191 protein-coding genes, 39 pseudogenes and 1 riboswitch (2 of these 231 only partly in view) are annotated in these 229497 nt (G+C 69.4%); of the genes and pseudogenes, 117 read left to right on the top strand and 113 right to left on the bottom strand.

The features are described from left to right. Positions 1-1523: the 3' portion of a helix-turn-helix domain-containing protein gene (locus STRVI_RS30265; RefSeq protein WP_014059396.1), read on the top strand. Its footprint begins 955 nt before the window's first position; the window shows 1523 of its 2478 coding nt (coding positions 956-2478); the start codon falls outside the window, past its left edge; the stop codon is at positions 1521-1523. A 170-nt stretch (positions 1524-1693) separates the two neighbouring features. Here STRVI_RS30265 and STRVI_RS48955 read toward each other — a convergent pair. Next, a pseudogene (locus tag STRVI_RS48955) lies at positions 1694-2473 on the bottom strand (integrase core domain-containing protein); the annotation flags it as partial. Between the two features lie 70 nt (positions 2474-2543). Here STRVI_RS48955 and STRVI_RS30250 point away from each other — a divergent pair. After that, positions 2544-3656 carry an integrase core domain-containing protein gene (locus STRVI_RS30250; protein ID WP_014059395.1) on the top strand — a complete coding sequence of 371 codons (1113 nt, stop codon included), beginning with the start codon at positions 2544-2546 and terminating at the stop codon, positions 3654-3656. Between the two features lie 22 nt (positions 3657-3678). Here STRVI_RS30250 and STRVI_RS48950 read toward each other — a convergent pair. From STRVI_RS48950 to STRVI_RS30210, 8 genes and pseudogenes are all read right to left on the bottom strand, one after another. Then, positions 3679-4031: pseudogene (locus STRVI_RS48950) on the bottom strand (integrase); the annotation flags it as partial. 78 nt (positions 4032-4109) lie between these two features. Further along, on the bottom strand, positions 4110-5315 hold the full coding sequence (locus STRVI_RS30240) for a PstS family phosphate ABC transporter substrate-binding protein (RefSeq protein WP_208949186.1): 1206 nt from the start codon (positions 5313-5315) through the stop codon (positions 4110-4112). A gap of 425 nt (positions 5316-5740) precedes the next feature. Then, on the bottom strand, positions 5741-6586 hold the full coding sequence (locus STRVI_RS30235; RefSeq protein ID WP_014059392.1) for an IS5 family transposase: 846 nt from the start codon (positions 6584-6586) through the stop codon (positions 5741-5743). Positions 6587-6878: 292 nt separating this feature from the next. Beyond that, on the bottom strand, positions 6879-7793 hold the full coding sequence (locus tag STRVI_RS30230) for an ornithine cyclodeaminase family protein (protein WP_014059391.1): 915 nt from the start codon (positions 7791-7793) through the stop codon (positions 6879-6881). A 10-nt stretch (positions 7794-7803) separates the two neighbouring features. Then, complete coding sequence (locus tag STRVI_RS30225) at positions 7804-8844, bottom strand: dipeptidase (RefSeq protein ID WP_014059390.1); 1041 nt, start codon at positions 8842-8844, stop codon at positions 7804-7806. Beyond that, positions 8841-10052, bottom strand: a complete 1212-nt coding sequence (locus STRVI_RS30220; protein WP_078505458.1) for an NAD(P)/FAD-dependent oxidoreductase — start codon at positions 10050-10052, stop codon at positions 8841-8843. Before STRVI_RS30220 ends, STRVI_RS30225 begins: the two co-directional genes overlap by 4 nt. Further along, positions 10042-11325: a serine hydrolase gene (locus STRVI_RS30215; RefSeq protein WP_014059388.1), complete on the bottom strand. Its 1284-nt coding sequence runs from the start codon at positions 11323-11325 to the stop codon at positions 10042-10044. The genes STRVI_RS30220 and STRVI_RS30215 overlap by 11 nt, the downstream gene beginning before the upstream one ends. Beyond that, positions 11322-12755, bottom strand: a complete 1434-nt coding sequence (locus STRVI_RS30210; RefSeq protein WP_014059387.1) for an MFS transporter — start codon at positions 12753-12755, stop codon at positions 11322-11324. Before STRVI_RS30210 ends, STRVI_RS30215 begins: the two co-directional genes overlap by 4 nt. A 94-nt stretch (positions 12756-12849) precedes the next feature. Between STRVI_RS30210 and STRVI_RS46625 the strand changes: the two genes are divergently transcribed. Both STRVI_RS46625 and STRVI_RS30200 read left to right on the top strand, forming a co-directional pair. Next, entirely contained in the window at positions 12850-13467 is a 618-nt protein-coding gene (locus STRVI_RS46625) for a TetR/AcrR family transcriptional regulator (protein ID WP_014059386.1), read from the top strand. Positions 13468-13669: 202 nt separating this feature from the next. Continuing rightward, positions 13670-14125: pseudogene (locus tag STRVI_RS30200) on the top strand (transposase); the annotation flags it as partial. Between the two features lie 29 nt (positions 14126-14154). Here the strand turns inward: STRVI_RS30200 and STRVI_RS48945 are convergent. Beyond that, positions 14155-14355 (bottom strand): annotated as a pseudogene (locus STRVI_RS48945) (transposase); the annotation flags it as partial. Between STRVI_RS48945 and STRVI_RS30195 the strand changes: the two are divergent. Further along, complete coding sequence (locus STRVI_RS30195) at positions 14355-14648, top strand: integrase core domain-containing protein (protein WP_353477086.1); 294 nt, start codon at positions 14355-14357, stop codon at positions 14646-14648. The pseudogene STRVI_RS48945 and the gene STRVI_RS30195 overlap by 1 nt on opposite strands. A gap of 38 nt (positions 14649-14686) precedes the next feature. Continuing rightward, positions 14687-14887: a transposase gene (locus STRVI_RS48940; protein ID WP_251982769.1), complete on the top strand. Its 201-nt coding sequence runs from the start codon at positions 14687-14689 to the stop codon at positions 14885-14887. A gap of 35 nt (positions 14888-14922) precedes the next feature. Here STRVI_RS48940 and STRVI_RS30190 read toward each other — a convergent pair whose 3' ends face one another. After that, the gene (locus STRVI_RS30190; protein WP_014059384.1) at positions 14923-15504 is read right to left on the bottom strand and encodes a TetR/AcrR family transcriptional regulator; all 582 of its coding nucleotides are present in this window, start codon (positions 15502-15504) and stop codon (positions 14923-14925) included. A gap of 49 nt (positions 15505-15553) precedes the next feature. On the opposite strand from STRVI_RS30190, the gene STRVI_RS30185 reads away from it, so the two are divergent. The 6 genes and pseudogenes from STRVI_RS30185 to STRVI_RS30165 all read left to right on the top strand — a co-directional run. Beyond that, positions 15554-16558, top strand: coding sequence for a quinone oxidoreductase family protein (locus tag STRVI_RS30185; RefSeq protein WP_014059383.1), 1005 nt, complete (start codon positions 15554-15556; stop codon positions 16556-16558). Positions 16559-16659: 101 nt separating this feature from the next. Next, entirely contained in the window at positions 16660-17355 is a 696-nt protein-coding gene (locus tag STRVI_RS30180; RefSeq protein ID WP_014059382.1) for an SDR family NAD(P)-dependent oxidoreductase, read from the top strand. A gap of 345 nt (positions 17356-17700) precedes the next feature. After that, positions 17701-18087 carry a transposase gene (locus tag STRVI_RS48935; protein WP_123060295.1) on the top strand — a complete coding sequence of 129 codons (387 nt, stop codon included), beginning with the start codon at positions 17701-17703 and terminating at the stop codon, positions 18085-18087. A 140-nt stretch (positions 18088-18227) separates the two neighbouring features. After that, positions 18228-18866 carry an ABC transporter permease gene (locus STRVI_RS30175; RefSeq protein ID WP_167543238.1) on the top strand — a complete coding sequence of 213 codons (639 nt, stop codon included), beginning with the start codon at positions 18228-18230 and terminating at the stop codon, positions 18864-18866. A 32-nt stretch (positions 18867-18898) separates the two neighbouring features. Beyond that, positions 18899-19891 carry a hypothetical protein gene (locus STRVI_RS30170; RefSeq protein ID WP_150112931.1) on the top strand — a complete coding sequence of 331 codons (993 nt, stop codon included), beginning with the start codon at positions 18899-18901 and terminating at the stop codon, positions 19889-19891. 104 nt (positions 19892-19995) lie between these two features. Beyond that, a pseudogene (locus STRVI_RS30165) lies at positions 19996-20646 on the top strand (integrase core domain-containing protein); the annotation flags it as partial. A gap of 83 nt (positions 20647-20729) precedes the next feature. Here the strand turns inward: STRVI_RS30165 and STRVI_RS30160 are convergent. Beyond that, on the bottom strand, positions 20730-22001 hold the full coding sequence (locus STRVI_RS30160; RefSeq protein WP_014054022.1) for an IS256 family transposase: 1272 nt from the start codon (positions 21999-22001) through the stop codon (positions 20730-20732). Positions 22002-22058: 57 nt separating this feature from the next. Beyond that, complete coding sequence (locus STRVI_RS30155) at positions 22059-22748, bottom strand: recombinase family protein (protein ID WP_014059377.1); 690 nt, start codon at positions 22746-22748, stop codon at positions 22059-22061. A 208-nt stretch (positions 22749-22956) separates the two neighbouring features. Between STRVI_RS30155 and STRVI_RS30150 the strand changes: the two are divergent. Further along, positions 22957-24122, top strand: a pseudogene (locus tag STRVI_RS30150) (IS30 family transposase). Between the two features lie 42 nt (positions 24123-24164). Here the strand turns inward: STRVI_RS30150 and STRVI_RS30145 are convergent. After that, on the bottom strand, positions 24165-24587 hold the full coding sequence (locus tag STRVI_RS30145) for a MerR family transcriptional regulator (protein ID WP_014059375.1): 423 nt from the start codon (positions 24585-24587) through the stop codon (positions 24165-24167). Positions 24588-24648: 61 nt separating this feature from the next. Here STRVI_RS30145 and STRVI_RS30140 point away from each other — a divergent pair, with 61 nt between their 5' ends. Continuing rightward, positions 24649-25356 (top strand): SDR family oxidoreductase, encoded by a 708-nt coding sequence (locus tag STRVI_RS30140; protein ID WP_014059374.1) that lies wholly within the window; start codon positions 24649-24651, stop codon positions 25354-25356. Positions 25357-25518: 162 nt separating this feature from the next. Here STRVI_RS30140 and STRVI_RS30135 read toward each other — a convergent pair. Continuing rightward, positions 25519-28646 (bottom strand): annotated as a pseudogene (locus tag STRVI_RS30135) (Tn3 family transposase). Between the two features lie 265 nt (positions 28647-28911). Between STRVI_RS30135 and STRVI_RS55675 the strand changes: the two are divergent. Continuing rightward, positions 28912-29460, top strand: a complete 549-nt coding sequence (locus tag STRVI_RS55675; RefSeq protein WP_014059373.1) for a helix-turn-helix domain-containing protein — start codon at positions 28912-28914, stop codon at positions 29458-29460. Between the two features lie 70 nt (positions 29461-29530). Here STRVI_RS55675 and STRVI_RS30125 read toward each other — a convergent pair whose 3' ends face one another. Then, complete coding sequence (locus STRVI_RS30125) at positions 29531-30256, bottom strand: uridine kinase (RefSeq protein WP_043236764.1); 726 nt, start codon at positions 30254-30256, stop codon at positions 29531-29533. Positions 30257-30560: 304 nt separating this feature from the next. After that, the gene (locus STRVI_RS30120; protein WP_014059371.1) at positions 30561-31193 is read right to left on the bottom strand and encodes a TetR/AcrR family transcriptional regulator; all 633 of its coding nucleotides are present in this window, start codon (positions 31191-31193) and stop codon (positions 30561-30563) included. Between the two features lie 143 nt (positions 31194-31336). Here STRVI_RS30120 and STRVI_RS30115 point away from each other — a divergent pair, with 143 nt between their 5' ends. From STRVI_RS30115 to STRVI_RS30100, 3 genes and pseudogenes are all read left to right on the top strand, one after another. Next, on the top strand, positions 31337-32071 hold the full coding sequence (locus STRVI_RS30115; RefSeq protein WP_014059370.1) for an SDR family NAD(P)-dependent oxidoreductase: 735 nt from the start codon (positions 31337-31339) through the stop codon (positions 32069-32071). Between the two features lie 578 nt (positions 32072-32649). Beyond that, entirely contained in the window at positions 32650-32958 is a 309-nt protein-coding gene (locus tag STRVI_RS30105; RefSeq protein WP_014043695.1) for a transposase, read from the top strand. A gap of 116 nt (positions 32959-33074) precedes the next feature. Continuing rightward, positions 33075-33878, top strand: a pseudogene (locus tag STRVI_RS30100) (IS3 family transposase); the annotation flags it as partial. A 28-nt stretch (positions 33879-33906) separates the two neighbouring features. On the opposite strand, the pseudogene STRVI_RS30095 reads toward STRVI_RS30100, so the two are convergent. The 4 genes and pseudogenes from STRVI_RS30095 to STRVI_RS30085 form a co-directional block, all read right to left on the bottom strand. Then, positions 33907-34809 (bottom strand): annotated as a pseudogene (locus STRVI_RS30095) (transposase); the annotation flags it as partial. Between the two features lie 416 nt (positions 34810-35225). After that, positions 35226-35654 (bottom strand): annotated as a pseudogene (locus tag STRVI_RS56140) (transposase); the annotation flags it as partial. 46 nt (positions 35655-35700) lie between these two features. Further along, a pseudogene (locus tag STRVI_RS48925) lies at positions 35701-36270 on the bottom strand (transposase family protein); the annotation flags it as partial. Between the two features lie 315 nt (positions 36271-36585). Beyond that, positions 36586-36921, bottom strand: a complete 336-nt coding sequence (locus tag STRVI_RS30085; RefSeq protein WP_014059368.1) for an ArsR/SmtB family transcription factor — start codon at positions 36919-36921, stop codon at positions 36586-36588. A 170-nt stretch (positions 36922-37091) separates the two neighbouring features. Between STRVI_RS30085 and STRVI_RS30080 the strand changes: the two genes are divergently transcribed. The 3 genes from STRVI_RS30080 (at position 37092) to STRVI_RS56135 (ending at position 38814) form a co-directional block, all read left to right on the top strand. Next, positions 37092-38234 (top strand): FAD-dependent monooxygenase, encoded by a 1143-nt coding sequence (locus STRVI_RS30080; protein WP_014059367.1) that lies wholly within the window; start codon positions 37092-37094, stop codon positions 38232-38234. 72 nt (positions 38235-38306) lie between these two features. Continuing rightward, a complete protein-coding gene (locus STRVI_RS53005) occupies positions 38307-38444 on the top strand; it encodes a hypothetical protein (RefSeq protein WP_167543237.1) in 138 nt (45 codons plus the stop codon). 244 nt (positions 38445-38688) lie between these two features. Next, positions 38689-38814 carry an IS3 family transposase gene (locus tag STRVI_RS56135; RefSeq protein ID WP_353477053.1) on the top strand — a complete coding sequence of 42 codons (126 nt, stop codon included), beginning with the start codon at positions 38689-38691 and terminating at the stop codon, positions 38812-38814. Positions 38815-39107: 293 nt separating this feature from the next. Here STRVI_RS56135 and STRVI_RS30075 read toward each other — a convergent pair whose 3' ends face one another. After that, on the bottom strand, positions 39108-40037 hold the full coding sequence (locus STRVI_RS30075) for a helix-turn-helix transcriptional regulator (RefSeq protein WP_014059366.1): 930 nt from the start codon (positions 40035-40037) through the stop codon (positions 39108-39110). Between the two features lie 174 nt (positions 40038-40211). Between STRVI_RS30075 and STRVI_RS30070 the strand changes: the two genes are divergently transcribed. The 4 genes and pseudogenes from STRVI_RS30070 (at position 40212) to STRVI_RS30055 (ending at position 43083) form a co-directional block, all read left to right on the top strand. Further along, the gene (locus STRVI_RS30070) at positions 40212-40904 is read left to right on the top strand and encodes an SDR family oxidoreductase (protein WP_014059365.1); all 693 of its coding nucleotides are present in this window, start codon (positions 40212-40214) and stop codon (positions 40902-40904) included. Positions 40905-40951: 47 nt separating this feature from the next. Next, positions 40952-41272: a recombinase family protein gene (locus STRVI_RS30065; protein ID WP_050993789.1), complete on the top strand. Its 321-nt coding sequence runs from the start codon at positions 40952-40954 to the stop codon at positions 41270-41272. A gap of 248 nt (positions 41273-41520) precedes the next feature. Then, a pseudogene (locus STRVI_RS30060) lies at positions 41521-41751 on the top strand (dienelactone hydrolase family protein); the annotation flags it as partial. 465 nt (positions 41752-42216) lie between these two features. Then, positions 42217-43083 (top strand): SDR family oxidoreductase, encoded by an 867-nt coding sequence (locus STRVI_RS30055; protein ID WP_014059363.1) that lies wholly within the window; start codon positions 42217-42219, stop codon positions 43081-43083. Positions 43084-43234: 151 nt separating this feature from the next. Here STRVI_RS30055 and STRVI_RS30050 read toward each other — a convergent pair whose 3' ends face one another. Further along, the gene (locus STRVI_RS30050; RefSeq protein WP_014059361.1) at positions 43235-44230 is read right to left on the bottom strand and encodes an SMP-30/gluconolactonase/LRE family protein; all 996 of its coding nucleotides are present in this window, start codon (positions 44228-44230) and stop codon (positions 43235-43237) included. A 95-nt stretch (positions 44231-44325) separates the two neighbouring features. On the opposite strand from STRVI_RS30050, the gene STRVI_RS30045 reads away from it, so the two are divergent. Next, the gene (locus STRVI_RS30045) at positions 44326-44751 is read left to right on the top strand and encodes a winged helix-turn-helix transcriptional regulator (protein WP_014059360.1); all 426 of its coding nucleotides are present in this window, start codon (positions 44326-44328) and stop codon (positions 44749-44751) included. Between the two features lie 240 nt (positions 44752-44991). Next, positions 44992-46007, top strand: a pseudogene (locus STRVI_RS30035) (IS3 family transposase); the annotation flags it as partial. Here the strand turns inward: STRVI_RS30035 and STRVI_RS30030 are convergent. Continuing rightward, positions 45999-47414: an IS701 family transposase gene (locus STRVI_RS30030; RefSeq protein ID WP_014059358.1), complete on the bottom strand. Its 1416-nt coding sequence runs from the start codon at positions 47412-47414 to the stop codon at positions 45999-46001. The pseudogene STRVI_RS30035 and the gene STRVI_RS30030 overlap by 9 nt on opposite strands. 57 nt (positions 47415-47471) lie before the next feature. Here STRVI_RS30030 and STRVI_RS48920 point away from each other — a divergent pair. The 3 genes and pseudogenes from STRVI_RS48920 to STRVI_RS48910 form a co-directional block, all read left to right on the top strand. Continuing rightward, positions 47472-47720 (top strand): annotated as a pseudogene (locus STRVI_RS48920) (integrase core domain-containing protein); the annotation flags it as partial. Beyond that, positions 47659-48048 carry a zinc-binding dehydrogenase gene (locus STRVI_RS48915; protein ID WP_106685749.1) on the top strand — a complete coding sequence of 130 codons (390 nt, stop codon included), beginning with the start codon at positions 47659-47661 and terminating at the stop codon, positions 48046-48048. The pseudogene STRVI_RS48920 and the gene STRVI_RS48915, both read left to right, overlap by 62 nt. 103 nt (positions 48049-48151) lie before the next feature. Then, a pseudogene (locus STRVI_RS48910) lies at positions 48152-49240 on the top strand (integrase core domain-containing protein). Positions 49241-49391: 151 nt separating this feature from the next. Here the strand turns inward: STRVI_RS48910 and STRVI_RS52190 are convergent. The 4 genes and pseudogenes from STRVI_RS52190 to STRVI_RS48905 form a co-directional block, all read right to left on the bottom strand. Next, a complete protein-coding gene (locus STRVI_RS52190) occupies positions 49392-49796 on the bottom strand; it encodes a hypothetical protein (RefSeq protein ID WP_014059357.1) in 405 nt (134 codons plus the stop codon). 512 nt (positions 49797-50308) lie between these two features. Beyond that, entirely contained in the window at positions 50309-50569 is a 261-nt protein-coding gene (locus STRVI_RS30020; RefSeq protein WP_014059356.1) for a hypothetical protein, read from the bottom strand. Then, a complete protein-coding gene (locus STRVI_RS30015) occupies positions 50566-50913 on the bottom strand; it encodes a hypothetical protein (protein WP_014059355.1) in 348 nt (115 codons plus the stop codon). The genes STRVI_RS30020 and STRVI_RS30015 overlap by 4 nt, the downstream gene beginning before the upstream one ends. An 840-nt stretch (positions 50914-51753) precedes the next feature. Continuing rightward, positions 51754-52080: pseudogene (locus STRVI_RS48905) on the bottom strand (transposase); the annotation flags it as partial. Positions 52081-52310: 230 nt separating this feature from the next. Between STRVI_RS48905 and STRVI_RS30010 the strand changes: the two are divergent. Then, complete coding sequence (locus STRVI_RS30010) at positions 52311-53186, top strand: cyclase family protein (protein WP_014059354.1); 876 nt, start codon at positions 52311-52313, stop codon at positions 53184-53186. A gap of 463 nt (positions 53187-53649) precedes the next feature. Here the strand turns inward: STRVI_RS30010 and STRVI_RS30005 are convergent, their stop codons facing one another. Further along, entirely contained in the window at positions 53650-54792 is a 1143-nt protein-coding gene (locus STRVI_RS30005) for an aminotransferase class I/II-fold pyridoxal phosphate-dependent enzyme (RefSeq protein ID WP_014059353.1), read from the bottom strand. A gap of 93 nt (positions 54793-54885) precedes the next feature. On the opposite strand from STRVI_RS30005, the gene STRVI_RS30000 reads away from it, so the two are divergent. Next, a complete protein-coding gene (locus tag STRVI_RS30000; RefSeq protein ID WP_014059352.1) occupies positions 54886-56286 on the top strand; it encodes a PLP-dependent aminotransferase family protein in 1401 nt (466 codons plus the stop codon). 353 nt (positions 56287-56639) lie between these two features. On the opposite strand, the gene STRVI_RS53000 is transcribed toward STRVI_RS30000, so the two are convergent. Then, positions 56640-56837: a hypothetical protein gene (locus STRVI_RS53000; RefSeq protein WP_167543236.1), complete on the bottom strand. Its 198-nt coding sequence runs from the start codon at positions 56835-56837 to the stop codon at positions 56640-56642. A gap of 143 nt (positions 56838-56980) precedes the next feature. Here STRVI_RS53000 and STRVI_RS29995 point away from each other — a divergent pair, with 143 nt between their 5' ends. Both STRVI_RS29995 and STRVI_RS54975 read left to right on the top strand, forming a co-directional pair. Beyond that, the gene (locus tag STRVI_RS29995) at positions 56981-57907 is read left to right on the top strand and encodes an alpha/beta hydrolase (RefSeq protein WP_014059351.1); all 927 of its coding nucleotides are present in this window, start codon (positions 56981-56983) and stop codon (positions 57905-57907) included. Positions 57908-58393: 486 nt separating this feature from the next. Next, on the top strand, positions 58394-58621 hold the full coding sequence (locus STRVI_RS54975; RefSeq protein WP_251983020.1) for a hypothetical protein: 228 nt from the start codon (positions 58394-58396) through the stop codon (positions 58619-58621). Between the two features lie 166 nt (positions 58622-58787). On the opposite strand, the pseudogene STRVI_RS54970 reads toward STRVI_RS54975, so the two are convergent. Beyond that, positions 58788-59675 (bottom strand): annotated as a pseudogene (locus STRVI_RS54970) (GlxA family transcriptional regulator); the annotation flags it as partial. Positions 59676-59930: 255 nt separating this feature from the next. Between STRVI_RS54970 and STRVI_RS29985 the strand changes: the two are divergent. After that, positions 59931-61184 carry an MFS transporter gene (locus STRVI_RS29985; RefSeq protein WP_014059350.1) on the top strand — a complete coding sequence of 418 codons (1254 nt, stop codon included), beginning with the start codon at positions 59931-59933 and terminating at the stop codon, positions 61182-61184. Between the two features lie 180 nt (positions 61185-61364). Here STRVI_RS29985 and STRVI_RS29980 read toward each other — a convergent pair whose 3' ends face one another. The 5 genes from STRVI_RS29980 to STRVI_RS54965 form a co-directional block, all read right to left on the bottom strand. Continuing rightward, positions 61365-62636: an IS256 family transposase gene (locus tag STRVI_RS29980; RefSeq protein ID WP_014059348.1), complete on the bottom strand. Its 1272-nt coding sequence runs from the start codon at positions 62634-62636 to the stop codon at positions 61365-61367. Between the two features lie 19 nt (positions 62637-62655). Then, on the bottom strand, positions 62656-62967 hold the full coding sequence (locus STRVI_RS29975; protein ID WP_150112930.1) for a hypothetical protein: 312 nt from the start codon (positions 62965-62967) through the stop codon (positions 62656-62658). A gap of 4 nt (positions 62968-62971) precedes the next feature. Then, positions 62972-63247 carry a hypothetical protein gene (locus STRVI_RS51105; RefSeq protein ID WP_043236757.1) on the bottom strand — a complete coding sequence of 92 codons (276 nt, stop codon included), beginning with the start codon at positions 63245-63247 and terminating at the stop codon, positions 62972-62974. A 625-nt stretch (positions 63248-63872) separates the two neighbouring features. Further along, positions 63873-64280 carry a hypothetical protein gene (locus STRVI_RS29960; RefSeq protein ID WP_014059347.1) on the bottom strand — a complete coding sequence of 136 codons (408 nt, stop codon included), beginning with the start codon at positions 64278-64280 and terminating at the stop codon, positions 63873-63875. 389 nt (positions 64281-64669) lie between these two features. Then, complete coding sequence (locus STRVI_RS54965) at positions 64670-64936, bottom strand: hypothetical protein (RefSeq protein WP_251982768.1); 267 nt, start codon at positions 64934-64936, stop codon at positions 64670-64672. 295 nt (positions 64937-65231) lie between these two features. On the opposite strand from STRVI_RS54965, the gene STRVI_RS52185 reads away from it, so the two are divergent. Further along, complete coding sequence (locus STRVI_RS52185; RefSeq protein WP_150112929.1) at positions 65232-65924, top strand: hypothetical protein; 693 nt, start codon at positions 65232-65234, stop codon at positions 65922-65924. A 94-nt stretch (positions 65925-66018) separates the two neighbouring features. Here STRVI_RS52185 and STRVI_RS29945 read toward each other — a convergent pair whose 3' ends face one another. The 4 genes and pseudogenes from STRVI_RS29945 to STRVI_RS29930 all read right to left on the bottom strand — a co-directional run. Continuing rightward, complete coding sequence (locus tag STRVI_RS29945; RefSeq protein ID WP_014059344.1) at positions 66019-66786, bottom strand: hypothetical protein; 768 nt, start codon at positions 66784-66786, stop codon at positions 66019-66021. Positions 66787-66817: 31 nt separating this feature from the next. Continuing rightward, a complete protein-coding gene (locus STRVI_RS51095; protein ID WP_014059343.1) occupies positions 66818-67504 on the bottom strand; it encodes a hypothetical protein in 687 nt (228 codons plus the stop codon). A gap of 13 nt (positions 67505-67517) precedes the next feature. Further along, complete coding sequence (locus STRVI_RS29935) at positions 67518-67787, bottom strand: hypothetical protein (protein ID WP_435532594.1); 270 nt, start codon at positions 67785-67787, stop codon at positions 67518-67520. A gap of 273 nt (positions 67788-68060) precedes the next feature. Then, a pseudogene (locus tag STRVI_RS29930) lies at positions 68061-69011 on the bottom strand (IS701 family transposase); the annotation flags it as partial. Between the two features lie 56 nt (positions 69012-69067). Between STRVI_RS29930 and STRVI_RS48890 the strand changes: the two are divergent. Further along, positions 69068-70867 (top strand): ISAzo13-like element ISStvi1 family transposase, encoded by a 1800-nt coding sequence (locus STRVI_RS48890; RefSeq protein WP_014059341.1) that lies wholly within the window; start codon positions 69068-69070, stop codon positions 70865-70867. Here the strand turns inward: STRVI_RS48890 and STRVI_RS29920 are convergent. Together STRVI_RS29920 and STRVI_RS29915 are read right to left on the bottom strand one after the other, a co-directional pair. After that, positions 70750-71070, bottom strand: a pseudogene (locus STRVI_RS29920) (transposase); the annotation flags it as partial. The gene STRVI_RS48890 and the pseudogene STRVI_RS29920 sit on opposite strands and share 118 nt — an antisense overlap. A 158-nt stretch (positions 71071-71228) precedes the next feature. After that, entirely contained in the window at positions 71229-71525 is a 297-nt protein-coding gene (locus STRVI_RS29915; protein WP_043240255.1) for a DUF1330 domain-containing protein, read from the bottom strand. A 262-nt stretch (positions 71526-71787) separates the two neighbouring features. Between STRVI_RS29915 and STRVI_RS56500 the strand changes: the two are divergent. After that, a pseudogene (locus STRVI_RS56500) lies at positions 71788-72057 on the top strand (transposase); the annotation flags it as partial. Positions 72058-72356: 299 nt separating this feature from the next. On the opposite strand, the gene STRVI_RS52990 reads toward STRVI_RS56500, so the two are convergent. Beyond that, positions 72357-72692, bottom strand: coding sequence for a hypothetical protein (locus STRVI_RS52990; RefSeq protein WP_043236745.1), 336 nt, complete (start codon positions 72690-72692; stop codon positions 72357-72359). Between the two features lie 668 nt (positions 72693-73360). Beyond that, positions 73361-74338: an Lrp/AsnC family transcriptional regulator gene (locus STRVI_RS29900; RefSeq protein WP_014059339.1), complete on the bottom strand. Its 978-nt coding sequence runs from the start codon at positions 74336-74338 to the stop codon at positions 73361-73363. Between the two features lie 98 nt (positions 74339-74436). Between STRVI_RS29900 and STRVI_RS29895 the strand changes: the two genes are divergently transcribed. Both STRVI_RS29895 and STRVI_RS29890 read left to right on the top strand, forming a co-directional pair. Beyond that, positions 74437-74889, top strand: coding sequence for a VOC family protein (locus tag STRVI_RS29895; protein WP_014059338.1), 453 nt, complete (start codon positions 74437-74439; stop codon positions 74887-74889). Between the two features lie 114 nt (positions 74890-75003). Then, positions 75004-75420 carry a nuclear transport factor 2 family protein gene (locus STRVI_RS29890; protein ID WP_014059337.1) on the top strand — a complete coding sequence of 139 codons (417 nt, stop codon included), beginning with the start codon at positions 75004-75006 and terminating at the stop codon, positions 75418-75420. A 222-nt stretch (positions 75421-75642) separates the two neighbouring features. Here the strand turns inward: STRVI_RS29890 and STRVI_RS56495 are convergent, their stop codons facing one another. The 4 genes from STRVI_RS56495 to STRVI_RS29870 form a co-directional block, all read right to left on the bottom strand. Next, a complete protein-coding gene (locus STRVI_RS56495; RefSeq protein ID WP_043236743.1) occupies positions 75643-75879 on the bottom strand; it encodes a hypothetical protein in 237 nt (78 codons plus the stop codon). Positions 75880-75904: 25 nt separating this feature from the next. Next, entirely contained in the window at positions 75905-76648 is a 744-nt protein-coding gene (locus STRVI_RS29880; RefSeq protein ID WP_014059336.1) for a site-specific integrase, read from the bottom strand. A 179-nt stretch (positions 76649-76827) separates the two neighbouring features. Next, on the bottom strand, positions 76828-77925 hold the full coding sequence (locus STRVI_RS29875; protein WP_014059335.1) for an integrase core domain-containing protein: 1098 nt from the start codon (positions 77923-77925) through the stop codon (positions 76828-76830). Positions 77926-78068: 143 nt separating this feature from the next. Further along, positions 78069-78551, bottom strand: coding sequence for an SRPBCC family protein (locus STRVI_RS29870; RefSeq protein ID WP_014059334.1), 483 nt, complete (start codon positions 78549-78551; stop codon positions 78069-78071). A gap of 104 nt (positions 78552-78655) precedes the next feature. Here STRVI_RS29870 and STRVI_RS29865 point away from each other — a divergent pair, with 104 nt between their 5' ends. Further along, entirely contained in the window at positions 78656-79366 is a 711-nt protein-coding gene (locus tag STRVI_RS29865) for a TetR family transcriptional regulator (RefSeq protein ID WP_251982767.1), read from the top strand. 126 nt (positions 79367-79492) lie between these two features. Here the strand turns inward: STRVI_RS29865 and STRVI_RS29860 are convergent. Further along, a pseudogene (locus STRVI_RS29860) lies at positions 79493-79966 on the bottom strand (transposase); the annotation flags it as partial. 8 nt (positions 79967-79974) lie between these two features. On the opposite strand from STRVI_RS29860, the pseudogene STRVI_RS29855 reads away from it, so the two are divergent. Both STRVI_RS29855 and STRVI_RS29850 read left to right on the top strand, forming a co-directional pair. Further along, a pseudogene (locus STRVI_RS29855) lies at positions 79975-80700 on the top strand (IS701 family transposase); the annotation flags it as partial. Between the two features lie 40 nt (positions 80701-80740). Beyond that, positions 80741-81865, top strand: a complete 1125-nt coding sequence (locus tag STRVI_RS29850) for an integrase core domain-containing protein (protein WP_043236741.1) — start codon at positions 80741-80743, stop codon at positions 81863-81865. On the opposite strand, the pseudogene STRVI_RS48885 reads toward STRVI_RS29850, so the two are convergent. Both STRVI_RS48885 and STRVI_RS29845 read right to left on the bottom strand, forming a co-directional pair. Beyond that, positions 81817-82011: pseudogene (locus STRVI_RS48885) on the bottom strand (hypothetical protein); the annotation flags it as partial. The gene STRVI_RS29850 and the pseudogene STRVI_RS48885 sit on opposite strands and share 49 nt — an antisense overlap. 133 nt (positions 82012-82144) lie before the next feature. Next, positions 82145-82777, bottom strand: a complete 633-nt coding sequence (locus tag STRVI_RS29845; protein WP_014059331.1) for an MBL fold metallo-hydrolase — start codon at positions 82775-82777, stop codon at positions 82145-82147. 315 nt (positions 82778-83092) lie between these two features. On the opposite strand from STRVI_RS29845, the gene STRVI_RS29840 reads away from it, so the two are divergent. The 3 genes and pseudogenes from STRVI_RS29840 (at position 83093) to STRVI_RS29835 (ending at position 84394) form a co-directional block, all read left to right on the top strand. After that, positions 83093-83488, top strand: coding sequence for a DUF2267 domain-containing protein (locus STRVI_RS29840; RefSeq protein WP_014059330.1), 396 nt, complete (start codon positions 83093-83095; stop codon positions 83486-83488). Positions 83489-83611: 123 nt separating this feature from the next. Further along, positions 83612-83852, top strand: a pseudogene (locus STRVI_RS48880) (RNA polymerase subunit sigma-24); the annotation flags it as partial. 269 nt (positions 83853-84121) lie between these two features. Then, positions 84122-84394 (top strand): hypothetical protein, encoded by a 273-nt coding sequence (locus tag STRVI_RS29835; RefSeq protein WP_014059329.1) that lies wholly within the window; start codon positions 84122-84124, stop codon positions 84392-84394. Positions 84395-84408: 14 nt separating this feature from the next. On the opposite strand, the gene STRVI_RS29830 is transcribed toward STRVI_RS29835, so the two are convergent. The 3 genes from STRVI_RS29830 to STRVI_RS29820 form a co-directional block, all read right to left on the bottom strand. Next, on the bottom strand, positions 84409-85443 hold the full coding sequence (locus STRVI_RS29830) for a competence protein CoiA family protein (RefSeq protein WP_014059328.1): 1035 nt from the start codon (positions 85441-85443) through the stop codon (positions 84409-84411). A 462-nt stretch (positions 85444-85905) separates the two neighbouring features. Next, positions 85906-86760 (bottom strand): NAD(P)H-binding protein, encoded by an 855-nt coding sequence (locus STRVI_RS29825; RefSeq protein ID WP_014059327.1) that lies wholly within the window; start codon positions 86758-86760, stop codon positions 85906-85908. Then, entirely contained in the window at positions 86757-87221 is a 465-nt protein-coding gene (locus STRVI_RS29820; RefSeq protein WP_014059326.1) for a nuclear transport factor 2 family protein, read from the bottom strand. The genes STRVI_RS29825 and STRVI_RS29820 overlap by 4 nt, the downstream gene beginning before the upstream one ends. A 94-nt stretch (positions 87222-87315) precedes the next feature. Between STRVI_RS29820 and STRVI_RS29815 the strand changes: the two genes are divergently transcribed. From STRVI_RS29815 to STRVI_RS29805, 3 genes are all read left to right on the top strand, one after another. Then, positions 87316-88185, top strand: a complete 870-nt coding sequence (locus STRVI_RS29815; RefSeq protein ID WP_014059325.1) for a helix-turn-helix transcriptional regulator — start codon at positions 87316-87318, stop codon at positions 88183-88185. 388 nt (positions 88186-88573) lie between these two features. Continuing rightward, on the top strand, positions 88574-88993 hold the full coding sequence (locus tag STRVI_RS29810; RefSeq protein WP_014059324.1) for a thiol-disulfide oxidoreductase DCC family protein: 420 nt from the start codon (positions 88574-88576) through the stop codon (positions 88991-88993). Between the two features lie 8 nt (positions 88994-89001). Next, positions 89002-89838 carry a serine hydrolase domain-containing protein gene (locus STRVI_RS29805; protein WP_014059323.1) on the top strand — a complete coding sequence of 279 codons (837 nt, stop codon included), beginning with the start codon at positions 89002-89004 and terminating at the stop codon, positions 89836-89838. A 233-nt stretch (positions 89839-90071) separates the two neighbouring features. On the opposite strand, the gene STRVI_RS29800 is transcribed toward STRVI_RS29805, so the two are convergent. After that, the gene (locus tag STRVI_RS29800; protein WP_043236737.1) at positions 90072-90941 is read right to left on the bottom strand and encodes a MerR family transcriptional regulator; all 870 of its coding nucleotides are present in this window, start codon (positions 90939-90941) and stop codon (positions 90072-90074) included. Between the two features lie 116 nt (positions 90942-91057). Beyond that, positions 91058-91989, bottom strand: a protein-coding gene (locus STRVI_RS48875) for an IS5 family transposase (protein ID WP_435532578.1) whose coding sequence is annotated in 2 segments (ribosomal slippage) — positions 91058-91609 and positions 91612-91989 — 930 coding nt in all. Because the reading frame shifts where the segments join, the coding sequence is not laid out codon by codon here. Positions 91990-92075: 86 nt separating this feature from the next. Here STRVI_RS48875 and STRVI_RS29785 point away from each other — a divergent pair. From STRVI_RS29785 to STRVI_RS29760, 7 genes are all read left to right on the top strand, one after another. Then, complete coding sequence (locus tag STRVI_RS29785; RefSeq protein WP_014059321.1) at positions 92076-92435, top strand: nuclear transport factor 2 family protein; 360 nt, start codon at positions 92076-92078, stop codon at positions 92433-92435. A gap of 457 nt (positions 92436-92892) precedes the next feature. Continuing rightward, positions 92893-93843, top strand: a complete 951-nt coding sequence (locus STRVI_RS29780; protein WP_014059320.1) for an alpha/beta hydrolase — start codon at positions 92893-92895, stop codon at positions 93841-93843. Between the two features lie 182 nt (positions 93844-94025). After that, the gene (locus STRVI_RS29775; protein ID WP_043236735.1) at positions 94026-94589 is read left to right on the top strand and encodes a hypothetical protein; all 564 of its coding nucleotides are present in this window, start codon (positions 94026-94028) and stop codon (positions 94587-94589) included. Positions 94590-94673: 84 nt separating this feature from the next. After that, positions 94674-95429 carry an IS3 family transposase gene (locus STRVI_RS29770; protein ID WP_353477084.1) on the top strand — a complete coding sequence of 252 codons (756 nt, stop codon included), beginning with the start codon at positions 94674-94676 and terminating at the stop codon, positions 95427-95429. Further along, complete coding sequence (locus STRVI_RS51085) at positions 95426-95674, top strand: integrase core domain-containing protein (protein ID WP_106685743.1); 249 nt, start codon at positions 95426-95428, stop codon at positions 95672-95674. The genes STRVI_RS29770 and STRVI_RS51085 overlap by 4 nt, the downstream gene beginning before the upstream one ends. A 120-nt stretch (positions 95675-95794) precedes the next feature. After that, entirely contained in the window at positions 95795-97456 is a 1662-nt protein-coding gene (locus tag STRVI_RS29765; protein ID WP_043236252.1) for an IS1182 family transposase, read from the top strand. A 51-nt stretch (positions 97457-97507) separates the two neighbouring features. After that, positions 97508-97771 (top strand): hypothetical protein, encoded by a 264-nt coding sequence (locus STRVI_RS29760; RefSeq protein ID WP_050993787.1) that lies wholly within the window; start codon positions 97508-97510, stop codon positions 97769-97771. Between the two features lie 156 nt (positions 97772-97927). Here the strand turns inward: STRVI_RS29760 and STRVI_RS29755 are convergent, their stop codons facing one another. Both STRVI_RS29755 and STRVI_RS29750 read right to left on the bottom strand, forming a co-directional pair. Beyond that, positions 97928-99100: an epoxide hydrolase family protein gene (locus STRVI_RS29755; RefSeq protein WP_014059319.1), complete on the bottom strand. Its 1173-nt coding sequence runs from the start codon at positions 99098-99100 to the stop codon at positions 97928-97930. A gap of 17 nt (positions 99101-99117) precedes the next feature. Continuing rightward, the gene (locus STRVI_RS29750; protein ID WP_014059318.1) at positions 99118-100560 is read right to left on the bottom strand and encodes an MFS transporter; all 1443 of its coding nucleotides are present in this window, start codon (positions 100558-100560) and stop codon (positions 99118-99120) included. Between the two features lie 80 nt (positions 100561-100640). Here STRVI_RS29750 and STRVI_RS29745 point away from each other — a divergent pair, with 80 nt between their 5' ends. After that, complete coding sequence (locus STRVI_RS29745; RefSeq protein WP_014059317.1) at positions 100641-101237, top strand: CGNR zinc finger domain-containing protein; 597 nt, start codon at positions 100641-100643, stop codon at positions 101235-101237. Positions 101238-101336: 99 nt separating this feature from the next. On the opposite strand, the gene STRVI_RS51080 is transcribed toward STRVI_RS29745, so the two are convergent. From STRVI_RS51080 to STRVI_RS29735, 3 genes are all read right to left on the bottom strand, one after another. Further along, a complete protein-coding gene (locus STRVI_RS51080; protein ID WP_286012083.1) occupies positions 101337-101621 on the bottom strand; it encodes an IS3 family transposase in 285 nt (94 codons plus the stop codon). 318 nt (positions 101622-101939) lie between these two features. After that, positions 101940-102260, bottom strand: a complete 321-nt coding sequence (locus STRVI_RS51075; RefSeq protein WP_106685741.1) for an IS3 family transposase — start codon at positions 102258-102260, stop codon at positions 101940-101942. After that, positions 102257-102565 (bottom strand): transposase, encoded by a 309-nt coding sequence (locus STRVI_RS29735; protein WP_014059316.1) that lies wholly within the window; start codon positions 102563-102565, stop codon positions 102257-102259. The genes STRVI_RS51075 and STRVI_RS29735 overlap by 4 nt, the downstream gene beginning before the upstream one ends. A gap of 622 nt (positions 102566-103187) precedes the next feature. Here STRVI_RS29735 and STRVI_RS56120 point away from each other — a divergent pair. Beyond that, positions 103188-103618, top strand: a pseudogene (locus tag STRVI_RS56120) (DUF6245 family protein); the annotation flags it as partial. A 197-nt stretch (positions 103619-103815) separates the two neighbouring features. On the opposite strand, the pseudogene STRVI_RS29720 reads toward STRVI_RS56120, so the two are convergent. After that, positions 103816-104908, bottom strand: a pseudogene (locus tag STRVI_RS29720) (integrase core domain-containing protein). Positions 104909-105486: 578 nt separating this feature from the next. After that, entirely contained in the window at positions 105487-107040 is a 1554-nt protein-coding gene (locus STRVI_RS29710; RefSeq protein ID WP_014059311.1) for a hypothetical protein, read from the bottom strand. Positions 107041-107810: 770 nt separating this feature from the next. On the opposite strand from STRVI_RS29710, the gene STRVI_RS54945 reads away from it, so the two are divergent. Further along, positions 107811-108257, top strand: a complete 447-nt coding sequence (locus tag STRVI_RS54945) for a transposase (RefSeq protein ID WP_251982765.1) — start codon at positions 107811-107813, stop codon at positions 108255-108257. Between the two features lie 18 nt (positions 108258-108275). Here the strand turns inward: STRVI_RS54945 and STRVI_RS29700 are convergent, their stop codons facing one another. The 7 genes and pseudogenes from STRVI_RS29700 to STRVI_RS29670 all read right to left on the bottom strand — a co-directional run bounded on the left by STRVI_RS29700 (position 108276) and on the right by STRVI_RS29670 (position 116927). After that, complete coding sequence (locus STRVI_RS29700; RefSeq protein WP_435532628.1) at positions 108276-108590, bottom strand: integrase; 315 nt, start codon at positions 108588-108590, stop codon at positions 108276-108278. 77 nt (positions 108591-108667) lie between these two features. Beyond that, on the bottom strand, positions 108668-110914 hold the full coding sequence (locus tag STRVI_RS46610) for a serine/threonine-protein kinase (RefSeq protein ID WP_014059309.1): 2247 nt from the start codon (positions 110912-110914) through the stop codon (positions 108668-108670). Next, entirely contained in the window at positions 110911-112638 is a 1728-nt protein-coding gene (locus tag STRVI_RS46605; protein WP_014059308.1) for a serine/threonine-protein kinase, read from the bottom strand. The genes STRVI_RS46610 and STRVI_RS46605 overlap by 4 nt, the downstream gene beginning before the upstream one ends. Positions 112639-112837: 199 nt before the next feature. Beyond that, positions 112838-113518 carry a helix-turn-helix domain-containing protein gene (locus tag STRVI_RS29685; protein WP_050993783.1) on the bottom strand — a complete coding sequence of 227 codons (681 nt, stop codon included), beginning with the start codon at positions 113516-113518 and terminating at the stop codon, positions 112838-112840. A gap of 568 nt (positions 113519-114086) precedes the next feature. Further along, positions 114087-114506: a PIN domain nuclease gene (locus tag STRVI_RS29680; RefSeq protein WP_014059307.1), complete on the bottom strand. Its 420-nt coding sequence runs from the start codon at positions 114504-114506 to the stop codon at positions 114087-114089. Next, positions 114503-114715 carry a type II toxin-antitoxin system VapB family antitoxin gene (locus STRVI_RS29675; protein WP_014059306.1) on the bottom strand — a complete coding sequence of 71 codons (213 nt, stop codon included), beginning with the start codon at positions 114713-114715 and terminating at the stop codon, positions 114503-114505. Before STRVI_RS29675 ends, STRVI_RS29680 begins: the two co-directional genes overlap by 4 nt. A gap of 1209 nt (positions 114716-115924) precedes the next feature. Then, a pseudogene (locus tag STRVI_RS29670) lies at positions 115925-116927 on the bottom strand (integrase core domain-containing protein). A gap of 205 nt (positions 116928-117132) precedes the next feature. Here STRVI_RS29670 and STRVI_RS29665 point away from each other — a divergent pair. Beyond that, complete coding sequence (locus STRVI_RS29665; RefSeq protein WP_251982764.1) at positions 117133-117915, top strand: integrase core domain-containing protein; 783 nt, start codon at positions 117133-117135, stop codon at positions 117913-117915. A gap of 10 nt (positions 117916-117925) precedes the next feature. On the opposite strand, the pseudogene STRVI_RS48860 reads toward STRVI_RS29665, so the two are convergent. Further along, positions 117926-118434: pseudogene (locus STRVI_RS48860) on the bottom strand (IS5 family transposase); the annotation flags it as partial. A 338-nt stretch (positions 118435-118772) separates the two neighbouring features. After that, positions 118773-119726: an NADP-dependent oxidoreductase gene (locus STRVI_RS29655; RefSeq protein WP_014059301.1), complete on the bottom strand. Its 954-nt coding sequence runs from the start codon at positions 119724-119726 to the stop codon at positions 118773-118775. On the opposite strand from STRVI_RS29655, the gene STRVI_RS29650 reads away from it, so the two are divergent. The 3 genes and pseudogenes from STRVI_RS29650 (at position 119725) to STRVI_RS29645 (ending at position 122036) form a co-directional block, all read left to right on the top strand. Beyond that, entirely contained in the window at positions 119725-120441 is a 717-nt protein-coding gene (locus STRVI_RS29650; protein WP_106685740.1) for a TetR/AcrR family transcriptional regulator, read from the top strand. The two genes, STRVI_RS29655 and STRVI_RS29650, sit on opposite strands and share 2 nt — an antisense overlap. Positions 120442-120552: 111 nt before the next feature. After that, positions 120553-120787 (top strand): annotated as a pseudogene (locus STRVI_RS53755) (IS5/IS1182 family transposase); the annotation flags it as partial. A 349-nt stretch (positions 120788-121136) separates the two neighbouring features. Then, the gene (locus STRVI_RS29645; protein ID WP_014059299.1) at positions 121137-122036 is read left to right on the top strand and encodes a glycoside hydrolase family 16 protein; all 900 of its coding nucleotides are present in this window, start codon (positions 121137-121139) and stop codon (positions 122034-122036) included. A 72-nt stretch (positions 122037-122108) separates the two neighbouring features. On the opposite strand, the gene STRVI_RS29640 is transcribed toward STRVI_RS29645, so the two are convergent. Then, complete coding sequence (locus STRVI_RS29640) at positions 122109-122636, bottom strand: ATP-binding protein (protein ID WP_078505440.1); 528 nt, start codon at positions 122634-122636, stop codon at positions 122109-122111. A 155-nt stretch (positions 122637-122791) separates the two neighbouring features. Here STRVI_RS29640 and STRVI_RS29630 point away from each other — a divergent pair, with 155 nt between their 5' ends. The 4 genes and pseudogenes from STRVI_RS29630 (at position 122792) to STRVI_RS53750 (ending at position 126493) form a co-directional block, all read left to right on the top strand. Then, positions 122792-123442, top strand: coding sequence for a hypothetical protein (locus STRVI_RS29630; RefSeq protein ID WP_014059298.1), 651 nt, complete (start codon positions 122792-122794; stop codon positions 123440-123442). Between the two features lie 257 nt (positions 123443-123699). Beyond that, positions 123700-124167 (top strand): annotated as a pseudogene (locus STRVI_RS54940) (hypothetical protein); the annotation flags it as partial. Between the two features lie 96 nt (positions 124168-124263). Then, positions 124264-125199: an aldo/keto reductase gene (locus STRVI_RS29625; RefSeq protein ID WP_014059297.1), complete on the top strand. Its 936-nt coding sequence runs from the start codon at positions 124264-124266 to the stop codon at positions 125197-125199. Positions 125200-125395: 196 nt separating this feature from the next. Beyond that, positions 125396-126493, top strand: a pseudogene (locus tag STRVI_RS53750) (integrase core domain-containing protein). Positions 126494-126511: 18 nt separating this feature from the next. Here STRVI_RS53750 and STRVI_RS48850 read toward each other — a convergent pair. Beyond that, positions 126512-126862, bottom strand: a pseudogene (locus STRVI_RS48850) (hypothetical protein); the annotation flags it as partial. A gap of 447 nt (positions 126863-127309) precedes the next feature. Between STRVI_RS48850 and STRVI_RS55670 the strand changes: the two are divergent. The 3 genes from STRVI_RS55670 to STRVI_RS29600 all read left to right on the top strand — a co-directional run bounded on the left by STRVI_RS55670 (position 127310) and on the right by STRVI_RS29600 (position 129836). Then, positions 127310-127438 carry a hypothetical protein gene (locus tag STRVI_RS55670; protein WP_014059296.1) on the top strand — a complete coding sequence of 43 codons (129 nt, stop codon included), beginning with the start codon at positions 127310-127312 and terminating at the stop codon, positions 127436-127438. A gap of 114 nt (positions 127439-127552) precedes the next feature. Continuing rightward, on the top strand, positions 127553-128380 hold the full coding sequence (locus STRVI_RS29605; protein ID WP_014059295.1) for a helix-turn-helix domain-containing protein: 828 nt from the start codon (positions 127553-127555) through the stop codon (positions 128378-128380). A gap of 67 nt (positions 128381-128447) precedes the next feature. Continuing rightward, positions 128448-129836, top strand: coding sequence for a tryptophanase (locus tag STRVI_RS29600; RefSeq protein WP_014059294.1), 1389 nt, complete (start codon positions 128448-128450; stop codon positions 129834-129836). A gap of 74 nt (positions 129837-129910) precedes the next feature. Here STRVI_RS29600 and STRVI_RS29595 read toward each other — a convergent pair whose 3' ends face one another. Both STRVI_RS29595 and STRVI_RS29590 read right to left on the bottom strand, forming a co-directional pair. Beyond that, the gene (locus tag STRVI_RS29595; protein WP_014059293.1) at positions 129911-130429 is read right to left on the bottom strand and encodes a GNAT family N-acetyltransferase; all 519 of its coding nucleotides are present in this window, start codon (positions 130427-130429) and stop codon (positions 129911-129913) included. Then, positions 130426-131025, bottom strand: a pseudogene (locus STRVI_RS29590) (transposase); the annotation flags it as partial. The pseudogene STRVI_RS29590 and the gene STRVI_RS29595, both read right to left, overlap by 4 nt. Positions 131026-131126: 101 nt before the next feature. Between STRVI_RS29590 and STRVI_RS56115 the strand changes: the two are divergent. Then, complete coding sequence (locus tag STRVI_RS56115; RefSeq protein ID WP_435532593.1) at positions 131127-131717, top strand: MFS transporter; 591 nt, start codon at positions 131127-131129, stop codon at positions 131715-131717. Between the two features lie 414 nt (positions 131718-132131). On the opposite strand, the gene STRVI_RS29580 is transcribed toward STRVI_RS56115, so the two are convergent. From STRVI_RS29580 to STRVI_RS29555, 5 genes are all read right to left on the bottom strand, one after another. Continuing rightward, the gene (locus STRVI_RS29580; RefSeq protein ID WP_251982763.1) at positions 132132-132674 is read right to left on the bottom strand and encodes a carboxymuconolactone decarboxylase family protein; all 543 of its coding nucleotides are present in this window, start codon (positions 132672-132674) and stop codon (positions 132132-132134) included. Between the two features lie 226 nt (positions 132675-132900). Continuing rightward, positions 132901-133182 (bottom strand): hypothetical protein, encoded by a 282-nt coding sequence (locus STRVI_RS29575; protein ID WP_014059291.1) that lies wholly within the window; start codon positions 133180-133182, stop codon positions 132901-132903. Positions 133183-133682: 500 nt separating this feature from the next. Next, complete coding sequence (locus STRVI_RS29570; RefSeq protein ID WP_014059290.1) at positions 133683-134471, bottom strand: ABC transporter permease; 789 nt, start codon at positions 134469-134471, stop codon at positions 133683-133685. A gap of 445 nt (positions 134472-134916) precedes the next feature. Beyond that, positions 134917-135846 (bottom strand): M48 family metalloprotease, encoded by a 930-nt coding sequence (locus tag STRVI_RS29560; RefSeq protein WP_043240193.1) that lies wholly within the window; start codon positions 135844-135846, stop codon positions 134917-134919. Positions 135847-135857: 11 nt separating this feature from the next. Next, positions 135858-136229: a BlaI/MecI/CopY family transcriptional regulator gene (locus tag STRVI_RS29555; RefSeq protein ID WP_014059287.1), complete on the bottom strand. Its 372-nt coding sequence runs from the start codon at positions 136227-136229 to the stop codon at positions 135858-135860. A gap of 121 nt (positions 136230-136350) precedes the next feature. Between STRVI_RS29555 and STRVI_RS29550 the strand changes: the two genes are divergently transcribed. Genes STRVI_RS29550 through STRVI_RS29535 form a run of 4 tightly spaced genes read left to right on the top strand, consistent with a single transcriptional unit; the run spans position 136351 to position 139815 of the window. Continuing rightward, positions 136351-137034 (top strand): DedA family protein, encoded by a 684-nt coding sequence (locus STRVI_RS29550; RefSeq protein ID WP_014059286.1) that lies wholly within the window; start codon positions 136351-136353, stop codon positions 137032-137034. 52 nt (positions 137035-137086) lie between these two features. Continuing rightward, positions 137087-137761, top strand: a complete 675-nt coding sequence (locus STRVI_RS29545; protein WP_014059285.1) for a phosphatase PAP2 family protein — start codon at positions 137087-137089, stop codon at positions 137759-137761. Between the two features lie 9 nt (positions 137762-137770). After that, a complete protein-coding gene (locus STRVI_RS29540) occupies positions 137771-138433 on the top strand; it encodes a response regulator transcription factor (protein ID WP_014059284.1) in 663 nt (220 codons plus the stop codon). Beyond that, positions 138430-139815, top strand: coding sequence for a sensor histidine kinase (locus tag STRVI_RS29535; protein WP_014059283.1), 1386 nt, complete (start codon positions 138430-138432; stop codon positions 139813-139815). The genes STRVI_RS29540 and STRVI_RS29535 overlap by 4 nt, the downstream gene beginning before the upstream one ends. 60 nt (positions 139816-139875) lie before the next feature. Here the strand turns inward: STRVI_RS29535 and STRVI_RS29530 are convergent, their stop codons facing one another. The 3 genes from STRVI_RS29530 to STRVI_RS29520 all read right to left on the bottom strand — a co-directional run bounded on the left by STRVI_RS29530 (position 139876) and on the right by STRVI_RS29520 (position 143001). Then, the gene (locus STRVI_RS29530) at positions 139876-140709 is read right to left on the bottom strand and encodes a COG4705 family protein (protein ID WP_043236707.1); all 834 of its coding nucleotides are present in this window, start codon (positions 140707-140709) and stop codon (positions 139876-139878) included. Positions 140710-140871: 162 nt separating this feature from the next. Beyond that, positions 140872-142323 carry an ATP-binding protein gene (locus STRVI_RS29525; RefSeq protein WP_014059281.1) on the bottom strand — a complete coding sequence of 484 codons (1452 nt, stop codon included), beginning with the start codon at positions 142321-142323 and terminating at the stop codon, positions 140872-140874. Further along, a complete protein-coding gene (locus STRVI_RS29520) occupies positions 142324-143001 on the bottom strand; it encodes a response regulator transcription factor (RefSeq protein ID WP_014059280.1) in 678 nt (225 codons plus the stop codon). It lies immediately after the preceding gene. A gap of 238 nt (positions 143002-143239) precedes the next feature. On the opposite strand from STRVI_RS29520, the gene STRVI_RS29515 reads away from it, so the two are divergent. Continuing rightward, positions 143240-144442: an AbrB family transcriptional regulator gene (locus STRVI_RS29515; protein WP_014059279.1), complete on the top strand. Its 1203-nt coding sequence runs from the start codon at positions 143240-143242 to the stop codon at positions 144440-144442. A gap of 38 nt (positions 144443-144480) precedes the next feature. After that, entirely contained in the window at positions 144481-144963 is a 483-nt protein-coding gene (locus tag STRVI_RS56110) for an ATP-binding protein (protein ID WP_014059278.1), read from the top strand. A gap of 92 nt (positions 144964-145055) precedes the next feature. Here the strand turns inward: STRVI_RS56110 and STRVI_RS29505 are convergent, their stop codons facing one another. The 4 genes from STRVI_RS29505 to STRVI_RS29490 form a co-directional block, all read right to left on the bottom strand. Then, positions 145056-146501: a hypothetical protein gene (locus STRVI_RS29505; protein WP_014059277.1), complete on the bottom strand. Its 1446-nt coding sequence runs from the start codon at positions 146499-146501 to the stop codon at positions 145056-145058. Next, the gene (locus STRVI_RS29500; RefSeq protein WP_014059276.1) at positions 146498-147334 is read right to left on the bottom strand and encodes an undecaprenyl-diphosphate phosphatase; all 837 of its coding nucleotides are present in this window, start codon (positions 147332-147334) and stop codon (positions 146498-146500) included. Before STRVI_RS29500 ends, STRVI_RS29505 begins: the two co-directional genes overlap by 4 nt. Before the next feature lie 94 nt (positions 147335-147428). Then, the gene (locus tag STRVI_RS29495) at positions 147429-148646 is read right to left on the bottom strand and encodes a glycosyltransferase family 4 protein (RefSeq protein ID WP_014059275.1); all 1218 of its coding nucleotides are present in this window, start codon (positions 148644-148646) and stop codon (positions 147429-147431) included. Beyond that, positions 148643-149224 (bottom strand): DedA family protein, encoded by a 582-nt coding sequence (locus tag STRVI_RS29490; RefSeq protein WP_014059274.1) that lies wholly within the window; start codon positions 149222-149224, stop codon positions 148643-148645. Before STRVI_RS29490 ends, STRVI_RS29495 begins: the two co-directional genes overlap by 4 nt. A 142-nt stretch (positions 149225-149366) precedes the next feature. Between STRVI_RS29490 and STRVI_RS29485 the strand changes: the two genes are divergently transcribed. Further along, positions 149367-149744 carry a BlaI/MecI/CopY family transcriptional regulator gene (locus STRVI_RS29485; protein WP_014059273.1) on the top strand — a complete coding sequence of 126 codons (378 nt, stop codon included), beginning with the start codon at positions 149367-149369 and terminating at the stop codon, positions 149742-149744. Positions 149745-149759: 15 nt separating this feature from the next. Further along, complete coding sequence (locus STRVI_RS29480; protein ID WP_014059272.1) at positions 149760-150695, top strand: M56 family metallopeptidase; 936 nt, start codon at positions 149760-149762, stop codon at positions 150693-150695. A gap of 282 nt (positions 150696-150977) precedes the next feature. Here the strand turns inward: STRVI_RS29480 and STRVI_RS29475 are convergent, their stop codons facing one another. After that, on the bottom strand, positions 150978-152345 hold the full coding sequence (locus STRVI_RS29475) for a protein kinase domain-containing protein (protein WP_014059271.1): 1368 nt from the start codon (positions 152343-152345) through the stop codon (positions 150978-150980). A gap of 110 nt (positions 152346-152455) precedes the next feature. Then, on the bottom strand, positions 152456-155881 hold the full coding sequence (locus tag STRVI_RS29470) for a WD40 repeat domain-containing serine/threonine protein kinase (protein WP_014059270.1): 3426 nt from the start codon (positions 155879-155881) through the stop codon (positions 152456-152458). Positions 155882-156184: 303 nt separating this feature from the next. Here STRVI_RS29470 and STRVI_RS29465 point away from each other — a divergent pair. The 3 genes and pseudogenes from STRVI_RS29465 to STRVI_RS29455 all read left to right on the top strand — a co-directional run. Beyond that, a pseudogene (locus STRVI_RS29465) lies at positions 156185-156448 on the top strand (IS5/IS1182 family transposase); the annotation flags it as partial. Between the two features lie 102 nt (positions 156449-156550). Beyond that, positions 156551-156964, top strand: coding sequence for an LLM class flavin-dependent oxidoreductase (locus tag STRVI_RS29460; protein WP_043240182.1), 414 nt, complete (start codon positions 156551-156553; stop codon positions 156962-156964). Continuing rightward, positions 156961-158327: pseudogene (locus STRVI_RS29455) on the top strand (LLM class flavin-dependent oxidoreductase). The gene STRVI_RS29460 and the pseudogene STRVI_RS29455 overlap by 4 nt, the downstream one beginning before the upstream one ends. Before the next feature lie 207 nt (positions 158328-158534). Here STRVI_RS29455 and STRVI_RS29450 read toward each other — a convergent pair. Beyond that, positions 158535-159110 carry a CGNR zinc finger domain-containing protein gene (locus STRVI_RS29450; protein ID WP_014059269.1) on the bottom strand — a complete coding sequence of 192 codons (576 nt, stop codon included), beginning with the start codon at positions 159108-159110 and terminating at the stop codon, positions 158535-158537. An 82-nt stretch (positions 159111-159192) separates the two neighbouring features. Here STRVI_RS29450 and STRVI_RS29445 point away from each other — a divergent pair, with 82 nt between their 5' ends. Further along, entirely contained in the window at positions 159193-160368 is a 1176-nt protein-coding gene (locus STRVI_RS29445; protein ID WP_014059268.1) for an epoxide hydrolase family protein, read from the top strand. A gap of 123 nt (positions 160369-160491) precedes the next feature. On the opposite strand, the gene STRVI_RS29440 is transcribed toward STRVI_RS29445, so the two are convergent. Then, on the bottom strand, positions 160492-161328 hold the full coding sequence (locus STRVI_RS29440) for a helix-turn-helix transcriptional regulator (RefSeq protein ID WP_043236703.1): 837 nt from the start codon (positions 161326-161328) through the stop codon (positions 160492-160494). 102 nt (positions 161329-161430) lie between these two features. Between STRVI_RS29440 and STRVI_RS29435 the strand changes: the two genes are divergently transcribed. From STRVI_RS29435 to STRVI_RS29425, 3 genes are all read left to right on the top strand, one after another. Further along, positions 161431-162111, top strand: a complete 681-nt coding sequence (locus STRVI_RS29435; RefSeq protein ID WP_014059266.1) for an SDR family NAD(P)-dependent oxidoreductase — start codon at positions 161431-161433, stop codon at positions 162109-162111. Between the two features lie 127 nt (positions 162112-162238). Next, the gene (locus tag STRVI_RS29430; RefSeq protein WP_014059265.1) at positions 162239-162631 is read left to right on the top strand and encodes an ester cyclase; all 393 of its coding nucleotides are present in this window, start codon (positions 162239-162241) and stop codon (positions 162629-162631) included. 43 nt (positions 162632-162674) lie between these two features. Continuing rightward, positions 162675-162953: an exonuclease domain-containing protein gene (locus STRVI_RS29425; RefSeq protein ID WP_050993780.1), complete on the top strand. Its 279-nt coding sequence runs from the start codon at positions 162675-162677 to the stop codon at positions 162951-162953. 114 nt (positions 162954-163067) lie between these two features. Here the strand turns inward: STRVI_RS29425 and STRVI_RS29420 are convergent, their stop codons facing one another. Both STRVI_RS29420 and STRVI_RS29415 read right to left on the bottom strand, forming a co-directional pair. Beyond that, positions 163068-163289 carry a helix-turn-helix domain-containing protein gene (locus STRVI_RS29420; protein ID WP_014059264.1) on the bottom strand — a complete coding sequence of 74 codons (222 nt, stop codon included), beginning with the start codon at positions 163287-163289 and terminating at the stop codon, positions 163068-163070. Beyond that, the gene (locus tag STRVI_RS29415; RefSeq protein ID WP_014059263.1) at positions 163289-163780 is read right to left on the bottom strand and encodes a DUF2975 domain-containing protein; all 492 of its coding nucleotides are present in this window, start codon (positions 163778-163780) and stop codon (positions 163289-163291) included. Before STRVI_RS29415 ends, STRVI_RS29420 begins: the two co-directional genes overlap by 1 nt. Positions 163781-164541: 761 nt before the next feature. Here STRVI_RS29415 and STRVI_RS29410 point away from each other — a divergent pair. The 3 genes from STRVI_RS29410 to STRVI_RS29400 all read left to right on the top strand — a co-directional run bounded on the left by STRVI_RS29410 (position 164542) and on the right by STRVI_RS29400 (position 170895). Then, the gene (locus STRVI_RS29410; protein WP_014059262.1) at positions 164542-168537 is read left to right on the top strand and encodes a Pls/PosA family non-ribosomal peptide synthetase; all 3996 of its coding nucleotides are present in this window, start codon (positions 164542-164544) and stop codon (positions 168535-168537) included. Next, positions 168534-169922, top strand: a complete 1389-nt coding sequence (locus STRVI_RS29405; RefSeq protein ID WP_014059261.1) for a M1 family metallopeptidase — start codon at positions 168534-168536, stop codon at positions 169920-169922. The genes STRVI_RS29410 and STRVI_RS29405 overlap by 4 nt, the downstream gene beginning before the upstream one ends. 310 nt (positions 169923-170232) lie before the next feature. After that, entirely contained in the window at positions 170233-170895 is a 663-nt protein-coding gene (locus tag STRVI_RS29400; protein WP_014059260.1) for a DUF4232 domain-containing protein, read from the top strand. A gap of 91 nt (positions 170896-170986) precedes the next feature. Here STRVI_RS29400 and STRVI_RS29395 read toward each other — a convergent pair whose 3' ends face one another. Both STRVI_RS29395 and STRVI_RS29390 read right to left on the bottom strand, forming a co-directional pair. Beyond that, complete coding sequence (locus STRVI_RS29395; protein ID WP_014059259.1) at positions 170987-171901, bottom strand: IS982 family transposase; 915 nt, start codon at positions 171899-171901, stop codon at positions 170987-170989. 298 nt (positions 171902-172199) lie between these two features. Continuing rightward, complete coding sequence (locus STRVI_RS29390) at positions 172200-173036, bottom strand: SDR family NAD(P)-dependent oxidoreductase (RefSeq protein ID WP_014059257.1); 837 nt, start codon at positions 173034-173036, stop codon at positions 172200-172202. Positions 173037-173138: 102 nt separating this feature from the next. On the opposite strand from STRVI_RS29390, the gene STRVI_RS29385 reads away from it, so the two are divergent. The 8 genes from STRVI_RS29385 to STRVI_RS29350 all read left to right on the top strand — a co-directional run bounded on the left by STRVI_RS29385 (position 173139) and on the right by STRVI_RS29350 (position 190943). Beyond that, a complete protein-coding gene (locus STRVI_RS29385) occupies positions 173139-173951 on the top strand; it encodes a helix-turn-helix domain-containing protein (RefSeq protein WP_014059256.1) in 813 nt (270 codons plus the stop codon). Positions 173952-174245: 294 nt separating this feature from the next. Further along, positions 174246-174392, top strand: a complete 147-nt coding sequence (locus STRVI_RS52970; RefSeq protein WP_167543233.1) for a hypothetical protein — start codon at positions 174246-174248, stop codon at positions 174390-174392. Between the two features lie 511 nt (positions 174393-174903). Beyond that, on the top strand, positions 174904-182031 hold the full coding sequence (locus STRVI_RS29375) for a type I polyketide synthase (RefSeq protein ID WP_014059255.1): 7128 nt from the start codon (positions 174904-174906) through the stop codon (positions 182029-182031). A gap of 5 nt (positions 182032-182036) precedes the next feature. Further along, positions 182037-186746: a type I polyketide synthase gene (locus tag STRVI_RS29370; RefSeq protein ID WP_014059254.1), complete on the top strand. Its 4710-nt coding sequence runs from the start codon at positions 182037-182039 to the stop codon at positions 186744-186746. Beyond that, entirely contained in the window at positions 186736-187059 is a 324-nt protein-coding gene (locus STRVI_RS29365) for an acyl carrier protein (protein WP_014059253.1), read from the top strand. Before STRVI_RS29370 ends, STRVI_RS29365 begins: the two co-directional genes overlap by 11 nt. Positions 187060-187063: 4 nt before the next feature. Beyond that, on the top strand, positions 187064-187885 hold the full coding sequence (locus STRVI_RS29360; protein ID WP_014059252.1) for an alpha/beta fold hydrolase: 822 nt from the start codon (positions 187064-187066) through the stop codon (positions 187883-187885). Next, positions 187882-189069: a glycosyltransferase gene (locus STRVI_RS29355; RefSeq protein ID WP_014059251.1), complete on the top strand. Its 1188-nt coding sequence runs from the start codon at positions 187882-187884 to the stop codon at positions 189067-189069. Before STRVI_RS29360 ends, STRVI_RS29355 begins: the two co-directional genes overlap by 4 nt. A gap of 26 nt (positions 189070-189095) precedes the next feature. Beyond that, complete coding sequence (locus tag STRVI_RS29350; RefSeq protein WP_014059250.1) at positions 189096-190943, top strand: ABC transporter ATP-binding protein; 1848 nt, start codon at positions 189096-189098, stop codon at positions 190941-190943. Between the two features lie 227 nt (positions 190944-191170). Here STRVI_RS29350 and STRVI_RS29345 read toward each other — a convergent pair whose 3' ends face one another. Then, on the bottom strand, positions 191171-192007 hold the full coding sequence (locus STRVI_RS29345) for an SGNH/GDSL hydrolase family protein (protein WP_014059249.1): 837 nt from the start codon (positions 192005-192007) through the stop codon (positions 191171-191173). A 162-nt stretch (positions 192008-192169) separates the two neighbouring features. Between STRVI_RS29345 and STRVI_RS29340 the strand changes: the two genes are divergently transcribed. Both STRVI_RS29340 and STRVI_RS54925 read left to right on the top strand, forming a co-directional pair. After that, positions 192170-193102, top strand: a complete 933-nt coding sequence (locus tag STRVI_RS29340; RefSeq protein WP_014059248.1) for an endo-beta-N-acetylglucosaminidase H — start codon at positions 192170-192172, stop codon at positions 193100-193102. Positions 193103-193420: 318 nt separating this feature from the next. Next, on the top strand, positions 193421-193645 hold the full coding sequence (locus tag STRVI_RS54925) for a hypothetical protein (protein WP_014059247.1): 225 nt from the start codon (positions 193421-193423) through the stop codon (positions 193643-193645). On the opposite strand, the pseudogene STRVI_RS48835 reads toward STRVI_RS54925, so the two are convergent. The 3 genes and pseudogenes from STRVI_RS48835 to STRVI_RS29325 form a co-directional block, all read right to left on the bottom strand. Further along, positions 193637-193900 (bottom strand): annotated as a pseudogene (locus STRVI_RS48835) (ABC transporter permease); the annotation flags it as partial. The gene STRVI_RS54925 and the pseudogene STRVI_RS48835 overlap by 9 nt on opposite strands. 12 nt (positions 193901-193912) lie before the next feature. Next, the gene (locus tag STRVI_RS29330) at positions 193913-195166 is read right to left on the bottom strand and encodes an MFS transporter (RefSeq protein ID WP_014059246.1); all 1254 of its coding nucleotides are present in this window, start codon (positions 195164-195166) and stop codon (positions 193913-193915) included. Positions 195167-195234: 68 nt separating this feature from the next. Then, positions 195235-195810 carry a helix-turn-helix domain-containing protein gene (locus tag STRVI_RS29325; RefSeq protein WP_014059245.1) on the bottom strand — a complete coding sequence of 192 codons (576 nt, stop codon included), beginning with the start codon at positions 195808-195810 and terminating at the stop codon, positions 195235-195237. Positions 195811-195965: 155 nt separating this feature from the next. Between STRVI_RS29325 and STRVI_RS29320 the strand changes: the two genes are divergently transcribed. After that, positions 195966-196802 carry an EamA family transporter gene (locus tag STRVI_RS29320; protein ID WP_014059244.1) on the top strand — a complete coding sequence of 279 codons (837 nt, stop codon included), beginning with the start codon at positions 195966-195968 and terminating at the stop codon, positions 196800-196802. 33 nt (positions 196803-196835) lie between these two features. Further along, positions 196836-196979, top strand: a riboswitch (cobalamin riboswitch). 63 nt (positions 196980-197042) lie between these two features. Here STRVI_RS29320 and STRVI_RS29315 read toward each other — a convergent pair. Together STRVI_RS29315 and STRVI_RS29310 are read right to left on the bottom strand one after the other, a co-directional pair. Further along, positions 197043-197531 (bottom strand): annotated as a pseudogene (locus tag STRVI_RS29315) (hypothetical protein); the annotation flags it as partial. Between the two features lie 97 nt (positions 197532-197628). After that, positions 197629-197910, bottom strand: coding sequence for an allophanate hydrolase-related protein (locus STRVI_RS29310; RefSeq protein ID WP_251982762.1), 282 nt, complete (start codon positions 197908-197910; stop codon positions 197629-197631). Positions 197911-198282: 372 nt separating this feature from the next. Between STRVI_RS29310 and STRVI_RS29305 the strand changes: the two genes are divergently transcribed. Together STRVI_RS29305 and STRVI_RS29300 are read left to right on the top strand one after the other, a co-directional pair. Beyond that, positions 198283-198549: a DUF3311 domain-containing protein gene (locus STRVI_RS29305; protein ID WP_251982761.1), complete on the top strand. Its 267-nt coding sequence runs from the start codon at positions 198283-198285 to the stop codon at positions 198547-198549. Then, on the top strand, positions 198546-200048 hold the full coding sequence (locus tag STRVI_RS29300; RefSeq protein WP_014059242.1) for a sodium:solute symporter family protein: 1503 nt from the start codon (positions 198546-198548) through the stop codon (positions 200046-200048). Before STRVI_RS29305 ends, STRVI_RS29300 begins: the two co-directional genes overlap by 4 nt. Positions 200049-200129: 81 nt before the next feature. On the opposite strand, the gene STRVI_RS29295 is transcribed toward STRVI_RS29300, so the two are convergent. Beyond that, positions 200130-201269: a PQQ-dependent sugar dehydrogenase gene (locus tag STRVI_RS29295; protein ID WP_014059241.1), complete on the bottom strand. Its 1140-nt coding sequence runs from the start codon at positions 201267-201269 to the stop codon at positions 200130-200132. 251 nt (positions 201270-201520) lie between these two features. Between STRVI_RS29295 and STRVI_RS29290 the strand changes: the two genes are divergently transcribed. Beyond that, entirely contained in the window at positions 201521-202063 is a 543-nt protein-coding gene (locus STRVI_RS29290; protein WP_014059240.1) for a class I SAM-dependent DNA methyltransferase, read from the top strand. Between the two features lie 60 nt (positions 202064-202123). Here the strand turns inward: STRVI_RS29290 and STRVI_RS29285 are convergent, their stop codons facing one another. Beyond that, a complete protein-coding gene (locus STRVI_RS29285) occupies positions 202124-202390 on the bottom strand; it encodes a hypothetical protein (protein WP_150112928.1) in 267 nt (88 codons plus the stop codon). A gap of 638 nt (positions 202391-203028) precedes the next feature. Between STRVI_RS29285 and icmF the strand changes: the two genes are divergently transcribed. From icmF to STRVI_RS29260, 4 genes are all read left to right on the top strand, one after another. After that, complete coding sequence (gene icmF / locus STRVI_RS29275; protein ID WP_014059239.1) at positions 203029-206259, top strand: fused isobutyryl-CoA mutase/GTPase IcmF; 3231 nt, start codon at positions 203029-203031, stop codon at positions 206257-206259. Positions 206260-206301: 42 nt separating this feature from the next. Next, positions 206302-207162, top strand: a complete 861-nt coding sequence (locus STRVI_RS29270; RefSeq protein ID WP_014059238.1) for a 3-hydroxybutyryl-CoA dehydrogenase — start codon at positions 206302-206304, stop codon at positions 207160-207162. Positions 207163-207350: 188 nt separating this feature from the next. Beyond that, complete coding sequence (locus tag STRVI_RS29265) at positions 207351-207935, top strand: SUKH-4 family immunity protein (RefSeq protein WP_014059237.1); 585 nt, start codon at positions 207351-207353, stop codon at positions 207933-207935. Between the two features lie 185 nt (positions 207936-208120). Next, complete coding sequence (locus STRVI_RS29260) at positions 208121-209236, top strand: M24 family metallopeptidase (RefSeq protein WP_014059236.1); 1116 nt, start codon at positions 208121-208123, stop codon at positions 209234-209236. Between the two features lie 254 nt (positions 209237-209490). Here the strand turns inward: STRVI_RS29260 and STRVI_RS29255 are convergent, their stop codons facing one another. Further along, positions 209491-210330, bottom strand: a complete 840-nt coding sequence (locus tag STRVI_RS29255) for an enoyl-CoA hydratase/isomerase family protein (protein ID WP_014059235.1) — start codon at positions 210328-210330, stop codon at positions 209491-209493. Between the two features lie 97 nt (positions 210331-210427). On the opposite strand from STRVI_RS29255, the gene STRVI_RS29250 reads away from it, so the two are divergent. The 5 genes and pseudogenes from STRVI_RS29250 to STRVI_RS29230 all read left to right on the top strand — a co-directional run. Further along, complete coding sequence (locus STRVI_RS29250; protein WP_014059234.1) at positions 210428-210808, top strand: winged helix-turn-helix transcriptional regulator; 381 nt, start codon at positions 210428-210430, stop codon at positions 210806-210808. A gap of 196 nt (positions 210809-211004) precedes the next feature. Further along, positions 211005-211748 carry an ATP-binding cassette domain-containing protein gene (locus tag STRVI_RS29245; protein ID WP_014059233.1) on the top strand — a complete coding sequence of 248 codons (744 nt, stop codon included), beginning with the start codon at positions 211005-211007 and terminating at the stop codon, positions 211746-211748. Positions 211749-211750: 2 nt separating this feature from the next. Further along, positions 211751-213019, top strand: a complete 1269-nt coding sequence (locus STRVI_RS29240; RefSeq protein WP_014059232.1) for a DUF7224 domain-containing protein — start codon at positions 211751-211753, stop codon at positions 213017-213019. After that, positions 213016-213606 carry a hypothetical protein gene (locus STRVI_RS29235; protein ID WP_014059231.1) on the top strand — a complete coding sequence of 197 codons (591 nt, stop codon included), beginning with the start codon at positions 213016-213018 and terminating at the stop codon, positions 213604-213606. Before STRVI_RS29240 ends, STRVI_RS29235 begins: the two co-directional genes overlap by 4 nt. 136 nt (positions 213607-213742) lie before the next feature. After that, a pseudogene (locus tag STRVI_RS29230) lies at positions 213743-214285 on the top strand (GNAT family N-acetyltransferase); the annotation flags it as partial. Between the two features lie 40 nt (positions 214286-214325). On the opposite strand, the gene STRVI_RS52965 reads toward STRVI_RS29230, so the two are convergent. Continuing rightward, positions 214326-214682, bottom strand: coding sequence for an MmyB family transcriptional regulator (locus STRVI_RS52965; RefSeq protein ID WP_050993777.1), 357 nt, complete (start codon positions 214680-214682; stop codon positions 214326-214328). Between STRVI_RS52965 and STRVI_RS53740 the strand changes: the two are divergent. Continuing rightward, positions 214627-214842: pseudogene (locus STRVI_RS53740) on the top strand (aldo/keto reductase); the annotation flags it as partial. The gene STRVI_RS52965 and the pseudogene STRVI_RS53740 sit on opposite strands and share 56 nt — an antisense overlap. An 88-nt stretch (positions 214843-214930) precedes the next feature. Here the strand turns inward: STRVI_RS53740 and STRVI_RS29215 are convergent. Genes STRVI_RS29215 through STRVI_RS29200 form a run of 4 tightly spaced genes read right to left on the bottom strand, consistent with a single transcriptional unit; the run spans position 214931 to position 221333 of the window. Then, positions 214931-218254, bottom strand: coding sequence for a glycoside hydrolase (locus STRVI_RS29215; RefSeq protein ID WP_014059230.1), 3324 nt, complete (start codon positions 218252-218254; stop codon positions 214931-214933). A 27-nt stretch (positions 218255-218281) separates the two neighbouring features. After that, positions 218282-219094 (bottom strand): carbohydrate ABC transporter permease, encoded by an 813-nt coding sequence (locus tag STRVI_RS29210; RefSeq protein WP_014059229.1) that lies wholly within the window; start codon positions 219092-219094, stop codon positions 218282-218284. Continuing rightward, positions 219091-220047 carry a carbohydrate ABC transporter permease gene (locus STRVI_RS29205; protein WP_014059228.1) on the bottom strand — a complete coding sequence of 319 codons (957 nt, stop codon included), beginning with the start codon at positions 220045-220047 and terminating at the stop codon, positions 219091-219093. The genes STRVI_RS29210 and STRVI_RS29205 overlap by 4 nt, the downstream gene beginning before the upstream one ends. After that, a complete protein-coding gene (locus STRVI_RS29200) occupies positions 220035-221333 on the bottom strand; it encodes an ABC transporter substrate-binding protein (protein ID WP_014059227.1) in 1299 nt (432 codons plus the stop codon). Before STRVI_RS29200 ends, STRVI_RS29205 begins: the two co-directional genes overlap by 13 nt. A gap of 109 nt (positions 221334-221442) precedes the next feature. Here STRVI_RS29200 and STRVI_RS29195 point away from each other — a divergent pair, with 109 nt between their 5' ends. The 3 genes from STRVI_RS29195 to STRVI_RS29185 are packed head-to-tail and all read left to right on the top strand — an operon-like array spanning position 221443 to position 225275. Continuing rightward, positions 221443-223284, top strand: a complete 1842-nt coding sequence (locus tag STRVI_RS29195) for a class I mannose-6-phosphate isomerase (RefSeq protein WP_014059226.1) — start codon at positions 221443-221445, stop codon at positions 223282-223284. Then, entirely contained in the window at positions 223281-224303 is a 1023-nt protein-coding gene (locus STRVI_RS29190; RefSeq protein ID WP_014059225.1) for a LacI family DNA-binding transcriptional regulator, read from the top strand. The genes STRVI_RS29195 and STRVI_RS29190 overlap by 4 nt, the downstream gene beginning before the upstream one ends. 27 nt (positions 224304-224330) lie before the next feature. Then, positions 224331-225275 carry an ROK family protein gene (locus STRVI_RS29185; protein ID WP_014059224.1) on the top strand — a complete coding sequence of 315 codons (945 nt, stop codon included), beginning with the start codon at positions 224331-224333 and terminating at the stop codon, positions 225273-225275. 48 nt (positions 225276-225323) lie between these two features. Here the strand turns inward: STRVI_RS29185 and STRVI_RS29180 are convergent, their stop codons facing one another. Then, positions 225324-226469, bottom strand: a complete 1146-nt coding sequence (locus STRVI_RS29180) for a serine hydrolase domain-containing protein (protein ID WP_014059223.1) — start codon at positions 226467-226469, stop codon at positions 225324-225326. A 337-nt stretch (positions 226470-226806) separates the two neighbouring features. On the opposite strand from STRVI_RS29180, the gene STRVI_RS29175 reads away from it, so the two are divergent. Next, on the top strand, positions 226807-227676 hold the full coding sequence (locus STRVI_RS29175) for an LLM class F420-dependent oxidoreductase (protein ID WP_014059222.1): 870 nt from the start codon (positions 226807-226809) through the stop codon (positions 227674-227676). A 23-nt stretch (positions 227677-227699) separates the two neighbouring features. Here the strand turns inward: STRVI_RS29175 and STRVI_RS29170 are convergent, their stop codons facing one another. Continuing rightward, positions 227700-228593 (bottom strand): NAD-dependent protein deacetylase, encoded by an 894-nt coding sequence (locus tag STRVI_RS29170; protein ID WP_043236687.1) that lies wholly within the window; start codon positions 228591-228593, stop codon positions 227700-227702. Positions 228594-228714: 121 nt separating this feature from the next. Beyond that, positions 228715-229497 carry the 3' portion of a hypothetical protein gene (locus STRVI_RS29165; protein ID WP_014059220.1) on the bottom strand. 180 nt of this gene lie beyond the right edge of the window, so the window shows 783 of its 963 coding nt (coding positions 181-963); its start codon lies beyond the right edge, outside the window; the stop codon is at positions 228715-228717.

Here is a 229497-nt window from a genome sequence, read left to right as displayed (position 1 = left end):
AGGCCGTCCAGGACGTGGGCGCCCCGCTGGTCTGGGCCGCAGGCATCAGACTCGCCGAACTCACGCTCGACGACCTGGCCGCCTACCTGCCCCTGACAGCACGCCCGGCCGCCCGCCGCACCGGCCCGGGCGAGGAGCCCGTCGGTGATGGCCGCACAGCGGACGGATCGGTCTGGGACGGCGTCCTGGCGGAACTCCTCGCCTACCGGGACGCCCACCGCGACCCGGCGCAGGTGCCGCTGGCCGCGGTCCTGCGGACGCCCCTCATGGTGAGTCTGGCCCGGACCATGTACAGCGAGGCGTCCCGCAGGAACCCCGCGGAGCTGCTGGACACCGAGCGCTTCCCCGACGTGAGTGCCCTGGAGGAGCACCTCCTCGCCGGATTCGTCCCGTCCGTCTACCGGCGCCCCGTCGCCGAGCGCGCCCCTGGCCGCCGCAGCCCCGGACAGGGTCCGGCCCCGGAGCACGCCGAACGCTGGCTCGGCTACCTCGCCCACCACCTGGCCCGGCTCGGCCGCGAACAGCAGGACCTCGCCTGGTGGCAGATCGGTGCCTCGCTGCCGCTCGCCACCCGCATCCTGACCGTCGTGGCGGCCTCCGCGCTGTGCGTCTTCGTCCCCGAACTGCTCGTCTGCCTGGTCCTCCTGCCACAGGCGCTCGGGGAGACGCTGCTCCTGGCAGGGTTGACGGGGCCGATCACGGGGCTCGCGTTCGGGTGCGTGTTCTGCATCGTCACCGCCTTCGGCCGCGAACCCCTCGAGCCGGCCCGGGCGCGACTGCGACTTCCCGGCACCGCGAGACGCCCCGGCCGCGGGACGGGGCGCACCTTCGCCGCCCGGTTCGGGACCAGCCTGCTGGGCGGTTTCCTCGTGGGCCCCGGATGCGCCTGCACCCTCACCCTCGACCACTGGCTGTACTACGGACAGCCGATGGCGGACGCCGCGGTGCTGAAGGACACCCTCATCGACATGCTGGCCTTCGGCCTGATCTTCGGGCCCGGCGCCGGACTCGTCTTCGGGATGCTGGCCACCCTGGAGACGCCCCTGGACATCGCCTCCGCCGCCACCCCGTCCCGCCTGCTGGCCTCGAACCGCATGACCGTGGGCCGCCAGATCCTCGTCCTCGCGCCCGCGCTCGCCCTCACCATCGGCGCAGGCGGACAGCTCGTCGTCGACCTGCTCCAGCCCCTCTTCGGCCCGATGGTGTGGGGGGCGGGCAGCGCGCTGACCTACGGCGTCGTCAGCGGAGTGGGCGGCGCGCTGGCCTACGCACTGTCGTTCACCGCTTGGGGGCGGTGGTTGGTCCTGTGCCGCGTCTGGCTGCCGCTGACCGGCAGGCTCCCCTGGAACACTGCCGCGTTCCTGGACGACGCCTACGGCCGCGGTGTGCTGCGCCAGACCGGCGCGGTCTACCAGTTCCGCCACGTCCGGTTGCAGCACCACCTCGACCGCTCCTTCCGCGAACAGCAAGCCCACGACGAGGCAGCCGCCTTCCGCACGCCACCGGTCGAGCAGACCGGCTAGACGGTACGGATGACAGGGGCAGGCTTGATGTCCGGGGCGTCGATGAGGGTGCGGATGTCGTCAGGGTATGAGGTCCAGATGATGGCGCCGAGGCTGGCTGCCATGGTCACGACGGTGGCGTCGACGATGTCGGAGGTACCGTGTGGGGCTCGAATAATCGTCGCTCCTGGTCAAGCGGCATATCTGTACTCGTTGATCACGCCGCCGAGGATGCGGGTGCGCAGGACTCTGTGGCTGGCCGGCTCCAGGACCGGAGGTGGTTGTCCGTGAGCTTGGGGAGGTAGTTGGCATCGGGCCCGGTGGGGGCGGTGCGCGTTGTAGTGCCTCTGGTATGTGGTCAGGACCTGGCGCGCGTGAGCTTCGCCGAGGATGAGTATGTGGTCCAGGACTTCTCGGCGAAGGGTGCCGACCACGCGTTCGCGGTGGGCGTTGGCCTTCGGTGCGTGGACCGGTGTTTTGATGATCTTGATGTCCTCGGTCTGGAACGAGGCGTCAATGGCGTCGGTGTATTTGCTGTCGCGGTCCCGGATGAGGAAGCGCGGCGAGTCCATGCGTGTGCCCAGGTCGGTGGCGAGGTTGCGGGCCTGCTGGGTGGCCCGGGCAGCGGTTGGGTGTGCGGTGACGCCGGCGATGTGCAGGCGCCGGGTGCGGTGCTCGGGAAAGACCAGGGCGTACAGGCGGTGCGGGTTGATGGTGTCGATGTGGAGGTAGTCGCGGGCGATGAGGCCGGTGGTCTGCGTAGAGGGGAACTCGTGCCAGGTTGGGCCAGTGTGGCGGGGTGCGGGGTCGATTCCTGCGGTGTGGAGGATCTGCCAGAGGGTGGAGGCGGCGATCGGGTGTCCGAGCTGGGTCAGTTCACCTTGAATCCGGCGGTGGCCCCATCGGCTGTTCTCGTGGGCGAGGCGCAGTACGAGGTTCTTGACGGCGGCCTGCGTGGGCGGCCTGAAGGGTGTCTCTATTGCCGTACGGCGGATGACCTGGGGCTTTGCGATCGCCCAAGTATGGGCATGATCACTGATCGTGGGTTTGCGACTGCTCTACCTGATCTTCTGCCGACTGCTGGGTTGCTTCCTTTTGCTGGGCCGATCGACCGCCGTGAGCAACGCCGAGATTCTCGCTCTCCGCCACGAGGTCGCGGTGTTGCGTCGGCAGGTCGACCGACCGCAGCTCACATGGGCTGATCGTGCCGTGCTCTCCGCTCTCGTGCGGCACCTGCCATCCGCCTTGCGCCGCTATCGGCTGGTCACCCCGGGCACGCTGCTGACCTGGCACCGGCGTTTGGTGCGCTGGAAGTGGCGTCAGGCGGCGGTAGGACCCGGTCGGCCACCGCTGGCGGAAGAGACTGCGGCGCTCATCCAGCGCCTGGCGCGAGAGAATCCGACCTGGGGGTACGTCAGGATCCAAGGTGAGCTGCGACGGCTTGGTCATCGGGTGGCCGCCGCTACGATCCGGCGCGTTCTGCGCCGTTCTGGTCTACCACCGGCACCGCAGCGAGCAAGCCAGCGGACCTGGCGTTCCTTCCTGCGCTCTCAGGCTCACACGCTGCTCGCTTGCGATTTCATGCACGTGGACACCGTCTTCCTCAAGCGTCTTTATGTCTTCTTCGTCATGGAGATTGCCACCCGGCGTGTTCACGTCCTGGGCGTCACCGCTCACCCGACCGGCGCGTGGGTCACGCAACTCGCCCGCAACCTGCTCATGGATCTTGAGGACAGAGCCGGGTGCTTCCGGTTCCTCATCCGCGACCGGGACAGCAAGTTCACCGCCGCGTTCGACGCCGTCTTTGCCGGCAACGGCACAGCCGTCATCCCGACACCGCCGCAAAGCCCCCGGTTCAACGCGTTCGCCGAACGTTGGATACGCACAGCCCGCACCGAATGCACCGACCGACTCCTCATTACCGGCGAACGACACCTGCGTACTGTCCTCAACCAATACGCCGAGCACTACAACGCGGGACGGGCCCACCGCAGCCTCGACCTACGAGCACCCGACGACGACCCGAACGTCATCCTTCTGCCCACTGCCACGGTCAGACGCCGCCAGATACTTGGCGGACTACTCAACGAGTACCACACCATGCCACCTCGGCTGCCTTACCATCCGCAGGAAACACCCAGCTCAGCAGCCTGATTGGAATATTGACACCCTTCAGGTTCTGGCTCCAGATCAAGGTCCGGTCCAACAGTTCCCTGCGGCAGCTCTGTATCCAGCGCTCCGTGAGGGAGTTCATCCGCGGCATCCGAATGCCGGTGGTGACGACCTTGAGACCGGCATCGGTCATCAGGGTGTCGAAGGCGGCGGTGAACTTGGATTCGCGGTCGCGGATCAGGAACTGTGCCCTGCTGCCCGTGTCCTCGAGGTCCATGAGGAGGTTGCGTCCGAGTTGCACGATCCAGTCCGCGGTGGGGTGTGCGGCGGCGCCGAGGATGCGGATGCGCCCCTGGTGGTGTGCTCGATGACGGCGAAGACGTACAGGCGCGCCCCGGTCGGCGTGCGGACTTCGAAGGCCGCCCCACGCCCCGGCCGGACCAGCTCGCCCAGGGGCGGCGGGGGCAGGCATCCGCCCCCGCCGCAACTGGTGGATCAGGGGGCGGTGTCAAGCAGCTTCAGGCTGTCGGCCGCCTGGCCGGACCGGAATGGCAGGAACACCTGCTGTTTGCCGACTACCTGCTGGCCCTGCTTGCTGAGGATGAAGCGCATCAGCTCCTCCATGACTGGGTCGAGTTGCTTCCCAGGCCGCTTGTTGACATTGAAGTAGGTGACGCGGCTGAGCGGATAGGCGGCTGCGGCGACGTTCTCGTAGGTGGGTGCGTATGCCGGGCCGCCGGTACGCTCGCTGAGCGAAAGGATCTTCACGGCTTGGTCGACATAGGCCATCCCGGTGTAGCCGATCGCGTAGGGGTCGTCCTTGACGTCCTTGGCGATGTTGAAGACGGTCTTCTCCCAGTGCACCGCCGGGTCGGCCGGAGTGGAGCCGTCGGCGGTGCCAGGGCGCCATTCGCCCCGTTTGTCGTCGGCGTTGAGCACCCGCTGGCGTACGAACTCCTCGAAGCCGTTCCACGGCTGGAGACCCACGATGTGGATCGGCTTGTCAGCCCACTTCCCCGTCGCGCCGAGGTCGCCCCAAGTGGTGGCGGCCTTGCCGCCGCGGTTGCGGGTGGTGGACAGTGCCGCGTCGAGTTGTTCGAAGGAGAGCTTGTCGAGGGGATTGTCCTTGTTGACGATGAGGCTCACGGAGTCCAGGAAGCCGTAGTGGCGGTAGCTGCCGCCTGAGATGGGCACACTCAGCGGGTCGTAACCGAAAGCGTCGTGGAAACCCTGGATGTCGGTGGGCTTCAGCTCACGCGAGACGAAGACGCAGTCGAGGTTGCCTTTGATCAGCTCCAGCGCGCCGAGGCTGCCGGCGTAGGGAGGGTCAACCGAGATGTGGACCTTGGGATACTGCTTCTCGAACTCCTTGATCCACTTCTTGGAGAGGTCGGCCAGCACGTCCGAGGCGCCGCATTGGTAGTTGCCATGGAGTGAGTTCTTTGGTTTGGCGTGATAGGGACGCAACTCGGAGTCGAGTGTGGGCTGGAGAAGTTCGGGGGTGGGCAGCGGGCGGCCGTGTGCCTGGTTGTACGCATCCTGCTCATCGGTCTGCGGGGTGACCGATTTCTGTGGGGCGACGGCCCAAGTCGTCAGGTGATCGGCGCTGTTGTCGGAACCGGCCATGCTGGTGACGGTGCCGGTCACCAGCAGTGCGGAGGTGAGGGCGAGCGCGGCCGCCGCGCGGAGTGCAGGTCTCACATTGATCTCCCGGATGATGAACACGCACGGCACGAGACGTCGGGCGGGCCAAGAGGCCCGTCGTCCGTGTTCTGCCGTGATATCGAAGCGAGACACTAGATCCCGGCCATCGGAAGCAGCCAGACACCTACGTGAAAATACGCGTTGATCGCACTTTTGCTCGTTCTGCCCATCGCTGCCTGCGAAGCCTCGAAGGGGCTGTGGGGGATGACGCATTCGGAGCGACGTGGTGGGGGACTCGTTGAGCAGCCCGCCGAGTACCGGCTCACGCCTGACTATGGCGCCAGGTGAGGAGATGACGTTCGGGCCGTCGTCAGGGGCGCGCAGGTCCAGGCCGCGGTGGGATCGTCCAGTGGCGATATCTGGATCTCCCACCCGGTGCTCGCGGTGGCCTCAGAGGACGTCCTGCTTGAAGAAGCGATCGTTCATGGTTTGTGCCATGTTATGACCGTTTCGCCCGTCGCTCGTTTCGCGAGGTTGGAGATCATCGCGAGGCGGATCATGCTCTCGGAGTGCGCCGGTTTGGTCTCGTAGTCGCGGGCGAGGCGGCGGTGCATCATGATCCATCCGAAACTTCGCTCTACTACCCAGCGCCGCGGGATCACGGAGAAGCCTTTGACCTGCTCGTTTCGTGGGACGACGTCGACATCGACACCTAGGGTGGCGCCGTGCTCGATCGCCTTCTTCTTGTAGCCGGTGTCGACCCATGCCTTGCTGATGGCGGGGTGGTCGGCGGCGACGCGGGTGAGGAGCTGGATACCGGCCTCGTTGTCCGAGACGCTGGCCGCGGTCACCATGACCAGCAGTAACAGGCCAAGGGTGTCGACGACGATGCTGCGTTTGCGTCCGACGATCTTCTTGCCGGCGTCGGTGCCCTGGGTGTCGGTGGGCACGCTGATAGCGGTCTTGACGCTCTGGGCGTCGATGACGCAGGCGGTGGGCTCGGCGGTACGCCCTTCCTGCTCACGGACCATCCAGTGCAGGCGGAGGCCGAGTTTCTCGATGGTGCCGTCGGCGGTCCAGGCGCTGAAGTAGCCGAACACGGTGGTGTGCGGCGGAAAGTCGTGGGGCAGGTAGCGCCAGGGGACGCCGGTCCGGTTGAGGAAGAGGATCGCGTTCATGACTTCTCGCAGGTCAGTAACCTTTCCACCGAGGTTGAGGGAGGTCTTCTGCCGCTCGGCCCGCCAGGCCGTCAAGGCCGGTTCCATCAACGCCCAGCGGGCATCGGAGAGATCGCTCGGGTACGGCTCGCGCTGCTGCGAAGAGGTCATGGGACCACTCATGCACGAGGTCCCCAACCGGGCATATCGCTCGATCGAGCGAGGCAAAAGCCAGCTTCAGGGACGTATTCGAACCGGACAGAAGGTATCGGTAGTAACCCGGGTAAAATCTAAGTCCCAGTGCGCTCCAACTGAAGAGACGTACCGCCCGTTCTGCCTGTACGAGGCGAATCCCGGCGCGGCCCGACTGCCCCAAACCGGCGCTTAGATGACGCGAACGTCCTCTCAACGCCCTCTGCCACAGGGCCGATCGTTTGACAGACCTGCACGCGGGTCGGAACGTTCAGGTGCACGTCGGCATGGACCTCCATTGTGTGAGTGCTGCTTTGGCGATGACTAGGTCTTCCCAGGCCATGCCCACGGATCGGAAGACGCGTCGTCGGTCGGTTTGCACTGGGGTTCGTCCGGTCACGATCTCGTGGAGGGGCAGGGGGTTGGTGATGTCGCCGGAAGTGAGTGCGTCGGCGATGTCGGCGGCTTCGCGGGTGGCGGTGTGGACGTCTTCGACGACAACCTGTGCGCCCCGAAGGGTGTGGCTGTCGAGTTCGCGGGCGTCGGGTGTGTGCGAACCCATTGCGATGACGGTCGCATGCTGCGAAAGGTGCCGGCCGTCGAACAGCGGAGTGGTTGAACTGGTACAGCAGGCGACGACATCAGCGTGAAGGAGGTCGTCCGGTCCGGCGACATTGATCCCATGGTCGGCGGCGAACGCACGCGCCTGTTGGAGGGTCCGGCCGCTGACAGCAACAGATTGCAAGTGCCGGACAGCGCGGAGAGCATGAAGGTGTGCCGCTGCTTGTGGCCCGGTGCCAAAGATCAGCAACCGGGTCATATCGCGAGGAGCGAGGAGATCAACCGCGAGCGCGGACAATGCGGCCGTGCGTAGCAGCGTGAGGGCGGGGCCATCGATCGCGATGACGGGCTGCAAGGTATCGGCGTCGAAGAGCAGGTAGGTGCCGGTGATCCGGGGCAGGCCTTTCGCCGGGTTGTCCGGCGCGACCCCGGCGATCTTGACGCCGAACAGATTTCGGTCCGCCGCCGGCATGATGAGGACATGCCCGCCAGGGGCTTCGGCGGCGGTCCGCAGTGGTGCGGTGACGGCAGGCTGTCCGTCCTGGAGGGTGTTTCGCAGCACGCTGATTGCTTGCGGGAACGGCAGCAGCCTGTGCAGAAGGTCAGTGTCGAGGTAGGGCAGCATCGTTGTCCGTTCAGTGGCGCGTGGCACCGAGGAAGCGAGCCAGGTTGGAGCCGGCGATTCCTCGGACCTCGTTCTCATGATGTCCGGCAGTGAGCAGTGCGTGGCTGACGAGTGGAAGCCCCGATGGTCCTTCGAGGCCGGGGACGAGAATTTCGGTGTTGGTGCCCTCGATGATCAGTGGTCGGTCGCAGGTCGGGACCTTCTCCGCGAACAGGTCGGCAACGAAGTCGCTGCCGATTCCCACCTTGGTGGGGCCGGCAAGATCAGTGAGGTGTTCGATGTGCGCGACGACATGGTCGAGCGTCGGAGGTTCGGTGGTGAGGTAACCGGCGTAGAGGTTCACGCAGATGAGGCCGCCCGTGGCAGCGATGCCACGTATGTGATCGTCGGAAAGGTTGCGGTGGTGATCGTGGAGACTGCGGGAAGAGGAGTGGGTCGCGATGACAGGACGGGTCGCCAGTTCGAGCACGTGATCGACTGCGGTGGCTCCGAGATGTGAGACGTCGATTGCCATGCCGAGGGATTCCAGCAGTGCGAGTGCTTCGACGCCGGCGCGGGTCAGGCGACTGCCGGTGAGGTCTTCACCGGATCCGTCGGCCAGCGCGGTCCGGCCGAAATGGGTGAAGGACACGATCCGGACGCCGAGGCGGGCGAAGGTCTGCAGGAGTTCGATGTCGGTGTCGATCTGTGGGCATCCCTCCAGCGCCAGGACCAGTGCCATGCGGCCGGACTCGATGGCCGTGTCGATCTCGGCGCCCGTGCGGCACAGCGCGACCAGGTCTGGGTTGCCCTCGGCGATTCGGTGTGCGGCTTCGACCATCCGGAGACTTTCGCGCAGCGCGCCCTCAGGGGTGAACTCATGGTCGATGAAGATCGGCAGGACCTGCAGATCTACCCCGCCTTTGCGTAGCTGCGGATACCAGATGTCGCGGAAGTATGTTGCCCAGAGCTGCGGTGGTCGGCGGACGACGAGCATGAGCAGGTCGTTGTGGGCATCGGCGACCAGCGCGTCCGTGTGGAGCTGATGGCCTGCTGTGATCGGCGATGTCATCGCGAGACCTCCGCGCGGTGGCCTCCGTGTCCGAGCAGCTGGGCGACTGTGGTTGCGGTCGCCGGGGCGAGGGTCATTCCGAGGGTGCCGTGTCCGGTGGCCGTGATGAGGTTGCGGCCGGTCCTGGCCACCCGCGGCAAGCCATTGGGGGTCATCGGCCGGGCCGCGCGGGTGATGGTGATGGTGCCCTCGCACAGGTCGTGCAGCGCGGGGACGAGCTGTTCAGCGGCCTGCTGGATGGCGGTGGTGGCGGCGTGGTCGTGGCGGTCCTCCGGGGTGCCGCCGATCCGCATGCCGCCGGTGATCCGGATGCGGTCTGGGAGGGGGTTGCACACGACGTGGTCGTCGAGCCCCATCAGTGGGGTGCTGATCGGTGGATGCTTGGCGGGCACGTCGATGCTCCAGCCCCAGCCCGGCTGGACGCCTCGTCCTCCTGGTGGTCCGGCGCCGTTGGCCAGCACGTAGTGGGTGGCGTTGAACTCGCCGAGGTCGGTCTTCACGGCGGTGACTTCGCCGTGCCGGCGGACCAGGCTGATGACGCGTGCGCTGTGGATGATGACGCCGCGGAGTTCGGCGGCCACCAGTGCCGCGCGTGTCGCCGCGGCCGGATCCAGCGAGGAATCACCGGGAAAGAACACCGCACCGGCTAGGTCCGGGCCGAGTTCCGGCTCCCGTGCCCGCAGTTCGGCCTGGGTGAGGACCTCGTGGTCGACACCGTTCTTCGTCAGCGCACGGGCCAAAAGCAGCCTTCGTCGGAGAACGGCCGGACTGCGGGCCACCTGGAGCCACCCGTCGCCGGCCACGCTGAGGTCAATGCCGGTCTCCGCGGCGAGGTTCGCGTATTCGTCTGCGGCGGTGCGTGCCGGGCCGACCAGCCGCGCGGCGCTGCGGCCTGCCCGGCCCGGGCGGGCCGCGACCGCGAATCGGGCCAGCCACGTCAGGACTGCCGGAGACAGCGAGCCAACGGTGAGCAGAGGGTCCCCGCCGGTCATAGCGCGCAAGCCCTCCCACAGAGTTGCGGGATCGGCCATGGGCCTGGTGAAGCTGGGAACAATCATGCCCGCGTTCCCGATTGAGGCACCGCGGCCCGGCTCAGGGTCCAGGAGCACGACCCCGAGCCCCCGCCCGGCGAGTTCCCGGCCGATCAGCGCGCCGATGATGCCCGCACCGATCACAACGACGTCGGTTCCGGGGCGCTCAGCTGACACGACGCAGCATCCGGAGCGCGGTGTGCAGGCGGCCGGCCCGGCCGTGGTCGAAGTCCATGAAGCTCACCTCGGTTTCCAGGGCGCCGAAATCGGCCCAGAAGGAGTCATCTTCTTGGTGGTGCAGGTCGGTTTCCCGGCCGGTGAGGGGGCTGGTAATCAGGAGGCGGCCGTCCCGGGCGGCGCGCACCGTGACGCCAAACGCGGGTGAGGCGTACTCGCCGACGTATCGGTCCGCGTAAGCGGGGCCAGGACCGGTCGGGAGCGCGGGGCGGTGATACCCGAGGGCCTCGCGCAGGACCTCCTCCCCGAAGGCCCAACCCTCCGGAAAGTTGGTCAGCACGGCCAGTGCGACACCCCTGTTGGCCTCGACGTGGATGAACGCGCTCGTCCCGCCGATGTGCTCGACCGACCGGGAGGGTCCCGCGACGGGAAGGGCCCAGCCCAGTCCCCAACCTCGGAAATGCAGCGGCGCGCCGGGGATCGGGGCATGCAGGCGGAGCATCTCGTCGACCATCCACTCGGGTAGCAGTTCGCGTCCGTCCTGGGTACGGCCGGTTGCGCAGGCAAGCACAAGTCGTGCCGTGTCCACGGCGGTCGCGTGCATGGTGGCGCCTGCCGGCCCGAAGAGCGGGCCGACCGGAGGCCACAGGTCGCCGGGCACGAGCGCGCCGTCGTCGCCGAGGACATGCCCGGTTGCCGCGCCTCCCGGTGCGGTGAAGACGGCGGAGGAGATCCCGGCCGGACGCAGGATCGCCCGCTGTGCGGCCTCCATCCAGCTAAGGCCGGTGAGCTTCTCAATGAGCTGGCCGAGTACCACGTACCCGGTATTGCTGTAGGAGAAGCCCTCGCCAGGCGCGGCCGGGGCGGCAGCCCCGTGCGAGGTTCCGAGCAGCTCGGTCAGCGAGGCGGAGCCGTCCCAGGCGTCAGCCAGCCCCGAGGTATGGGACAGCAACATGCGCGCCGTGATCGCGGCACCGCGGGCGCCGAGCGTGTGAAGCTCTGGTACGAGAGAGGCAACGGGAGCATCGAGGGCGAGTTTGCCCTCCGCCACCAGCTGGCAGGCCACGGTGGCCACGACAATCTTGGTCACTGATCCGAGCGGGAACAGTGTGTGCGGGTCGACCGGAGCCGCTGTGCCCACCCGTTTCAGGCCGACCGACGCGCAGTTCGTCGTGCTGTCGATCAGGCAGACCGATGCTCCGGCCACGGTGTGGCCCAGGGTGGCTCGTTCGAGAACGGCGTCGAGGTCCGTGAGGCCGGGGGGCGTCCTCATGCCGGCTCTCCGACCGTAGTGGTGGCGGAGGGCGTGACGCGGGGCATACGGGAGGGCAGCGCGATGCTGAGCAGCACCGCGGCCATACTCACCGCGGCGGCGAGCAAGAAGGCCGACCGGAAGCCGGACCAGGCGGGCAGCTCCGTCTCGGGAGCGGTGGACCGTGCCAGCATGACAGCGCCCAGCTGGGCGCCGAGAGCCCCGCCGACACTCTTGACCACGAAGGCGAGTCCGCTGACGCTGGCCGTCCGGTCTTCGGGTACCGTCGCGACCACGATGTTCATCGCCCCCGTCAGACCGAAGCCGACGGTCAGGCCCGCCAGCGCCGTGGAGATGAGGATCAGCCACGGACGGCCGGGAGCCGCGAGGAGCACGAGCGCGGCGGCGACCATCGCCGTGGTGCCGGTGAGCATCACGCCTCGAGTGCCGATCGCTCGCTCAAGCCGGCCGGTGAGCGGAGCGACGGCCGTACCGACGATGCCCAGCGGCACGAGGTAGAGCCCGGTCGACAGGGCCGAGCCGCCGAGCCCGTAGCCGGTCGTCTTCGGCAGCTCCACCAGCATTGGCACCAGAACGAAGACAGCGAACGTGCCGAAACCGACCACGAACGCCACGGCGCAGGTCAGCAGCACCGCACGCGTGGCCAGCAGGCGCAGGTCTACCAGGGGTTCGCTGGTGCGCAACTCCACCGCGGCGAACACGCCCAGCACCGCCACACTGGCCACAACCAGGCTCAGCACCAGCGGCGATCCCCAGCCCACCTTGGACGAGCGCGAGATCCCAATCAGCAGCAGCGCGAGTCCCAAGGCAAGCAGGACGGCCCCGGCCGAGTCGATCCGGCCACGCCGGGCAGGCGGACAGGAGGGGACGACGGCCCACGCCACCACGAACGCCGCGACGATCACCGCGAAGGGGATCCAGTACAGCCAGGTGTAGGGCAGGACTTCGAGGATCGGACCCGCGACCACGAGTCCGACCGCGGTGCTCGACGCTGCCGTTCCCACGATCAGCCCGTTGCCCGCAGCGATGCGACGGGCGGGCTGGGTATCGCGGATGATGCCCACCGAGAGCGGGACCAGACTCAGCCCCACGCCCTGCAGGACCTGCCCGGCGGTCAGCAGGGCGACGTTCGTGGCGAGGGCGGCGACCAGGGTGCCGAGAGCGACGACCGCCAGCACGCCCAGCAGGACGGTCCGTTTGTCGCGGATATCGCCCAGGCGTCCCACCAGCGGGGTCGAGACCGCCCCGGCCAGCAGCAACCCGGTGAAAACCCAGGCGATCGCCGATGTCGAAGCACCCACCGCATGCTGGATCGCGGGCAGGGCCGGCGACAGCATCGTCTCCAGCGTCGAGTAGGCGAACAGCGCCGCGGTGACGACGCCGAGCGTCGCCGCGATGGCCACACGGCCGGGGGAAGAAGTGGTTGTCATCGGAAGCCTCCGATTGAGGGAAGGCGGACAGCCGCGCCCGCTCATGTACGATCGGTATTTCACATACGGGCCGTATCCGTGATACGAACAGTATATGAATGCGCCTAGTCGTCAAGCCCCTGAGTCGAGCCGGGAGCGGAGGCGCCGCGAGACGCGGGTCGCGCTGCTGCATTCGGCGTACGAAAAGTTTTGCGACGTGGGCTTCGGAGCCGCGTCACTGGAGGCCATCGCCGCAGACGCGGGTTTCACCAAGGGTGCTGTGTACGGCAACTTCAGCAGCAAGGAGGAGCTGTTCCTCGTGCTGGCTGAGCAGCGGGCCGAGTCCCTGCCTGGCGAGTGGCGACACATCGAGCCGGAGCGCATGGGGCGAGACGAGGTAGGCCGGGCCATCGGCTCATGGCTCGCCGGCGCCATCCGCCAGCGCCGCGGATGGTTCCTGGCGAACGTCGAATTCTCCATCGTCGCAGCACGAGACCCGGAGCTGGCCGTACGGCGACTCGCCGCCCTGCGCCGTGCCCATCGCGAACTAGGCGGCCTGCTCCTTCGCTTCTGCGGGCCCACAACGGCAGATCCCACAGCGCTCGGGGTGCTCGCGATGACGCTGATCGACGGCGTCATCATCAACGCGGCGCTCGATCCGGACCTCGATACCGCGACAGTTATCGCAACGGGGCTGCAACGAATACTGCCCGACGGCCCCAGCGATTCCTGACGCCCGGACAGCCGCCCCCTGCGGGCCACTGGACGCGCCGGCCAAGCAGCGGCACACAGCGGATGATGGGAGTGTCTAATCAACGGCGGATCTGATGATCAAGGAGATGGGTCTGATGACGGAGACCGCCGTGGAGAACGAGCAGGCCGAGCAGGTGGTTCAGGCATCGTCGAGTGCGGTGTCGGACGAGCAGCTCGTTGCGATGCTGGTTGACCGAGCCCGGAACGAGGGACTGCAGCTGACCGGCGAGGGCGGGCTGTTGCAGCAGCTGACCAAGCGGGTGCTGGAGTCCGCCCTGGAGGGCGAGATCACCGACCATGTCGGCTACGAGAAGCACGAGCCGACGGGCCGGAACAGCGGCAACAGCCGCAACGGCACCCGGGCCAAGAGCGTACTGACGGACGTCGGCCCGGTAGAGGTGAGGGTGCCTCGCGACACCGCCGGCACCTTCGAGCCGCAGATCGTCAAGAAGCGGCAGCGCCGCCTGACCGGCGTGGACGAGATGGTGCTCTCCCTGTCTGCGAAGGGGCTCACGCACGGGGAGATCTCCGCTCACCTGGCCGAGGTCTACGGCGCGGAGGTGTCCAAGCAGACCATCTCCACCATCACCGACAAGGTCATGGACGGCATGGCCGAATGGCAGAACCGCCCCCTCGACCGCGGGCGGTTTCTATCGGTGGTTGCGAATCACCTGGTCAATGGGCCTGTGAGGCATTCTCGCATGACCTCGGCTGGGGTCTTGTCGCCAAGGACGAGTCGAGGGCGCTGGTTGAGCTGATGCGCGACGCGGAGGTCGCATGCGGTGTGGACGGACAGGTTGGTGCCCTTGGGGAAGTACTGCCGCAGCAGGCCGTTGGTGTTCTCGTTCGTGCCGCGCTGAGATGGAGATCCTCAAAAGTGCGCCACAAGCTCCCCGCACGAACGCGCACTGTGAACGCATCATCGGCAGCATCCGACGCGAAGCCCTCGACCACGTCCTGATCATGAATGAGGCCCACGCGCGCCACGTCCTCGCCGCCTACGAGCGGCACTACAACGAGCACCGACCTCATCAGGCCCGCTGCCAGCTCCCACCCGACGCTCATGAACAACCCGCCGCGGCGTATGACCTCCACATCCATAAAGTCCTGCGCACCCGGATCCTCGGCGGCCTCATCAACGAATACAGACATGCGGCATGACGTGCAGCGATGACTTTTCGAGCGGCACAGGATATGGCATGCGACGCTGCCGCTACCGAGGACAGGGGAAGGCCCACATCCAGCACGTCCTGACGGCCATCGCCGTCAACATCGAGCGCCTCAGCGGACTGCCATCAACCGAAGAAGCCCCCACGCCCCGCCGACCGACTGCCTTCCAGAACTACCTCGACCAGCGCGAGATACCCCGGCCGAAGTCCTGGCGAACCCTGGGCAGCTGACCTTGGCGGCACCAAGATCCCCGACAGAGTCAAGCTCAGAGCAGTAGGCGGTCGAGGCAGAAGTTCAGTCCGGCTTCCAGGTGTTCTGTCGAGCCGGTGGAGAGCAGGACGGTGACACCCCCCTGGATGCTGCCGATGATGGCCGCGGCGGTGCGGTCGGCGTCCAGCCCGGGGTCGGCCTCGCCGGCCGCCTGCGTCGCCTTGACCCCGGCTCGGACACACTCCTGCCAACGCCGCACCAGCTGGGCCGCGATGGCCTGCGAGGCCGGGCTGTGGCGGCCCACGTCGGAGATCAGCACGCCGAGCGGGCAGTACAGCCCCTGGTCGCGGTACTGCCTGACGATGAGGTCGCGCCAAGCCTCCCACGCCGCGCGCGAGGTGAGGTCGTCGAGGTAGGGCTGCTGGCCGTCGAACACCCGGTCCGCTTCGTGTGTGGCGACGGCGAGCAAAAGCTCCTCCCGGCCTTGCGGGAAGTAGTGGAAGATCTGCCCTTTCCCGGTGCCGCTGCGGCTGCCCACGTCGTCGAGTGTGGTGGCGTTCACACCTCGCTCGCGGATCTCGGCCGCCGCGGCTTCGACGATGCGCTGACGGGTTGCCGCGCCCTTCCTCGTGGTCATGCGAGAAGTGTACTTGCAGGTACATTTTTGGCTGTCTAGTTTCGGCCGCATGAGAGCGATAGTTGTCACAGAAGCAGGCGGACCGGACGTGCTGGAGCTGCAGGAACAGCCGGCACCTCGTCCTGGTCCGGGAGAAGTACTGGTGAGCGTCCGGGTGGCCGGCGTGAACTTCTTCGACGTCGGGATCCGCCGGGGGCGGATGGCCGAGGTGCCGGGGATGGAAGGCGCTGGTGTGGTGCTGGAAGCCGGTGAGGGCGTGAGCGGGTTCGCGCCGGGGCAGCGGGTCGCCTGGCTGACGATCGAGACCCACGGCAGTTATGCGGAGCAGATCGTGCTGCCCGTGGACAAGGTCGTCGCGGTGCCCGACGGCATTGATGACGAGACGGCCGCTGCTGTGCTGTTGCAGGGCCTGACCGCGCACCACCACTGCACTGTCTGTCACGCCGTGCAGCCCGGGGAGGCCACGCTCGTGCACGCCGCCGCTGGCGGCGTCGGGCTGCTGCTCACTCAGATGATCAAGGCGCGTGGCGGCAGCGTGATCGGAGTGGTCTCCCGGCCGGAGAAGGTCGAGATCGCCGAGGCGGCCGGCGCGGACCACGTCGTGGTCTCCACCGCGGGTGCGTTCGTCGACCCGGTGCGGGAGCTGACGGGCGGGGAGGGGGTGCACGCGGTGTTCGATGGTGCGGGCGGCCCGACGTTCTCCGCGTCGCTGCAGGTACTGCGCACGCACGGCACGCTGGTGTTCTACGGTCCGCTGATCGGTGACGTGCCGACCATCGCCATGAACGAGATCCCGCGCAGCACCCGCCTCACCTACGGAACTCTCCCCGATCACATCCGTACGCATGAGGAACTCACGGCGCGTGCCGCTGAGCTGTTCGCCATGGTTGAGAAGGGCGAACTCGTCGTCCGGGTCGGCGGCCGTTACCCGCTGGCGCAGGCAGCTCAGGCACACGCCGACCTGGAGTCACGCAAAACTACCGGCAAGCTCCTGCTGATTCCCCGACAGCGCGGCAGGAATACCGCGGGAGCGATCGGTTCGGGGACCGGGTGACCGGTCCCCGAACCGCGGCCGGTCCGGCCCCGCCGCCGTCGGTCAGCCACTCGAGGAGACCGCTTCGATTGCGGCTCCCACACCACGGAAAGGCGCCACAGATGGCGAATGAGCAGCGGATAGCAGTAGTCACGGGCGGCTCGGGCGCGATCGGGTCCGCCATCGTCACAGCGCTCGAAGCTACCGGGCATCGCACGGTCGTCCTGGGCCGCAGATCGGAGATCTCCTGCGATCTGGCGTCGGAGTCGTCGGCGAGGCAAGCGGCAGCCGAGGTCCTGGCACGCTATGGACGCTGCGACGTCCTGGTGCACGGCGCCGCCCTCGTCGATCCGATGCCCTTGTCCGAGTTCGACCTGGACCGCTGGCGCACACTGATGGCGGTGAACGTGGAGTCGGCACTGTGGCTGGCGCGGGCGTTCACCCCGGGGATGGCCTCCCGCGGTTTCGGCCGCATCGTCTTCATTTCCTCGGACGGGCAGTGGACACCGCCGAACGGGGGCTTCCTCCCCTACGTGACCAGCAAGGCCGCAATGCTAGGCGTCATGCGCACCCTCGCCGTCACCTACGGCGGCGAGGGCATCTCCGTAACCGCCGTCGCACCCGGCCTCACAGACACCCCGCTGGCACGCTCTGTCGTCGAGGACGGAGCGATCGAGGCAGTCGTGACCAGACAGGCCATGAAGCGCCCTCTCCTCCCCGAAGACACCGCCAGTACCGTCGCCTTCCTCGCTTCGGACGGCGCACAGGCACTCACCGGGCAGGTCCTCGTCGTTGACGGCGGCATCCACATGCGCTGATCCACTTCCTCCGTCCGGGCAGACGCGCACCCGCTCGACCTCGTTCAGGTGCGAGGCGGCCAGACGAAGCCAGCGCAGGTCGGCGTCGTCCTGCGTCCCCGACCGCCCGCGCGCGCGTGCCGCCGCCGACCGGCTGGGCCGCCTGGTGCGTGAGCGGCGGCCCGCCGCCCTGGGCCCCGGCCGCCTGGACGACTGGCCGGGCCGCGGGAGCGGCGAAAAGGGGGACCTCCAGAAGGAACCGCCCGGCGGGATCTTCGTCGAGCCAGCCGACCATGGCCTTGGACGCTCGCGCGGCGGACTGACCAGTGAAATCCACCTCGCGGTCGAACAGGGGCAGAAGCCCTTATCCGTCGTGATCACGGCCGGCAGCGGGGCGACTCCCCGCAGTTCGAAGCGGTCCGGGAAGCCATCCGAGTTCCGAGGCTGGGGCTCGGCAGGCCGCGCAAGCGCCCGGACCGGGTGCGGGCCGACAAGGCGTACCACTCCCGCGGCAATCGCTCCTACCTGCGCAGACGCGGGATCAAAGCCACCATCCCGGTTCCGGCCGGGTCGGCAACCGCCTCAAGCGCGGCTCGCGCGGCGGGCGGCCGCCGGCGTTCGACAAGGACGACTACAAACAGCGGCACGCGGTCGAGTGCGGGATCAACCGGCTCAAGCGCCACCGGGCCGTCGCCACGAGGGACGACAAACTCGCCGTCCGCTAGCGTCGGGGCACGACCCGGTCAAAGTTGATGGTCCCAGCAACGCAGGTGATGGTTGCCGCATGCATCTTGGCGGCGTGGCAGTTCATTCCCCAGATCGACGGAGCTTCGGAATGGAGATTCCTCGATCCCTGCTTTATCAGCTCGCCAACACACGTATACACGAGCTTGGTGAATCTCCTCCTCGGTCGTGAAGGCACACCCGCGGTCTGGGAGTACCTGCTGCCCACCTTCCTTGCTTCTGTGATTGGACTAGCGATCGCAATGAGTATCGGAGGCATGTTGGGCCTCGTCCTGGGGAGTTTCGACTTCGCCGGTGCAGTGTTCCGGCCCTTCGTCGTTGCACTCAACGCGGTCCCGCGAGTTGCCTTGATCCCAATCGTGGTGGTCATATTCGGCATAGGCCTTCAGAGTTCGATTGTTATCGCCTTCCTTGTGGTCTTCTTTGTGGCACTATTCGACGCATATGAAGGCGCAAGGACAGTCGACGCGCACGTTCGGCACAACGCCCGGCTGCTTGGTGCATCTGGGTGGGATATCATGTGGCGAGTGCGGTTCCCGTATTCCTTGGCGTGGACGCTGTCGAGCCTTCCAATTGCCCTCAGCTTCGCGATCATCTCGGTCGTCACCGGCGAGATTCTCACCGGCACCACTGGAATGGGACGTCTCATCACCACAGCAACCAATGCGGCGGACACAAGCATGGTATTTGCTGTGATCATCGTCCTGTCGGTCTGCGCCTTGCTCATGCTCTGGATAGCAGACAAGTTCAAGGACCGAGTACTTCACTGGTGGATCCAGCAAGACTGAGTTTAAATCGCAATGAACACAGGAGTCGAAGAGTGACGAAACTTGTTCAGGTCGCACTGTGCACATCCGACATGCCCCGCAGCATCAGGGCGTTTGTCGAAGTCCTGGGATTTTTGAATGCGGGTGGCCGACCGCGATGGGGGGCACACGTGTCGCGTCTACAGGAACTGCCAACGGGTGACGACGCACACGTCATGCTGTGGTGGCTTGTCGGGCGCCAAGAGTTCGGTGGGCAGATCGAGCTTTTCCATCACACGAGCCCACCTCAGCGGCCGAGGCGGGATGACTGGCTACCTTCAGATCTGGGTTGGACGCGGTTCGGCATAGTGGTCCCCGACTTCGACCTCACCATGCGGTACCTGAGTCAAGCCGGGTACGTGACGATGACCGAGCCGATGGATTCCAACGGCTATCGCCGCGTCTGCTTCCGCGAGCCCGGCGCGGACACGATCGTGGAGATCATGGAAGAGGATCCGTCTCTGCCGGCGGCGTTGGCAGGGTCGTACAGTCCCCAGCCGGCCTTGTCCTATGCCGCGGTTTCGGTCTCGGACCTCGACCGCGCGCGGATCTATTTTGGTGAAGTCTTCGGCTTCACCGAGATCGAACCGGACGCAATCCATCGGCCGGAGCACGAGAAGTTGTGGGGCCTAGAGGGGGCGCAAAGCGGTTGCGCCGTGTTCATGGCTGGCGACGTTCTGCTGGAGGTGGTGCAGTACGAATCGCCTACCCCGAAGGAACCAGCGCCGGACTATCTCCTCAGCGATCAAGGTATGATGAATGTCGCGATGGGGTACCGGGATCGGTCGGAATTTATCAACCACGTCGCAGCCGCCGAATCTGCCGGGGCCACGAGGACGACGGAGATTCCGGAAGTATCGGGTTCGGTGTATCTGCGAATCGTCGATGGCATTTCTGTGGAACTGTTTCTCGTCCCGGTTGGACTCGACGCATCGTTTGGATTGGTTCCAGAAGAACTGGCACCACCAGGAAACGTGTTCGGGGCGAAAATATCGGGTGCCAAGTAAATGACGGGCGACGACGCGGGGCAAGAGGGATTCCGATGAGTTGGAGAGATCACGCTGCGCTGCGACCGCGCGTCACGTTGGACGTCACTACTACCCGTGCCCCGTGGGAGATCTTGAAGGAGGCCGGCATCGACCCAGCGCCCGAGCGGAACTCCAGTACCTGGGCCAGCTTCCTTCGCGGCCAGGCTGATGCCCTGCTGGCCTGCGACTTCATAGAAACAGTCACCCTGTCGGGGGTACGGATGTACGTGCTCGTGGTGATCGAACACGGCAGTCGCCGGATCCGGATCCTGGGCGCCACCGCGCATCCGAGCGCATCCTGGGTAGCGCAAGCGGCGAAGAACCTCGTCATGGACCTCGAAGACCTCAGCTGCCGGGCACAATTCATGATCCGAGACCGGGACGGGAAGTTCCCCGACCTCTTCGATGCCGTCCTCAAGGACGCAGGGATCGAAGTCGTCCTCAGCGGCATCCAGATGCCAAGGATGAACTCGATCACGGAAAGGTGGATACAGGCCTGCCGCCGCGAGCTCCTGGACCGGACCTTGATCTGGAACCAGCGACATCTCCTCCACACCCTGCGCGAGTTCGAGCAGTTCTACAACGGACACCGACCACACCAAGGCATCGCCAACGCCAGACCGCTACACCCCTTGCCCCCACCGATCGACGACCCGGACACGTTAGCCCACCTCAACGTCGGCAGACACGATCGCCTCGGCGGCATCCTCCACGAATACAAGCATGCCGCGTGACCTGCACGGACGAGGTATTCGGCAAGCACAATGTCGAGGACGACCGGCGGGCGTGTACGGAACTTTGTGTAAGTCCTCGATTTTCACTTGGGGTTGAGCCGGTCCTCGAAGAAGAGTGAGAACTGGTTCAGTGCCTTCTTCCAGTGTGCCGCGACGTGGTTGACATCGCGCGCTCTGGGGGTGACCTGCTCACGGATGGCGAGGTAGAGCACCTTCAACGCGGCCTGCTCGGAGGGGAAGTGTCCGCGGTTGCGGGTGGCTTTCCGCAGCCGCGCGTTGATCGACTCGATCAGGTTCGTCGAGTAGACGACCTTCCTTATCTCCGGCGGGAAGGCGAGGTAGGGGGTGAATTCGCTCCACGCGGCCTGCCAGGTCCGCACGATCGCGGGATACCGCTGGCCCAGCTCGCCTGCGGTGAAGTCGGCGAGGGCCTGCTCGGCGGCCTGCTCGGTCGGGGCGGTGTAGATGGCCTTCAACTCCGTGACCAGCTTTGCGTGGTGCTGTTTGGAGGCGAATCTCAGCGAGGCACGGATCAAGTGGATCACGCATGTCTGAACGGTGGCTTTGGGCCAGGTCGCAGTGACCGCGTCGGGCAGGCCCTTCAGCCCGTCGCAGGCGACGATGCACACGTCCTCGACCCCGCGGTTACGGAGCTCGGACAGCACGGTCATCCAGGTCGTGGCGCCTTCGCCCTCGTCGCCGGCCCACAGGCCGAGCACGTCCTTGCAGCCGTCCATGTCCACCCCGACGGCCAGGTAGACCGGCCGGGAGGCCACGGATCCGGAGCGGATCTTCACCCACAGCGCGTCGATGTAGATGATCGGCCAGACCGCGTCCAGCGGTCTGTTCCGCCATGCGTCGAGCTCATCGGTGACAGCGTCGGTGACCTTGCTGATCAAGTCCGGTGAGACCTCGACGCCGTACATGCCGGCCAGGTGCGAGCGGATGTCGCGCACCGACATGCCGCGTGCGTACAGCGACAGGACCTGCTCGTTGAAGCCCGCGAGCCGCCTGGCGTGCTTGGGCACCAACTGCGGTTCGAACGACCCGTCACGGTCCCTCGGAACGGCCAGTGTGACCGCCCCCGCATCGGTCAGCACCGTCTTGCGCGATGTGCCGTTGCGGCTGTTGCCCGAGCCGTGGCCCGCGGGATCGTGTTTCTCGTATCCGAGGTGGTCGGTCATCTCCGCGTCCAGGGCCCGCTCCAGCACGGCCCGGGTCACCTCGGTCAGCAGCCCGCCTTCACCCAGCAGGGCAGCACCCGAGGCGTCGGCGCGGTCCATCAACCGCTCGACGACCTCATCCACGAGCTCGTCCTCGACCGGTCCGACGGCCAGGATCTCGTTGTCGTTCATGTCCGTCCGTCCCGGCTGGTCAAAGGCCCAGGTCAGAGCCACGGCCAGCCTGCCACATCACGGACTTACACGATCTTTCAGACACGCTCCGACCGGCAGTTCCGGGGCCGGGGTGTCCGGGTCGGTGGCCGTGTACTCGGGCAGGAGGTCGGCGACGGCAGTACGGATCGCACCGCGGCTGACGCCGTGGTCGCGGGCGAGGGCGGCGATCGAGCGGCCTTCCAGGTACGCGGTGCGCACGTCGGCAGTCTTCGTGGCCGCCACGGCGGGGCGGCGCCCGCCCTTCGCGCCCTTGGCCTCGGCGGCGCGCAGCCCGTCATAGGTCAGCTCCCGCTGGAGGTCGCGCTGGAGTTCGCCGGCGGCGGCGAGGGTCTGCACCATGAACTTCACGGTGGACAGCAGCTCGCCGGTACGCGGGTGGCGGGCGGTGAGGTCCATCGCGGAGAACGCGCCGTCGTGGATGCGCAGGGCGAGACGGTCGCGGTGGAGGACGTCGAGCACGTCGAGGATGTGCTGGTTGCCGCGCACGAGGCGGAACATCTCGGAGATGTGCACGGTGTCGCCCGGCCGCGCGTACGTCAGCAGCTCGCCGAACTTCGGCCGCTGAAGAGGGTGGAGGCGGCTGGAGGTGCCCGGGTCCTCCTCGAAGACGACCGGGTCCTCGATCCCGGCCTCCTCCAGGACGAGGTCCTGCCGGGCGGTGGACTGCTGGTCGGTCGAGACCCGCTTGTAGACCAGGTTCGCCACCGAGGGGCTCCTTCCGTACGGAGGATCGGACCCTATCTGTCGTCAAACCCTGTCAGCAATCACCATCGGATCTGATTGGATTCGCGCCGCCGCGAACCCCCGGATTCCATGGGTTCATTGGACGCATCGGCTCCCTGTCGTCAAACGATGGCACCCTCAAGTGATCAACGCACCACCTTCGGATGATCATGTGATCGTGGAGGCACAGGTGCGTGACTACGGGTTTTCACCGGCTCAGCAGGATGAGGTCTGGAGACGCTGGCGCGAGGGGCAGTCGTTCAGCTTGATCGGGCGGGCACTCGGGGCACCGATGCAGCACGCCCGCCGTTTCCTGTACCAGAGCGGCGGCGTCCGCCTCACCCCGCAGAAGCGGTCAGAGCGGCATCTGAGCGGCAGCGAGCGCGAGGAGATATCCCGCGGTATCGCCGCCGGGGAATCGGCCCGGCAACTGGCCAAGCGGCTGGGCCGATCCCCTTCGACCGTCTCCCGCGAGGTCGCCCGCAACGGCGGCCGGGACCGCTACCGAGCCGCCTCGGCCGATGCGGCTGCCTACGAGCGCGGGCGCCGACCCAAGCAGGTCAAGCTCGCCCAACGGCCCGCTCTGCGCGCCCTGGTGGAAACCAAGCTGGCTCTGTGCTGGTCACCCGAGCAGATCGCAGGATGGCTGCGACGGCAGTTTCCTGGTGACGCCTCCATGCAGATCTCGCACGAAGCGATCTACCTCTCGCTCTACGACCCTCGCCGGCGTCAGGCGATCGACCGCAGCCTCACCCAGCGGCTGCGGTCAGGAAGACCCATGCGCCGACCGAAGATCGCCCGCCGGCCCACCGGGCGGGGGATCATCCGCGGCATGGTGTCCATCACGGCCCGCCCCGCCGAAGTCGAGGACCGCAAGGTACCCAGCCATTGGGAGGGCGACCTCGTGATGGGCACCCGGCCCTCTGCGGTCGCCACGCTCGTCGAGCGCACCAGCCGCTACACGGCCATCGTCGCGCTGCCGGACGGCATCAAGGCTGAGCAGGTCACTCCGCACCTCACCAGGAGTCTCCTCGGCATCCCGCCCCAGCTACGGCGGACGCTCACCTGGGACCGGGGCCGGGAGATGGCCGAGCACCAGGCCATCACCGCCGGGACCGGGATGCCGATCTACCTCTGCAAGCCGCGCAGCCCGTGGCAGCGCGGCACCAACGGGAACACCAACCGACTGCTTCGGCAGTACCTGCCCAAGGGCGCGGACCTCCGCACGTTCAGCCAGGCGACCTGGACGCCATCGCCCATGAGCTCAACCATCGCCCACGCAAGACCCACGGGTACCGCACTCCGGCAGAGGTCTACGCTGACCTCCTGAACAGCGGTGATGCGCTGACCGCTTGAGCTCGCCATCGTTTGGCGACAGACAGGCCCGGGGCGTCATTTTCAGGGCGATCCGGTAGCGATGTAGGAGGCCCCGGTCGGGCGGGAGCGTGCACGCGGTGGACACTGTGCCGTCGATGATTCCGTGTACTGGGCGGCAAGGCTGATCAGCTCATCGAGGCGGTCGCGTGCCCGGGTCAGATCGTGCAGTCGGGCCTGGATGCGGTCCCGTTCCTCCGTGAGCCGCTGCGTCATCTCCGGTGTCGCGACGAGGGTGTCCAGGAACGGCAGGATGTGCAGGATCGCCTTGCTGGGCAGCCCGGCCGCGTAGAGGAGCTGGATGAACTTCACCCGCTCGACGTCCGAATCGGAGTAGTCCCGCTGGCCCCCGGCGCCGCGGGCGGCGACGACGAGCCCTTGCTCCTCGTAGTAGCGCAGCGCGCGGACGCTGACCCCCGCGCGTTCGGCGACCTTTCCGATACGCATCGCCCCTCCTGGCTGTTCCCGATTTGCACCTCACGCCGACGTGAGGTTCTAGCGTACGGGCATGAACATCAACGGAGCGACCGCGCTCGTCACCGGAGCCAACCGCGGCATCGGCCGCCACCTCGCAGCCCAGCTCGCCGAGCGGGGCGCGAAGGTCTACGCAACTGCCCGCCGGCCCGAGTCCATCGATCTCGACGGCGTGGAGGTTCTCGCCCTCGACATCACCGATCCCGATTCCGTCGCAGTCGTCACCCACGAGGCTCGTGACGTTGACCTGCTGGTCAACAATGCCGGCATCGGGGGTGGAACCCTGCTCGGCGATCTCGACAGCGTCCGCGCCACGATGGACGTGAACTTCTGGGGCACCTTGTCCTTGATCCGGTCCTTCGCGCCGGTCCTGGCTGACAACGGTGGAGGCGCGATCCTCAACATCGCCTCGTCCGCGTCATGGTTCGTCTTCCCCGGGGCCAGCGCGTACGCAGTCTCCAAGGCCGCCGTGTGGAGCATGGGCAACGCGCTGCGCCAGGAACTGGCCGGACAGGGAACCCGTCTCACCTCGGTGCACCTCGGGGCTGCCGACACCGACATGACCAAGGGCCTCGATGTACCGAAGATGACCGCGGCGGACGTCGCGCGAGCCGCTCTCGATGGCGTCGAGGCCGAGGTGTTCGAGGTCGTTGTCGATGAGTTCACCGAAATGGTCAAGGCTTCACTGAGCAAGGACCCGAGGGAGTTCGCCAGCCAGTTCCAGCAGTTCCTCATCTCCTGAGCCTGTGATTTACCCGGTGCGACGTGGTTTGGTGCCCGGTTCGACAAGGTGACCAAGGGCAGCGGCATCGCTCCGCGCTCCCCGGCAGCGGTACGCGACGGCCGCGAAGCGGCTGCCCAAGGTCAGGGCTCGCAAGCTCATCACCGCCCTGGTTGGCCACGACTAATCCGACCCGCCCCCGTCGTCGTCCTCGTCCAGCTCCGGCGCGTCAGGGTCGCGCAGCGGGCGCAGGGCGCCGGCGGCCGGAGTGGAGGCCGTGAAGCTGTAGCGGCCGAGCAGGTTCAGGTTGCGGTGCTTGAGCGGGGACAGGCGGGCGATGTCCTCATCACGGATCTCGTGGCCCTCGGCGTGGAGCTGGGCGACGGCGGTGTCGATGTACTTCGTCGTCCAGAGCACGATGGCGTTGAGGACCAGGCCGAGCGCGCCGAGCTGGTCCTCCATGCCGTCGCGGTACGCCTGGTGGATGGTGCCGCGCTTGCCGTGGCACACGTCGCGGGCCAGTTTGTGGCGGGACTCCTGCACGGTGAGCTGCCGGTTCATCTGACGGCGGTAGGTGTCGTCGACCGGGTCGACGACGCGCAGCAGGTGCTCGGTCTTGGCGATCCGCCCGTACTCGGCGAACGCCGCCCCGAGCGGGGTCGGGCGGCCGTCGCGACCGAACATGCGCAGCAGGTCGTAGGCGCGGACCTGGTTGGTGACCAGGGAACCGGCGACCTTCAGCATGTCCGGCCAGTGCGTGATCACCTTGTTCAGGTTCACGCGGTTGCGGGCCAGGTCCTCCACCACGCCGTAGGTGCCGGTCTCGATGCCGGGCATGGTGGCCCGCCAGAACCGCTGGTCGTCCAGGTCGCGGAACCGGGGGCTGAAGTTGTAGCCGAGGATCTTGAACGGGCCGAACACCATGTCGGAGTACGAGGCGTTGTCGGTCGCCACCATCTCCGGCTTCACGCCGCCGTCGAGGTTCAGCAGGGCGTCCAGGATGTGCAGGGAGTCGCGCGGGGTGCCGGGGACGACCATCTGCCCGATGCCCGCGACCTGGTCGTTGACGGCGTTGAGCCAGGTGATGCCGCGCTTGAACCCGAAGTACTTCGGCGACGGGGCGGCGTTGATGGTGCGCACCGGCACCTGGAAGCGCAGCCCGTCCACGGAGGCGAGCAGTCCGTCACCCCAGAACTGCACGATCGGGATGTCGGCCTGGGCGGCGATGAGCCGCGCGTTCGCGGCGGCGATGGTGTCGGCGCGCAGGTAGTACTGGTCGACGTGCACGAGCCGGGCCCGGGTCAGGGCCTCGTAGCCGGGGTTGACCACCGGAGTCAGGCCGATGTTGCACGCCTCGGACACCAGCAGCGCGACCACCGAGGTGGGCAGGTATTTCATCCGGGTGGTGCCGTCGCCGAGGTGGACGAACGCGTCGAGGAACCCGGTCCAGGCGTTCACCTCGAACAAAAGGTCCGGCAGGTCGATCTTCGGGAGCATCTTCTCGACCCGCTGGCGCAGCCAGGTCAGGGATTTCGGTTCGCCGAGTGCGCCGAGCTTGTCGACGTTCAGCTTCACCCGCCCGTCGTCCTGCACTTCGATGGAGACCTTCGCCGCCGGCCCTGCTTCCTCCAGGCGTTCGGCGAGCTGCTTCCATCCGGCGTCCAGGCCGCGCACCAGCTCCGCCAGGTGCTCGGTGACGGGCATGTCCAGGCTCAGGGCCGCCAGGACGTCTTCCTCGACCGCGTCCCAGTCGGGCCCGTCCAGGAGGCGGGCGCGCGGGTTGGACCAGCGGTGCGAGGGTGAGGCGAAGACGTCGCGGTTGTTCAGGGCCCGGTGCAGCTGCTCCAGCACGCACACCACGTACGCGTCCCGGTCCACCGCGCCCTGCGGCAGGTCGGGGTTGGCGTACACCGCCTTGCGCCACGCGGGCGGCACGAGCTTGTCGTCCACCTCGCGCGGCAGCAGCGGCTTGACGCCCACCTTCCGCCGCGCCAGCGCCGGAAGGCCGCGCACCCCGGCCAGGACCCGCTTCCCGGCGCTCGCCGCGTCCAGCGCCTTCGACTCGCCCAGCAACGCGAGGAACGGGCGCACCGTGGCGTACCGGTTGGCGAGCGCGGCCCGCATGGCGACCTCGGCCGAGTTCTCGTCCTCGGGCACCAGGGTCACCACGGTGGCCGCCGCGGTCATCACGGCCGCGCGCGGGGCGACCTCCTCCACCGCCGCCCACAGCGCGGCCACGTCCAGGGCCGCCTCCTGCTCCTCGACCAGCTCCAGCTCCTGAAGCAGCACCTTCGCCGCCCGCGCGAGCACCCGCGACGCCTTCTCCAACTGCGGCAGCGTCGACAGCCGTTCCTTCTCCGACTTGCGCTTCGCCGTGTTCAGCAGGCGGGTGGCTATCAGGACTTGGAACAGGTCCAGGGCCTCGTCGATCGCCTTCGCCTCCAGGTGTCGCATCACCGCGGTGAGCATGGCCGTGCGCTTGGGCTCCGCCGCCCGCTCCGGCAGCGGCGCCTTCGACCCCAGCGCGTACCGGGCCAGCACGGCCATCCGGTTCGGCGGGATCTGCGACAGCCTCAGCCGCCCCAGCCGGTAGGCGCCGATCTCGTCCACCCGCTCCAGCGCGCGGGCGAACGCCGTACCCGTCGTCCGCGTCGGCGGCCGCCGCAGCCGCTCCAGCTCGGAGAACCTGGAGCCCTCCGGCGTCTTCAGCGTCGCCACCAGATCACCAGGCAGCGCCGGGTCCGCGCGGCGGGCAGCACCCGCGACCGTGGGCTTGTCCGCGACCTTCCGCACCTCCGATACCTGCCGGGCCAGCACCGAGACGCCAGCAGCACCCGGTTGCGGCGCAGCCAGCCCACCGCGTGGTCGAACAGCGCCTTCGGGCCCTCGGCGTGCGTCCACGCCCGCCCGTGCAGGAAGGTGCGGAACCGCCGGGACCACTCCGCATCGTCGTACTCGTGGTACTCGTAGGCGTCCCGGATCTCCCACGCGTGCTCGTACGCCGTCTTCGGCCGCTCGGTGTACCGCCGCTTCACCACCGACGGGTCCTCGATGCCGAGCTGCGCGGCCAGGTGCTCGACCACCGGCCACGGCGCCTCCAGCGGGTCGTCCGGGAGGAACCGGCCGATGTAGCGCACCGTGCACATCTGGAGCGCGAACCCGAGCCGGTGATGCTCCGTCCGCCGCAGGGCGATCAGGTCCCGGTCGACGTCGTCCAGGAAGAAGAACCGCTCCAGCTCGGGGCGGGTCGGCTCCTCGGCGAACGTCCCGTACGCCTCGGCCTGCTCATCGCTCAAAAATTCCACCGGCACGAGCCGGACCGTAGCCAGCCCCGGAGCGGGCCCGGAGGCGTTTCACCGAAGCCCAGCGGCGAAGTGGATCACTGTGCTAGACGACCATGATTGTTCTCACCGATAACCGCTGTACCGATGTTCCCCGAGACCGGGGTTGCGCTCGACGTCGTCCGCTTCGGACGTGGGTGCGGTCTGACGGTTTGGGGCGGTTTCCCTGGCTGTCTCCGCTGTTGATGTGGCTCCCTCGTGATCAGTGTCCGTACAGCGTTGAGGGGGTGTCAGGGTGGCCTTGCCGGAGGGGCCCGAGGGGTTCGAGGTCGAGTACGTCGATGCTGATGGTGTACGCCGTCGGGTCGGGCTGGCCGAGTGCTGGGCGGAGCCGTTCGGGCGGCTGCCGCCGGTTCGTACGGTGCGGGCCTATCCGGGGCAGAAGTCGGTGACGCGGCAGTACTGGGCCGCGACGACGCGGGGTCCGCTGCTGGTGGAGTCGCACCTGGAACGGCACCACGCGATGTTGCTGGACTTCGATCCGCAGGTGACGGGGCTGGCCGCCCAGCCGTTCCGGCTGTTCTGGCCCACTCGCCGGGTCGGCATGATGTCCGTCTTCGCCACCCTGCACCACGAGTTCGTACGCGCCGCCACGAACGACGGCCTGGCCGCCGCCCGCTCTCGCGGCAAGACCGGCGGACGGCCGCCACGACTCACCACCGAGCAGATCGAACAGGCACAACAGCTCTACGACTCCGGCACCCCAGTCCCAAAGATCGCCCGCACCTTCAAAGCCGCACCCGCCACCATCTACCGCTACATCACACCCAAAGCAGCAAACTGACGACCGCAAGACAGCCAACACGCCGCGTGACTTTCGCTGAATCGCCCACCAGCCCGACAGCATGCCAACGTCACGGTGTCACGACCTGCGGACGCGCGAACACCGAGTTGTCGATGACAACGTCCATCATCGGCAACGGGTCGACTTCCTGAAGATAGATACGCTCCGCAACCAGATACTTGTTGCGGTGGATCGACTCTGCTTCAGTTCCGGCCCAGTCCTGGTCGCGCTCGGCACCCCGCTGAACGGACAGTTCCGCATCCACCTGCAACCAGACGCGGAAGTCCCAGTACTCATTGATCTCGGGGCGGAAGGCGAAGACACCATCCACGATCAGCACCGCGTCCGCCCCAAGTGGCGTCACTTCAGATGAGTGATCTCGCTGGGTCAGCGGGTCGATGCTGCACAGCGCACAGGCTGTCGCTCCCGATGACCGGCAGGGATCCAGCAGCAGACGCTTGACCGCCTCATAGTCATACGCGTTGCGGTAGTACCCCTCACCAGACTCCCGGTCATAAAGGTGCCGGTCCCTCCACGGCTTCTTGAAGTCGTCGAGAGTCGCCCGGAGCACCGGCCGTCCCGCAGCACTGATCCACCCAGCCAGTTCATGTCCGAAGCTCGTCTTCCCGGCAGCGGTGAAGCCGTCGATCCCCACGAGCAGGCGGCCCTGACCGAGAGCCAGGATGCGCTTGGCGATCTCTTCAACCAGCATGCTGCGCTCGACGGAGGCCGCCGGAGGAGAGGGCTGCCGCCAGGACGAAGCCGAATGATGCACGTCCGCCTGTGGTGATCTCATGGAGGTGAACCTATCGGCTGGTTCAACAGCCAGGAAGATCACCTATCAGCACTCAGAGCGCCGACCCTCCACGGCCAATCCTTCCAGGCCAGCAGACAAGATTAAGTGAGACAGCCGTCGGCATCTGCTCGGCGCGGGCACGATGAGATGAGACACGGGCGTGGTCCCCTCTCACGTCAAAGTACATCCTCGCTGGTCAGAAGGCCCCGCGAAAGCAAGATCCAATGAGACGGGACAGCGGGAACGGCAGACGGACCAGGATGGGATGAGACGTCCTTCCGCTCCCTGAGGCGTCCGCACCGTGCTACGGCGCGCCAGCGAGCCTGCCCATCACGTCGTACATCTGCTGCGGGGTCAGGGGGGCGGCGGAAAGCGGCCCTTGCGCTGTTTCCGTACTCAGTCCGTCAAGCAAGAAGGCGACTTGGCGGCGCCAGGCGTCCGGCGCAGTGTCCGCGACTGCGCGAGCGAGCAGAGCGTTGGTGCCGAAGAAGAGCAGGAGGTCCTCGCCGGTGAAGTCCGGGCGGATAGCGCCGGCCAGCTGGGCTCGCTCGATGATCCGTGTGGCGGCGTCCTGTGCCCGGCCGCAGATGGCCATCAGGCACTCGGCAGCCGGATAGCGTCCGCTGACGACGTCGGCGACCGCGGGATCGGTGGCCTGCAGTTCGCAGACCTTCTCGATGTAGTACGCGAACCCCTCCCCGGCCTGCTCGAAGGACAGGGCGTGCTCGGCGGCTTCGCCGAGACGGTCCGCGGCCAGGCCGGCCACCACTTCGTCGATGAGCGCCTCGCGTGTGCCGAAGAGGTTGTAGAGAGTGCCGTGGCTGACGCCGGCCCGGCGGGCGATTTCTTTCAGGGGCACCTTGAGGCCGCGCTCCTGGAAGAGCTCGGCGGCGGCTGCCCGCAGTTTCTCCGCGTTCCGTTGCGCGTCGGCCCGCATCAGGTCGTTCCTCCCGGCTCTGGCATTGCGGCCTCCATGGTCGCATTCCCCACCAGACTAACTTGACCCCTGGGTCAAGTCGCATGTTACCGTCGACGAGTAAGTTGACTCAGGGGTCAAGAACGCTGGCAAGGAGTAGCCCTATGTCCAAAGTGATCGCCGTTTTCGGTGCCGGTACCGGTCTGGGGGTGTCCGTGGCCCGCCGCTTCGGGCGCGAAGGTTTCCGGGTCGCGCTGGTGGCCCGCCGCAAGGACCGGCTGGACGCCCTCGTCGAGGTGCTCGCCGGTGAAGGCATTGAGGCGGTCGCGTTCTCCGCCGATCTCGCCAAGCCCGCCGAGGTGCCCGCTCTCGTCGAGGCGATCCGTGACCGCTTCGGTCGGATCGACGTGGTCGAGTACGGGCCGATCAGCGGCGACCAGGGCTTCACCCCGGCCGCCGAGCTGGACGCGGCCACCCTGGAGGGCCTGACCCCGCTGCTGCTGTTCACCCCGGTCGAGGTGGTCCGGGCAGTGCTGCCTGAGTGGACCGAGCGCGGCGAGGGTGCTTTCCTGCTGGCTCAGGGCCTCTCGGCGGCGCAGCCGATGCCCCACCTCAGCGGCCTGGGCCCGGTGATGTCCGCCACCCGTAATTACCTGTACTCCCTCAACGCCGAACTGGCTGACACGGGGATCTACGTCGGCGCCCTGACCATCGCGTCACTGATCGCCCGCAGTGAGGTGTCCGCGGCGGCCCAGGCCGCCTTCGAGTCGGCCGACGGTCCGCAATTCCCGGTCGTCGACCCGGACGACCTTGCAGAGCACTACTGGAACATGTACACCAAGCGCGACCGCGTCGAGCAGTTCCACCCCGAATCGCTGACTCCGCAGGCCACGGCGTAGCGCCTGCGACGCTGAGCAGGACGCCCAGCGTCAAGCGCCCGCCCAGGGTGGTGGCGAGTGCCTCGTGCGGGGTTTGACAACCGACGCCTCAGTCGCGTAATTCGGCGAGCACGTCAAGGAGATCCTGGAGCGAGCGGCCGTAGCGGTCCGACGAGGGGCCACCCAGGGCGCCGCAGCTATTTTGGCCCCGTGGGTCAGATAGGAGACCGGGCCCGGAAGACCCGCCGCTCACGCATGTTGCCCGGGACGCTTCAGCGCCCCGGGCAACATCGTCTTCACCCCCTCTCACCACGCCCGGCGCCCGGGTATCACGCAGGCAATGCGGCTGCCTCCTCCTGCGGGGCGCGCGGGCCAGGCACTGCCTCACGGATGGACAGGTCCAGATCGAGGCGGCTGTTCATGTCCAGCTCGAACCGGCCGTACGGATTCACGTGGGTCCAGAACAGCGGTGACAGCGCCCTGCGGTCCGCTTCGGTGAGCTTGTCCGCCCACCTCTCATCGGCCAGGACTGAGGTTCCCCCGAGATGCGGGGAGGGGTGACAGAGGGTCAGATGGGTCTCACGAGAGGAGCCCAGACGATGCCTGCCCCGAGGAAATACCCGCTGGAGTTGCGTGACCGCGCGGTCCGCATGTATCGCGCCGCCGAGCCGAAGCCCGTCATCCGCCGTATGGCAGAGGAACTCGGGGTGCATCACGAGGCTCTGCGCAACTGGATCCGTCAGGCCGAGGCTGATGCCGGTGAGCGAGGCGACATTCTCACCACCGCCGAGCGTGAGGAGCTGGCTGCTCTGCGGAAGGAGAATGCCCAGCTCAAGCGGGCGAACGAGGTCCTGCGGACGGCCTCAGCTTTTTTCGCGGCCCAGCTCGACCCGACCCGGCCCAGGTGACCGCGCTCGTCGATGCGCACCCGCACCTGGGGGTCGAGCCCGTACTCCGGGAACTTTCCATCCCCTCCTCCACCTACTACCGCTGGCGCCAGTAGGCCGAGAAGGAGCCATGCAAGCGACGCCGCCAGGACGCCGAGCTCACCGGGAAGATCCGGCAGGTCCACGCCGACTCCGGCGGGATCTACGGCTCACCCCGCGTGCACGCCGTCCTCCGGCGTGAAGGCATCCACGTCGGCCGCAAACGCATTGAACGGCTCATGCGCCAAGCCGGCCTGGCCGGGATCAGTCCCCGGCGGGGCAAGGGCTTCACCCGACGTGACCCGGACGCGGAACCGGCCCCTGACCTGGTGCAACGCGACTTCACCGCGAACGTGCCGAACCGGCTGTGGGTCACGGACCTGACCATGATCGCGACGGAGGAGGGCCCGCTGTGGCTGTCCGCGATCCGCGACGCGTTCTCCCGCCGGGTGGTGGCCTGGGAAACCTCCGCCCGCGCAGACGCCGATCTGGTCCTGACCACGCTGGAGTATGCCCTGGCCAGCCGCGAAGTCGCCCCCGGTGAGCTCATTCACCATGCCGACCACGGCTGTCAGTACACGTCCGTGAAGCTCACGACACGCCTGGTCAGGGCCGGTATCCAGGCGTCCATGGGCTCGGTCGGCGACTCGTTCGACAATGCCCTGGCGGAGAACCTGTGGATGGTCATCAAGACCGAGTGCATCCGCGGCCGCGTCTTCCCCACCAGAGCCGAAGCGAACCTCACGCTCTTCGAGTACATCGACGGCTTCTATAACCCCCGCCGCATCCAGAAACGGCTCGGCTACCTCAGCCCGATCGAGTACGAGGAGAAGCATTACGCCAGCCAGGCAACGGCCGAACAAGTGAACCTGAAACCACGTCAACCCTCCCTGACCAGCTAGTCAGCCACCCCCGTACAGCGGGGGAACCTCAGACCTCCTGCATGAGCAGCGTGTTGACGTGCACCAGCGCGGACTGGAGCAGGTGCAGTGCGAGCATGCCGACCTCCTGGGACTCCTTGTCCGCATCGGCCAGGTCGCCGCACTTACCGTAGAAGAGGTCCTTGTTCGCTGAGTTCCAGTTCTCCACCACCTGCAACCCCTCGTGGATCTCCCGGCGCATCTCGACGTCGGCGAGGTAGTCGCAGACAAACGAGGTACGCACTGCCCGCCCGAGTTCCTCGATCGCACGGTACGTCGGATGCTTAGGGCCTCCGCGGGTGAACCGGCGCAGGACCTGCTCGGCCTCGGCGGTGCCAAGGCGCAGGGCGGTGGTGTACTTCACGATCTGGTCGTACTGCTGGGCGATCAGATCCCAGTCGATCGTCTTGGTGGAGAGCACCGGGCCCAGGTTCGGCCAGTTGCCGTCCTCCCCGGCCGCCGGCCGGTACAGCTTCGCCGAGCCGATGTTCTTCAGCCTCGGCATCAGCTTGAAGTCGAGCATGTACGCGAAGGCGAACCCGACGATGGAGGCGCCGTGCGTGTCGGTGTACTGCCGGTCCACCTCCATGTCGGTGCAGTGCCGCAGCACGCCCTCGATCATCGAGGCGACCTCGGAGGCCGAACAGCTCTTGAGCTGGGAGTAGATGCAGACCGATTTCCGCTCCACGTGCCAGTAGATCATCACGCCCGGGCCCCGGTAGCGCTGGTGCCACTCGGTCATCAGGTTGCTGGACCAGGCGCCGAACTTGCGGCTGTCGGAGGCGCCCGCGATGCCGGTGCCCCACCACATCTCATCCCGGACGGCGAAGGTGGCGTTCACCAGCTTCCGCAAGGCCGTGCGCATGTTGGCGCGATTGACGAACAGATGCCGCACCCGGCGCAGCGTCGCCTCGCTCTCGCCGTGCTTGCCCGCGCTCGATCACGGTCTTTTCGACACCGAGCAGCCGCGCCCATACCCTTGTAGATGGCCCTGGTGTCCTAGGCCGTGTTTCGAAAATGCTGGTCACAACCATTCGTTGATGGCTGCGACCAGCACGGTCGCCTCGTAGCGGACGGCGAGTTTGTCGTATCTCGTGGCGACGGCGCGGTGTCGCTTGAGGCGATTGATTCCGCACTCCACGGCGTGGCGCTCCTTGTAGTCGGCCTTGTCGAACTTCGGGGGCCGGCCACCATGGGAACCGCGCTTCCGGCGGTTGGCGATCTGGTCACGCTTCTCCGGGATCGTGCAGCGGATACCTCGCTTGCGCAGGTCGTGATCACCAGCGACATCGGCTTCTGGGCCTGCTCAACCGCCAGGTGGAGCTTGGTGGTCAGCCCGCCCCGGGAGCGTCCGAGCCCGTGGTCGTCGGGCTCGGTGAAGACACCACCTGGCGGCTCGATCTGCAGATCCCCTTTTTGCGGGCGCACGCCGCATGCTGGTGGGCGCGGGCGATGGTCGAGTCCACCGAGATGTCCCAGGTGATCAGTCCCTCGGCGTCTGGCCCGGGCCTGCAGTTGCTCGAAGATGCGGTGCCAGGTGCCGTCCCGCTGCCAACGCCGGAACAGTCCGTACACCGTTTCCCATGGGCCGTACCGCTCGGGCACGTCCCGCCAGGGAGCACCGGCGCGGGTGCGCCAGCGTATGCCGTCTATCAGCTGCCGCTTGGTGTGCACCGGCGGCCGTCCGGACTTCTTTCCGGCCGGGAGCAGGGGCTCCAGCTTCGCCCACTGCGCATTCGTCAGATCGTGCCTCCCCATGAAGTGGATCTTGACACATCAAGATCCACTTCTGAAACACGTGCCAGTAGGGAACTCGCACGGTGCCGGCGGCGCCCCGGTAGCCCTTGTCGGCCCAGCATTCCACCCCGGCCCCCGCCAGGGCACCGATGATGCCGTGGGTTCGCGCGGCCTTGATGTCGTGGACAGATCCCGGCAGCGCGGGTGAGGCCCACAGCAACCGTCCCGCCGGGTCGGCGATCACCTCCACGTTCATGCCGTGCTTCTTATGTTTCCCGGAGTAGAAGGGTCGGTCGGCGGCGATCCGGTCGATCGGCAGCAACGTGCCGTCCAGGATCACGAACGCCTTGCCGGAGGCTGTCCTCACCGCCTCGGCGAGGGTTGGAGCCAGAGCGGCCAGGATGTCGACGGCCTCGGCGATGTACCGGTAGGCGGTGGTGGTGCCCACATCGAATCCGGCGGCGAGCTGGGCGTAGGTATGGCCGCATCGTAGATGAGCCAGCACGAGCAGCGCCTGCCGTCCGGCGGCCAGCCGGCGCCATCGTGTCCCTTGCGCAAGACGACGTGCGGTCAACTCACGGGCGAGGAAGCGCAGAGCGGAGGTGGACAGATCGACCCCGGCTGGGTAGACAAGCATGTGGAAAGCTCCTGGCAGGACGGCTCGGACTCGACACGCACCCGTCTAACAGGAGCTTCTCCACGCCCGGACCCCGCCCTCACCCCCAGTGGCCTTGCTCCGCACGCAGGTTGAGGAAACCTCAGTGGGTGTTGGCGTGAGGGAGCGTGCGGAAGAGCTCGGCGCCGATCACGAGCGCGGGACGGTGGTCGAAGCGACACCGATCCATTCGTATCCGCGTCGTGCTCGGCTACCTGCGAGCCGGGCGCGAGCTGGATCCGGTCGAGCTCGCGGCTCAGGGCCGACTCGGACTCCTTCCAGTGTGCTCAGCTGTGTTCAGCGAGGAGCAGTACCGCCCGGGGACTCTGCGCCCAGGAGCGTGAGCAGCCCGGGGAATCTCTTCTCGATGTCCGCGCGTCGTAGTCGGATGCCCTTGCGGTTGCCGTAGTCGATCTCGTCAATGAGACCTGCCTCGCGCAGGACCCGGAAGTGGTGGGTCTGCGTCTGCTTCGAGATCGGAAGATTGAACGAGTTGCAGCCCCGCTCGCTGTCGCTGCGGTCGGCGGCCAACTCCGTCATCACCGAACGACGGTGCTCGTCGGCGAGGGCGCGAAATACCGCACCCAGATCGAGCGCATCGGCCTCTGGGCCGACCAGGTTCATCCCGGCCACGCGGCACTCCCTTCAGGTACGACTTGCATCGTACCTCAAGGATGTGCTCCACTGAGGTACGAAATTGATCGTACCTTGACCCGGTTGCGCTGCCCGGTGCCGCCGCCCCCTGAGACCCGGCCCGGCACTCGCCGGGGACCTGGTCATCGACACTCCGCGAGGTCATCGTCATGAAGAAGCCCGAGGTGCTGATAGTCGGTGCCGGAATCGCAGGGCCCGCACTCGCATACTGGCTCTCCCAGAATGGATACCGGCCGACGGTCGTCGAACATGCCCGGCAGCTGCGCTCCGGTGGTAGCGCGATCGTCGTGAAGGGGCCCGCGATCCCGGTCGCCGACCGCATGGGCATCCTTCCGCAGCTCCGCGGGCTCGCCACCCGCAATCGGTCACTGACCCTGCTCGACCCCGGCGGCAGGCGGATCCTGCAACTCCCGCTCACCTCGGACAAGGCTCCGACGGTCGAGGTGACCCGAGCCGACCTGTCCGAGGTGCTCCACCGGTCGGCGCAGACCGAGGCCGAGTTCTTGTTCGACGACACGGTCACCGCTCTCGACCAGGATGAAGGCGGGGTGGACGTCACCTTCCGGCGGTCCGCGCCACGGCGCTTCGACTTGATAGTCGGTGCCGACGGGATGCACTCCACCGTACGGCGCCTGGTATTCGGACCCGAGCGGCAGTTCGCGAGCGACCTGGGCCTGTACGGCGCGACCGTCCCGTTGGAACCCGACGCCATCGAGGACCCGACCGAGATGACGATGCTGACCGCGCCGAACCGGATGCTGGTCCTCCACCCCTCGCGGACCACTCCGCTCGCGATCTTCACCTTCCGGGCCGCACAGCTAGCGCCCCACGACCGCAAGAACATCGCCCTTCACAAGCAGACCGTGGCCGACACCTACGCCGACGTGCGGTGGCGGGCACCGGAACTCGTGGCGGCGTTCCTCGACCACCCGGCTCCGTTCTTCGACCCCCTGACCACCATCCGGATGCCCTCGTGGTCCCGCGGACGGGTCGTACTGCTCGGGGACGCGGCGGCGGCGACAGCCCTGCTGGGCGACGGGTCCAGCATGGCGATGGCGGGCGCGTACGCCCTCGCAGAGGAGCTCGCCGCCCATCCCGGTGATCACGCCCGCGCCTTCGCCGCCTACGAGTCGCGGCTCCGCCGTGAGGTAGGCCCGCGGCAGCGACGCGTCGGTCTGCTCTCCAGGCTCATGGTGCCCCGCACCCGGCCGGGCCTCGCGGTGCGCAACGCCGTGGGCCGCGCGGTCGGTCGCACGAACCGGATCGCCTCTCGCGAAACCGCGAACCGGTAGACCGGGCCCGCACCGACCGGTCACCGGTCGGTGCGCAGCTCCGCGGTAGCTCTCAGCCGTGTCGGCGCCGCCATGTCCGACGAGCCCGGCTCGGCGTGGCAGGTCATCGCCGACGCGGCAGGTCGGCTGCTGGCGGCCTCACCCACCATTCCGGGCGCTCGCCACAACATGGGTGCTGCCGGTGACTACGCCCCCGCGACGCGGAGGTGAAGTGCTGGGCGGACAAGGCATCTCAAGGCGCCGGCGGCACCACCCGGGCGCCCGTCCGCGGCCGGCGTCTGGGGCTGCGGCAACGTCGGCACAACAGCACGCACGCCGGAATCCGTTGCCTCGGCGAGCAAGCCATGGACGCCCTGAAGGGCTGGCGCCTCCCGCGGAAACTCCGCTGTAGCACCAACCGAGTCACCGCCATCGTGAAGACCATCCCCGCCCTTCGTCACGCCTCAACCTGAGGTTGGAAAAAGCTCAGTGGCTGACGTACTACAACGCCCGCAGGCGCCACAACAGCCTCGGCTACCTCTCACCCATCGAGTTCGAACAGCAGCATCGGGCAGAGCATAGAATCACCCTCGCAGCATGAACCCCCGTGTCCACACTCCGGGGGACGCCTCAGAAGGGTTAGCACCCCTCACCCGCCACCGTCATGCGGATGCTCCGCGAACACGACGAGCAGGGCCGCCATGACGTCGAGCACGTGATCACCCCGCTACTTTGCGGCTGGTGTCTGGGCTAGGACTTCGAGGCCGTCAAGTCGAAGCCGAGCTCCCATACCGCTACGCAGCACGAGTCCTTACCGAACCCGGAACGGTTTATCAAGGGCACTTTTCGTGTTTCTGGTCAACCCCTGGATAGCTGCCTCATGAACGCGTGAGGTCAGTGGGGCGGGTGGATTGCTTCCGTGGGTGAGGTCTGCGGTGCTGTCCAACTGGCGAGGAGTTTGAGGCGGTCCTCCGAGGGGGCGCCGGGCTCGGCCGTGTAGATGATCAGGTCGTGGACGGCCCGTTGAGGCAGGGGCAGGTTCAGGGAGCGGAAGGTCATCTCCAGACGGCCGACTTCGGGATGGTTCAGCCGCTTGACGCCTTCGTGACGGATTCGGACGTCGTGACTGGCCCACATGGTGCGGAAGTCGGGGCTGAGCGTGGACAGTTCACCGACGAGCTCGCGCAGGGCCCGGTCGTGAGGTTCACGTCCGGCTTCGGCGCGGAGCACTGCGACCGTGGCCCTCGCGCCTTCCTCCCAGTCGACGAAGAAGTCGGAGGAGCCGGGGTCGAGGAAGAAGTAACGGGGGAAATTGGCGCAGCCCCGGTCGCCGGTGGTGTCGCTGTCGAACATCGGTGAGTACAGGGCCCTGCACAGCGCGTTGCTCGCGATGATGTCCAAACGGCCGCTGCGTACGAAGGCGGGAGCCATGGTCATGGAGTCCACCATCCACTGGACGGGGGGCGGGATCTTGACGTCCTTGCGGCGGTGCGACCTGCGGCGGGCCGGGCGAGCCGCTCTGGCCAGATCGAGCAGGTAGGTGCGCTCGTCCTCATTGAGGAGCAATGCCTGCGCGACCGCTTCCAGCACGTCCTCGGAGACGCCGCTGATGTGGCCCTTCTCCAGCCGTGTATACCACTCGGTGCTCACGCCGGCGAGGGCCGCGACCTCCTCGCGCCGTAGTCCCGGAACCCGGCGGCGTCGGCTGGTGGGCAGTCCGACCCGCTCCGGGGCGAGCTTGGCGCGTCGGCTGATGAGGAAGTCGCGGATGTCCGAACGGTTGTCGGTGGGATCACCGGTGTGGTTTTCGGACGGAGGTTCCATTCGCCCAGGGTACCCATGGTCCGGCCGATAGAGAGGTTGTGCTTATACCCCCCATAAACGCGACCTTCCCCGCCTCTGACGGCGCCGGTTTCATGGGGTCGGCGGACTTGAACGGCACTCCTTCATCGCGGGCCGCCGTCCGCCGTCCCCCATCCACACCTCAGGAGCATGACCATGGCCAGCAAGACCGTACTGATCACCGGCGCGACCAGCGGTATCGGCGCCCACACCGCGCGGTTGCTCCTCGACCGCGGCCACCGTGTGGCGGTCACCGGCCGCAACGAGAGCAAACTGAAGACTTTCCTCGACGAGGCCGGCCACCCCGACCGGCTGCTGGGCCTGGTCGCGGACGCGGCGGACTGGCAGGCCACCGAGTCGGTCGTGACCCGCACCGTGGAGCATTTCGGTGCCCTTGACGCGGCGGTGGCCAACGCCGGATTCATGTCCGGTGACTCCATCGGGGCCGGCGACCCGACACTGTGGTCGCCCATGATCCTCACCAACGTCCTCGGCCCCGCCCTGCTGGCCCACGCCACCCTGCCCCACCTCGAGGCCACTGGGGGACGGCTGGTGCTCATCGGCAGCGTCGCCGGGCTGAAGAACTCTCCCGCCAATCTCTACTCGGCCACCAAGTGGGCTACCACCGGACTCGCCGAGAACCTGCGCCTGCACGCCACGACCCGCGGCATCGGTGTCACTCTTGTCAACCCCGGCATGATCGACACACCCTTCTGGCAAGGCGCCAGCGTTCCCCCCTTCGCCCTGCCTCCCCAGCCCATCGCCGAGGCCATCTGCTTCGCCCTCGACCAACCGGCAGGCGTCGACCTCAACACCCTGACCATCCGGCCCATGGGCCAGCCCGTCTGACCACGCTCGGTTGTCACACCACGCCGCTCACTCACTCGGAGCTTTCCTTGCGCAAGATGTCCTCCCAGTGCGGCATGGGCGCCATGTTCTTCGCCGTCCTCGCCGTCGGCGCCCAGCTCGACCGCAACTACATCCGGGAGAAGACCCTGGAGGGCCAGCAGACCGCCGCCGCCAAGGGCAACCACGGCGGGCGCCCCAAGGTCATCGACGACGACATGCTCACCTTCGCCGTCGCACTCAAGGACAAGGGCGTCCCAGTCCCCGACATCGCGAATAAGCTCACCATCAAGGTCAGCAAGAACGCGGGCAAGTCGCCCTCGTCGCCTCGCTCTACCGAGCACTCGCCGAAGCCGAGGCCACCGCGGTAGACGACGGTCTGCCCCTGCGGCCCAAGCCCGTCCGCATCCGCCGGCCCGGAGAGCCGCTCACCGCCGAGGAGATCGAGCTGCGCGAACGGCTCCAGGCTCAGCCCCATCCGAACGCCTGACAGGGATGTCCGATCCGCGCTGATCTCCGATTATGGAGCGCTACCCACCACCTGGCCGTAGGAATACGAGCGAACTCATGGACCGTGATCGTTCTCAGCGCCAACCGTTGCACCGATGTTCCTACCGAGATCACCGCCCAGGTCCACCTCGGCCACGCCGAAGGCGACCTGACGCCCGAGGCCCTCGGTGAGCTCAACCGGGCCCTGGACGCCGCGGGGGTCGGCTACACCTCCGAGATCTACCCCGGCACCATCCACGGCTTCACCATGTCCGACACCGACGCCTTCAACCCCGCCGCGCTGCAGCGCCACTGGGACCGCCTGCTGCCCCTCCTCGACCGCACCCTGGCCAACCGCTGAGGCTCCGGCTCGGAAACCAAACCTGAAGTACACGGCTTCGGAGTCCAAGGGGTTCAGAAGTCGGTGTGAGGGCGGGCTGAGCCCGCCCTCACCTCCCCGCTGCACCTGCCGAGGGAAGGACCCCAGGGTGCGGGGGGCCATTGGGCCTTGGCCCACTCCTGGGCCGCATAGCCGCTTTGGCAGACTGCCGCGTCGTGCGCCGACATAGTCGACAGGGCGGCATCGCCGCACTCGTCCGCGACGTTCGAGACGCCGTTGTTGCGCACGACGGTCGTCTCCGCCTCCTCGTGCTTGATCTCCGGCGTTTCCCTGGGCGCATGGCCTGGGTCACACTCCCGGCCATGGTCACGCCGTTGAGCATCTGTCTAACGGCCTGGTTCCGTGGTTACCGAAAAGTGCGTCCTTCCTAAACCGCCGCGGTCGGCGTTGGCTGGAGCACAGAGAAACACGAAAGGGGATCCCTCCATGTCCATCATCGTCACCGGCGCCTCCGGCCAGTTCGGAAGGCTCGCCGTGGAAGCGCTGCTGCGCCGGGGCGTGGCCGCCGCCGACATCGTCGCCACCGCTCGCACCGTCGACCGGGTCAAGGATCTCGCCGACCGGGGCGTCGTCGTCCGCCATGCCGACCTCGCCGACCCGGCGAGCCTTCGGGACGCGTTCGCCGGGGCGGAGAAGCTGCTGCTGGTGTCCACGACGGTGCCCAGCGAGCGGCGCGCCAATCACCGGCGGGCCATCGACGCCGCGCTCGACGCCGGGGTGTCGCTCATCGCCTACACGAGCCAGTTGCGCGCCGACTCCGCGACGACCGTTCTCGGCACGGGCCATCGGCAGACCGAGGAAGACCTGCGTGACAGCAACGCGCCGGCCGCGATCCTCCGCAACGGCTGGTACCTGGAGAACTTCACCGACCAGCTGCCGGTCTACCTGGAGCACCACGCGATCGTCGGGGCGGGCGGCGAAGGGCGGGCGAGCGCCGCCGCCCGCGCCGACTACGCGGACGCCGCCGCGGCGGTGCTGACCACGGAGGGCCACGCGGGCGCCGTGTACGAGCTGGGCGGGGACGCGGCCTTCACGCTCTCGGAACTGGCCGCGGCGGTGTCGTCGGCCACCGGCGAGCAGGTCTCCTACCAGGATGTGTCCGTCGCCCAGTTGGCCGACATCTACCGCGGGGCGGGCGTGCCCGGCGAGATCGCGGAGGCCATCGCCGACGCGGACCGCGGGCTTTCCCAGGGAGAGCTGTACAGCGACAGCGACGACCTGCGGCGCCTGATCGGCCGCCCCGCCACGAGCCTGTCGGATGCGATCGCGGCCGCGCTGAAGCAAGCGAGCTGAGTCCCGGAGGGGTGCTTCGCCCCGGAGGGGTACGGAGGAAGCGAGGAGGGCCCGGCTCGGTGCCGGGCCCCTTCGTCGTACGCGCGCTGGGCGGCGAGCGGGTGGCCGCCGCGGCCGCGGTCCCCCGGACGCCGTCGTCCGGGGGCGGGGGTCAGCGCAGGGGCAGGCTTTCGAGGGTGAACACCGGGCTGGTGAGCGGGTCGCCGTAGAGGTAGGTGTCCATCTGGGAGTTGGTCACCAGCAGCCGGCCGCGGCTGACGGCGACGCCGGTGGTGGTGTCGGCCCCCGGGTAGGTGCGTTCGGAGACGGCGGTGGCCCGGGTCTCGTCGCCGGACAGCCGCAGGACGGTGACCTCGTTGTTCACCGAACGGGCGACGTACAGCGTGTTCCCCAGCCGTGTGATGCCGTCGGCGCTGGGCAGGGCCGGTGCGTCGATCCTGCGGATCTCGCCGGTGGCGAGGGTGAGCCGGTAGAGCGCGCCGCTGTACCAGTAGCCGATGATCAGAGACGTGCCGTCCGGGGAGGCGACGATGCCGTTGCCGTTGGACTGGCCGGCCACGTAGTCCGGCAGGTGGTAGGCCACCTGGAGGGTCCGCCGGGCGCCGGTGGCGGGGGCGTGCACCTGGGCGGCCGGGATCCGGTAGACCACGGCGCGGAAGGAGTCGGTGATGTAGACGTCACCGTTGGCGGCGACGGCCGCGTCGTTGAGGAGGGTCTGCTCGCCCGTGTCGGGCACCCTGTAGGCGGAGACGAGCTTCCCGGCGTCGGTGTAGACGAAGAAGCGTCCGGTGAAGGCGCCGGCGACCAGCAGGCGGTCGCCGGTGGTCTTGACCCCGGTGGCCTGGGTGCGGCCGTCCTGACCGCCCGGCAGGAAGGGTTCGAGCTTCTTGGCCCCGGGGTGTCCGCGGTAGACGGTGCCGTCGCCGATGCTGGTGGCGTAGACGTAGTGGCCGTCGGCCGCGACGCTTTCGGGGAAGGCGCGGCTGCCGTCGAGCGTGATCGCGCGGTCGCCGACCCCGGCGTTCCCGCCGTCATGGGCCGATGCGGCGGTGGCGGGAAGCGTGATGGCGGCCAGGACGGTTGACGTCGCTGTGAGGGTGAGGAGCGCGCGCCGCCAGGTGGCGTGCGCAGTGGTGCGGGCGGACATCGTGGATGACCTTTCCGAGTATCTGCAGGGACGTCGGTAACCCTAAGAAAGCAGGTACCCTTCCGGAAGTACGTACTTTTTCGTAACCTGGGTGCGTGAACGAAACTCAACGGCTCGCCACGGCCCGGACCCTTCTCGCCGCGGACACCTTCGACCAGAACTGCCCGACCCGGGCGGCCCTCGACCAGATCACCACGCGCTGGTCGACGCTGATCCTGGCCGCGCTCACCGACGGGCCGCACCGGTTCTCGGCGCTCCAGTCCCGGATCGGCGGCATCAGCCACAAGATGCTGTCGCAGAACCTCAAGGCGCTGGTGGGCTTCGGCCTCGTGGACCGGACCGTGGCGCCCACCGTCCCGCCCCAGGTCACCTACGAGCTGACCGAGCTGGGCACGGATCTGACCGGTCCGCTGTCCGCCCTCATCCACTGGATGGGCGTCCACGCGGACCAGCTGATGACGAACGCACAGGCCGGAACCGGGGTCCGGGCCGGGACCGCGACCGCCGGCGCGGCGAACTGAGCGGGGTCCCGCTGCTGGCGGCTTACGAGCGCCAGGTCGGACCCGCCGAGACCCGAGCCGCCCGCGGATTCACGCCCGGTAAGGGATCGGAGGGGCTAACTCCGGCCCGGGGTGGGGCTATGCCGGGACCGCTCCGGTGGCCATGAGGCGGTCGAGTGCTTCCAGGTAGGGGGCGATCGTCAGGGGGCCTTTCCCCCTGAGCGTGGACACCTTGAGGGTCCAGTGGAAGAGATGCCACGCATGGTGATGAAGGTGTATTCGGCGGAGTTCAAGGCGGATGCTGTCGCGCTGTACCTGTCGGACCCGAAGAACACGTTCGAGGGCGTCGGCAAAGATCTGGGGATCAGCCGGGAGACGCTGCGGAACTGGGTGCGGGCCGAGCGGGCCCGCAAGGGCCAGGCGGCGGGCACCAGCGGCTCGCCGCGGGCGGCACAGACTGCCGAGGTAGCCTCCGACGATGTGTTGAAAGAAGAGAACAAGCAGCTCAGGGCCCGGATCAGTGAGCTGGAGACGGAGCGGGAGATCCTCCGGAGGGCCGCGAAGTATTTCGCCGGCGAGACCAACTGGTGAGTCGTTTCCAGTTCGTTGAGGATCATCGCGGCGCCTTCGGCGTCAAACGGCTGTGCCAGGTCCTGGAGGTCTCCCGGTCCGGGTTCTATCGGTGGCTGAAGGCCGCCCCGGCCCGCCTGGCGCGAGCCCGGGACGATGCCCGCCTCGCCCGGCGGATCCGGGAGATCCACAAGGAGTCCGACGGCACCTACGGGGTCTTGCGCGTCACGGCCGAACTGAAGGCCGCCGGGCTCGACGTCAACCACAAGCGCGTCGAGCGGGTGATGCGCCGCATCGGCCTCCAGGGCGTGCACCTGCGCAAGAAGGTCCGCACCACGGTCCCGGAACCGGAAGCGGCCCCGGTGCCGGACCTGCTGCGGCGCGACTTCACCGCGACCGAGCCGAACACCAAGTACGTCGGCGACATCACGTATCTCCCCATCGGCGATGGTCAATTCCTCTACCTGGCAACGGTGTTGGACCTGCATTCCAAGCGGCTCGCGGGCTGGTCGATCGCCGACCATATGCGCACCGAGTTGGTCACCGACGCACTCGAAACCGCCGCCCGCACCCGTGGTGGCAGCCTGGACGGAGCGATCTTCCACAGCGACAACGGAGCGCAGTACGCCCCCGGCCGCTCAGCGGGCCGAACCCGCCACCCGGTCGAGGAACCTGAGTTCGCGAAGGTGTGCGGCCGACTAGCGGTGGTTTGTTAAGGCGGGAGTGGGAGGTAGTGGCTGAGTGGTCGGCCGGTACTGACTGCGTTGATCAGGTTCTGTAACTCTGCTGGTGGGGGCGTGCTGGACCAGGCTTTCCACCAGTGTTGCAGCATGATGGTGGGGGTCAGCCAACTGCGGACGGTGCGTAGGGCCTGGGGCCAGCGTGCCGGGTGGTGCGATCGGGTGCCCCCTCTCTGGCCGGGTCGGCCGGTTGGCGGGAGGCGGTGGCAGTCCGGCTTCCCAGCAGAAGGAGAACGCGCAGTTGACCAGGGTCTGGTGGCGGCTGGTGGCAGGGTCGGTGCGGACCTGGAAGTCGGCCCAGCCCAGTTCGTCCTTGACCTGCTTGTAGCTCTGCTCGATCCAGTTGCGGATGCCGTAGATCCGCACGATTTCGGCGAGGTCGGCGGACGGGTGGGGGCTGCCGGTCTCGCGTGGTGAGCCGGGGCGGGGCAGGTTGGTGGCCAGATACCAGGTGGACTGCTCCGGCAGGGTGTCCGGGTCGGTGGTGGCCACTACCAGCCGGGTGGTCCCGTCCGGTCCCCACCAGCCCAGGGACGCCTCGGCGGCCCACCAGGTGGCGGTGTGCCCGTCACGGAAGGTCCGGGTCACCGCCGTCCAGTCGCCCGGCTGGTCGGGGCTGTGCCAGGCCAGTTCGCGGGCGGCGTCGGCCGGGGTGTGGGCGTCGGGGCCGTAGGCCCAGGTGCCGCGGCGCCGTTTGAGGGCCATCACGAGCGGGAGTCCGGCTGCGGCCAGTTCGGCGCGGAAGCCGTCCTGGTCGCCGTGGGCACAGTCGGCCGCTACCGCGCGGAAGTCCACTTCGGCTTCCGCGGCCTGGCGGGCGAGTGCGGCAGCGATCTGCAGTTTCGTGGCGAAGCCCGGATCGCTGCGGCCCTTGGGGAAGTGGTGGGCGGGGGTGTAGGGCACGGCGTGCAGCGGGTAGTACAGCCGCTCGTCCGCCCACAATGTAGTGACCGTGACGACCCCGTTGTCGGTCTTGCCGTATCGGCCCAGCCACTGCCGGCCCACGTTGGCGGTCGCGGTCCCGTCCTTACGGTCACCGGAGTCGTCGATGACCAGCACCCCACCGGCATGCGGAGCGGTGCGCGGATCATCCAGTAACCGCTCAAGACGACGGGCGTTGATCCGCTCGTGCTCCCAGGGGGATTCGGAGAGGAAGAACTGCAGCCGCTGCACTGCGGGGTGCTGGGCTCCCGCTGCCGGCTCGGCCCCGGCCAGGCATGTCAGCGTTTTGTTCCGTTCCCGCGGCGCCAGCAACCCCGTGAGGTACTGACGAAAACCCCGACGCTGAGCCAGCGAGTCGAACAGATCATCGAAGCCGGCGGCGTACTGCTCCAGCGGTCCCGGAGCCGGCGGACACGAACGACGAGCGGTCATCACACACCCCTGCTCATCCTCCTACTGCGATCCCGACCCGACGTCAACAAACCACCGCTAGGAGTGATCCGCTCGCGCGGCGCGGTCGGCACCAGCGCGGACAACGCCGCCGCGGAGAGCTTCAACGCAACCCTGAAAAGAGAGACCCTGCAAGGGAAGAAACGCTGGTCAGGGGCGCGTGAGGCCCGTCTCGCAGTGTTCCGGTGGGTCACCCGCTACAACACGCGGCGCAGGCACTCGGGGCTTGGCTACATCAGCCCGATCGCCTTCGAACAGCTATCAATTACGCTGGCCGCTACCGCATAGCAAACGGTGTCCACGCTTCGGGGGAAGCCCCCTCGACGCCGTGGTGGACACCGTCGGGGGTGACTCCTTGCGCGGCGTCGCCCCGCTGGCGGCGAAGCCGGACGCGCTCGTCTCCGTCGGGGACCTGTCGGTGCCCGAACTCGGCGGCGTGTTCGTCCATCGCCGCCTCGACCGGAGCGGCCTTGAGCGCGTCGCCGCGCTGATGGTCACCGGTCGGCTCGATCCGAACATCACGGCGACCTATCCGCTCGCGCGGGCGGGGGAAGCGCTGGCACTCGTCGAGTCGCACCACGCGTCGGGCAAGCTCGTCATCGACATGAGCCTCTGACCTCACGATGCGCGGTGAAGACCGTGTGCCGTTCAGAAATGCGTCGCTGCAGATCACTGGGGGTGTCTGGCGGGTTCTGCTGGGGTGCTGGGATCCTGCCGAGATGATCGTTTCGCTGGTGTATCGGGTGACGCGGAAGCTGTTGTCGGTCCCGGCAGTGCTGTTGCTCGGCAAGCGGCCAGGGATGCTGAACTGTTGGTGCTCCGTCACGAGAATGCGGTGCTGCGCAGGCAATGTGCGGACCCGGTCCGGTACGAGCCGGCGGACCGGCTCTGGTTCGCGGCGCTGTCCTCGCTGATACCCCGGTGGCGTTGGGCGCAGGTGTTTCCCGTGACACCTGGAACGTTGCTTGGCTGGCACCGAAGGCTTGTCGCGCGCAGATGGGACTACAGCGATCACCGGGGGAAGCCGGGTCGGCCGACGACGGCGACGGCGGTGAAGGAGTTGGTGGTGCGGTTGGCGCGGGAGAACCCGCGCTGGGGTTGCCGCAGGATTCAGGGCGAGCTCGCGCGGCTGGGGTATCGGCTCGGCGCCTCGACGGTCTGGGAGATCTTAACGGCGGCCGGTATCGGTCCGGCTCCCCGCCGTTGCGGACCGACGTGGCGTGAGTTTCTGACGGCGCAGGCCGTGTCCATCATCGCCTGCGACTTCGTGCACATCGATCTGGTGGACCTTCGCCGGGTGTACGCGCTGATCTTCCTGGAGCACGGCACGCGCCGCCTGCACATCTCTGGGGCGACCGCATATCCGACCGCAGCGTGGACGGTGCAGCAGGCCCGCAACCTCGCTGTCGAAATGGGCGTGCGTCTGGAGTCTCTGCGTTTTTTTGATCCGCGACCGGGATGGCAAATACACCGAGTCCTTCGACGCAGTCTTCCAGGCCGAGGACATCGAAACCGTAACGACCGCCCCACGGGCCCCGCGGATGAACGCGCACTGCGAGAGAGTCATCGGGACGCTACGACGCGAGGCCTTCGACCACGTGCTGGTCTGGAACGAGGCCCATGCTCGACACGTTCTTGAGAGCTACGCGCGGCACTACAACGGGCATCGACCACATCAGGCGCGGGCGCAACGCCCTCCTCTCGCCGAACACCAGACTGCACCGCTCTCCGACCTGAACACCACGCGGCGGCTACGCCGGACTCGTGTCCTCGGTGGCCTGATCAACGAGTACAGATACGCGGCCTGACAAGCCGCGATGGGTTTCTGAACGGCACAGGTCGAGTGGCGCTCACGCCCGCCACATCCTCGCGGCCTACGAGGCGTAGTGAGTGCTGGGCCGCTTGGCCCGGCGCTCACTACGGGCGTGCCTCGGACCGGGCCGGCATAGCGGGCAGCCACTATTCGGAGTCAGGGTGCATCTGTACCCACCGGCCGTCGGTGAACTTCATGTCCACGCCATAGTACGGCTGGGGTGAGGGGTTTGGCCGTTTGCCGAGGTGTAGCGCTGTCGGCGGCTTGGGACGGTCGGCGGACTGCGCTTTCGCGGCGCCCGGCTTCATTTTCGCATTGAGCTTCCGCAGCGCTTCGATCCTTTTGAGGAGTTTGGCGCGGCTGATATCTTTCGGTGCCCGGATGAGGCCGGGCGGAGCCGCTGAACGGGTCGCCGAGCGGTCCGTGGGCGATTGGCGGGTACGGTGCACCGGCTGTCCCCCCGTGGCGAAGACGCGTTTCTTCTTGCCCACCGGCTGGCGGCATACGACACAGAGCTTGAGCGCGTGCTTCGACCTGAAAGTGTCGGACACGATCCATAGGCGAGCTGAAGACAGGTTGGGAGAGTTCGGGCAAAATCCGATGCTCCTCCGTGAACCCGCTTCCTCCGGGCAGGTCGGCGGATTCACGCGGGAAACTCGAGACGTCGTCGTTGCCAGCCGGCTCAGCGGGAAGGGCTGAGGATCACCGGTCGTGGGACTGAGGCGAGAGCGAGATCGGCGGGTGTCGGCGAAACCTCAAAAGTGGACCACTGTCGGTCTCCCAAAGTTGGCCCCCTTCGATGGGCTCGTTGAGCCCGTAGGGTTCGAATGGCACAATGTCAGTCGCAGCAGCGCGATCGATTTTCATCTCGCGTGGACCACCGGCCACGCCAGAGTGTCTGCACGAGCGACTGTGGCCGACGACCGTCGGGACTCGGTGCACCCGCTCCGATCCGGGCTGATGGCATGCTCGGCAAGCACGGTTGCATGAACTGCACACCCGAGGCATCGAGCCCACCTGGATCCTCGGCGGCCTCAACAACGGCGCTGGAAGGGGAGCAACGTCATCCGTACCAGGTGATGTTGCAGATATAGATGCAGTGATGGCGTGGTGCTGAGAGGAAGCTGATGAAGCCGCGTCCGCCGAGAATGTCGAATTCTCGGAGTCCGCCTTCTCGGTCGAAGGGCCGCCCCACCTTTGCCGCGTCGACTCCAAGCGCGGCGAGTTCGGTCGCCAGTCGCTCGACCTCTGCTACGACACCTGGCGCAAGTCCGTCGGCGACGTACTCCTCACTCGGGTTGTACTCCCAGGTCCAGTCGGTCACAGCCCCGCCTCGGCCTCCGCGGCCTTACGGATCTGCTGAATTTCATGGATGGCCGTCGTCGGGTCCTGTTCGGCCATATCGACGATCTGCTCGAGTTCACGGAGGCGGGCGGCGCGTTCCGGGTGCCGCTCGATGGCGACGAACACGGCCCATGAGTGGACGAAAGCCCGCAGGGGTGCGAGGCTCTGTGTCTGCTGTGCGTTTGTAGTCGCCTCGAACAGGTGCTGAGTGAGCGCAGGGACTCTGCTGGGAGCGATCCGGGCGACAGCCGTGCGCAGTGCGTCAGGGGTGAGGTCGGGCATGGGGATCAGGGGTCCATACGGGCCGTCTGGCTGCGCACTCACGATGACCTCCTGTGCAGGGTTGCTCGTCGTACCCTACCGTGCGGGCGCGGTAGCCGTGAGAGACTCTTGTCCGCTCCGCAAGCCGTCGCATGGCGTGGCTGTTGCTATGGAGGAGTGGCTGATTGCCGTGTTCTCCGTAGGCGCGCAAGGGCGCGGTACGCTCCTGAACCGAGCGCTACGGTGCGGTACGGATCGTCGCGGAGAGTTGCCGTACCGCTGGGGGTCAAGGGGTCGCAGGTTCAAATCCTGTCGTGCCGACCAGCGTTTTCGCAGGTCGAAGGCCGTTTCCGCGGGTAGCGGAAGCGGCCTTAACCGTTTCCCGGCTGGGAGCAATGGGGAGCCCTCTGGGAGCCCTCGTGCTCCCAACTCGCAGACGTGTCAACGCCGCCCGGTTTGTCCGTCACCCGATCCGGTCGACCTGCAGCGCCGTACTGCGCTCCTATGCGCCGTTGTCAACCACAGGCTACCGAGGTCACCCCACCGCTATGGATGCTCTCGGCATCGAGAGGCATAAGGACCCCTTGTCGGCTCTCGACCCCCTTTCGGGGTGGGAGCACGTCGTCGTGCTCCCCACGCGACAGGAGGGAGCTGTGGGCTGATGACCTTGGTCGGCGTGTTTCCGCAGGCGGCCGACGCTCGGGTGTTCCGGCCACAAGGTGCCTGCTGGGCCAAGGTGAGGCAAAGCCCCTTGATGTCCGCCGGCAGACGGGGCACTCCCAGGGCATGAGCGCCGTATCGGGCTCTGCGGCGCAGTAGCAAGACGGTCGAGTGAGGGTCTCGGGCGCGAAAATAGCGTGCCAAGCGTGAGCTGACGGCTACCCCCGAGGCCGCTATGTCGTGTCAAGCCGCTTGAGAGCGATGTTCCACGATCGGATGGCTCCTGTGTTCGAGAAGCTTGAAGAGCTGTCGGCAGATGGCTCGCTTGAGACAGCGCTGGGCGTCGCGGGAGGTCTTTCCCTCGCTGACGCGGCGGGCGACGTACTCCTTCGTGGCCGGGTCCAGCCGCATCCTGATCAGGGTGATGGTGTGGAAAGCCCGGTTGAGCTGACGGTCACCACTGCGGTTGAGGCGATGCTTGTTCGTGAGGCCGGAGGAGGCCGGGATCGGGGCGACGCCGGCGAAGGAGGCGAAGGCAGCCTCGGAGCGGAACCTCCCAGCATGAGACCAGCCGTGGCAAGATTCTTTCGAAGCCTGGAAATTCTCCCACTCGCCTGGTCAGGCGGCCGCCGCCAAGCTGAGGACAGGACCGGGCCAACCCGCGAGGTGTCTGCTCCCTGAGCCCGCCGCCCTGCAGTCGGTTGCCGACGCCGTCAGGAATTCGCCAGAGGGAGAGCGGCCAGCCTTTCCCAGTGGGTTCACCACCATGAGTACGGGGCCGAGGAAGGACATCACGGGAAATGGCCGATAAGCAGGAACTGCCGAGCAATTGGGGCCGATGGGGCGCGGACGACGAGCTGGGCACGCTCAACCTGATCACCGAGGAAGCCCGGGCCCGGGGCGCCGCGGAGGTCCGTACCGGACGAGCGGTCTCGCTGGCCCGGCCGATCCGCCCGGCACCGCTGGTCAGCGGGCCCTTCGCGCCCACCACCGGTGACATCTCACCGGTCCAGCAGCTCATGCAGTACACCGGTGGCGCGCCCGCGACGGCGGACATGATCCTGGTGACCAACCATCACGTGCACTCGACCCACCTCGACGCCCTGGGGCACCAGATCCGGGACGGCCGGATCTACCCGGGGCGTCCCCTCGAAGAGAGCGTGACACCGGCCGGCGTGCGGCACGGTTCCACGACGGCGTTCGCCGCCGGGATCGCCACCCGGGGTGTCCTGCTCGACCTGGCCTTCGACGGCCCACTGCCCACGGGGCACCCGATCACCCCGGAGGACTTCGAGGCGGCAGAGGCCCGCCAGGGCATACAGCTGGAGTCCGGGGACGCCCTCGTGGTGCGCTGCGGGTGGGCCTACACCATCGACCCCGAGCGGCCGATGCCGGGCATCGGTCTGGACGCGGTGCGCTGGATGCACCGGCGTGGCGTGTCCCTGTACGCAGGCGACCTTGGCGACGCCCACCCGCCGTTTGATCCCGCCGTCCCCGGACCGCTGCACCGCGTCGCCCTTCCGCTGCTGGGCATGCCCCTGATCGACGTCGCGGAGCTGGAGGAACTGGCCGCCGTCTGCGCGGAGTCGCACCGCTACGCCTTCCTGCTCACGGTGGCGCCCCCGCGCATCCACGGATTGACCGGCGTCCCGGTCAATCCGCTGGCGATCTTCTGACAGCCGCGTACCCCACCCCGGGCGTCCCGGCGTGCTGCCATGCGGCGCAGCCCGCTGACGGCGACCACATCCGACTCGACTGAACCGCCTGCTCGGAATCAGGAAGCCAATGAAGGCGCAAGAGGTCGCGGCCGTGAGCGGGACGTCGAGCAGGATCGGTCGCTGGAGGCGGTGTACCGGGACGCCGGCGCCGCCCGCCTGCTGCTCCACAAGCCTACGGGCGAAACCGTCGGCTACGGGCCCGTGGTGCGGGGCCAGGTCGCCGCTGGGCGTGCGGACGAGCGGCGCACGGCAGTGGGGCGTGCCCCAACCAGAGGCCCGTTCGCCAGGGGAGCAACATCCGCGCGGGCCGGCGCGGGGTGATGTGGCTGCGTTCGGCGTCCGCCGTGACCGCCTCGCTCGGAGCAGGGCCTTTATCCTCCGCGCTTCGGGCGTGGCAGGGCGGGCCTCGGCCGATCGTGGTCTACGGCGTTCCCTTCGCGGACAGCTCTCCCGGCGTCGCGGACGCCAGGGCGTCGCCGAGCGCATCGAGCCCTTCGGACAGTCCGGTCCGGCCGAGGCCGATGCGAAGGTGTTCCCCCGCACCGGGTATGACGGAGGACGGAACGACGAAGACACCGTGGCGGGTGGCGAGGGTCTCGGCCGCACACCGGGCGTCGTCGTGCAGGAGCCTCGGGTAGGCAGTGGTCCCCGCCCGGGTGGGCACCCAGTCGAACCAGTCGGAGTGCTGCGCGAGGAAGTCCTCCAGAAGCGCGCGGTTGGCCGTGACGATGCCGCGCGCCCGACCGAGGAGCGTGGCGCGGGCCCGCAGGGCGACGATGGCGAGGATCTCGCTGGGCAGGCTGTTGTTCAACGTGGTCCAGTAGCGGAACTCGCGCAGGCTTTCCCGGTAGTCCACATCGGTACTGGCGACCCAGCCGATCCGCAGGCCGGCGAGTCCGTACACCTTCGAGACCCCGCTGACGGTGACGACGTGCGGGCCGAGCTCGACCCCGGAGGGCGGAGCGGCCTCAGGTGCTTCGAGCCCGCGGTAGACCTCGTCCACCAGCAAGCGCGCGCCCAACGACTCGGCGAGGCCGGCGAGCGCGCGGACCTGATCAGGCGACGGCAGGGCGCCGGTCGGATTGTTGGGCGCGTTGAGGACCAGCAGCCGGGTGCCGGGGCGGCACACGGACCGCACCCGGTCCACATCCAGCGCCCACCCGTCCCGGCCTGTGAGCTCGACGAGGTCGACGTCGGCGCCGACGGCCGCAGGCAGACCGGTCAGCAGCTGGTAGGTCGGGCCGATGACCACGGCGTGGTCGCCAGGGCTCAGGGCCGCGCTGACCGCGGCGAAAACGGCTTCGGTCGTGCCGGCGAAAGCATGGACGTCTTCCGGCTCGACGCCGCGGTAGAGCCCGGCGATCTCGGCGCGCAGCAGCGGATGCCCGAGGGAGTGTGAGTACCCCAGCGTGAGCGAGTTCCACAGCGTCCGGGTTTCCCTGTCGCACAGGGACAGGAGTTCATCAAGAGCGAGTCCCTCGATATCGGAGCTGGCGATGTTGTACCGGCAGTGGGGGCGGTACCGGTCGATCCAGTTCTCCAGCAGGAAGGCCGGCAGGCGCATCGGCGCATCACTCCTTGGTTCCGGGAAGTTCGTACGCCGACTTTGGTCTAATTGGCCTGGCACTGCGAAGGCCATTCGAAAAGGAGTGGCCTGATGGTGGCGTCCGATCGTCTCGTGGGCTGGCTCATGCCTTTCCTGGCGCAGCGGCCCCTGGCACGCGGCTTGGCGGAGGGCCTACGAGCTCTCGTCCTCGACGGGCGGCTCCTGCCGGAGGCGCGGCTGCCGTCGGAGCGGTCACTGGCGGAGAGCCTGGGGCTGTCCCGGGCCACGGTGACCAGTGCGTTCGATGTGCTGCGCGGGGAGGGGCTGCTGCGCAGCCGGCCGGGCGACGGCACCTGGATCGTGCTTCCGTCCCGCCGTCCGTCCGCGGACTCGGACGGTCCCGCGCGTCGAGGGGGTGCCATCGACCTGAGCGCAGCCCTGTTGCCGGCCGAGGGCTCCGTGGACGAGGCCGTACGACACGCCGCCTCACACCTGTTCCCCTTTCTGACCGGCACCGGGATACACCCGTCCGGACTCGACGAGCTGCGCGCGACGATCGCCGACCGCTATACCCGGCGTGGCCTGCCCACCGGCAGTGAGCAGGTGCTGGTCACCTCTGGCTCCCTGCACGGCTGGAACCTGCTGTTGCGTGCCGTGGCCTCCCCCGGCGACAGGATCCTCGTGGAGCAACCGACCTATCCCTCGGTCATCGACGCGGTACTCGCCCATCGTTTGCGCCCCGTCCCGCTGCCGGTCGACGAGGACGGCTGGGACGTCTCACAGCTGAGCGGCGAACGCACCGCCGTGGCGCACCTGACCTTCGACGGCCACAATCCCACCGGACACTGGGCCTCGGACGCCGAACGTGGTGCGGTACTCGCCGCCTTGCCGCACTCGACGCTCGTGGTCTGTGACGAAACCCTGGTGGACTTCCCCCACCAGGCCGTCACCGGTACACCGACTGCGGCACTGACGGGGCGGACAGTGGTGACGCTGGGGTCGACGAGCAAGAGTTTCTGGCCCGGGCTGCGGGTGGGCTGGATCCGCGGGCCGGTCGGTCTCATCAGGCGGATCACGGCGGTCCGCACGAGCCTGGATCTCGGTCCCGCGGTGGTCGACCAGCTCGCCGCTCGGCATCTACTCAACCACGCCGACCGGTTGATGCCCGCGCGGCGGAGGATGGTCGCCACTCGTCGGGACGCGCTACTCGAAGCACTGGATGCAGTCGGCTGGCGGCACCAGAGGCCACGGGGCGGTCTCTCGGTATGGGTGGACCTCGGCGGAATCTCCAGCACCGACCTCGCCAGGCTGGCGCTCGATCTCGGTGTACGCATCGTCGCAGGGCCTCGATTCACCATCACGGGAACGCATGACAGGCAGCTACGGCTGCCCTTCGTCCTCCCCCCCGCCACGCTCGCCGAAGCGGTCCGCCGGCTCGCCGAAGCGGCAGCACGGGCAGGGCGCGCCAAGCAGCCCTCCCGGCAAGCGCCTTACAGTTCACGGGTCCTGTGACCGCGGCCGTGCTCCCGGGACTCACAAGCGGGCATGTGGTGGCTTCCGGTGCGCCGGGCATCCGGGAGCTACCGACTCCTGTGACCCGCGCCCGCCCTGAGCGGCGGATTCACATCGGCGCAGTGCCGACGGCTTCGCACGAGAAGTCGGCACCGCGCCTCCTACGAACCACGAGGAGCCGCTGCGATGCAGCATGCGCGGATACCCCCGCGCCCGGACCAACACTGTTGTCCGAAGGGTGCCACCGCCTCGGTGAACGGCGAAGTCGATGAGGAAGACCACCGGATACTTCAGCAGTTGCCTCGCAGGGGAAGGCGATCCTGGACAGCGGCGCCAAGGGGGACGGTTTCGCCCTACAGATCTGCCCCTGAAGCAGTGGAACTTCGCGAGCCGATGAGAACACGACGATCATGAAAGAACCGCACCGACCCGACGAGCTTGAACACTATCGCGAGTGCGGCGGCCGGGCTGCGGACGCCGCCGGTGACCTTCGAGCGCAGTTTGACCGTGGAGAACGTCGATCGATGGGATTCGAAGAAGTATGGAGTCACGCCCCGAGGATGGTCTGCATCCGGGCCCTGTGGCTGGGCGAGCAGCTTCAGCCACCTGATCGGTTCTCGGAGGCAGCAGCCTACTTGTAGGTCATGGCGGATGCAGGCACGCCAGACTTGAAGACCACGATGAGAGGGGCACGATGCGAACCACTGCTCACCCGGCAACCGAGCGAGACCTGGAGGCCGTCGCCGACGCGCTCACCGCACTACGCGGCAAGGCAGACACCGGAGCCGCACTGCTCAGCCATTTCGACCGGTCGGCGGTCGGCTTCGCCACCGAGCCATGGCAAATCGGGGACCTGGCCAACGAGTGGGTGTGCGCCCCCGGCACGGGTAACGCCGGAGTAGTGCTCTACTTGCACGGCCGAAGGTTTCAACATGACGAACCCGCCGACATCTATGCCGGGCCGCTGTCTGCGGCGAGCGGCCTTCCGGTGCTGCTGACACACTACCGGCTCGCCCCACAGCACCCGTACCCGGCTGCGCTGGACGACGTCCTGTCCGTCTACCGCGCGCTGCTGGCACAAGGCTTTCCGGCGGACCAGATCGCGCTGGTCGGCCACTCGGCGGGCGCCACACTCGCTCTGTCCGCCCTGCAGCGCCTGCGCGAGTCCGGTGACCCCATACCGGCGTGCGCGGTCGCGCTGTGCCCGATCACCGACTTCACCCTCAGCGGCACATCGCTGACCAGCAACGCGGGTACCGACATCGTCAGCATGGAGGAGCTGCACCAGATCCGGGACACGTACCTCGCCGGCGCCCATCCCGCGGGAGCGCCGCAATCGCCGCTGGCCGGCACCACCGAGGGCCTGCCACCGCTGCTGATCGGTTGCGGCGACGCGGAACTGCTACGCGACGACGCAACCCGCTTCGCCGAGAAGGCAGACTCGGCCGGAGTCGATGTCAACCTCGAGATCTACCAGGACATGCCGCACGGCTTTCCGGTAATGGGTCTCGAATCCAGTGCCGACCTGACCCAGCGGGTGAGTGCCTTCATCACGCAACGGTTCAACGGCGGCTCGCCCGACACGCCGGAACGGTCGCTGACCATCCGTCGGCTCGGCTAGGCCTCGTATGAGATCATCACCGAACACGGCACCCGGCTGCTGGTCGATCCCTATCTTTCCGGCAGCGAAGGATTCCACAGCGGTCTCCCGGAAAGCCAGGTCCAACCCGCCGAGTTGGCCGACGCGGACATCATCGCTGTCACTCACGCCGGCTACGACCACCGCGGCCAGGCTCTGGAGATCACGCAGGCCGGAAGGCGATCCTGGTCAGCGGAACGGCGACCTACCAGGCCGCGGTACAAGCCGGCATCCCGGCCGAGCGGCTCGCGCTCACGGTTTCCGGGGTCGAGTTCCACTTCCGGGACGTGACCATCAAGTCTCTGCCCGCCCAGCACGAGTCAAGCATGCGCATCGACGGACAGTTCGTGGCCGACCAGCCCCAGAGCTTCATGGTCACCCACACAAGGTGGGAGCCGGACCCTGTGCGGAGGCGACTTCTCACTGTCCGAACAGGCACGTACTTGGGGCGAGATCTACAAGCCGGATGTGGCGGTATTGGGCATCGGCGGCATCCGGCTCGGACCGGTACGCATAACCGAGCTGCCGCCCGCCGAAGCCGCGATCGCAGCACGCTGGCTGGGCGTGTCCACCGTGATCCCGGTCCACTACACACCGGCCCAACTCGCCGCCGACCTGGGCGACGCCGCGCGAGTAGCCGTGCTCGAATTCGGGAAGACCTGGACGGCGCCGACCCGCAACCAGGATGGCCGGTAGCCCGAGGGCATCTCATCCTCGAACTCCCACAGGTCCATCCTGACAGTGAGCCCCTTCCAACCTGCGGCGTCCACGGAAGTCGGCCTGACAGACGAGTGAAGCCTCTGGTAGACGGGTTCACGACGAAGGTGATCCGTGCCACCAGAGGCTTCACGTGTTTGTTCACCCGTGCGGAGGCGGTCGGCGTGGTGTTGAGCGCGCGCCGGAAGCGCAGCCGCAGGTTGGAAGCGGTGCCCAAGCCCGAGTCCCGGGCCACCATGTCGATCGAGTGGTCAGTGGTCTCCAGCAGTTCGCGTGCCAGCCCGAGTCGTGCGCCCACCAGCCACTGCGTGGTGTCGTGCCCGTCTCCGCGGCGAACCGGCGCATGAAGGAACGCTCGGACATACCGGCGTGTCGGGCCAATTGGGTCACCGTGAGCGCCTCTCCCAGGCGTTCCAGCGCCCAGGCCCGGGTGTCGGCCAGTGCCGTGTCACCGCTGTCCGCGACCGGCGCGGGAACGTACTGGGCCTGGCCCCCTCGCGGTGAGGAGCGGCGACGATGACCCGGGCGATCTGGTTGGCCACCACGGCGCCCAAGTCGCGGCGCACGATGTGCAGGCACAGGTCGATGCCGCAGCACACCCCGGCCGAGGTCAGGATGCCTCCCTCGTCGACGTAGAGCACGTCACGCTCCACGTGTATGGCGGGGTGTTCCCGTTCCAGTGCGTCGGTGTACTGCCAGTGCGTGGTGGCGTGCAGTCCGTCGAGCAGGCCGGTCGCGGCCAGCACGAAGGCGCCGGTGCTGATGGACACCACGGGCCGACCTCGGTCGTGGGCCGTGACCAGCACGTCGAGCACCTCCCGCGGGAACGGCTGCAGGAGTCCTCCCGGGTCGAATCCCGGCACGATCAGCGTATCGGCGGTGTCGACGGCTTCCAGTCCGCTCGTGACGGCCATCGCGAAGCCCCTGGCGGTGGGGACGGGGCTGTCCGGTCCGCACACGGAGATCTCATAGGGGGTCTTCGGGGGCGCGGCGCGAAGATCTGCAGGGGGGTGGCCAGGTCGATGGGAGCCATTCCCTCCAGCGCCAGTACGGCCACTCGGTGAATGGCATGGCAACATCCTAACGAAAGTGGGCACTCTTGCCACTCGTGGCGGCCGGGCGGTGCGGCAACGCTTGAGTCATGACCGGATCCGCTTCACGGCCGACGCCCGCGCCGCCCTCCGACGCGACAGATGACATGACGGACACCGCGTGTTCCGTGACGGAAGGGTCATCGCGACCCGGCGGGAGCGCTGTTCCCACCCCGCGTCCCGGTCTCGGTGGTCTGGTGCTGCTGGGCTCCATCGTCATTTCCCTGCTGGCCGCCTCCAGTGCGCCGACGCCCTTGTACGCCACGTACGCGGACGCCTGGCACTTCTCACCGATCACCACAACCGTCGTCTTCGGCGTCTACGCGATTGCCGTACTAGTGTCCCTGCTCGTGTTCGGACGGGTCTCCGAGCACCTCGGCCGACGGCCAGTGCTACTGGCCGCGCTCGCCCTGCAGATCACCGCAACGGCCATCCTCGCCACCGCGCAGGGCGTGGACGCACTGCTGCTCGGACGAGTACTCCAGGGAATTTCCACCGGCGGCGCCGTCAGCGCGCTGGGCGCGGCGATGATGGACATCGACCGGCACCGCGGTGCCGTCACCAACGCCGCCGCACCGGGCATCGGCACCGGCACCGGCGCTCTGCTGTCCGGATGGCTGGTCCAGTACGCTCCCGCACCCACACACCTGGTGTACCTGGTCCTCATCGGTGTCTTCGTCGTCCAAGGCACAGCCGTGCTGCGGATGCCGGAAACCGTTCACCGCACGCCGGGCCTACGCGCCGCCCTGGTTCCCAGAATGGCCGTGCCGACCGGCCTGTGGGGCCCCGTGCTGGCCGCGGCACCGATCCTGTTCGCCACATGGGCACTCGCCGGCTTCTACGGCTCACTCGGTCCCGCACTCGCCCGACAACTGTCCGGCTCCCACTCCACAGTGGTCGCCGCACTCGGACTCTTCCTGCTGACGGTCGCCGGGACACTGTCAGCCGCCATCCTCGGCCGTACCCCGCCACACAAGGCCGTGATGCTCGGCATCGCCCTGCTCACAGCGGCCACACTCGCCGCGCTGACCGCCATCGACAAGGAGTCAGCACCAGGATTCTTCGGCAGCACCATCATCGCCGGACTGGGCTTCGGCGCCGGATTCCAGGGCGGCCTACGCACCGTCGTCTCCCGCGCGGCACCGCGCGAACGGGCCGGTCTCCTATCCGTCCTCTACATCGTGAGCTACCTCGGCATGGGACTGCCCTCGGTCATCGCCGGAATACTCGTCGTCCACGGCGGAGGGCTCATGCCCACCGCCCACCACTACATGTGGTCCGTCCTCGCGCTCTCAGCCATCGCCCTGGCCGGACTACTCCTCACCAACCGCCGCCCCAGGATCCAACGACACGTCACCCGTGACCGACGCGAACGACCAAACCCGCAGGAACCCAGAACACAGGACCGCACCCACCATGACACGGGCCCCACGTACTCAAAGTGCCACTGAACGGGTCCGGGACTCTCTCCTACTCACTGAACAGCAGAGGCTCGACGCCCAAGAGGGACGCCGTCGCCTCGTAGACGCTGCGCGCGAGGGCCGGATCCCGGGCGAGCCGTGAAGGCGGCGTCACCGGCCCCGATCCGGTGAAGTAGGGCGTGTACGGAACTTTGTGTAAGTCCTCGATTTTCACTTGGGGTTGAGCCGGTCCTCGAAGAAGAGTGAGAACTGGTTCAGTGCCTTCTTCCAGTGTGCCGCGACGTGGTTGACATCGCGCGCTCTGGGGGTGACCTGCTCACGGATGGCGAGGTAGAGCACCTTCAACGCGGCCTGCTCGGAGGGGAAGTGTCCGCGGTTGCGGGTGGCTTTCCGCAGCCGCGCGTTGATCGACTCGATCAGGTTCGTCGAGTAGACGACCTTCCTTATCTCCGGCGGGAAGGCGAGGTAGGGGGTGAATTCGCTCCACGCGGCCTGCCAGGTCCGCACGATCGCGGGATACCGCTGGCCCAGCTCGCCTGCGGTGAAGTCGGCGAGGGCCTGCTCGGCGGCCTGCTCGGTCGGGGCGGTGTAAATGGCCTTCAACTCCGTGACCAGCTTTGCGTGGTGCTGTTTGGAGGCGAATCTCAGCGAGGCACGGATCAAGTGGATCACGCATGTCTGAACGGTGGCTTTGGGCCAGGTCGCAGTGACCGCGTCGGGCAGGCCCTTCAGCCCGTCGCAGGCGACGATGCACACGTCCTCGACCCCGCGGTTACGGAGCTCGGACAGCGCGGTCATCCAGGTCGTGGCGCCTTCGCCCTCGTCGCCGGCCCACAGGCCGAGCACGTCCTTGCAGCCGTCCATGTCCACCCCGACGGCCAGGTAGACCGGCCGGGAGGCCACGGATCCGGAGCGGATCTTCACCCACAGCGCGTCGATGTAGATGATCGGCCAGACCGCGTCCAGCGGTCTGTTCCGCCATGCGTCGAGCTCATCGGTGACAGCGTCGGTGACCTTGCTGATCAAGTCCGGTGAGACCTCGACGCCGTACATGCCGGCCAGGTGCGAGCGGATGTCGCGCACCGACATGCCGCGTGCGTACAGCGACAGGACCTGCTCGTTGAAGCCCGCGAGCCGCCTGGCGTGCTTGGGCACCAACTGCGGTTCGAACGACCCGTCACGGTCCCTCGGAACGGCCAGTGTGACCGCCCCCGCATCGGTCAGCACCGTCTTGCGCGATGTGCCGTTGCGGCTGTTGCCCGAGCCGTGGCCCGCGGGATCGTGTTTCTCGTATCCGAGGTGGTCGGTCATCTCCGCGTCCAGGGCCCGCTCCAGCACGGCCCGGGTCACCTCGGTCAGCAGCCCGCCTTCACCCAGCAGGGCAGCACCCGAGGCGTCGGCGCGGTCCATCAACCGCTCGACGACCTCATCCACGAGCTCGTCCTCGACCGGTCCGACGGCCAGGATCTCGTTGTCGTTCATGTCCGTCCGTCCCGGCTGGTCAAAGGCCCAGGTCAGAGCCACGGCCAGCCTGCCACATCACGGACTTACACGATCTTTCAGACACGCTCGTGAAGTAGCCCCCGTTGGGCTCTGGAGCGGGAGAGGCGGTGGCGAGGGAGCAGGAGGGCCGCACGCCTTCGTCCGGCGTGATCGAGAACGGCCGGAACAGCGGGGCGGTGAGCCGTATCAGTCCGCCGACGTCGGTATTGAAGGCGTTCTTCACCATGCCGGGGTCGGCGTTGTAGGCCTGCATGCCGCCGGGCAGGCGCCAGCCACCAGGTAACGGATGGCGTCGATCATCCAATGCCACGAAGTCAAGAGCCCAGCGGCGGTGTCAAGGCATCAGGGAGAGTGATCTTGTAGGTGTTCGGCGCGGTGCGGATGAGTCGGCCGTTGCGGGCCCAGTAGCAGAGTTGCGCGGTGAGGCTGCTGAGGGGGCGCCCCGAGGTGGGGAGCCCGAGATGTCGCGCGATGTCCCGGGTGTGCATGGCCTGGTTGGAGTTCGCGGCCAAGAGTTGGCAGACCTGGCCCCAGCGGCCGGAGAGGGCCAGGCTCGGGTCCTGCGTGCTGGGCAGGGCTGGTGGGTGCACGGGATCTCCACAGGGCTCGTGCGGTGCTGGCCAGGGTGATGGCGCCGTACGCGCGCATCCACGTTATGCAGACCTGCCGCCCGCAATCGGCCAAGCATTGCACCAGGCCAGGCGGTAGTCGGACCTCTCATCAGCGTCTCCCACGGCACCCCTCGGGCCCGGTGACACCACCCCCCAGGTCATGCCTTCGACAGGGGGGAACAGTCATGCCGGGCCCGGAGGCCAGCGGCCCTCCTGCAGGACCGCGAAGAAGATAACGGGGGAGCTGAGAGAAGTGGTCGGCGAGCTGGCCGAGCTGGCGGGTGATCTCGTCGGCCAGTCTCACCGGGTAGGGGGCGGGGTGGGGCATGCTCCTCCGGGTCAGGAGGACTGTCAGTGGTGGTGGCGGTGGCCGACGCGTTGGGTCTCGGCGAGGACGGCCTCCGGGCGGGCGCCGGCCAGCGGGGAGGCGCGGTCGGGGGCGGTCGGGATGCAGGCGCGCAGGTAGCGGCGGAACAGGGCGGTCGCGAGTCGGGGCTTGAGCCTGTGGCTGATGGGTGGGGGTGTGCGGGGTGCTACGGGTTTCTCCGGGGATTGAGCGCTGTGGCGGGCGGCCCCGGCGGGTGCCGGGGCCGCCGGGGCGGTCTTACGGGGTGCGCCGGGACGGTGCGGGGCGCGAGGGGGAGCTGGCCGGTGCCGGATGCTGCGCGGCGGGGCGGGGTGCTCGGGTGCGGGCGTCGTGCACGGCCTGCCGGTAGGCGGCTTCGTCGAAGACATCGGGCGTGCAGTTGACCTCGTACCCGGCCAGGAGCAGGGCGGGGATGGCGCGGGTCGCCAGGCGCTTCTGCTCGTCGGCACCGAGGTGTTCGGGCACGGTGTGCCAGGTGTAGATCGGTGCGCTCGTGGGGTATTCGTGGCGTTCCAGGCCGAGCTGTTCCAGCAGGTCGTGGAGCTTGGCGGGGGCGCCGGTGGGGGTGTCGGCGTGGATGGTGGTGGTCAGGGCCTTGATGTAGATCTCGACGTCCGTGCCGTATTCGTCGGCCAGGTTGGCCATGTGTTTCTCTCCGGGTTCAAGGGGGGCGGGAGGCCGAGGGCTGGGCGTGGCTCGGCAGCGGTGAAGTGGCCAGCTGTTGCGCAGGGCGTGCGGCGTGGTTGCGGGCGCGGAGGATGACGCGGGCGGCCTGGCTCATGGAGCTGGCGGTGTCCCCGGCCGTGCGATGGGCTCGGTTTCCTCGCCGTGGGCGGCGCTCTGAAAGTCGCTGGCGGCGGTCCAGGCCCGGACGACGACTTCCCTGGTGAGGGGCAGCCCGGGGACGGGGGCGGCCACCTCGGTCGGGACCTCGGCGACCTTACCGCTGGTCTCGGCGGCTGCGACCCGCTCGGTGAGCCGGGTGAGGTAGCGCAGGGCCGCGTCTCGTTCGCCGTTCGGCGTGGCCAGCGTGTTCAGGGCGGGGTCGAGGTGGACGCTGTGACCGGCGCGAGCAGGGCGTGCGAGGCGGTGGTCGCCTTCAGCCTCTGCTGCTCGACGGGCAGGTCGTGGGGAAGCCGGTGGTAGTCCCCGCGTGGTCCTGCAATGGAGAGGAAGCCGCGGGTTCGCTGGAGGATGTCCGGCGCCTGCTCGGTGCCCCTGATGGCGACGCCCAGGTCGGTTCCTTTCTGTACGGCTACTGATTCGTAGGTGTCCGTCCAGGTCAAGTTGCTGCTGCTCAAGTCGGTGCTGGGGCGGTGGCTCGGCGCGACAGGTGTCGTGCACGGAGGTGGTTTCTGTTGGCAGCCGGTGGATCCCCCCGCCCCCCACGCAGGGGCGGGCCGTCGTCGCTCCGCGCCCAGCCCGACGCGAGCTCGCTCACGACATGAGCGGAGCCCGGGATTGCCTTGAAAGGTTCGGCGATTCGGGAGGGGTCCCGTGGCAGGGCCGTACCGTCTGTGACGGAGGTGGGACATGGCCAGACGGGGCTCGACGGAGTGGGGCATGCCGCGAGGGCCGAGAGGCGGTCGGCTGCGGGTGGTGGTGAGCGTCGGGATACTGGTGGCCTTGGCAGGGTGTTCCGGAGCCTCCGACGACTCGGACAAGGAGTCTCCCGAGGAGGCCGCCACGGCTCGGAAATCCCCCGCGACCGCTTCGCGTTCGCCTTCACCTTCTCCGTCCCCGACGCCGAGCGCCGACTCGATCGCCCAGGCATGTGGCGATACGCAGTTCGACGTTGACGATGTCCTTCCCTGGAATCCGGAGGCGCCTGCCTACGCCGGTGGCGGAACGCACAGCGTCACGTTGTTCAAGGGCGGTCCCGACTTCGACGAGTCGGGCACGGAGTCGGATGCCGAAGCCGATGACGAGCCGAAGCTGCCTGACAAATGGGCTTCTTCCAGTGATCCGGAGCTGATCGTCTGCGAATTTCTGGCGAAGGAATCCGTGGGGGGCCAGCTGATCACATGCGAGTACGAGGAGCTGGGTGGTGACGGATCTGTCAGCACCCGCGTGCCTGTGTACTCGGCGGGATACAGCTATCGGGTGCTCGAAGCCAAGACAGGGCGGTTGGTGGATACGTTCAAGCTGAGCGGTTCAGTGAGTGGTTGGGATTCCTGCCCGGTTGAGCAGAGCGACATCGCGTCCAGCGAAGCGGCGTATCAGCACGTTTCCAGCCGTGACTTGACTAAACGGCTGCGTTCCCTGGTCGAGGGGCCCACGGGGGACTGAGGTGAAGGGCAGCCCGGCCCTGGGGCGCGGTCCGCGCCCCAGGGCCGGGCCAAGGCCCGGCGGTCCAGCACTCAGAAGTCGGGCTCCGTGTGCTTCATCGAGCCCTGGTGGCCGGCGTACGGGGGCCGGCCGGGGAGGGCGGCGTGGAGGCTGGGGCGGAGGTGGGCGCGGTCCGGCCTGCGGGGTGCTGGAGGGCGGTGCCGATGGCGAGCGCGTTGAGCTGCGGGCCGATCGCTCGCAGGGCGCGGGCCTGCGCCCTGGTGTCGTCGCCGCTGAGGCGGTAGATGCCGCTCTGCGGGTCCTTGGTGAAGCCGTTGGCGACGAGGATGGCGCCGGCGCGGTCGCCGACGGGGGCGGTGGCGGCGCTGCCATCTGGCTGCCAGGTCAGGACGACCCGGTCCGGCTGGGAGGGCTGGATGCTACTCAGGGCGTTGTGCCGGACCTGGGCGAGTGCGCTGTCGTAGCGGGCGAGCAGGTCGTCGGCGACCTGCTCGGCGCTCAGGAACGAGTCGTCCGCCAGGGCGATGCCGTTGGGCTCGGGGACGGCGCGGTATGCCTCATCGGGCAGGGCCCGCGGGGCGACGGCGGCGATGAGGTATCCGTCGCGTTCGTCGTGCCGGTCCAGGACGATGAGCTGGGCGCCGTCGGGGCGGCTCAGGACGGCTGCCTGCTGGAGCGGGTGTTCGGCGAGGGAGGCGGCGACCAGGTCCAGGTCCCAGATGTGGTCCGCCAGTTCGGTGAGGTCGTCCTTGGCGTTCGGCGGGAGGTGCATGCCGGTCCAGGTGCCGGGGAGTTCGTCGGCGAGGACGTCGGCGTAGGAGGCGAGGCGCTCGGAGGTGTCGGAGGTGTCGTGGTCGTGCATGGTGTCCTTGGGCGAGGTGGGAGTCAGCGGCTCAGTCCGGCGGCGAGCGGTGGCGGCGGGGCCGGGAGCGTGCGCGGCGGGGGCGGCAGGCGCACACGGCGGAGCGCTCGCGTTCGGTGGCGGGAGCCTCCCCGGTGCAGGTGCTGCGGCCGGGGTGCGGGGCGTGCCGGTCGGCGAGCGTGTTGCGGGTGTGGGCGAGGTCGCTGCGGATGACGCGGAGGTGCTCGTCGGCGAGGTAGCGCAGTCGCCGGGCGGTGTAGGGGTCGGACGCCTGGCCGAGTCCGTCGTGGAAGTCAGCGGTGGCGGTGAGGACGTCGTCCAGCGCGGCAAGGATGCCGTCGTGAGCTGCGGTCAGCTCGGTCAGGGCGTCTGCCGCCTCTTGAGTGGTGGTGGCCTGGCGGATCCGCTCGGCGAGGTGGGCGACGGAGGAGCCCAGCGGCAGGTGACTGGCCGGGCGGGCGTCGGTGTCGAATTCCTCGTCGCAGTCGACGTGGTATCCGGCGGCCCGGAGGCGGGCGACGGCGTCGGTGGCGAGAGGGGTCTCGTCGTCCTGGGTGAGGCCGGTGGGGGCGCGGTGGTAGGTCTCGTGGACGCGGACGACGGCGCTGAACCCCGCGCGCTGCAGGACGCTGTGCGCCTCGGAGTCACCGCCGCGGGCGAGGAGTTCGTCGGAGTGCGGGTCACGGCGGATGTCCAGGAAGCGGTCGGCAAGGGGCAAAGAGACGTTTCTCCTACGGCGATCGGTGGGCGGTATGCCGGGCGGCGGGCGGTACGGCGGCGACCTGGGGCTGGAGCAGGTGGCCTGCGGTGGTGTCCAGGTCCTGCTGGATGGCGTGGAGGCGGCGGGCGATCAGTTCCAGGCGGTGCGCCGTGTCGGTGCCGGCGACTCCCGGTTGGCGGGCGATCCGGTGCGCGGTGTGCTCGACGAGTCCGCGGACCGTGGCCAGCGGGCCGTCCTGCTCGTCGGCGAGCTGCGTGAGGACGCGCGCGAGCTGGGCCACTGCCGTGGGCGCCGTACCGATGGCGGGCCGTGGTCCGGGCAGCGGCGCGAGAGGTGCACGAGGTAGCGGGGGTGGCCGGTGACGTAGGACTGGGCGCCGCCGGTCGCATCACGCAGCCGCCACCCGTCCTCGTCGGTCGGGGTGTGCCACGACGGGGCGACGACGCGCATCGCGTCTCCCCACGGCCCGCTACACTCCAGCCGCCCAGCGAACCTCGCAGGTCAGACAGCGAAATCCTGCTGGAGTACTAGTACTCCAGTGCGGTTTCGTGATCTACCCGGTGGGTTCGCTGGTGGTCCGTCGTCGGTAGTGGCTGCGCCGGGCTGCGGCCTGATGGCGTCTGCGCCAGTTTGACCAGTGCAGCAGCCTGGCTGCGGTCAGGGCCGGGGAGCTGAGGAGGGCGGCGAGCAGGCGGCGGATCTCCGGGACGGTCAGCGTGATCGGATCGCGGCTGCGGGCAAGGTGGTGCGTGCTGGCGAGCCGATCGGGGGCCGCGTCGGCGGCGAGAGCGGTCAGGAAGGCAAGGGCGAGCATGGCGAGCGTGATGTGCCGGTGCCATGAGGTCCAGTGCCTGACCTGGTAGTGGTCGAGTCCGACCTGGCCCTTGGCGGCCTGGAAACACTCCTCGATGCTCCAGCGGACACCGGCGACACGGACGAGCTCGGACAGGGGCACTTCGGTGGGGGACCAGCACAGGTAGAAGGCGAGTTCGCCGGTGGAGCGGTTGCGTCGGACGAGCAGCTGCCGGTGGCTGCCGGTGCCGGTGTGGATCCACGCCCAGTCGTAGTAGCGCGGCCCTTTCGCGCCGTTTCCGGCACTGTGCCGCTGCCAGGCCGCGGCGGGCAGGCGGCCGGCGATGGTGTCCGCGCGGATGAGGGTGCGGCCGTGGTTGATTCTCACCCGGGTCGAGCAGGCGACGGCCAGAACGTAGCCGATGCCGCGCGCCTCAAGAGCGGCGCGCAATTGGGGATCTTGCCCGTAGGCTTCGTCCCCGGTCACCCAGGGGACAGTGACCCCGACGTCCAGCGCGGCCTCGATCGTCTCCTGGGCCAGACGGGGCTTGGTGGCGAAGTGCACGGTCTCGGGTATCCCGGCCGTGTCACGGCGTTCGGGATCATTGGACCAGGAGTGTTCCGGGAGGTAGAGCCGCCGGTCGATCAGGGCCCGTCCCCGGCTGGTGGCCAGGGCGAGGAACACGCCAATCTGCGCGTTCTCGATGCGCCCTGGGGCCCGTATTTCAATAAGTGCTCGGCAGAGGGGTGTTGGTGGGAGTCTGAGATATGACCTCGTGTCTGTCAGGCCGCGTTGCTGCTCGTGCTCTGCGGGCCAAGTTCGATCAGATTCTGCCGCACCTCGATGAGCGCCGCCGTCGGTTGTACCTGGCCAGTGAGGCGACGGTCCTCGGCCGCGGCGGGATCGTCCGGGTCGCCGCCGTCTCCGGCACCAGCACTGCAACCATCGCGCGAGGCATGGCCGAGTTGGCCTCTTGCCCCCCACCGACCCTGCGGGTCCGGGCTCCAGGTGCGGGCCGCAAGCGGCTGACAGACACCGACCCTGGTCTGCTGCCCGCGCTGGAGTCGCTGATCGAGCCGCACACCCGCGGCGACCCCGTCTCCCCGTTGCGGTGGACCACGCTGTCGTTACGGGCCCTGGCCTCGACCCTCACCACACAGGGCCACCCGGTCAGCGCTTCAACCGTCGGACACCTGCTGCATACCCTGGGCTACAGCCTGCAGGGAAGCGCGAAGACAACAGAGGGCATCAGCCATCCAGACCGCGATGCCCAGTTCACCCACCTCAATGCCACCGCCGCCGCGTTCCTCAACGATGCCCAGCCGGTGATCAGGGTCGACACCAAGGCCAAGGAATGGCTCGGCAACCGGGACCGTCCTGGTCGCACCTGGCGCCCGGGCAAGAGCGCGATCAAGGTGGACTGCCACACGTTCACCACCAACGACCAGCCCATGGCGATCCCCTACGGGATCTACGACATTGCCAACAACAGCGGACGGGTCAACCTCGGCACCGACCACGACACCGCCCAGTTCGCGGTGGAGTCCATCCGACGCTGGTGGCAACACCGCGGACGGGCGGACCACCCGAATGCCACCCGGCTCCTGATCACCGCCGACTCCGGCGGCTCCAACGACCCCCGCCGCTGGACCTGGAAAAGCAACCTTGCCACCTTCGCAAGAGAGAGCGGTCTGGAGATCACGGTCTGTCACCTACCGCCGGGGACTTCGAAGTGGAACAAGATAGAGCACCGGATGTTCTGCCACATCACCGCGAACTGGCGGGGGCGGCCGCTGACCAGCTACCAGGTCGTCCTCGAGACCATCGCCGCCACAACCACCAGGACCGGCCTGACCATCGGGGCCGAACTGGACACAGGCAGCTACGACCTCGGCATCAGCGTCACACCCGCCGAGTTCCACGCCCTTGCGATCACACCCAACACCTTCCACGGTGACTGGAACTACACACTGTCTCCCGTTCCACCGCGAGCGCCAGACGCGCCGGCAACGACACACCGGACCGACCCGGCCCTGACCGCGATGCTCACCGACCCGGCCCTGACCGGCATGTCACGAACCGCCTTCGAGCATCTGGTGGCGGTCTCGGAGCCTTTTCTGGGAGGCCTTGGCCGAAGCAGCATTCCAGCGACGCTTCCACCGCCCGCGCAGCTACCGCCACCCACAGACCAGCAGCGTGGACCACACCCACCGGCTCCTGGCAGCCATCCTCCGCCGCCGCAGAGCGGTGACCATGACGTTCCTGGCCCAACTACTGGGCGTCAACCGCACCAACCTGTCCATCCAGTACCAGGACGCAAAACGGCTCCTGGACCTGCACCGGATCCTCATCACGCCGATACCCGGATCGCCAGCCCGCACATTGGAACAGCTACACGCCCGAACACCCCCCGCGGAAACCCGTCGCTGACAGTTATTGAAATACGGGCCCCTGCGGTGCCGGTGTACTGCCTTTGCACGCCGGCCGAAGACCGCCCCTTCTTCAGGAAGCCGGTCTCGTCGACGACGAGGACGCCGCCACCGGTGCCCAGGCGTTCGGCGGCGTAGGCACGTACGTCGTCGCGGACCGCCTCGGCGTCCCAACGGGCGTAGCGCAGAAGGCGCTGCATTGGCCCGGGCCGCGCAAGGCCCGCCTGCTCGGCCAGCTGCCAGCAGTTCTTCCGTTCGACGCCCGACAACAGCCCGAGCAGGTAAGCGCGGGCCGCAGCCCGGGGCTCAACTCGCCTGAACCTGCCCGCGATCCGGGCCATGACCTGGTCGAACATCGCCTGCCAGCGGGCAGGGTCTACGCTATGGCCTGCGGCCACCGCACGATCTTCAGGAGTCCACACAACCCCCGATGATCACGCGGTGGCCGTACCCGTTCCCAGCGGGGTCCGGGGCAAGATCGCAAAATCAGACTGGACGGCTACTCAGGCAGGCCCTCAACGAAGAGGAGTCGCCGGTCGAGTGCCACCTGACGCAGACTCAGTGCCTTTGCGTACTCGGGCGATTCATACCATTTCTTGGCTCGGTCCATGTCAGGGAACTCGACTATCACGAGACGGCGCCCGGGAGACCAGGCTCCTTCAACAGGGTCCGGTTGAGCCCCACGCACAACGTAGCGGCCTCCGTGGCGATGGATCGAAGCCGCGGCCAACCTTTTGTACTCGTCCGCAAGCGTCTGGTTCAGAATCTCCACCTCGGAGATGACATAAGCAGCCATGCGGGTCATGCTTCCACGGACCATGAACGCGCGTCCTTGCGCCTCTACGACCGCCGCTCCAGACACGGCCGAAGCACCCAGATCACGAAGTCACACTGGAGTACTAGTACTCCAGCAGGATTTCGCTGTCTGACCTGCGAGGTTCGCTGGGCGGCTGGAGTGTAGCGGGCCGTGGCCTGGTCAGGGGCGGTCTTATGGAGGCCGCCCCTCGATCGTGCGACAACGTCGCAGGTAATGACAGCGGCGAGGGAAGTCATCCCGTGTGATCACCGAGCATGCTGTCGGGCAGTGGGACCGTGAGCTGGACGACCTCTTCGTCGCTATCGGACATCGGTTCGGGCGAGTGGAACTTCGCCGCAGGATGCGTGATTACGTGCGCGGGCTGCTCGCGCCGGTGGCCCGGAAGAACAGCTGGCAGCTGGCCGAGCAGGCGGGCCACGCCACCCCTAACGGTCTGCAGCACCTGCTTGCCGGCGCGAAGTGGGAACCCGACGACATCCGCGACGACCTGCAGGAATACGTCGGGCACCGACACCATCTCGCCGCCCTCGTCGGCCGGCGGCGTCGACATCAGCACGTCGACCGCCGTGGCGACCTTCTTCGCCGCTTTCCGCAGCGCGGGCAGGGTCTTCAGCTTCGCGTCGTTGCCCAGCCGCTCGGCCTTCGACAGCAGCTTCGTCGCCATCAGCGCGTGCAGCAGGTCCAGCGCGTCATCCACGCTCGCGGACTCCAGATGCCGCACGGTGGCCAGCAGCGTCGCGGTCTGCCGGGTGGTCTCCAGCCGCTTGAGCGTCGGCGCCTTCGACGCCACCCCGTACCGGGCCAACCCCGTCAGCCTGGCCGCCGGCACCCGCGCCGCGTCCACCTGCCCCGCCCCCAGCACTCGGACCTCCCCTCCCGCGAGCGCTCCAGCGCCACCTCCATGGCCTTGCCCGACACCCTCATCGGCCCCGTGCGCAGCCGCTCCAGCTCCGATACCCGGCGCCGCTCGGGCACCTCCAGCAGCCGCAGCAGATCCGTACGCAGCCCGCCTGGCGTCGCCTCGTACAGCGCGGCGCTGACCGCGACGGGCCGCGGCAACGGCCACCAGCTGTACCGGCCGGACAGACGCGGATTGTCCGGGCTGGTCAGGGCGTTGTCCGAATCGTGTCCCGGACAGCCGGGCATGGCGGATTCCGCCGTTGTCCCTCCTGCCGCAGGCGCAGCAAGATGACGTTCATGGGGAACCTGGGGGAGTTGTCGCCGTACGAAGCCCGAGACGCTGCCGGCTTTCTTGAGTCGATGCAGCAGCTCAAGGAGCGTTCAGGGCTTACGTATCGCGAACTGGAGGAGCAGGCCGCCCGAAACGGGGACGTGCTGGCGCGCAGCACGCTGGCCGACATCCTCAGACGGACGAGCCTGCCGCGACCCGATCTGCTGGCCGCGTTCGTCCGCGCCTGCGGGGACGGGCAGCGAGTCGACGCCTGGCTGGACGCCAGAGACCGGATCGCCGCACACCTTGCCGCCGTGCCCGCCACAGCGCCCGGCTCCGAAGCCGGGGCCGAGGCCGGTCCCGAAGTCGAGACTCAACCGCAGACCGATTCCACGGCCCCGCGGCACCGCCGGACCAAGGGACGCACGGTCGCGCTCGCGGCTGCGCTCATGGTCCCGCTGCTCGTTCTGGCCGCCTGGGGGTTACTGCCCGACGACTTCGATGGTCCAGGCGCACCGGCTGCTGCGGCCACCGCCTCCCGGACTCCCGCCGACGGCTGGGTCACCATCCGCCCCGCCCGCACGCCCGACCTCTGCCTGACCGACGGATGCGACCGCGACGGCGCCTACGACAGCGCCTTGGCTCATTCGAGTCGGCCGTTGATGACGCGGGTCGCGGCCTGTTTGAGACGGTTGAGTACCGGAAGAATTTCGACATGGATGACGCCAATCAGGGGACCAACGTCACCGGTCACGTATTGGAACAGTTCCTGCGAGTTATGGCAGGTGACTGCCGCGGTGATGTTCGCCGACCCGGTGATCGCGGCGACCCAGCTGGTCTGGGGGTGACGTGACAGCGCCTCGCCGACGTCGCCGATTCGGCTGGGTGAGACCTGGATGAGAAGGGTCGCCGATGCTGTATGTCCGAAAGACTCCAGCAGCACGTCGACGTCTACATCAACGGACCCGCTGTCGATGAGGCTGCGCAGGTGCGCCGCGACGCGTGAAACCGGCCAGCCGAGTGCGCGGCTCAGGGCAGCGGCCGTGGCACGTCCATCGGCGGCCAGCTCGCGCAGCAGTATCTGGTCCTCGCTGGGTGCGGAGTCGTAGGTGACTGCCCTCGGCTGTGCTTCTCGTCCGTTGAGGAGCCGCCGCTGTTGGGTCTCGGTCAGCGGACGGTCGAAACCCGACCATTCGGCGGGCCCACCCGAATAGGAATGCAGCACCAAGTACGCCGCGAACGAGAGGACCGCTGAAGTGTTCGAAAGCTTCGGCAGAACCCCGGTGCCGCATGCCGCGTTAGCCGGCAGGGTGGTGGTGCACATCAGCTCCGCGCCGCCGGAATGCAGGGCAACCCATGCGACGTCCTCGCGTGCGGCGAGCACGGCCCCGAGCTTGGCAGCCGCGTCGGGACGACACTGCAGCCGGAGCAGCCACAGCCGTTGATTGGCCCGCGCCAAGGTCTCCCGGACCAGCACGCGCAGTACCCCGGCCTGCTCCATTGCCCGGTAACGGCGGGCGGCGGTCTGCTCGGATACGCCGACCACCTCAGCGATGCGTCGCATCGGAGCACGGCCGTCGAGCATGAGACATTGGAGGATCTGCTGGTCTGTGACGTCCATCGCTGAAGTTTATGGCCTATGCGAGACGTACAGGGAAGTTTCAGCAGAGGTGGGTGCGAACGGTGGCACTCCCGCTGCGCGCTGCGGAAACTAGAGGCATGGCACTCCTCAACCACCACATCGTCTGGTCACGGGACGCACAGGCCTCCGCTGACTTCCTCACCGAGATCATGGGTCTCGACCCCGCCGTGAAGCTCGGCCATTTCGTCATGGTCCGCGTGACCCCCGACATCACGTTCGACTTCATGAGCACCGACCGCGAGATCATGGCCCAGCACTACGCCTTCCTGGTCACCGAGGACGAGTTCGACCTGATCTTCACCCGCGTCCAAGAGCGCGGGCTCACCTACTGGTCGGATCCCAGGCACCACGACGAGGGCAATATCAACCGGCTTGATGACGGCCGTGGCGTGTACTTCAACGACCCCAGCGGTCATGAGCTCGAAATCATCACTCGCGCCTACGGCAGCGGCGGGCTCGAGGCAGAACACCCGAACCCGCTGCTCACCGAGGAACTGGCCGAGAGCGGAACTCTGCCAACGCTGTCCTGAGTACCGGGTACCGCCTGGCACGCGCTGCCCGGCAGGACTCAACCGCCTGACGTCTCAGCCAACGCCGACCCTGCACACCGATGACCGACCGCCCGACTGTCAAAGGAACACGTCATGCTGACCAACGACCACCCACACGCAAAACTGTTCGAGCGAATCTACGGCCCGACGAAGGACGGCGAGGGCCCAGCCTTGCTCGAGGAAGCAATCACGGAACCCTTCGTCGCACACACAGCCGGGCACGGACCCATCGGCGGCACCTTCGTCGGCTTGGACGCGTTCAAGGGCCACATCGGGCTTCTACGGCAGCTCAGCGGCGGAACGCTACGACGCACCTCCATCGAATACTGCGCCGACGACCAGTGGGCCGTCGTCGAACAAACGATGACCGCCTCCCGCAACGGCCGGGACCTGGAGATGAAGGTTGCCGGTTTCTGGCGTTTTAGCGGACCGGACCAACTCGCTGAGCACTGGGAGGCGGTGTCCGACGAGGCTACCTGGGAGGCGTTCTGGAACACCCCTGCGTCGTAAAGGGGCTTGGAAGTCCAGGCCCGGCAGCTCAAGAGCTGCTGGCGACCTACCGGGCAGCCTCAATCACGGGAAGATCTCATCGGCGCTGGGTCGGGTAGCCCGGGGCTGAGATGCCCCGGGCTACCCGACCAAAATCGACACCAACATCCATGCGTAAATCAGACTTATGGCATCAAAACGGAACTACGCCGGGACCGTGGCTCGCCGTCCTCGGTCTGGTCCTCAATGCTGTGATGCTGTCTGAATACCCGCTACCTGGGCGCCGCCGTCGCCCAGCTCCGCGGCGAGGGCCACGACATCAAGGACGGGTACGTCGCCCGCCTCTTCCCACTCAAGGACCGGCACATCAACTTCCTGGGTCGCCGCCTGTTCAACGTCAAGGCCGGCGGCCGCGGCCAGGGCCTGCGCCCGCTGTGCGACCCGGACAGCGCCGAGGACGCCGACGACAAGTAGCCGCAAGGCCGGCCTGTGGCTCAGTGCATGGTCAGGTCGCAGTGCGGTCGGCCCCGTCGATCAGGGGGACCATTCGCTCGCGCGGGCCCGAGCCCCGGGCTCCCTTTCCGTGGCGGACGTGGAGCTTGCCGAAGCGGCCCAGGTCCCACTTGATGTCCGCCAGATCGAGCTTGCACGCCTCGCTGACCCGCAGCCCGACCTGGGACATCAGCTTGGAGGCGGTGTAGTTCCGGGCGGTCGGGGCGAACTGTCGGCAGGTCGCCAGCTCGCCGCCCCATACGGCGAACAGCGTCTTGACATCCGGCCCAGACGGCGGAATCCGCAGTGCCACGTCCTTCGACCCGCGCGGCCGGTTCATCTCATCGATCGGGCACTCGATCACCCGGCCGGTTATCCGGTGGATCTCGACCTTGTGCCGCAGCTCCAGGAACAGGAAGTACGTGGTCAGCGCCTGAGAGCGCCCCAGCCGGGTACCGCTCGGCGAGGCCCGCAGCACCTTCCCGAAGTACGCGTCGGCGTCGGGCGGCTCCATCTCCCACAGCGGCCGGCCGAACCATGACCGCATCTGCTCCAGGTGCCCGACGTCCCCGCGGATCGTGCCGTCCGCCAGCCCGGCCGAAGCCCGCGCCAGCACGAACCCCGCCAGCACGTCGGTCTCGAACTGCTCCAGCTCTTCCGCTGTAACCGGTGGCCGGACATCGCGCAGGTCCCGTACGACAGCCAGCGCCAACCCGAGCCCCCTCACCTTCAGCCCGATCGTGAACCGATCGGACATGGTGAGAACGCTTCAGGAATCCCGAAGTTACGTCAGCCCGCGAACCACTGCCGGAGAGAAGACGAACCCCCTGGCCACGAGGTCGAGGACTCAGCGAGGCTCAGAGCAACCCACGGGATGTCGCACACTTCTCGGTGACCGTCATGCGCTGCCCTTGCCGAGAATGTCATCCGTGCAGGTCATGCGGCATGTTGGTACTCGTGGAGGATCCCGCCGAGCCGATCGCGCCGTCGTATGTCGAGACGGCTGATCTGCTCAGGATCGTCGATCGGCGTCGGTAAGGCGTGCAGCGGTCTGGCGTTCCCGATGCCCTGGTGCGGCCGGTGTGCGTTGTAGAACTGCTCGAACTCGCGCAGGACGTGGAGCAAGTGTCGGTGGTTCCAGATCAGGGTGCGGTCCAGGAGTTCCCGTCGGCAGGTCTGCACCCACCGTTCCATGAGCGAGTTCATCCTCGGCATCTGAACACCGCTGAGCACGACCTCGATCCCCGCATCCGCCAGAATGGCATCGAGCAGGCCGGGGAACTTCCCGTCCCTGTCCCTGATCATGTAACGCGCTCTGCAGCCTACGTCCTCAAGATCCATGGCGAGGTTCTTCGCGGCCTGTGCCACCCACGCAGAGGTCGGGTGCGCGGTGGCACCGAGGATTCGGATCCGTCGGCTTGCGTGCTCGATGACAGCGAAGACGTGCATGCGTGCCCCGGATAGGGTGACCGTTTCGAAGAAGTCGCAGGCCAGCAGGGCGTCGGCCTGGGAGCGCAGGAAGTCCGTCCAGGTGCTGGAGGACCGCTCGGGTGCTGGATCGATGCCGGCCTCTTGCAGGATCTCCCAGACGGTGGAAGCGGCCACCTTCACGCCCAGGACGAGCAGTTCGCCGTGCAGGCGGCGATATCCCCAGCCAGGGTTCTCCCGCGCCAGGCGCAGCACCAGGGTCCGCACGGAGTGCACGGTCCGAGGCCGTCCCGAGCGCCTGGGCCGCGAGGCGGCAGCATGGCGGCGTGCGAGAAGGTCGCGATGCCAGCGCAGCACCGTGTCCGGACGCACCAGCAGCCGCACCCCGCGGAGCACGTCCATGGGAAGCCGGTGCAGCAGCGCCGCCAGAAAGGCCTGATCGCTCGGGGCGAACCGCGCCCGCTCCTTGCCGAGTTGGCGCTCCAGCACCACGATCTGATGGCGCAAGGCGAGTATCTCGACAGCCTTGTCTCGATCGCCCATCGGTAGCAGGCGCAGCATGGCGAACGCATTCGTCACGCCCAGGTAGGCCAGTCGCAGCAGCATGGTCGATCATTTTGCCTCTCGCGAGCACCAGCCTCGCGAGAGCGCCCGCCCAGGCGACTGCGCCGGTCGACCTCCCGTACACCGCGCACCGCCTCCCACCAGGCTGGATGGGTTTTTCGGCAGGCGCAGGGTTCTCGCGCCTGCTAGGGCCGCTTGGGGTTCAGGGGGCTTTCCGGGCGCAGGTTGCCTTGGCCGTCGAGGTCGTTCAACACTGCGGGCAGGCCCTTGGTGAGCATCTTGGTGCGGACGACGCCAAGGATCTTGGCCATGAAGAAGCCTCCAGCGCCGGTGAAGCCGGTGTGGTCGTAGGTGAAGCGTGTTCCGCTGCCGTGCGGTTCGAGCCGGTAGGCGACCTGGGTCACCTCGCCACCGCTCTCGTCCTGCCACGAGTACCGCAGCAGCGAAGGCTCGCGGACCTCCAACACCTCGCACACCACGACGCCGCTCCAGCCGGGCTTGGGCTTCGCGACGAACGTGAACGTGGCGCCGACCGTGGTGGCGAAGCCCTCGGGCCGGGCGCCGGCGCCGGTGGCCGTCCACAACGGAATCAGCTCCGGATCGGTGACCGCTCGCCAGACCTTCCGCGGTGGGTGCGGGTAGTCGCGGACGATGTGGATGGCGCTCATGGAGAGCTCCCTTCGCATGCAGGCGTCAAGGCCAACATAAATATTCAGTCACTAGAACTTTACAGTAACAGAATATATTCGAGGGGCTGGACTATGCTTCGGTGATGACCATGCGCACCGTGGATTGGACGGCCCTGCGGCCGCGCGACGAGGAACCCGCCGTCGAGGGACTGCGGGAGCGCAAGAAGCGGCTTCTCCGACGGCAGCTGTCCGACACGGCCACCGAGATGTTCATGGAACGCGGCTTCGACGCCGTACGGGTCGCCGAGATCGCAGAAGCGTGCGGAGTGTCGGAGAAGACGGTGTTCAACTACTTCCCGACCAAGGAATCCCTCGTCCTCGACTTGGGCGAGGCGACGTTGAACTCGCTGCGGACCACCCTGACCGATCCAGACCTATCGCCGGTCGATGCGGCGTTGAAGATCCTTTCCACCGAGCTGGCCAACATCACGTCATGGCTGAGCTCTCAGAACGACCCGACCGAGGCCAAAGCTATGCTCCTGCGCTTCGGCATGCTGATCAGATCCACCCCGTCCCTGCGTGCCTACCAGCGCGACACGGCCGACCAGCAAGTCGCCGTAGCCTCCCAGGCTCTGGCCCAGCGCACCGAGATGAGCCCGGACGACCCCGAACCGCAGATCGCCGCGACCGCCCTGCTCGCGTTGTGGCCGATCCAGTTCCGGGCGCTCCGCAAGCATCTGAATTGCACCCGGACCTTCGAGGAGCTGCACGACGTGGTCAGTGCCGACGTCCAACGCGCAGCCCAACTCATTGACACCGGACTCCACTCCCTCGCCCCCCGCCAGCGCAGTTAGCGAAACAGCTGTCCGGCCCAGGGGCGCGGTGAGCGACAACGCCGCTACCCCAGCTCGTCAGGCGACGGACCCGTCACCAACCTCTGTGGGTAGAACACCTAGTGTCTTGCGCCTGAAATAGTGGGCTTAAGTCTCTCGCTGGTTCTCAGTGGCTGGCGGAGTGACCTTGGTGAGGTAGTCGGCGAGGGAGTTGAGGATCTCGTCGGCGGTCTTGGTCCAGGTGAAGGGCCTGGGGTTCTCGTTCCATCCCTCGATCCAGGCCCTGATGTCTTGCTCCAGTGCCTTCACGGAGGTGTGCACGCCGCGGCGGATGAGCTTGTCCGTCAGCAGGCCGAACCACCGCTCGACCTGGTTCATCCACGAGGAGCCGGTGGGGGTGAAGTGGACGTGGAAGCGGTGGTTTCCGAGCCACGTCTTGATCTCGGCGGTGTTGTGGGTGGCGTAATTGTCGCAGACCAGATGGACGTCGAGGCCGGCGGGCACGGCCTTGTCGATCGTGACAAGGAACTTCTTGAACTCGATGGCCCGATGGCGGCGGTGCAGTTCGGATATGACGCTGCCGTCGGCGATATTGAAGGCGGCGAACAGGCTGGTGATGCCGTGCGCGCACTGCGGGCAAGGTCACCAACTGCCAGGTGGGCGTGTCGCTGCATCTGGCCACCGATCGTGCCTCGGCCGCGATCGGCTGGCGGCTGTTCGTGCCGACCGGCTGGGACCCGGCATCACCAAAGGCCGATGCGGACAAGGTCGCCCGCCGCGACCGCTGCGGCATCCCCGCCCAGGTGGGGCATGTGGAAAAGTGGCAGCTGGCCCTGGACATGATCGACGAGACACGGTCGTGGGACATCGACATTCCCCTGGTCGTCGCGGACGCCGGCTACGGCGACGCCGCCGGCTTCCGCAGCGGCTTGGAAGAGCGCGGCCTGTTCTACGCGGTCGGCGTCTCCGGCCGCCACACTGCCCAGCCCGCCGACGCCCGGCCCGTCCAGCCCGCCTACGCGGGCACCGGCCGGCCGCCCAAAGTGCAGTACCCTGACCCGCCGCGGACCATGAAAGACCTCGTCATCGCGGCTGGCCGGGCGGCCGCGCGGCCGGTGTCCTGGCGGGAAGGATCACGGCCGGGCAAGGGCCAAAGCGGTGTCAAACGCATGTACTCGCGGTTCGTCGCCCTGCGTATTCGTCCCGCCGGACGCGGCATCCGCCGGCCCGGCGGTGATCCGGAACTGCCCCAGCGGTGGCTGCTGGCCGAATGGCCCGCCACCGAGCCCGAGCCGGTGCAGTTCTGGCTCTCGAACCTTGAAGGGTGTCTTTATTGCCGTACGGTGGTTGACCTGGGGCTTTGCGGTCGTCTGCGTGTGGGCACGATCAGTGATTGTGGGTCTGCGACTGCTCTACCTGATCTTCTGTCGACTACTGGGCTGCTTGCTCTTGCTGGGCCGGTCGACCGCCGCGAACAATGCCGAGATCCTCGTGCTTCGTCATGAGGTCGCTGTGCTTCGTCGGCAGGTCGAGCGGCCGCGGTTTTCGTGGGCTGATCGTGCCGTGCTCTCCGCTCTCGCGAGGCACCTGCCATCCGCCTTGTGCCGCTATCGGCTGGTCACCCCGGGCACGCTGCTGACCTGGCACCGGCGTTTGGTGCGCTGGAAGTGGCGCCAGACGGCGGTCGGACCCGGTCGGCCACCGTTGCCGGAAGAGACGGTCGTGCTCATCCAGCGCTTGGCGAGAGAGAACCCGACCTGGGGGTACGTCAGGATTGAAGGTGAGCTGCGGCGGCTCGGTCATCGGGTCGCCGCCGCCACGATCCGGCGCGTCCTGCGCCGCTCCGGTCTACCGCCCGCGCCGCAGCGCGCCTCGCAGCAGACCTGGCGTTCCTTCCTGCGCTCGCAGGCCCACACGCTGCTCGCCTGCGATTTCATGCACGTGGAGACCGTCTTCCTCAAGCGTCTCTATGTCTTCTTCGTCATGGAGATCGCCACCCGGCGTGTCCATGTCCTGGGCGTCACCGCCCATCCGACCGGCGCATGGGTCACCCAACTCGCCCGCAATCTGCTCATGGATCTCGGCGGCAGGGCTGGGTGCTTCCGGTTCCTCATCCGTGACCGGGACAGCAAGTTCGCCACCGCGTGCGACGCCGTCTTCGCCGGCAACGGCACAGCCGTCATCCCGGCACCGCCGCAAAGCCCACGGTCCAACGCATTCGCCGAACGATGGATACGCACAGTCCGTACCGAGTGCACCGACCGCCTCCTGATCACCGGCGAACGGCACCTGCGTACTGTCCTCAACCAGTACGCCGAGCATTACGACGCGGGGCGGGCTCACCGTAGCCTCGGCCTACGTGCCCCTGACGACGACCCGAACGTCATTCCTCTTCCGGCTGCCATGGTCAGGCGCCGCCAGGTACTTGGCGGACTGCTCAACGAGTACCACACCACGTCACCCCGGCTGCCTCACCATCCACGCGAAACGCCCAGCTCAGCAGCCGGATCGGAATATTGACACCCTTCAGGCCTGGACAGGCAGGTGATCCGGGTGGTCGAGCACCGGAGCTTGCGGAGGAGTTGCCAGGACTTGAGGGCGGCCATGGGCTGCTCGACGAGTGCACGGATCTTCGCATAGGACCGGTTCACCACCTGCTGACCGGAGACGGCTCACTGGGCCGAAAAACCATCTACCAGGGGCTTCACCACGTTGTCAGCCCAACTGCCAAGCAACGTCCTCGGATTGGAATGGCTCAGTGGCACCCTGGCCGTCTTCGGCTTCCTGGGCCTCTCGCTCTCACGTGATGCGGCGGAGCCAGTCCTCCACCTGCTCGCCCACCTCGCCGACCGTGGTGACGTCGCCATGCCCCGGGCACACCACCGTCTCGGGGGGCAGGGTGACGAGGCGCTCGCGGATCGAGTGGGTCATCGCCTGGAAGTCGGAGTCCTCCGGCCCGATGGCTCCAGGGCCGCGCGAGAGCAGCATGTCCCCGGTGAAGACGCTGCGGAGCGCCGGATCGTACAGACTTACGGATCCCGGCGTGTGTCCCGGAGTGTGACGCACCGTCAGAACAGTTCCGGCGACATCGATCACCTGGCCGTCGACGAGTTCCTCGTCGGGGACACGGCTGGGAAAGCTGCGGCGCCACAGCTCCAGGTCGTCCGGGTGCAGCATGATCGGAGCCCCGGTGCGGTCGGACAGAGCCACCGCTGCGTCGACGTGTCCGCTGTGTGCGTGGGTGCACGCGATCGCCACCACGCGGCGGTCGCCGAGCGCCGTGGCGATGACGTCCGGCTCGTGTGCGGCGTCGACCACCAGCGCCTGCTCGTCGTCACCGACGATCCACACGTTGTTCTCCATCGGCGTGGTGTCGGGTTCCGGCCCGGCCACGACGCCGGTCGTCACCACGCACTCGACCCGGGCGGTCACGACATCACCGCCGGGAGTGCTCGGCCGCGGGCAGTCACCCGCGTTCTGGGGTCCTTTGTTTGCCGTTCCATGGAACAGCCCCTTTCCGGATGAGGCCCTCTACCCCCAGTGGACCCCGCCGGGCATGCGGCAGCAACCGGCAGGTCATCCCTCACTGGGGCGTATACGCTGACCTGCAGGAACTCATGGCCACTCCGCGACACGGCGGGATCGATGCCGGCCCTGCCCAGTGGCCGAGGCGACAGGTGTGGGTTTGACTGGATCTGTTGGTGATCACGCCGACGGACGGCCTGACGACGACTGGGGCAGGGTCGCATGGAGTACGACGCATTCCTGGCGAAGGCAGCCGAGCGGGCGGGCGTCTCCCTCGACGTTGCGGAGACCCTCACACGCGCCACCTTTGAGGTGCTCGCCGACCGGATCAGCGGCGGAGAGGCCCAGGACCTCGCGGAGCCGCTGCCGGAACCGCTGAAGAGCTGGCTGCGCACGGACGAGGAGATCGCGAAGGGCTACGGGGCCGACTCGTTCGTCCGGCGTGTGGCCGACCGCGCGGACGTGCCCCGCGAACTCGCGGAGGCCGGGATCCGCGCGGTCCTGGCCACCCTGAGGGAAGCGGTCGGCGACCAGGAGTTCCGCAACGCGACCGCCCAACTGCCCAGGGAGTACGACGTCCTGCTCTCCAAACCCGCGGGCCCGGCCGGCGCCAGGTAGCGACCGTTTCGCGAGCCGCTTCGTTGCCGCGATCGGTTGTCAGCGACTGTCGACAGCAAGGCTTTTCCATCATCGAGTGCACGGATCTTCGCATGGGACCGGTCCACCTGCTGACCGGGCTCTAACCGCGCAGTGGCCGTCGGCGAGGCCGACGGACCGCGCGCCGGGCTGGCGGCGCTCGCGACGCTGAACGACTCACTGCCCCCGCCACACCGCCGTGGCGGTGTACGTGCACGAGCGCGACGGCGACCTGGCGACGGCGGCACGGCTGTACGCCGAGGCGGCCCCCAAGGCACCCGACCTCGCCGAGCGCGACCACCTGACGCTCCAGGCCGCCCGGCTCAACGCCCGCCGGTGTCGATGACAGGTCGCGCTCGGTTGTCCCGCCACACGGGTCACCTTCACCGGGCACTTGAGCGGGCCGTCTGTTGAGGCATCATGCCACCCAGGCTGATCCACGAAGAGCCACTGAAGCTGCGCCATCTTGAAGTAGCTGGTCAGGGTGCTGGTGTGACGCCGGTTCGGGGTGCTCGTGCTGGTCGTGGGCGGCAGTCTGGGGTGTAGATTGTCTGGCAGGAGTGGGTTTGCGGATTCCCGTCCGTCGTCGCGGGTCCCGCTCCTACGCTCCGGCCCATGATGGATCCCGAGGTGCTGGAGCGGATCGCCGCGCGGTGTGCGGAGCTGGACGGGCTCGAAGAACAGCTGGTCAAGCAGCTGTCGGAGGTACGAGCTGAGCGCGATGAGTTGGCCGTGGCCGAGCGGGTGTGGCAGCGGATGAGCGAGCAGATCGCCGACGAGCGCACGGAGGCCGGTTCGCCGGTCATCCAGGTGGCAGGTCGGGCGGTGCGGCTGGTCCCGGACCGTGGGCCGGGGGTGGCTGAGTCCGCACTTGTGGGGCTCGAATAATCGTCGCTTCCTGGTCAAGCGGCATATCTGTACTCGTTGATCACGCTGCCGAGGATGCGGGTGCGCAGGACTCGTCGGCTGGTTGGTTTCAGGTCCGGAGGTGGTTGTTGGTGGGCCTGGGGAGGTAGTTGGTGTCGGGCTCGGTGGGGGCGGTGCGCGTTGTAGTGCCTCTGGTATGTGGCCAGGACTTGGCGGGCGTGAGCTTCGTCGAGGATGAGTATGTGGTCGAGGGCTTCTCGGCGGAGGGTGCCGATCACTCGTTCGCAGTGGGCGTTGGCTTTCGGTGCGCGGACCGGTGTCTTGATGATCTCGATGTCCTCGGCTTGGAATACGGCGTCGAAGGCGTCGGTGTACTTGCTGTCGTGGTCTCGGATGAGGAAGCGCAGTGAGTCCATGCGTATGCCGAGGTCGGTGCCGAGGTTGCGGGCTTGCTGGGTGGTCCAGGCCGCGGTCGGGTGTGCGGTGACGCCGCCGATGTGCAGGCGCCGGGTGTGGTGCTCGAGGAAGATCAGGGCGTACAGGCGTTGCAGGCTGATGGTGTCGATGTGGAGGAAGTCGCAGGCGAGCAGACTGGTGGCCTGCGCTGAGAGGAACTCGCGCCAGGTTGGGCCGGTGCGGCGTGGTGCAGGGTCGATTCCTGCGGTGTGGAGGATCTGCCAGACGGTCGAGGCGGCGATCGGGTGTCCGAGCCGGGCCAGTTCACCTTGAATCTCGGGGCCAAGTACCAGATGGGCAGAGTCCTCTCCTGCTGGTGAGTCGGCCGGCTCGGAGAGCAGGACCCGCAGGCTGGCGCGCCCGGCAGGGGCGAAGAGCACTTCCCCTCCGATCGAACCGTCCTCATCGCGCGGGATGGTGGCCGTGGCGTCGACGTCCTGCTCCGCCAGCCAGGTCAGCAGACCCTGCTTGATGTACAGGTGGTCCGCACTGGAGACCCCGGCCGCCTTCCGGGCACAGGTGGAGGTGTGCTCGGGATCCGGCACGTGCGCGAAGTGGCATGCGCGATCGGTGTACAGCTTGGTGACGAGCTGGTGTCCGCAGCCACCAGCCATACGCCGCACCAGTAGATCTGGCCGGCATGACGGCCCCGGAAGTCGTCGAGCTCTATCGCTTCCATCGGAAGGACCACAGGGAACTCGGAATCGGCGTGGCCGATCACCGCGGTCTGCACTCGGCGTTTGTCCAGGGCCATGCACCCTCCAGCAGTACTGCGACGGATCCGCCTCCGGTCGGCGCCCGGCACGATGCTAGGCGCCTGACTGATTGACGGTATCTCCCGCCACCGACAACGGCGGGGCCACTGAGGCACCCGGACGCCACCGCTCGGCATCGGGCCAGAGATAACGGCGATCCGCAGCTGTGCCGCCGTAGATCTCCTCGGCGCCGCCGCTCGAAAGCCCCTGCCGCCTGACGCCCGGACGAGGGCGAGCTCGCGTGTTCCAAAGAGTGGTGGTGGTGGACCCAAGGGACAGGGCGGTGAGTCGCCCGTCGCCGCTACAGCCGACCGCGAGGACTTACGGCATCACCGCCCACTCCTGCGCATGCTGGTGGACGAATTCGGTGAAAGTGCGCGGTGGGCGGCCGGTCAGGCCCAGTACGTCGGTGCTGACCTGGTCTTCCTGACCGGCCCGGACGCTGTCTTCCACGGCCGCGAGGGTATGCGCGAACTCGGAGGGGATGCCTGACGCGCGGTAGTTGGCAGCCTGTTCGTCGGTGTCGATGTGCACCACGCGCACCGGTCGGCCAGAGCCGGTGGTGATGGTCGCCGCCGCGTCCGCGTAGCTCAGCGCCTTCGGTCCGGTGAGCAGGTAGTCGCGGCGGTCGTCGGGCTCGACGGCCGTGTCGGTCAGCAGAGCGGAGGCGGCGGCCGCGATGTCCCGCGCGTCGATCCAGCCCACTCGTCCCTCCCCGGCGGCGGTACGGATCTCGCCGTGCCGACGGATCCGCTCGCCCAGCGGGTGTGGGCGCAGGAAGTTCTGCATGAACCCGGACGCGCGCAGCACGGCCCACCCGGGGTGCGCCCGCACCCGCGCGGCCAAGTCCAGCGCGCTGGGGGCGTTCGGCAGCACGATGGCAGAGCCGAGAAACACCACCCTGCGCACGCCGAGGCGCTGCGCCTCGGTCAGGAACGGTCCCACCAGCGGCAGCGGATCCACACTCTGTACCGGTGGCACCAGGAACACCCGGTCCATTCCGCGCAGTGCGGCGGGATGGGTCCTCGGGTCACTCCAGTCGAATCGGATCGCGCCAGGGTCACTGGGAGCAGGGGTCCGGCTGGCTACCCGGACCGGCACGCCCTGGCCGCGCAGCAGTTCCGCCAGGACACTCCCGGTCTTCCCGGTGCCGCCGGTCACCAGCACGCCCGTCATCGGGCATCCTCCGGGCGCAGCGCGTCGAGCAGTTCGGGCAGCGTGCCGGCCGCCGCCGCAGTGGCCAGCGGGCTCCAGTAGTCCTGGTAGCAGGTGATCAGACCGTCCTGGACGGTGAGTACCACGATGTAGTCCAGCCGATACGGCTCTCCCGTACGTACTGTGGATCCGGTTCCCGTGAACTCCACGACGAGCGTGTCCGGCCGCTGCGTCCTGTACACGGTCATCGAGGGGATCTCCCGTATGTCCATCAGCTCAGGGAGGCGGGCCAGGTAGGCGCGGATCCCGTTCCGCCCGGTCAGTCGGCGCGGTGAGGTTCCCGCGGCGAACGGGAACTCGGCGACGCCGTCGTCCGCCCACAAGTCGGCTGCGGCGTCGGTATCGCCGGCCGTCATCAGGTCCAGCATCCGCCGGATTGTTGCTTCGGGGGTGCTCGTCGCTTCTTCGCGTGTGCTCGGCATGGTGTCCTTCGGTGTTCGACGGGATGCGACCCGTCCAGACTGGGCGCGGGCGCGCGGCCCGGGAACCGACGGCTGAGCCCCGGACTGGCAGTCCGTGGCTAAGCGCGGCAACGGGTGCCACCATGAACGGGTGAGCAGACGGGAATTGGCCGACTTCCTGCGCCGTCGGCGGGAGGCGTTGCATCCGGAACGGTCGCCGGGCACGCACCCGCCGGGCCGACGGGCCCGCCGCACACCCGGATTACGCCGCGAAGAGGTGGCCGCACTGGCCGGGGTGTCGGTCAGCTACTACGAACGGCTCGAGCAGGCCCGCGCCCCGCGCCCGTCCCCGGAGGTACTCACCACGCTCGGTACGGCGCTGCAGCTCAGCACAGCGGAGCGCGAGCACCTGGCGCGGCTGGCCGGGCAGGTGCCGCCCGGCACGGACACCGATCGACGACCGGTTCCCGACGAGGGCCGCCAGCTCCTTGACCGGCTTGCACCGACCCCCGCCTACCTGGTCGACGAGCGGCAGGACATCGTGGCCTGGAATGCCGAGGTGGCCGCGCTGATCCCCGGCTTTGAGCAGATGCACGCAGCGGAGCGCAATACGGTACGGCTGGCCATCCGCCTTGGCGGCACGTTCTGCCGGGCGGCGCAGGGCGCGGAAGGCGAGTTCGCGCGGCAGTTCGCCGCGCAGCTGCGGGCAGCCAGCGTCCGGTACCCGGCCGACCGCATGCTCGGCGAGCTGATCAACGAACTCGCCGCTCACAGCACTGAATTCGCGGCTGGCTGGCGCGATCACGACGTACGACCGGTACCCACACTGCGCAAGGTGGTGCGCCACCCCCAGCTGGGCGACCTGGAGGTGATCTGCCAGACCCTGCTGCTGCCGGGAACCGATCTGCAGCTGGTGATGTACCAGGCTGAACCAGGCAGCCCGAGCGCCGCCGCACTGGCCCGGCTCGGAGCACGCAGTCGATGAAACGGTCAGCCCTGAGCAGACGCACCGTTGACGTCGAGGGCCGTGCGGGTCGCGGGCCGGCCGCTCCGGCCGAACAACAACCTCGTCCTCCGCCTGGGGACGCCCCTCTCCTCGCCCCCTGCAAAGGGTCAAGCTGCCGGGCGGGGTCTTCAGGGCGATCATCGCGGCCACCGTTCAGATCAACGAGACCCACGGCATAGTGCCGGGCAGCACCGCCTCGGTGAAGTGGCCCCAGCAAAGTGGAGTTGTCGCAGCGCCTCTTGGAGCACTTTGTCCAGGGAAAGGCGTCCCCGGCTATGCTCACGGACTGGCTGATGAATTCCCCCAGATCGCGTGCCCCGCGTCTGGTCGAACGAGAGTCCTTGTTGCAGCACTGGACGGAGAACCCGTGACCCACCACGGCGTCAAGCCACCGGCCTCGACACCACAGTCACCAGCCGTCCTCGCCTACGACGGGGACTGCGGCTTCTGTCAGACGTCCGTCGACCGTATCCGGGCCCTCACCGCACCGACACTGGAAGCGGTGCCGTGGCAGTTCCTGCCCGCCGAGTCGACGGCGCTGCACCTCGAGCGCCTGGACCGTGAGGTCCTGCTACTGCGCGGCGGTACGGTCCTCGCGGGCGGGTCGGACGCGCTGTCCCGCTACGTGGGCACCTCGCCGTCGCGTACGTACCGCAAGCTCGCGGCCGTGATCCATCTCCCCGGCGTCCGCGCCTGCGCCCGCGTGGTCTACCGCTGGGTGTCCCGCAACCGCCATCGTCTACCCGGCGGCACGCCCGCATGCGCGGTGCCGCCGCACGGCACATGAGGCCCGGCATGCGCCTCATACCGACCTGCGTGTTCAGCGACGCCGCTCCGCCGGCCCTCAGCGACGGTCACGCCGTCGACCGCTTCGTCCAGATCGCCTCGCTCACCAAGGTCGTCACCGGCACAGCGCTGACCCGCATGGCCGCGTCCGAGGTGCTGGCGCTCGACGACCCCGTCGAACGATGGCTTCCCGCGGCCCCCACGACCGGGATCACGCTCCTGCACCTGGCCCGGCACACCTCCGGCCTCCCCCGCCTGCCACCAGGTCGCCTCTCCCGCCGGGACCCGTACGCTGCGTTCGACCGCCCCGCGCTGGACTGCCTGCTGCCCCGGCTCGACACCCTCGCCACGCGACCCCCCGGCCAGCAAGGGGAATACTCCAACCTTGGCTACGCCGTGCTCGGCGCGGCCCTGACCGCAGCCTCCGGGACGACGTACGAGGAGCTGGTAACCGAGTACGTCCTGCGGCCGCTCGACATCACCGAAGTAACCGCGAACCCCGAACCCGGCCGAAGTCTGCCGATCCCCGGGCTCCTCGGCCGGCCCCGCAAGTCCTGGACGATGAACGGCGCGATCCTGCCGGCGGGCGGCTTGTGGGCCACTCCCCGTGCGGCAGCCGACCTGGTGGTACGGATCCTGGTGGAGCGCCGACTGGGGGATCCCGCTCCGAGCTGGCAGACGTCCGGCCCCTTGCGCTGGCACAACGGAGCGACACGCCACGCATCACTCTTCGCCGGAGCGATGGACAACGGCCCCTGGGTGCTGATCCACCGCCTCAACGCGGCGCCGGAGGACACGGACCGGGCGGGCATCGAGACCCTCAAGGCAAGCCGAACCGCTCCCTAGCCCACCCCACTCGTCGATGGTGAAGAGGCCGGCCAGGCCGCCCTGGCTTCGTCTGTGAGTAGTGACAGCACTTGTCGATGAGTTCTGGCAGCGGTTGGCGGCCAGATGCCCGGAAGGGGTCGATGAGTTTTGGCAGCACCGGCGCGTGCTGTGGGGCCAAGGCGACTCCGTGCGCCGTTGGCCTGTTCCCTGACACCACGGGGCGCCATGCAGTCAGTGCAGGTGCAGGTCCTCTACCGACCGCCGTCGCCATCCCTGGGCGCCCCGGAGTCGTCGGGGGCCGGTCCGGTGTGGAAGATCGGCCAGCAGATCTCGGTACGCCACTCGGCCGTGTCCGTGCTCTCGTGGCGTCCGACGGGGTAGTACTCGCGGACCGGGCCGCCCACGGCCAGGGCGTGTTCGGCAACGTAAACGCCCAGCGCTCCGTAGGCCAGGTCGATGTTCGTGTGCGGGCCGCGGTGGACGATCGTGGCCAACTCGACCGGCGGGACCACCAGTGCGGCGACCCGGCCCATCGGGCGTACCGGTCCGGCGCACGGCACGAAGATCGTCGCCGATCCCTGCTCGTGGGTGAACAGGTCGTTACTGAAGATCCCGCCAGCCGGTCCGTCGGCGGCCAGTCCCTGGGCGTCCAGCGTCGCGTAGATCTCACCGAGCGCGCCCTGGTACCAGGTCAGCGCCTCGGCAACGTCTACCGTCTCGGTGATCGCAGCCGCGGGCGTGGCTAGAACACGGCGGCGCCCGATCTCGGCTCGGGCGGCGCCCGGCGGGGGTGTGAGCAGGTCGCGCAGCGAGGCGACGGCGTTCTGGGTGCGGGCCAGCTCCTGTTCCATCTGGTTCAGGTGCGCAGCGATCAGCGCGTTGCGCGTCTCGAGGTCGGGGGCGGCCAGCACCTTGGCCACCTGCTCGATGGGCATGTCCAGGGCGCGGAAGCGGCGGATGATCTGCGCGGTCGGAATCTGCGCGGTGGTGTAGTGCCGATACCCGGTGTGCCGGTCCACCTCGTCCGGCTCCAGCAGGCCCACCCGGTGGTAGTAGCGCAGCGTTTTTACGCTCAGATGTGTGGCCCGGGCGAAGTCCCCGATCGGCAGGGTGGCGTCCATGCCCGTCACTGTGCCACCTCCCCCTAGGGGAGAGTCGCGGGTATGCGCGGGCGTTGCCCCTCTCGCAAGGGCACGTCGGAGGCTTGCTGCCAGGCGGCTAGGACTTGTCCGGGCGATCATGTGCGAAGCCAAATGACCAGCGCGGCTGTGGTGGCTGTGCCGAGGAAGACGTAGCCGCGTTTGTCGTAGCGAGTGGCCACGGCCCGGGACTGCTTCAACCTGTTGATCGCCCGCTCGACCGTGTTGCGCTTCTTGTACCGTTCCTCGTCGAAGCCGGGTGGCCGTCCGCCGCGTGAGCCTTTACGCAGGCGGGCGGCCTGACTGTCGGACTTCTCCGGGATGATGTGCCGGATGCCCCGTCGTCGCAGGTAGTCGCGGCAGGGCCCGTTGCTGTAGGCCTTGTCAGCGGCGAGGCTGTCGGGCTTTGTGCGCGGTCTGCCCGGCCCCGGCCGTGGAACGCGGATCTTCTCCAGCACCGGCTGGAACTGGGTGCAGTCCGCCCGCTGTCCACCGGTGACAATCAGGGACAGCGGGCGGCAGCGGCCGTCGGCGCTCAGGTGGAGCTTGCTCGTGAGTCCGCCGCGCGAGCGGCCCAGTCCCTCACCTCCTGCACCACCTCCACCAGCCGGGCGAGCAGGCTCTGCCACGGAGGCTCGTCCTGGTGTTCTGCTGTTTCGGCCCCCTTTGACGCGGCTGCCGGCGGCGGATCTGTGCGAGCACCGGCCGCGTGCTGATGAGCGCGCACGATGGTCGAGTCGACCGCCAGGTCCCAGTCGATGTCGCCCGCGGCGTCGGCCGCGGCTTGGACCTGCTGCAGCAGGCGTTCCCAGGTGCCGTCGGCCGACCATAGCCGGTGGCGTTCATAGACGGTCTTCCACGGTCCGAACCGTTCGGGCAGATCACGCCACTGCACCCCGGTGCGCACGCGGTGCAGGATCCCGTCGATCACCTGTCGATGATCCCGCCACCTGCCACAACGTCCATTGCTGACCGGCAGGAACGGCCGCAGTCGTTCCCACTCCGCATCCGTCAGATCACCCCGCCCCATGCCACATCAACGATTCAGACACGAGGCAGTCACATGATCGGCCGGACAAGTCCTAACCGGACCGCCGCTTCGAGAGGAGCAAGACCATGACCACGCCCCTGCCGCCCGTCGTCGCCGAGTACCTGGCGGCGGTCAACGCCTTCGACCTCGACCGGATGGTCGCGACCTTCGCCCCGGACGCCTACGTCAACGACGCGCGCCGCGAGATCAACGGTGTGGACGCCATCCGTCGCTGGGCCGAGAAGGAGATGGTCGGAGACCACGTCACGATGGAGGTGCGCGAGGTCGTCGACCACCACGGCGACACCATCGTGCGCTCCCGTTACGACGGCACCTACGACAAGACCAACCTCCCGGCCGAGCTGGTGATGTCGGACCACTTCAGCGTCCGCGACGGCAAGATCGTCAGCCTCGCTGTGATCCGCAATCAGCCCTCGCCGTACTGACAGGCGCCGGCGCCGGAGACCCGGATGAACTCGGTGCAGGCTCGCATCGTCGATGACGTCCCAGGCGTAGGCGTGCTTGCCGAGGTCCTCGACGCAGCCAGCCCTGTCATCGGGTCAGGATTTCCCGACTACTGCGCAGATCCCGGTTCCCTCGGCCCCGGCACCCCGTGTGCCAGGGCCGACCGGCGGCCGCGAGCCGTCCGAGCCTCTACGACAAGACCAACCTGCCGGACGAGATCGTTCTGTCGAACTACGTCAGCGCGCTACGGCCTGATCATCAGCCTGATCGTGGTCAACAACCACAACCCCGAGTACTGAGCGGCCCAGCGCCGAACAGCGCTCCGATCCCACCCGGCCCCGCCACACCCAGTGGCGCACGCAGATCGGTCCGCCGACCTGCGTGCGCCGGCACCACCTCCCGCCGAACTCCGCCCACCCATGGAGAGCGAGAACCACCATGAGCTACACCCTTGACCCGCAGCTGGTCCCGATCCTGGCCGCCCAGGCCGAGCAGGCCGCGGGCCTGCCTGCGCGCGAGCGCGGGGATTGGCGGGCGATGCGGGAGGCCGGAAACCTCGGCCAGGCCGCCATGGCGGCCATGGTCCCCCCGGTCACCGGGATCAAGACCACCACCTACTTCGCCACGGCACGCGACGGGACCCGGATCGAACTGCGCTGGTACACCACCGGCGAGAAGCCCGCGCCCGGCCCGGCCGTGCTCTACGCCCACGGCGGCGGCATGGTCCTGGGCGACCTGGACGCCTACGACACCCTGCTGTCCTGGTACGTCGCCCAGAGCGGGGTGCCGTTTCTGTCCGTCGGCTACCGGCTCGCCCCCGAGGCCACCGGCACCATGCTCGCCGAGGACGTCTTCGCCGGTCTGACCTGGCTGGTCGAGCACGCACACGAGGTGGGCGTGGACGCCACCCGTATCGCGGTGATGGGCGACAGCGGCGGCGGCGCGCCCGCGGCTGCCACCGCGATCCTCGCGCGGGACCGGCAGGTACCACTTGCCCGGCAGATACTGGTCTATCCGATGCTCGACGACCGCAACCAGACTCCCGACCCTGCCCGCGAGCCCTTCCTGACCTGGACCTACGACAGCAACTACACCGCCTGGAACGCGGTACTCGGCGACGCGCTGGGCACCGCGACGGTATCGCCGATCGCCGCACCGGCCCGCCTGCATGACTTCACCGGCCTGGCCCCCGCCTACATCGACACCGGCGACCTGGACATCTTCCGCGACGAGGACATCTCCTACGCAGCGCGCCTCGCAGCCGCAGGCGTCCCGGTCGAACTGCACGTCCACCTCGGCGTCCCGCACGGATGGGACCGTATCGCCCCCCAGTCCCAGGCCGCCCGGCGCGCCTTCGCCGACCGCATCCGCACCCTCGCCGCCCTCTGAACCCGCCCGCGACCCCATCGCGGCGGATTGCCACGTACCACTCGACCTTGGAGTGCGACACCATCGCCGTCCCCTGACAGCGGCACGCACATTCACGCTGCCGCCGCAAGAGCTCAAGCGCTGTCAACACTCATCAATACGCTCGCCGTCCAGCCGAGGGTGCTGTCGCTAGCGATCGACAAATGCTGTCAGATCTCGCCCACAAAGCTACCGGGGTGCTTGCCGCTCTGGACAATCTCCACACGGCGGCCCGGCCGGTCCTGGAGGCCGACATCCGCGAGGTGCGTCCCGACTACATCGCGGCAGTACTCCAGTCTTTCCGCGAGGACTCTGAACCGGATGGGCCGGGCGTCCCGGTGTTCGGATGGCGCACCTTTCACCCCGTCGCTCCGGAGACTACCTGGGAGGACACGATCGACGTTGCCGCCTGGAATAGCTCTTTGATGATGTGCGGCATGCTGGAGAAGTACGACCAGGTACCTGAGCTTCAGCCTGTCCAACTTGCCGATCTACTACGCCACCACGGCATTCCGGCCGTTCTCTGCGCTGCCTGCGGAGCCCCTATCACCAACCGCCACCCGCGGTGGAACGGTGTCTGGATCACCCCGGAGCGCGAATCCGGCCCGCTATGCGAAACTCGCCAGCCCACGCTGGCTGAACCGTCTCCGATGCTCGGGAGGCTCACCGACAACGAATTCGGCGATCCGCACCGCCCTGCTCCCGGCGGGCAAGGGGGGCGTCAGTGACCGTTTCGAGTATGAGATTCACGGAAGCCTCGGGCCCAGAAGACGCAGGCGAATACATGTGGGCGGAGGACCTGGGCCAGCTGGATATGGATCAAGAGAAGTACGAAGAGGACGGCTGCGCAGGCAGAACGCCGAACAGGCGCAGACCATCGAGGTGCTGCGAAAAGCCGCGGTCTTCTTCGCGAAGGAGAGCGATCGATGAACGAGATGTACGCGTTCATCGAGGCGGAGAAGACCACTCACGGTGTCGCTTTCCTGCGCCGGCTGCTGAAGGTGGCCCGCTCCTCCTTCTACGCCTGGCTCGCGGCGGCGAAACCCCGGGCTGCCCGGCAGGCCGCCGACGAGGCCCTGGCCCACGAGATCACCGTCATCCACGTCGCCTCCCCCAACACCTACGGCATCCCGCGGGTCCATGCCGAACTGCGGCGCCTGGGGCGGCCGGTGAACCGCAAGCGGGTCGCCCGTCTGATGCGCGAGAGGGGCATCCAGGGGGCCCATCGCCGCAGGCGGCGCTCGCTGACGCGGCCGGACGCCACCATCCGGCCCGCCCCGGACCTGATCGGCCGCGACTTCCACGCGGACCGTCCCGGCACCAGGCTGGTCGGCGACATCACCTGCCTGCCCACCGCCGAGGGCTGGCTCTACCTCGCCTGCTGGCTGGACCTGGCCACCCGCGAGGTCGTCGGCTACGCCATGGCCGGCCACCACCGCGCCTCCTTGGTCATCGACGCCCTGCGGATGGCACACGGCCGGGCCGGCCTGCAGCCCGGATGCATCACACACTCGGATCGCGGAAGCGAATACACCTCAGCCGAATTCCGACGCGTGATAAGCGATTGAGCCTGCGTCAAAGCTGCGGCCGCACCGGATCACGCTTCGACAATGCCGCCGCGGAGAGCTTCTGGGCCCTGCTCAAAGAAGAGATCGGCACCCGGACATGGCCTGACCGGGCCACCGCTCGCGCCGAGGTCTTCGCCTTCATCGAGACCTTCTATAACCGCCGCCGTCTGCGCAAGCACAAGGTCTTCGGCTACCTCACCCCAGCCGAGACCAGACAGCGACATCAGCACACCCTCACAACATAGAGATCGAGTGTCCAAGACCACGACCCTGCTGGCCAATTCACATGGCGGTTCAGCTGTTCTTCGACGGGGGATCACGGATGCGTAAGTCTGGCGCGGGGAGCCGATGAACGGGGTTCCTCGATGTCTATGTGGCCGCGGTCTGTGCGTGAGGTTCCGGAGTGGACGGCTGTGGTGGCTCGTGCCGCCTTCCCGCGTGGGACGTTCGCGATGCGGGTCCGGGACGCGCTGGGTGAGATCTTCACGGATGCGCAGTTCGCCGATCTGTTTGCGCGACGAGGGCATCCGGCCTTGTCGCCGGGGTTCCTGGGGATGGTAGCGGTTCTGCAGTACGCCGAGGGACTGACCGACCGGCAGGCCGCCGACGCGGTACGCGGCAGGATCGACTGGAAGTACTGTCTGGGGCTGGAGTTGACCGATGCCGGCTTCGACTCTTCCGTGCTCAGCGAGTTCCGTACCCGCCTGGTCGAGCAGGAGTCCGCGGGCCGTCTTCTGGAGCGGACCCTTGAGTTGCTCGCCGAACGGCAGCTGCTCGGGGCCGGGGGTGTGCAGCGCACCGATGCCACGCACGTGGTGGCGAATATCCGGTTGCTTAACCGGCTGGAGCTCGTGGTGGAGACCATGCGGGCCGCGCTGGAGGCCCTGGCGGCAGCCGCGCCTGGGTGGCTGATCCTGCACACCTCGCTCGACTGGTGGGACCGTTACGAGCGGCGGGCCAGCGACTATCGGCTGCCGAGGACCGAGGCCACCCGTGATGCGCTCGCCCGCACGGTCGGCCAGGATGGCCGGCGCCTGCTGGCCGCCGCCTACGCGGCGCATGCGCCGGGCTGGATCCGGGAAGTTCCCGCCGTACAGGTGCTGCGACAGGTCTGGGTCCAGCAGTACCAGTGCGCCGACAACGGGGCCTGCGTGCTGCGGGCAGCCAAGGACCTGCCGCCGGGATCGCTCTCGATCGGCAGCCCGTACGACACCGAGGCCCGCTACAGCATCAAGCGGGGCATGGCCTGGCGCGGCTACAAGGCCCACTTCACCGAGACCGCCACGCCCGACAAGCCCCGCCTGATCGTGCACGTCGAGACCACCGAGGCCAGCCGCGCGGACGTGGAGACCACCGCTGGACGCCACCAGGCCCTCACGGCCGCCGGGCGGGCGCCCAAGGAGGAACTCGTGGACGCCGCCTACGTCAGCGTCGACCACGTCATCACCGCCGCGAACAACGGCATCACTCTGACCGGGCCGCTCCCACCCGACTCGGGCTGGCAGGCCCGCGACCCCGACGCGTTCGACCTGCGCGACTTCACCATCGACTTCGACAACCGGCACGTCACCTGCCCCAACGGCAAACAGAGCCGGTACTGGCGCGAAGCCCACAGCCGCGACGGACTCCCCATCATCCAGGTCACCTTCCGTCTCCCGGACTGCACCACCTGCCCGGACCGATCCCGCTGCACCCGCTCCGAGCGCAACGCGCGCGCCATGACTTTCCGGCCCCGTGAGCAGTTGGAGACACAGCAGCGGATCCGCGCCGAGCAGGCCACCGACGCGTGGAAGGAGCGCTATGCGCTGCGGGCCGGCGTCGAGAGCACCATGGCCCAGGCGTCCAGCCGCTGTGATGTCCACCGGGCCCGTTACCGCGGGCTCGCCCGCACTCATCTCCAGCACATGCTGACTGCGACCGCCCTCAACCTCGTCCGCACCGACGCCTGGCTCGCCGGTATCCCACCCTCCGGAGCCTGGACCTCACGCCTCACGCGCCTCCGCCGCGAACTCGCAGCCGCCATGTGAATTGGCCAGCAGGGTCGACCACGGGGAAACTTCATCGCGTTCTTCGCCGGCATGGCCGAGTCCGAGCGCGAGTACATCCGGGAGAAGTCCCTCGAAGGCCAGGCATCAGCCCGCGAACGCGGCCGACACGGCGGCAGGCCCAAGGTCGTCGACGACGACATGGCCGCCTACGCCCGGTCCTTGCGGGCCAACGGCGTCCCCGTCCCGCAGATCGCCCAGAAGCTCGTCATCACCTCGGGCAAGAACAAGGGCGAACACCCGTCGGTCGCCACCGTCTACCGCATCCTCGCCGAGGAAGCCGACAGCACTGAGTGAGCCCGGATGCCCGTCAGGGCCTCAAGATCAACTCATTGCCCCTTTGACCCGCATCTGGGTCACACCCCTCGATGAGGCGTCCGTCGGCCGGTCAGAATGACCGTTCAGGCCTGCCGAACCGTGCCACGAGCTGATCACTGCTGGTTAGGTGTGCGGTCACGGTGCGTCGTGACCGGCCCCTGTCTGTGGCTCCTGGTCGATGCCTGGCCAGCGGACAAGGCGGAAGAACCCACGCACCTGTTCGACCAGCGACTCCGGCTGCTCCAGCGCGGCGAAATGGCCGCCTCGCGGCAGTTGCTCGAACCAGCGCAGGTCGGTGAACCGCAGTTCGGCCTCCCGCCGGGACGGGCGGGTGATGTCGCGGGGGTAGATCGACAGCCCGGACGGCGCGGTGACCTTGTCCCGGAAGTGGGCGAAGCTTTCCCAGTACAGGCGCGCGGACGAGGTGGCCGACGCGGTGAACCAGTAGACCGAGATTTCGTCGAGGATCTTCTGCCGCGACACCGCGTCCTCGTGGTTGCCGTCGTGGTCCGTCCAGGCCTGAAACTTCTCGGCGATCCAGGCAGCCTGGCCGGCCGGGGAGTCGGTGAGGCCGTAGCCGAGCGTCTGCGGCCGGGTCGCCTGCTGCCCCGAGTACCCCCGGCCGGTGCGCTGGAACTCCTTCTCAGCCTCGAGGTTCGCTCGTTCAGTGGGCGTCGGGTCGTCGAACGTGCCCAGCGCCACGGACCCCATGTTCAGGTGCACGCCGACGACCCGCTCGGGCGCCACCTCGCCGAGCGCGCCGGACACCGCCGAACCCCAGTCACCGCCCTGCGCGCCGTAACGCTCGTAACCCAGCGACACCATCAACGTGTCCCAGGCGCGCGCGATGCGCGTGACACCCCACCCGGTCCTCGTCGGCTTGTCGCTCCAGCCGTACCCGGGCAACGACGGCGCGACCACGTGGAATGCGTCCGCCGGGTCCCCGCCGTGTGCGCGTGGGTCGGTCAGTGGTCCGAGGACACCCAGGAACTCGAGCACCGAACCCGGCCAGCCGTGCGTGAGCACCAGCGGGAACGCGTCTGGCTCCGGCGAGCGGACGTGCAGGAAGTGGATGCCCAGCCCGTCGATGGTGTCGCGGTACTGCGGGAAAACGTTCAGCCGCTCGGCGAACCCGAAGTCGTAGTCCTCGGCCCAGCTGCGGCACAGCTCCTGTGCATAGGCCAGCGGCAACCCTTGTGACCAGTCGTCCACCGGCTCGGGCTCGGGCCACCGCGTTCGTCGCAACCGTTCACGCAGATCCGCGATCTCGGCTTCGGTGATGCTGACCTCAAATGGCTCGGCGGCCACAGCTGGCTCCTGTTCTGTCAGGACTTGCCGGGGTGAAAGGTGACGGGTTGAGAGTTGACGGTGTCGTGAGGTTCCGGTGGATGTCGGGCGCCGGGGCGTCGGGTCACGCTGAGGACGAGTCCGGCCAGAGGGAGGACCGCGAGCACGGCGAGGGCTACCGGCACCGACACGATGCCGGACAGACCCGCGACAGCGGCCGGGCCGATCCCGCCACCCAGGTTGACCATGAAGGTGAGCAGGCCCTGTGCGGTGTCGCGGTCGTGTGCGGTGACCAGTTCCGGTGCAAGGCCCACGAGCACGGTCTGGGCGCCGGCGAACCCGCTCACGGTCAGCGCCACGCCGACGATGACCCTGGTCGGCCCGGTGAACACCCCGACCACGAGCACGCCGATGACGGTGAGTGCCGCAAGCCCGGCCGACACCTGCCACGCGGTGAACCGTGCGGTCACGGTGCCGGCCAGCCGCCCTGCCAGCACCGAGCAGGCGGCGGCCGGGACCAGCAGCGCGCCGGCTTCGAGGGCGCCACCGCCCGTAGCCTGCTCGATCAGGGACGGGGCGAGGAACAGCACCCCGTAGTAGCCGGCGAAGACCGCCCCACCGACGAGCCCGGCAGCCGGGACGCCGCGGGCCGCGATCACCCGCCGAGGCACGAACCCGTCGGGCCTGCGCCGCACGCGCCACCACAGTCCCACCCCGGCGAGCACCCCGGCGGCAGCCACGACGAGCGTGACCGCGGCGGGCAGTCCGACCGAGTGCGCCTGCAACAGTGTGATCAGCGACCCGGCGAGTACCGACAGCACGGCCGCGCCGAGGACGTCGAGTCGCCCGGCCGCGCCGTCCCGCTCACCGCCGCCGATCCGCGTGAACGTAGGCCTGTCTGCCGACGCGGCCAGCAGGAGGGGCAGTGCGAGGACCGGGATCGCGAGTACGGCACGCCACCCCAGCCACGCGGTAACCGCCCCGCCCACCAGGGTCCCGCACGCCGACGCCGTCGCGCTGGCGGCTGCGATGATTCCCAACGCGCGCAGCCGTTGCTGCCCGGGAAGGGCGGTGGCCGCGGCGAAGACGGCGATCACGGTCGCGCCCGCCCCGGCGCCACCGATCAGTCGGCCGATGATCACGACCGGCAACGTCGGGCCGGCCGCCGCGAGCGCGGAGCCCGCGGTGAGTGCTAGAACCCCGGCGACGAGGACCCGCACGGGGCTCCACCGGGCCATCAGCCGACCGGCGACCGGCATCGCCAGTGCCGAGGTCAGCGACCATGCGGCGAGGATCCATGCCGTGGTCCCGAACGGCACTCCGAGCGCGCGGCCGATTGCCGGCAGCGCCACCGACGGGGCGCCCAATGCGACGTACATCGGCAGCACCAGCATCCCCAGGATCAGTCCCAGCCGGCGCCCGTCCGGGGCGTGGGCAGGTCCCCCGCCCAGACGCCCTCCCGACCGGATCGTCTGCGGCATCGTCGTCTCCACCCAGGTAGGTTGTGACATGTGAAAGCTAATACGGGTGTCACGCTACGAACGGTGAGGAGACACGTCAAATGCTAGATGCGTGTTACATCTCATCGGCGGTGGAGGCGGCCGTCGATCTCGCCAACACCTGGAGGCCGATCAAGGGCGAGGACGCGCTGGAGACCGTGGAACAGCTCCAGGACTTCTTCGCCGACCATCCGCCTGCCGGACCGGGCGAGCCGTCGAGCTCGGCCACGGACCGGGGGACCGGTCCCTCGCGGCGTCTCACCCGCGCCGACCTGACGGAGGTCCGCGCACTGCGCGAGACGGTGCGCGGCGTGCTCGAACGATCCAGCACCGACGCGGTCGCAGCTGCGGCCCTGATCAACGACGGTCTGCGCCGCAGTCGCGCCACTCCGGTGCTGCGCCACGATCACGACCGCTGGTGGACCGAGGTCACCGCCGACACCGACCGCTGCGCGGCGCGCCTGGCCGCGACCACGCTCAGCGCGCTGGCTTGCGTGATCGCCACGCTCGGTCCGACTCGTCTCGGCGTATGTGCCGGGCTCCAGTGCCGGGCCACCTACGTGGACCTCTCACGCAACGGCTCAAAGCAGTACTGCACCCGAACCTGCGCGCACCGCGCCAGCGTCGCGGCCTACCGCAGTCGGCACAGCAACAGCTGAGCGTCGGAACATGGCCCTCTCAGGGGCGGCTCCGATGACGTTCGCCAGCCGCCGAGCTGGTGGAGATCTGAGGTTCCCCCGCTGTACGGGGGTGGCTGACTAGCTGGTCAGGGAGGGTTGACGTGGTTTCAGGTTCACTTGTTCGGCCGTTGCCTGGCTGGCGTAATGCTTCTCCTCGTACTCGATCGGGCTGAGGTAGCCGAGCCGTTTCTGGATGCGGCGGGGGTTATAGAAGCCGTCGATGTACTCGAAGAGCGTGAGGTTCGCTTCGGCTCTGGTGGGGAAGACGCGGCCGCGGATGCACTCGGTCTTGATGACCATCCACAGGTTCTCCGCCAGGGCATTGTCGAACGAGTCGCCGACCGAGCCCATGGACGCCTGGATACCGGGCCCTGACCAGGCGTGTCGTGAGCTTCACGGACGTGTACTGACAGCCGTGGTCGGCATGGTGAATGAGCCCACCGGGGGCGACTTCGCGGCTGGCCAGGGCATACTCCAGCGTGGTCAGGACCAGATCGGCGTCTGCGCGGGCGGAGGTTTCCCAGGGCCACCACCCGGCGGGAGAACGCGTCGCGGATCGCGGACAGCCACAGCGGGCCCTCCTCCGTCGCGATCATGGTCAGGTCCGTGACCCACAGCCGGTTCGGCACGTTCGCGGTGAAGTCGCGCTGCACCAGGTCAGGGGCCGGTTCCGCGTCCGGGTCACGTCGGGTGAAGCCCTTGCCCCGCCGGGGGACTGATCCCGGCCAGGCCGGCTTGGCGCATGAGCCGTTCAATGCGTTTGCGGCCGACGTGGATGCCTTCACGCCGGAGGACGGCGTGCACGCGGGGTGAGCCGTAGATCCCGCCGGAGTCGGCGTGGACCTGCCGGATCTTCCCGGTGAGCTCGGCGTCCTGGCGGCGTCGCTTGCATGGCTCCTTCTCGGCCTGGCGCCAGCGGTAGTAGGTGGAGGAGGGGATGGAAAGTTCCCGGAGTACGGGCTCGACCCCCAGGTGCGGGTGCGCATCGACGAGCGCGGTCACCTGGGCCGGGTCGGGTCGAGCTGGGCCGCGAAAAAAGCTGAGGCCGTCCGCAGGACCTCGTTCGCCCGCTTGAGCTGGGCATTCTCCTTCCGCAGAGCAGCCAGCTCCTCACGCTCGGCGGTGGTGAGAATGTCGCCTCGCTCACCGGCATCAGCCTCGGCCTGACGGATCCAGTTGCGCAGAGCCTCGTGATGCACCCCGAGTTCCTCTGCCATACGGCGGATGACGGGCTTCGGCTCGGCGGCGCGACACATGCGGACCGCGCGGTCACGCAACTCCAGCGGGTATTTCCTCGGGGCAGGCATCGTCTGGGCTCCTCTCGTGAGACCCATCTGACCCTCTGTCACCCCTCCCCGCATCTCGGGGGAACCTCAATCCCGCGCGCTCAACTCCAGCGGCGCATCCCGGCCGGTGCCCCGACGGGGTTCGTGCCGACGCGGTGCGGCTACCTCAACACGGCTGTGCACAACCCCCCGAACACCCCACCAGGTATGTCGACGCCTACGGCAGCCTGATCGCAGGATGTCAGACAATGCCGCATTCTCTGACAAGCACGCCGCGATCGTCCCCGACACCGGACCGGCCGACCACGCCGCAGCCTGGACCACGTTTGCGGCTGGTCACAGCGTTCTTACCGGGACCCCTCGTTGGGGTGTCCTGCCTTATCAGCCCATCGAACTGCCAGCTGCTCGGTACCCGTCGGCCGAGAGGTGTGATCAGCTGATGATGCGCAGTACGGCGGTCTTGGGGTGCTCGCGCAGGACCTGGATCGCCTCGCTCATGCCAGACCTGGCGGCATCCTCCATGTGCCCGTGGAAGGCGTCAGCGTTCTCCCAGACCTGGATGGCGTAGAAGGCTGCGGGGTCATCGACGTCCTCTAACGAGCACGCCGCTGAGGCCGCCCGCCTCGGCGGTAGCGACGCCTACCGGGTGCGCATGGTCAACGAGCTGCTCGGGGCTGTCCAGACCGAGGCGGTGCTGGCCGACTCGGTGAAGCTCGACGACGACGCCCGGCACAAGGCGGGGGAGGAGCAGCTGGCCGCCGCCGGCGCCGGGGTCGAGGAGCCGGTCAGGCGGGCGGAATTCATACGCTGGCAGGTGCTGCGGGCCACTACCCCGCTGTGGCTGATGGACCAGAACGAGGAGACCGGCCCGATCCCGTCGCGGCCGCGCACGCCGCGGCCGGGCTGCACACGCTCCTCGGCGTGATCTCCGCCAGTCAGGGCGCGGTGGCCACTGGCGACATCGAGACGCTTGCCGCCCAGGCGGACGAGCTCCGCGCCGCTCGCGAAGCCCTCCAGACGGCGATCGGGAACACCGACATCCTGCTGAACATGCTCAAGTCGGTCGGCCTGTAACCCCGGCGCTCCGCGGGACGCTGTCGGCTGCGGCACGTTTCCGGCGTATTCCGGCTGCCCCCTTCGGTCGCCACCGTCTACCGCATCCTCGCCGAGGAAGCCGACAGCACTGAGTGAGCCCGGATGCCCGTCAGGGCCTCAAGATCAACTCATTGCCCCTTTGACCCTGTAGGTGCCAGGAACTGCGTCCGTGCTGGTCACGCGGCGTGCCGGTACTCGTGTAGGAGGCCGCCGAGGTGATCGCGTCGATGGATGTGGAGATGGGTGAGCTGGTCGGGTTCGGTGATCGGTTCGGGTAGCGGGTGGAGTGGTGCGGCGCTCGCGAGAGTGCGGTGGGGTCTGTGCTCGTTGTAGAACGTCTCGTATTCGCGTAGCGCGTGGAGGAGATGGGTCTGGTTCCAGATCAGGGTGCGGTCGAGGAGCTCGTTTCGGCATGAGCGCACCCAGCGTTCCATGATCGCGTTCATGCGCGGCATGCGGACGCCGGTCTGGATCACCTTGACGCCTTCGGCTTGCAGGACGGTGTCGAAGGATGCCGGGTACCGTCCGTCTCGGTCCCGGATCAGGAACTTCGCATTGATGCCTGCGGCTTGGAGGTCCATGACCATGTTGCGGGCGAGCTGGGTGACCCAGACGGCGGTGGGGTGTGCCGTCGCGCCGAGGATCCGCACGCGGCGGGTGGCGTGCTCGATCACCGCGAGGACATACAGCGTCGCTCCGTTCAGGGTCTTGGTTTCGAAGAAGTCTGCGGTGAGGATTGCCTGGGCCTGGGAGTGCAGGAAGGCGGCCCAGTTGGTGTGGTCGCGTTCGGGTGCTGGGTCTATGCCGTGCTCCTTGAGGATGTTCCACACGGTGCCGGCGGCCACCTTGATCCCGAGGGAGGCGAGTTCGCCATGGATTCGCCGATAGCCCCAGCTGGGATTCTCCCGCGCGAGCCGCAGCACAAGAGCACGGATGGATCGTACGGTGCGGGGCCGTCCCGGCCGTTTGGGGCGGGAAGCCTTTGCGCGGCGGCGGCGCAGCAGCTCACGGTGCCACCGCAGCACCGTGTCAGGCGAGACGATCAGCGGTAGTTGACGAAGGGCGTACCCGGGGGAGGCGATGTAGGAGGGCGGCCAGCAGTGCACGGTCTGGCCAGGTGAGCTTCCGTTTGTCGGTCTGCCGCTGTATTACGGCCAGTTGGTGGCGTAACGCCAGGATCTCGGCGTCCTTGTCGCGGTCACTTATCGGCATGAGCCGTAACAGGGTGAACATGCTCGTCAAGGCCAGGTAGAACAGTCGCAGCAGCACTCCACCAATGCTGGTGTGGGGGAGGGCGAGTCGGCAACGGGCGCGGTGGTTCCACTTCTGCCATGGTTGAGCGGCGGGCCGCTGCAGCGCTCCGGCGTCGTGACCAGCACGGACGAGGTTTCTGGCACCTTCAAGGCCAGCAGCGTGCTCGGTGTGATCGGGAAGACGTTCTCCCAGTGGCGGCGAGGGATCAGGGAGGACAGGGACGCGAATCAATAGGCGGTCCGCGGGTTCGTACCGTACTCGACCTTGTATCTGGCGTCGTAGCACGGCGTTTTCGTGAGGCAGGACGAGAAGCTCAGCCTTCTTCGAGGTGTCCCGCCGCAGAAGCACTGCCGGGACGGAGAGTACAGAAGGGACACGATCACCCCGTCATGGTCGCAGCTCTCTACGCGCCGGGCGGGGCATTTGACCAGCAGCGATGAATAACCGAGCCCCACAGGGTGGTTTGTGGATTCCCGCCCGTCTTGGCGGGCGCCGCTCGTACGCTCCGGCGCATGATGGACCCCGAGGTGCTGGAGCGGATCACCGCGCCACGTGCGGAGGGTACGCTCCCTCAGCCATGGATGCCGTGAAGGCTACTGCTCTTCGTCCCCGGTCGACCGGCGCCGTAACTTCTGCCATATCCGGTGCAGGGACATGCCGAGGGTCGGGTGGTGGAAGTGCACTCCGCCGGAGATGTCGCCGGCCTGGACAGTGGGACCGTGGAAAGTGCCGCCGGAGACGGTGTTCGCGCTGCCTGTCGCCTTGCTCGGCGCTTGTTGTGAAGGCTCCGCCTCCGGTAGTGGCCGGATAACCAGGAGGCGGTATCCCTCGAGCCCGCCGCTTCCCTGATGGGTTTCGGTCTCCGTCGTGCCCATGAGACGTCGTGCCGCCTTCTGGGTGGCGGCTGCGATGCTGTCTTCCGCCTCAATCTGCGACGTGATGCGGTCGAGCTCGTCGCGGACCGCATCGAGCCGGTTGCGCGTGTCGCGTAGTCGGTCGCGCGTGTCGCGCAGTTGTTGGACCTTCGTGTCCCGCTTGGCGCGGGCCTTCTCTTTACGATCCGCGAGTAACCGGATGGCGCTGGTGAGGGGGTCCTCCGTTCTCAAGGACCAGTGGAAGCTCACGCCGAGGGCTTCGTTGGTCGCATCGAGGACCTTGATCACCTTGGTGGACAGGCGGCGCCAGTCGTGCTGGCGGTGCGTGGCGCGCACGTGCCGGGCCATGGCGAGGAGGTGCCGTATGGACTCGTCGACGGTTCCCGACGAGAGCAGCTTGGCCAATCTCGCCCGCCAGTTGCCGACCAGCTCGGGATCGGCGGCGGATACCGTCTCCAGGTGCCTGTCCAAGCCCTCGTACTGGGCGCAGAGTTCGGGGCCCATGCGCTTGTCGAGACGGTCCTTCAACCCGGCCTGGAACTTTTCCAGGCCCTTTGTGCCGTCGTCTTCATAGCCGTCAGCGTCCCGTTCCAGCCACTTCGTTTTCCATTCCAGCTGTTCCGTCTCCCGTTCCAACTGCTTTTTCTCTTTGCGGAGTTCAGCTGCGCGGCGGGAGTGGCCGAGGTCCCCGGCGATCTGTTTGCACAGACGGTAGAGGCTGAAGTCGGGGCGCTCCGGCTCCGGCCAGCGTACGAGTACCGCCGTGTGCTCGATGAAGTCGAGGAACAGGACACCGGGCAGCCATGACTCCGGTACCTCGAAGTACGCGGCACATCGGGACACCGCCTCGGTCCACGCGACATGGTGCTCTTTGGGTGTATGCGGGGCCTCCGCGAAGACATCGCCTGAGACCAGTGTCTTGGGGGCGGAATGGAGGGAATCGACGAACCGCCAGGCGAAGTTGTCCCCGACGTGGCAGAGCGGCAGGACGCTCAAGCCGTACAGGCTCGCCACATCATCCACGTAGCTGTCGCTCACGAGATTGAGCTGGTAGACGTCGGTCAACCGCCGTTCCGGGTCCGGGCAGAGGACGGCGAGGAGCTGCCCGGTGACATCGTGGAGGCTCGTCCAGTCGTCTGTCAGCTCCCAGTGCAGTGTCCGCGCGTCCGCAGTGCGTGCCAGGACGACCACCATGCCGGTGAAGTGCGCGCTCTCCGCGGCGCGGACAACGTGGGGAAGGAGGGCGGGAATCGAGGCGGGCGCCGAGAACATGGAGCCTCCGCTGGACGTGGATGCCCGTGGGTGAACCAGGATCCTACCGAAGTCAAGCACCTGGCCCAGTGGTCCGACCGTCGGGGACACGCTTTAGTGAGGATCCTGAAGGGCGTCTTTATTGCCGTACGGTGGTTGACCTGGGGCTTTGGATCGTCGAAGTGTGGGCATGATCAGTGATCGTGGGTCTGCGACTGCTCTACTTGATCTTCTGCCGACTGCTGGGCTGCTTCCTTTTGCTGGGCCGCTCGACCGCCACGAACAACGCCGAGATCCTTGCCCTTCGTCATGAGGTCGCTGTGCTGCGCCGGCAGGTCGAGCGGCCGCGGCTGTCATGGGCTGATCGTGCCGTGCTCTCTGCTCTCGCGCGGCATCTGCCGTCCGTCTTGCGCTGTCATCGGCTGGTCACCCCGGGCACGCTGCTGAACTGGCACCGGGGTTGGCGTGCTGGAAGTGACGCCAGACGGCGGTCGGACCCGGTCGGCCACCGTTGCCGGAGGAGACAATCGTGCTCATCCAGCGCCTGGCGCGAGAGAACCCGACCTGTGGGGGTACGTCAGGATCCAGGGCGAGCTGCGACGACTTGGCCATAGGGTTGCCGCCGCCACGGTCCGGCGCGTTCTGCGCCGCTCCGGTCTACCGCCCGCACCGCAGCGAGCAAGCCAGCAGACCTGGCGCTCATTCCTCCGATCCCAGGCCCACACGCTGCTCGCCTGCGATTTCATGCACGTGGAGACCTCCTCCTCAATCGTCTCTATGTCTTCTTCGTCATGGAGGTCAAGACCCGGCGCGTCCATGTCCTGGGCGTCACCGCCCACCCGACCGGCGCATGGGTCACCCAGCTCGCCCGCAATCTGCTCATGGACCTCGGCGACCGGGCTGGGTGCTTCATCCCGACTCCGCCGCAAAGCCCCCGGTCCAACGCGTTCGCTGAACGATGGATACGCACAGCCCGCGCCGGATGCACCGACCGACTCCTCATCACCGGCGAACGACACCTCCGTGCCGTCCTCGCCACGTACACCGAGCACTACAACACGGGACGGGCCCACCGCAGCCTCGACCTACGAGCCCCAGACGACGACCCGAACGTCGTTCCCCTTCCCGCTGCCGCGGTCAGGCGCCGCCAGGTACGTGGTGGACTGGTCAACGAGTACTACACCGTGGCACCCCGGCTGCCTCAATATCCACAGGAAACGTCCAGCTCAGCGGCCTGATCAGAATATTGACACCCTTCAGGGCGGGCGTCCGGTGCCACGGCGCGCGGTGTAGTCCCACTTCGCGGCGATGAACCTGCGGTGCCAGGCGAGCACGGTGCCGGGGGCCACAGGGAAGACCTTGAGCCAGTGGCGTCGGGGTATCAGCGCGGACAGGACGGCGAACCAGAACCGGTCGGCGGGCTCAAAGCGGACCGGTCCGGTCAACTGGCGGCGCAGGACCGCGATCTCGTGCCGCAGCACCAACAGTTCCGCGTCCTTCGCCGTCCCACGCCGGAGGAGTACCAATGGAACCGTCAGCAGCTTCCGGGTCACCTTGTACAACAAGGACACGATCATGCAAGGCGTAATCCCAGCGAACTGACCGCACCCCGCTCAGCTGCGGCGATGACTTTTCGAGCGGCACAGGCTCAGTCGGCGATACGCAAGGCGTGAACCGTCTGGTTCTTGCCGTTGTCGTCGCCCCCGGCCACCAGGAACGCGGTGGTGCTATTGGCGGCAAGCACTGTGGGTTTGGGCATGTCGGTGATGGACCAGACCGTCTTGCCGGTGCGGCTGTCGAGCGCCCAGACGCCTCCGTAGGACGCATCGGTGACCAGCACCAGGCCGCCACCAACCGGGCCCCACGTTTCGCCGTACATCTGCTCGTGCGCCCTCCACCGCTGTCTGCCGGTGGCCAGCTCGAGGGCGTACACGGCCTGGTCGGTGTTGCTGCCGCTCGGCTCCGCGCGGTGCGCGCCGCAGAAGTAGACGGTGTCCGCGTCGACGCCGAGGGAGCGCGTGCCGTCCTCGACGAGTGGGGCGCGCCAGCGCTGCTTGCCGGTCGCTGCGTCGAACGCGTAGAAGTACGCGTTGACGTCGGCCCAGCCGACCACGACGGTGTCGCCGGCCACGGCATGGCCGCCGAAGGCGCTAGCGACGTTCAGACGGATGCGCCACAGTTCCTTGCCGGTGTCTGCCGCGAGCGCGAACACGCTCCCATGCGGTGCGCTCGCCGACGGCGCCTGCCCCGAGGTCGCGTACGCGGTCACGAGGACCACCTTCGCGGAGGCCGCCAGGGTGAGCGTCGAGACGGTGCCCTGCGCCAGCAGGGTGGGAAGCGCGGTGCTCCACCGCTGCTTGCCGTCGGCCGCTCCCCGCGCCGCGACCACCGCATGGCTGGAGGCGTCGGCGGTGTACTGCGCGACAGCGGTGACCACGGCGTCGCCCGCGACGGCGAGGCCCATGCCCTCGGAGCCAATGACGGGGTGCCCGACGGGTACGGACCACAGGGTCCGGCCGCCGTGCGCGTCCAGGGCCTTCAGCCGGTCGTCGCCGATGACGAAGACGGCGGTTGCGGAGCGCGTCAGGTGGGCCACCTGGCCCCGGTGTGTCCACCGGGTCTTACCGGTGGCCGTCTCCAGGGCCTGGAGGGGGCCGCTCGGCGGGCCGAGGAGGAGCGTGTCGGCGGTCGCGGTGATCTGCTCCACGCTCTCGCCGCGCAGGGCGTGCGTCCATGTGGTCCGCCCACTCCCGCCGGACTGCCCGGATGTGCCGCGGTCGCGGAGCAGGTACGTCAGCGAGCCACCGAGCGCGCCCGCGGCGAGGGTGGCCCCGCCGATCAGCAGACGGCGGCGCGACGGGCTCACGGCGGGCGCCGTGGGCGACGACAGGGGTGGAGGGGAGATGGGTCGCGGAGGCACGGACGCGGGGGGCGCGGAAGGTGTGGGCACCGCTGTGGCCGTGGGGGCAGCTGCCAGGTCCGCCACGGCCCGGCTCGCCGCGTCCAGGAGAGTGGCCTCGGGGGCCGCGGCGGCCACCGGGACCGGGGCGGGGGCGCCGTCCTCGGGCGTGCCGTCCAGGAACCGGGCGAGCAGTTCCCGGGTGCCGGGGCGCCCCGCCGGGTTCTTCGACAGGCAGGCGGCGATCACGGGGCGCAGCGGCCCGTCGACGCCGGCCAGGTCGGGCTCGGCGTTCAGCACGGCGCTGATGACGGCCGCCACGCTGTCCGCGCCGAACGGCGCCCGGCCGGTGGCCGCGTAGGCCATGGTGACGCCCCACGCAAACATGTCCGTGGCCGGGGTGACCGGCTCGCCGTTCAGCTGCTCCGGCGCCATGTAGGCGGGCGTGCCGATCACCTGGCTGGTGAGGGTGCTGGTGGACTCCAGGACGCGGGCGATGCCGAAGTCGACGACCCGGGGGCCCTCCGGCGGCAACAGGACGTTGGCGGGCTTGAAGTCGCGGTGTACGATCCCGGCGCGGTGCACCGCCACCAGCGCAGCCAAGGTGCCGATCGCCAGCCGGGCCAGCGCCGCGCCGCGCTGCGGTCCGTGCGCCCGGACGTACTCCAGCAGCGAGGGCCCCTCGATGAACTCGCTGACGACATACGGCTGGGTGCCCTCGATGTCTGCGGTCAGCACCTGCGCGGTGCTGTAGGACGCGACGCGCCGGGCGCTCTCGACCTCCCGCGCGAAGCGGGCCCGCGCCCTGGGATCGGCGCCGAACGAGGCGTGCAGCAGCTTAACGGCGACCTTCTGGCCACCGGAGCCGTACCCGAGGTAGACGACGCCCTGGCCGCCCTGGCCGAGCCGGCCCGCAAGGCGGTAGCCGGCGATGGCCCGCGGGTCGCCGGAGTGCAGTGGGGAGACTCCGGGCGCCCCGTCGCCCGCCGGGATCATCGGATGCACCCCGTGCAGTTCTTGAGGCTGTTCACCAGGGAGCGGGCCACGGTCTCGGCCTGTTTCCGCACCGCCGGCTCCGATGTGGGGAGCATCCGCTTACCGGTGTTCGCGCCCGAGCTGTACTTCACCATGATCTCGGCGTTGGCGAGGCGGGCGTCGATCTCGACGACTTCGGGGTCGTAGTGGGCCCCGTCCTTCGCAAGTTCGTGGTGGGAGAGGACGACCGCCTCGTCGCCGATCCCTCTCAGCTCCGTGGTCGGACCGTAGTACATCACGTAGCCGCCGCCGAGGTCATGGGTGCGGTTGGCCTTCGACGCGAAGTCGTGCCGGGTGGAGGTCACATCGGCCGCGGCCCGCCGCACTCCGTCGGTGGGGGCGCCGTCGACCAGGTCCGCGTCCTTCAGGTCGAGCTGGACGGAGACCCCGATGCTCAGCTGCCGCCAGATCGGGGAGGAGTCGCCGGTGCGCTCCCAGGCGCAGCCCGCCCGGAAGTACGTCGCCTTGTTCTCGGGGCCCGCGCCGTCCCGGTCAACCGACGCCTCCGGCACCAGCTTTTGCACGGTCGCCGCCGGGACCATCCGGCAGCCGCTGTCGGTCAGCGACGTGTACTTCTGCTGCCCGCTGCCGCCGCCCAGCCACCAGACGCCGACGCCCGCGAGCACGGCCAGCACGGCCACGGCCCCGGCGGGCACCAGCCACCGCCGGCGCCTGCCACCGCTCTCCGCTACGGCGCCGGTCGGCACCGTGGGCACAACGGCAGGCGGGGGCGGGGCGGGGGGCAGCATGCGGGTGACGGTGGCCGCCGACGGGTCGGCCGCAGCAGCGCTCGCCGGCGGGGCGGCAGGAGCGGTGTCGACGGCGGTGGCCGTCGGTGCGGGCGGCACGCTCGGAGTGCTCTCCGGCGCGTCGCCCGCCGGCTCACCCAGCACCCGGTCGAGCACCTCGCGGATCCCGGGCCGCGCCGTGGGATCCTTCGCCAGGCAGACCGCGACGACACCGGCCAGCGGCGCGGACAGGCCCGACAGGTCCGGCTCCGCGGTCAGAACGCGGGTTATCACGGCGGCGACGGTGTCGTTACCGAACGGCGGGGAGCCGGTAGCCGCGTAGACCATCGTGCAGGCCCAGGCGAAGACGTCCGCCGCCGGGCCGACGGTGCCCCTGCCGAGCTGCTCGGGCGCCATGTAGGCGGGGGTGCCGACGGCGCCCGCGGTGAGGGTGGCCGTGCTGTCCAGGGCGCGGGAGACACCGAAGTCGATCACGCGGGGGCCGTCGGGGCCGAGCAGGACGTTCCCCGGCTTGAAGTCACGGTGCACGACCCCGGCGTGGTGGATCGCGGCGAGCGCCATCGCCGTGCCCACCGCGAGGCGCTCCAGGACGCCGCCGCTGCGTGGCCCCTGTTCGACCACCAGCTTCTGCAGCGAGGGCCCGTCGACGTACTCGCTCACCACGTACGGGCGGTCACCGGTCACGTCGGCGTCCAGCACCTGTGCCGTGCCGAAACCGGCGACCCGTTTGGCGGCGGCCAGCTCCTGCAGGAACCTGCGACGCGCCTCCCGATCGCCGGCCTGCCGGGCGTGCAGCACCTTCACGGCGACCTGATTGCCGGACCGGTCACGGCCGAGGAAGACGACGCCCTGTGCTCCCTCACCGAGCCTGCCCTCCAGCCGGTAGCCGGACAACTCCCTGGGATCCCCCGCCTGCAACGGAGCAGCTTGCAGCATCCCCACCCTCCCGATGGCCGATTCAGCCGGGCAAAGTCTAGGCCTCCCGGCTGGCCACCATCGCCTGGGTGTCCCACAAGGCGTAGTCCAGGTGTCCTTTCGGAGCCCTCCAAGTAGCTGTGCTCTGCGAGTAGTTGGGGACGGTGAAGCGACTCGCGCCGAGGGCGAGCCGTGGGGGGTGCGCGTTGTAGTGCCTCTGCTATGTGGTCAGCACCTGGCGCGCGTGAGCTTCGCCGAGGATGAGTATGTGGTCCAGGACTTCTCGGCGAAGGGTGCTGACCACGCGTTCGCGGTGGGCGTTGGCCTTCGGTGCGCGGACCGGTGTTTTGATGATCTTGATGTCCTCGGCCTGGAACGAGGCGTCAATGGCGTCGGTGTATTTGCTGTCGCGGTCCCGGATGAGGAAGCGCGGCGAGTCCATGCGTGTGCCCAGGTCGGTGGCGAGGTTGCGGGCCTGCTGGGTGGCCCGGGCAGCGGTCGGGTGTGCGGTGACGCCGGCGATGTGCAGGCGCCGGGTGCGGTGCTCGGGAAAGACCAGGGCGTACAGGCGGTGCAGGTTGATGGTGTCGATGTGGAGGTAGTCGCAGGCGATGAGGCCGGTGGTCTGCGTAGAGGGGAACTCGTGCCAGGTTGGGGCAGTGTGGCGGGGTGCGGGGTCGATTCCTGCGGTGTGGAGGATCTGCCAGAGGGTGGAGGCGGCGATCGGGTGTCCGAGCTGGGTCAGTTCACCTTGAATCCGGCGGTGGCCCCATCGGCTGTTCTCGTGGGCGAGGCGCAGTACGAGGTTCTTGACGGCGGCCTGCGTGGGCGGTCGTCCGGGACTGCGGCGTTGTCGGGAGTAGTCCCATCGGCGGGCGACGAGCTTGCGGTGCCAGGCCAATAGCGTGCTGGGCGCGATGGGGGAAACCTTTGGCCCAGCGGGGGCGGGGGATCAGTGAGGACAGGGAGGTGAATCCACAGGCGGTCCGCGGGTTCGTACCGTACTCGTCCTTGTAGTTGGCGTCGTAGCACAGCGTTTTCGTGCCGGAGGACGAGAAGTTCGGCCTCCTTCGAGGTGTCCCGCCGCAGAAGCACCGCCGGGACGGCGAGAAGGCGTCGAGTCACCTGGTACAGAAGCGACACGATCATCGCATCATGGTCGCAGCTCTCTGCACGCTGAGTGGGGCGTTTGACCAGCAGCGATGCATAACCGAGCCCCACAGGAACCAGCGACACCTGCTGCACGTGCTCCGCGAGTTCGAAGCGTTCCACAACAGTCATCGCCCCCACCGAACCCTGGATCAGGCCAGTCCGCTCCGCCCGCTCCCCCAACCGATCACCGAACCAGCTCAGATCAGACGCCTGGAGATCCACTGACAAGATCGGCTCGGTGGCACCCTCCACGCGCACCATGCAGCCTGACCTGGGCGGATGATTATTCGGCACCCGCAGCGTCCTGGGCAGTGAAGTCAGTGGTCCGCTGTGCCTGCCTCCGTGACCCACTTCATGGGCTGGCCTGTTATGGCGGCGATCATGTCGTAGTCCTGGTCGTAGTGCAGCACGGTCACCGCATGTCGTTCGGCTGCTGCGGCGATCAGCAGGTCAGGCATGGACAGTGCGCGGTGGTTGCCTTTGGTGATGGCCTGTCGCTGGATGTCTTTGGCCCGGTCCCACACTTCGTCGGGCATCGGCAGGTAGTCGAAGCCGGACAGGAACCAGTGCAGGCGCTTCGCGTCGTTGTCGTTGCGTGCGGAGTACATCACCTCCATCTCGACCGGTCCACACACAGCCAGTACGCCATCCTCGTGGAGTGGGTCGAGGACCTCGGCCACCTTCGGCTTGCGCCATCGCTGGAGGGCGGAGTTGTCGATCAGGAAGCGCTCACTCACGCCACGTTCCTGCTGTCGGGCTCCGTCCGGCTGTCGTAGGTCAGGTCCAGGTCGCCGGACTTGATCGCGTCGATGCCCTCCTGTCGCAGCCGACGCTTGACAGCTTCCTCCATGGCCATGCGCACAGCCTTGGCCTTCGTCTTCACGCCGTACAGGCGCATGGCGTGTTCCACCATCTCATCGTCGAGATCGATCATGGTGCGCGACATCGAAAACTCCTTTCGTCGGGGACGGTGGCCTTCAAAATGATAGCAGTATGAGGCGTTGAAGTGGTGTCGTTTGAGGGTTGATGGTCGTGCGGGTGTCGCTGCGGCCTTGCGCGCGCGCAAAGCCGCATAGCGGGCTCCGTTTGATGATCAAGGCTGCGGCCTGGGCGTATGAATGGCTGGCACTAACGGTGTTCGTTGAGTGCGCCGCACCCCGTAGATCGTCCAGGGGTTCGGTTTCCTCGACTCCTGCTCCGGGAGCGCGTGGGACGACTCCCGTGAGGCGCTGAGGATGTTGGGCGGGTGTGATTCCAGGCTGGTGATGTCGGAAGAGGAGCGATCGGATTCGGGGCGGCTGTAAGTTCCCCGGGGGCGTTGTGTGGAGTGAAGGTGTGCGGTTCATGACGGCATCCGGGTCGGCGGATGGTCATGGTGTTGGAGTGAAGCGTTGCGGCGGCAGGAGGGACGTGTTCGGGGGTCGGGCGTTGGGAGCGGTGTTCTCTTGCTCTGTACGGCGGTGTACGGCTTCGAGGCGGTCTGCTATAGACCGATACCGATCGTTGCGGAGAGTTGCCGCGCGGCTGGGGGTCAAGGGGTCGCAGGTTCAAATCCTGTCGTCCCGACCAGCATTTTCCCAGGTCGGAGGCCGTTTCCGCGAGTAGCGGAGGCGGCCTTAACCGTTTCCGGGCTGGGAGCAAGTGGGAGCCCTCTGGGAGCCCTCGTGCTCCCAACTCGCAGACGTGTCAACGGTGCCCGATTCGTCCGTCACCCGACCCGGTAGACCTATAGCGCCGTACCGCGCCCCTGCACGTCGTCGTCAAACGTAGGTCCCTGGGGTCACCCCATCGCTTCAGGTGCTCTCTGCGTCGAGAGGTATAAGGACCCCTTGTCGGCTCTTGAGTACCTTTCGCGGTGGGAGCCTGGTGTCGCGCTCCCCGTGCGACGGGAGAGGGGAGGCTGCTGGTGATCTCTCCAGATTGGTTTCCGCAGGCAGGGTGCGTGCGGGTGTCCTGGCCGCCACGGGAGGCCTGTATCAAGGGGCGGTAAAGCCCCTTGGCGTCTGTTGGCAGATAGGGCACTCCCAGGGCGTGAGCGCCGTATCGGGCTGTACGGCGCGGTCGTGAGACGGTCGGCTGGAGGGTCGGCGTGATAAATAGTGTGCCAAGCATCGACCGGTGACTGTGCCCTTGCCGGAAACCTTATCCGTGCAGGTCACGCCGCATGCCGGTATTCGTGGAGGACGCCGCCGAGGCGATCGCGTCGACGTATGGCGAGACGGGCTAACGTGTCCGGATCGTCGATCGGTGGGGGCAGGGGGTGCAGCGGTCTGGCGTTGGCGATGCCCTGGTGTGGTCGGTGTCTGTTGTAGAACTGCTCGAACTCCCGCAGGGTGTGGAGGAGGTGTCGCTGGTTCCAGATCAACGTCCGGTCCAGGAGCTCGCGGCGACAGGTCTGTATCCACCTTTCAATGATCGAGTTCATCCTTGGCATCTGGATGCCGCTGAGCACGACGTCGATCCCCGCGTCCTTGAGGACGGCATCGAACAGTTCGGGGAACTTCCCGTCTCTGTCTCGGATCATGAACCGTGCCCGGCAGCTGAGGTCTTCGAGGTCCATGACGAGGTTCTTCGCCGCTTGCGCTACCCAGGAGGCGGTGGGATGCGTGGTGGCGCCCAAGACGCGGATCCGGCGACTGCCGTGTTCGATCACGACGAGCACGTACATCCGCATCCCCGACAGGGTGACTGTTTCCATGAAGTCGCAGGCCAGCAGGGCATCAGCCTGAGTGCGAAGGAAGGTGGCCCAGGTACTGGAGTTCCGCTCGGGCGCTGGGTCGATGCCGGCATCCTTCAGGATTTCCCAGACGGTGGACGCGCGGGCGCACAGTGCGCGGCCGTCCCGGGCGTTTGGGGCGGCAGGAGGAGGCATGGCGGCGTGCGACGAGGTTGCGGTGCCAACGCAGCACCGTGTCGGGGCGGACGAGTAGCCGTAACTGTCGCAGGACGTGCAGTGGCAGCCGGTGCAACAGCGCCGCCAGGTACGCTCGATCGCTCGGCGTGAACCGGATCTTGCTCTTGCCGAGTTGGTGTTCCAGCACGGTGATCTGGTGGCGCAGGGCGAGTATCTCCGCATCCTTGTCCCGGTCGGTCATCGGCAGCAGGCACAGCATCGCGAACGCGTTCGTCACACCCAGGTAAGCCAGTCGGAGCAGCACGATCGATCATCATGGCGCGCTGACGGCAGCTGCGCGAGAGCGCCAACTCAAGTGACCGCGGCCAGATTTCGGGAAGCGCGATGCACCGGCTCCCACCAGGACGGATGAGGTTTCCGGCAAGGGCAGTGCTGGAAGTGGCGCCAGACGGCGGGGCGGACCCGGTCGGCCACCGTTGCCGGAAGAGACGGTCGTGCTCATCCAGCGCTTGGCGAGAGAGAACCCGACCTGGGGGTACGTCAGGATTGAAGGTGAGCTGCGGCGGCTCGGTCATCGGGTCGCCGCCGCCACGATCCGGCGCGTCCTGCGCCGCTCCGGTCTACCGCCCGCGCCGCAGCGCGCCTCGCAGCAGACCTGGCGTTCCTTCCTGCGCTCGCAGGCCCACACGCTGCTCGCCTGCGATTTCATGCACGTGGAGACCGTCTTCCTCAAGCGTCTCTATGTCTTCTTCGTCATGGAGATCGCCACCCGGCGTGTCCATGTCCTGGGCGTCACCGCCCATCCGACCGGCACATGGGTCACCCAACTCGCCCGCAATCTGCTCATGGATCTCGGCGGCAGGGCTGGGTGCTTCCGGTTCCTCATCCGTGACCGGGACAGCAAGTTCGCCACCGCGTGCGACGCCGTCTTCGCCGGCAGCGGCACAGCCGTCATCCCGGCACCGCCGCAAAGCCCACGGTCCAACGCATTCGCCGAACGATGGATACGCACAGTCCGTACCGAGTGCACCGACCGCCTCCTGATCACCGGCGAACGGCACCTGCGTACTGTCCTCAACCAGTACGCCGAGCATTACGACGCGGGGCGGGCTCACCGTAGCCTCGGCCTACGTGCCCCTGACGACGACCCGAACGTCATTCCTCTTCCGGCTGCCATGGTCAGGCGCCGCCAGGTACTTGGCGGACTGCTCAACGAGTACCACACCACGTCACCCCGGCTGCCTCACCATCCACGCGAAACGCCCAGCTCAGCAGCCGGATCGGAATATTGACACCCTTCACCCGGATCGGTGGGACCGCGTCCAGCAGCGGCAGAAGCTGGGTGACGTCATGCCGGTTGCCGCCGGTGAGCGTGACGGCGAGCGGGGTCCCGTGACGGTCGACGATCACATGGTGTTTCGAGCCGGGGCGGGCCCGGTCGACGGGCGAGGGGCCGACGTGATCCCCCCTTTGAGGGCCCGGACGTGCGAGCCGTCCACGGCGCAGTCGTCCAGGTCCAAGAGGTCGTTGCGGCGCAACTCGCTGAGCAGGGCGGCGTGCAGGCGAGGCCATACACCGGCTTCGGTCCAGTCCCGCAGCCGACGCCAGGCCGTCACCCCGGAGCAGCCCACCGTCTCCGCGGGGACATCGCGCCAGGCGACACCGGTCCGCAGCACGTGCAGGATGCCGGCGAGCGCCGCCCGGTCCGCAACACGCAACCGTCCGGGGTAGCGGTGGCGTCGCTCGGGAGCGGGCGGCAGCAGCGGAGCAACCCGCTCCCACAGGTCGTCAGGAACAAGATCAGCACGCACCCCGGACACACTGCCCGACCAAGATCGACGAGCGCAATGCCCATGTCGACCGAGATCATCACGTTCGCCACCCAACTCATAACGATCCTTGGACTGGAACGGCCAGTGCTCTCGCCGGCACTTTCCGAGCAGGTGGCTCAGGGGCCAGCCTGCGGAACATCATTCTGGAACGATCAGTAAGTGTGAGCACGGCAGATCTGAGGAAGTACAGGCATGCGGGTGAGCGCCTAGGAGCGGGTGGCTTACTGGGTGGGGCGCTGGGTGTTTTGCCCCGGTCCGCGCACCAGAGATTCCGTTAGCTAGCGGGAATCAGGGATGTTGGTCTCGCCTGACCAGCGTCAGAGGCCAGGCGTGAGTGCCGTGAGATCGATGACGGTCTTCCCGCGGCGGGGGCCTGTCCCCGCCGCCGCGTGTGCTTCGGCCGCCTGGCTGGCAGGGAAGACCGCCTGGACCGGTACGTGGAACAGCCCCTTTTCGGCGAGATCCGCAGCGACGGCGAGTCCGTGGCGCCCGTCGGGCTGGCCGCCGAACTGGCCGAGGGAGAGGCGCACCTCACGGCTGGGGCCGGTGAAATCCGCCAGGGTGACCACCGACTGAGGTCCGTTGGTGAGACTGATGAGTTCATCGAGCGAGCCAGCTCCGGCCACGTCGAGCGCGCGGTCGACGCGTGAGATGCCCAGCGCGCGAACCCGCTCGGGCAGGCCAGGCCCGTAGGGCAGGGGGGTCGCGCCGAGACCGGAGAGGAATTCTTCGCTGCCGGGGCGGCCGGTCCCGACGACACGGGCTCCGCGAGCCACGGCCAGCTGCAGGGCGATGCTCCCGACACCACCCGTCGCGCCGTCGATCAGCAATGTCGTGTCCATCTCCTCGCGCACGCCGAGCAGGTCCAGAGCACGGGTCGCCGTCTCCACGCTCGTCCCGGCGGCACCTGCCTCCTCCCAGGACAAAGCGGCCGGCTTCACCGCCCAGAACGCCAGGACGGCGAACTGCGCGCTCGCCCCGCCCAGTCGGGCGACATCGACGGCGCCGAACACTTCGTCCCCGATGGCAAAGCCTTCGACGCCCTCGCCGAGCTCGTCGATCACGCCGGCCGCGTCCACGCCAGGGATGTGGGGCAGGGCAAGGCTGTCGCGTGAGGGTGATTCACCGGCCCGCAGCGCGAGGTCGACCGGCGAAACCGCGCTGGTGCGGACCGCGATGCGCACCTCGCCCGGGCCTGGGTGCGGCTCGGGCGCGGAGCGGACGCCGAGTACGTCGGGAGAACCGAAACGGTCGAACTGTACTGCTTGCATGATCACCTCTCCGGCCCGGAATTTCCGGGCGCTGCCTTACGGTAAACATGGATGTGGAGCAGGTGTTCCGTATCAGGCTGAAGTGAGAATCGCGGAGATCGAAGTGACTCGGAAACCACGCATGGACGCGGAGCTCAACCGTCGCCGTATCATCGCCATCGCCCGCGCCGCCTTCGCCGACGTAGGGCTCGACCTGCCGATGCGGGAGATCGCCCGCCGCGCCGGTCTGGGCATTGCCACGGTCCATCGGCACTTCCCGGCACGCACCGACCTCGTCACGGCGGCGCTCGCTGAGCTTGTCGCGGAATGCCGTGAGGACATGCAGGCATCTCTGGACGAGCCCGATCCCTGGCGCGCGCTCAGCGGCGCCGTACATAGCTTCGCGGAGCACCGGTTGCAGGACCGCGGGCTGAATGAGGCTCTGTTCGGTTCCCACCCGGCGGCGGCAGCCTTCGCTGTCGACCGCCGCGAACAGGCACGGGCAATGGAGCAGCTCGTAGACCGCGCCCGCGAGGCCGGTGCAGTGCGTCCGGACGTCACAGTGGAGGACGTACGCGTATGCCTCGGCGCCATTGCCTCGTTCCGTCTGGCGCATTCCGCCACAGACCTTCAGCGACTCGTCGAACTCCTCCTGATCGGGCTGGCAGCGGACGACAGCACATCCCCCGGGATCAGCGCACGGCTTCACCGCACACATCGACAAGCCATACCGTGAGGGCGGGGTTGATCTGCTGTGCTTGCGTGCCGGCCGAGGCCAGCCGGCATGTGTGGGTGCTGAGGAGCGCGCAGGGATATTCGCTTCTGGGGTGGTTTGATGGGCCGGTATTACCGCCGTCACCTCCGGGCCCGGGGCATCACACCGAAGATCGCCCGCAAGGCCACCGCCCACGGCTCCGGCCTGGGTAAGACTCGCTGGGTCCTCGAGCGCACCTTTGCCCGGTTTCACCAGGTCAAACGGCTACGAACCCATACGCGCCGATCTCCACGACGGCCTGCTCCAACTCGCTTGCAGCATCATCTGCTTGCGACGACTCCGCACCTCATTCTGGAACGATCAGTAAGAGGACGCCGCCCGGGTCCTGGCCGACGACATTCGCGCTGGTCGCGGCGGCGGCCCACCACGGATACCGGCCTCCGAGGTCATCGCCGACTATGACCGCTCCGCTACCGCCACGCCGGTTCCCTGCCCCATTCCTGCTCGCCTCGGGCGTGGCCGCCGCCGCACGGTCGGTGCTGCTCACGGTGTCGCGGTGGGCATCCTGATGCACCTCGTCGAACCTGTCTAGACCATTGACAAGTGGCGGGCGACGCTACAGCCTGTGGGCCCTGAGCGCTCTGCGGGGGCCAGGCCCAGAAGTGTCTTGCCCCAGGCTTGGCACCAGGTAACAGCCGCAACCTGTGAGGAGTGTTATGAAGACCCGAGCGTTATGCACCGGACGCCCGTCGGCGGTGGCAGCCGCGGCCGCGGTCGCTTTCGTCGTCGGAATATCCCCCGCCAGCGCCGCACCACGCGTGGAGAACTGGACTGGCGACTCGCCCTATTTCTCCAGCACGGGAGCCCCAGGCGGCAGCTCGTCCGTGGTCTCCCACCCCGCGGCCGACGACGGGAAGGCCCTGCGCATGCAGCTCGAGCCGCGGCCGACTCCAGGCCCCGGGGGCGCGGTGGAGATCGCCAGTAACGACAAGAGCTACGGTTACGGCACTTACGGCACGCGCATCCGTACAGCGGACTGTACCGGTCAGGGCCGCGTCGGGGTGGTCACGGGAACGTTCACCTACTCCTCGGACCATTCCGACGCCAATGGCAACGGAGTGCCGGACAACGACGAGATCGATGTGGAAGTCCTGTGTGCCCAGCCACATGTCCTGTGGCTGACGATCTGGACCGATTACAGCGACGCCACCGGAGCAGTGCGCAAGATCTCCCGGGCGATAGACATGCGCACCGGGCGCGTCCTCTACAACTGCTACGTCACGCAGCTTGGCGGGGATTGCGCGGACCCGGTGGAGGGCGAGAACACCCCGGCGAGTGTCACGCCGATCGAGGGTTTCAACGCGGCGACCCAGTTCCACGCGTACATGTTCGACTGGCAGCCTGGTTCGGTGACCTTCTGGACGCACAACGACGACGGCAGCAAGAACGTCCTGTGGGACTACCGAGGACCAGCGAACCGAATCCCTCATAAGCCCTCGGCATTCATGCAGAATGTGTGGCACACGGATTCGTGGGACCCGCTGGACGGACCGGCTCACGATCAGCCTCAGGCTGCCACGACCGCTTACATCGACTCGACAACCCTGCCGCGCTAGGAGTTGTTTCCCCTCGCGGATCACGGCGCACGGTCAACAAGCTCACTGCTCAAGTGCCAGACCTGCGGTGCGTCAGCCTGGATCTGATGGGCCGTCTCGGGTCAACAGTTCCAGCCAGACCGTCTTGCCGCGGCCGCTGGGTGAGCTGCCCCACGCCGTGGCGAGGCTGTCGACGATGATGAGACCGCGCCCGTGCTCGGCCTGTGCATTTTCCTCTTCAGTGGCTGAGAGTGAGGAAGGCACCGGAGGTGACACGCCAGAGTCCCTGACTTCCAGGCGTATGTGGTCCGGGTAGTCGCGCAGCCGCAGTTCAACGTCGCTGTCGGCATGGATCAGCGCGTTCGTCACCACCTCTGATGCCATGAGTTCCAGATCGTCCATCATCGCGTCACGGCCCCAAGTGCGCAGATTGTCACGCATGAAATGACGTGTCTCCCGGACTCCTTGCAGATCATGCCGCTGGATCTCCATCCGGCTGATCCGGTGCTGCGGGTCCAGCGTCGCTCTTTTGCAGCGGGCGAGGAGCAGTACGGCGTCGTCATAGCGCTCAGCGGGCCTGGGCGCCGTGGCGATCAGCCCTGCCCTTGCCGGAAATCTCATCCGTGCAGGTCACACGCTGCGTGTCGGGAACACCCCGCGTGCGCCCCTGGCATAGCCAACGTTATAGCGTTTCGTGCACCGTTCGACTTTGTTGCCCGTCGTAGCGACTGACGGGCAACAAGCCGAGGGCACGCACGTGTAAGGAGCAGAAAGTCATGGCACGACCAGAGTCCGGTAAGAGGTTCATTGGCTGGGCCGCCGCGGCCACGTTGCTGGCGGCGGCGCCGCTCATGGCGGCGTGCTCGGGCGGCTCGCAGTCCTCTTCCGTATCGCAAAGCAGCAGCGCCTCTCCATCGGCCGACACATCGAACGACTCCGACGCCTCGTCGGGGGACGGCTCCAGGGCACAGGAGGGCGGCCAGTCCACCGTGCCCTCCGCGGTCGGCGCCTGGGTCAGCGCGGTCATCGAGAAGGACGCGAAGCGGGTGTGCCTGCTCTCCGCGGTGCCGGGCGGCGGCTCGACCCCGAAGGCCGCCACCTCCCAGACGTGCAACGCGTCGATGACGGAGAAGCTGGGCCCCGGTTTGGATGCCATGAGTCAGGCGTTCTCGCCGCAGAACGTCTCCGGCAAGCCGACGGTGAAGGTCGACGCGCCCACCCCCAAGGGCGACGAGGCAGTCGTCCCGGCGTCCAAGATCACCGTCGACGGAAAGCCCCTGCGGGCGATCATGCTGTCCCACTCGAACGGCGACGACCCGAAGTCCTTCAAGTCCAATGTGAAAACCGACAAGATCGATGGGAAGTGGTACATCGGCGACTTCAACATGGGTAACGGTAATCAAACACTTCGGCCTCAAGGGCAGTAGCTGAGGCGTGGCGTGATCTCCCGGCCGTCCAGGAGCGCGTCGGCGTCGGCGTCGCGGCCCGCGGCGGGAGCGGATGGGCGGGATGCCGCCGGCCTCGGTCTGCAGACCACCGGCTGCAGGCCGAGGCCGGCGTGGGTGTTCCCGGCGGAGACCTCCAGCAGAGAGCGGGAATCCGCTGCGGTCGCGGTTTCAGATCATGTCCCACATGGTGAGGCGGAAGTAGCGTTCGTAGCAGCACAGGGCAGCGGCGAGACCGACTGGTGGTCTTCTCGGACAGCGCAGTGATCGCCGGCGCGGCGGTCTTCTTCTGGGGGCTGGGCGCATCACTGGGCTTTCCCGTCGCCTTGTCCGCGGCGGGCGGCTCCGGGCCCGACCAGACAGCACGTGTCGGCCTGGTGTCGACCATCGGGTACGTGGCCTTTCTCGTGGGGCCCCCGAGCCTGGGATTCCTCGGCGACCACTACGGACTGCGCACCGCCATGGTCGCCGTTGTCGCCTGCGTCACCACGGCGGTGTTCGTGGCTCCCGCAGTAGGTGGCGGCGCTGTGCGGTCGACGGATGCCGCCAGTGAGAGCGAGTCCATGCGGGGCTTGAAAACAAGTGACCGACCGACGAAGGCGTGGAGAGAGCGAGTTCCCGCTTCGACGGCTGCTCCCGGGTGTCGTGAACCCGATCCCCGGTGCATCCCGTCCCGCGAGTATCCGGGACTCGCTGCTCGCCGCTGAGTTCGCGCTCGCCGCCGATGGACCCTCCGCCCCCTCAAGTACAGAGTGGCCCTCGCCTTGTACCGTGCGGACCTGAACATCTGAAAGGAAACCGTCGTGAAGACCTTCACCATGCCCGGCACCGACATCCTCGCCCCGAACGTCGTGCTCGGCCTGATGCGTATCGCCGACAAGACCGACGAGGACGTCCGCGAACTCGTCCGCACCGCGCGCGACGCGGGCATCGACTTCGTTGACCACGCCGACATCTACGGCGGCGAGCTGCACGCTTGTGAACGCCGCTTCGCCGACGCGATGGCGCTGAGCCCGTCGCAGCGCGACGAGATCACGATCCAGACCAAGGCGGGAATCGTGACGGACGGGCCGTACTACGACTTCTCTTACGAGCACATCGTCACATCGGTCGAGGGCTCACTCGCGGCCCTGCGGACTGACCGCATCGACATCCTGCTGCTGCACCGCCCCGACGCGCTTGTCGAGCCTGAAGAGGTGGCCCGCGCCTTCGATGAGCTCGAATCCTCGGGCAAGGTGCGCGCCTTCGGTGTCTCGAACCACACCCCACGCCAGATCGACCTGCTGCGCAGGTACGTGCGTCAGCCCATCGTGGCCAACCAGCTTCAGCTCTCGATCACACACGCGCCGATCATCGCTCAAGGGGTCGCTGCGAACATGCTCACGGAGCAGCAGTCGGCCACCCTCGACGGCGGAGGGATCGTCGACTACTGCCGTCTGAACGACATCACCATCCAGGCGTGGTCTCCCTTCCAGGCCGGTTTCTTCACGGGTGTCTTCCTCGGCTCGCCGGACTACCGCGAGCTCAACGCCGTCATTGACCGCCTCGCCGGCCAGTACGACGTCCCCGCCATCGCGATCGCAACTGCCTGGATCGCCCGCCACCCCGCTCAGATGCAGGTCGTGCTCGGCACCACCAACCCGGAGCGCGTCGCGGGCGCCGCCCAGGGCTCCGAACTTCCCCTCACCCGGGCCGAGTGGTACGAACTGTTCCGCGCCGCGGGCCACCTCGTGCCCTGAAATTCCGGATGCGGGTCACCACCTGATCATCTGGAACGGACCCCATTTCAGAGTGGCCCTGTAACTCTGCGCTTGCCGAAAATGTCATCGGCCCTGGTGGGAGGTGGTGCGCGCGGTGTACCGGAGGTCGACCGGCGAAGTCGCCAAAACAGGCGCTCTCGCGAGGCTGGCGCTCACCGCGGCAAGATGATCGACCGTGCTGCTGCGACTGGCTTACCTCGGCGTGACGAACGCGTTCGCGATGCTTCGCCTGCTGCCGATGTCCGACCGGGACAAGTGCGCGGAGATCCTCGCGCTGCGCCACCAGGTCACCGTTTTGGAACGTCAACTCGGCAAGGGGAAGGTCCTGTTCACGCCGAGCGATCGGGCGTTCCTAGCGGCGCTGCTGCACCGGCTGCCACTTCACGTCCTGCGAAGATTACGGCTGCTTGTACGCCCTGACACGGTGCTGCGTTGGCGCCGCACCCTCATCGCGCGCCGCCATGCCGCCTCCTGCCGGCCCAAGCGTCCGGGACGGCCGCGCACGGTGCGCTCGATCCGCGTCCTGGTGCTGCGGCTGGCGAAGGAAAACCCGAGCTGGGGTACAGGCGTCTGCACGGCGAGCTGCTTGTGCTGGGGGTGAAGGTGGGCGCGTCCACCGTCTGGGAGATCTTGAAGGACGCCGGCATCGACCCAGCACCTGAGCGGAACTCCAGTACTTGGGCCACCTTTCTTCGCTCTCAGGCTGATGCCCTGCTGGCCTGCGACTTCCTGGAAACAGTCACTCTGTCGGAGGTACGGATGTACGTGCTCGTGGTGATCGAACACGGCAGTCGCCGGATCCGGTTCCTGGGCGCCACCGCGCATCCGAGCGCATCCTGGGTAGCGCAGGCGGCGAAGAACCTCGTCATGGACCTCGAAGACCTCGGCTGCCGGGCACGGTTCATGATCCGGGACCGGGACGGGAAGTTCCCCGACCTCTTCGATGCCGTCCTCAAGGACGCGGGGATCGACGTCGTGCTCAGCGGCATCCAGATACCCGAGGATGAACTCGATCATGGAGCGCTGGGAACAGACCTGTCGCCGCGAGCTACTGGACCGGACGTTGATCTGGAACCAGCGACACCTTCTCCACGCCCTGCGCGAGTTCGAGCAGTTCTACAACGGACACCGACCACACCAGGGCATCGCGAACGCCAGACCGCTACAGCCCTTGCCCCCGCCGATCGACGACCCGGACACATTAGCCCGCCTCAACATACGTCGACGCGATCGCCTCGGCGGCATCCTCCACGAGTACCGGAATGCGGCTTGACCTCCACGGGTGAGGTTTCCGGCAAGGGCAGTCGTAGGTGAAGGCGTAGTGGGCGCCGTCCGGGTCGGTGCGAGTGGCGGGCTGATCGAAGTGGGTGTGGGTGTAGGTGGTGGTGTGTCCAGCCTGGTCGGTGTGGCGGGCCAGGTTGCCTTCGGTGTCCCATTGCCATACTTCGCGGCCGCCGTCGGGACTCTCGCGCCAGGCAGGTTTGCCTTCGATGGTCCAGCCGTGGCGGGTGGTGTGACCTAGGGGGTCGGTGACGGCCGTGACCTGGCCGTGAGGGCCTCGGCGGAAGTGCGTGGTGTGACCTAGGGGGTCGGTGATGGCGGCTGGGAGGCCAGCAGCGTTGGTGGCGACCTGGGTGGTGTACGCGCACGCGCAGTTCCTGGTCGAGGAGAAGAAGGCCGACTACATCGCGATCGTGAAGGACAACCATCCCAAGCTGCACGGCTTCCTCAAGTCGCTGCCCTGGAACCAGATCTCCCTCGGCCACGCCACCCGCGAGAAGGGGCACGGCCGTGACGAGATCCGCCGCCTCAAAGCCGTCCAGGTCCCACGCCGGCTGCGGCTCCCGCATGCCGCCCAGGCGATCAAGGTCACCCGCCGTCGGCGCGACCTGAACAGCGGGAAGATCCAGATCGAGCACGTCTCTGCCGTCACCTGCCACGATGCGTTCACCCGCAAGCGACGCCCAGCTCTCCCGAGCCGTGCGCGAGCACAGGCACGTCGAGGCCCATCGAGGCCTATCACCACGTCCGGGACACCACCCTCGCCGAGGACGCCTCCAAGATCCGTACTGAGAGCACGCCCCGCGCGATGGCCACTTTCCGCAACCTCGCGATCGCCCTGGCCCGCCTCACCGGCTGGACCAACACCGCCCACGCCACCGACTACTACGAGTCACACCCCGACCACGCATTCGACCTCATCCATCCCGGTAGGTGAGAGCGCAGACACCTCGGGGTGACCAGGGCGCATCGGAATTTTTCTTCAATGCTCCGCTGCCGGCAGGTGGCATCCTGAACGTCGGCAGAAAGCCGCTGAGCACGGTGGAAAAGCATGACAAGGAAAGCCAGCAGCAAGATCGACTACTTCACGTCGGCCGCGAGCGGCGTCGAGTTCCTCCTCGGCCGACTGGACGGGTACCGGTACTCCCCGCACCTGCACGACACCTTTATCGTCGCGGCACTTTCCCACGGCGTCGCTGCGCTCTCGATCGGCGGCCGGCCCTACAGCCCACGGGTGGCACAGTTGATCTTCTGTAACCCCTTCGAGGTCCACGACGGCGCGGCGCGCGGCGGCGGTCTGAGCTACCGAGCGAGCTATCCGTCAGAACCTCTCCTGCACCGCATCGCCGCTGAGAGCGCAGCGGCTCCCCTGCGCGGGGCGGTCCGTTTTACCGAGCCTGTGGTGGACGATCCTGTGGGCTCGGCCATGTTCCTTAAGGCGCACGAGAGTTCACGGCGCGGTGAGTGCACACTCGAGGCAGAGGAAAGCCTCTTCACGACGTACGCATACTGCCTGTCACGCTATGCGGGCGTCCGCTTGGCGGAAGCCGGGCAGGAGGACGGCCCCATCGATCGTGCCGTGACGCTGCTGTGCGACGACTACGCCGCCAAAGTGACGCTTTCGGACTTCATCGATGAGGCAAGAGTCCCACGGCAGCGACTCATCAGCGCGTTCCGCCGCCGGACGGGGCTCACGCCGCATGCTTTTCTCGTCAATCGGCGCATCATCGCCGCGAAGCAGCTCCTACGCAGTGGCGAGCAGGCGTCCGCCGTGGCGGTGAGTACCGGTTTCAGCGATCAAGCCCACCTGATCAGGACGTTCAAAGCGCGCATCGGTGTCACGCCCGGCGCCTATCAGCAGGCCGTTCGGGAACGGTGACGGCCCGCCGCCATCCCCCTCCTTGCTTGCAGCGCCCCTACGGGCCACACTTTTGGGAGTACGCAGCATGTCCAGGCGCCTGCCGGAACCGTTTCGCATCAAGGTCGTCGAACCCATCCGGATGACGACGCGGAGCCACCGCGAGGAGGTACTGCACCGCGCAGGCCTCAACCTCTTCTCCCTCAGCAGCGACGACGTCTACATCGACCTTCTTACCGACAGCGGCACCGGAGCGTTGAGCGATCGGCAGTGGGGCGGCCTTGTCACCGGCGACGAGGCGTATGCGGGCAGCAGGAGCTTCCACCGGCTGCAGGACACCATCTCCCGGATACTCGGTTTTCCCCTGACCATTCCCACCCATCAGGGGCGGGCCGCCGAAAACATCCTCTTCCCCGAACTGGTCGCGCGCTGCGGGTCGCCTTCGCCGGTCTTCATCTCCAACTTCCATTTCGAGACGACCAAAGCGCACGTGGAACTCACCGGTGCGCGGGCCGTCAACACCCTGACCCCCGACGCACTGGACACTGGCACGTACCACCCGTGGAAAGGAAACTTCGACCTTCCGGCGCTCACTTCCGCCATCGAGCAGCATGGCGCTGCGAACGTGGCCGGTGTCATCGCCACCATCACCTGCAACACCTCCGGCGGACAGCCCATGTCGGTCGCCAACCTGCGCGAGGTCTCGTCCCACTGCCGCAACCTGGGCATCCCGGTCATCCTCGACATCGCACGCTTCGCCGAAAACGCCTGGTTCGTCAAGCACCGCGAGGAGGAGTTCAAGGACAGCGCCATATCCCACATCGTGGCGGAGACCATGGCCTGCGGAGACATCGCCGTCGCATCCGCCAAGAAGGACGGCCTGGTGAACATCGGCGGCTTCTGCGCCTTCCGCGAGGACGGCGCGCTGTACCAGAGGGCCCAGCAACGCTGCCTGCTGACAGAAGGCTTCATCACCTACGGAGGGCTGGCAGGCCGCGACATGGAAGCGCTCGCCATCGGCCTGGAGGAGGCGATCGATCCCGACTACCTCAGCTACCGGATCGGACAGGTCGCCTACCTCGGTGAGCGTCTGCGCGCAGCCGGCATCCCGATTCAACACCCCACGGGAGGCCACGCGGTCTTCGTCGATGCTGGGGCCATGCTGCCCCACCTGGCCTACGACCAGTTCCCCGGGCACGCCCTCGCCTGCGCCCTGTACCTGGAAGCGGGCGTCAGATCAGTTGAGATCGGGTCGCTGCTGCTCGGCCGAAACCCGGACACCGGCGTACAAGAGAAGGCGCCACTCGAACTGCTGCGGCTCACCATTCCGCGCCGCGCCTACACCAACGACCACATGGACTATGTGGCCGACGCGCTGATTGAGGTGGCGGCCAGGTCAACCACGATCAGCGGCATCCGCTTCGACTACGAGCCGCCGGTGATGCGCAACTTCACTGGCCGCTACCGCTGGGTCTGACCAGCCCCGCTACGCGAGGCAGCGGCCACGCCAGCATGATCAGAGTAATAGTCAAGACCTGTGGATCGTTGAAGTTATCGCCTGATGCTCCGGCGCCATCGGATCTCGCCTTCGTGCCATTCGTCGGTGGGTGTGAGCCCGGCGGCAGTGGCGACGGCAGCGGATGCCCGATGTTCGGGGTGGATGTGGGCGATGACGGTGTGCACCGGCTGCCGGCCGAGCCAGTCGACGAGTCCTCGGGCTGCTTCGGTGGCGATGCCTCTACCCTGCCACGGGGTCCCCACCACCCAGGCGATCTCGGCGATGGGGCCGTGGTCGGAGGGGCTGACCGTCGCCTGGACTGTGCCCGTCAGGCAGGACTTGTCGCGGAGCCGGATCACCCAGTTCAGCCAGGAGATGGCCGGGTCGGGAGAGCCTGCGGTCATGCGCTGGTAGCGCGAGCGCAGGGCTTGCGGGGTGTCCGGAGTGCCGCCGATGAAGGTGTGCAGGGCCGGATCGGACAGCACCGCGGCCATCTCCTCGGCATGCTCGACATGCAGCGGCAGCAGGTCCATCCGCCTGGTGCTGATGGCCCGGGCCGCGAGGGTACTCACGCCGCGACCACCGATGGGCGTTCGATGAGCTGACCGCGTTCGAAGCGGGCTCCGGCGCGGACGAGGGCGACGAGGTGGGGCGCGTTCACCGCCCGCCATCGCTGCTGGGCGGACTCGACGAGTTTGAAGACCATGGCCAGGGCGGCGGTGCGGGAGCCGGCGCCGCGGGTGACCTTGGTCCGCAGCCGGACGGTGGCGAACCTCGACTCGATCGGGTTTGTGGTCCGCAGATGGATCCAGTGCTCGGCCGGGAAGTCGTAGAACGCCAGGAGTCCGGCCTCGTCGTCGTTGATCTTCTTGACGGCCTTGGGGAACTTCGCGCCGTAGAGCTGGGCGAACGTCTTGATCGCCTTGACCGGGTGGTCGCGGTCTTCGGCGCTGTCGATGTCCTGGATGGCCTTCTTCACGCCCGGCTGCGCGGACGTTGGCATGGAGTCACGCTCATCAACCAACTCGGCTATGCAGGCGTTGACTTCGGCCCCCAGCGCGGCGGCCGGCATCCGCCGTGCGCCTTCCCGGACAACCTCATCCAGCAGCGAACTGCCGCTTGGCGTGGTGCCGTCCTCGTTGACTACCGTAAGCACGGGCGTGCCTTCCCGACCGGCGCTGCAACGTCGGCCTTGCTCGATGACCTATCGATCGATCCATCGGGAAGGTACGCCTCCTTCCGTCAGGAGTGATCCACAGGTACTGAGCATTGCTCGGTCGCCTTCCTCGCAGCCTTCTGCTTCGTCGAACTGCGTACCAGGGAACCACTGGTCGATCTGCGCTTCGTGCTCAGACGTGGCGTGGCCCCCCTGTACGGGGGCGCATTGTTGGTCGGCGTCGCCATGTCGCCAACCAGATCAGCGGCCGGCTCACCCGCGGCGGGCACGGGGTCACGGCGGCCGCCGCGGGCTTCGCCGTCGCCGCCGTTGGATACGGGCTGCTCATCTGCTGGCACGACCATCTCGCACAAGTTGTCACCGGGACCGTGGTCACCGGGCTCGGCTTCGGCCTGATCATCACGGCCCTGCCCGCCCTGGTCGTCGACCGCTCGCCGGCCGGGCAGACCGCGGTGACCAGTGGCTTCTACCAGATCGGACGGAACGTGGGCGGAAGCGTCGGGGGCGCGATCTTCGCTGCGGTCCTTGCCACCAGGACCGAGGCGGGGGAGTCCTACCCCGCGACCGGTGGTTACGTGGCGGTATGGGGCGTCTGTGCTGCCCTGCTCGTGATCGGCGCGGTCCTCAGCCTCCGGGCCGTTGCCGCTCGATCGGACGCCGAAGCGAAGCAGCCGGTGGCGTGACCGCGCCGAAGTCAGGACCTGATCGCTGCCGTACGACGTGGCTTACGCCGACTTCAGTACCGCAGCGACGTGATCGACGGCTGCCTCACCAGCACCGGCCTTGCCCGCACCCCACCATGACGTCACCACGCTTTCAACCTCAGTGGCTGCGTTGAGGACGTGGTGTCACCACGGGTAGCGGCCGGGGACTGCGCGACGCGCGTGATGGCGTCCCGGTCCGAGGACGATGCCTGTGATGCCGGGTCGTCCCCGCAACCAGGCGGGGGACGACCCGGAGTACGGAGCCATGCCGTCGGGCCAGGGTGTCCAGCGTGCGCTCAGCCTGTCGGCGTGGGGCCTGTTTCAGCGGCGGCGGGCTGTGCAGCCCGTGTCTGCAGGCGATCTGGCGCGGGGCCACCGGCTTTCACTGGTGCTTCAGATGGCCAGCGCCACCAGAAAGCGAGAAACCATATTGTAAGCTGCGACCGTGGCGACTGCTTCCACTGTCTTGGCCTCACCGAACAGGCGCTTCAGTTCTTCGATGACCTCAGCATCTACGTCGACCTGCTTAGTGGACTGGTCGGTGAGCGTGATGAGGGCGCGCTCTTCTTCGTTGAAGATTACGCTACCTCCACTCTGTTTCTGCAGGGCATCGCACTTCTCCTCTGTGCCGCCCGCCTGCAAGTATGCCGGGTAATGCACATCCCATTCGAATTCGGCATTGTTCAGCACGGCAACCCGCAGCATGATCAGTTCGCGGTACTCCAGATCCAGGCTGAACTCCGCGCGAACCCGGCCCAGTAGCCCGTTCCAGCCTGTTGCGAGCGGGAAACTCCTCAGAAGTACCCGATCAATGCCGATCAGCTCGCCGTCGGGTCGACGACCCCGCATACCCGCAAGCAAATCAGACGGGGGAGGAGGGAAATCGCCGTCTTGCCACGGGGTGACTCGCACATCGCTCATGCTGCGCTCTTTCATGGAGAATCATTTCGCCACGCAATCGGGCGAGGATAACTGGCAGGGCTGTTACCAGTGCCTTGGTGAGGCTCTGGGGCGGCATACAGAGGGTCGGCACTCCCGCCACCGGGAATCGGTATCCGGTTTCGGGCTTGGTACCGCCGTTCTCACCGCTGTACCGGGCAATGACGGTCGAGACGCATCCGGGGGGCGGGAGCGATGTTCGCAGCCGCCGGTGTCCGGTACGTCAGACGGTGTCGTAGACGCGTACGTCGGGATCCGTCCGCAACAGCGGCGCGAGTTCGCCCACGACGTCCTGGGTGAACAGCTCGCTGTCCAGGTACGCCCTGGCGTCCGTCAGGGTCTGGAAGCAGTGGAGCACCTGCACGTCTTCATCCCGGACGAGGAGTTCCTTGCCGGTGGCGCCGGCGATGGTGTCCAGGAACTGCTGCTTGTACTTCTCGTAGACGGTCGCCGCCGCGGGACGGTTGGCCGGGTCCACGTGCAGTGTGATCTCAAGATAGGCCATGGCTATGGCTGCCTTTCTGGCTGGTCGAGTGTGCTGCGGAACTATCGCAGCACGACGGCCAAGTTAGGCACGCACCATAAGATCCGGTAGAGGCGTTCGCTGAATCACGGCATAAGCGTTGCATATGGCTAACGGGATGCGCCGAGTGCCTGTGCCAGAAGAGTGAGGTCTGTGCGCAGCGCGGAGTCCGGGTTCCACACGGCCTCGAAGGAGATCTACACCTCGCGGCCCTCGTTCAGCAGGGGACGGTGGGGGACATCCGGTGAGGTGAGTTTCGACTGGGGAATCATTGCCGAGCCCAGTCCGAGACCCTGTGCCGTTCAGAAATGCCTGCACATCGCCGGCGTCACCGCACACCCCACCGCGGCCTGGGCCACCGCACCCGTGTCCTCGGTGGCGCGATCAACGAGTACAGATATGCCTCTTGATCAGGAGCGACGTTTATTCGAGCCCCACAGGTTGCCGGCACGGGCCGGCCGACCATGACGACGAGACGGGCCTCACCTGTGACCGTCCTTGGGGCGGTGGAGGTGGCCGCGAGCGACGAGTTCGACGGTGCAGGCGACGGCCACCGCCTGGATCGCCATCAGGGCGACGAGGACGAACAGTTGCACGGCTCCCGCGGCGGTGGGGCTGGCCCCGCCCAGCAGCATGCCGACAAAGGCGCCCGGGAGCGTCACCAGTCCAACGGTGCGCGTCTGGTCGAGACCGGGCAGCAGGGCGTCCGAGGCGGCCGGGCGGGCGATCTCCATCCGTGCGTCCCGGTCCGACAGCCCCAGGGCCAGGCCCGCCTCGAACTCGCCGTGCCGCAGACTCAGTTCGTCCAGCGACCGCCGTCCCGACAGCACGGTCGCGGTCAGCGCTCCGCCGATGAAGATTCCGGTCACCGGAATCAGCACGATGCCCTTCAGGGGCACCAGGCCGGTCAGCAGCAGCAGGCTCACCACCGGCAGCACGCTCAGCGCGATGGGCCACAGTGCCAACCACCACGACCGGTCCGGTGTCAGGCGCCGCCCGGCGGTCCACACCGCCACGCCCAGCATCAAGACCAAGAAGGCCACCGTCGCGAGGCCCGAGACCACCACCTTCGTGATGACCGCGGAAACGGCGGCCAACTGGAGCGTGGCACGCACACCGGCCAGCAGAACCTGCCGGGCCCGGTGGGTGTGTACGTCCGGCGACAGATGGAAGAGGGCAACGGCCGCGATCGCGGCCAGGAGGAGGACGACGAGCAGTACGGCCAGTGTGGTGTTGACCGGCAGAAGGGAGGAGGCTGCGTTCAGGCGCATGGTGCGGGCTACCTTCCGTGACGGCTTCCGCTGTCGTCCGCGCCACGTTGCTGGTGATCGTGGTCGACAACACGGTGCTCACGTGGCGCTCCCCGCGAGCGGAGTGGCGTTCGCCGCGTTCGCGGACGGCCACGAAGCGAGCGGGGGTCGCTACCGCGACCCGGTCCGGTTCTGTGCGATCTGCACATTGAGGTGCAGGTCTTCGACGGCATCCGCCGGGCCGGCCCCCGAGGCCGCCAGACAGCACGGCAGCGCGGCAGCGGGGATGAGCCTCCAGCAACCGACCCGGCCCCCCTGTGCGGTGTCATCGGCATGGACGAGAGCCTTCACACGGCGGGGCACGGCGCCGCCGGTCGCCGCGAGGATCGCTCCGCGGCGGGCGGCCGGGCTCCGCACGGCCGATTCTCTGAACGGGTCGGGTTCGAGGGTACCCACGGTCGGTCGGTCAGGGGCTCGCCTCGCCTTGGGCGACTTCGACGTCATGGTGGAAGGTGAGCACATCGGTCGTCGCGGCGCCCGCCGACAGGAGTGCGCAGACGACGAGGAGCAGCGCCGTCCAGCGCCTGGCCGGGGCCGGCCGTGCCGCGGGCGCCAGGAGCGCGGCGACGCGCTGGGGGACCGGGCCGCCGGTCGCCCCGGAGGCGAAGTCCGGGCGGGCGGAACGGGAGTCGTGGCCGGCCAGCGCGGCGCGGGCGATGGCCCTGGCCGTGAGGTGCCGGTCGCCGACGGCGCCGGCGGCGGCCTCGTCGGCGGCGCGTTCGGCGGCGAACCGGATGTCGGTGCGCAGCCCGCGCAGGGCGGGGTGGCAGTGGGCGGCGATTTCGGCGGCGGCGAGGAAATAGTGGTGGCCGCCCCGGTTGTGGGCGCGTTCGTGGGCGAAGAGGGCCTCGCGCTCGGCCGGGCCGAGGCTGCGCAGCATGCCGGTGGTGACGACGATGCGCTGCGGGCGGCCGGGCAGCGCGTAGGCGTCCGGGTAGGGCGAGTCGATGACGCACAGGTCGCCCACGGCAGGGCGGGCTTCGGCCTGGGTGCGGGCAGCGCGGAAGGCGCCGACCTGGCGAACGGCCGAACGCCCCAGAGCCCACGCGCCGACGGTGAGCGCGCCGGTGGCCAGCGAGGCAGCGGGAAGAATGAGCAGGTCGGAGGGCGTGTGCAGGGGATGGACAAGCTCGCCGAGCGCCGCGAAGAGAGGAAACCTGAACAGTCCGGTCAGCACGAGGGCGCCCAGGGCGGCCACGCACGCACCGGCCAGTACCAGGGCGGAGACGGTCAGCACCCACAGCGCGGTGACCGGGTCCAGGCGGGCGAGGGCGCGCCGGGCCGACGCTGGTGCCGCGAAGGGCAGCAGCAGGGGAACCAGCAGCAGGGGAACCAGCAGCAGGGCGATCACTGCGCGTCCCCCTCCAGCAGCCGCCGCAGCACCTGCTCGTCGTCGGAGCTGAGCTGGGCGACGAACCGGGCCAGAACCGTCTCCCGGTCGGTGTCCCGCGCCAGCTCCCCGTGCATGCGCCGGGCGGTGAGCCCGGGGGCGTCCTGGACGGCGAAGTAGGCGTAGCCGCGGCCCAGCCGCTCCCGACCGACGACGCCCTTGTCGTGCAGGCGGGACAGGATCGTCGTCACCGTCGTACGCGCCAGGCCGACACCGAGCTCGCGCTGCACGCGGCCGGGGGTGAGCGGCGCGTCAGCGGCCCACAGGGCCGCCATGACGGCGGCTTCCAGCTCGCCCGCCGGACGCCGTTCGTCCTTCTCGTCGGTCATGGGAACGTTCCTCACCCCGCCATCGTCTACAGTTCAGCAGACCGTCTACAGGATTGTAGTCAATGGGGTGCCGTCCCGGCCGCACCCCGTCCGTCCATCCAGTATGAGAGGGCTCGCGCCGATGGCCGCACCCCCCTTCGCCGAAGCATCGCAGCTCGCGGTGAACATCCTCAGCGCCCAGTCCCTGCTGTCCGCCTTTGGCGTAGTGGGGGTCGGCGTGGTGCTGTTCGCCGAGACGGGCCTGCTGATCGGCTTCTTCCTGCCAGGTGACTCGCTGCTGTTCACGGCCGGACTGCTGTGCACCGGGACCGCCGACCAGGGTGTGCGGCTCTCCCTCGGCCCACTCCTGATCGCCGCCGCCGTGGGCGCGCTCACCGGTGCGCAGTGGGGGTATCTGCTCGGCCGGAAGGCGGGCGGAGCGCTGCTCGCCCGCAGCCGCTCGCCCCGGCTGCACGAGGGCGCCCAACGGGCCGAGGAGCTGTTGGAGCGGTACGGGTACGCGAAGGCGATCGTGCTGGCCCGTTTCGTGCCGGTGGTGCGCACGGTGCTGAATCCGCTGGCGGGCGCCCTTGGCGTCCCGGCCCGGACGTTCACGGTGTGGCAGATGGCCGGCGGGCTCGTGTGGAGTCTGGGACTGACGCTCGCCGGGTACGGGCTCGGGTCCTCCGTCCCCAGCATCGACACGTACCTGCTCCCGGTGATCGCGCTCATCGTGATCGTGTCACTGATCCCGCTCGCCGCGGAGCTGTACCGCTCCCGCAAGGCCAAGGCGGGCTCCCGCAAGGCCAAGGCGGCGAGGCGATGATCCTCGCTGCCGACGGTTCGCGGCACGCATGGCCGCGGCCCCTGCTGATGCCATGAAGCGCAGAGACCCCGCCGGACTGGCCGGGGGCATCGGCCTGGCCTCGTGGCTGGCGTTCGGCGTGCTGAGCATGGTCGTCATCGGCCACCACGGCGCCCCGCTGCTCATGGACCATGGCCTGCTGGCCTGGTCCGTGGGCCACCGCCCCGAGGTGGCGGTGGCCCTGGCCCGCGGGCTGACCGCGACCGGAACCGGTGTGACCCCGTACGTGCTCGTCGCCGTGGCCGGAGTCCTCGTGGGACGGACGCTGCCGCATCGGCTCCTCGCCGCGGCATCGGGCCTCGCCTGTCTCGGTGCCGGCCAAGCCCTCCGGTACGGCGTGGTGACGTGGATCGCGCGGGCACGCCCGCCGCACACGGACTGGGACACGCACGCCTCGGGCTGGTCGTTCCCCTCCGGCCACGCCACCACGGCGGCTCTCACCGCAGGACTGGTGATCCTCGCGGTATGGGTGCGCGCCCCGCGCGGGAGAACGACGGTCTGCCTGGTGGTCGGCTGCTGGGGCGCGCTGGTGGGACTGACCCGCGTGTACCTGGGGGTGCACTGGTTCACCGATGTGATCGGTGGCTGGTTGTTCGCCGTCGGCTGGCTCGGAGTGTGCCTGTGCGCGGCGATCCGGTGGCCGCCCACATGGTTCGTCACGGAAGCGCACTCGGGGACGAAGGAGTGATGGAGGACCATGGGCCACAGAATCCTGGTCGTCGAGGATGATCACGCCCTGCGTGACGTACTGCTGCGCGGGCTGCGCGAGGAAGGCTTCGGCACGGTGCCGGCCCCGGACGGTGCCACCGCCCTGCGCCTGGCCGCCGGAGACATCGCCGCGGCCGTGCTCGACGTCGGGCTGCCCGACGCGGACGGGCGGGACGTATGCCAGGCGATGCGCGCGGGCGGATTCCTGTTCCCCGTCATCTTCCTGACTGCCCGTCATGGGCTCGCCGACCGGTTGTCCGGGTTCTCCTCCGGGGGCGACGACTATCTGCCCAAGCCGTTCCACCTCGCCGAACTCGCCGCCCGGCTGCGCGCCGCGCTCAAGCGCGCCGGGCCCGACCCCACGACCACCGCCGGGGATCTGGTCCTCGACCCCGTCCGGCACAGCGTCACCGTCGACGAGGCCCAGGTCGACCTGACCCCGACGGAGTTCCGACTGCTGGCCGCCCTCATGGCGGCCTCCGGCGGCGTCGTGCGCCGGCGTGAGCTGGTCCGGGCGGGCTGGCCCGAGGGCGCACAGGTCAGCGACAACACCCTCGACCAGTACGTGACCCGGCTGCGCCGCAAACTGGGCGAAGCCCGCAGTGAGCTGACGATCGGCACCGCCCGCGGGATCGGCCACCGCCTGTCATGACCGCCGTGCTCGCCCGGCTCGCGCCACGCACCCTGCGCGGCCGCCTCTCCCTGGTCGCCCTGACCACCGCCGCGCTGCTGATGACGTTCCTGACCGTGGCGTTGAACACCGTGGTCCGCCACCACCTCCAGCGCCAGGCGGACGAAGAGCTGCGCACCCGGGCGGCCGCCGTGGCCACGACCGTCGACACGAGCGGTCCGACGGTGCGAGTCCAGGAGTCCCCCAACGACGGGCTCCTCGACACCAACGTGTGGATCTACACGGGCACCCGGCTGCTCGAACAGCCGCCGTCCCCCGCCGCTTCGCTGACCCACGCCGCCGATCAGCTCGCCGCCCGCGGCGGGCGGGACTGCACCACCACCTCCGCCACCGGCCACGCGCCCGGACGCATACGGCTATGTGCCCAGCCGCTGCGGAGCGGCGACAACCCGGCCACGGTGGTCACGGCCCTGGACCTGGCCCCCTACCGCAGTTCCGCGGACACCCTGCTTCTGGGGTCACTCGCCCTGGATGCGACGATGCTCGGCTGCACCTACGCCCTCACCCGGCTGGCGGTGGGCCGAGCGCTGCGCCCCGTACGCACCATGACCGACCAGGCCACCCAGCGGAACACCGTCACCTCCGAGGAGCGCTTCGGGACGGTGCGGCGCCCGGTCGAGCTCGCCCGCCTGGGCACCTCCCTGGACACACTTCTGGACCGCATCCGCACGGTACTGCGCCACGAGCGGCAGCTCACCGGCGAACTCTCACACGAACTGCGCACCCCGCTCAGCCGGATCGTCGCCGAGCTGGACTGGTGGCAGGCCCGGCCGCGCTCGACCGCCGAGACCCGCGCCACCCACCAGGTCATCGCCGACGCCACGCGGTCCATGCGGACGATCTGCGACACCCTCCTGGACGACGCCCGCGGCGGCACGCACACCGCGGGCACGGCCGAGGTCCGGCTCGTACTGCGCCGTCTCGTCGAACACCTCGACGTCCCGGACCATGTGACGATGAGCCTCGACGATCACCACACCCGTCAGGCCGACCCCGCCGTACACCTGGAAGCCGGAGTCCCTCCGGCCCTTCTCGAACGCATCGTCAGCCCGCTGCTCGCCAACGCCCTCCGGTACGCCCGGTCCAGCGTCGTCGTTCGTACGGCCCGCGAATCCGGCATCGTACGCGTCGACATCACCGACGACGGGCCCGGCGTACCGAGGCCGTTCGTCGACCAGCTCTTCCAGCCGGGCCGGCGAGCCGATCCCGGTGACGGACACCGCGGAGCGGGCCTCGGACTGCCGCTCGCGCGACGCCTGGCCCGCTCAGCCGGTGGTGAGGTCTCCTATGACCGCGGGCACACGCCCGGGGCGAGGTTCATGGTCAGCCTGCCGCCCGGCTGACCGCGTGGCCCGTCCCTGGGGACCGGCGGTCCGAACGCGTACCGAACGGCTGCCGACCGCTCACGCCGCCCGCTCCTCGAGCCGCTCCCGCTCGATGACGTCCTTCCGTGTCACCGACAGATACACGACCAGGCCGAGGATGACCGCCAGGAACAGCACGCTGGTGACCACGGTGCCAAGGCCCAGGCCGCCGTCCCCGGTCGGCTGGGAGAGGTAGTCGCCCACCGATGCGCCGAGCGGGCGGGTGAGCACGTACGCGATCCAGAAGCTCCACACCGCGTTCAGGTCGAGCGTGAAGTGCGCCACCGCGACGGCGGCGATCGCCAGGGCGAACATCACCGCGGACAGCCAGTAGCCCAGGTCCATGCGCTCGGCCACCAGGTCGCCCGCCGCGGTACCCAGCGCGAAGGTGAACAGCACCGCGAGCCAGTAGAAGGACTCGCGGCTCAGGGAGTCGATGCTGTGGATGGACAGAGTCCGCTCGCGGCGGTACCAGACGATGAACACGATCGCGAGGGCGACCGCGAACACGGTGGTGCTCGTCGTCAGCGGTACGCCCATGTTGTCGGTGAGGTTGTCACTGATCAGAGTGCCGACGATGCTGATCAGGGCCACGGCGAGCCAGTACACGCCCGGCCGGTACGCGGCGGTGCGGAACTGGACGACCAGCACAACCGCCAGCAGCGCGCTCATCAGCAGCGACACACCGGTCAGGCCCAGGCCCAGCTTCTCGTTCAGCATGTCGGCCGCGGTCTCGCCCACCGTCGTGCACAGCACCTTGATCACCCAGAAGTACACGGTGACTTCGGGCACCTTGTTCCAGCGGATGCGGTGACCGGGCGGGGCAGCGGCAGGGCCGCGGGCCGTGGAGGTCTCAGGAGTCTCGGATGTCATGAGGCCCGACCGTGCCACCGAATACCTGAACACATCCTGACTCCGTACGGCGCCTCAACGGGCTCGAAGCCAGACGGTCGGAAGCCGGTAGCCGAGTACCGAGGAAGGCGCCGCGCCGCCACGTGCGCCCGCCAAGGTGAGGGCGTCAGCGCACGCCGCGGATCAGCCGGACGGGGGAACGGCCGGCAGGCGGATCACCAGGAGCGCCCCGCCGAGACCGCCGTCGTCCGGCGCGGGGTCCTGGTCGGCGTAGGCGGTGCCGCCGTGCGCGGTGACGACCTTGCCGACGATGGCGAGGCCGAGGCCCGAACCGCCGGCCTCGCGGGACCGTGCCTCGTCGAGCCGGGTGAAGCGCTCGAAGACCCGCAGCCGGTCCGCGGCCGCGATGCCCGATCCGTCGTCGCTGACGGTGAGTTCGACGGTGCCTCCGCGTTCGCTCAGGGTGACCCGTACCCGCTGGCTGGCGTGGCGGCGGGCGTTGTCCAGCAGGTTGCGTATGACGCAGCGCAGTGCCTCGGTGTCGCCCCGCACCCGCCCGCCCGAGACTCGCCGGGCGTCGATGTCCGCCCGGGCCAGGGAGCGCTGCCGACGGATCTCGGCCAGCACCACCTCGTCCAGGTCGATGACGCGCGCGGCCTGTGACCGCGGCCGGGCGGGGTCCTCGCTGCGGGCCAGCGCCAGCAGCCCCTCGACCAGGTCGTGCAGCCGTACCGTGTCCTCCAGCAAGGCGGCGGCCATCTGCGGGTCGCGGTCGGGGTCGGGGTAGCTGGACATGACCTCGAGCTGGGCCCGCAGGGCCGTCAGCGGGCTGCGCAGTTCGTGCGCGGCGTCGGCGACGAAGCGGCGCTGTGCGACGGAGGCGTCGTCGAGGCGGGCGAGCATGTCGTTGAGGGTGACGCCGAGGGCCTGCACCTCGTCCTGGCAGGCGGGCAGGTCGAGGCGGCGGTGCAGATCGGTCGCGGTGATGTCGGCTGCCTGGCGACGCAGGGTTTCCACCGGGCGCAGGGTGCGGCCGGCGGTGAGCGAGATCGTCCACGCCACCAGCGCGGTCAGCGCGGGCACCCCGATCACCAGGCCGGTGATCAGGCTGGACAGGGTGTGCTCGGCCTGGGCCAGGGACACCCCCACGACGATGGTGGAAGGCCGGCCGTCGATGCGGATCGGCCGGGCCAGCACCCGGAAGTCGCCCCCGTCGCCGACGTTGAGGCCACGGAGGGTGGCCGGATGCCCCGCGAGCACCTGCGGGGGGAGGTCGTTCGGGAAGTCGCTGGGGCTGCCCGGGCGCGTCTCGTAGTCGGAGCTGGCCGCCACCCTCCCGTGGGAGTCGAGCACCTCGACGACATCGGCGTCCCCTCCGTTGGAGGGGATGAGGGAACCCAGCCGGTCGTGCCGGACGAGGGCGGTGACATCGGACAGCCGCTGGCGGCCGGTACTGTCCCGGTCACTCCACATGGAGTGCTGGAGACCGAGCAGCAGTCCGAGGCCGGCCGCGATCATCGCGATCGCGACGACCATCGTGGCCCATATGGTGACCCGGGTCCGCAGGCTCAGTTTCCGGGTCAGCCGCCGCACCCGGCCGAGCACCGGACGCCCGACGTGCAGGCGTCGGGACATTCAGCCGCCCTTCCCGTCCAGCCGGTAGCCGACACCGCGCACAGTGTCGATGGCGGACCGGCCGAAGGGGATGTCGATCTTGCGCCGGAGGTAGCCGACGTAGACCTCGACGATGTTGGGGTCGCCCTCGAACCAGGCGTCCCAGACCTGGGCGAGCAGATCGGTCTTGCTCACCACCGTGTCGGGGTGGCGCAGCAGGAACTCCAGCAGGCCGAACTCGCGCGGCGTCAGGTCCAGGCGCTCGTCGCCACGGCCGCACCGGTGGGCGGCCGGATCCAGCCAGAGATCACCCGCACGGAGTACCGGAGACCGCTGTGGGGCACTGCGGCGCAGCAGCGCGCGGATCCGGGCCAGCAGCACCACGAACGAGAACGGCTTCGTCAGATAGTCGTCCGCACCGAGGTCGAGGGCGTCCGCCTCGTCGTACTCGCCGTCCTTGGCCGTGAGAATCAGTACGGGGGTGGCGATGCCCGCGGCGCGCAGGGTCCGGCAGACGTCGTAGCCGTTGCGGCCCGGGAGCATCAGGTCGAGCACGATCACGGCGTAGTCGTTGTGCCTGATCAGGCCGAGGGCCTTCTCGCCGTTCTCGGCGATGTCCACGCCGAACCCCTCGGCGCGCAGCCCGCGGTCCACGGCGAGCGCGATGTTCTGCTCGTCCTCGACCACCAGCACCTGCACGCGGCATCACCTCATGACCGTACCGACGGGGGTCGCCCGGAAGACTGATCCTCGATTGCGAGTCTAGAGGCCGGACCGCAGGTCGGCCGCGCGTCTCTCAGCGGGCTCTCAGGTTCTCCTCAGCGTTCACTCAGCGCTCTCAGCATGCGCACAGCGCGTACCCGGCACAGTGGAGAGTGCCTGCTTCGCACAGGCGTCGAGTCCAACGGACCCGCACCTTCGACGAAAGGCGCCCATCGTGGCACCGACTTCCGCGCCGTGGCGCACGGACGATCGTCCGTCCCCCACCGCCAGTACCGCGCCGAAGCCCGCCCCGCGCACCACCGAGCCCCGCGTCTCCCGCCCAGCTCCCACCGGACTCTGGGCCCTGATCATCGCCGGGGGGTACGCCGCGGGCCTCGCGGCGGACGCCATCGGCCTTCCCGCCCCCTACCTGCTGTCCTCCCTGCTGGTCGGCGCCGTCCTGGCCCTGTGCGGAGGGATCCGCGACCGGCTCCCCGCGCCGGCCAACCGGGCCTCCCAGGCACTGGTCGGCGCCCTCATGGGCAGCTACCTCACCCCGTCCGCCCTCGTCTCCGCCGCGCCCGTCGCGCTGCCACTGACCGTGGTCACCGCGGCCACCATCGCGCTGAGCGTCGCGATCGCCTGGTTCCTGGCCCGCGGTGGCCGCATCAGCAGGCCCAGCGCCGTCCTCGGCATGGTGCCCGGCGGTTCGGCCGCGATCGTCACCTGCGCCGACGAGCTGAACGCCGATGTGCGGCTCGTCGCCTTCACCCAGTACCTGCGCGTCGGTCTGGTCGCCACCACCGCCCCGCTGGCGGCCCACTGGATGACCTCCGCGTCCTCCGCCGCGGGCGGTCATCCGGCAGCGGGCGGTGCCGCCGGATCCGGCCTCCTCCACCTCGTCGCCGGGTCGGACCAGCTCACCGGCCTGGTCACCCTCGCCGCCATCGCCCTCGTCGGCTCGTGGGCCGGCCGGCGGCTGCGGGTGCCCACGCCGGTGCTGATCGGCCCGATGCTGGTCGCCCTGGTCGCGACGTTCAGTGGCGCCCTGCCCGGCTTCGCGCCGGTCGGGGTGCTCCAGAACGTCGTCTTCGTCCTCGTCGGCCTCGACGTGGGCGTACGGTTCACCCGCCAGACGCTCCTCAGCGTGCGGCGCCTGCTGCCCCCGATCCTGGCCTGCATGGCGGTCGTCTGTCTCGGCTGCGCCGGGCTGGCGTGGGTCTTCGCAGGCGTGACGAGCATCCCGTTCACCGACGCCTACCTCGCCACGACCCCCGGAGGGATCAACGCGGTTCTCGCCACGGCAGTCTCCTCCCATGCGAACGTCGCCCTGGTCTCCACCGTCCAGAGCCTGCGCCTGCTGGTCGTCGTCCTGGTGACCCCGCTGATCACCCGGCGGCTGGCGGCGGGCCGACGACCTGCCCCACTCACCGCATGACCTGCTGACCCAACGCCCAGCCGTCGAAGGGACCGCCTGTGCGGGCCACCGCCCGCATGGGCCGGCGGTGGGTCGCGCTCGTCGATCGCGGAAACGGATACGTCGAGGCATGCGACATCGTGCGGTGGCCGTCCGACGGGGCGGCACTGGTCGGGCCCATATGCGGCACGGGCGACGCGGCCCATGGGGACAAGGGCTGTGTCGCCCGTGCTGACCGTCACCCGGGATTCCTGGCCTACGAGCGCCGGTCACAGGTCGTCGGAGTGCGAACGCCGGCCGGTGCCAACGCCGTCCGCTACGCCCGTTCCACCGTCACCGTGATGGGACGGCCCAGGGTCCGGCGGCGTGGCGATCGACATCACCGCGACGACGGGCCGGGAGTACCGGAGGTGTCCGTCGGAGAGTTCTGCCAACCGGGGCGGCGCGCCGATCCCGGCGACGGTCACCACGGAGCGGGTCTCGGGCTGCCGCTCGCGTGCCGTCTGGCCCGCTCCGCGGGCGGCGAGGTGTTCTGCGCCTGAGCCCGGTATCCAGCCGGAGGCGTACGAGATGTCGACTCCAACCCGCTGCGCAAGCAGGACTTGCCCGCGGCCGGTTTCGGCACGGCCGCCGGTCAATGGGGAGGCGTGTAGGCCGTGAGCCCGGCGCCCGGCAGGGGGTGCGGGGTCCAGGTGCGGGCGTAGCGGGGAGGGCCGGAGTGGGCCCTGGCGAGGATGGCGGCGGGTTCGCGGGCGGCGCGGTGCAGCAGGGCCTGTGCGGTGGTGTTGCGGTTGTTGCCGCCGACGTTGGCGGAGGCGCAGCCGGCGTCGTAGCCGATGGGTGGCGCGTGAGTGCCGCTGACCAGGCAGGGCGGGGTGAGTCCGAGGCGGCGCAGGTCGTGGGCGGCGGTGCGGTAGCGGGCGGCGGTGGCGCGGGCGGTGGCCGTGTTGCGGTCGAGGACCTTGTACTGCGCGGACAGGTGCAGGGCGAGCAGCGCGGCTGCCAGCCCGGCGGCCAGGGCGCGGGTGCGGGGCGGGCGGATGGCGTGCGCGGAGTGTGCGGCCAGGGTGGCGAGCGGAGGGGACAGCAGGGCGTAGACGGGCAGCAGGAAGCGCGGCGCGGAGTAGCCGATGAGCAGCAGGTAGGGGATGCTCAGCGTGGCGGCGCAGGCGATGGGGAGCAGGATGACCGCGTCGCGCCGGGCCCGCCAGGCCAGGACGCAGGCGATGAGGGCGAGGGCGGGCAGGGCCAGCCACCACAGGGTGAGTTCGGGGTGGGTGAGCGGGACGTGGCAGGGGCGGCAGAGCAGGGGGCCGTTGAGGCTGCGCCATGCCATGCCGCCCGCCCAGCGCGCGCCCATGCCGCCCTCGGTGATGCTGGAGAGGCGCAGCCGGGCGCCGACCCCGCCCCAGCGTACGTACGCCTCCGCGATCCACTCGGCGCCACCCACGGCGAACCCGCCGACGACGGCGAGCGCGGGCGCCGGTCGCCGCCAGGCCGGGACGATCGCGCACGCCGCGAGCAGGGGCAGGGCGAGCCAGACGCCGTCGGAGAAGCGGAAGCAGGTGGCGGCCGCGACCATGGCGCCCAGGCCGAGCAGGGTCCGCCGCCCCGCAGGGGGGTGTGCGGCCCGCAGGAAGCAGCCGACGGCCGCCACCGCGGACAGGGCCACCCACAGGTTGGGCATGGCCTGCGGCCCGTAGAGCAGGGTCGTCCACAGGCCGGCGAACAGCAGTGCGGCCAGGGCGGTCCGTCCGGGGCCGAGCATCGGCTGCCAGACGCGGTAGGCCGCGTACAGGGCGGCGGCGGACAGCAGCGCCAGGACGACCCGGAGCACGGTGGTGGAGTCGGTGACGGCGAGCACGGGGGCGGCCAGAAGGCTGATGCCACGCGAGCGCGGGGCGCTGAAGTACGCCGCCGGGCGGTGCGGGTCGACCTGGGAGAGGTACACCGTTTCGTCCCAGCCCAGCCCCAGATGCGGTACCACAAGGGTGAGTTGGGCTACGGCATAGGCGAGGGCTGCCAGCACCAACCACGGGATCCGGCGTGGCGGGCGGATGACCTTACGCGAAGCGATCACGCGGTGAGCGCCCCGCTACCCAGCAGGCCGAACAGCAGCAGGCCGATGGCGATGCGGTAGACGACGAAGGCGTTGAAGGAGTGCTTGGCGATGAACTTCAGCAGCCAGGCGATCGAGGCGTAGGCGACCACGAACGAGACGGCGGTGCCCACCACGAGGGGGACGGTGCCGACCCCGGCGCCGACGGCGTCCTTCAGCTCGTACAGGCCCGCGCCGGTCAGCGCCGGGATGCCGAGGAAGAAGGACAGGCGGGTGGCGGCGACCCGGTCCAGGTCGAGGATGAGCGCGGTGGACATGGTGGCGCCGGAGCGTGAGAAGCCGGGGAAGAGCAGCGCGAGGATCTGCGAGCAGCCGACCAGCATGGCGTCCTTGAAGCCCGTGTCGTCCTCGCCGCGCTTGTGGCGGCCCATCTGGTCGGCCACCCACATCACGCCGGACCCGACGATGAGGGAGCCGGCGACCACCCACAGGGATGCGAGCGGGCCTTCGATGAGCGGTTTGGCGGCCAGGCCCACGATCACGATCGGGATGGTGGCGTAGATGACCCACCAGGCGAACTTGTAGTCGTGGTGGTACCGCTGATCGCGGTGGGCGAGTCCGCGGCCCCAGGCGGAGACGATCCGCACGATGTCGTTGAAGAAGTACACCAGCACCGCGGCGATCGCGCCGACCTGGATGACGGCGGTGAAGCCGACCACGGAGGTGTCGTCGACCGGGATGCCCATCAGTCCTTCGGTGATCTTCAGATGACCGGTGGAGGAGACGGGGAGGAACTCCGTGATGCCTTCGACGATGCCGAGGATGGCCGCTTGGCCGATGCTGATGGCACTCATCTGGATCCGTTTCTGTGGTGGTGGGGTGGAGGTGGATGGAGCGGGCCGTGTTCGCTGGGGAACGGCGCGGCGACCGCGGTCAGCGGAATCGGGGTCAGCGGCGCAGACGGCGCAGGGCCCGGCCCGCGCGGTTGCGCCAGTGGGCCTTGCGGCGCTGCCAGGCACGGGGGGAACGCGTGGCCGCGAGGTCGCCGAACAGTTCCTCGTAGGCGTGGGCCACATGGGCCGGATCGAAGCGGCGGGCCGCGGCGCGGGCGGCCTCGCCCATGCGGCGGCGGCCGGACTCGTCGGCGATCAGGTCGCCCAGCGCGGCGGCCAGCGCCTGCCGGTCGCCCATGGGGACCAGGCGGCCGTCGACGCCCTCGTCGATGATCTCGGCGGGGCCGAGCGGGCAATCGGTGGCGACCACCGGTATGCCACAGCGCATCGCCTCGACCAGCGTCATGCCGAAGGACTCCGCGTCGGAGGCGGAGGCGACGATCGACGCCTTCGCGAACTCGGCCTCGATCGGGGACACCGCGCCCATCAGCACCGCCCGGCCTCCCAGACCCTGCTCCTCGATCAGCCGCTGGAGCCGTTCCTTGTCGGCGCCCGCGCCGTAAACGCGCAGCGACCAGTCGGGGTGCTTGGCGGCGACATCGGTGAATGCCTCGATGAGCAGGTCGAACCGCTTGGCGCGCACCAGCCGTCCGGCCGCGGCGATGACGGGGGCGCTGCCGTCGGTGGGCGGCAGGCCGGGGTCGGGCACGCTGTTGGGTATGGCCAGGATCCGCACGCCCGGCAGCCGCATCCTCGCCCGGTAGACGGCCGCGTCGGCGTCTGTCGTGGTGACCACGGCATCCAGGTCGCGGTACTGGCGGGCGAGTTGGGCGCGCAACTTCTTGGTGTGCGTGTCGTGGGTGAGGTGTTCCTGGGCGATGCGCAGCGCCCGGGGCGGGGCGAAGCGGGCCAGGTACACATTGATGCCCGGCCGGGTGCCGATGATCACGTCCGCGTCGCAGCTCCGCAGGTACTCCCGCGCCCGCTGGTCGGTGAGGCGGCTGTACTGCTTGTACCGCTTCTCGGCGGTGGGGAAGACCTCGGCCGGCCGGTGCAGCAGCGGATCGCCCTCGTCCGCACTGTTCTCCCGTATGTCGACCAGGGGCACCACCGTCACCCGTGGATCGATGACGAACCGCGGGCGGGTGCGGTGGCGGAGCATCGACACGATCGTCACCTCGTGCTGGTCGGCGAGCACGCCGGCGAGATTGAGTGTGGTGCGGATCGTGCCGCCGATCGCGTACACATTGTGGATCAGGAAGGTGATCTTCACTTGGCGCTCCCCACGGTCGGCTCCGCGGCGATGGGGGTCCGGCGGGACCTGAGCGCTTCCAGGGCAAGTGGCAGCAAGGAGACGGCGACGATCACCGCGACCAGAGGGAGCAGGCAGCGGTCGAGGTTCGGGATTCTCGCGCCCAGGGCGTAGCCGCCGACCACCAGGCCCGCCGTCCACACCACGCCTCCGGCCACCTGCCACAGTGCGAAGGTGCGGGCGGGCACCCGGACCATCCCGGCGAGCGGGTTGAGCACGGTCCGCAGGACCGGGATGAACCGGGCGAGCACGATTGCCCTGCCATGGCCGTAGCGGGCGAGCAGCTCCTCCGCACGCCTCACCCCGTCGATCAGGTGCCGGCCGCGGGTACGGACCGGCACGGCCCGCCCGGCGCGGCGGCCGATCAGATGGCCGGTCTGGGCGCCGAACAGCGCCCCGGCCGCGGCAGCGAGCAGCGCACCGGGCAGGGAGAAGCCGATCAGCAGCCCGGTCTCGGCGAACAGCGCCACGAAAACCCCCGCCGTGCCGAACGCTGTCAGCAGTTCGGCGGCATCCAGCGGGTTGAGGGCCAAGGGCACCGCAGGGTCCTTTCCGGCCGTGCCGGCCGAAGGCAGAGTTCTGCCGGGCACGCGTGCATGGCACACTTGGGAGACAACAGCTTTTACACCCGTGTAGGAGTCCTACGCGAGTGTAGGTGATGAGAGAGGGGAGGCCAACCGCATGGGCATCCGCACGCCAGGACACGGGCCCAAGCGGCCCAACGGTGCGCGCGAGGCCGAGATCCTCGAACTGCTGCAGCGGGCCGACGGCGCGCTGACCCCCCGGGAGGTCACCGAACGCCTCGGCGACGAGCTGGCCTACAACAGCGTGGTGACGATCCTCACCCGGATGCATACCAAGCAGTTGCTCACCCGCACCCCGCGCGGCCGGGCCTACGCCTACGCCCCCGTGACCGACGACCCCGGCTTCGCCGCCCGCCGCATGCGCTCGGTCCTGGAAGAGCGGTCCGACCGCCAGGACGTCCTCGCCCGCTTCGCCGACGAGCTGTCCACCACCGACGCGGACCTGCTGCGCCAACTGCTCGACCCCGACCAGTAGGAAGAGGCGGCCCAGATGCGCATCGCCGTCTACATCCCCCTGCTGCTCTCCCTGCTCGCTCCCCTCGGAGTACGCCCCCTGGCGGAGCGATGCGAACCCCGCCTGGCGACCTGGCTGCTCACCGCCTCGGCCTTCGTACTGGGCACGGCGACCACCATCTCACTGGGGCTGCTGGCCATCACCGGGCTGATCCGCTTCCCTGAGCCGGCCGGCCTCGGCCACTGGTCGGCCCACACCGCGCAGCGCGACGATCCCGCCGAACTGTCCGTCGCCCTGGTCGCCGGGCTACTGCTCGGCGCCGCCGTCCTCATGGCCGCCCGCATGCTCTGGCGACGCGCCCGCACTCTGGCCACCGCCGCCCTGGAAGCTGCCTGCATGCCCGCCGAAGACGGCCTGGTCGTGATCGAGGACGAGGCCCCCAACGCCTTCGCGATCCCCGGCCTGCCCGGCCGCGTCGTCGTCTCCACCGGCATGCTGCACACCCTGGACGAAACCGAGCGCCACATCCTGCTCGCCCACGAACGCGCCCACCTGACGGCCCACCATTACGCCTTCGTCGCCCTGACCCAGCTCGGCGCCGCCGCCAACCCCCTGCTACGCCCCCTCGCCACGGCCGTGACGTACACCATCGAACGGTGGGCGGATGAGAACGCGGCCATCGCCACCGGCGACCGCGAGCGGGTCGCCCGCACCGTCGGCAAAGCGGCCCTCGCCGCCCACAACGTCCCCGCCCGCACTCCGGGCGCCGCTCTGGGCATCCTCGGCCGCCGCACCCCACTCGCCGCCGCCGGACCCGTGCCCCGCCGCGTCGCCGCCCTTCTCGCTCCTCCCTTCGGCCGCCACCCCGTCCTCGCCGCCGCGACAGCCACGGTCCTCGCCGCCGTGACCCTGTCCACTGCCGAAGCCGCCCACGACCTCCACGTCCTGCTGGAGACCGTTGGCGCCCGGTGAGCCGGTCGGCTGCCCAAGGTGTGGGGCCGGCGGTCCGGGGGCGTGGGCTCCCGTTGCAAATCATCGGGTTTTGTTCGATGCAGGGCGCCAACTGTTGGACTTGCAGGCCGTTGTCGGTCTCTGTCGGTGCGTTTCCCCGAGGTTCGGGGAGTGCGCCCCGCCCCTCCTGGTGAGCTGGTTCACAGCAGTGTCGAGCAAGTCCGCTGTGAGCGGTCCGCGGACCGCGGTCTTCGGCTCACGGTAGCTGGCCGGTTTCTCCCGCGTAACTGCCGCAGTCAGGGCTCACCGCCCCGCCCGCTCCAGCGCCCCGCGCAGCGCCGCCGCGCTCGCGCAGCCGATCTCGGGGTGCTCCCGCAGCGCCGTGTCGATGACCTCCGCGAGGCGTCGTGGGATGGCCGGGTCGCGGCGGCGGATCGGGATCGCCGGCTCTTGCAGGACGACCTGCCAGGGGTCCTTGGCGCGCGGGAACTCGCGCGGGGGCCTTCCGGTCAGCGTGTGGTAGATGCAGGCGGCCAATGCCCAGACGTCCATGGCGGGGGTGGCCTTGCGGAAGTCGATGACCTGTTGGCGCGGCATGAACATCGGTTTGCCCGCTGTGGTGCCGGTGCGTGTCAGCCCGCTCAGGCCCGCCTGGTCAAAGGCCTTTCCGATACCGAAGTCCGCGATCTTCGCCGTCGTCGAGCCGTCGGTCTCCCTGTGCAGCAGGATGTTGGAGGGGCTCAGGTCGCGGTGGACGACGCCCTGCCGGTGCGCGTGTTCCAGGCCCTTGAGCGCCTGCACCGCGATGGGCACCGCTTCCTCGACCGGGAGTCGCCCGCCACGTTCGGCGACGAGCCGGTCCAGGCTGCCGCCGGTGCAGAACTCGGTGGTCAGATAGAAGGTTCCGTATCCGAAGCCCGCGTCGTGCAGCGCGACGACGTGCGGATGCTTCATTGCCCGGGTGAGCGCCACCTCGCGCAGGAACCGGGCGCGCGCCGTCTCGCTCGCCGCCACCTTCGGCAGCATCACCTTCAGCGCCACCTCGACGCCGGTGGCCTCGTGCCGGGCCAGGTACACCGCGCCCATGCCGCCACGGCCGAGCTCCCGGATCACCGAGTAGCCGCGGATGGCCTTGAGGTCGGCGCGGCCGCCGTGCGCCAGCTCGAGCAGCAGTTTGAGCACGGCGTCGGGCCGGGCCTGACAGGCGGCGCACAACAACTCGCCGGGGCGGCCGCCCGCCTCGTCGCCCAGCTCGCGCTCGCACTTGGCGCAGCGCGCGAGCCTCAGCGTGGCGACCTGCGGCCGCGTGATGTCGACGCGGAACACGGTGTCACCGAGGCGGATCCGGTCGCCGTCCCTGAGGTCGTGCTCGGGGTAGGAATCCGCGACGGCCTCCTCGGGGGTGAGGCCGCGGCGCCGCTGGCCGATCTTCTCGCCGTTGACGTACGTGCCGTTGAGGCTGCCGAAGTCGCGGATGCGGATGTCCGGCGGGTTGATGTCGAGCAGGCAGTGGTGGCGGGAGACGGTCTTGTGGTCGGGGTCGTCGGGCAGTTGTGGCGAACAGTCGGTGGAGCGGCCGAGGACGCGGGTGGTGCGCTCCTCGAAGACGTACGCGCCGGGCTCGACCCGGCCCTCGACGAGGGTGAGCGTGATGGTGGCCGAGGGCGTCACAGAGGATCGTCTCCTTGTGTGTGAGGGGAGGGCTCCGGAGGGCTTCGGGGACGAGACGGTGAACCTGAGCGTGCCGTCTGCGGCGTCGGACCGTACGCATCCCGCTCCGCTCAGTCGGCCACCAGCTCCCAGTCGAGGTCCCAGAGCCGGATGCCGTCGTCTCCCGCCGAGACCAAGTTGCGCAGGTCGGGGGTGAGTTCGAGGTGCCGGATGCGTTGTTGGTGCCCTTCGAGCACGTGCAGGCATCGGCCGGTGGCGACCTCCCACATCCGTACGGTTCTGTCGTGGCCGGCCGAGAAGGCGAACCGGGCGTCGGGTGTGAACCGCACGGCGGAGACCCAGCCCTCGTGCCCTGCGAACTCGCGTACGGACCGCCCGGCGCCGGCGTCCCACAGCCGGATCGGTTCGTCCTTGGCGCCCGAGGACATGACCTGGTGTGTGGACATGGCCAGGCGGCCGTCGGCGCTCAGGCACGCCGACAGGATCGGTTCCCGGGGGCCGGTCCAGGTCCGCAGGCAGGCTCCGGTGTCAAGATCTCGCAGCCGGACCACGCCGTTGCTGTCGCCGACCGCCGCGAGCCGCCCGTCCGCGGATGTGGAGATCACGTTGACCGGGCCGTTCCGGGTGATCGTCGCGATGCAGCGGTCGTCGTCCAGGTCCCATCGGCGCAGGACACCGTCGCCGCTGCCGAACCAGGCGTATCTCCCGTCGCCGGTGAACCTGATGGTCCTCCTCATGTCCCAGTCCGGAGTCAGCCGACGGCACTCGCCGTCCGCCAGCCGCCACCGAATGATCGCGAGTGGCTTGGTGCCCTCGCACAGGACGTGCCGGCCGTCGTCGCTCAACGCCACCCCGCCCACCCTGCCCGGGTGATCGTCGAGGGCGCGCGTGCACGCGCCGCTGTCAAGATCCCACATGCGTACGGTGCCGTCGCTCTGCCCGCTGACGGCGAGCCGGACACCCGCGGCGACACCGATCGCCGTGACGGCGCCGTAGGAGAGGTGGCCGGCGTCCAGTGGCCGCGACCAGGCGGAGCGCAGCCGTACGTGGCGCGCCGAGCGGCCCAGTTCGTGCCAGGCGGCCAGGACCTGGGGCGCGCGCTCGTATCCCGGTATCTCCCGTGCGCGGGTCAACAGGCCGAAGGCTGACCGGTGTCGGCCGTCCGACATCGCCTGGCGTGCTTCGGCGAGCAGTCCCTCGGCCAGTCCGCCGAGCCGGCTGACCTCCGCGTACTCGCGCGGCTTGATCACGTACGGCTCGGCGGCGTATTCGGTATCGGGCAACCGCCAGCGATGCATGGGCAGTTCGGGATGCCCGCCGACGGAGCAGCCGAACCGGTCGTCGCCGTCGGGGAATCCGACGTGGTGCATCCCGTACGCGTGGGCGGTGAAGGTCCGCAGACACCGGCCGCTGCTCAGCTCCCAGATCTGAACGGTGTGGTCGCCGGTGGTTCCGGACAGCAGCAGCCGCCCATTGTCGGCGAAGGCCAGGTGACCGGCCGCGGCGGTCAGCCCCGTCAACGTACGCAACGCACCGGCCTGCCGGCCGTCCCGCACATCCCACAACCGGATCACCCGGTCCTCGCCGGCCACCGCGACCATCCACCCGTCGGGACTGAAGCACAGCGCATGCGTCGCCGAGCCGGCGGCCAGCACCCGGCACCGGCCATCGGCCACGCTCCACAGCCGCGCCCCGTCCTCCTCGGCGGTGAGCACATGGCGCCCGTCGGCGCTCACCTCGTACTGCGAGCCGTCCAGGGCGCCGTCCTCGAGTGCTGCCCCGAGCGACCAGCGGGGGGTCCCGGTCCGCGGTTCCCAGACCTGGACGCGCCCGTCCACGCCCTGCCACACACCGATGCGTCCGTCGGCGCTCAACCTGACCGGGCACCCCGTGGCGCGTGCGGCGGAGCGGATGACGCGGGTACACCTGCCTGCCCCGAGATCCCAGAACTGCACCGTGCCGTCGCGGCTCGTGGACAGTGCGTACGAGCCGTCAGGGGTGAGGTCGACGCCGAGCACCTGCGTGCGGTGGCCCTCGACCGCCAACCGCTGTGCGCAGGTCGCCGTGGACCACAGCCGGAGCACGCCGTCCCAGTGGCCGCTCAGCGCGAGGCGTCCGTCGGGAGTGAACCGGATCGGCAGGTAGCCCATCACCTCGTGCCGGGCGAGCAGTTCCACCGGCGCGAACGGCAGCGCGAACGGCTCGCGGAACTCGCGGGTGCCGGCGTGGCGGGCATCGGCCACGGTTCCGGAGGCCGCCACCCGCAGCGCCGCCCGTACGTCGGTGTCGTCGGGCCGTTCGCGCGCGAGGGCGTCGAGCAGGTCGTGTGCCGCCGCGAGGTCGCCGCGTTCGAGGTGGACCCGGGCCAGAAACAGCCGCACCTGCCAGGAGGACGCGCCGGACCCACGCGGGATCGCCTCCAACCGGGCGACGAGTTCCCCATCCGTGATCGCCCCCGTACGCCACCGGAACAGGCCACCGTTGTACACGGCCCCGACGTGGTGCGGGTCGACCGCGAGCGCCTGGTCGAAGGCCTGCTCGGCGTCGGTGGCCCGGTCCAGGTCGAGGAGCGAGAGGCCACGGTTGTTGAGCTCGTCGGCGCGCAGATCGGCGGCCTGCGACGTGGGACGCGGATACGCCGAGCCGGTCGCCTGCTCGTAGATCCCGGTCAGTACATCCGCGATGTCCGCCATCGAGGCCGGCCGGTGGGCCGGGTGCTGCCGCAGGCAGCGCCGGAGCAGGTGGGCGACCTCCGGCGGCGCCGCGACCGGATTCGAGGGGTCGGCCAGGTATTCCTCCAGCGCGAGACCCGCGACCGAACCAGCCGCCCAATGCACACCGCCGGTGAACATCTCCAGGACCGAGACCGCGAAACTGTAGACATCGCTGCGCCGCCCGACGGGCTCGCCCGCGAGCTGCTCCGGGGACGCGTAGCCGACCGTCATGCCGCCGGACGGCACCAACACGCTGACACCCGGCGCCACTTGGAGGTCGGCCGGGGCCGTGGCGGCCTTGGACCGGGCGAGACCGAAGTCGGTGATCTTCGCGGCGCCCGTGCCGTCGAGCAGAATGTTGGCCGGCTTCACGTCCTGGTGCACCAGGTCTCTGCGATGGGCGTGCTCGAGCCCACGGGCCGCTTGGACTGCCGTGTCGAGAACACGGGCGAGGGCCTGCCGCGCATCCCCGGCGTGGAGGCGCCCGTCGCTGATCCACTCGGCCAGGCTGCCGCCGTCGACGTACTCGGCGAACACGCGGGGGACACCGTCGATCACCCGCACGTAATGGCAGGCGCAGACGTTCGGATGGAGCCCGAGGGACACCCACGCCTCGGCCTCCCTGACGAACAGCTCCTGATCGCCGGGGCTCCGGAACAGCTCGGGCCGCGAACTCTTCACCGCCATGTCGATGCCCCAGGCGAGATGCCGTACCCGGTGCACGACGCCCATCCCGCCCCGGCCAAGCTCGCCGATCACCCGGTACCGGCCGTCGACGGTCTCGCCGGTCACCCAAACGGCCGGCGACGTAGGTGCGTTCACTGCGATTCCTATCGTGATTGCGGCAGAAGTCGCTGTCCTGGAAGGCCCGGACGCAGAAGGCCCCGTTGTCAGATTTCGACGAGGGTCAGTATGTGACGTCGTCGATCCTGGTGTCGATGTTTCAGGCTCACCGCGGGGGCGCGGGAGCGCGCCGTTCAGTCCTTCGCCGAGCTGCCCGCCTGCGGGGGGCCTGAAGGGTGTCACCCCCGCTGGCGCGGGGCCGACGCAGCCCCCGCGAGCGGGCATGGCCGGCGCGAGCTGGGGTATGGCGAGCAAATGCATGCCGCCGACAAGGCTCGCGCCCTACTCGCCGAACGCGGTGGCCTGCGCGGCCGGATTGCCCACAAGGGCGGGGAGGCCCCCATCCAGGCCGGCCAGAGGTGGCACGCAGAGCGCACCCACGCCTGGCAGAACGCCTTCCACCGCCTCGCCCGCTGCTACGAGCGCCGGGCCGTCGTCATCGACGCCTTCTTCGACCTCGCCGGCACGATCATCACTGTACGTAGCCTGATCCGTCAGGCATGGACGACCCACCGCTGGGACGAACGCCCGCATCGTCGACCATAAGCACACGCCAATCCGCGCGACCGTTGAGCTGAGCGCCTCACGACACGCCAGGCAAGCAGCAGTCACGGGAAGAAGCCAGCGGTACGGGAGGGAACCAACCGCATGCCTGTCGAGTTCATTGGCATGATCAGCACCAGGGACCAGTCGGAGACAAGGCTGAACGGCGGCCCGGTCATCGACAAGGACTTAACCGGGAAGTCCGCCCCCGCCCACGAGGACGCCGGGTTCGACCGAGTGCTGACCGGCTGTGCCTCATCGCAGCCCGACGGCCATCAGGCCGCGGCCTACGCCGCCGCGCACACCGAGCGCCTCGGCTTCCTCGTCTACCACGGCCAGTACTACCAGGTCGAGAACCACTACTCCGGCTACTCCGGCGTCAAGTCGGCCCAGCAGCCGAGGATCAGGCTGTACTTCGGCGGCTCGTCCGAGGCGGCCCACCGGGTCGGCGGCAAGCCCGCCGACACCTGCGCCCTGTGGGGCGAGCCCCTGGCGGAGAGCGCGGGAGTGGCGGCATGAGCGCCCAGAAGCGGCAACTCAAGCTGGGCGCGATCACGATGGGCGCCGGCGGCCCCGGCCAGCCCTACCTCTGGCTCGACGAGGACCTTCCGGTCGATGCCAGCGTCAGCATCAACTGGTATACATCGAGCAGGCCCGCCTGGCCGAGGAGGCCAAGTTCGACCTGGTCTTCATGGTCGACGGTCTGTTCATCACCGCGGACTCGGCGCCGCACTACCTCAACCGCCTTGAGCCGCTGACCCTGCTGTCGGCCCTGGCGGTCAGCACCAGCCACCTGGGCCTGGTCGCCACCGTCACCACCTCCTACAACGACCCGTTCAACATCGCCCGCCGCCTCGCCTCCCTGGAGCTCATCTCCGGCGGCCGGTCCGGCTGGAACGTGGTCACCACCGGCGACGCGGGCGCCGCGGGCAATTTCTCCCGCGACGAGCACTACGACTACGACACCCGCTACGCCAGGGGCCTGGAGTTCGTCCAGGTCGCCCAGGGCCTGTGGGACTCCTACGAGCAGGACGCGTTCCCGCGCGACCGTGCCACGCGCACCTTCCTCGACCCGGCCAGGCAGCACGCCCTGAACCACAAGGGCGAGCACTTCCAGGTCGCCGGCCCGCTGAACGTCTCCCGTTCCCCGCAGGGCCGGCCGGTCATCTTCCAGGCAGGCGACTCCGAGCAGGGCCGCGACCTCGGCGCCACGATCGGCGAGGCCATCTTCACCAACGCTTCGTCCATCGAGGCGGGCCAGGCGTTCTACAACGACATCAAGACTCGGGCGGCGAAGAAGGGCCGCGACCCGCGGCACATCGTCGTCATGCCCGGTACCTCGGTATTCGTCGGCGACACGGACGACCAGGCCAGGGAGATCGAGCACGAGATCCAGACCAGGGACAGGGACTTCGACCGATCCCTGGCAGGACTCGGCCGCCCGTTCGGCTGGCACGACTTCCGCCAGTACGACCTGGACGCCCCGTTCCCGCAACAGGCCCTCGCCCACGCGGAGCGCGGCTTCCGTACCAACGCCGAGAAGATCGCCGGCAAGGCGAAGGAAAAGGGCTGGACGCTCCGCCAGACCGTGGAGTTCATCTCGAGCCCGCGCCCGACCCCGTTCGCGGGATCGCCGGAAACGGTGGCCACCCGGCTTCAGGAGTGGTTCGAGGGCCGCGCCCTCGATGGCTTCAACTACCCCATCGGGCACCCCAGCCAGTGGCGGCGTTTCCGTGAGGAGGTCGTTCCGATCCTCCAGGAACGCGGCATCGTCCGCACCGAGTACGAGGCCACCACCCTCCGCGGCAACCTGGGCCTCCCGGTACCGGAAAACCGCTACACGAAAGCCCGCGAGGAGGAGTCCTCCTCGCTGAGAGGCTGAGCGGTCGCGCGGATCGGCGTGTGCTCATGGTCGGCGATGCGGGCGTTCGTCCCACCTCTGGCCGGCCTGGATGGGGGCCTTCCCGCCCTTGTGGGCAATCCGGCCGCGCAGGCCACCGCGTTCGGCGGTAAGGGTCGGAGGCGGGTCGGAGGCGTAGCCCGCGTTGTCGCAGGCGTGGGGCCGACTTGGACGCACCGAGGGTAATGATCACTCCGCTGATCTGGGTTTGTTGCGCTGGTTGGCATTGAAGCGCGCTTTCTTCTGACGATTCCCGCACGTGTTCATGTCACACCATTTGCGGCTGCGACTTTGGCTGGTGTCGAAGAAGGCGGCTTGGCAGGTTGGTGATGCACACAAGGCCAATTTTCCGTCGCGTTCGCCTGCGATGATGCTGATCGCGTCGGCGGCGATCACGCTGAGGGCATCTTCCACGCAGGAAGCCGAGCTGAGCCGCCATTGCCGCTTACCCTCGGGCGTCAGGATAGCCGCGGCCCGACCCTGAGCGCTGCAGTCATTGATGACTTGGACAGCAGACGCAGGGAGAGCGTCCTGGATCGCGGCCGCTGTCGCGGCGGCGTGAATCGACTCCCTCAGTTCCCGGGCGAGGTGGAGCTGGGCAGTGGTGCAGGAGTCCACGGCGAGGCCGTTCACTGCCAGCCAGTCGACGAGTCGGTGTGGCACGGGAATGCGCTCCACAGCGTCGCCATGCCGCTCCGACAGAGTCCCCGTGAAGCTGGTCGCCAGCACGCTACCGAGGCGGAAGTCAGGGAACCGAACACGCATGGAACCACCTTAGGGGGTTGCAGCGTGGCTCGGAGAACTGCTAGAACCGCCTTAGCCGGTTCCGCGATGGCCAGGAGGTCTCATGCCCCGTCCAACCAGCGACGTGCAAGCGTTTGAAGCCCACGCAACTGACGCTGACCTCGACGATCTGCGCGCGCGATTGGCCGCGGCGCGGCTACCGGAGGCCGAGACGGTCTATCGCGCCGCGCCCGACCCTCGCCGATGGGAACAGGGCGTTCCGCTCGCCGACCTCGTCGATGTCGTGGACTACTGGCGCACCGGATACAACTGGCGGTCATTCGAAGAGCGCCTCAACCGCATCGGCCAGTTCCGCACGACTATCGATGATCTGGGAATCCACTTCCTGCACCGCCGATCGGCGCGCGCGGATGCCACTCCGCTGATCATGACGCACGGCTGGCCGGGCAGCATTGCCGAGTTCATCGATGTCGTGGACGAGCTGGCGGATCCGAAAGACGCGGACGCGCCGGCGTTCCACGTCGTGGTCCCGTCGTTGCCGGGCTTTGGTTACAGCGACAAGCCGGCCACCACCGGATGGGGACTCGAAAAGATCGCGGCCGCATGGGTGGAACTGATGGGACGGCTCGGCTACAGCGAGTTCGTAGCCCACGGCGGCGACTGGGGAGGTCCGATCACCACGGTCCTCGGCGGCAGGTTCCCGGAGCACGTTCTCGGCATCCACACCACGACCGCGCAGGCACCGCCCGGGTTGACCACGGACGGGCTGACGGCGGCCGAGCGCAAGTGGACCGAGGAAACGCGCGACTTCTGGGATGGCCCCCGCGCGGCGTTCGCGAAGCAGCAGGCGACCCGACCGCAGACCATCGGCTACTCGCTCGTCGACTCACCGGTCGGGCTTCTCGCCTGGATCCTTGACAAGTTCGCCGCGTGGACAGATACCGAAGACAGTCCGTTCGAGACGATTTCCATGGACAGGGTTCTTGACAACGTCACCCTGTATTGGCTGACGCGGACCGGCGCATCGTCGGCCCGCATTTACTACGAGAGCCACCTCTCACTCGACCCCGAACTTCGCGTCGACGTCCCGTCCGCAATCATTGTGTATCCCTACGACATCGAGAAGTGTCCGCGCGGCTGGGCACAGGAGCGGTACCGACAGATCGTCCGATGGAGGTCCCCAGATTTCGGGGGACATTTCCCGTCGCTGGAGGTTCCCGAGTATTTCGTCAAAGACCTGCGAGAGGGCCTCGCGGCAGTGCTGGCCGCTGATCGGTGAACGCGGCTGGGTGCCCCCGACTACACCCTCAACTGCGAAGAGCCGCCGAACCCCCGCTACACTCCCCACCGCCAGGCCGTTGACCAGGAGAGATACAGAAGTCCCGCTGGATTGCCAAGGTGGTCAGCTCTGCAGTTCCTGGAGCGCGATCACTCGCAGCAGGTCAAGCTTCTGCTCGTCCTCGGAGCCCGGTGCGGTCGTCATTATCACGATCGTCTGGTCACCTGGGCCGCCGGTGAAGGTGTCGCAGTCCACGACGATGTCCCCGACCAGGTCTGTATGCACAGTCTTGCGGCTGCTGCGTAGTTCCCCGACGGTCCCGGCCTTCCAGCGCCGGGCGAAATCGGGGGATGCCCTGATCAAGCGGTCGATCAGCCGTGGGATCTCCGGATCATCCGGATAGCGGCCGGCCGCGGAACGCAGGTGGCCGACGAGGTCCCGCGCGTAGGCTTCATCGTCCTCGAGTGTGTGCGTCACCGGGATGGAGCCCTCGAAGTACCGCCAGGCGACATTACGCTCCAGCCGGGTCTGACTGGACGGGTCACCGAACAGGGCGGCCCAGACGGGATTCCACAGCACCAGTTCGTAGATCGCGGTGTGCACGGCCACGGCCACCGGGGCGTTGCGGAACCGGTCCACCATCCGCCGCGCGCTCGGCGTGACGTGCCTGGGCACGTGTCCGGCAGACGGTATGGCCGCCCCGGCGACGCGGAACAGGTGGTCGCGTTCGGCGTCGGTCAAGCGGAGCGCCCGGGCCAGTGAGGTCAGTAGCTGCGGGGAGGGGTTCCGGGCGCGGCCCTGCTCCAGACGGACAATGTAGTCCACGCTCACCCCGGCGATCAGGGCCAGCTCCTCGCGGCGCAGGCCGGGTGTGCGCCGGTTCAGGCCGGGGGGTAATCCGACATCTTCCGGGCGAGCTCGGTCCCGCCATGCCCGGAGGATCTGCGCGAACTCGTCCATGCCCTCCATGGTGCCCCGGGATCCAGCGAAGCGGGTGGTACTGCCGTTCCCACCGTCGAACAGTGCCTGTCAGCCGGCCCGGCGGCGGCGCAGAGTGGCGGCATGACCACAACCCTGGTGACCGGCGCCAACAAAGGCCTTGGTCTGGAAACCACCCGCCGCCTGATCGCCGCAGGCCACACCGTCTACGCCGGCATACGTGACCTGGCCTCCGGAGGCGCCGCCCGGGAATTCGGCGCGATCCCGGTCCAGCTCGACGTCACCGACCAGGACAGCGTCGACAAGGCGATCGCGGCCCTGCCCGAACTCGACGTGCTGATCAACAATGCGGCCATCGTGGGCACGTCGTGGGGCCTCGACGACCTGGACGTCGAAGCGATGCGCATGGCGTTCGAGACCAACGTCTTCGGCATCGTCCGGGTCACTCAGGCTGCCCTGCCCCTGTTGCGGCGCTCGTCCAATCCAGTGATCGTCAACGTCGCCTCGGGGCTGGGCTTTCCCCGCGCCCTGCTGGACCCGGACGACGACTCCTTCAACGGATACATGGTCCCTTACGCCAGCTCGAAGGCCGCTGTGATCACGCTGACCGTGCAGTACGCCAAGAACCTGCCCAGGATGCGGATCAACGCCTCCGACCCCGGCTACACGGCCACCGACCTCAACCAGCACAGCGGTCACCAGAGCGTCACCGAGGGTACGGACGCCACGGTCGCCTTGGCCCTGCTCGGCCCAGACGGCCCCACCGGCGAATTCCACAGCCGCCGGGGTCACATCACCTACTGAACTCGAACTCGACGAACAACCGTGACGACCAACCTCGCCCGAGACCCAATCATTTTCGCACCCACTAGTTGCATCTATGCGCAGCCGGGCGACCTCGCCCAGGGGGAGAGGAAGAAGGAAGATTCTCGTGACTGACAGCGATCTGCGTAACTGGTATCTGCGGTACATCGCGACGCTCGACGCCCATGAGCTCGACAAGATGGACGAGTTCATCGCCGACGAGGTCATGTTGAACGGCGAGTCGGGGACCAGGGACAACGTCATTGCCGATATGAAGCACAGCATCGATGCCGTTCCGAACCTTCACTGGGAGGTCAAGGAACTGCTGCTCGACCGCGACCGCATCGCTGTGCGCGTCGTCAACACCGGCACCCCGGTGAAGGAATGGCTCGGCGTTGCTCCGACCGGCGCCTCGTTCGAGATCGTCGAGTACGCCATCTACAAGGTCAGCGACGGCCGATTCGCGCAGATGACAAACCTGCATGATTCCGCCGATGTGCCTCGGCAGTTGACCGCCTGACCTTGGGGCGAGGGGCGGCGGATACCCAAGAGGGTGTGTCGTCATGACGCCGCTCGGCCGCCACCTCGGTCGGAACCACCCCCGCTGGCGCGGGGCCGACCCGGAGACGGCCGAGCGGCGGGTGCTCGACACGCTCCGCCTGGCCAAGGCCACGTACCAGGACTTGCCCCGCTACAGCCTCGACGCCCTGATCAAGCACACCGCGCCGGACCTCGCGGCCGCTCCCGCCCAGCGGCACCGTGCCACCTACGACGCCTACGCCACGGCGCAGCTCCTCATTACCACGGGCGGTCACTACGACACCTACCACCACGCGGCGTGAGCCAACGGGAAAATCGGCGGTGCGGTCGACGTACAAGGTGGCGGCAGTGTGCGGTCCGCGTGCCGTGTCGCGGGCCGGTGGTGTCAGGCGTTTTCACGCCCGCCCGGGGGCACGTCATTCGCTCGCGGCGTCCTCGGCCTCCCAGCGCAGCAGGTCGCCCGGCTGGCACTTGAGCACCTCGCAGAGCGCGGCGAGCGTCGCGAAACGCACCGCCTTGGCGCGGCCGTTCTTGAGTACCGCCAGGTTGGCGGGCGTGATCCCTACGCGGTCCGCGAGGTCGCCCACGGACATCTTCCGCCTGGCCAGCATCACATCGATGTCGACGACGATCGGCATCAGATCACCTCGTCCAACTCGGCCTGCATCTGTGCCGCTTCGACATCGCGCGCGACGGCCTGGGCGAGCAGCATCCGCAGCACGAGCACGATGAGCGCGACCCCCAGGATGGCCACGCCGACCCCGCCCATGATGACGGTGACGCCCGGGTCGGCCCGCTGGCCCGGCGCATTGAGGGCCGTGACCGCGAACCACAGGAGGGCAGCCGCCACGATCGCGCCGATCACGGCGTCGACGTACCGGAAGGCGGCGTGGGAGAACACGGTTCCGCGTCGCACCATCGTCACCAGCCGCCATACGCTGACCAGGGCGACCTGGGCCGACCCCATGCCCAGGATCGTGATCACGCGCAGCGGGGTCAGCGGCAGCGACCCGTCCTCCGGGTCGCTCCCGCTGACCAGCACCCACATCATCAATGCCTGCACGAACACGGTGCCGGCGAGCACCACCACGAGCACGGCGCGAAGCGCACGCACTGCCAGCTTTCCCATGTCCCATCCTTCCATCGAGTTGCGATGGGAATCTATCGAGTATCGATAGATGAATCAAGGGTTGAGGCGGAGGGCGGGCGGTGGACCACGCCGAAGCCCTGGTCCGGGATCCCGGACCTCGCATCCTCCTGGCCCGGACCACATCACCCGAGCTTCCTGGCATCCCCACGTCTCAGATGAAGCAGTGCGTCCGGGGGCTGCTCCCAGCCGAGGACAGCGGAGAGGACCCTGTGCGGGGCCTGATCTTGGTGGTTCTGGCGGGGCCGGGTTCAGGCCGCAGTTTCAAAAGGGCGCCCGCCCGGACTGCGGCCGCTGTGAGACCGACCACAGGGTCGGGGCCCGTCGGGTGGCCGCCGCCGGGCCGCGAGCGAGACCGGAAAATTCGGCTCCCGCCAGGCACGATACGAGAGGGACGGCGGTGGTTGGGAACGGCGTGCCACCGTGCCGCGCGGCCACGGGCTCGGGCCACCGACGCCTCGGAAGGCGAGCGGCTCCGGTTAACGCTGGGTAAACTGCCTGTTCGGCGTATGCGGGCGTCGGTTCGACCGGAGGGGGCGGAGCATGCCCGTCCGATCACCGGTGCCCGCGATTCGAGCCGGCCGCTGGACGGCCGAGCCGAGTGGTCGCCCTCGCGGAAACCATCAGCCGCGAGCGGGTGTTCGGGACCCGGCTCAGTGTGGAGCCGGATGGCAGAGGCCGATGGTCCGGGTTGACCGGGCGGTGTCGCCGAACATTCGGTTCACCGACTGCGGAGAGGCCGGATGGCCGTAATAGACGAGTCCCAGGCACTGATCGACGAGTCCCAGGCACTGATCGACCCGCTGCTCGCACCCGCCGGGGAGGAGCCCTCGGCACCGCCCGCCCTGTTCCCCGGGCGCGGCGCCCACGCCGAGCGCACCCTCATGGACGTCCTCGGAGAGACGGCCCGTCGCCACCCGAACGCCCCTGCCGTCGATGACGGTACGGCGGCGCTCAGCTACCGTGCGCTCCTTGCCGAGGTGGAGAGGGTGCGGCTGCGGCTGGTCGAGGCGGGCCTCGGTGTCGGTGACCGGGTGGGCATCCGCGTCCCGTCCGGGACCGCCGATCTGTACGTCGGGATCCTTGCCGTGCTGGCCGCCGGGGCGGCCTATGTGCCGGTGGACGCGGAGGACCCGGACGAGCGGGCCGAGCTGGTCTTCTCCGAGGCCGCGGTGAGCGTGGTCCTCGGCGACGCGCTCGAGATGACGGTGCGCGCCGAGCCGCACGGCGTCCCCGGCCGCCCGGGGCCCGGCGACGACGCGTGGATCATCTTCACCTCCGGATCGACCGGCAAGCCCAAGGGCGTCGCCGTCACCCACCGCAGCGCGGCCGCGTTCGTGGACGCCGAGGCCGGGCTGTTCCTGGCCGATGAGCCCATGGGACCGGGCGACCGGGTGCTGGCCGGCCTGTCGGTGGCCTTCGACGCGTCCTGCGAGGAGATGTGGCTCGCCTGGCGCAGGGGCGCCTGCCTGGTGCCGGCGCCCCGGTCGCTGGTGCGCACGGGCGTCGACCTCGGCCCCTGGCTGGTCGAGCAGGAGATCACCGTGGTCTCCACGGTCCCCACGCTGGCGGCGCTGTGGCCGGTGGAGGCGTTGGACGACGTACGGCTGCTGATCTTCGGCGGCGAGGCGTGCCCGCCGGAACTGGCCGAGCGGATGGCGGTGGAGGGCCGCGAGGTGTGGAACACCTACGGTCCGACCGAGGCCACGGTCGTCGCGTGCGCCGCGCAGCTCACCGGCGAGGGCCCGGTGCGGATCGGGCTGCCGCTCGACGGCTGGGAGCTGGCGGTCGTGAACGCCCGGGGTGAGGCCGTGCCCATGGGCGAGGTCGGGGAGCTGGTGATCGGCGGGGTCGGGCTGGCCCGGTATCTCGACCCGGCGAAGGACGCCGAGAAGTACGCCCCGCTGCCGTCGCTGGGCTGGTCGCGGGCGTACCGCAGCGGTGACCTGGTACGCGCCGAGGAGGCGGGGCTGCTGTTCGTCGGTCGAGCCGACGAACAGATCAAGCTGGGCGGCCGCCGGATCGAGCTGGGGGAGGTGGACGCCGCGCTGCAGGCGCTGCCGGGCGTTGCGGGCGCCGCGGCCGCGGTACGGACGACCAAGGCGGGCCACCAGTTGCTGGTGGGCTATGTCGTGCCCGAGGAGGGCACGGCGGAGGACGGCGGCGAGGACACGGGCACCGGCTTCGACCAGACGGACGCGCTGGAGCGGCTGCGGCAGGCGCTGCCCGCCGCGCTGGTGCCGCTGCTCGCGGTGGTCGGCACGCTGCCCACCCGTACCTCCGGCAAGGTGGACCGGGCGGCGCTGCCCTGGCCGCTGCCGGGGGTCGGCACGGCCGGTCCGGCGGACGAGCTGACCGAGACCGAGAGCTGGCTGGCCGAGCTGTGGGGCGAGGTGCTGGGCACCCCGGCGAGCGGGCCGGATGCCGACTTCTTCGCGGCCGGCGGTGGCAGCCTCGCCGCCGCCCAGCTCGTCTCGCGGATCCGGGACCGCTACCCCAGCGGATCGGTCAGCGACATCTACCAGAACCCGCGGCTGGGCGCGCTCGCCCGGACGCTGGAGGCGTCGGGCGGCGAGACGACGGCCCCGCGCACCGTACGGCCCGTACCCGGGCGTACCGGTGTCGCGCAGACGCTGCTGATGCTGCCGCTGCTGACGGTCGCAGGGCTGCGCTGGGGTGTGGCCGCGGCCGCGGTCTTCAACGTGCTGAACCTTTGCGGTGCCGCCCCTTACGCGCCCACCGTCTCCTGGTGGTGGATCCTGCTCGGCTGGCTGTTCTGCGTCTCGCCGCCCGGCCGGATCGCGATCGCCGCGGGTGGTGCGCGGCTGCTGCTGCGGGGTGTGAAGCCGGGGACGTACCCGCGCGGCGGCGGCGTCCACCTGCGGCTGTGGACGGCCGAGCGGCTGGCCGAGCTGAGCGGTGCCACCGGCCTGTCCGGCAGTTGGCTCACCCACTACGCGAGGGCGCTGGGCGTGCGCGTCGGCGACGACGTCGATCTGCACGCGCTGCCGCCGGTGACCGGGATGCTCAAGCTCGGGAAGGGCAGCGCGGTCGAGCCCGAGGTCGATCTGTCCGGCCACTGGCTGGACGGCGACCGGCTGCGGATCGGCCGGATCCGGATCGGCGCGGGCGCCACGGTCGGCGCCCGCAGCACGCTCTTCCCCGGCGCCCGGATCGGCAAGCGCGCCGAGGTCGCCCCGGGGTCCGGGGTGACCGGTGCGGTGCCCGCGGGGCGCCGCTGGGCGGGCGTGCCGGCGGCCAAGTCCGGTAAGGCGGCGCACCGTCGGCCCGAGGGCCGGCCGGCCCGCACCCGCCGCTGGGCGTTCGTGTACGGGCTCACCTCGCTGGGGCTGACCCTGTTGCCCGCACTGGCGCTGCTGCCCGCGCTCGCCGTCCTCACGCTGTTCGTGCGGGGCACCCGCGACGCGGGCACGGCGCTGCTCCACGCGCTGGCCGCCGTGCCGCTTGCGACGGTGGCCGGAATGGTGTGCTACGCACTGTTTGTCCTGGCCGGGGTGCGGACGCTCGGCCTCGGCCTGCGCGCGGGTCACCATCCCGTCCACGGGCGGATCGCCTGGCAGGCATGGGCCACCGAGCGGTTGATGGACATGGCGCGGGTGCATCTGTTCCCGCTGTACGCCAGCCTGTTCACCCCGGTGTGGCTGCGGGCCCTCGGCATGAAGGTCGGGCGCGGGGTCGAGGCGTCCACCGTGCTGGCCCTGCCGTCGATGACCACCGTCGGCGACGGCGCGTTCCTCGCCGACGACACCATGGTCGCCTCCTACGAACTGGGCGGCGGCCGGCTGCGGATCGCGGAGTCGCGAGTCGGCAAGATGGCGTTCCTCGGCAACTCCGGGATGGCCGTGGGCGGCAGTTCGGTGCCCAAGCGCGGTCTGGTCGGCGTGCTGTCCGCCGCGCCCAGGGGCGCCAAGGCGGGCAGCTCGTGGCTCGGGATGCCGCCGATGAAGCTGCCGCGGGCGGCCGCGGAGGGCGACCAGAGCCGTACCTACCGTCCGGCGCGGCGGCTGAAGTGGGCCCGCGGCGCGGTCGAGCTGTGCCGGATCGTCCCCGTGATGGGTGGTGCGGCGCTCGCGGTGCTGGTGCTGGCCGCCTTCGGGACCCTCGCCGCACGGTGGGGATTCGCCGCGGCCATGGCGGCCGGCGGGGTGCTGCTGCTCGCGGGCGGTCTGCTCGCGTGCGCCGTGGCGGTGCTGGCCAAGTGGCTGCTGATGGGCCGGTTCAGGGCAGCCGAACGCCCGCTGTGGAGCTCGTTCGTGTGGCGCAACGAGCTGGCGGACACCTTCGTGGAGGTGCTGGCCGTCCCGTGGCTGGTCGGGGCCGTGTCCGGTACGCCGCTGATGAACTGGTGGCTGCGGGGCCTCGGCGCGCGCATCGGGCGCGGGGTGTGGTGCGAGACGTACTGGCTGCCGGAGGCCGATCTGGTACGGATCGGCTCGGGCGCGAGCGTGAACCGGGGGTGTGTGGTACAGACCCATCTCTTCCACGATCGGATCATGCGCATGGACCAGGTGGTGCTGGAGGAGGGCGCCACCCTGGGCCCGCACGGCATCGTGCTGCCGGGCGCCACGGTCGGCACATGTGCCACGGTGGGGCCGGCGTCGCTGGTGATGCGCGGCGAGACGCTGCCCGCGGGCACATGGTGGCTCGGCAACCCGATCGCGGCGTGGAAGCCGGAGAAGGCGCAGGACATGCGGAAGACGGAGGGTACGGCGAAGTGAGCAGGGGCAAGAGCGGCCGGGCGCAGGCCGCGCCCGGCGGCGGCGCCGGGGCGGACCGGTCCGGGGACTCCTATCTGCCCGAGCACGGCAACGGCGGCTACCGGGTGACCCATTACGACCTGGAGCTGACCTACCGTCCGAACACCGGCCGGCTCTCGGGCCGCGCGCGGATCTCGGCGGTCGCCGAGCCGGGCGCCGCCGGCGAGCCGCTGTCCGGGTTCAGCCTCGACCTCGGCGCGTTCCGGGTCGACGGGGTGCTGGTCGACGGGGCCCGCGCGGCCCGCTACACCCACCGGGCGGACAAGCTGCGCATCCGCCCCGCGCGCCCGCTGCCCGCCGGGGCCCCGTTCACCGTGGAGGTGCGGTACGTCGGGGTGCCCCGGCCGGTGAAGACCCGGCACTGGGGCGACCTGGGCTGGGAGCAGCTCGAGGACGGGGCGCTGGTGGCGGGCCAGCCGATCGGCGCGCCGTCCTGGTTCCCGTGCAACGACCACCCGGCCGACAAGGCGTCGTACCGGATCGCGGTGACCGCGCCGTCGCCGTACACGGTGGTCGCCGCCGGGACCCTGGACTCGAGCACGGTCAACGCCTCCACCACGACCTGGGTGTACGAGCACCCGGCGCCGATGTCCAGCTATCTCGCCACCGTCCAGATCGGCCTGTACGACCTGGTCGAGCTGACCGATGCGGCCGTGAGCCCGGTGCCCCAGCGGGCGGCGGTACCGCCGCGGCTGCGCGACCGCTTCGACCACGACTTCGCCCGCCAGCCCCGGATGATGGCCGCCTTCGAGGACCTCTTCGGCCCGTACCCGTTCGACGAGTACGCCGTGGTGGTGACGGACGACGAGCTGGAGGTGCCGGTCGAGGCACAGACGCTCGCCATCTTCGGCGCCAACCATGTCGACGGGCACCGCGGCTGTGAGCGGCTGGTCGCCCATGAGCTGGCCCACCAGTGGTTCGGCAACAGTCTGAGCGTCGCCGACTGGGGCCACATCTGGCTGAACGAGGGCTTCGCCAAGTATGCCGAGTGGCTGTGGTCGGAAGCCTCCGGCAGCGTCCCCGCCGCCGTCATCGCGGCCCGCACCAGGGCCAGGCTGGCGGATCAGCCGCAGGACCTGCTGGTCGCGGACCCGGGCATGCCGCGGATGTTCGACGACCGGGTCTACCAGCGGGGCGCACTGACGCTGCACGCGCTCCGGACGGTCCTCGGCGACGACACCTTCTTCGCGGTGCTGCGGGAATGGACGGCCACGTACCGCCACGCCACCGTCACCACCGAGGAGTTCACCGCTCTCGCCCGGCGCCGCGCCGCGGAGCCTCTCGACGCGCTGTTCACCGCCTGGCTCCACACCCCGCGCCTGCCGGAGCTCCCCGGCCCCAGGTGATCGGCCCAGGTGATCGACCCCAGGTGATCGGCTCCCACAGCCCGGGCGCATCGACGAGTCGGCACTCGCCCGCCCCCGTTTCCCGCGCCGGTCGGCGGCAGGGGAGGGGCACGGCAGGGGCGGTGCGGACGGGGCGTGTGCCCGGTGGTGGTGTGCGCTGCGCCTGGCTGTTCGTGTAACAGGGGTGTATCAGGGGGGCGGTTGGGTGGAACGTGCGGCGGGCCGGGCCGCTCCTGCTGATCAGTAACGCTCGCTCGTACCGACGTGTACCGAGCGGCCGGCACCCCCAACCGATACTGAGGAAGAAACGATGCGCGTTCATAAGCTCACCTTCGCCGCCCTGGTCGTTGCCGCGGGTCTCTCGCTGACGGCCTGTCAGAACGACGATGACGGCTCGGGAAAGAGCGACCCGTCGTCCGCGTCGAGTGCGTCTTCCTCGGGCGGCGGTTCGGGCTCGGGCGGTTCGGATCAGGGCGGTGGCAAGGACTCCGGCGGGAAGGACTCCGGCGGGCAGGGCACGGCCGCCGGGACCGGCTCCGACGAGAACGGCAAGGTCGGCAAGTGCCGCACCGACGAGCTGGAGATCACGGCGGCGGACCGCACCATCGACGGCGACGGCGAGGGCACCGTCGCGGTGACGCTGAAGAACGGTGGCGGCCGGGACTGCACGGTCTCCGGGTTCGCGGGCGTCGACCTGAAGACCAGCGAGGGAGCGCTGTCCGCGAAGCGCAGTGGTCAGCCGGCCGACTCGCACATCCTCAAGGACGGGGAGTCGACGTACTTCGGCGTCAACTACCCGATCAACGACTCGGGCGGCTCCGGCGTCCGCGTCACGGGGCTGGTGGTGACTCCGCCGAACGAGACGAAGTCGGTCACCCTCGACTGGCCGGGCGGCGGCACCCTGCCCGTCACGGACGGCGCCGGCTCCCCGGTGAAGGTCGGCCCGATCGGGGGCATCGGCCAGGGCGGCTGACCCGCACGTCCCAGGGGGCTCGGGCCGCACCGCGCCGCGGCCCGAGCACCCGCCAGTACTAGATGAATGAGTCCAAGGGGTGTTGTCACGGTCAGTGGTCATAGGCGATCAGTGATCGCTTGACCGGCTGTCTGGTGAGGTCGTTGTGCCAGACGGCCGCGGTCAGCGCGAGGATCCGGCACAGAACGCGTGCGACCACGCCACGTGGGCTCTTGCCGCCATGCCGTTCCAGATCGAACTGGCCTTTGAGAGTCTGGTTGATCGACTCGATGACCTGGCGAAGGGGCTTGAACAGGTGCGCTCCGGCCCGCTCGGGCTCGCCCTTGCGGGCTGGCCGCAGCAGGACGAGGTGACGCTCCGCGAGGTCGTGCTCGAACTCGTAGCCGTAGTAGTTCTTGTCGGCGATGATCGTCTGTCCGGGGTGGGAGGCGGTCACGTCCGGCGCGGTGTCGAGCATGTCCCTCAGCGTTTCGCGTTCATCGGCCTTGGCGCCGGTCAGCGCGAACAGGACCGGCAGGCCGCCGAGCGTGCACACCAGGTGCAGCCGCAGCCCCCAGAAGTACCGGGAGTGGGATGCGCAGTAGCCGTACTGGGCCCATCCGGCCAGGTCCGAGCGTTTGGCTGTTTCCCGGGAACATCCGCAGCCGACCGGGGTGGAGTCGACCAGCCACACGTCGTCGCTCCACAGCGAGGTGTCCCGGGCCAGAATCCGGATCATGCTGATGAGCAGGGACGACGCGGCACGCAGGCGCTTGTTGTAGCCAGACTGCTGGGGCACACGGGGAAAGAGATGGCGGAAGTCCTGGTCGACACGGCGCAGCCAGCGCCGCTCGGAGGTGTAGCCGAGCACCGCCGACATCACAGCGAGCGTGAGCAGCTCCGCGTCACTGAGCCGGGGAGCGATCCCCACCGCGGGCCGCGCCGGGGCCAGCCACGGCGAAGCCTTCAACTCATCGTCGATCCGGGCGTACAGTGCCGTTGCGAGGGTGTTCAGGTCGTTCGTCACACATCGACATTGGACGCCCTCGCCTCATGTCCGCAGGCCATCCCTTGGACTCATTCATCTAGGCGTCGGCGACGGCTCGCAGGGGGCTGAGGGCGGCAGCAGCCAGGCGATCCGCAGCAGCCGCGGCCCGCGGGCAGCCACGAATTCCTCGAAGCCCTTCGGCCCGCCGGCCCGGCGGGCCGCGCTCGCGGAGCCGATGCCGGGCCGGCCCATCGCCGACGCCTGATCCTTGGTTCCGGGCGCCCTGCTGAAACGAGTGGACGCCCAAGCCCGCCGACACCACGGCACCGCAATCGGATTATGCCGATGCGTGGGTGAGCTCGTGGGCCCGTTGCCACAGCCGGGCAGCGAGATCCGGGTCCGCGGCGGGGGCGCGCAGGGGCTCCGGCTCGAGCCGGTTGTAGAAGACGTTTCTCAGTTCGCCGCGGTCGGTGGTGGCGATCCTGATGATCGGCTCGGCGCCCTCCTCCGGTGACCGCGTCAGGCGCCGCCCGATCCGGCTTGCCTTCGCTGCCGTGATCAGTGCGGAGTTGCGGTCGAGCCCGGAGCGGACGGTGCCGGGGTGGAATGCGACAGCGGTCATGGTGTCCGGTGCCCGGCGGTTGAACTCGGCGGCATGTAGGACACTTGCCAGCTTCGAGGCGTTGTACGAGCGCATCTGTGCGTAACGGCGCCGATTCTGGTCCAGGTCGTCCGGGTCGAGCTTGCCGAACCGGTAGAGATTGGAGCCTGTGTTGATGACAAGGGCGGAGGGGGCCCGCAGGAGCTTCTCCCGGAGAAGCGATGTCAACAGGAAAGGAGAGAGGAAATTGACCTGCACGGTCAATTCATGACCGTCTGGCGTCGTTTGCCGCTTGGGCGCAACGATACCGGCGTTATTGACCAGGATGTCGATCCGCGGAATGCGGGAGATCAGGTGCTGAGCGAGTTCGCGCACTTCGCTGAAGCGCGCGAAGTCCGCGGGAAGGGCGGTGCCGCCGACTTCGTCGGCGACTGCGCGGGTTCTGGTCACCGCGCGGCCCACGACGACGACTGACGCACCCCTCGCGGCCAACTGCCGTGCCGCGGCCGCGCCGACGCCGGAACTGGCGCCGGTGACGACGGCGGTCAGGCCGTCCAGTGTTTCTGTTGCCATGGACCGGACGCTAGGTCCCGCGTCGCGGCTGAGGAAGTGAGCCGTGGCCCTGGTGCTGCGGGCACCAGGGTCCGGGGCTCGTTCCGGATTACTCTTGCCCTCATGAACGACCGCACCGCGAATCTGCTGGGCGATTATCTGCGGGCTCGCCGCGAGGTACTGCGCCCTGCGGATGTCGGCCTTCCCGAGACCGCACGTCGGCGCGTGCCCGGCCTGCGCCGCGAGGAAGTCGCGACGCTCTCCGGTATCAGTGTGGACTACTACCTCGGTCTGGAGCAGGGACGTGACCGGCGGCCGTCCGCGGAGATCCTCCGGGCGCTCGCTCAGGCTTTACAGCTCGACGAGTCGGCGACCACGCACTTGTTCGCGCTCGCCCATTCTGTCCCGGGTTCGCGCGGGCGCGCTCAGCGTCACCGGGTTTCTCCCACCTTGGCTCGGCTGATCGACTCCTGGCCGGTGACGCCCGCGTTCGTGCAGACCCAGACGTTCCTGGTGCTGGCGGCGAATCCGCTGGCCCAGGCCCTCTCGCCCGCGCACACACCGGGAACCAACCTCCTGCGGACCGTGTTCTTGGACCCGGACACCTTCCCGGTCGAACCGGATCCGCGTCCGGACTTCGTGGCCTGCCTGCGCGGGCTGGCCGGCGCGGAGGTCGACGATCCGGACCTGGCGGCGCTGGTAGCCGAATTGTCCACGCGCAGCGAGAGCTTCCGACGTCTTTGGGCCAGACACGATGTCCGGGGCCGCACCAATGGCAGGGCTACGATCGCTCATCCGCGGGTCGGTACCCTCACGCTCGATCTCGAACGGTTTCTCGTGCCCTCCGCGCCGGCCCAGCAACTGGTCGTCTATTCCGCGGAGCCGGACAGCCCGTCATATGAGGCACTGCATCTGCTCGCGGAATCGGCCGACTGAGGGGCGGTGCGCGGAAGCCCGGCGAAAGCCTGCGCGGCCATGGCGTCACTGCCGCGGGTCGCGCCGGTGTGGCCGCTACGGTGTGGCGGCGGAGGGCCTGAGCAGGGCCGGCCACTGCGTGGCCAGCCAGCCGCGGAACCGGGAAACCAGGTGCCCACGGGGGCCAGGACCGTGATGACGCAGCCGTCCTCGCTCTTGGCCCAACTCGGGTCGTCCTGGCTCGGGTTCCCGTCATCGCGGACACGGACCTGGAATGCCCGGCCTTTTTCGATCTTCTCCGGAGGGGCGACGGTGATGCTTGCCGTCTCCGGATTTCGCGAAACTCTGCGCGGGCTTGCCGTCGATCTCGACCGAGTGGGCGGTCAGCGCAAGGTCCATATCGAATCGCGCGAGATCCGCGGTGGCCTCGGCAGCGAGCTCGGTATCTCCTTCCAACTGTGATGACGTCAATTCCCTACGACCGCCATCCCGTCACCATGGTTTTGGCCCGTTTCCTGGCCGGCGGCGATCCCTTTACTTTCCCGCCAAGTGCAGCGCCAAGTGCATCCGCCTTCACCTCCGTCGGCGAGTGAAGTGGCCGCAAGACGGGCGTTGACTTGGAGGTCGGCACCGTGGGACTGGGCTCGCTGTGCGTTCGCTACGGAGAGTGTGTGACCCGGGTGGTGGTTGGGGTGTTGCGCTGGAGAATCGCGTGATCTGCCGCACACTTCGGTGAGTTTATTGCGACGTCTGTGTTTCTGTCACATGACGCATTCATGTAGCGGGCACTCCCGCGTCGTGCGGTGTTTCGGTGAATGCCTCGGGGCGGTATCCCGCGTGCGTAGTTTTCGGTATTCAAAAGGGGATGGTCTGCATGAAAGGGGAGTGAGTGGTCACTCTCAGCGACAGGTTGACCGCTTGTCATGACCCCAGTTGACTACCGATCATCACTCTCCCCCCACAGAGGACTCTCATGCGGACGCTCGCCACCCCTGCGCCGTCGGATGCATCGGTAGACGCCGTCCTCGCGGTCAACCCGCTGCACCGCCCATCGCCCCGCCTCACCGCCGCGGCCGGCCGGGCAGGCGCCCTCGGTGTGCTCGAACTGTCCGAGCGTCGCCGCGATGCCATCGAGGCTCTGCGTCGCACCGCCCGCTGGTCCGGCGGCCGTCCCTTCGGGGTCCGGGTCCGTCCTGGCTGCCCGCTCGGCGTAGCGGACCTCCCCGAGGGCGCCACGACCGTGCTGCTCGCCGACCCCGCACGGACCGCCGCCGACTTCCCCGGGCGCCGCGTGCTCGTCGAGGTCACCAGCCTCGCCGGGGCCGCCGACGCCGTGCACGCCGGCGCTGCCGGGCTGTTGCTGCGCGGCAGCGAGTGCGGCGGCCGGGCCGGTGAGCTGAGCACGTTCGTCCTGCTGCAAGGGGTTCTCGCCGATCCGGGGATCGCCGTGCCGGTCTGGGCGTGGGGCGGCATCGGCCCGCGCACAGCCGCCGCGGCGGTCGCCGGTGGAGCGGCGGGCGTGGTGCTCGACGTCCAACTCGCGCTGCTCGACGAGGCCGAACCGGATGCCGAGGCCGTCGAGGCACTCGGCTCGCTGGACGGTTCCGAGAGCGTCCTCGTCGACGGGGTGCGTTTCCTGCGCCGCCGCGGGCCGCGGGCCCCCGAGCAGCCCACCGACAGCGCCACCGCCGAGCGCGCCTTCGCCGCCACCGATTCCCTGCGGCGCCTCCTGCCGGTCGGTCAGGACGGCTACCTCGCCGCCTCCTTCGCCGCCCGCTCCGCCACCGTCGCCGAGGCGGTCCGAAGGGTCCGCGACGCGATCGGCCGGGCCACCGTCGGCGAGCGGGCCGCCGCCGCGCTGGCCGAGGGTTCCGCCGGGGCCCGCGCGCTCGGCACCCGCCTGCCCGTCGCCCAGGGCCCGATGACCCGGGTCAGCGACGAGCCCGCGTTCGCCGCCGCCGTGGCAGCCGACGGCGCCCTGCCCTTCCTCGCCCTCGCCCTCGCCGACGCCGCGCGCACCCGGGCCATGCTGGAGCACACCCGGGACTCGCTGCCCGAGGGCGCCTCCTGGGGCGTGGGCATCCTGGGCTTCGCCGACGAGCAGGTCAAGGAGGCCCAGCTCGCCGTCGTCCGGGAGCTGAAACCCACGCACGCCGTCATCGCGGGCGGCCGTCCCGCACAGGCCGCCGCACTGGAGGCGGAGGGCATATCGGCCTTCCTGCATGTGCCCTCGCCGGGGCTGCTGCGGCAGTTCCTCGCGGCGGGTGCCCGCAAGTTCATCTTCGAGGGCGCCGAGTGCGGCGGTCACATCGGGCCCCGTAACAGCTTCCCGCTGTGGGAGGCGCAGACCGAGGTGCTGCGCGCGTTCCTCGCCGAGCAGGGCCCCGCGGCGGCCACGGAGCTGACCGTGCTCTTCGCCGGCGGCATCCACGACGCCCGGTCGGCGGCCATGGCCGCGACCGTCGCCGCCCCGCTGACCGAGGCGGGCGCCGCCTTCGGTGTGCTGATGGGCACCGCCTACCTGGTCACCGCCGAGGCGGTCGGCGCGGGCGCCATCCGGCCGCTCTTCCAGCGGCGGGTCCTCGCCGCCGACCGCACCGACCTGCTGGAGACCGCGCCGGGCCACGCCACCCGGTGCGCGGCCAGCGAGGTCACCCGCGACTTCGCCGCGCTGCGGGACGAACTCACCGCCCAGGGCGTGCCGGACCGCGAGGTCTGGGAGCGCCTGGAGCGGTTCAACGTCGGCCGGCTGCGCATCGCCTCCAAGGGCGTCGAGCGGATCGGGGACGAACTGCGCGCGGTGGACGAGGAGCGCCAGGGCGCCGAGGGCATGTTCATGGCCGGTGAGGTCAGCGTGCTGCGCGCCGAGGTCACCACCATCGCGGATCTGCACCGGGAGGTGACCGAGGGCGCCACCGCCTGGCTCGCCGAGCGCGCCGCCACCGTCCCCGCCCCGGCCGCCGAGGAGGCACCCGCGCCGCTGCGTGTCGCCGTGGTCGGCATGGCCGCGATGTTTCCCGGCGCCCGCGACCTGGGCGAGTTCTGGGCCAATGTGGTGTCCGGCACCGACAGCATCACCGAGGTGCCCGCCGAACGCTGGGACCCCGAGCTGTACTACGCGCCGGACGGTGACGGCGAACGCACCCCCTCCCGCTGGGGCGGCTTCCTGCCCCGGATCCCCTTCGACCCGCTGAGCTACGGCATCCCGCCCGCCTCGCTGCCCAGCATCGAACCCGTGCAACTGCTCGCCCTGGAGGCCGCCCGGCGCGCACTCGCCGACGCCGGCTACGAGGGGCCGGAGGCCGACCACCGCCGCACCTCGGTGATCTTCGGCGCCGAGGCGGGCAGCGACCTGGCCAACGCCTCCACCCTGCGCACCGTGCTGCCCGCCTACGTCGGCACGCTGCCGCCCGGTCTGGAGGAGCAACTGCCGAAGCTGACCGAGGATTCGTTCCCCGGCATGCTCGCCAACGTCATCGCGGGGCGCATCGCCAACCGGCTCGACCTCGGCGGTGCCAACTACACCGTCGACGCGGCCTGCGCCTCCTCGCTCACCGCCGTCGACGCCGCCTGCAAGGAACTCGTCACCGGCACCAGCGACCTGGTTCTGTGCGGCGGCGCCGACCTGCACAACGGCATCAACGACTACCTGCTCTTCTCCTCCGTGCACGCGCTGTCGCCCTCCGGCCGCTCGGCCACCTTCGACGCGAGCGCGGACGGCATCGCCCTCGGCGAGGGCGTCGCCTGTGTGGCCCTCAAGCGCCTCGCCGACGCCGAACGCGACGGCGACCGGATCTACGCGGTGATCGACGGTGTCGGCAGCGCCAGCGACGGCCGTGGCCTCGGCCTGACCGCGCCCCGCCCCGAAGGCCAGCGCGCCGCCCTGACCCGCGCCTACGCCAACGCCCGGATCTCCCCGGCCGAGGTCGGCCTGATCGAGGCGCACGGCACCGGCACCGTCGTCGGCGACCGCACCGAACTCGCCACCCTGACCGAGGTGTTCCGGGAGTACGGGGCCGAACCCGGCTCCTGCGCCATCGGCTCGGTCAAGTCGCAGATCGGGCACACCAAGTGCGCCGCCGGACTGGCCGGACTGATCAAGACCACCCTCGCGCTCTACCACGGCGTCAAGCCGCCCACCCTGCACCTCGGCAACCCCAATCCGGCTTGGGAGGCGGACACCAGCCCCTTCGCCTTCCACACCTCCACCGCCCCCTGGGCCGTCGAACCGGCCGACCGGATCGCGGGCGTCAGCGCCTTCGGCTTCGGCGGCACCAACTTCCACGTCGTCCTGCGCGCCCACGACCAGGCGCCCGCCGCACACGCCCTGGACGCCTGGCCGGCCGAGCTGTTCACCTTCCGCGGCCGCGAGGAGCAGGCCGCCGTCAAGGCGGTCCGCGCCCTGCTCGCCCTGATCGACCAGGACGGCGGCCACAGCCGCCTGCGCGACCTCGCGCGCCACGCCGCCCACCGCAGCGACCAGGCCGCCGTGCGCGGCGAACCCGTACAGATCGCGGTGGTCGCCCGCTCGTCGGCCGAACTGCCAGAGTTGCTGCGCCGGGCCGCCGAGGGCGAACACGCCCCCGCCGACGGCATCCACCTCGCCCGCGCCGTGCCGCGGGAGGTCGCGGAGGGCCGGCTCGCGCTGCTCTTCCCGGGCCAGGGCAGCCAGCGACCCGGGATGCTCGCGCCGCTCTTCGCGGCCTTCCCCGGACTCCACCGCCACCTGCACCTCGGCGCCCGCTGGGCCGACGCGCTCTTCCCGCCGGCCGCGCTCGACGCCGAGGCCGCGGCCCGCACCCAGGCCCGGATCACCGACACGGCGGTGGCCCAGCCCGCCCTCGGCATCACCGCGCTCGCCGCCACCGAACTGCTCAGCTCTCTCGGGGTGCGCCCCGCGATGGCCGGCGGCCACAGCTACGGCGAACTCGCCGCGCTCGCCGCCGCCGGAGTGTTCACCCCCGACGAACTGCTCGCCGCCAGCGTCGCCCGCGCCGAGGCCATCCTCGGCCGGGTCCCGGAGGGCGACGCGGGGACCATGGCCGCGGTCGGTGCCTCCGCCGACCAGGTCGAGGAGGTGCTGCGCCTCGCGGACCTGGCCGGCGACGTGGTGGCCGCCAACCACAACTCGCCCACCCAGACGGTCATCTCGGGCCCGAGCGAGGCGGTCGCCGCCGCCATCGCCCAACTGAAGGACGCCGGATACAGCGCCAAGCCGCTGAGTGTGGCCTGCGCCTTCCACAGCCCGCTGCTCGACGGCGCGGGTGAGGACTTCGGCACCCACCTCGCGGGGCTGGACCTGCCGGCCCCGGCCTTCCCGGTCTGGGCCAACCGCACCGCGGCGCGCTACCCCGACGACGCCGAGGGCATCCGCGCCGAACTGACCGCCCAGCTCGGCTCCCCGGTCCGCTTCGCCGAACAGATCGAGGCGATGTACGAGGCAGGGGCCAGGGTCTTCGTCGAGGCCGGGCCCGGCCGGGTGCTCAGCCGCCTGGTGGCGGACGTGCTCGGGGACCGCCCGCACCGCACCGTGCCGCTGGAGGGCGGCCGCGACGGCGGACTGCCCGCCTTCCTGACCGCGCTCGCCCGACTCGCCGTCAGCGGCACGGAGCTGCGCACCCGGCCGCTGTTCACCGGCCGCGACACCGTCGACCCCGCTACCGCCAAAGCCGTCCGGCGGGCCGGTTTCACCGTCGACGGCCACCTGCTGCGCCGCGCCGACGGCGCCTTCCCGCCGCACGCCCTGCTCCCCGCCCGACCCGTGACGGAGTTCACCGTGTCCGACCCGCGTCACCTCCCCGCGCCGGCCGCCGGTCCCGAAGCGCTGATCGCGGAGTTCCTCCGCAGCAGCCGGGAGATGGTCTCCGCCCAGCGCGACGTCCTGCTCTCCTACCTGGGAGCACCCGAACTCCCGCCCGGGACGACGCGGTCGACCGCGCAGGCTGTACCCGCGGCACACATCGTCCCGGCCGTCACGGCATCGTCGGCCGTCGCCACGTCGTCGGCCGTCGCTCCGGGGCCCGTCGCGGCGCCCGCCGCCGCGCCGGGTGCCTCGGTCCTGGACACCGTTCTCGACGTGGTCGCGGGGCTCACCGGCTACCCGGTGGACATGCTGGAGCCGGATCTCGATCTGGAGGCCGATCTCAGCATCGACTCCATCAAGCGGGCCGAGATCGCCGGTGAACTGGCCGCCCGGCTGGGCGTCGCCGCCCAGGGAGGCGAGCAGCTTGAGGAGCTGAGCGGCGTCCGCACCGCCGAGGGCATGGCCTCGCTCCTCGCCGCCCGGCTCGGCACCCCCGCCGCCGTCCCGTCCGCCGCGCCCGCCTCCGCCGCGGCCGGCGCCCCGGCCCGTGATGTGCCGGTCCTGGACACCGTTCTCGAGGTGGTCGCGGGGCTCACCGGCTACCCGGTGGACATGCTGGAGCCGGATCTCGATCTGGAGGCCGATCTCAGCATCGACTCCATCAAGCGCACCGAGATCGTCGGCGAACTCGGTGGCCGCCTCGCCCTGGACACCGCCGGGGCGGACCTCGAAGCGCTCAGCGGCGCCCGTACCGTCGCCGCGCTCAGCGCACTCCTGGAGGCAGCCCTCGGCTCCGTTCCGGCGCCCGCCGAGACCTCCACCTCCACTCTCGCCGTCGACGGACCGCGCCCGGAGATCACCGCCCCGCAGCGGCTGCTGTTCACCGAACACGTCCTCGAACCGGTCACCGCCCGCCCGGAGCCCGGCCGCCGGGTACAGCTCCTCGGCGGCGGCGAGACCGCCGCCGAACTGTCCGCGCTGCTGGCCGAGGCCGGCGTCGAGACCGAGCTGGTCCCCGACGGCGAACTGCCCGCCGCGGGCGAGGAGACGGTGGTGCACCTGACGCCGCTGGACGCCGAAGGGCCCGTGCTGCCCGAAGCCTTCGCCCTCTACCAGCGGGTCCTCGCCGCCGGGCCGCGTCGCCTGCTCGCCGCCGACCGGCGGGGCGCCGGGGCGCCCAGCGGGCTGCGCGGCTTCTTCCGCACGGTGGCCCGCGAGTACCCCGAGACCCGCGCCACGCTGGCCGAGGTCCCCGACGGGGCGAGCGCCGCCGAGGCCGCCCGCGCCCTCTTCGCCGAACTCGCCGCCCCCGAGCACGAGCCGGTGGTGCTGCTGGACCAGGGCGGCGGTCGCCGCGCCCTGCGCCTGGCGCTCACCCCGCTCGGCTCGATCGCCACCAGCGGCGCCGGACCGGCGGGCGACGGCGCCGCCGAGGCCGAGGCCGTCGGGCTCGACCGTGAGTCGGTGGTCCTCCTGGTCGGCGGCGCCCGGGGCATCACCGCCCGCTTCGCCCGCACCCTCGCCGCCGCGGCCCGCTGCCGCCTGGTCCTCTTCGGCCGCACCCCGGAACCCGCGGCCGCCGAGGACCCGGATACGGCCGGCGCCACCGACCGTGCCTCGCTGCGCGGCGCCCTGCTCGCCGCGAAACTCACCACCACCCCCGCCGACACCGAACGCCGGGTCTCGGCGATCCTCGCCGAGCGCGAGGTACGCACCACCCTGGCCGCCCTGCGAGAGCTGGGCGGTGAGGTCGAGTACCAGCGGGTGGACGTGACGGACACGGAGGCCGCCGGAGCCGCGGTCAAGGAGGTGTACGCCCAGTACGGACGGCTCGACGGGCTGGTCTACGCCGCCGGGCTCATCGAGGACAAGCTGATCTCGGAGAAGACCCCGGAGTCCTTCGCCCGGGTCTTCACCACCAAGGCCGACGGCGCCGCCACCGTCCTGGACGCGGTGGACCGGCTGCCGGTGAGCCCACGCTTCGCCGTCCTCTTCGGCTCCATCGCCGCCGCCCTCGGCAACCGCGGCCAGAGCGACTACGCCGGCGCCAACGACGCCCTGGAGGAACTGGGCCGCCGCTGGTCCGGTGCCGAGCGGCGCGGTCTGACCGTGCACTGGGGCCCCTGGGCCGCGTCCGAGACCGGCGGCGGCATGGTCGGCCCGGAGCTGATGCGCTCCTACGCGGCCCGCGGCATCAAACTGATCGACCTGGAGGAAGGCCCGCTCAGCCTGTTGCGCGAACTCGCCTACGGCGCCCCGGACGAGCACACCGTCGTCTACACCGCCTCCGGCTGGTGAACGCGATGCCCACCCCCGTACCCCTCGGCGGGCCCGAGGCGCAGGGTGAGCCGGTCGCCGTCGTCGGCATGGAGGTCTTCCTCCCCGGTGCCCCCGATCTGGCCGCCTACTGGCACAACATCGCCGCCGGTGTGGACGCGATCACCGAGGTGCCCGCCGACCGCTGGGACCCGCTCTTCTACGACCCGACCGCGGCGAGGGACCCGGCCGCCGGGCGGCGCAGTGACCGCTTCTACTGCCGTCGCGGCGGATTCGTCGACAGCGGCGCCGAGTTCGACCCGACGCGCTTCGGGATCATGCCGAAGTCGGTGCCCGCCACCGACCCGGACCAGCTCATCGCGCTCGACGTGGCGTACCGCTCCCTTCAGGACGCGGGCGGCGAGTCCGTCCTGCCCGCACGCCGCGAACGCGCCGGGATCGTACTCGGCCGCGGCGGTTACCTCACGCCGGGCCTGGTCCGCCTGGACCAGCGGGTCCGCACCGCCAACCAGCTCGTGCACACCCTGCGCGAGCTGGCCCCGCAACTCGACGAAGCCCAACTGGAATCGGTGCGCGCCGGGTTCTGCGAACGGCTCGGACCCGAGGAGCCGGAGTCCGCGATCGGCCTGGTGCCCAATCTGGTCGCCTCCCGCGTCGCCAACCGGCTCGATCTGCGCGGACCCGCCTACACCGTGGACGCCGCCTGCGCCTCCTCGCTGGTCGCCGTGGACCACGCGGTACGCGAACTCACCTCCCGGCGGTGCGACGTGATGCTCGCGGGCGGGGTGCACCACTGCCACGACCTCACCCTGTGGAGCGTCTTCAGCCAGCTCGGCGCGCTGTCCCCGAGCGAGCGCATCCGCCCGCTGCACCGGGACGCCGACGGCGTCCTGATCGGCGAGGGCACCGGCGTGGTCGTCCTCAAGCGGCTGGCGGACGCGCGGCGCGACGGGGACCGGATCTACGCGGTGATCCGCGGCACCGGAGTGGCCAGCGACGGCCGCTCGGGGAGCCTGTTCAACCCCGACCCGGGCGGTCAGGCCCGTGCCGTCCGCCAGGCGTGGGAGGCCGCCGGGCTCGACCCGCGCGCCGCCGACGCGCTCCAGCTCCTCGAGGCGCACGGCACCGCGACGGCCGCCGGGGACGGGGCCGAACTTCGGACGGTGGCCGAGGTGTTCGGCCCCGCGACCGCCGGGCGCGCCGTCATCGGCTCGGTGAAGTCGCAGATCGGGCACACCATGCCGGCCGCCGGCGTGGCCGGTCTGATCAAGGCGGCGCTCGCCCTGCACCACGAGACGCTGCCGCCCACCCTGCACTGCGACGACCCCAACCCCGCCCTCGAAGCCACCCGGTTCACCACGCTCGCCACCGCCCGCCCCTGGGACGAGGTCGCGGGCGGCGCCCCGCGTCGGGCCGCGGTCAACGCCTTCGGCTTCGGAGGCATCAACGCGCACGTGATACTCGAACAGCCCGCCGCGGTCCGTGGCCGCCGCCCCCGGGTGACCGTCGGTGAGCCGGAGCGCGTGCTGCGGCTGGCCGCCCGGACCCCCGAGGAACTGGCCGCCCGGCTCGACGCCGAGGACGGCGCGGTGCTCGCCGCGAGCCTGCCCGAGACGGGCTCGCCCGCCGCGGGCCCGGTGCGGCTCGGCATCGTCGACCCCACGGCACGCCGCCTGAAAATGGCACGCCGGGCGGTCGGCAAGGGCGAGCCCTGGCGCGGGCGTGGCGATGTGTGGTTCACCCCGCGCCCGGTGCTCGGCCCGGCCGGTGGGCGCACCGCCTTCGTCTTCCCGGGCCTGGAAGCCGAGTTCACCCCCAAGGTCGACGAACTCGCCGCCCGGCTCGGCCTGGACTGGTCCTACGACGAGGAGGCCGAGGTCGGCGACGTGGGCCGGCACGGCGCCGCCGTCTTCCAACTGGGCCGGCTGCTCGACACCGCGCTGCGCCGCCTGGACGTGGCGCCCGACGCCGTGGCCGGGCACAGCGTGGGGGAGTGGACCGCGATGGCGGCGGCCGGGGTGCACACCTCCGAGGAGGTGGACGCCTTCCTGGCCGGCTTCGACCCGGACGCGCTGCGGGTGCCCGGCCTGGCCTTCGCCGTCCTCGGCACCGCCGCCGACCGGGTACTCGACCGGCTCGACGGCCGCGAGGACGTGGTCCTCAGCCACGACAACGCCCCCAACCAGTCGATGATCTGCGGACCAGAGGAGGCCGTCGCCGACCTGGTGGCCGACTTCCGCACGCAGGGCGTCATCGCGCAGGTGCTGCCCTTCCGCTCCGGCTTCCACACCCCGATGCTCGCCCCCTACCTGGACCCGATCCGCACGGCGGCCGAGCGGTACACCCTGCACCCGCCGCACACCGCCCTGTGGTCCGCGACCGTTGCCGCCCCCTTCCCGGCCCAACCGGAGGCGGTCCGCGAGCTGTTCGTACGCCATCTGCTCGAACCGGTCCGCTTCCGCGAACTCGTCCTGCGGATGTACGAGGCGGGGTTCCGGGCCTTCCTGACCCTGGGCGCGGGCCAGCTCGGCTCCCTCATCGACGACACCCTCGCGGGCCGTGATCGCCTGGTGGTGCCCGCGCACTCCACCTCCCGCGACAGCCTCGCCCAGCTCCGCCGGGTGACGACCGCGCTGTGGACGGAGGGCGCCGACCCGGACGTCACCCCGCTCAACCCGCCTGCCGGCCGGGCGAGTTCGAGCGTCCGCCCGGTACGCCGCGCCGGGATGAAGCTCGACCTCGGCGGCGCCCTGGTCTCCCTTCCCGCGGCCGGGCACGGTCTCCTCGTCGCGACACCGGACCCCACCGCGCGGCCCCTGCGCCCGGCTGTCCCGGCCGCCCGGACCGAGACCCACGCCGACGCGCTCGACCGGCCCGGCCGCGCCGGCGGACACCACCCGGTGGCCGCCGAGTTCTCCGCGCTGCTCACCGACACCACCGCCGTCGCCGCGGAACTCCTCGACGCGCTGGGGCAGCGCCGCGGCCCCCGTGTCCCGGCGCGTCACCGGCCGCCGACCCCGCGATCCGCTGCCGTCGCACCGCCACCGGCCGCACCGCGGGCCCTGGGCCACGCGGTCGGCCCGGACGGGTCCGGCCGTCCGAATGGCTTGGGCACCCCGAGCGGTTCCGGCACCCCGAACCGCTCCAGCGGCGCCGACGGCCTCGCGACCGTCCCCGCCACCCTGCGGATCGACGTGGACCGGATGCCGTACCTCCGCGACCACTGCTTCTTCCGTCAACGGCCCGGCTGGCCCGACGAGGCCGACCGGTGGCCGATCGTGCCCGCGACCACCGTCATCGACCACCTCGTCCGTATCGCGGAAGAGGCGATGCCCAGAGAGCGGGGACGGCGGGAACAGCGGGTGGTGGCCGTGCACAACGTGCGGCTCCAGAAGTGGATCGAGGCCATGCCCGCCCGTGACGTGCCCGTCGCGGTGCGCCGCTCGGCCCCGGACCGGGTCGAGGTCGGGCTCACCGGCTTCGCGGGCGCCGAGGTCCAGTTCGCCTCGGGCCCCGGGACCCCGCCCGCCGTGTGGCCGGCGGACCCGGCCTGCGAACGGGTCCCCGAACTGGCCGCCGAACAGCTCTACACCGAGCGGTGGATGTTCCACGGCCCCGCCTTCCAGGGCGTCACCGAACTCACCGCGATCGGTGAACGGCATGTGCGCGGCGTCCTCACCGCGCCCGGACCACCCGGCGCGCTCCTCGACAACGTCGGCCAGCTCCTCGGCTACTGGATCATGGCCACCCTCACCGAACGCACCACGGTCTTCCCGGTCGGCATGGCCCGGATCGACTTCCACGGCCCCGAACCGGCCGCCGGCACCGCCCTGGACTGCCATATCCGTATCCGAGAGGTCACCCCCACCACCCTCACCGCCGATATGCAGCTCGTCCACGCGGGCCGCGTCTGGGCCGAATGCACGGGCTGGACCGACCGGCGCTTCGACACCGACCCCGGCCTGCGGCTGATGGACCGCTTTCCCGGCCGGAACACGCTCTCCGAGGAGCGCACCGGGGGATGGAGCCTGGCCCACGAGCGCTGGCCCGATCTCGCCACCCGCGACCTGATCATGCGCAATGTGCTCGGCGGCGCCGAACGCGACCGCTACGCCGGCCAGCCCCCGACCCGTAAGCGCCGCCACCTGCTCGGCCGGATCGCCGCCAAGGACGCGGTCCGCAGGCTGCTCTGGGCGGAGGGCGCGGGCGACATCTACCCGGCCGAGATCGCCCTGCACAACGACGCGGCCGGCCGGCCCGTGGTGACCGGTGTGCACGGCCGTGCCATCGGTCCGCGCCTGACGGTCTCCCTCGCGCACAGCGCCGAGGCGGCGGTCGCCCTGGCCCGCCGCGGACCCTGCGGCATCGACCTCGAAGAGGTCACCGCCCGGCCCGCCGCCACCGTCGCGGCGGCCTGCGGCCCCGAGGAGCGCGCACTCCTCGCCCGTACCGTCGCCGCGGGCGACGAGAGCGAAGACCTGTGGTTCACCCGTTTCTGGGCGGCGAAGGAAGCCGTCGCGAAGGAGCGCGGTACGGGGCTGCGCGGACGACCTCAGGAGTACCGGGTCACCGCCGCCCGTCCCGACCTGCTGCGGGTGGAACACGCGGGCCGCGCCTGGGAAGTGCGCTGCGATCAGGTGGCGGCCCCCGCGGGGCTGCCCGAACGGAACTATGTCGTCGCCTGGACCACGGGCGGCGCCGAGCCAGTCAGTCAGGAGAGCCAGCATGACCAGTGAGGCGGCCACCCCCACGGCCCTCAGCATCGACGAGGACACCGTCCTCGCACAGATCGCCGCGACGCTGCGCGAGCTGCCCGACGCCGGTCTGGAGGACGCCGAGATCAGCCGCGAGACGCTTTTCCACGACGACCTGGAGCTGGAGAGCATCGACCTGGTCACCCTCGCCGGCCTCCTGCGCGAGCAGTACGGCGAGCGCGTCAACCTCGCCCTGTTCATCGCGGACCTGGAACTCGACGAGATCATCGCGCTGACCGTGGGTCAGCTCGCCGACTACGTCACCGCCTCGCTCCGCGCCACCGAGGAGAGCTGACCGGATGGCGAAGACACCCACCGGCGACATCACCACCCATGTGCAGGAGCTGCGAGCGGGCGCGGCCGGCGAGGGCGAGCCCCCGGTGGTCGTCCTCGTGCACGGTCTGCTCACGGACTCGCTCGCCAGCTACTACTTCACCCTCGGCCCGGCGCTGTCCGCGGCGGGCATGGACACCGTGATGTACGACCTGCGCGGGCACGGCCGCACCGACCGGCCGCCCACCGGCTACCGCCTGGAGCACTTCGTCGAGGACCTGGCACTGCTCCTGGACGCCCTGGGCGAGCACCGCCCGGTGCACCTGGTCGGCAACTCCTTCGGCGGCACCGTCGCCGCGGGGTTCGCCGCCTGGCATCCGGACCGCACCGCCACCCTCACCATGATCGAGTCCGAGCCGCCGGTGGCCACCTGGGCCACCCACATCGCGGACGGCCTGGCGCACGCCCGCCGTGACCTGGTCCACGACCAGGCCATTGAGTGGATCAAGGAGCGCTACGGGGCGCACACCGCCCGGCTCTCCCGCACGGCCGCGCGCATTCTGCAGACCACCACGCTGGCCGAGGACGTCCCGGCCGGGCGGCTCATCGACGACGACCTGTCCGCGCTGCGCTGCCCGCTGCTCGCCGTCTTCGGCGCCGACTCCGGGCTCAGCGCCCAGGTGCCGGAGCTGGAGGCCAAGGTCGCACAGTGCCGCACCGTGGTCCTCCCGGACCAGGGCCACTCGGTCCTGGTCGAACAGCCCGGCCGCACCCGTGACCTGGTCCTGGACTGGGTGCGCGAGCACCACGCGCGCCGGTCGGGCGCCTGGGCCGGAGCCGTCGGATGAGCCGCTTCCTCCTGGTCGCACCGCCACTGACCGGGCACATCAACCCGCTCGTCGCGGTGGCGGCCGAACTGACCGCCCGCGGCCACGAGGTCGCGTGGTGCGGCTACGCCGACCGCATCCGCGACGCGGCCGGACCCGCCGCCGCCGTCCACGAATGCGCTCTCCCCGAAGCCGGCGAACTGGTCCGCCCGCCGACCCTGACCGGACCGGCCGCCTTCCGCTTCCTCTGGGAGGTCTTCTTCATCCCGCTCGCCGAGGCGATGGCGCCCGCCGTGGCGAGCGCGATGCACGCCTTTCGCCCGGACGCGGTCGTCACCGACCAGCACGCGGTGGCCGGCGCCCTGGTGTGCGAACGCCTCGGCGTCCCGTACTTCACCTCGGCCAGTACCTCGGCCGAACTCATCGACCCGCTGGCCGATCTGCCCAAGGTGGCCGCCTGGCTGACCGGTCGGCTGGACGCACTGCGGGAGGCGATCGGCGACCCGGCCGCCACCCACGACCCACGCTTCTCCCCGTACGGCGTCCTCGCCTTCACCGGCCGGGAACTCGTCGGCGACGGCACCCTGCCCTGGGAGCGGGTCCACCTGGTCGGCCCGGCCATCGCCGACCGGCCCGGCGACCCGGACTTCCCCTGGCAGGCCCTCGACCCCTCCCGTGACCTGGTCTTCGTCTCGCTCGGTACCGCCAACACCGACGCCGGCGCGCGCTTCCTCCACGAGGCCGCCGGAGCGCTGGACCTGCTCGCCGACCGGGTGCAGGGCGTCGTCGCGGACCCCGGCGGCCAACTCACCGACCCGCCGCCCGGCATCCTGGTGCGCCCCTACGTCCCCCAGCTCGAACTGCTCGGCCGGGCCAGGGCGGTCGTCAGCCACGGCGGCCACAACACCGTCTGCGAGGCCCTCTGGCACGGGCTGCCGCTGGTGGTCGCCCCGATCCGGGACGACCAGCCGATCGTGGCGCGCCAGGTGGCCGAGGCGGGCGCCGGTATCAGGGTGCGCTTCGGACGGGTGGACGCGCCGAAGCTCGCCGAGGCGCTGCGCACGGTCCTGGACGACACCGGCGGGCACCGCACCGCGGCGGCGGCCATCGGCAGGTCGATGCGCGTCGCGGGCGGCCGGCGCGCCGCGGCCGACCACCTCGAACAGCTCGTCACGGCGCACCCGGTGGCATCCGCAGGCCGCTGAACGCATCCCCCATCCCGGAGCACCCCATGACCACAGCCCATCCGATGCCTCCGCCGCAGGCGCCGAGCCCCGCGTCCGACGAGCCGCCGGCCCCCGGTATCCGCCCGCTGCGGGCCCTGCTCCAGCAGGCCCGCCCGTACCGGTTCGTCCTCCTCGGCTCGCTCCTGCTCGCCCTGGCCGCCAGCGGCTGCGGGCTCGTCCAGCCGCTGGTGGCGCGGTCGGTCCTGGACGCCCTGGCCGACGACACGGTGGTCACCGGGTCGCTCATTGTGCTCAGCGTCCTGGTGGTGGCGGGCGCCGTCCTGACCGGACTCCAGTCCTGGTGGCAGCAGCGCACCTCGGAGCAGGTCGTCCGCTCCATCCGCCGCGACCTCGTCTTCCGCCTCATCCGGCTGAAGATCCCCGAGCTGGACCGCCGTCCACCCGGCGATCTGGTCGCCCGGGTCACCTCCGACAGCGCCCTGGTGCAGAACGCCGCCACCCAGGGCCTGGTCATGATCACCAATGGGCTGCTCACCGTCGTCGGCGCCATCGTCCTGATGGGCACGGTCCACCTCGGCCTGCTCGGCGTCACCCTCGCGGTCCTGCTCGGCACCGGAGCACTCCTCGGACTGATCCTGCCCCGCATCCGCGAGGCCGTCGCCCGCGCCCAGAGCTCCGTCGGCGCCATCGGTGCAGCCCTGGACCGCTCACTCGGCGCCGCCCGCACCGTCAAGGCCAACGGCGCCGAAACCCGGGAGACCGCCCGCGCCGAGGCCGCCGTCCAGGAGGCGTACCAGGCGGGTCTGACCGGCGCCAAGTATGTCGCCCTGGTCCAGGTCCTCTCCGGCGTCGCCATCCAGGCGGCCTTCCTGGCGGTGCTCGGCGTCGGCGGCGCCCTGGTGGCCTCCGGGGACCTCGACGCCTCCCAGCTCATCGCCTTCCTGCTCTACGTCTTCTACCTGGCCAGCCCGATCGCCTCGCTCCTCGGCGGCCTCGGCATGCTCCAGCAGGGCCTCGGCGCCATCGTCCGCATCGAGCAGGTCAAGCACCTGCCGGCCGAGGACGACGTGGACCTGCCCGAGCGGGCGGCCCCGCACACCGCGCGGTCGACACCGGCGCCACCGGTCGAGTTCGACGGCGTCCACTTCGCCTACCCGGGGCGCGGGCCGGCCCTGCGCGGCATCAGCTTCACCGTGCCCGGCGCCACCCGTACCGCACTGGTCGGCCTCTCCGGCGCCGGCAAGACCACGATGTTCGCGCTGCTCCAGCGCTTCTACGAACCGCGGGCGGGCGCCATCCGGATCGGCGGCCAGGACATCGCCCTCATGTCCCGCGCCGAGGTCCGCCAACGCATCGCCTACGTCGAGCAGGAGTCCCCGGTGATGGCGGGCACCCTCGGCGACAACCTCCGCTACGCCGCGACCGGCGCCGGCGACGAGGACATCGCCGAGGTACTGCGCCTGACCCGGCTCGACTCCCTGATCGCCAGGCTGCCCGACGGCCTGGACACCGAGGTCGGCAACCGCGGCGTCACCCTCTCCGGCGGGGAGCGCCAGCGCCTCGCCATCGCGCGTGCCCTGCTGCGCAGGCCCGAGGTACTGCTGCTCGACGAGGCCACCGCCCAGCTCGACGCCAGCAACGAACAGGCCCTGCGGGAAGCGGTGGACCAGGCCGCGCGCCGCTGCACCGTCATCCTGATCGCCCACCGCCTGTCCACGGTCACCGACGCGGAGCAGATCATCGTCCTGGAGGACGGCGGGATTCGCGCCGCGGGCTCCCACGACGACCTGGTCGGCGCCGACACCCTCTACCGCGAACTCGCCGCCTCCCAGATGCTCGTACCCGCCGTGGACGACCGGCCGCCGGGCCCGGACGCGCAACTGACGCTGTGAACGAGCGCTCCGGGCCCGGGAAGTGACGGTGGCCGGGGCCCGGAAGTGAGGGTGGCCCGGGGCCCGGAAGAGACGAGCCGGCCCGGGGCCCGGAACGGACGAGGCGCCCCGGGGCCCGGAACGGACGAGGCGCCCCGGGGCCGTATGCGAACGGTGGCCGGATCCGTCGGATCCAGCCACCGTCTCCCGGTCCGTCCGTGCCCTGACGGGCCCGTCGATCCCTACCGTCAGCCCGTGATGTCGTTCAGGGCGGGCAGGTAGCCGTCGCGGTGCCCGGCCTGGTTCGGGTGGTACGACTCGTTCAGCTTGTCCCACTCAAGGCTCGTCACCCAGGTGGTGTTCCCCGAGCAGATGGTGTGCGGGTCGAAGGCCGGCCGCGGGTCGAGGAAGGTGAAGCCCGCGTTCGCGGCCTGCTGGGCGAGGACGGTGTCGAGGACGTCGGCCGCCGAGTTCAGCGCGCTGCGCTCCGTGTCGCTCAGCCCGAGGATGCCGCAGCTTCCGCCGATCTTGTACAGCCGGGGATACCCCACCACGACCACCCTGGCGCCCGGGGCTGCCCCCTTGATGGCCGCGTAGGTGTCGGCCAGCGTGCCCGGCAGGACACCGGTCGCCGCCGCCTTCGCGGCATCCACCCCGGCGACGCAGTCCTTGTCGTCCAGGGTGAGGATGCAGTTCTGCAGAACGTTGACGAAGCCCACGTCGTTCCCGCCGGCCTGCACCGTCACCAGCGTCGCGTCCGCGCTGAGCTGAGGCACCTGCCGGCTCTTGACCTCCGCGGCGGTCGCCCCGGAGCAGGACGCCTCCACGAAGGAGTACGAGGTGTGCTGCGCCGCCCACAGCCGGGGGTAGGACAGCGGTCCGCGCCGGCAGGCGTCGTTCGGGTCGTCATAGGTTCGGGTGCCGGGCGCGACGGCGTACGAGTCGCCGAGCGCGATGTACTTTCCGGCCGCCTCCGCCCCGGTCGGAACAGCCTGCGCGGCGGGGGCCGCGGTGACGGCGAGGCAGACCGCCGCCATCGCGGTGAGAAGAGACGTCAGTGGTCTGCGTGCGCGGATAGGGCGCATGCGAACTCCCGTGAGAGTGGGGGAAGTTTGACTCCACTGAAGTAGCATTTCAAGGATTCGGAATTGATAACTCCACGGAACGGCAAGGGTGTTCCGCAAACAGCGGAAGACACCTTCAGTCAGGGTCGGACACCGACCCATGCGAGGGGAGACCGGTCAACGATGTTCAGTCTGGTACGGAGCAGAGTAAGGACGGCCGCGTTCGCGCTCACGGCCGTCGCGGCCTTAGCCTTCGGCGGGACCGCCGCGACCGCCGCGACCGGCACGGCAGCGGCCCCCGCTCCCGCTCCCGCGAAACAGGGGCCGACCTCGGTGGCGTACGTCGAGGTGAACAACAACAGCATGCGGAACGTGGGCAAGTACACCCTCGCCAACGGCGGCGGCAACGTCTTCGACGTCGCCGTGATCTTCGCGGCGAACATCAACTACGACACGGGGACGAAGTCGGCGTACCTGCACTTCAACGAGAACGTGCAGCGCGTCCTCGACAACGCCGCCACGGAGATACGGCCGTTGCAGCAGAAGGGCATCAAGGTCGTCCTCTCGGTGCTCGGCAACCATGAGGGCGCGGGCTTCGCCAACTTCCCGTCCCAGCAAGCGGCTTCGGGGTTCGCCAAAACACTGTCGGACACCGTGGCCAAGTACGGCCTCGACGGCATCGACTTCGATGACGAGTACGCCGACTACGGCAACAACGGCACAGGCCAGCCCAACGACAGCTCGTTCGTGCACCTGGTGACGGCGCTGCGCGCGAACATGCCGGACAAGATCATCAGCCTTTACAACATCGGCCCGGCCGCGTCGCGCCTGTCCTACGGCGGCGTCGACATCTCGTCCAAGTTCGACTACGCCTGGAACCCGTACTACGGCTCCTGGCAGGTCCCCGGCGTGGCACTGCCCAAGTCGAAGCTGTCCCCGGCGGCTGTCGAGATCGGCCGGACCTCACAGAGCACGGCCGCAAGCCTCGCCCGCCGCACCGTCAGCGAGGGCTACGGCGTCTATCTGACGTACAACCTCGACGGCGCCAATCGCGGCGCCGATGTCTCCGCGTTCACCAGGGAGCTGTACGGCAGCGACGCCGTCTACACGCCGTAAGGCAACCGCACACCCCTGCGCGCGGTCACTCAGCGCTCTCGGCGTGCGCACAGCCCGTACCCTTTCGTCGCCACCACCGCCCCGCCGCCGGCCCACTGGATGACCTTCGCGTCCTCCGCCGCAGGCGGCCATCCGGCAGCGGGCGGTGGTGCCGGCTGCGCATGGGCTGATCCTCGTCGCGGTGCGTCGGATGAGAGACGGCCGGCCCATGCAGTGCGGAACGGGCACTCGCCCGGGGCTCAACCGGGCCGAACAGTCCCGCGATCCGGGCCATCGTTACGTGTTTGTCCTTGGCGCGCCGTTTCCTAGACTCGCGGCATGAACAACTACACGTGCACCCATTGCGGCAACGTCGGACTGGCAGAAGGTTTCATCGAAGACGCCGGTGAGCACTCGCGCGGATACGCGCGCTGGATCGAGGGCGCGATGGAGCGGGGATTTTTCGGGGGTGCCAAGCGGACGGGCCGTCCCCGGCGGAAGATAGTGGCGTTCCGCTGTCCTGAGTGCGGGCACCTCGAGCTGTTCGCCACCGAGGAGGTGTAGTCGGCCCTCGTCGTCCCGGGCCTGGGCCAGTCCCGCCTCGAACTCACCGTGCCGCAGGCCGAGTTCGTCCAGCGCTCGCCGTCCCGACAGCGCGGTCGCGGTCAGCGCGCCGCCGATGACGATCCCGGTCACCGGAATCAGCCTGGTGCCCTTCAAGGGCACCAGGCCGGTCAGCAGCAGGCTCACCACCGGCAGCACGCTCAGCGCGATGGGCCACAGTGCCAACCACCACGACCGGTCCGGTTCTGTGCCGCGCGGGAGTAGCTTCTAGCGGTCGGTGAGCGATCGGCGCTTTCGGCTCTGCCTACGCCGGCGGCTGTTCGCCGAGCCGCCGGTGGCCTGCCCGCGACCGGTGAGGAGAACCGTGAGGGCCGCGGCCGCCATCACCGCGGACATCGTGGTGAAGCCGGTGGAGAAGGTGGCCGTTTGGGCTGCCAGGCCCAGCATGAGGGAGCCGAGCCCGGTGCCCGCGTCATAGCCGATGTTCCACGCGACTGATGTCGTATGCCGGTTCTCCGCGCCCGCGTAGGTGAACGCCTGCACCAGCGTGAGGCTCTGCAGTCCTCCGTACGCCGCTCCCAGCACGACCACTCCGGCCGGCAGGACGAGGACGGGGGCGCTCCCCGATCCCAGGGCCAGGGCGATCAGCGCCAGGCCCGCACACGCGGCCGAGGCGAGGACGCCGCTGATCGGCCGCAGAGCGATCCGGTCGGCCAGTACTCCGCAGCCCCAACGGGACACCGCGGCGGTGGCGGTGAGGGCGAGAAGGGCCGTGGCGGCCTGCGTCGGGGTGGCGGTGAACTGCGGGGCGAAGGTGAGGACCGCACCCCCCGCGGCCGTGACCAGGAGCAGCACGGTGAGCGGGAGCAGAATGCGCCGGAGCACCGTGGCCATGGGGGCGGGGTGCCGCGGGTGGCTGTCCTGTGGCGCGGGGCCGCCGATGCGGGCCTCGACGACGCGGCCGAGGGCTCGTGTCCAGGGCAGTGCCAGGACGGGGAGAGCGCCGCACGCGATGATCGCGGGGAGGGCGAAGGTGCCCACCAGCCAGGGCGCCGCCGGGGTGAGGGCGACTTGGGGGAGCGCGACCGCGAAGCCGTAGAGGCCGATGGCCGCGCCCTGGCGCCCGCGTGGGGCCAGTGCGGCCGCCGCGGTGGATCCACAGACGGTGACGATGCCGAAGCCCGCTCCGCGGAGGGCCGTGGTCAGCAGGATGGGCAACAGGTGGTCACTGAGGGCCTGCAGCGTGGCGGGCAGGCCGAGCAGGAGGGCACCGATGGCGAGGGTGCGGGTCCATCCGAGCACGCGCAGCGCCGTTTTGACGCATAGCTGGGCCAGGACGGTGGCGGCCATCAGGACGGCGGTGACGAGCCCGGCACCGAACTCATCCGCTCCTCCGCTGACGGCCCATGCCGGGGAGACGGGCAGCAGCAGGGCGAATCCGGAGAAGCAGCAGAGCACTACCATCAGCAGGTGCGGTATGCCCGGGGCCCGTATGACGGATTCTTTCGCACGCTCGGACATGAACCTCCTGCTGTCCTTGATCTTCGAGGCGGGTGGCGGACGGAACGGGATCGGACGGGTCGACGTGGTCAGGCGGGGCCGGGTGGCAGGTGGACGGTCATGATCAGATGGCAGGTCCCGTCGCCGTCGCCGCGGTAGGTGTGGGGGGCGTCGCCGTTGAAGGTGGCGGTCTGCCCGGCCTCGACGGGATGCTCGACGCCGTCGACGACCAGGACCATCCGGCCGGCCGTGACACTGAGGGTCTCGACGACACCGGCCTGGTGGGGGTGGCTGGGGTACTCCTCGCCGGGCTGGAGTGTCCAGCGCCAGACCTCGACCGTGGTCGGCCCGGAGGTCGTCAGCATCAGCCGGGCCTCGCTGCCGTGCGGGCCCGCCCACAGCGGCATCACGGCGTCGGCGGACACGACCCGGACGCGCTCCTGGGCCGCCCCCTCCATCAGGGCGGACACCGAGACGCCGAGGGTGTCGGCCAGCCGGACCAGGGTGGCGAAGTTCGGATTTCCCTGGGCCTTCTCCAGGGCGAACAGTGAGCCTTTGCTGACCTTGGCGCGTCGGCCGAGTTCGTCCAAGGACAGCCCCGCGCGTGTGCGAGCGGTTCTGACGTTGTACGCCAGCGTCCGCAGAGCCGCCTCGGCCTCCGCCATCAGTGCGCCCCCTCTCCACTCTCTACGTGCTCTCTACGTCTCTCTACGTGCTCTCTACGTCGTTCAGTCTGCCGTACCGCGCGGTCGTTCAGTTGACATCGCGCGGTCGGTACGTTGTACGCTCCGGTCGTTCTATTGATGGTAAAGGATGGACTGTGCTCGCTCTGCTGCTGGCCCTGGGCAGCTCCCTGGCCTATGGCTGCGCCGACTTCCTCGGCGGTCTCGGCGCCCGCAAGGCCCATGTACTGCGCACCGTGATGATCGCCGCGCCGGCCTCGCTCACCGTCGAGCTGCTGCTGTGGCCCTTTCTCGGTGCCTCCTTCGCTCCGGCGACCTTGGCCTGGGGCGCCGCCTCCGGCATCGCGTCGGCCGCCGCTTTCGCCCTGCTCTACCGCACGCTCGCGATCGGCCCGATGAATGTGCTCTCCCCGCTCACCGCGCTGGTCTCGGCCATGCTGCCGGTCGGTGTGGGGCTGCTCCAGGGCGAGCACCTGGGCCCGGCCGGGCTGGTCGGCCTGCCGCTGGCCCTGGCGGCGGTGGTACTGGTCAGCGCCGGGCACGGCGCGAAGTCGGCCCGCCCCTCGCGCGCCGCGATCCTGCTGGCCTTCGGCGCGGGCGCCGCCATCGCCCTGCAGCTGATCTTCCTGCATCAGGCGCCGTCCGACAGCGGCGTCGGCCCGCTGATCATCGGCCGTGCCGTCTCCTCCGCCGTCACGCTGGCCGCGGCCGGGGTGATGTACCGCAGGCTCGGCTCGACGAAGCCCGCCTACGCCATGTCGGCCACCGCCGGAGTGCTGGACTCGCTGGCGAATCTGCTGTTCCTGCTGGCTGCCCGCAGCGGCGACCTGGCCGTCGTCGCCGTGATCACCGCCCTGTATCCGGCCGGTACCGTACTGCTCGCCCGTGGCGTCCTGGCCGAACGCATCCACCGCGGACAACTGGTCGGCCTCGGGACCGCCGCCGTCGCCGTCAGCCTCCTCGCCCTCACCTGACCGTCTCTCCTGGTGGCCGGTCTTCGCCATGAACCCGACACGCGGTACGTCGGTGCGATATCGACGACGGCAAGACGGAAGCCGGTGGGAATCCGGCACGGTCGCGCCACTGTGAACGAGGGGTCCCGGACGGGATGTCTTGTGAGTCAGACCCGTAGCCGTCGTCCTGTGCTCCACCGACATGGGACGCGAACTCCCTTGAGGAGTGCAGTCCGGCCACTGCCATGCCACGCTTCGCGATCAGGACCTGGGCCCGTGTCGCCCCGGGCCGGGGAACGCCCCCAACAACCTCCGGTGAGCGCGGCCACAGTCCCGCGCCCGTTCCGGTGCCGCACCGTACTCGGTGATCAGGAGCTGAACCGCCTCAGCGGCGGGCAGCAGGTCGAACCAGCGCAGCCCGAGCGTGGCGAGGCCGGCGGGAGTGGGCGCGCCGAAAGGCTGGAGCCGGGCCAGGCCACCGTCGGGGTAGATGTCGAGCTTGACGTGGCTGACCGGGCGGGAGGCGTCGATACGGAAGCGGTGCCGGGTATCCCGCTGCAGTCGGGTGCGCGGCAGCAGGTCGAACCAGGCCCCGGGATCGTCCGGGTCCGCCACCGTGGCGTCGATGCCGCGCAGCCGTGCCGAACCAGGGGCGTTTCCGATGAAGTACGAGGTGTCGAGGGCCACTTGGGTGAGGTGTCCGGGCACGGCGAGTTCGACGAACATCCAGTCGTTGCCGCCACCGCGGCGCCGGCGGGTCTCCCGGACGCGGCGGCCGGACGCTCCGGGAGCGGCAGCTCGGTGAAGAGGATCGACAGATTGACCGTGTGGGGAAGTCGGTTGTTCATCAGTTCTCCCGGCCGAGGCTCTTCAGGTACGGACGCCATCCACCGAAGTCGCTGATCTCCTTGTGAACGCCCCTCTCCAGCTCGCCGCGGCGAAGGAGCATCGAGAAGGACGAGGAACCGTCCTGGAGCCGGATGATCCCGAACTCCAGCTCCGGCGGTTCGGTGGGCAACAGGTGGTCGCGCAGCACCTCGTCGGGGACGTCGTAGACCTCGCCCTCCACCGCGGTGCCGACACCGGGGTCGGGCAGCAGCCCGGGGCAGACGTCCCGGATCGAGAACAAGCGGTAGCCGGGGGCGGTGCGGGTCCGGGCCGCGAGGGGGGGGCTCCGCGCAGGTGGTGTTGGAAGGGACCGCCCGATGGCAGACTCATCGGCGCGGGTGGCGACGTCCGGGCGGACGGGCGGCGCGGGGGACGTGAAAAGCCTTGACAGGCCCTCGCGGCGGACCTATACATCTGCCATCGAAAAATAAATTCCGCATGGCGAAATGCACTTCGGCCCCGTCCCACCTGCCGCCGTGGCCTTGGTCGGCAGCTCTGGTCAGCGGCCCTGGTCAGTGGCCTTGGTCAGCAGTAGGCGATCCGCCGAGGCGCCGCCTCTTCTGCGCCATGCGCGGCGTCCCGACGGCCCCGTCCCCACCGCACCGCGTGGGACGTGCCACCCACCCCAGACGGCGTCGACCCACCCGTGGAGTACGGCCCGTCCCAGGAGGTTCTCGACGTGAAACCCATCCATCTGCTCGGCGTGATCCCGTTCCTCGGGATCCTCGGGGGAATCTTCATCGCGAACCGGGTGACGCCCTACGTCCTCGGTATGCCGTTCAACCTCTTCTGGCTGGTCATGTGGGTCGTGCTGATCTCGGCGACCATGGCCGTCATCTACCACCTGGACCCGGCGAACCGGGAGGAGCAGAGCTCATGATCGCCCTCGCCGTCATCTTCGCCTTCCTGCTCGCCGCCCTGGGCCTGGGACTGCGCGCCCGCCGTGGCAGGTCCATGGATCTCGAACAGTGGTCGGTGGGCGGCCGCGGCTTCGGGACGGTCTTCGTCTTCCTGCTGCTGGCCGGCGAGATCTATACGACCTTCACCTTCCTGGGTGCCTCGGGATGGGCCTACGGCAAGGGCGCGCCCGCGTACTACATCCTCTGTTACGCCTCACTGGCCTACGTCCTGTCGTACTGGCTGCTCCCGGCCGTGTGGCGCTACGCCAAGCAGCACCGGCTGATCTCGCAGTCCGACTTCTTCGTCGCCAAATTCGACAGCCCGCTGCTCGGCGCGCTGGTGGCCCTCGTCGGAGTCGTCGCGATGGTGCCCTACCTCGTCCTGCAGCTCAAAGGGATGGGGATCATCGTGTCCGTCGCCTCCAACGGCCGTATCTCCTCCCACTGGGCCATCGCGATCGGCACAGTGGCACTGACCCTCTATGTGACGATCTCGGGCATCCACGGCTCGGCCTGGACGTCGGTGCTCAAAGACGTCGCCATCCTCGCGGTCGTCCTCATCCTGGGCATCTACCTGCCGATGCACTACTTCGGCGGCGTCGGGGAGATGTTCCACGCGGTGGACAAGGCCCACCCCCAGCTCCTCACCCTGCCCTCCAGCGGCATGAGCGCCTCGTGGTTCGCCTCCACCGTGCTGCTCTCGGCGGTCGGCTTCTACATGTGGCCGCACACCTTCAGCGCCGCCTACAGCGCCCAGAACGAACGCGTCTTCCGCCGCAACGCCATCTTCATGCCGCTCTACCAGCTCATCCTGCTCTTCGTCTTCTTCGCCGGCTTCACCGCCATCCTGGTCGTGCCCGGCCTCAAGGGCGCCGACGCGGACCTGTCCCTGCTGCGCATCACCACCGCCACTTTTCCCTCCTGGTTCGTCGGCATCGTCGGTGGCGCCGGGCTGCTCACCGCGCTGGTCCCCGGATCCCTGCTGCTCATGACCTCCGCGACCTGCCTGTCGAAGAACGTCTACCGCCTCGCCCGGCCGCACACCAGCGAGCAGCACATCGGCCGCCTGGCGCAGTTGCTCGTCCCCGCCCTCGCCCTGATCTCCCTCTACTTCACCTTCAACGGCGGCAGCTCGATCGTCTCGCTGCTGCTCATGGGCTACGCACTGGTCACCCAGCTCTTCCCCGCACTGCTGGCGAGCCTCGCGCAACGGCAGTTCGTCACCAAACAGGGAGCGGCGGCGGGCATCGTCGTCGGAGTCACCACGGTCGCCGTCGTCACCCTCTCCGACGTCACGGTGGGCAGCCTCCTGCCGGGGCTCCCGCAGGCGGTGAAGGACCTCAACGTCGGCATCATCGCCCTCGTCCTCAATATCGTGGTCATGGTGGCCGTCTCCGCCGTCACCCGCACCGGGAGCCCCGCCCCCGCCACCACCGCCGCCCTGCGACCCGAACCCGAAGCCACGGCCGGCACCGGCTGACCCGCCCCCCGGGCCGGAGCCTCACACGGGGCTCCCGGCCCAGGGCCGCACTCGCTACTCGGCGGCGTCTTCCAGTAGTTGTTACGCCGGGTCGATGCGGGAGACGCTGCCACCTATGGCGAGCACGTACAGCTCGCCACTGCCGCCCTGCACGAACGAGATGACCTCGCCGCCGTTGACTCCGAGGTCGTTCACGCCGGTCACCTTGCCGTTCTCCATCTGCAGAGAGCGGACGGTGCCGTCGCAGTAGTCGCTGAACACGTACTGACCCTTGAGGTCCGGGATCGCGTTGCCTCGGTAGACGTAGCCGCCGGTCACCGAGCAGCCCAGATTGGTGCGGTCGTACTCGTGGACCGGCGGCACGTGGTTCGCGGGTTCCGTGCCGCCACGGAAGGGATGGGTGCCCTCCATCTGGGACCAGCCGTAGTTCTCGCCGCCCTTGCTGTTCCCCGGGGCCCAGTCGATCTCCTCCCAGTCGTTCTGGCCGACGTCACCGATCAGCAGGTCGCCCGTGTCCGCGTCGAAGGAGAACCGCCACGGATTGCGCAGCCCGTACGCCCAGATTTCGTCCTTCGCGTTCGGGTCGTCCACGAACGGGTTGTCCGGCGGGATCGCGTACGGCTCGCCGCCGCTCGGGTCGATCCGCAGGAGCTTGCCGAGCAGCGTGTCGAGGTTCTGCCCGTTGCCGTGCGGGTCGCCGCCCGCGCCCCCGTCGCCCAATGCGATGTAGAGGTAGCCGTCGGGGCCGAACTTGATGTCGCCGCCGTTGTGGTTCGAGTACGGCTGCGTCTGGGTGAGGACGGTGCGCCGGGTGTCCGGCTGGATCTTGCCGTCCCGCATGGCGAACTCGTCCACGGTGCTGGTGCCTTCGAGGTTCGTGAACGAGATGTAGAAGTGCGCGAATTCCTTGTCGAACGCGATGCCCAGCAGACCGCGTTCGCCGTCGGTGGTGGTCTCGGCGGAGATGTCGAGGACGGGTTCGCCCAGTCCCTGATCGTCCAAAACCCTTACGGTGCCGGGGCGTTCGGCGATCCAGACCGTGCCTCCGGGACCGGCGGCGCCGGCGGTCGGATTCTGGGCCGTGGCCACATTCTTGAGCGCGACCTTCGCTGCTGCCTGCCGTGGGGCGGCGGGCTGGTCGGCGGACGCCGTGGTCAAGGCGAGGGAAGCGACGAGGCAGATGGTGCCGATGATCGCCGAACTCCTGGTGCGAACTTTCACCGTGATCCTCCTGGATGCGGTGAATCGGGAGGTCACCTGGCTGCTTGGGCAGGTTCAGGGGGTGTCGCCCGCGCCAGCACGCAACCTGGGTGGGGGATGGTGTGCTACTGGCCAGGATGAGGATACTGGGACGGACGCGCTTGGTATAGACCAAAACCTGGCTTTCTGGCTCGTCGATTGTGCTGCGGTACGACCGCAGGACACCCTGCCCGTATCGGCTCGCGCGACCGCGCATGTGACACGCTGGCGGCATGACGTGGAACGGTGACGAGTACCAGTCGCGGTTCGACCGCATCGCCACCGAAGGAGGGGACATCCACGGTGAAGCCGCGCTGGTCCGCTCCTTCCGGCCGACCACGGTCCTCGATGCGGGCTGCGGCACCGGCCGGGTGGCCATAGAGCTGGCCCGTCACGGGATCGACGTGGCGGGCGTGGACGCCGACGCGTCGATGCTCGCCACCGCCCGGCGGCTGGCCCCGGAGATCCGCTGGCATCGGCGGGATCTGGTCGACCTCGACCTGGGGTTGTCCTTCGATGTCGTGGTGCTGGCGGGCAATGTCCCCCTGTTCACCCCACCGGGAACGGAACCGGCCCTGGTGGCCGGGGCGGCGGCCCATGTGCGTCCGGCCGGTCGTCTCGTCGCGGGTTTCGCCCTGGACCGCGGTTACCCGCTGGACGACTACGACGCGCACTGCCGTGCGGCGGGACTCACCCTCGAAGCCAGGTACGCGACGTGGTCCCGCGACCCTTACACCGACGGGAAGTACGCCGTTTCCGTGCATGGCAAGCCCTGAACGCCCACCACCGGGCCGACGTTCTGGGCTGTGCGGACCGGACCGGTGTGCTGCCGTCGGCTAACCGCGGTGCATACCGTCTCGTAGCGCAGAGGCGATGCGTACGGCGGCTTCCCGTCCCTCGGCGATCGCGTGCGCGACACGTCGCGGAACCACGGCGTCGCCGACTGTCAGTACCAGGGGGTTGGTGCAGTCCGGGGCGGTGCGTGGGCGGCGTTCCCCCACGACGACGACCTGGTCCGCGGGCATGGTGGTCATCCCTCCGGAGGTGTGGTGAGCGACGGCGACGCCCTCGGGGCCGATGCCGGTTGCCGTGCACAGCGGCATGATGTCCAGTTCGCAGGCGCCCGACCCGTGCTCGCAGTGGCTCGACCGCCTCCGGACGATGGAGCTGAAGGATGTTTCCCTGCCGGGGCGCGGACTCCGGCGCCACCGTCGTACCGCCGCAGATCAGCAGCGCCGCGCCACCGGCCGCCAGACGGCCCCAGTACTCGGCGTCGCCGCTGAGCGGCAGCCCGTCCCGGACGAGACCGCTGGCGTGGGCGGTGGCGACCAGCCGGTTGCGCAGGGTCAGCGAACCGACGGTCAGCGGTGCGGCGGCTGCCGGAAGGTGTGATGCGATCAAGGCGCCTCACTTCCGCGGAAGGGCCATGCGAGCACGCTCCGTGAAGGGCGCATGGCTGAACCTAAGCGAGTTCAAAGCTAAATATGGCCCCGGGGTGCCGTCAATCACAAGTCATGGGCTGGGGGTCTGATTGACGATCCGACGCACCGCACCTAACGTTCAAACTGAAGTCGATTCAATCACTGCTGCGGCGACCGGCTCGCCCTCGCGATGCCCCGGCGGTGCGGGATCACTCGCGCCGCTTCTGTGCTTCTCTTCACACCCTCCCTGCCTCCAGTAATTTACTAGGACGTCCTACTATCTCTTCAGTCAGTGCCCTGACCCGTCTGGGAAGGCCCTCATGAGCGATCTGCACCGTCCTGCGCACCCCGTCCGCCTGGTCACCGCTTCGGCGCTGTTCGACGGGCACGACGCGTCGATCAACATCATGCGACGGATCTTCCAGTCCCAGGGCGCGGAGGTGATCCACCTCGGTCACAACCGGTCGGTGCGGGAGGTCGTGGACGCGGCGCTGGAGGAGGACGCACACGGTGTCGCGGTCTCGTCCTACCAGGGCGGTCACGTGGAGTACTTCGAGTACCTGGTGGAGTCGCTGCGTGCGCAGGGAGCGGAGCACGTCCGAGTGGTGGGCGGGGGTGGCGGCGTCATCGTGCCCGAGGAGATCGACCGGCTGCGCGGCAGCGGAGTGACCATCTTCTCCCCGGAGGACGGGCAGCGGATGGGCCTCGCCGGGATGATCAACTCGGTGATAAGGGACTGCGACTTCGACCTGTGGGACGGCAGGCAGGCCGACGCCGCCGCCGTACTCGCCGGCGACCGGTTCGCGATCGCCCGCGCCATCACCGGCGCCGAACTCGGCAAGCTGTCCCCGGACTTCCTGGAACAGCTCCGTGCCGCCGCGGCGGCACGGGTCACGCCGGTGCTCGGCATCACCGGCACCGGCGGCTCGGGCAAATCCTCGCTCACCGACGAGTTGGTGCGCCGTATCCGCGTCGACCAGCAGGACAAGCTGCGGGTCGCGGTGATCGCGGTCGACCCGACCCGCCGTCGTGGTGGCGGTGCGCTGCTCGGTGACCGGATCCGGATGAACTCCCTGGACGGGAACCGGGTGTTCTTCCGGAGCCTGGCCACGCGCAACAGCCGTGAGCTGCCGGAGCACCTGGCGGACGTGATCGACGTGGTGAAGGCCGCCGGGTTCGACCTGGTGATCGTGGAGACGCCGGGCATCGGTCAGGGCGACGCGGCGATCGTGCCGTTCGTCGACACCTCGATGTATGTGATGACACCCGAGTTCGGCGCCGCCTCGCAGCTCGAGAAGATCGACATGCTCGACTTCGCCGACGTGGTGGCGATCAACAAGTTCGAGCGGCGCGGCGCCAAGGACGCGCTGCGCGACGTGGGCCGCCAACTGGTCCGCAACCGCGAGGCGTTCGGCATGCGGCCCGAGGACATGCCGGTGTACGGCTCCTCGGCGGCCACGTTCAACGACGACGGTGTCACCGCGCTGTACCAGCACCTGAAGGGCACCCTGGCCGAGAAGGGGCTGCCGCTGTCCGAGGGCAGGCTGGCGCCCGTCGACGTGCGCCACTCCTCCGGTATCCGGCAGGTGGTTCCCGCGGAGCGGGTGCGCTACCTCGCCGAGATCAGCGAGCTGGTCCGCGGGTACCACGCCGAGACCGACCGGCTGGCCGAGTCGGCCCGGCGGGTGCAGCGCCTGGAGGCGGTCGAGGGCGAGCTCGTCCAGGTCGGCTCCGACGCCGGGAATGTGCGGTCGCTGCTCGAGGACGCCCGCCGGAAACTCCCGCACGAGGTCACGGAACACATCGAGAACTGGCCCGCCGTCGTGGCTTCCTACTCCGGCGACGAGCAGATCGTGAAGATACGGGACCGGGAGATCCGCACCACGCTCACCCGCGAGTCCCTGTCCGGCAACAAGATCCCCCGGGTCGCCCTGCCCCGCTTCACCGACCACGGGGAACTGGTGCGGTTCTGGCGCCGGGAGAACCTGCCCGGCCACTTCCCGTTCACCGCCGGGGTGTTCCCCTTCAAGCGCGACGGCGAGGACCCGGCGCGGATGTTCGCGGGCGAGGGCGACCCGTTCCGCACCAACCGGCGCTTCAAGCTGCTGTCCGAGGGCCAGCCGGCCACCCGGCTGTCCACTGCCTTCGACTCCGTCACCCTCTACGGCCGTGACCCGGACGAACGCCCCGACAACTACGGCAAGGTCGGCACCTCCGGAGTGTCGGTGGCGACCCTGGAGGACATGAAGGCGCTCTTCGACGGCTTCGACCTGGTGGCGCAGACGACCTCGGTCTCCATGACGATCAACGGACCGGCGCCGGCCATCCTGGCGTTCTTCCTCAACACCACGATCGACCAGCAGATCGAGAGGTTCCGTACCGCCGAGGGCCGCGACCCGTCGCCCGAGGAGACGGCCGAACTGCGTGCGCACGCGCTGGGAAGCGTGCGCGGCACGGTGCAGGCCGACATCCTCAAGGAGGACCAGGGCCAGAACACCTGCCTGTTCTCCACCGAGTTCTCCCTGCGGATGATGGCGGACATCCAGGAGTGGTTCATCGCCAACAAGGTCCGCAACTTCTACTCGGTGTCCATCTCCGGCTATCACATCGCCGAAGCCGGCGCGAATCCCATCAGCCAGCTCGCCTTCACTCTGGCCAACGGCTTCACCTACGTCGAGTCCTACCTCGCCCGGGGCATGCACATCGACGACTTCTCCCCGAACCTGTCGTTCTTCTTCTCCAACGGCATGGACCCCGAGTACTCCGTCCTCGGCCGGGTCGCCCGCCGCATCTGGGCAGTGGCGATGAAGGAGAAGTACGGCGCGAACGAGCGCAGCCAGAAGCTGAAGTACCACGTCCAGACCTCCGGCCGCTCGCTACACGCCCAGGAGATGGACTTCAACGACATCCGCACCACCCTCCAGGCGCTCATCGCGATCTACGACAACTGCAACAGCCTGCACACCAACGCCTACGACGAGGCGGTCACCACCCCCACCGAGGACTCGGTCCGCCGGGCCCTCGCCATCCAGCTCATCATCAACCGCGAGTGGGGTCTGGCGATGAACGAGAACCCCCTCCAGGGGTCCTTCATCATCGACGAGCTCACCGACCTGGTGGAGGACGCCGTCCTCGAGGAGTTCGAGCGGATCAGCGAGCGCGGCGGCGTCCTCGGGGCGATGGAGACCGGCTACCAGCGCGGCCGTATCCAGGACGAGTCGATGCTGTACGAGCAGCGCAAGCACGACGGCACCCTGCCGATCATCGGCGTCAACACCTTCCGCAACCCGCACGCGGACACCGCCGAGCCCGACGCCATCGAACTGGCCCGCGCCACCGAGGAGGAGAAGCAGTCCCAGCTTGCGCGGGTGCGGGAATTCCAGGCCGGCCACCATGAGACGGCCCACGCCGCACTGGACGCCCTCAAGGACGCGGCGGTGAGCGACCGCAACGTCTTCGCCGTCCTCATGGACGCCGCCCGGGTCTGCTCGCTGCAGCAGATCACCGACGCCTTCTTCGAGGTCGGCGGCCAGTACCGCCGCAACGTCTGACCACCCCCGGCACACCCCCCAACTCACCGGAGCGAACCTCAGATGGATCCCGTTACCCGTCTCGGCGTCGTCGGCTGCGGCCTCATGGGCTCCGGCGTCGCCGAAGTCGCCGCCCGCCACGGCATCGATGTCCGTGTCGCCGAAGCCACCCCGGACGCCGCCGAGGCGGGCCGCCGTCGTCTGACCGCCTCCCTCGAGCGGGGCGTACGGCGTGGCAAGCTCAGCCAGGAGCAGCGAGACCAGGCGCTCGCCCGGCTCTCCTTCACCCACGACCTCGGTGACCTGTCCGACCGCCAGTTCGTCATCGAGGCCGTCGCCGAGAACCGCGACATCAAGACCGACGTCCTGCGCGCCCTGGACAAGGTCGTGGAAGACCCGGCGGCGATCCTGGCCACCAACACCTCCTCGATTCCCATCGTCGACCTCGCGGTGGCCACGGAACGGCCCGCCCAGGTCATCGGCATGCACTTCTTCAACCCCGTGCCCGTGCAAAAACTGGTCGAGGTCATCCCCGCTCTCACCAGCAGCCAGGAGACAGTGCGGCGCACCCACGACATCGCCGAGCAGCTCGGCAAGCAGGCCATCCAGGCACCCGACCGCTCCGGTTTCGTCGTCAACGCCCTCCTTGTGCCCTACCTGCTCAGCGCGGTGCGCATGGTGGAATCGGGCTCCGCCAGCCCGGACGACATCGACCAGGGCATGGAACTCGGCTGCGCCCACCCCATGGGACCGCTCCGCCTGCTCGACCTCATCGGCCTCGAGACCATCCAGGCGGTGGCCGAGTCGATGTACGAGGAGTTCAAGGAGCCCCTGTACGCACCGCCCGCCCTGCTGCGCCGCATGGTCGCGGCAGGTCACCTCGGCCGTAAGAGCGGTCGTGGCTTCTACACCTACGGTGACTGACCCCTGGTTGACGCGGAGTCGGCCCTCCCACGGAAGCTGTACGTCGTGGCCGGTCCGCACCACGACGCGCACCGGCCTCCGGGCCTCCCGGCTGTACGCGCCGACCCCACGGCGCTGAAGGCGCCCCGCGATGCGATTGACTGGCACCGGCCAGGATCGAACGACGGGGACTTCATGGGGGCCACGCAGTGAAAAGCAACGACACTCCGCTCATACCGGACGCGGTGTGGCTGGAGCAGCGACTGGGTGAAGGCTCGCTCTGGCGACCGGACGAGGCCGGTCTGCCGGTCGAGCTGACCGATGCCGAGTCGAGGGAGTTCCTGCTCACGGTCGGTTTTCCGGCCGTCCGTCTCGACGTCGTACGGATCGACACACGGCACCTGCGGGACGAGGACGGGCTGGAACCCTTCGACGCAGACGAGATCTACGGGAACCGCTACCCGGACGACGACTCTCCGCCGAAGAACTTCTGCTTCACCGTGGCCACGCGGTACGACCAGCACCTGATGCTCGAAGCGGCGGACGGGGGCATCACCCACTACGACCCCAACGGATGGGACCACGGAGACGGGTGGCAGGGACCGGCCGCCGATTCGCTCCCTCGGCTGGCCGTGCTCCTCGGGCTGATCGCCGAATCGAGCGACGCCCTCGAATCGGCCGACGACGCCGTACGGGCGGCCGCCATCGCCGATCTGCGTGAGCGCCTGATCGACCTGGACCCGGATGTGGAGGAATCCGGGTTCTGGGGCGAGATCTTCGAGGGTCTGCGCTAGGAGCGGGTCGGTCGGGCGGTCGGCTTGGACCTGGCACAGACAGTGCGTCCCGTGCCCTTGGGGTTGCCGCTGTGCTGCATGCTGTGGAGGCTGAGGTTGAAGGGACCCCCAGCCGGTCGAGGACGGTCTGGCCGCTGCCTCGGCCCCCGGCCCGGCCGGCCCGACACCAGGATGGAGTACGCCCTGTGATTCTCACCGATCTCTACCCCGCCGACCGTCTGGAGCGCGCCCGGGAGGCCGCCGCCGGCGCGGGCCTGGACGCGCTGCTGATCAGTCCTGGCGCCGACCTGCGCTATCTGACGGGTTACCACGCCCTGCCCCTGGAGCGGCTCACCTGCCTCGTGCTCCCCGTGGACGGCGAACCCTTCCTCCTGGTACCGGAGTTGGAGCGGCCCGCCGCGCTCGCGTCCCCGGCCGGGAACCTCGGCATCGAGATCACCGGATGGGCCGAGACCGAGGACCCATATGCCCTCATCGCGGCCAGGCTGCCCGCCGGTATGGCCCGGGTCGGCGTCGACAACCACATGTGGGCCGAGAAGACGATCGCCTTCCGGGCCGTGCTGCCCGACACCGACCAGGCACTCGCCGGAGAGGTGCTCGGCCGGCTGCGGATCCGCAAGACCCGGGCCGAGGTCGAGGCGTTGCGCCGGGCGGGGGCGGCCATCGACCGGGTGCACGCCCGCATGGGCGAGTGGCTGCGCGCCGGGCGCACCGAACGCGAGGTCGGCCGGGACATCGCGGAAGCCATCACGACCGAAGGCCATGTGCGGACCGACTTCGTCATCGTCGGCTCCGGACCCCACGGCGCCAGTCCCCACCACGAGCTTTCGGACCGGGTGATCCTGCCCGGTGACCCCGTGGTGGTCGACATCGGGGGGACCACCGAAGACGGCTACTGCTCCGACTCCACCCGCGATTACGTCGTCGGCGAGCCCCCGGCGGAGTACCGACGGCTGTACGAGGTGCTGTTGACCGCCCAGCGCGCCCAGACCGATGCGGTCCGGCCCGGTATCACCGCCGAGCAACTGGACGCGATCGGCCGGGATGTCATCACGGACGCGGGCTTCGGGCCGTACTTCATCCACCGCACCGGCCACGGCATCGGGCTGGAAACCCACGAGGAGCCCTACATCGTGGCGGGCTCCGCCCTGCCGCTGGAGCCCGGCATGGCCTTCTCCGTCGAGCCGGGCATCTATCTTCCCGACCGGTTCGGAGCCCGCATCGAGGACATCGTCATCTGCACCGACGACGGCGGTGAACGGCTCAACCGCACCAGCCGTGAGCTGGTCGTACTGCCATGACCGTCCTGTTCGGTCTTCAGCCGCTTCCACGGTGAGCGGACGCGACTCGGACGCCGCCGGGCCGCGTGCGCGTCGCATGTCCGCTCCGCCGCCGCAGTGGCCATGCACACATCCTGCAGAGCGCGGCCGAGGAGGCCGTGAGCTGATGTTTTCTCATGGGTGGAAGCACTGCTCCGCGCTGGAATGGAGTTCAAGTTCGAACCGGTCGCACTCGCGCCATTCCCGCTCTGAGCGGGATCCGTTTGCAGACGGACCTACTGGACCGTGTCGAAAATGGCCTCCAAGTGCCGCTCCCCGTCGCGGGTTTGCGCACCTGCGGCCAGTACGGCCTTGGTGAGACGGGCCGCGGCGGGCCCGCCGAGGAGCCGGCCGAGAAGTTCGTTCCCCCTTTCCAGGCCGTGGGCGATCGAGTCCGACGCGGCGTCGACCGCTTCGACCGCGGCGCGAGCGACACCGGGTTGTAAGGCGGCGATTCGGGCGGCGAGGGTGTCGACGACGTGGTCGAGCTCGGCGTTCGGCACGGCCCGGTTCACCCATCCGTACCGTTCCGCGGTCGCCGCATCGATCAACCGCGTACCGAGGATGATCTCCAGGGCGCGTGCGCGGCCCACGAGACCGGGCAGGTACGCGGTGCCTCCCGCGCCCGGGATGATCCCACCCGCAGCCTCGGGCTGCGCCAGACCGGCGTGCTCGAGGGAGGCGAACCGCATGTCCATTGCCGACAGCAGTTCCGCACCGCCACCGCGTGCCAGCCCGCGCACCTTGGCGATCGTGATCTGCGGCAGCGATCTGAGGCGTTCGTGGAGCCGCATCATCGGGTTCAAGGACTGGTCTGCCTCGGGGGCGATCGGGAGTGCCGAGAACGCCGCGGCATCGTCGGCGAACGTCATGTCGCCATGCGCGATGAAGAAGTCCGGGTCCGCGCTGTCGAAGACGATCACCCGGACGTCGTCGTTGCCGGACATCGAGGCCGCGAACCGGTCCAGGTCGAGCATGAGGGTGGCGTCCAGCAAGTTGAGCGGAGGGTGGTCGATGACGACTTGCGCCACACCGCCGTTGATGGAGACCTGGATAGCCGAGTATTCGCCGGTCATGGATCCTGCCTTCACTGGTCGAGCAAGGAAGTATCTTCTGTATACCTAGTAGGCGCGATATACTTCAACGAAACCAGGTATCGCGAAGGAGACCGGCGTGTGTGGACTGGACTTCGACAGCGAGGGTCGTCGTCTGCTCGACCAGCTCTTCGACAAGTGGTCCCTGCTGGTGTTGGAGGCACTGTGCGACCGCCCCCGGCGCTTCAATGAGCTTCGCCAGCACCTGCCTGCCATCACGCCGAAGTCACTGACCACATGCCTGCGGCGGCTCGAGCGCAACGGTGTGATCGAACGGCTGGTCGTGTCCACGGACCCGGTGGCGATCGAATACCGCATCACTGACCTGGGCCGGAGCCTTGAGGCACCCTTGCAAGCGATGTTGAGATGGGTCGTCGATCACCTGGAAGTGGTGGAAGCCGCCCGATCCGACTATGACGAGCGACGTACGCGCAGCGAACAGACCCGCCTCGCATCGTGACACGGGCCGGCGTTGGGGCCACCAGTCGTACGGCCGATGAGCGCCAACAAGGTGGTCATCGCCTACGAGAACCCGAGGACGGTACGGCACGTCTTCATGGGTGCCCCTGCGAGGCGGACTCTGGCTGCGTCGGGGCACCTCCGGCTCCTCACTACAGCCTCCTCGGGGCTACCCCTGGCGGCGGATTGCGCGGCTCATGGCCTTGGAATTCCGCGGTGTCTCCTTCCGGTACAACCGGAAGACGACCGTGCTCGACGGCTTCGACCTTCGCGTCAGCAGTCCGGCGACGGTTCTGCTCGGCCCGAACGGGGCGGGGAAGTCCACGCTGATGGCGCTGGCCGCTTCCCAGCTCAAGCCTCTGGACGGCGCTGTCACCTGGAAGGGCCGCAGCCCCACCGCCCGTAGGGATGTGACGGCGTACCGGAAGGCGGTGGCGTGGCTGCCGCAGCACATCACGCCCGTGCCGGGGCTGACCGTACGGGAGCAAGTCGCCTACGCCGGCTGGCTCAAGGGCATGAACCGCATGGATGCCTGGAAGGCATCGGCCGTCACGCTCGGCCGTGTCGGCCTGGACAAGCTCGCCGACCGCCGCAGCCACCAGGTATCCGGCGGACAACTGCGCCGGATGGGCATCGCCGGAGCCCTCACCCACCACAGCGAGCTCATCCTCATGGATGAACCCACCGCGGGCCTGGACCCCACCCAGCGCAAGGTCTTCCGGTCCTTACTCGAGCAACTCGCCGACGACGTCCACATCCTCGTCTCCACCCACCAGACCGAAGATCTGGCCGACCTCTACCAGCACGTGGTCGTCCTGGACCGGGGCACGGTCCGCTTCCACGGCACCACCGCCGAATTCCACGCCATGGCCGACAGCGCTCAGGGCCCCCGCGAACGCGCGGAAGCCGCCTACACCCAGCTCGTAGGCGAGGAGATCTGACCGTGCTGCTGCGCACCATCGTCCGCGTCTCGTCGGGCACCCGACTTCTGCCGCTTCTGGTCGGCTTCGTCGTCGTCGCCCTCAGCGACAACTTGTCCGAGTGGGTCACGCCCCACTACTGGCTCTCCGCCACCGGCACCGCGACCCTCGCGCTGTCCTTCGTGGGCCCCGCGTGTGCCGGAGCCGGGGCCTGGGAGGGAAGCCGGCTCAGGCGCGCGCGCATCTCCGACCAGAACGCGGTCCGCTCGCCTCTGGCCATCGCCTTCCCCCTCCTGCTGCCGGTGTTGGTGATGGGCGTGGTCGGCATGACGGTGGCCCTGCTGGTCTCTGCGGCCGCCGCCGACGTCGGCCTCGGCATGCCCGATCTCGGCATCCTTGGGGTGGAAGTGGTGCTGCTCGCGGCCAACACCCTGGTCGGCTTCGTCCTGGGCCGTCTGTGGGCTCCGATCATCGCGGTGCCGGTCACGTTGATCGCGAGCTTCGTCGCCAACGCCTACCCGGTCTCCTGGAGCGCTGTGTGGATCCGGTACCTCGTGGGCGGAGGACTGCAGGACTGCTGTGCGCTCGACCAGAGCCTGGACGTATGGGCGCTGGTGAGCGCGGGAGTGTTCGGTACGGCGGTCTGTCTGTCCGCCGCCGTGCTGATCCACTACCGGAGGACCGTCCCCGCCGTCGTCGCCGCGGTCGCGCTGCTGGCCGGAGGGTTCGGGGGTGGTGCTGCCTCCGCCCACGGCATGGGGGCGGACCCGGTGACCTCCCGTCCGGTCGGTGACCTGGTGTGCGATCACGGTCAGCCCCGTATCTGCCTGTGGCCCGAGATGGACGACCGAGCCGGGATGGTCCGCGCCGAGTCACGTAAGGCCGTCGAGAGGCTCCGCCGGGCGGGCGTCGTGGTGCCCGCCACGCTGACCATGGCGGACCGGCCCCGCTCTGACGAGACCAAGCTGGCCATTGGCCCCGGCATCAGCGCCGTCGGTGTGCCCACCGGCGTGGCGGCAGGGCTGCTTCCGCAATCTCCTTCCTGCGCGGACAACGGAGAGCGCTACCCGGGCTCCGACGCTTACGGCCCCGTCGGAGCGTGGCTTTCCCTCACCGCCGGCGCCTCGCCCCGGAGCCTCGCCAACCGGGTCGCACCGCCGGAACTGGCCCTCGCCCAGCATGTCCTGAAACAGTCCCGGAAGGCCCAGCTCGCCTGGTACGAGCGCAACAACCGCGCCATGCGGGCCTGTGACGTGCGCCCCCAGTTGGGTATCGACGGGAGCCGCGGATGATCTGGTGGTGGAAGGCCCGTGCCGTGCCCGTGTTGAGCGCGTCCGTCGTCGGGACCAATGTGGTGGGCCTCCTCATGGGCAACGCCGAACTCCCTGTGCCCGTGCTGACCGGCCAGTCCGGACACTTCCTGGTCGGCCACCTCATCACGCTGCTGCCCGCGGTGATGCTGCTCTACGGCATGGGGCGCGGCGACCTGCGCACCGAAAGCGTCGCCTGCCGGCCCGTGCGGAGATGGGACGCCGCACTCGGTTCGGCGGTCGCCGCCACCGGGGCGGGGATGGCGGCCCTCTGCTACGCGCTGGGGGCTGACGGCATCGCCTTGGTGCTGGGGCGCAACATCGCCGGCTACGTCGGCCTGGCGCTGCTGCTGTTTCCCTTCCTCGGCCATCGCATCGCGGCCGTCACCGTCGCCATCGTGCCGCTTGTGTGCGCGGCGGCCGGCTGGAGCGGCGGTCGCCCCGAGCCGTGGGCCTGGATCCTGTATCCCGCAAACTCCCTGGTCGCGCTAGCCATCACGGCAGCGATCGTCCTCGTAGGCATTCTCGTCTGCCTCACCCGACAGGACCCGTTGCGGCCCGCTCACTGAGGAAGCTGTCAATGCCGATCGATGGTGACGGGCCTGACGTCGCTCTCAGCCTCAGGGCTCTCCTGCCGGTGTCATGGCTCGTTCTACTGTTTCAAGGTGAAGAACAACATTCCTCGGCAGTGCGGTTCGTCTCGTCCCGTTATCCACCGAGCACGCTGACGCGCTCTTCCCCTCCGCGTCCGACCCCGAGGTGTGGCGATGGATGCCGCGGCCACGTCCTGAGACCGTGACGCAGCTGCGCACGATGCTGAGCGAGATGATCGCGGATCCTGTCCGGCGGTGCTTCGCGGTGCAACGTCGTGACGACGACGCTGTGATCGGTTCGACCAGCTTGTACGACCTCGACCTGGAGGAGAGCCGGGCCGAAGTCGGCGCGACCTGGTTCGACCGGTCTTGCTGGGGAGGTCCGTACAATCCCGAGTCCAAGCTGTTGCTGTTCAGCCATGCCTTCGATGACCTGCGCCTCGTCAGGCTCGCTCTGCGCACCGACCATCTCAATGTGCGTTCTCAACAGGCGCTGGCCCGTCTTGGCCTGGTCTACGAAGGCACCCTGCGCAGCCATATGCGGCGCCAGGACGGCACCCGCCGCGACTCGCTCTACTACAGCCTGCTCGCGGATGAGTGGCCCACCGTTCGTGACACGCTGCGGGCCAGAATCGCTGCCAAGAGGACCGCATGAGGGCTGGGGCCATGTCCATGGTTTGCGCTGTTCCCGCTGGTCAGGTCAGGCGCTCGTGGAGGTCGGGTGCCGGCTGGTCCTGGGTGGCGGCCCAGGTGGACAGGAGGCGGAGGGCGTCGGCGCTGGGGGTGTGGGGGACGGCGGTGTAGATCACGACGGCCCAGCGGTTGCGGAAGATCTCGCTGCGGGTGGACAGCTCCCCGATGAGGTCGGTGAGGTCCTTGTCGTAGGGGTTACGGCCGGCCTCGCCGCGGAGCATCGCGGCGACGTCGTCGGCGCCCTTGTCCCAGTCGGGGAGAAACGCGCGGGCGGCCGGGTCGAGGTAGATGAAGCGGGCGGCCGGCGCCACACCGGCCCAGGTCGCCCTGGCCTGGCTGCCGGCCAAGGGCGAGCACATCGTCCCGATCCCCGGCACCAAGCGGGCCGCCCGCGTGGAGGAGAACACCGCCGCCGACACGGTCGAGCTGACCGCTGAGCAACTGGCCAAGCTCGACAGCCTGCCCCCGGCCGCCGGCCATGACGAAAACGAGGAGGTGCGGCGGCGCATCGAGCGCTGACGTTACATGACCGTGATGCAGGGCGTTGTGGGAGCCGCCCGCCACCGACCCGGAGCCGGTGGCGGGCGGCTCCCACGACGCTGCCCAGCTAACCCGCTGCCCCCGCCGCGCCGAGGCGCACCCGCACCGCGACGCTGCCCAGGCGGGGGATGTCCACGAGGATGTCGTCGCCGTCGAGGGTGGCGGGGCCGTCGGGGTCGCCGAGGTAGGTGGCGCGTTCCGCGCCCGCGACGGGGAAGCCGCACCTGAGGCGGACCGTGCGGGGCTCCGTGGCGAAGGACTGGAGCCTCACCAGCAGGTCGACGCCGTCGTCACCCGGCACCGGGGCCGCGTCGCGGACCGTGATGCGCGCGTCGTCCACGGAGAGCAGTGCGCGTTCGGCCGGGCGGTGCGCGTCGGGGGCGCCGTGCGCCGGGACGCCGATCAGCGGGTGGTCGACCTCGTAGGCGGTGCGCAGTGCCAGGGCTTCGGCGTCGATGCTCTCGCCGCTGCGGCGGACGCCCACCGCGTAGCGGAAGGTGGTGTGGAATGCCTGCTGGGATGGGAAGTTGGTGTCCCAGAGGTTGTTGTGCACCCAGGAGTAGACCGTGCCGGGCCGGCGCGGTGAGGTCAAGTCGGGGAAGGGTGCGTAGGGCAGGGCGATGGTCTCCGGCTCGACCAGCGGCGCGTCCCTGGTGATCCAGGCGACGGGGCCGCCGTCGTCCGCCAGGGAGACGAACGACCTGACGGCACGCATGTGCTGGGGTGCGCCGGGCACATGGGCGAGGCCGGTGCCGGTCAGGGCCCCGGTGATCTCGTAGTGCACCGTGGGCCGTGTCAGCGCGAAGGGGAACGCGAGGTAGGCGCTCTCCTTCGTCATGGTGGCGGGCTTGTCGAAGCGGTTGTCGATCACCAGGTGGGCGTCGTCACGGCCGAGGCTGAGCGTGGTGCGGGCCCGGCGGACGCCGTCCGCCGCGTACTCGTAGGTGAGGCGCCGGCCGAGGGCGTCGTCGACGCGTTCGAGGAGTACGGCGGGGCGGGCCAGGGTCCGGGAGCCGAGGAGTTCCAGTTCCTCGCTCACGGTGGTCTTGTTGGCCTGGTGGTTGTAGCCGCCCGCGGTGGTGTAGGTGTCGTAGACGTAGCCGTTGAAGCCGACGACGGCGTCCTGGTCGACGAGTTCGCGACCGGTGGCCTTCTCGACGAGGCTCGCCACACAGGCCGTGGTCAGGTCGACGCGGACGCGCAGATGGTCGTTCTCCAGGATCAGGTCGTCGGCGGTGGGCAGGGGGACGGCGCGGTCCCCGCGCTTCTCGCCCTCCTCGCCCGCCTCGTCCCCGTCGAGGCGGAGGGCGGTGGGGGAGGCCACCACCTTGCCGCCGTCGGTGCCGGTCACCGTCACGTCCAGCCGTACGAGGCCGAACGGCGGCACATCGGGGACCTGGATGTGCAGCCACCGCCCGGCGTCCCGGTGGACCGGGTTGGTCTGCGCCTCCTGGACCAGCGGCAGTTCCGCGCCGGTGCGGCCGTCGGCCACCGACACCGTGCTCGTGAGCGGGACACGGCTCTCGCGCAGGAACACCGTCACGACCGAGGTGCGGGCCGCCGCCGTGGTGTTGACGGCCCAGTACGTCACGTCGGCGTCGGCCGCGGCGGGCAGCAGGGCGCCGAGTGCGGCCGAGGCGTGGTCGAGGAAGGTGTCGGCGTCGTTGTCGCCGTGCAGCGCGTACCCGTACTTCCAGTGCCACTGCTGCTCGCCCGACTCGCCGCCCGCGTCACCGTGGGTCCACGGGTCGGAGGCGCCCCAGGTGTGCTCGTTGAACAGGGACACCGACCGGTACACCTGGTCGGCGCCGCCGCGGGCGGCCGCGGCCAGGTCGGCGGTGGGCGCCGCGGGGGAGGCCAGGGCGGCCATGCCGTACAGGGTGGTGGCGTCGGTGACGGTGGACTGGGCGCGGCGCACCATGGCCTGGGGCCGGGCGCCCGAGCCGACGCCCTCGACCCACCAGTCGCCCCAGTCGCCCTCGAAGGCGGGGATGGCGTCGCCGAGCCGGGCCTCGGCGTCGGTGAAGAAGTCGGTGTTGGTGGACAGCCGCAGCCTGGGGCTGTCCCATGTCTCGTTCCAGCGTCGTACGGTCTCGGCGAGGATCAGCCGCGGCGGCGCGTTGTCCCCGAAGTGGCCCTGCACCCTCAGATGCAGCACGTCCCACGGGTAGGGCTCGCGCTCGCCCGGCGCGGGGGACGGTGAGCCGAGGAGCTCGGGCGGGATCGGGTAGGGGTTGGTCGCGAGCGACGTCAGGTAGGCGGGCAGCAGGTCGTCCACCATGGCGTAGGAGGTGTCGAAGCCCAGCACGGGCCCTTCCATGTAGGCCAGGCCGTGGGGGCTGTCGGTCATCCATACCAGCACCTCCTTGCCCGACGGGGCGCGCCACCGGAACAGGCGCGGCAGCCGTGCCCCGCCGTTGGTGGTGGGCACCGAGCGCCCGGCCCAGTTGTGCGCCACCGACAGGTAGCGCACGCCCAGCGGGGACAGGGCGTCCGGCAGCCCGGCGACGGAGCCGGGTACATCGGTCTGCATGGCCGAGTGGAAATCGATCCCGTAGGTGTCCCTCACCCGGCGGGCCAGCCGCAGCAGTTCGTGCAGTTCGTCGGTGGAGCAGGTGTCGCTGTGGAGGTTGTACGGCATGGCCGTCAGCTCGATCTGGCCGGCCCGGACCCGCTCGACGAACTCCGCCACCCGCTCCGGCGGCCGGACGGCGGCCCACTGCTCGAACGACCACAGCGACTCCACGGCCCACCGGAACCTGGCGTCGTCGGGCCAGCCGTCGGTGGTACGGGTCAGATCGAGGCAGGAGTCGAGGAAGGCGACATGTTCGCCGAGGACGGTGCCCTGGGGATCGGTGTAGCCGATGTCCAGGTGCGAGTGGTGGACCAGGTGGATCGTCCACTCCCGCGGCGGTTCCAGCGCGAAGGCGAGCACCGCCGACACGTCGCCGTTGCGGGCCTGGATCCGCACATCGCGGCGGTCGCTCTCCAGGGGGAGCATCAGGCGTGGGCCGCCGGGCGCGGGCAGCACCTCGACGGGCACCCGGCCACGGCCGGCGACCTCCACCTCGAATGTCCACTCGCCGTGGTCCGGAGCGTCGTGGCCCGGAGCGTCGTGGTCGGGAGCGTCGTGGTCGGGAGCGTCGTGGCCCGGAGCGCTGTGGTCGGGAGTGCCGTGATCCCGAGCGCCGTGGCCCGGCGAGTCGCCGGAGACGAGGATGCGCACACCGCGCCGGGCGCCGGCGTCGTCGCGGCGTACGAGGTGTTCCGGCAGGGCCCGCAGTTCCATGCCGCCGGCCCGCGCGGTGGCGGCGACGGCGAGGCCGATCATGCTCGTCCGGGCCTTGTCGGTGGACCAGCGGCGGTCGCGTACGAGGGCGCGCGTCGTCATATGTCTTCTCTCCCAGGGTGGTTCGGTTCAGGCCGTGAGCCGCAGGCTGTTGACGAAGAAGCGCTGGAACACGAAGAAGAGGACCACGGTCGGCAGCGACGCCACGAGCGCGCCGGCGAGCACGACGGGCGGCCCCACCGTGGAGCAATTGCCGCCGAGGTCGGCCAGTGTGGCCGTCACCGGCCGCACGTTCGGGCTGAGCGACAGGGTGATGCCGAACAGCAGGTCGTTCCAGATCCAGGTGAACTGGAAGATGAAGGCGGCCAGCAGCGCGTTCCTGGCCAGCGGCAGATGGATCCGCAGGAACATCGACAGCCAGTTCACGCCGTCGAGCTGGGCCGCCTCGGAGATCTCCCTCGGCACGGTGAGCATGAAGTTGCGGTTGACGAAGAACGCGAAGGGGATGGTCAGCGCCACATAGACCAGCAGCATGCCGTACTGGGTGTCGTAGAGGCCGGTGGCGGCGTACCCGGTGAACAGGGGGGACAGAAACGTCTGGAGGGGCAGCACGGTGCCGGTGAAGATGAACCAGAACCAGAATGCGGGCCGCCGCACCGGCATCACGGTGACGGCGAACGAGGCGAGTGCCGCGATCACCACCGCCACCGCCGCGCCGATCACCGCGTATGTCAGGGTGTTGAGCAGTCCCCGCCCGACGTCGGCGCTGTCGAACGCGGCGCGGATGTTCGCGAACAGCCCCGGGGAGGCGAACCACCACCGTGGCGATCCGGTGTACTGCTTGGCCGGGGTGAACGCGTTGACGACGACCAGCCAGGTCGGCACCAGCCACAGCACGGAGACCAGGACGACCAGGGCGCCACGTACCGTCCTGCCCGTCATACGCCCTCCCCCGTCCGTTGCCCCACCTGTCGCCGCAGGTAGAGCCAGGAGGCGGCGATGACGACGACCGTCAGCACGACGGAGACGGCCGCGCCGTAGCCGTACCGGTTGAGGGTGAAGGTCTGCCGGTACATCGTCAGCGCGAGCGTCTCGGAGGCCGTTCCGGGGCCGCCCTGGGTGAGCAGCCACACGATGTCGAAGGTCTTGAGGCTGTTGACGATGGACATGCCCACCACCACGACGGTCATCGGCCGCAACTGCGGCACGATCACACGCAGGAAGAGCTGGAGGCCCTGCGCGCCATCGATCCGGGCGGCCTCGATGGTGTCCGAGGGAATGGTCTGGAGCCCGATCAGGAACAGGATCAGCGAGGCCCCGGTCGCCTGCCACGTCGTCGCCACGATCATGACGAGGGTGTTCATCGGCCAGTGCAGCAGCCACTCCTGCTGCCAGCCGCCGAGCCCCACCGCGCTCAGCGTCTGGTTGACCGCCCCATCGCTCTTCAGCAGGAACGTCCACAGCAGCGCCGTCGCCGAGCCGGAGAGCGCGTACGGGATGACCACGGCGGTGCGGGCCACCGCGCCCCAGCGCACCGAATGGGTCAGCACCGCGAGGAGCAGGCCCAGCAGTACGGGAAGGACCAGCGTGCCCACCACCCAGAGCACGGTGTTCAGCAGCGACCGGCCGAAGTCGGGGTCGGAGAAGAGCGCGGTGTAGTTGGACAGGCCGACGAAGCGTGCGGTGATGCCGTTGTCGTCGAAGAGGCTGCGCCATGCGGTGACCAGGAAGGGCACGACCAGGAGCAGCAGGACCAGCGCCACGGCGGGGGTGAGGAACGCGCCCACCCAGACGGCGGCGCGGTGGCGATCGGCGCGCGGGCCGGGCGCGGGGGCCTCGGGGCGGCGTGGCCCCGTGCGGCCGGCCGCCTCGTCGGCAGTGGTCAGGACGTCCACATCTTCCACTCCTTGTCGGCTCGGTGCTGCATGTTCGTCAGGGTCTTCGTCGCCTGCGCCGACGTGGGGTCGATCATGAAGGCGCTCAAGTCCTGGACGTTCCCTTCGATCAGTACGGGGGGCGACGCCTCCCAGTAGCGGATGGCCTGTGCCGGCCGTTCCCGTCGCACCTGGGCGGCGACCTGGCGCACCGTGTCCACCTTCGGCACGACGCCCGGGTCGGCGGAGGTGTCCCGCAGGAATCCCGTCCACGCCGTCTGGACCGCCGGGTCGAGCCAGGCGCGTGCCACGGCGAGGGCGGCGTCGCGCTTGTGGGCGTTCGCCGACACCGCCAGCACACCGCTCTCCACGAGGACCGAGGGGGCGCCGCCGGGCGGCGGTGGCAGCAGAAACGCGCCGAGGTCGGCCTCCTTGACCCCGGTGTCGAGGAACGTCCCGGTGTTCCAGGTGCCGTAGAGGCACATGGCGGTGCTGCCCCGCGCGAACTGGCCCGGTACGTCCGTGGACGAGGCATCGGGCGAGGAGAACGCGCCCCGCCGGTACAGATCGCTCCACAGGGCCATCGCGCGCCGGCACACCTCATCCGTGTACGAGGCCCGGCCCGCCGCGAGGTCGAGGTAGAAGCGGTGGTCGAGCCCGTTGACGAGCTGCTGGAACCAGATCGAGGACTCCCAGGTGGTCGCCCCGCCGGAGGAGATCGGCGTGATGCCCTCGGAGTGGGCGGCGTCCACCACATCGAGGAACTGCTGCCATGTCCTGGGCACTTCCACCCCGAGCCGCTTGAAGACGGACCGGCTGTGGAAGACCACGTAGTACGACTTGTAGAGCGGGACGCCGTACTGCCGTCCCTCGTGGCTGAAGGTCTCGCGCAACGCGGTGTCGTCGCTCCAGCCGCGCCGGGCCGCCTCGTCCCAGGCGTCGGTGACATCGGCGAGGATCCCGGCGCGGGCGATGTCGCGCAGCCGGTACCCGTTCCACCACTTGAGGAGATCGGCCGTGGAGTCGGTCTGCGCCGACATCCGCACGATCTGCTGGTAGTTGCTGACGTTGGGAACCGCCCGCGGCGCGAGCCGGAAGCCGGACAGCGGCCGCAACTGGCTGCCCGCCGCCCGGAAACCCGGCGCCCAGGTGGGGTTGTCGTTGAACACCGAGACCACGTCGGCCGGTGCGGGCCGGCTCATCGAACCTCGTGCACATGCGCTGAGCGCGAGACCGGAGACGGCTGCGAAGGAGGAGGCCAACACCCGGCGGCGGCTGGTCCCCTGTGGCATGTCGATCGGCCCCATCTGAGACCCCCTCGTCACGGAATCACCGACCTGGTAAGTTATCGGTAACGTACAGGCGTGCAGGTGGTTTGAAAAGACGCGCGTTAACGTATCTCACGGGATTGGTGACATGGGCGAGGCTCCGCAGGTCAACGCGAAGGCACCGCAGAAGGCACCGCAGTACGATCCGACACCGTGCTATCCCGTCCTCGCCGACACGGTCGCCGCCGGCTGGGCCGACGCGGCCGGGACGCTCCCGAAGGGGACCCGGGTCCTCGCCGTGGACGGCCCCGCCGTACTGGACTGGGCCGCCGTCGCCGCCGGGCTGCGCGCGGCGTTCGACGATCGGCGCACCCCGGTGGAGTTCGCGGACGTCCGCACGGCGGTGCGCGACTGGGAGACGGTACGGCGGCTCACGGACTCCGAAGAGCTGCGGGGCGACCCCGACTTCGCGAGGCTGGCCGGTGGCGACCTGTCAGACCTGATGGACCCGCAGGCCCTGGCGGCGCTCGCCGATCCGGGCGAATCCGGCCCGGGCGAGGACAACCCGGGCGAGGACGGCGCGGGTGAATCCGGCCTGGGGGAGGGCGGCGCGGGTGAATCCGGCCCGGGCGAGGGCGCCGCGCTGCGCGTGCTGCTCGGGCCCGGCGCCGCGCTCGCGGACGCCGACGTCCTGTGGTGGGCCGACCTGCCGAAGCGGTACGCGGAGGCGGCGGTCAAGCACGGCCGGGGCCGCAACCTCGCGGCGCCCGAGGGTCAGCCGCCGACCCTGCGGCGGCTGCTCTACATCGACTGGCCGCTGCTCGACCGTCATCGCGACGACATGGCGGGGCGGATCGACCGCTGGATTGACGTTACCGATACCGTCGCCCCGACGTCGATCGGCGGGCAGACGCTGCGCGAGACCTGCCGGTCGCTCGCCGCCCGCCCCTTCCGCACCCGGCCGACCTTCAACTCGACGCCGTGGGGCGGGCACTGGGGACAGGAGACGCTCGGTCACAACCCGGACGCGGAGAACACCGCCCTCGGCTACGAGCTGATCGCGCCGGAGAGCGGTGTCCTGCTCGGCGACGACGCCTCCAGATGTGTGGAGGTGCCGTTCCAGCTCGTCGTCGCGCTCTCCCCGGTGGATGTGCTCGGCCCCGCCGTGCACGAGATGTTCGGCACGTCGTTCCCCGTGCGCTTCGACTACCTCGACACCGTCGGCGGCGGCAACCTCTCCGTCCACTGCCATCCCAGGCCGGACGATATGCGCGACGTCTTCGGCTGGCCGTACACCCAGCACGAGACCTACTACCTGATGCGCGCCGGGGACCACAGCAAGGTCTTCCTCGGACTGCGCGAGGGCGCCGACGTCGAGGCGTTCCACCACAGCGCGCACGCCGCCGACGCACACGGCACACCGTTCGACGTCGAGCGGTACGTGCAGGTGTTTCCCGCCGAGGCCGGGCAGCTCTACCTGGTCCCGGCCGGTACGCCGCACGGCAGCGGCGAGGGCAATGTCGTCCTCGAAGTCAGCGCCACCCCCTACCTGTACTCCCTGCGGTTCTACGACTGGCTGCGGCGGGACGCGGCGGACCGGCAGCGTGCCGTGCACGTGGAGCATGCCTTCCGCAACCTCGACCCGGCGCGGTCGGGCGACGCGGTCGCCCGCGAACTGGTCCAGCGGCCCCGGCCGCTGTTTGCCGGCGACGGCTGGACGGAGGAGTTGCTCGGCGCACTGCCGGCGATGTTCTTCCAGGTGCACCGGATCGCCGTCGAGCCGGGCCGGACCGCCGAGCAGGAGACCGACGGCCGCTTCCATGTGCTGACCGTGGTCGACGGGCAGGGCGCGGTCATCACCACCGCCGCCGGGCACCGGCACTCCGTACACTATGCCGAGACTCTCGCAGTCCCGGCGTCCGTCACCTCCTACCGCGTGCACAATCAGGGGCCGGAGCCGGTCCGTCTGGTGAAGGCACAGGTGGTATGAGCGCACACTCGGGTTCCGAACCGGCCCTCACCATGCGGGACGTGGCCGCACGGCTCGGCGTCAGCCCGATGACCGTCTCCCGCGCGCTGCGCGGTCAGCGCGGCATCGGCGAGGCCACCCGCCGGCGGGTGCTCGCCGAGGTGGAGGCCCTCGGCTACCGCCCCAACAAGCGTGCCCGGGAGCTGCGTTCGGGCGGTCCGAACGAGCTCATCGGGCTGGTCGTGACCAACCTGGCGAACCCGTTCTACTCCCAACTCGCCGTGGGCCTCGAGCAGATCTGTGTGGGCTACGGCGCACGGGTCATGCTCGGCAGCACCGGGGAGGACCCGGCCGCCGAACGCGAGGTGGTGGCCGACCTGGTGGACCGCGGCGTGGACGGCCTGGTCGTCGTCCCGGCCGGTCATGACCACAGCCACCTCGCCGGGACACGGCTGCGCGACCTCCCGGTGGTGCTCGCCGCCAGCCCGCCGATGGGCATCGACGTGGACTGCGTCCTCGTCGACGACTTCGGCGGCACCCGGGACGCCTGCCGGCGGCTCGTCGCCCGCGGCCACCGGCGCGTCGGCTTCCTCGGTCTGCCGCCGTCGCTGTGGACGGGGTCCGAGCGCTTCCGGGGCTATGCGGTGGCGCTGGAGGAGGCGGGCATCGCGCTCGACGAGCGGTACGTCAGCCGGCACCGGAGCGACAGCGCGCTCGCGGAGCAGGCGGCGCGCGCCATGCTCGCCCTGCCGGACCCGCCGACCGCGCTGCTGACCGCCAACAACCGGAACACGGTCGGCGCGCTGCGCGCCCTGCGGGACCGCGCGCGGGACCAGGAGCCGGTCGCCCTCGCGGGCTTCGACGACATCGAACTCGCCGACATGCTGCACCTGCCGCTCACCGTCGTCTCCTACGACCCGGTCGAAATCGGCCGGGCCGCCGCGACGCTGCTCTTCGAGCGCCAGGCGAGCACCGCCCCGCAGCCGCCGCGGCGCGTGACGATCGCGACCACACTTGTCGACCATCCGGCGCCGCGGTAGGCGCCGATGACGGTTTCCGGAGGTCCCGTGCCGCCCAGCGTTGTGCCGTCCAGCGTCGTGCCGCCTCCCCTCGTGCCCGTCCTCGAAGTGGGCGGTTCCCATGTCACCGCGGCGGCCGTCGACCTCGATCGGGCCCGGATCGCCGACGGCACCCGGCGCCGCCTGCCGCTGGCGCCCGGCATCGGCCCCGAGGACTTCCTCGTCGCGCTCGCCGAGACCGCCAACGGCGTGCTCTCGGCGCCCGCCCTCGGCGCGCGTGCGGTCCGCGACACCTGGGGCATCGCGGTCCCGGGGCCGTTCGACTACGCGCGCGGCATCGCCCGCTACCACGGCGTCGGCAAGTTCGCCTCGCTGAACGGCCTCGCCGTCGGCGAACTCCTGACGCCCCGGCTGAACCCCCGCCCGGCCGGGCTGCGGTTCCTCAACGACGCCTCCGCCTTCGCGCTCGGCGCCCGGCACACGGTGCACACCGGGAGCGGACGCCTCGTGGCGGTCACGCTCGGCACGGGGATCGGCTCCGCGTTCCTGGACCGGGGGACGATCGTCGAGGACGACCCGCGCGTACCGCCCGAGGGCCGCGTCGACCTGCTCACCGTGGACAGCCGCCCGCTGGAGGACACGGTCTCCACCCGGGCGATGACCACCCGCTACACGGACCGCACCGGCCGCCCCGTCGACGGGCTGCGGGAGCTGACCTCCCTCGCCGCGGCCGACATCACCGCCCGCGACGTCATCACCTCGGCCCTGCGCGCCCTCGGCAAGACCCTCGCCCCGTGGCTGACCGCCTTCGAGGCCGACACGGTGGTCTTCGGCGGCTCCATCACGGCCGCATGGCCCCTGATAGGCCCGCCCCTCTACGCCGGCCTGACCCACCACGACCCGCGGCTCGCGCGACTGGCCCTGTCGGTACGCGACGACAGCGAGGACCAGGCCCTGCTGGGCGCGGCGGTATTCGCGGCCCGCGCCGCGTAGCGCCCGCCCACCCGACCCGCACATGGATCGCGGACCTTGAGCGGAGTGTCAGGGGCGGGTCCGGCACAGTTCCTGGTCCACGAGTGTGCTCATGGACTGCTGGGTGTCGTCGCCGCCGTCGCTGGTGACGTACACCACGGCGGTCCGGGTGCCGTCTCGGGTGACGCCACCCCAGGTGTGATAGCCGAGCAGTTCGCCCGGGTGGCCGAAGTAGCTGCCGCCACAGGACAACGGGATCTCGCCCAGACCGAGTCCGTACCTCACGCCCAGCTCGGGCGCGGGCTTGGTGGTCGTCATCTCGTCGAGCTGTGCGGGAGCAAGCAGACGGCCGCCGAGCAGTGCGGTGTAGAACCGGTTCAGGTCGTGCGTGGTGCTGATGATCGAGCCGGAGCCGGCGGCCATACTCGGATTGAGCGCCGTGACGTCGATGCTGGTGTCGGTGCCGAACGCGGCGTAGCTGTGGGCGTGCGGGCCCCGGATGGACGGGGAGGCGCCGGGGGCGCTGGTGTCCCTCAGGCCCAGCGGGCGGATGATCCGGTCGTTCACCTCCTGTGCCCAGCTCCGGCCGGTGACCTCGTGGATGATCATCGCGGCGAGAACGTAGTTGGTGTTGGAGTACGACCAGCCGTCGCCCGGCGGGAAGTTGGGCCGGTGCTTCATCGCCGGCCCCACCAACTCCTCGGGGGTGTACGTGCGGAACCGCTCGGCGCGATAGCCCTCCGCGCTGTTCAACGCGGGTATCTCCGGCAGGACGTCATGGATGCCGCTGGTGTGCTGCAGCAACTGCCGTACGGTGATCCGGCTGCCGTCGTTGTCGTTGCCGTGGACCACTCCCGGTAACCACTGCTCGACGGTGTCCTCCAGGGACATGCGCCCCTCGCCGACGAGTTGCAGCACGACGGTGGCGGTGAAGGTCTTGGTGGCGCTGCCGATCCGGAACCCGCCGTTCCGTGGCATCGGCCTCCCGGTGCCCACCTTGGCCGTCCCGGCGCGCGCGCTGTCACGTCTGTCCGGTGACGTCGCCTCGGCGAGCACACCGACGGCCCCGGTGCCGTGGACCGCGTCCACCTGCTGTTGGAGCGGATCGGCCGGCCGCGGCTTCGCCGCCGCCGGTCCGGTCGAGGCGGCGAGGAGGACCGTGGCCAGGCCGGTCAGGACGAGCCGGCCCCGCCGGCGCCTTCCCAGCCCATGCATGGTGATCCCTTTCTGGTCGGGGTTGCCCGCGCGTTTCGGGGACCGCCCAGGCTGTGGCCCGCGGCTGTTTCGCCCCCGGAGCCGGTGGTCTGCGACCATCCCACCAGCGGAGAGGGGATCGGCCCATCCGGCCGTCCCCCTGACCTGCCGATGCGCTGCCCTCAGGGCAGTGGCTGGGGTTACCCCCCCCGTAGACATGCCCAAGGCTTCTCCCAGAGGGCATCGAGGAAGGCCTTCGCTCGTCCGGACGACATGCCCCGCCACGGGCGGGCGCGGCGTGCCACGTCACCCGGGTGAGTCCGCGCCTCGTGCTTAAGGTGACGCCCGGAGGTGGAGCATGCGAGTGGGAGTGCACGCGCTCGGTATCGGTGACGGTGCCCGTCCCGAGGTGATCCGTGCGGTGGCCACAGCCGCCGAGACGCATGGCTTCGCGAGGCTCTGGTGTGGCGAGCACGTGGTGCTCGTGGACGCGCCCGACTCTCGCTACCCCTACTCCGCGGACGGCCGGATCGCCGTGCCCGCGGACGCGGACTGGCTGGACCCGCTGCTCGCCCTGACCTTCGCGGCGGCGGTCACCAGCCGGATCGAGCTCGCCACCGGCGTACTCCTGCTGCCTGAGCACAATCCGGTCCTGGTCGCCAAGCAGGCCGCCACACTCGATGTGCTCTCCGCCGGGCGGTTCAGCCTCGGGGTCGGAGTCGGCTGGTCGGCCGAGGAATTCGCGGCGCTCGGAGTCCCGTTCGCGGGGCGCGGGCGGCGCGCCGAGGAGTACCTTGCCGCGATGCGCGCTCTCTGGGCGGCGGATCCGGCCTCCTACGCGGGGGAGTTCACCCGCTTCGAGGCGATCCGGGTCAACCCGAAGCCGCTGCGTGGCCGACGGCTGCCGGTCGTGGTCGGTGGCAACAGCGACGCCGCCTTGCGCCGGGCGGTGACGCTCGCCGACGGCTGGTACGGCTTCAACGTCCCGGTGGCCGACGTCCCGGCGCGTATCGCCGTTCTCGCCGACGAGTGCGCCCGCCACGGCCGCGCTTTTGACGAGCTCACGGTCGCCGTCGCGCTGAGCGACGGCTCCCCGGAGCACCTCCCCGCACTCGGCGCGGCGGGCGTCACCGAACTCGTCGTCGTCGGCGCTCCTCCGCCCGCTCCCGACGCGGCGGCCACCTGGGTCGCGGAACTCGCCCGGAGCTGGCTCCGCCCGGCGGAATAGCCAGGGTCGCAAGGGCGCCGGAGTCAGGTCTGTGCCGGCTCTGGGATGCCCAGTCGGCCGGCCACGGCGGTGAGGGCCGTTCCCAGCGGGAGGGCGACCCGGGTGACGGCGTGCTGGTCGCCCCGGGTCGGGGCCAGGTTGACGATCAGCACCGGCTTCCCGGCCTTGGCCGCCTGGCGGACGAACCGGAGCCCGGACATCACCGTCAGTGAGGAGCCCAGGACCAGCAGTGAAGTGGCCTCACGGACCAGCTCGCGGCAGTGCACGACCCGCCGCGGCGGAACGGCCTCGCCGAAGAACACCACGTCCGGTTTGAGGATGCCGCCGCAGACCGTACAGGGCACCACGCGGAAGTCCCCGACCTGCTCGTCGGTGAGGTCGGCGTCACCGTCCGGATTGATTCCGGCGGCCACCGGCGCGAAGCCCACATTGGCCTCCTCCAGCCGCCGGGCGAGTTCGCGGCGCGGGCTGACGGCGCCGCACCCAAGGCAGACGACCCGGTCCAGGCTTCCGTGGAGTTCCACGACACCCTCGCTGCCGGCGGACTGGTGCAGACCGTCGACGTTCTGGGTGATCACGCCCGAGAGCAGGCCGTGCCGCGCGAACGTGGCCACGGCCCGGTGCCCGGCGTTGGGACGGGCCCGGCCGAAGGTGCGCCAGCCGAGGTGGCTGCGGGCCCAGTACCGGCGCCGGGCCTGCGCGCCGCCGGTGAAGTCCTGGTAGGTCATCGGGGTGTGCCGGCTCAGGCTCCCGCCCTCGCCCCGGTAGTCGGGGATGCCCGACTCCGTGGAGATGCCCGCCCCGCTGAGCACCAGCACCCCGCCGGTGCTCAGGGCGTCGGCGACCGGCGCCAGGTCCGTGGTGCCCGGCGGCAGGTCCTCGACGGGGGTCCAGCTCAAAGTGGGGCGCATGCGCATGCCGCCAGGGTACGGAACAGGCCGCCACCACCCACGTCCGCCGTCGATTCCCGAGCAGCGCGGCGGAACGCCCGGTGGCCCACGGTACGACCGCGGCGATCCCCGGAGACGGTGGGATGCTTCAGCCGCGTATGGTCACGCCGTGGCGCGTACGCAGTCGGTGCAGTTCCCACAGGGAGAGCCCGGTCACCGAGAGCGGGCCGCCGAACAGGGAGCAGAACTGGGCCCACATCGGACCGTTCGGCATGCCGCTCCCGGTCGCGTTGAGGATGGCGACGATCCAGACCATCACCACGGTGAGCACGGCCGGCAGCGCGGCATGCACATAGGCGGTGTTGAAGGCGGAGCGGGCGACGTAGGCCGAGGCCACGAAGAAGAACGGCAGCCCCCACAGCACGAACGCGAGCGCGGGGACGGCGGCCACGAATAGCCACACCCCGTGCAGCCCGTGCAGCAGCGTGGTGCCCGAGATCACCCACGCCGTGCCGAGGAGGCCGGCCACGACCAGGATGTACCAGCCGACGGTCTTGGCCGGGACGCCGAGCCGGGAGCGCAGCAGCCGCCGCCGCTCCGCGGGCGCGTAGCGGATGAAGGCGGTGATCACCACCGGTCCGGCGATGATGAGCAGGACCGGGGTCAGCAGGAGCTGGGCGACACCCTCGCCGGCCTGGTCCCCCAGGCCGTTGTCCGCCCCGTACATGTAGTAGAGCGCGAGCGTCGCGAGGATGCCGAGCACCGTGCGGATGACCTGGACGCGGGTGACCACGGGATCGTGGACACGCCCGCCGCCGTCCTGGTCGAACACCCTGCGCGCGGCCCGGTGCACCGAGCGGAGCAGGGGGACGATCAGGACGAGGAAGGGCACCCGCCGGTACCGGCGCCGGTTCCTGGGCGCCGGGCGGTA

The sequence above is a fragment of the Streptomyces violaceusniger Tu 4113 genome, from assembly GCF_000147815.2.
Classification (GTDB): Bacteria; Actinomycetota; Actinomycetes; order Streptomycetales; family Streptomycetaceae; genus Streptomyces; species Streptomyces violaceusniger_A.
Note: the sequence above shows the minus strand (reverse complement) of the source record. Positions and strands in the feature narration are given on the sequence as shown.

Coding starts and splice junctions, on each gene's coding strand:
- STRVI_RS30030 (WP_014059358.1), bottom strand. CDS start 47,414: ATGACCGCTCGTCGTTCGTGTCCGCCGGCTCCGGGACCGCTGGAGCAG.
- STRVI_RS29710 (WP_014059311.1), bottom strand. CDS start 107,040: ATGTTCTCGGCGCCCGCCTCGATTCCCGCCCTCCTTCCCCACGTTGTC.
- STRVI_RS29480 (WP_014059272.1), top strand. CDS start 149,760: ATGCGCATCGCCGTCTACATCCCCCTGCTGCTCTCCCTGCTCGCTCCC.
- STRVI_RS29830 (WP_014059328.1), bottom strand. CDS start 85,443: ATGGCTGGTGGCTGCGGACACCAGCTCGTCACCAAGCTGTACACCGAT.
- STRVI_RS30225 (WP_014059390.1), bottom strand. CDS start 8,844: ATGACATCGCCGATCACAGCAGGCCATCAGCTCCACACGGACGCGCTG.
- STRVI_RS29550 (WP_014059286.1), top strand. CDS start 136,351: ATGGCCGCACCCCCCTTCGCCGAAGCATCGCAGCTCGCGGTGAACATC.
- STRVI_RS29235 (WP_014059231.1), top strand. CDS start 213,016: ATGATCTGGTGGTGGAAGGCCCGTGCCGTGCCCGTGTTGAGCGCGTCC.
- STRVI_RS29325 (WP_014059245.1), bottom strand. CDS start 195,810: ATGGCGGAGGCCGAGGCGGCTCTGCGGACGCTGGCGTACAACGTCAGA.
- STRVI_RS29760 (WP_050993787.1), top strand. CDS start 97,508: ATGGCCGAGTCCGAGCGCGAGTACATCCGGGAGAAGTCCCTCGAAGGC.
- STRVI_RS54945 (WP_251982765.1), top strand. CDS start 107,811: ATGGAGGTCAAGACCCGGCGCGTCCATGTCCTGGGCGTCACCGCCCAC.
- STRVI_RS29780 (WP_014059320.1), top strand. CDS start 92,893: ATGAGCTACACCCTTGACCCGCAGCTGGTCCCGATCCTGGCCGCCCAG.
- STRVI_RS52965 (WP_050993777.1), bottom strand. CDS start 214,682: ATGTGCTCGCCCTTGGCCGGCAGCCAGGCCAGGGCGACCTGGGCCGGT.
- STRVI_RS29750 (WP_014059318.1), bottom strand. CDS start 100,560: ATGCCGCAGACGATCCGGTCGGGAGGGCGTCTGGGCGGGGGACCTGCC.
- STRVI_RS29340 (WP_014059248.1), top strand. CDS start 192,170: ATGTTCAGTCTGGTACGGAGCAGAGTAAGGACGGCCGCGTTCGCGCTC.
- STRVI_RS29175 (WP_014059222.1), top strand. CDS start 226,807: ATGCGAGTGGGAGTGCACGCGCTCGGTATCGGTGACGGTGCCCGTCCC.
- STRVI_RS30120 (WP_014059371.1), bottom strand. CDS start 31,193: ATGCGGGCCGACGCGCAACGGAACGCGGAGAAACTGCGGGCAGCCGCC.
- STRVI_RS29215 (WP_014059230.1), bottom strand. CDS start 218,254: ATGACGACGCGCGCCCTCGTACGCGACCGCCGCTGGTCCACCGACAAG.
- STRVI_RS30010 (WP_014059354.1), top strand. CDS start 52,311: ATGGCCGATAAGCAGGAACTGCCGAGCAATTGGGGCCGATGGGGCGCG.
- STRVI_RS30070 (WP_014059365.1), top strand. CDS start 40,212: ATGGCCAGCAAGACCGTACTGATCACCGGCGCGACCAGCGGTATCGGC.
- STRVI_RS48890 (WP_014059341.1), top strand. CDS start 69,068: ATGACCTCGTGTCTGTCAGGCCGCGTTGCTGCTCGTGCTCTGCGGGCC.
- STRVI_RS29900 (WP_014059339.1), bottom strand. CDS start 74,338: ATGGACGTCACAGACCAGCAGATCCTCCAATGTCTCATGCTCGACGGC.
- STRVI_RS48940 (WP_251982769.1), top strand. CDS start 14,687: ATGCGACGCTGCCGCTACCGAGGACAGGGGAAGGCCCACATCCAGCAC.
- STRVI_RS29195 (WP_014059226.1), top strand. CDS start 221,443: ATGGGCGAGGCTCCGCAGGTCAACGCGAAGGCACCGCAGAAGGCACCG.
- STRVI_RS30160 (WP_014054022.1), bottom strand. CDS start 22,001: ATGAACGACAACGAGATCCTGGCCGTCGGACCGGTCGAGGACGAGCTC.
- STRVI_RS52970 (WP_167543233.1), top strand. CDS start 174,246: ATGCTTGCCGTCTCCGGATTTCGCGAAACTCTGCGCGGGCTTGCCGTC.
- STRVI_RS30105 (WP_014043695.1), top strand. CDS start 32,650: ATGCCTGCCCCGAGGAAATACCCGCTGGAGTTGCGTGACCGCGCGGTC.
- STRVI_RS29800 (WP_043236737.1), bottom strand. CDS start 90,941: ATGGACGCCACCCTGCCGATCGGGGACTTCGCCCGGGCCACACATCTG.
- STRVI_RS29270 (WP_014059238.1), top strand. CDS start 206,302: ATGGATCCCGTTACCCGTCTCGGCGTCGTCGGCTGCGGCCTCATGGGC.
- STRVI_RS29200 (WP_014059227.1), bottom strand. CDS start 221,333: ATGGGGCCGATCGACATGCCACAGGGGACCAGCCGCCGCCGGGTGTTG.
- STRVI_RS29300 (WP_014059242.1), top strand. CDS start 198,546: ATGATCGCCCTCGCCGTCATCTTCGCCTTCCTGCTCGCCGCCCTGGGC.
- STRVI_RS29485 (WP_014059273.1), top strand. CDS start 149,367: ATGGGCATCCGCACGCCAGGACACGGGCCCAAGCGGCCCAACGGTGCG.
- STRVI_RS29875 (WP_014059335.1), bottom strand. CDS start 77,925: ATGCTGCTGCGACTGGCCTACCTGGGCGTGACGAATGCGTTCGCCATG.
- STRVI_RS29400 (WP_014059260.1), top strand. CDS start 170,233: ATGCGCGTTCATAAGCTCACCTTCGCCGCCCTGGTCGTTGCCGCGGGT.
- STRVI_RS29255 (WP_014059235.1), bottom strand. CDS start 210,330: ATGACCGGCGAATACTCGGCTATCCAGGTCTCCATCAACGGCGGTGTG.
- STRVI_RS30080 (WP_014059367.1), top strand. CDS start 37,092: ATGAAGAAGCCCGAGGTGCTGATAGTCGGTGCCGGAATCGCAGGGCCC.
- STRVI_RS29545 (WP_014059285.1), top strand. CDS start 137,087: ATGAAGCGCAGAGACCCCGCCGGACTGGCCGGGGGCATCGGCCTGGCC.
- STRVI_RS53005 (WP_167543237.1), top strand. CDS start 38,307: ATGTCCGACGAGCCCGGCTCGGCGTGGCAGGTCATCGCCGACGCGGCA.
- STRVI_RS30140 (WP_014059374.1), top strand. CDS start 24,649: ATGAACATCAACGGAGCGACCGCGCTCGTCACCGGAGCCAACCGCGGC.
- STRVI_RS29330 (WP_014059246.1), bottom strand. CDS start 195,166: ATGTCCGAGCGTGCGAAAGAATCCGTCATACGGGCCCCGGGCATACCG.
- STRVI_RS29880 (WP_014059336.1), bottom strand. CDS start 76,648: ATGTCCGATCGGTTCACGATCGGGCTGAAGGTGAGGGGGCTCGGGTTG.
- STRVI_RS29675 (WP_014059306.1), bottom strand. CDS start 114,715: ATGTCGCGCACCATGATCGATCTCGACGATGAGATGGTGGAACACGCC.
- STRVI_RS30000 (WP_014059352.1), top strand. CDS start 54,886: ATGGTGGCGTCCGATCGTCTCGTGGGCTGGCTCATGCCTTTCCTGGCG.
- STRVI_RS29835 (WP_014059329.1), top strand. CDS start 84,122: ATGATGGATCCCGAGGTGCTGGAGCGGATCGCCGCGCGGTGTGCGGAG.
- STRVI_RS29745 (WP_014059317.1), top strand. CDS start 100,641: ATGCTAGATGCGTGTTACATCTCATCGGCGGTGGAGGCGGCCGTCGAT.
- STRVI_RS29630 (WP_014059298.1), top strand. CDS start 122,792: ATGGCACGACCAGAGTCCGGTAAGAGGTTCATTGGCTGGGCCGCCGCG.
- STRVI_RS29640 (WP_078505440.1), bottom strand. CDS start 122,636: ATGAGATTTCCGGCAAGGGCAGGGCTGATCGCCACGGCGCCCAGGCCC.
- STRVI_RS30180 (WP_014059382.1), top strand. CDS start 16,660: ATGGCGAATGAGCAGCGGATAGCAGTAGTCACGGGCGGCTCGGGCGCG.
- STRVI_RS29390 (WP_014059257.1), bottom strand. CDS start 173,036: ATGGCAACAGAAACACTGGACGGCCTGACCGCCGTCGTCACCGGCGCC.
- STRVI_RS30125 (WP_043236764.1), bottom strand. CDS start 30,256: ATGAGATCACCACAGGCGGACGTGCATCATTCGGCTTCGTCCTGGCGG.
- STRVI_RS29575 (WP_014059291.1), bottom strand. CDS start 133,182: ATGGCCTATCTTGAGATCACACTGCACGTGGACCCGGCCAACCGTCCC.
- STRVI_RS29785 (WP_014059321.1), top strand. CDS start 92,076: ATGACCACGCCCCTGCCGCCCGTCGTCGCCGAGTACCTGGCGGCGGTC.
- STRVI_RS52990 (WP_043236745.1), bottom strand. CDS start 72,692: ATGCCCGGCTGTCCGGGACACGATTCGGACAACGCCCTGACCAGCCCG.
- STRVI_RS29530 (WP_043236707.1), bottom strand. CDS start 140,709: ATGACATCCGAGACTCCTGAGACCTCCACGGCCCGCGGCCCTGCCGCT.
- STRVI_RS29180 (WP_014059223.1), bottom strand. CDS start 226,469: ATGCATGGGCTGGGAAGGCGCCGGCGGGGCCGGCTCGTCCTGACCGGC.
- STRVI_RS29735 (WP_014059316.1), bottom strand. CDS start 102,565: ATGCCTGCCCCGAGGAAATACCCGCTGGAGTTGCGTGACCGCGCGGTC.
- STRVI_RS29360 (WP_014059252.1), top strand. CDS start 187,064: ATGGCGAAGACACCCACCGGCGACATCACCACCCATGTGCAGGAGCTG.
- STRVI_RS29385 (WP_014059256.1), top strand. CDS start 173,139: ATGAACGACCGCACCGCGAATCTGCTGGGCGATTATCTGCGGGCTCGC.
- STRVI_RS29945 (WP_014059344.1), bottom strand. CDS start 66,786: ATGCACGACCACGACACCTCCGACACCTCCGAGCGCCTCGCCTCCTAC.
- STRVI_RS29995 (WP_014059351.1), top strand. CDS start 56,981: ATGCGAACCACTGCTCACCCGGCAACCGAGCGAGACCTGGAGGCCGTC.
- STRVI_RS29805 (WP_014059323.1), top strand. CDS start 89,002: ATGCGCCTCATACCGACCTGCGTGTTCAGCGACGCCGCTCCGCCGGCC.
- STRVI_RS29820 (WP_014059326.1), bottom strand. CDS start 87,221: ATGCCGAGCACACGCGAAGAAGCGACGAGCACCCCCGAAGCAACAATC.
- STRVI_RS29840 (WP_014059330.1), top strand. CDS start 83,093: ATGGAGTACGACGCATTCCTGGCGAAGGCAGCCGAGCGGGCGGGCGTC.
- STRVI_RS29500 (WP_014059276.1), bottom strand. CDS start 147,334: ATGAGTGCCATCAGCATCGGCCAAGCGGCCATCCTCGGCATCGTCGAA.
- STRVI_RS29415 (WP_014059263.1), bottom strand. CDS start 163,780: ATGGGAAAGCTGGCAGTGCGTGCGCTTCGCGCCGTGCTCGTGGTGGTG.
- STRVI_RS29870 (WP_014059334.1), bottom strand. CDS start 78,551: ATGAGCGCCATCCACATCGTCCGCGACTACCCGCACCCACCGCGGAAG.
- STRVI_RS29345 (WP_014059249.1), bottom strand. CDS start 192,007: ATGCGCCCTATCCGCGCACGCAGACCACTGACGTCTCTTCTCACCGCG.
- STRVI_RS29915 (WP_043240255.1), bottom strand. CDS start 71,525: ATGGCTGCTTATGTCATCTCCGAGGTGGAGATTCTGAACCAGACGCTT.
- STRVI_RS29425 (WP_050993780.1), top strand. CDS start 162,675: ATGACGCCGCTCGGCCGCCACCTCGGTCGGAACCACCCCCGCTGGCGC.
- STRVI_RS29960 (WP_014059347.1), bottom strand. CDS start 64,280: ATGGCCAACCTGGCCGACGAATACGGCACGGACGTCGAGATCTACATC.
- STRVI_RS29580 (WP_251982763.1), bottom strand. CDS start 132,674: ATGAAAGAGCGCAGCATGAGCGATGTGCGAGTCACCCCGTGGCAAGAC.
- STRVI_RS29600 (WP_014059294.1), top strand. CDS start 128,448: ATGTCCAGGCGCCTGCCGGAACCGTTTCGCATCAAGGTCGTCGAACCC.
- STRVI_RS29435 (WP_014059266.1), top strand. CDS start 161,431: ATGACCACAACCCTGGTGACCGGCGCCAACAAAGGCCTTGGTCTGGAA.
- STRVI_RS29775 (WP_043236735.1), top strand. CDS start 94,026: ATGCTGTCAGATCTCGCCCACAAAGCTACCGGGGTGCTTGCCGCTCTG.
- STRVI_RS29375 (WP_014059255.1), top strand. CDS start 174,904: ATGCGGACGCTCGCCACCCCTGCGCCGTCGGATGCATCGGTAGACGCC.
- STRVI_RS29890 (WP_014059337.1), top strand. CDS start 75,004: ATGCTGACCAACGACCACCCACACGCAAAACTGTTCGAGCGAATCTAC.
- STRVI_RS29170 (WP_043236687.1), bottom strand. CDS start 228,593: ATGCGCATGCGCCCCACTTTGAGCTGGACCCCCGTCGAGGACCTGCCG.
- STRVI_RS30055 (WP_014059363.1), top strand. CDS start 42,217: ATGTCCATCATCGTCACCGGCGCCTCCGGCCAGTTCGGAAGGCTCGCC.
- STRVI_RS29210 (WP_014059229.1), bottom strand. CDS start 219,094: ATGACGGGCAGGACGGTACGTGGCGCCCTGGTCGTCCTGGTCTCCGTG.
- STRVI_RS46625 (WP_014059386.1), top strand. CDS start 12,850: ATGAATGCGCCTAGTCGTCAAGCCCCTGAGTCGAGCCGGGAGCGGAGG.
- STRVI_RS29645 (WP_014059299.1), top strand. CDS start 121,137: ATGAAGACCCGAGCGTTATGCACCGGACGCCCGTCGGCGGTGGCAGCC.
- STRVI_RS29355 (WP_014059251.1), top strand. CDS start 187,882: ATGAGCCGCTTCCTCCTGGTCGCACCGCCACTGACCGGGCACATCAAC.
- STRVI_RS29440 (WP_043236703.1), bottom strand. CDS start 161,328: ATGGACGAGTTCGCGCAGATCCTCCGGGCATGGCGGGACCGAGCTCGC.
- STRVI_RS29655 (WP_014059301.1), bottom strand. CDS start 119,726: ATGCAAGCAGTACAGTTCGACCGTTTCGGTTCTCCCGACGTACTCGGC.
- STRVI_RS30190 (WP_014059384.1), bottom strand. CDS start 15,504: ATGACCACGAGGAAGGGCGCGGCAACCCGTCAGCGCATCGTCGAAGCC.
- STRVI_RS46605 (WP_014059308.1), bottom strand. CDS start 112,638: ATGCTGCAAGCTGCTCCGTTGCAGGCGGGGGATCCCAGGGAGTTGTCC.
- STRVI_RS29285 (WP_150112928.1), bottom strand. CDS start 202,390: ATGCCGCTGTGCACGGCAACCGGCATCGGCCCCGAGGGCGTCGCCGTC.
- STRVI_RS29980 (WP_014059348.1), bottom strand. CDS start 62,636: ATGAACGACAACGAGATCCTGGCCGTCGGACCGGTCGAGGACGAGCTC.
- STRVI_RS29570 (WP_014059290.1), bottom strand. CDS start 134,471: ATGCGCCTGAACGCAGCCTCCTCCCTTCTGCCGGTCAACACCACACTG.
- STRVI_RS29290 (WP_014059240.1), top strand. CDS start 201,521: ATGACGTGGAACGGTGACGAGTACCAGTCGCGGTTCGACCGCATCGCC.
- STRVI_RS30185 (WP_014059383.1), top strand. CDS start 15,554: ATGAGAGCGATAGTTGTCACAGAAGCAGGCGGACCGGACGTGCTGGAG.
- STRVI_RS29895 (WP_014059338.1), top strand. CDS start 74,437: ATGGCACTCCTCAACCACCACATCGTCTGGTCACGGGACGCACAGGCC.
- STRVI_RS29825 (WP_014059327.1), bottom strand. CDS start 86,760: ATGACGGGCGTGCTGGTGACCGGCGGCACCGGGAAGACCGGGAGTGTC.
- STRVI_RS30230 (WP_014059391.1), bottom strand. CDS start 7,793: ATGCTGCCCTACCTCGACACTGACCTTCTGCACAGGCTGCTGCCGTTC.
- STRVI_RS29765 (WP_043236252.1), top strand. CDS start 95,795: ATGTCTATGTGGCCGCGGTCTGTGCGTGAGGTTCCGGAGTGGACGGCT.
- STRVI_RS29460 (WP_043240182.1), top strand. CDS start 156,551: ATGCCTGTCGAGTTCATTGGCATGATCAGCACCAGGGACCAGTCGGAG.
- STRVI_RS54925 (WP_014059247.1), top strand. CDS start 193,421: ATGAACAACTACACGTGCACCCATTGCGGCAACGTCGGACTGGCAGAA.
- STRVI_RS30145 (WP_014059375.1), bottom strand. CDS start 24,587: ATGCGTATCGGAAAGGTCGCCGAACGCGCGGGGGTCAGCGTCCGCGCG.
- STRVI_RS29535 (WP_014059283.1), top strand. CDS start 138,430: ATGACCGCCGTGCTCGCCCGGCTCGCGCCACGCACCCTGCGCGGCCGC.
- STRVI_RS30115 (WP_014059370.1), top strand. CDS start 31,337: ATGTCCAAAGTGATCGCCGTTTTCGGTGCCGGTACCGGTCTGGGGGTG.
- STRVI_RS29245 (WP_014059233.1), top strand. CDS start 211,005: ATGGCCTTGGAATTCCGCGGTGTCTCCTTCCGGTACAACCGGAAGACG.
- STRVI_RS29350 (WP_014059250.1), top strand. CDS start 189,096: ATGACCACAGCCCATCCGATGCCTCCGCCGCAGGCGCCGAGCCCCGCG.
- STRVI_RS29865 (WP_251982767.1), top strand. CDS start 78,656: ATGACCATGCGCACCGTGGATTGGACGGCCCTGCGGCCGCGCGACGAG.
- STRVI_RS55670 (WP_014059296.1), top strand. CDS start 127,310: ATGGCCACTTTCCGCAACCTCGCGATCGCCCTGGCCCGCCTCACCGGC.
- STRVI_RS30005 (WP_014059353.1), bottom strand. CDS start 54,792: ATGCGCCTGCCGGCCTTCCTGCTGGAGAACTGGATCGACCGGTACCGC.
- STRVI_RS30235 (WP_014059392.1), bottom strand. CDS start 6,586: ATGACCTCTTCGCAGCAGCGCGAGCCGTACCCGAGCGATCTCTCCGAT.
- STRVI_RS29605 (WP_014059295.1), top strand. CDS start 127,553: ATGACAAGGAAAGCCAGCAGCAAGATCGACTACTTCACGTCGGCCGCG.
- STRVI_RS29420 (WP_014059264.1), bottom strand. CDS start 163,289: ATGCCGATCGTCGTCGACATCGATGTGATGCTGGCCAGGCGGAAGATG.
- STRVI_RS29450 (WP_014059269.1), bottom strand. CDS start 159,110: ATGCGTGTTCGGTTCCCTGACTTCCGCCTCGGTAGCGTGCTGGCGACC.
- icmF (WP_014059239.1), top strand. CDS start 203,029: ATGAGCGATCTGCACCGTCCTGCGCACCCCGTCCGCCTGGTCACCGCT.
- STRVI_RS29410 (WP_014059262.1), top strand. CDS start 164,542: ATGGCCGTAATAGACGAGTCCCAGGCACTGATCGACGAGTCCCAGGCA.
- STRVI_RS30075 (WP_014059366.1), bottom strand. CDS start 40,037: ATGGAACCTCCGTCCGAAAACCACACCGGTGATCCCACCGACAACCGT.
- STRVI_RS30210 (WP_014059387.1), bottom strand. CDS start 12,755: ATGACAACCACTTCTTCCCCCGGCCGTGTGGCCATCGCGGCGACGCTC.
- STRVI_RS29525 (WP_014059281.1), bottom strand. CDS start 142,323: ATGTCCCGACGCCTGCACGTCGGGCGTCCGGTGCTCGGCCGGGTGCGG.
- STRVI_RS29190 (WP_014059225.1), top strand. CDS start 223,281: ATGAGCGCACACTCGGGTTCCGAACCGGCCCTCACCATGCGGGACGTG.
- STRVI_RS46610 (WP_014059309.1), bottom strand. CDS start 110,914: ATGATCCCGGCGGGCGACGGGGCGCCCGGAGTCTCCCCACTGCACTCC.
- STRVI_RS29650 (WP_106685740.1), top strand. CDS start 119,725: ATGATCACCTCTCCGGCCCGGAATTTCCGGGCGCTGCCTTACGGTAAA.
- STRVI_RS30215 (WP_014059388.1), bottom strand. CDS start 11,325: ATGAGGACGCCCCCCGGCCTCACGGACCTCGACGCCGTTCTCGAACGA.
- STRVI_RS29555 (WP_014059287.1), bottom strand. CDS start 136,229: ATGACCGACGAGAAGGACGAACGGCGTCCGGCGGGCGAGCTGGAAGCC.
- STRVI_RS29365 (WP_014059253.1), top strand. CDS start 186,736: ATGACCAGTGAGGCGGCCACCCCCACGGCCCTCAGCATCGACGAGGAC.
- STRVI_RS29370 (WP_014059254.1), top strand. CDS start 182,037: ATGCCCACCCCCGTACCCCTCGGCGGGCCCGAGGCGCAGGGTGAGCCG.
- STRVI_RS30050 (WP_014059361.1), bottom strand. CDS start 44,230: ATGTCCGCCCGCACCACTGCGCACGCCACCTGGCGGCGCGCGCTCCTC.
- STRVI_RS29445 (WP_014059268.1), top strand. CDS start 159,193: ATGCCCCGTCCAACCAGCGACGTGCAAGCGTTTGAAGCCCACGCAACT.
- STRVI_RS29540 (WP_014059284.1), top strand. CDS start 137,771: ATGGGCCACAGAATCCTGGTCGTCGAGGATGATCACGCCCTGCGTGAC.